The 230686-nt window shown below is 60.5% G+C and carries 203 protein-coding genes, 2 tRNA genes and 1 pseudogene (2 of these 206 cut by a window edge); 144 read left to right on the top strand and 62 right to left on the bottom strand.

Translation table 11 applies throughout. From position 1 onward, the window contains the following. Both JFN90_RS04385 and JFN90_RS04380 read right to left on the bottom strand, forming a co-directional pair. Nucleotides 1-67, bottom strand: partial view of a TldD/PmbA family protein gene (locus tag JFN90_RS04385; protein WP_199393879.1) — the start only. 1316 nt of this gene lie to the left of the window's left edge; only the first 67 of its 1383 coding nucleotides appear in the window; its start codon is at nucleotides 65-67; its stop codon lies beyond the left edge, outside the window. Beyond that, complete coding sequence (locus JFN90_RS04380) at nucleotides 52-291, bottom strand: DUF4911 domain-containing protein (protein WP_199393878.1); 240 nt, start codon at nucleotides 289-291, stop codon at nucleotides 52-54. Before JFN90_RS04380 ends, JFN90_RS04385 begins: the two co-directional genes overlap by 16 nt. Nucleotides 292-485: 194 nt before the next feature. Between JFN90_RS04380 and JFN90_RS04375 the strand changes: the two genes are divergently transcribed. From JFN90_RS04375 to JFN90_RS04355, 5 genes are read left to right on the top strand one after another with little or no spacing between them, the layout of a single operon-like run. Next, the gene (locus tag JFN90_RS04375) at nucleotides 486-1715 is read left to right on the top strand and encodes a COG1470 family protein (RefSeq protein ID WP_236018847.1); all 1230 of its coding nucleotides are present in this window, start codon (nucleotides 486-488) and stop codon (nucleotides 1713-1715) included. A gap of 20 nt (nucleotides 1716-1735) precedes the next feature. Then, complete coding sequence (locus JFN90_RS04370; protein WP_236018846.1) at nucleotides 1736-7768, top strand: OmpA family protein; 6033 nt, start codon at nucleotides 1736-1738, stop codon at nucleotides 7766-7768. Beyond that, nucleotides 7765-8988, top strand: a complete 1224-nt coding sequence (locus JFN90_RS04365) for a hypothetical protein (protein ID WP_199393876.1) — start codon at nucleotides 7765-7767, stop codon at nucleotides 8986-8988. The genes JFN90_RS04370 and JFN90_RS04365 overlap by 4 nt, the downstream gene beginning before the upstream one ends. 12 nt (nucleotides 8989-9000) lie before the next feature. Continuing rightward, nucleotides 9001-10788 (top strand): ATP-binding protein, encoded by a 1788-nt coding sequence (locus tag JFN90_RS04360; protein ID WP_199393875.1) that lies wholly within the window; start codon nucleotides 9001-9003, stop codon nucleotides 10786-10788. 12 nt (nucleotides 10789-10800) lie between these two features. Next, nucleotides 10801-11769, top strand: coding sequence for a GGDEF domain-containing response regulator (locus JFN90_RS04355; protein ID WP_199393874.1), 969 nt, complete (start codon nucleotides 10801-10803; stop codon nucleotides 11767-11769). Here JFN90_RS04355 and JFN90_RS04350 read toward each other — a convergent pair. Continuing rightward, the gene (locus JFN90_RS04350) at nucleotides 11747-12994 is read right to left on the bottom strand and encodes a peptidase U32 family protein (RefSeq protein ID WP_199393943.1); all 1248 of its coding nucleotides are present in this window, start codon (nucleotides 12992-12994) and stop codon (nucleotides 11747-11749) included. The two genes, JFN90_RS04355 and JFN90_RS04350, sit on opposite strands and share 23 nt — an antisense overlap. A gap of 427 nt (nucleotides 12995-13421) precedes the next feature. Here JFN90_RS04350 and JFN90_RS04345 point away from each other — a divergent pair, with 427 nt between their 5' ends. The 8 genes from JFN90_RS04345 to JFN90_RS04310 all read left to right on the top strand — a co-directional run bounded on the left by JFN90_RS04345 (nucleotide 13422) and on the right by JFN90_RS04310 (nucleotide 21361). Then, nucleotides 13422-14429 (top strand): LysM peptidoglycan-binding domain-containing protein, encoded by a 1008-nt coding sequence (locus JFN90_RS04345; protein WP_199393873.1) that lies wholly within the window; start codon nucleotides 13422-13424, stop codon nucleotides 14427-14429. 19 nt (nucleotides 14430-14448) lie between these two features. Further along, nucleotides 14449-15528 carry a DNA-processing protein DprA gene (gene dprA / locus JFN90_RS04340; RefSeq protein ID WP_199393872.1) on the top strand — a complete coding sequence of 360 codons (1080 nt, stop codon included), beginning with the start codon at nucleotides 14449-14451 and terminating at the stop codon, nucleotides 15526-15528. A gap of 25 nt (nucleotides 15529-15553) precedes the next feature. After that, nucleotides 15554-17896 carry a type I DNA topoisomerase gene (gene topA / locus JFN90_RS04335; RefSeq protein WP_199393871.1) on the top strand — a complete coding sequence of 781 codons (2343 nt, stop codon included), beginning with the start codon at nucleotides 15554-15556 and terminating at the stop codon, nucleotides 17894-17896. Between the two features lie 363 nt (nucleotides 17897-18259). Beyond that, the gene (gene trmFO / locus JFN90_RS04330; RefSeq protein WP_199393870.1) at nucleotides 18260-19570 is read left to right on the top strand and encodes a methylenetetrahydrofolate--tRNA-(uracil(54)-C(5))-methyltransferase (FADH(2)-oxidizing) TrmFO; all 1311 of its coding nucleotides are present in this window, start codon (nucleotides 18260-18262) and stop codon (nucleotides 19568-19570) included. A gap of 40 nt (nucleotides 19571-19610) precedes the next feature. After that, entirely contained in the window at nucleotides 19611-19811 is a 201-nt protein-coding gene (locus JFN90_RS04325; protein WP_199393869.1) for a hypothetical protein, read from the top strand. Nucleotides 19812-19824: 13 nt separating this feature from the next. Further along, nucleotides 19825-20400 carry a Maf family nucleotide pyrophosphatase gene (locus JFN90_RS04320; protein ID WP_199393868.1) on the top strand — a complete coding sequence of 192 codons (576 nt, stop codon included), beginning with the start codon at nucleotides 19825-19827 and terminating at the stop codon, nucleotides 20398-20400. Between the two features lie 15 nt (nucleotides 20401-20415). Beyond that, entirely contained in the window at nucleotides 20416-21111 is a 696-nt protein-coding gene (locus tag JFN90_RS04315) for a YggS family pyridoxal phosphate-dependent enzyme (protein WP_199393867.1), read from the top strand. A 13-nt stretch (nucleotides 21112-21124) separates the two neighbouring features. Further along, the gene (locus tag JFN90_RS04310; protein WP_199393866.1) at nucleotides 21125-21361 is read left to right on the top strand and encodes a hypothetical protein; all 237 of its coding nucleotides are present in this window, start codon (nucleotides 21125-21127) and stop codon (nucleotides 21359-21361) included. On the opposite strand, the gene JFN90_RS04305 is transcribed toward JFN90_RS04310, so the two are convergent. Further along, on the bottom strand, nucleotides 21358-21735 hold the full coding sequence (locus JFN90_RS04305; RefSeq protein WP_199393865.1) for a hypothetical protein: 378 nt from the start codon (nucleotides 21733-21735) through the stop codon (nucleotides 21358-21360). The genes JFN90_RS04310 and JFN90_RS04305 overlap by 4 nt on opposite strands. A gap of 460 nt (nucleotides 21736-22195) precedes the next feature. Here JFN90_RS04305 and JFN90_RS04300 point away from each other — a divergent pair, with 460 nt between their 5' ends. The 3 genes from JFN90_RS04300 (at nucleotide 22196) to JFN90_RS04290 (ending at nucleotide 25738) form a co-directional block, all read left to right on the top strand. Then, nucleotides 22196-23818, top strand: coding sequence for an ABC-F family ATP-binding cassette domain-containing protein (locus tag JFN90_RS04300; protein ID WP_199393864.1), 1623 nt, complete (start codon nucleotides 22196-22198; stop codon nucleotides 23816-23818). 126 nt (nucleotides 23819-23944) lie between these two features. Further along, nucleotides 23945-24322: a hypothetical protein gene (locus JFN90_RS04295; RefSeq protein ID WP_199393863.1), complete on the top strand. Its 378-nt coding sequence runs from the start codon at nucleotides 23945-23947 to the stop codon at nucleotides 24320-24322. Nucleotides 24323-24538: 216 nt separating this feature from the next. Next, nucleotides 24539-25738, top strand: a complete 1200-nt coding sequence (locus JFN90_RS04290) for a class I SAM-dependent rRNA methyltransferase (protein ID WP_199393862.1) — start codon at nucleotides 24539-24541, stop codon at nucleotides 25736-25738. A gap of 10 nt (nucleotides 25739-25748) precedes the next feature. Here the strand turns inward: JFN90_RS04290 and JFN90_RS04285 are convergent, their stop codons facing one another. Next, nucleotides 25749-26156, bottom strand: a complete 408-nt coding sequence (locus tag JFN90_RS04285; protein ID WP_199393861.1) for a bacteriohemerythrin — start codon at nucleotides 26154-26156, stop codon at nucleotides 25749-25751. A 119-nt stretch (nucleotides 26157-26275) separates the two neighbouring features. On the opposite strand from JFN90_RS04285, the gene JFN90_RS04280 reads away from it, so the two are divergent. Beyond that, nucleotides 26276-26872, top strand: a complete 597-nt coding sequence (locus tag JFN90_RS04280) for a hypothetical protein (RefSeq protein ID WP_199393860.1) — start codon at nucleotides 26276-26278, stop codon at nucleotides 26870-26872. Nucleotides 26873-26943: 71 nt separating this feature from the next. Here the strand turns inward: JFN90_RS04280 and JFN90_RS04275 are convergent, their stop codons facing one another. Both JFN90_RS04275 and JFN90_RS04270 read right to left on the bottom strand, forming a co-directional pair. Next, entirely contained in the window at nucleotides 26944-27129 is a 186-nt protein-coding gene (locus tag JFN90_RS04275; RefSeq protein ID WP_199393859.1) for a hypothetical protein, read from the bottom strand. 74 nt (nucleotides 27130-27203) lie between these two features. Then, the gene (locus JFN90_RS04270) at nucleotides 27204-28025 is read right to left on the bottom strand and encodes a polysaccharide deacetylase family protein (protein ID WP_199393858.1); all 822 of its coding nucleotides are present in this window, start codon (nucleotides 28023-28025) and stop codon (nucleotides 27204-27206) included. A gap of 159 nt (nucleotides 28026-28184) precedes the next feature. Between JFN90_RS04270 and JFN90_RS04265 the strand changes: the two genes are divergently transcribed. The 9 genes from JFN90_RS04265 to JFN90_RS04225 all read left to right on the top strand — a co-directional run bounded on the left by JFN90_RS04265 (nucleotide 28185) and on the right by JFN90_RS04225 (nucleotide 38024). Then, nucleotides 28185-28631 carry a thioredoxin family protein gene (locus JFN90_RS04265; protein ID WP_199393857.1) on the top strand — a complete coding sequence of 149 codons (447 nt, stop codon included), beginning with the start codon at nucleotides 28185-28187 and terminating at the stop codon, nucleotides 28629-28631. Nucleotides 28632-28728: 97 nt separating this feature from the next. After that, a complete protein-coding gene (locus JFN90_RS04260) occupies nucleotides 28729-28875 on the top strand; it encodes a hypothetical protein (protein WP_199393856.1) in 147 nt (48 codons plus the stop codon). A gap of 1 nt (nucleotide 28876) precedes the next feature. Beyond that, nucleotides 28877-30730, top strand: a complete 1854-nt coding sequence (locus JFN90_RS04255) for a sensor histidine kinase (RefSeq protein ID WP_199393855.1) — start codon at nucleotides 28877-28879, stop codon at nucleotides 30728-30730. A 2-nt stretch (nucleotides 30731-30732) separates the two neighbouring features. After that, the gene (locus JFN90_RS04250; protein WP_199393854.1) at nucleotides 30733-31170 is read left to right on the top strand and encodes a response regulator; all 438 of its coding nucleotides are present in this window, start codon (nucleotides 30733-30735) and stop codon (nucleotides 31168-31170) included. 117 nt (nucleotides 31171-31287) lie between these two features. Further along, a complete protein-coding gene (locus tag JFN90_RS04245; protein ID WP_199393853.1) occupies nucleotides 31288-31935 on the top strand; it encodes an outer membrane protein in 648 nt (215 codons plus the stop codon). A gap of 23 nt (nucleotides 31936-31958) precedes the next feature. Then, nucleotides 31959-32768 carry a PAS domain-containing protein gene (locus JFN90_RS04240; RefSeq protein WP_199393852.1) on the top strand — a complete coding sequence of 270 codons (810 nt, stop codon included), beginning with the start codon at nucleotides 31959-31961 and terminating at the stop codon, nucleotides 32766-32768. Between the two features lie 292 nt (nucleotides 32769-33060). Next, complete coding sequence (locus JFN90_RS04235) at nucleotides 33061-36294, top strand: PAS domain-containing sensor histidine kinase (RefSeq protein ID WP_199393851.1); 3234 nt, start codon at nucleotides 33061-33063, stop codon at nucleotides 36292-36294. Nucleotides 36295-36874: 580 nt separating this feature from the next. Next, the gene (locus JFN90_RS04230; protein WP_199393850.1) at nucleotides 36875-37243 is read left to right on the top strand and encodes a cytochrome C; all 369 of its coding nucleotides are present in this window, start codon (nucleotides 36875-36877) and stop codon (nucleotides 37241-37243) included. Nucleotides 37244-37268: 25 nt separating this feature from the next. Beyond that, a complete protein-coding gene (locus JFN90_RS04225; protein ID WP_199393849.1) occupies nucleotides 37269-38024 on the top strand; it encodes a substrate-binding domain-containing protein in 756 nt (251 codons plus the stop codon). A 769-nt stretch (nucleotides 38025-38793) separates the two neighbouring features. Here JFN90_RS04225 and JFN90_RS04220 read toward each other — a convergent pair. Beyond that, nucleotides 38794-38868 (bottom strand) — tRNA-Val (locus JFN90_RS04220). Between the two features lie 603 nt (nucleotides 38869-39471). Between JFN90_RS04220 and cobO the strand changes: the two genes are divergently transcribed. The 11 genes from cobO to JFN90_RS04165 all read left to right on the top strand — a co-directional run bounded on the left by cobO (nucleotide 39472) and on the right by JFN90_RS04165 (nucleotide 48122). Then, complete coding sequence (gene cobO / locus JFN90_RS04215; protein WP_199393848.1) at nucleotides 39472-40002, top strand: cob(I)yrinic acid a,c-diamide adenosyltransferase; 531 nt, start codon at nucleotides 39472-39474, stop codon at nucleotides 40000-40002. A gap of 34 nt (nucleotides 40003-40036) precedes the next feature. After that, nucleotides 40037-40441, top strand: a complete 405-nt coding sequence (locus JFN90_RS04210) for a cobalamin B12-binding domain-containing protein (protein ID WP_199393847.1) — start codon at nucleotides 40037-40039, stop codon at nucleotides 40439-40441. Between the two features lie 177 nt (nucleotides 40442-40618). Then, entirely contained in the window at nucleotides 40619-41563 is a 945-nt protein-coding gene (gene meaB / locus JFN90_RS04205; RefSeq protein ID WP_199393846.1) for a methylmalonyl Co-A mutase-associated GTPase MeaB, read from the top strand. An 80-nt stretch (nucleotides 41564-41643) separates the two neighbouring features. After that, complete coding sequence (locus JFN90_RS04200) at nucleotides 41644-42480, top strand: L,D-transpeptidase (protein ID WP_199393845.1); 837 nt, start codon at nucleotides 41644-41646, stop codon at nucleotides 42478-42480. A gap of 72 nt (nucleotides 42481-42552) precedes the next feature. Next, on the top strand, nucleotides 42553-43185 hold the full coding sequence (locus JFN90_RS04195) for a DedA family protein (protein ID WP_199393844.1): 633 nt from the start codon (nucleotides 42553-42555) through the stop codon (nucleotides 43183-43185). 931 nt (nucleotides 43186-44116) lie between these two features. After that, nucleotides 44117-44854: an RNA methyltransferase gene (locus tag JFN90_RS04190; protein ID WP_199393843.1), complete on the top strand. Its 738-nt coding sequence runs from the start codon at nucleotides 44117-44119 to the stop codon at nucleotides 44852-44854. Nucleotides 44855-44969: 115 nt separating this feature from the next. Next, nucleotides 44970-45716, top strand: coding sequence for a 5'/3'-nucleotidase SurE (gene surE / locus JFN90_RS04185; protein WP_199393842.1), 747 nt, complete (start codon nucleotides 44970-44972; stop codon nucleotides 45714-45716). 59 nt (nucleotides 45717-45775) lie between these two features. Further along, nucleotides 45776-46420, top strand: coding sequence for a protein-L-isoaspartate(D-aspartate) O-methyltransferase (locus tag JFN90_RS04180; RefSeq protein WP_199393841.1), 645 nt, complete (start codon nucleotides 45776-45778; stop codon nucleotides 46418-46420). Between the two features lie 48 nt (nucleotides 46421-46468). Next, nucleotides 46469-47461: a sigma-70 family RNA polymerase sigma factor gene (locus JFN90_RS04175; protein WP_199393840.1), complete on the top strand. Its 993-nt coding sequence runs from the start codon at nucleotides 46469-46471 to the stop codon at nucleotides 47459-47461. A gap of 17 nt (nucleotides 47462-47478) precedes the next feature. Next, entirely contained in the window at nucleotides 47479-47994 is a 516-nt protein-coding gene (locus JFN90_RS04170) for an adenine phosphoribosyltransferase (protein ID WP_199393839.1), read from the top strand. Nucleotides 47995-48045: 51 nt separating this feature from the next. Then, a tRNA-Arg gene (locus JFN90_RS04165) sits at nucleotides 48046-48122 on the top strand. 260 nt (nucleotides 48123-48382) lie between these two features. On the opposite strand, the gene JFN90_RS04160 is transcribed toward JFN90_RS04165, so the two are convergent. From JFN90_RS04160 to JFN90_RS04140, 5 genes are all read right to left on the bottom strand, one after another. Beyond that, on the bottom strand, nucleotides 48383-49018 hold the full coding sequence (locus JFN90_RS04160; RefSeq protein WP_199393838.1) for a DUF4124 domain-containing protein: 636 nt from the start codon (nucleotides 49016-49018) through the stop codon (nucleotides 48383-48385). Nucleotides 49019-49081: 63 nt separating this feature from the next. Then, the gene (locus JFN90_RS04155; RefSeq protein ID WP_199393837.1) at nucleotides 49082-49321 is read right to left on the bottom strand and encodes a hypothetical protein; all 240 of its coding nucleotides are present in this window, start codon (nucleotides 49319-49321) and stop codon (nucleotides 49082-49084) included. 441 nt (nucleotides 49322-49762) lie between these two features. Continuing rightward, nucleotides 49763-52162, bottom strand: coding sequence for a DUF3987 domain-containing protein (locus JFN90_RS04150; protein ID WP_199393836.1), 2400 nt, complete (start codon nucleotides 52160-52162; stop codon nucleotides 49763-49765). Next, nucleotides 52159-52368: a helix-turn-helix transcriptional regulator gene (locus tag JFN90_RS04145; protein ID WP_199393835.1), complete on the bottom strand. Its 210-nt coding sequence runs from the start codon at nucleotides 52366-52368 to the stop codon at nucleotides 52159-52161. The genes JFN90_RS04150 and JFN90_RS04145 overlap by 4 nt, the downstream gene beginning before the upstream one ends. 236 nt (nucleotides 52369-52604) lie before the next feature. Next, the gene (locus JFN90_RS04140; protein WP_199393834.1) at nucleotides 52605-53900 is read right to left on the bottom strand and encodes a tyrosine-type recombinase/integrase; all 1296 of its coding nucleotides are present in this window, start codon (nucleotides 53898-53900) and stop codon (nucleotides 52605-52607) included. Between the two features lie 342 nt (nucleotides 53901-54242). Between JFN90_RS04140 and JFN90_RS22505 the strand changes: the two genes are divergently transcribed. Further along, nucleotides 54243-55607 (top strand): RES domain-containing protein, encoded by a 1365-nt coding sequence (locus tag JFN90_RS22505; RefSeq protein WP_199393833.1) that lies wholly within the window; start codon nucleotides 54243-54245, stop codon nucleotides 55605-55607. 1297 nt (nucleotides 55608-56904) lie between these two features. On the opposite strand, the gene JFN90_RS04130 is transcribed toward JFN90_RS22505, so the two are convergent. The 4 genes from JFN90_RS04130 to JFN90_RS04115 all read right to left on the bottom strand — a co-directional run bounded on the left by JFN90_RS04130 (nucleotide 56905) and on the right by JFN90_RS04115 (nucleotide 61109). Beyond that, nucleotides 56905-57276 carry a hypothetical protein gene (locus tag JFN90_RS04130; protein ID WP_199393832.1) on the bottom strand — a complete coding sequence of 124 codons (372 nt, stop codon included), beginning with the start codon at nucleotides 57274-57276 and terminating at the stop codon, nucleotides 56905-56907. A gap of 790 nt (nucleotides 57277-58066) precedes the next feature. Next, nucleotides 58067-59944, bottom strand: coding sequence for an ATP-dependent zinc metalloprotease FtsH (gene ftsH, locus JFN90_RS04125; protein ID WP_199393831.1), 1878 nt, complete (start codon nucleotides 59942-59944; stop codon nucleotides 58067-58069). A gap of 79 nt (nucleotides 59945-60023) precedes the next feature. Then, the gene (locus JFN90_RS04120) at nucleotides 60024-60512 is read right to left on the bottom strand and encodes an adenosine-specific kinase (protein ID WP_199393830.1); all 489 of its coding nucleotides are present in this window, start codon (nucleotides 60510-60512) and stop codon (nucleotides 60024-60026) included. A 186-nt stretch (nucleotides 60513-60698) separates the two neighbouring features. Then, nucleotides 60699-61109, bottom strand: a complete 411-nt coding sequence (locus JFN90_RS04115; protein WP_199393829.1) for a hypothetical protein — start codon at nucleotides 61107-61109, stop codon at nucleotides 60699-60701. Between the two features lie 756 nt (nucleotides 61110-61865). Here JFN90_RS04115 and yjjJ point away from each other — a divergent pair. Together yjjJ and JFN90_RS04105 are read left to right on the top strand one after the other, a co-directional pair. Beyond that, nucleotides 61866-63224, top strand: coding sequence for a type II toxin-antitoxin system HipA family toxin YjjJ (gene yjjJ / locus JFN90_RS04110; protein WP_199393828.1), 1359 nt, complete (start codon nucleotides 61866-61868; stop codon nucleotides 63222-63224). Between the two features lie 167 nt (nucleotides 63225-63391). Then, nucleotides 63392-65299: a UvrD-helicase domain-containing protein gene (locus JFN90_RS04105; RefSeq protein WP_199393827.1), complete on the top strand. Its 1908-nt coding sequence runs from the start codon at nucleotides 63392-63394 to the stop codon at nucleotides 65297-65299. Nucleotides 65300-65644: 345 nt separating this feature from the next. Here the strand turns inward: JFN90_RS04105 and JFN90_RS04100 are convergent, their stop codons facing one another. Further along, a complete protein-coding gene (locus JFN90_RS04100; protein WP_199393826.1) occupies nucleotides 65645-67921 on the bottom strand; it encodes an HYR domain-containing protein in 2277 nt (758 codons plus the stop codon). A 57-nt stretch (nucleotides 67922-67978) separates the two neighbouring features. After that, nucleotides 67979-68290 carry a PilZ domain-containing protein gene (locus JFN90_RS04095; protein WP_199393825.1) on the bottom strand — a complete coding sequence of 104 codons (312 nt, stop codon included), beginning with the start codon at nucleotides 68288-68290 and terminating at the stop codon, nucleotides 67979-67981. Between the two features lie 384 nt (nucleotides 68291-68674). Between JFN90_RS04095 and JFN90_RS04090 the strand changes: the two genes are divergently transcribed. After that, the gene (locus JFN90_RS04090) at nucleotides 68675-69370 is read left to right on the top strand and encodes a helix-turn-helix domain-containing protein (RefSeq protein WP_199393824.1); all 696 of its coding nucleotides are present in this window, start codon (nucleotides 68675-68677) and stop codon (nucleotides 69368-69370) included. 73 nt (nucleotides 69371-69443) lie between these two features. Here JFN90_RS04090 and JFN90_RS04085 read toward each other — a convergent pair whose 3' ends face one another. Further along, on the bottom strand, nucleotides 69444-69755 hold the full coding sequence (locus JFN90_RS04085; protein ID WP_199393823.1) for a hypothetical protein: 312 nt from the start codon (nucleotides 69753-69755) through the stop codon (nucleotides 69444-69446). Between the two features lie 175 nt (nucleotides 69756-69930). Between JFN90_RS04085 and JFN90_RS04080 the strand changes: the two genes are divergently transcribed. Further along, the gene (locus tag JFN90_RS04080; RefSeq protein ID WP_199393822.1) at nucleotides 69931-70491 is read left to right on the top strand and encodes a YcbK family protein; all 561 of its coding nucleotides are present in this window, start codon (nucleotides 69931-69933) and stop codon (nucleotides 70489-70491) included. Nucleotides 70492-70545: 54 nt separating this feature from the next. Here the strand turns inward: JFN90_RS04080 and nhaD are convergent, their stop codons facing one another. The 6 genes from nhaD to JFN90_RS04050 all read right to left on the bottom strand — a co-directional run bounded on the left by nhaD (nucleotide 70546) and on the right by JFN90_RS04050 (nucleotide 79665). After that, complete coding sequence (nhaD, locus tag JFN90_RS04075; RefSeq protein ID WP_199393821.1) at nucleotides 70546-71829, bottom strand: sodium:proton antiporter NhaD; 1284 nt, start codon at nucleotides 71827-71829, stop codon at nucleotides 70546-70548. A 158-nt stretch (nucleotides 71830-71987) separates the two neighbouring features. Further along, nucleotides 71988-73367, bottom strand: a complete 1380-nt coding sequence (locus tag JFN90_RS04070; protein WP_199393820.1) for a TRAP transporter large permease — start codon at nucleotides 73365-73367, stop codon at nucleotides 71988-71990. Then, nucleotides 73364-74038 (bottom strand): TRAP transporter small permease, encoded by a 675-nt coding sequence (locus JFN90_RS04065; RefSeq protein ID WP_199393819.1) that lies wholly within the window; start codon nucleotides 74036-74038, stop codon nucleotides 73364-73366. Before JFN90_RS04065 ends, JFN90_RS04070 begins: the two co-directional genes overlap by 4 nt. Nucleotides 74039-74113: 75 nt before the next feature. Beyond that, nucleotides 74114-75124 (bottom strand): TRAP transporter substrate-binding protein, encoded by a 1011-nt coding sequence (locus JFN90_RS04060; RefSeq protein ID WP_199393818.1) that lies wholly within the window; start codon nucleotides 75122-75124, stop codon nucleotides 74114-74116. 442 nt (nucleotides 75125-75566) lie between these two features. Beyond that, on the bottom strand, nucleotides 75567-76940 hold the full coding sequence (locus tag JFN90_RS04055; protein ID WP_199393817.1) for a sigma-54-dependent transcriptional regulator: 1374 nt from the start codon (nucleotides 76938-76940) through the stop codon (nucleotides 75567-75569). Between the two features lie 226 nt (nucleotides 76941-77166). Next, the gene (locus JFN90_RS04050; RefSeq protein ID WP_199393816.1) at nucleotides 77167-79665 is read right to left on the bottom strand and encodes a PAS domain-containing sensor histidine kinase; all 2499 of its coding nucleotides are present in this window, start codon (nucleotides 79663-79665) and stop codon (nucleotides 77167-77169) included. 163 nt (nucleotides 79666-79828) lie between these two features. Here JFN90_RS04050 and JFN90_RS04045 point away from each other — a divergent pair, with 163 nt between their 5' ends. The 5 genes from JFN90_RS04045 to lgt all read left to right on the top strand — a co-directional run bounded on the left by JFN90_RS04045 (nucleotide 79829) and on the right by lgt (nucleotide 84451). Further along, nucleotides 79829-81673: a UbiD family decarboxylase gene (locus JFN90_RS04045; protein ID WP_199393815.1), complete on the top strand. Its 1845-nt coding sequence runs from the start codon at nucleotides 79829-79831 to the stop codon at nucleotides 81671-81673. Nucleotides 81674-81802: 129 nt separating this feature from the next. Beyond that, a complete protein-coding gene (locus JFN90_RS04040; RefSeq protein WP_199393814.1) occupies nucleotides 81803-82567 on the top strand; it encodes a TlyA family RNA methyltransferase in 765 nt (254 codons plus the stop codon). Between the two features lie 38 nt (nucleotides 82568-82605). After that, nucleotides 82606-82950: a histidine triad nucleotide-binding protein gene (locus tag JFN90_RS04035; RefSeq protein WP_199393813.1), complete on the top strand. Its 345-nt coding sequence runs from the start codon at nucleotides 82606-82608 to the stop codon at nucleotides 82948-82950. A 63-nt stretch (nucleotides 82951-83013) separates the two neighbouring features. After that, nucleotides 83014-83511 (top strand): DUF4124 domain-containing protein, encoded by a 498-nt coding sequence (locus JFN90_RS04030; RefSeq protein WP_199393812.1) that lies wholly within the window; start codon nucleotides 83014-83016, stop codon nucleotides 83509-83511. A 166-nt stretch (nucleotides 83512-83677) separates the two neighbouring features. After that, nucleotides 83678-84451 carry a prolipoprotein diacylglyceryl transferase gene (gene lgt / locus JFN90_RS04025; RefSeq protein WP_199393811.1) on the top strand — a complete coding sequence of 258 codons (774 nt, stop codon included), beginning with the start codon at nucleotides 83678-83680 and terminating at the stop codon, nucleotides 84449-84451. Here the strand turns inward: lgt and JFN90_RS04020 are convergent, their stop codons facing one another. The 5 genes from JFN90_RS04020 to JFN90_RS04000 form a co-directional block, all read right to left on the bottom strand. Beyond that, a complete protein-coding gene (locus tag JFN90_RS04020; RefSeq protein WP_199393810.1) occupies nucleotides 84452-84874 on the bottom strand; it encodes an ATP-binding protein in 423 nt (140 codons plus the stop codon). It abuts the gene before it with no gap. 31 nt (nucleotides 84875-84905) lie between these two features. Further along, complete coding sequence (locus JFN90_RS04015) at nucleotides 84906-85247, bottom strand: STAS domain-containing protein (RefSeq protein ID WP_129125724.1); 342 nt, start codon at nucleotides 85245-85247, stop codon at nucleotides 84906-84908. A 91-nt stretch (nucleotides 85248-85338) separates the two neighbouring features. Then, on the bottom strand, nucleotides 85339-88575 hold the full coding sequence (locus JFN90_RS04010; RefSeq protein WP_199393809.1) for a SpoIIE family protein phosphatase: 3237 nt from the start codon (nucleotides 88573-88575) through the stop codon (nucleotides 85339-85341). Then, nucleotides 88575-88823: a hypothetical protein gene (locus JFN90_RS04005; protein WP_199393808.1), complete on the bottom strand. Its 249-nt coding sequence runs from the start codon at nucleotides 88821-88823 to the stop codon at nucleotides 88575-88577. The genes JFN90_RS04010 and JFN90_RS04005 overlap by 1 nt, the downstream gene beginning before the upstream one ends. After that, a complete protein-coding gene (locus tag JFN90_RS04000) occupies nucleotides 88820-90382 on the bottom strand; it encodes a bifunctional aminoglycoside phosphotransferase/ATP-binding protein (protein ID WP_199393807.1) in 1563 nt (520 codons plus the stop codon). The genes JFN90_RS04005 and JFN90_RS04000 overlap by 4 nt, the downstream gene beginning before the upstream one ends. Before the next feature lie 213 nt (nucleotides 90383-90595). Between JFN90_RS04000 and JFN90_RS03995 the strand changes: the two genes are divergently transcribed. The 14 genes from JFN90_RS03995 to JFN90_RS03930 all read left to right on the top strand — a co-directional run bounded on the left by JFN90_RS03995 (nucleotide 90596) and on the right by JFN90_RS03930 (nucleotide 105351). Next, nucleotides 90596-92314, top strand: coding sequence for a tetratricopeptide repeat protein (locus tag JFN90_RS03995; protein ID WP_199393806.1), 1719 nt, complete (start codon nucleotides 90596-90598; stop codon nucleotides 92312-92314). Next, a complete protein-coding gene (locus JFN90_RS03990) occupies nucleotides 92311-93891 on the top strand; it encodes a peptide-binding protein (protein ID WP_199393805.1) in 1581 nt (526 codons plus the stop codon). Before JFN90_RS03995 ends, JFN90_RS03990 begins: the two co-directional genes overlap by 4 nt. A 49-nt stretch (nucleotides 93892-93940) precedes the next feature. Beyond that, nucleotides 93941-94921 carry an ABC transporter permease gene (locus tag JFN90_RS03985; RefSeq protein WP_199393804.1) on the top strand — a complete coding sequence of 327 codons (981 nt, stop codon included), beginning with the start codon at nucleotides 93941-93943 and terminating at the stop codon, nucleotides 94919-94921. 48 nt (nucleotides 94922-94969) lie between these two features. Further along, the gene (gene opp4C / locus JFN90_RS03980) at nucleotides 94970-95821 is read left to right on the top strand and encodes an oligopeptide ABC transporter permease (protein WP_199393803.1); all 852 of its coding nucleotides are present in this window, start codon (nucleotides 94970-94972) and stop codon (nucleotides 95819-95821) included. A 211-nt stretch (nucleotides 95822-96032) separates the two neighbouring features. Continuing rightward, nucleotides 96033-96545 carry a hypothetical protein gene (locus tag JFN90_RS03975; protein ID WP_199393802.1) on the top strand — a complete coding sequence of 171 codons (513 nt, stop codon included), beginning with the start codon at nucleotides 96033-96035 and terminating at the stop codon, nucleotides 96543-96545. 374 nt (nucleotides 96546-96919) lie between these two features. Next, nucleotides 96920-98296, top strand: a complete 1377-nt coding sequence (gene tilS / locus JFN90_RS03970) for a tRNA lysidine(34) synthetase TilS (RefSeq protein WP_199393801.1) — start codon at nucleotides 96920-96922, stop codon at nucleotides 98294-98296. A gap of 179 nt (nucleotides 98297-98475) precedes the next feature. Continuing rightward, nucleotides 98476-100314 (top strand): ATP-dependent zinc metalloprotease FtsH, encoded by a 1839-nt coding sequence (gene ftsH / locus JFN90_RS03965; protein WP_199393800.1) that lies wholly within the window; start codon nucleotides 98476-98478, stop codon nucleotides 100312-100314. After that, nucleotides 100314-101150, top strand: coding sequence for a dihydropteroate synthase (folP, locus tag JFN90_RS03960; protein WP_199393799.1), 837 nt, complete (start codon nucleotides 100314-100316; stop codon nucleotides 101148-101150). Before ftsH (JFN90_RS03965) ends, folP begins: the two co-directional genes overlap by 1 nt. Nucleotides 101151-101195: 45 nt before the next feature. Next, nucleotides 101196-101954, top strand: a complete 759-nt coding sequence (gene cdaA / locus JFN90_RS03955) for a diadenylate cyclase CdaA (protein WP_199393798.1) — start codon at nucleotides 101196-101198, stop codon at nucleotides 101952-101954. After that, nucleotides 101951-102334 (top strand): YbbR-like domain-containing protein, encoded by a 384-nt coding sequence (locus JFN90_RS03950; RefSeq protein ID WP_199393797.1) that lies wholly within the window; start codon nucleotides 101951-101953, stop codon nucleotides 102332-102334. Before cdaA ends, JFN90_RS03950 begins: the two co-directional genes overlap by 4 nt. 178 nt (nucleotides 102335-102512) lie before the next feature. Next, on the top strand, nucleotides 102513-103877 hold the full coding sequence (glmM, locus tag JFN90_RS03945) for a phosphoglucosamine mutase (protein WP_199393796.1): 1365 nt from the start codon (nucleotides 102513-102515) through the stop codon (nucleotides 103875-103877). Continuing rightward, nucleotides 103870-104589 carry a pyridoxine 5'-phosphate synthase gene (locus JFN90_RS03940; protein ID WP_199393795.1) on the top strand — a complete coding sequence of 240 codons (720 nt, stop codon included), beginning with the start codon at nucleotides 103870-103872 and terminating at the stop codon, nucleotides 104587-104589. The genes glmM and JFN90_RS03940 overlap by 8 nt, the downstream gene beginning before the upstream one ends. An 81-nt stretch (nucleotides 104590-104670) precedes the next feature. Further along, nucleotides 104671-104952, top strand: coding sequence for a peptidylprolyl isomerase (locus JFN90_RS03935; RefSeq protein ID WP_199389893.1), 282 nt, complete (start codon nucleotides 104671-104673; stop codon nucleotides 104950-104952). Between the two features lie 129 nt (nucleotides 104953-105081). Then, the gene (locus JFN90_RS03930) at nucleotides 105082-105351 is read left to right on the top strand and encodes a hypothetical protein (RefSeq protein ID WP_199393794.1); all 270 of its coding nucleotides are present in this window, start codon (nucleotides 105082-105084) and stop codon (nucleotides 105349-105351) included. Nucleotides 105352-105551: 200 nt separating this feature from the next. Here the strand turns inward: JFN90_RS03930 and JFN90_RS03925 are convergent, their stop codons facing one another. The 4 genes from JFN90_RS03925 to JFN90_RS03910 form a co-directional block, all read right to left on the bottom strand. Next, on the bottom strand, nucleotides 105552-107111 hold the full coding sequence (locus JFN90_RS03925; RefSeq protein ID WP_199393793.1) for a DHA2 family efflux MFS transporter permease subunit: 1560 nt from the start codon (nucleotides 107109-107111) through the stop codon (nucleotides 105552-105554). A gap of 130 nt (nucleotides 107112-107241) precedes the next feature. Next, nucleotides 107242-108318, bottom strand: a complete 1077-nt coding sequence (locus JFN90_RS03920; protein WP_199393792.1) for an HlyD family secretion protein — start codon at nucleotides 108316-108318, stop codon at nucleotides 107242-107244. A gap of 63 nt (nucleotides 108319-108381) precedes the next feature. Then, nucleotides 108382-109638 (bottom strand): TolC family protein, encoded by a 1257-nt coding sequence (locus JFN90_RS03915; RefSeq protein WP_199393791.1) that lies wholly within the window; start codon nucleotides 109636-109638, stop codon nucleotides 108382-108384. Between the two features lie 13 nt (nucleotides 109639-109651). Next, nucleotides 109652-110089: a MarR family winged helix-turn-helix transcriptional regulator gene (locus JFN90_RS03910; protein ID WP_199393790.1), complete on the bottom strand. Its 438-nt coding sequence runs from the start codon at nucleotides 110087-110089 to the stop codon at nucleotides 109652-109654. A gap of 337 nt (nucleotides 110090-110426) precedes the next feature. On the opposite strand from JFN90_RS03910, the gene JFN90_RS03905 reads away from it, so the two are divergent. Together JFN90_RS03905 and JFN90_RS03900 are read left to right on the top strand one after the other, a co-directional pair. After that, nucleotides 110427-110798 (top strand): response regulator, encoded by a 372-nt coding sequence (locus JFN90_RS03905; RefSeq protein WP_199393789.1) that lies wholly within the window; start codon nucleotides 110427-110429, stop codon nucleotides 110796-110798. A gap of 205 nt (nucleotides 110799-111003) precedes the next feature. Beyond that, nucleotides 111004-112641 (top strand): sensor histidine kinase, encoded by a 1638-nt coding sequence (locus JFN90_RS03900; RefSeq protein WP_199393788.1) that lies wholly within the window; start codon nucleotides 111004-111006, stop codon nucleotides 112639-112641. Nucleotides 112642-112720: 79 nt separating this feature from the next. Here the strand turns inward: JFN90_RS03900 and JFN90_RS03895 are convergent, their stop codons facing one another. Beyond that, a complete protein-coding gene (locus tag JFN90_RS03895) occupies nucleotides 112721-114835 on the bottom strand; it encodes a lytic transglycosylase domain-containing protein (RefSeq protein WP_199393787.1) in 2115 nt (704 codons plus the stop codon). Between the two features lie 352 nt (nucleotides 114836-115187). On the opposite strand from JFN90_RS03895, the gene rnr reads away from it, so the two are divergent. The 48 genes and pseudogenes from rnr to JFN90_RS03655 all read left to right on the top strand — a co-directional run bounded on the left by rnr (nucleotide 115188) and on the right by JFN90_RS03655 (nucleotide 164497). Beyond that, the gene (gene rnr, locus JFN90_RS03890) at nucleotides 115188-117401 is read left to right on the top strand and encodes a ribonuclease R (RefSeq protein ID WP_199393786.1); all 2214 of its coding nucleotides are present in this window, start codon (nucleotides 115188-115190) and stop codon (nucleotides 117399-117401) included. Nucleotides 117402-117482: 81 nt separating this feature from the next. Further along, nucleotides 117483-118331 (top strand): twin-arginine translocase subunit TatC, encoded by an 849-nt coding sequence (gene tatC, locus JFN90_RS03885; RefSeq protein ID WP_199393785.1) that lies wholly within the window; start codon nucleotides 117483-117485, stop codon nucleotides 118329-118331. 15 nt (nucleotides 118332-118346) lie between these two features. Next, nucleotides 118347-119339: a bifunctional riboflavin kinase/FAD synthetase gene (locus tag JFN90_RS03880; RefSeq protein ID WP_199393784.1), complete on the top strand. Its 993-nt coding sequence runs from the start codon at nucleotides 118347-118349 to the stop codon at nucleotides 119337-119339. 117 nt (nucleotides 119340-119456) lie between these two features. Beyond that, complete coding sequence (locus tag JFN90_RS03875) at nucleotides 119457-120485, top strand: lysylphosphatidylglycerol synthase transmembrane domain-containing protein (RefSeq protein ID WP_199393783.1); 1029 nt, start codon at nucleotides 119457-119459, stop codon at nucleotides 120483-120485. Beyond that, complete coding sequence (locus JFN90_RS03870; RefSeq protein WP_199393782.1) at nucleotides 120475-122331, top strand: protein O-mannosyl-transferase family; 1857 nt, start codon at nucleotides 120475-120477, stop codon at nucleotides 122329-122331. The genes JFN90_RS03875 and JFN90_RS03870 overlap by 11 nt, the downstream gene beginning before the upstream one ends. Further along, entirely contained in the window at nucleotides 122331-123185 is an 855-nt protein-coding gene (locus tag JFN90_RS03865) for a shikimate dehydrogenase (RefSeq protein ID WP_199393781.1), read from the top strand. Before JFN90_RS03870 ends, JFN90_RS03865 begins: the two co-directional genes overlap by 1 nt. A gap of 73 nt (nucleotides 123186-123258) precedes the next feature. After that, nucleotides 123259-124965 (top strand): type IV-A pilus assembly ATPase PilB, encoded by a 1707-nt coding sequence (gene pilB, locus JFN90_RS03860; protein ID WP_199393780.1) that lies wholly within the window; start codon nucleotides 123259-123261, stop codon nucleotides 124963-124965. 32 nt (nucleotides 124966-124997) lie between these two features. Next, nucleotides 124998-126101, top strand: coding sequence for a type IV pilus twitching motility protein PilT (locus JFN90_RS03855; RefSeq protein ID WP_199393779.1), 1104 nt, complete (start codon nucleotides 124998-125000; stop codon nucleotides 126099-126101). Nucleotides 126102-126141: 40 nt separating this feature from the next. After that, complete coding sequence (locus JFN90_RS03850; RefSeq protein WP_199393778.1) at nucleotides 126142-127365, top strand: type II secretion system F family protein; 1224 nt, start codon at nucleotides 126142-126144, stop codon at nucleotides 127363-127365. A gap of 5 nt (nucleotides 127366-127370) precedes the next feature. Further along, nucleotides 127371-128996, top strand: a complete 1626-nt coding sequence (locus tag JFN90_RS03845; RefSeq protein WP_199393777.1) for a two-component system sensor histidine kinase NtrB — start codon at nucleotides 127371-127373, stop codon at nucleotides 128994-128996. 80 nt (nucleotides 128997-129076) lie between these two features. Further along, nucleotides 129077-130450, top strand: a complete 1374-nt coding sequence (locus tag JFN90_RS03840; protein ID WP_199393776.1) for a sigma-54-dependent transcriptional regulator — start codon at nucleotides 129077-129079, stop codon at nucleotides 130448-130450. A 219-nt stretch (nucleotides 130451-130669) separates the two neighbouring features. Next, on the top strand, nucleotides 130670-130894 hold the full coding sequence (locus JFN90_RS03835; RefSeq protein WP_199393775.1) for a type IV pilin protein: 225 nt from the start codon (nucleotides 130670-130672) through the stop codon (nucleotides 130892-130894). 36 nt (nucleotides 130895-130930) lie between these two features. Beyond that, nucleotides 130931-131350, top strand: a complete 420-nt coding sequence (locus JFN90_RS03830) for a hypothetical protein (protein ID WP_199393774.1) — start codon at nucleotides 130931-130933, stop codon at nucleotides 131348-131350. Between the two features lie 131 nt (nucleotides 131351-131481). Then, entirely contained in the window at nucleotides 131482-132273 is a 792-nt protein-coding gene (locus JFN90_RS03825) for an ABC transporter permease subunit (RefSeq protein ID WP_199393773.1), read from the top strand. Next, complete coding sequence (locus JFN90_RS03820) at nucleotides 132273-133136, top strand: hypothetical protein (protein WP_215906674.1); 864 nt, start codon at nucleotides 132273-132275, stop codon at nucleotides 133134-133136. The genes JFN90_RS03825 and JFN90_RS03820 overlap by 1 nt, the downstream gene beginning before the upstream one ends. A gap of 19 nt (nucleotides 133137-133155) precedes the next feature. Beyond that, on the top strand, nucleotides 133156-134031 hold the full coding sequence (locus tag JFN90_RS03815) for an ABC transporter ATP-binding protein (RefSeq protein WP_199393772.1): 876 nt from the start codon (nucleotides 133156-133158) through the stop codon (nucleotides 134029-134031). Further along, nucleotides 134031-135740, top strand: a complete 1710-nt coding sequence (locus JFN90_RS03810; RefSeq protein ID WP_199393771.1) for a glycosyltransferase family protein — start codon at nucleotides 134031-134033, stop codon at nucleotides 135738-135740. Before JFN90_RS03815 ends, JFN90_RS03810 begins: the two co-directional genes overlap by 1 nt. Next, nucleotides 135740-136582 (top strand): decaprenyl-phosphate phosphoribosyltransferase, encoded by an 843-nt coding sequence (locus JFN90_RS03805; RefSeq protein WP_199393941.1) that lies wholly within the window; start codon nucleotides 135740-135742, stop codon nucleotides 136580-136582. Before JFN90_RS03810 ends, JFN90_RS03805 begins: the two co-directional genes overlap by 1 nt. Continuing rightward, a complete protein-coding gene (locus tag JFN90_RS03800) occupies nucleotides 136564-137535 on the top strand; it encodes a glycosyltransferase family 2 protein (protein WP_328755317.1) in 972 nt (323 codons plus the stop codon). The genes JFN90_RS03805 and JFN90_RS03800 overlap by 19 nt, the downstream gene beginning before the upstream one ends. Next, nucleotides 137532-138257 carry a glycosyltransferase family 2 protein gene (locus JFN90_RS03795; RefSeq protein ID WP_199393770.1) on the top strand — a complete coding sequence of 242 codons (726 nt, stop codon included), beginning with the start codon at nucleotides 137532-137534 and terminating at the stop codon, nucleotides 138255-138257. Before JFN90_RS03800 ends, JFN90_RS03795 begins: the two co-directional genes overlap by 4 nt. Before the next feature lie 16 nt (nucleotides 138258-138273). Next, a complete protein-coding gene (locus tag JFN90_RS03790) occupies nucleotides 138274-139116 on the top strand; it encodes an ABC transporter permease (RefSeq protein WP_199393769.1) in 843 nt (280 codons plus the stop codon). Further along, nucleotides 139113-140384, top strand: a complete 1272-nt coding sequence (locus JFN90_RS03785) for an ABC transporter ATP-binding protein (RefSeq protein WP_199393768.1) — start codon at nucleotides 139113-139115, stop codon at nucleotides 140382-140384. Before JFN90_RS03790 ends, JFN90_RS03785 begins: the two co-directional genes overlap by 4 nt. After that, nucleotides 140360-141388, top strand: a complete 1029-nt coding sequence (locus JFN90_RS03780) for a class I SAM-dependent methyltransferase (protein WP_199393767.1) — start codon at nucleotides 140360-140362, stop codon at nucleotides 141386-141388. The genes JFN90_RS03785 and JFN90_RS03780 overlap by 25 nt, the downstream gene beginning before the upstream one ends. Nucleotides 141389-141430: 42 nt before the next feature. After that, the gene (locus JFN90_RS03775; protein ID WP_236018845.1) at nucleotides 141431-142258 is read left to right on the top strand and encodes an N-acetylneuraminate synthase family protein; all 828 of its coding nucleotides are present in this window, start codon (nucleotides 141431-141433) and stop codon (nucleotides 142256-142258) included. After that, entirely contained in the window at nucleotides 142251-143402 is a 1152-nt protein-coding gene (locus JFN90_RS03770; RefSeq protein ID WP_199393765.1) for an acylneuraminate cytidylyltransferase, read from the top strand. The genes JFN90_RS03775 and JFN90_RS03770 overlap by 8 nt, the downstream gene beginning before the upstream one ends. Further along, the gene (locus JFN90_RS03765; protein ID WP_199393764.1) at nucleotides 143396-144247 is read left to right on the top strand and encodes a hypothetical protein; all 852 of its coding nucleotides are present in this window, start codon (nucleotides 143396-143398) and stop codon (nucleotides 144245-144247) included. The genes JFN90_RS03770 and JFN90_RS03765 overlap by 7 nt, the downstream gene beginning before the upstream one ends. Then, the gene (locus JFN90_RS03760; protein WP_199393763.1) at nucleotides 144244-144822 is read left to right on the top strand and encodes a class I SAM-dependent methyltransferase; all 579 of its coding nucleotides are present in this window, start codon (nucleotides 144244-144246) and stop codon (nucleotides 144820-144822) included. The genes JFN90_RS03765 and JFN90_RS03760 overlap by 4 nt, the downstream gene beginning before the upstream one ends. Continuing rightward, nucleotides 144819-145784 carry a polysaccharide pyruvyl transferase family protein gene (locus tag JFN90_RS03755; protein WP_199393762.1) on the top strand — a complete coding sequence of 322 codons (966 nt, stop codon included), beginning with the start codon at nucleotides 144819-144821 and terminating at the stop codon, nucleotides 145782-145784. The genes JFN90_RS03760 and JFN90_RS03755 overlap by 4 nt, the downstream gene beginning before the upstream one ends. A 34-nt stretch (nucleotides 145785-145818) precedes the next feature. Further along, nucleotides 145819-146628 (top strand): FkbM family methyltransferase, encoded by an 810-nt coding sequence (locus tag JFN90_RS03750; RefSeq protein ID WP_199393761.1) that lies wholly within the window; start codon nucleotides 145819-145821, stop codon nucleotides 146626-146628. Between the two features lie 4 nt (nucleotides 146629-146632). Then, nucleotides 146633-147304, top strand: coding sequence for a class I SAM-dependent methyltransferase (locus JFN90_RS03745; protein ID WP_199393760.1), 672 nt, complete (start codon nucleotides 146633-146635; stop codon nucleotides 147302-147304). Nucleotides 147305-147307: 3 nt separating this feature from the next. Next, nucleotides 147308-148291 carry a polysaccharide deacetylase family protein gene (locus JFN90_RS03740; protein ID WP_199393759.1) on the top strand — a complete coding sequence of 328 codons (984 nt, stop codon included), beginning with the start codon at nucleotides 147308-147310 and terminating at the stop codon, nucleotides 148289-148291. Further along, on the top strand, nucleotides 148288-149628 hold the full coding sequence (locus tag JFN90_RS03735) for a glycosyltransferase (protein WP_199393758.1): 1341 nt from the start codon (nucleotides 148288-148290) through the stop codon (nucleotides 149626-149628). Before JFN90_RS03740 ends, JFN90_RS03735 begins: the two co-directional genes overlap by 4 nt. Next, nucleotides 149628-150638, top strand: coding sequence for a class I SAM-dependent methyltransferase (locus tag JFN90_RS03730; protein ID WP_199393757.1), 1011 nt, complete (start codon nucleotides 149628-149630; stop codon nucleotides 150636-150638). Before JFN90_RS03735 ends, JFN90_RS03730 begins: the two co-directional genes overlap by 1 nt. Beyond that, a complete protein-coding gene (locus tag JFN90_RS03725) occupies nucleotides 150635-151540 on the top strand; it encodes a glycosyltransferase (protein WP_199393756.1) in 906 nt (301 codons plus the stop codon). Before JFN90_RS03730 ends, JFN90_RS03725 begins: the two co-directional genes overlap by 4 nt. 10 nt (nucleotides 151541-151550) lie before the next feature. Next, a complete protein-coding gene (locus JFN90_RS03720; RefSeq protein WP_236018844.1) occupies nucleotides 151551-152342 on the top strand; it encodes a DUF268 domain-containing protein in 792 nt (263 codons plus the stop codon). 66 nt (nucleotides 152343-152408) lie between these two features. Then, nucleotides 152409-153383, top strand: a complete 975-nt coding sequence (locus JFN90_RS03715; RefSeq protein ID WP_199393755.1) for a radical SAM protein — start codon at nucleotides 152409-152411, stop codon at nucleotides 153381-153383. After that, entirely contained in the window at nucleotides 153380-154075 is a 696-nt protein-coding gene (locus JFN90_RS03710) for a class I SAM-dependent methyltransferase (RefSeq protein ID WP_199393754.1), read from the top strand. Before JFN90_RS03715 ends, JFN90_RS03710 begins: the two co-directional genes overlap by 4 nt. A gap of 10 nt (nucleotides 154076-154085) precedes the next feature. Continuing rightward, nucleotides 154086-154973, top strand: a pseudogene (locus tag JFN90_RS03705) (alpha-1,2-fucosyltransferase); the annotation flags it as partial. Beyond that, nucleotides 154973-155986, top strand: coding sequence for a glycosyltransferase family 2 protein (locus JFN90_RS03700; RefSeq protein WP_199393752.1), 1014 nt, complete (start codon nucleotides 154973-154975; stop codon nucleotides 155984-155986). The pseudogene JFN90_RS03705 and the gene JFN90_RS03700, both read left to right, overlap by 1 nt. Further along, nucleotides 155979-156818: a class I SAM-dependent methyltransferase gene (locus tag JFN90_RS03695; protein ID WP_199393751.1), complete on the top strand. Its 840-nt coding sequence runs from the start codon at nucleotides 155979-155981 to the stop codon at nucleotides 156816-156818. Before JFN90_RS03700 ends, JFN90_RS03695 begins: the two co-directional genes overlap by 8 nt. A 6-nt stretch (nucleotides 156819-156824) precedes the next feature. Continuing rightward, nucleotides 156825-157928, top strand: a complete 1104-nt coding sequence (locus JFN90_RS03690) for a glycosyltransferase family 4 protein (protein ID WP_199393750.1) — start codon at nucleotides 156825-156827, stop codon at nucleotides 157926-157928. Then, nucleotides 157925-158842, top strand: a complete 918-nt coding sequence (locus JFN90_RS03685; protein ID WP_199393749.1) for a glycosyltransferase family 2 protein — start codon at nucleotides 157925-157927, stop codon at nucleotides 158840-158842. The genes JFN90_RS03690 and JFN90_RS03685 overlap by 4 nt, the downstream gene beginning before the upstream one ends. A 19-nt stretch (nucleotides 158843-158861) precedes the next feature. Next, on the top strand, nucleotides 158862-159668 hold the full coding sequence (locus JFN90_RS03680; RefSeq protein ID WP_199393748.1) for a class I SAM-dependent methyltransferase: 807 nt from the start codon (nucleotides 158862-158864) through the stop codon (nucleotides 159666-159668). Continuing rightward, nucleotides 159665-160768: a glycosyltransferase family 4 protein gene (locus JFN90_RS22500; RefSeq protein ID WP_199393747.1), complete on the top strand. Its 1104-nt coding sequence runs from the start codon at nucleotides 159665-159667 to the stop codon at nucleotides 160766-160768. The genes JFN90_RS03680 and JFN90_RS22500 overlap by 4 nt, the downstream gene beginning before the upstream one ends. Before the next feature lie 71 nt (nucleotides 160769-160839). After that, a complete protein-coding gene (locus tag JFN90_RS03670) occupies nucleotides 160840-161571 on the top strand; it encodes an FkbM family methyltransferase (RefSeq protein WP_199393746.1) in 732 nt (243 codons plus the stop codon). Nucleotides 161572-161616: 45 nt separating this feature from the next. Beyond that, complete coding sequence (locus JFN90_RS03665; protein ID WP_199393745.1) at nucleotides 161617-163020, top strand: DUF6056 family protein; 1404 nt, start codon at nucleotides 161617-161619, stop codon at nucleotides 163018-163020. 138 nt (nucleotides 163021-163158) lie between these two features. Next, nucleotides 163159-163566, top strand: coding sequence for a hemerythrin domain-containing protein (locus tag JFN90_RS03660; protein WP_199393744.1), 408 nt, complete (start codon nucleotides 163159-163161; stop codon nucleotides 163564-163566). Nucleotides 163567-163732: 166 nt separating this feature from the next. Beyond that, nucleotides 163733-164497: an undecaprenyl-diphosphate phosphatase gene (locus JFN90_RS03655; RefSeq protein ID WP_199393743.1), complete on the top strand. Its 765-nt coding sequence runs from the start codon at nucleotides 163733-163735 to the stop codon at nucleotides 164495-164497. 162 nt (nucleotides 164498-164659) lie between these two features. On the opposite strand, the gene JFN90_RS03650 is transcribed toward JFN90_RS03655, so the two are convergent. From JFN90_RS03650 to JFN90_RS03610, 9 genes are all read right to left on the bottom strand, one after another. Then, complete coding sequence (locus JFN90_RS03650) at nucleotides 164660-165040, bottom strand: endonuclease domain-containing protein (RefSeq protein ID WP_236018863.1); 381 nt, start codon at nucleotides 165038-165040, stop codon at nucleotides 164660-164662. A 238-nt stretch (nucleotides 165041-165278) separates the two neighbouring features. After that, nucleotides 165279-166016 carry a sulfite exporter TauE/SafE family protein gene (locus JFN90_RS03645; RefSeq protein ID WP_199393741.1) on the bottom strand — a complete coding sequence of 246 codons (738 nt, stop codon included), beginning with the start codon at nucleotides 166014-166016 and terminating at the stop codon, nucleotides 165279-165281. A 121-nt stretch (nucleotides 166017-166137) separates the two neighbouring features. Further along, nucleotides 166138-167523: a NarK family nitrate/nitrite MFS transporter gene (locus JFN90_RS03640; RefSeq protein ID WP_199393740.1), complete on the bottom strand. Its 1386-nt coding sequence runs from the start codon at nucleotides 167521-167523 to the stop codon at nucleotides 166138-166140. A 273-nt stretch (nucleotides 167524-167796) separates the two neighbouring features. Continuing rightward, nucleotides 167797-168462, bottom strand: coding sequence for a respiratory nitrate reductase subunit gamma (locus JFN90_RS03635; RefSeq protein ID WP_199393739.1), 666 nt, complete (start codon nucleotides 168460-168462; stop codon nucleotides 167797-167799). After that, nucleotides 168456-169001, bottom strand: a complete 546-nt coding sequence (narJ, locus tag JFN90_RS03630; protein ID WP_199393738.1) for a nitrate reductase molybdenum cofactor assembly chaperone — start codon at nucleotides 168999-169001, stop codon at nucleotides 168456-168458. The genes JFN90_RS03635 and narJ overlap by 7 nt, the downstream gene beginning before the upstream one ends. Further along, complete coding sequence (gene narH, locus JFN90_RS03625) at nucleotides 168998-170452, bottom strand: nitrate reductase subunit beta (RefSeq protein ID WP_199393737.1); 1455 nt, start codon at nucleotides 170450-170452, stop codon at nucleotides 168998-169000. The genes narJ and narH overlap by 4 nt, the downstream gene beginning before the upstream one ends. Before the next feature lie 264 nt (nucleotides 170453-170716). Further along, nucleotides 170717-174241, bottom strand: a complete 3525-nt coding sequence (locus JFN90_RS03620) for a nitrate reductase subunit alpha (protein ID WP_236018843.1) — start codon at nucleotides 174239-174241, stop codon at nucleotides 170717-170719. Further along, a complete protein-coding gene (locus tag JFN90_RS03615; protein ID WP_199393736.1) occupies nucleotides 174241-175071 on the bottom strand; it encodes a c-type cytochrome in 831 nt (276 codons plus the stop codon). Before JFN90_RS03615 ends, JFN90_RS03620 begins: the two co-directional genes overlap by 1 nt. A 302-nt stretch (nucleotides 175072-175373) precedes the next feature. After that, nucleotides 175374-176588: a molybdopterin molybdotransferase MoeA gene (locus JFN90_RS03610; protein ID WP_199393735.1), complete on the bottom strand. Its 1215-nt coding sequence runs from the start codon at nucleotides 176586-176588 to the stop codon at nucleotides 175374-175376. A 179-nt stretch (nucleotides 176589-176767) separates the two neighbouring features. On the opposite strand from JFN90_RS03610, the gene JFN90_RS03605 reads away from it, so the two are divergent. Further along, the gene (locus JFN90_RS03605) at nucleotides 176768-177274 is read left to right on the top strand and encodes a hypothetical protein (protein ID WP_199393734.1); all 507 of its coding nucleotides are present in this window, start codon (nucleotides 176768-176770) and stop codon (nucleotides 177272-177274) included. A gap of 115 nt (nucleotides 177275-177389) precedes the next feature. Here the strand turns inward: JFN90_RS03605 and JFN90_RS03600 are convergent, their stop codons facing one another. From JFN90_RS03600 to JFN90_RS03580, 5 genes are all read right to left on the bottom strand, one after another. Beyond that, nucleotides 177390-178742: an ATP-binding protein gene (locus JFN90_RS03600; protein WP_199393733.1), complete on the bottom strand. Its 1353-nt coding sequence runs from the start codon at nucleotides 178740-178742 to the stop codon at nucleotides 177390-177392. Beyond that, nucleotides 178729-179763: a Pvc16 family protein gene (locus tag JFN90_RS22200; protein WP_236018842.1), complete on the bottom strand. Its 1035-nt coding sequence runs from the start codon at nucleotides 179761-179763 to the stop codon at nucleotides 178729-178731. Before JFN90_RS22200 ends, JFN90_RS03600 begins: the two co-directional genes overlap by 14 nt. Further along, complete coding sequence (locus JFN90_RS22195) at nucleotides 179760-179981, bottom strand: hypothetical protein (RefSeq protein ID WP_236018841.1); 222 nt, start codon at nucleotides 179979-179981, stop codon at nucleotides 179760-179762. The genes JFN90_RS22200 and JFN90_RS22195 overlap by 4 nt, the downstream gene beginning before the upstream one ends. Nucleotides 179982-180549: 568 nt before the next feature. Beyond that, nucleotides 180550-180747: a GSU3473 family protein gene (locus JFN90_RS03585; protein WP_199393732.1), complete on the bottom strand. Its 198-nt coding sequence runs from the start codon at nucleotides 180745-180747 to the stop codon at nucleotides 180550-180552. A gap of 173 nt (nucleotides 180748-180920) precedes the next feature. Continuing rightward, nucleotides 180921-182330, bottom strand: a complete 1410-nt coding sequence (locus tag JFN90_RS03580; RefSeq protein WP_199393731.1) for an ATP-binding protein — start codon at nucleotides 182328-182330, stop codon at nucleotides 180921-180923. A gap of 273 nt (nucleotides 182331-182603) precedes the next feature. On the opposite strand from JFN90_RS03580, the gene JFN90_RS22190 reads away from it, so the two are divergent. The 18 genes from JFN90_RS22190 to JFN90_RS03490 all read left to right on the top strand — a co-directional run bounded on the left by JFN90_RS22190 (nucleotide 182604) and on the right by JFN90_RS03490 (nucleotide 203055). Beyond that, nucleotides 182604-183986: a sigma-54 interaction domain-containing protein gene (locus tag JFN90_RS22190; protein WP_199393730.1), complete on the top strand. Its 1383-nt coding sequence runs from the start codon at nucleotides 182604-182606 to the stop codon at nucleotides 183984-183986. Between the two features lie 636 nt (nucleotides 183987-184622). Further along, nucleotides 184623-184820, top strand: coding sequence for a Flp family type IVb pilin (locus JFN90_RS03570; RefSeq protein ID WP_236018840.1), 198 nt, complete (start codon nucleotides 184623-184625; stop codon nucleotides 184818-184820). A 177-nt stretch (nucleotides 184821-184997) separates the two neighbouring features. Next, nucleotides 184998-185480 carry a TadE/TadG family type IV pilus assembly protein gene (locus JFN90_RS03565; protein WP_199393729.1) on the top strand — a complete coding sequence of 161 codons (483 nt, stop codon included), beginning with the start codon at nucleotides 184998-185000 and terminating at the stop codon, nucleotides 185478-185480. 23 nt (nucleotides 185481-185503) lie between these two features. Beyond that, nucleotides 185504-186418 carry a Flp pilus assembly protein CpaB gene (gene cpaB / locus JFN90_RS03560; protein WP_199393728.1) on the top strand — a complete coding sequence of 305 codons (915 nt, stop codon included), beginning with the start codon at nucleotides 185504-185506 and terminating at the stop codon, nucleotides 186416-186418. 36 nt (nucleotides 186419-186454) lie between these two features. Next, nucleotides 186455-187909, top strand: a complete 1455-nt coding sequence (locus JFN90_RS03555) for a type II and III secretion system protein family protein (protein WP_199393727.1) — start codon at nucleotides 186455-186457, stop codon at nucleotides 187907-187909. Further along, nucleotides 187888-188934: a Tad domain-containing protein gene (locus JFN90_RS03550; RefSeq protein WP_199393726.1), complete on the top strand. Its 1047-nt coding sequence runs from the start codon at nucleotides 187888-187890 to the stop codon at nucleotides 188932-188934. The genes JFN90_RS03555 and JFN90_RS03550 overlap by 22 nt, the downstream gene beginning before the upstream one ends. A gap of 26 nt (nucleotides 188935-188960) precedes the next feature. Further along, complete coding sequence (locus JFN90_RS03545) at nucleotides 188961-190085, top strand: response regulator (RefSeq protein ID WP_199393725.1); 1125 nt, start codon at nucleotides 188961-188963, stop codon at nucleotides 190083-190085. Between the two features lie 94 nt (nucleotides 190086-190179). Continuing rightward, entirely contained in the window at nucleotides 190180-191481 is a 1302-nt protein-coding gene (locus JFN90_RS03540) for a CpaF family protein (protein WP_199393724.1), read from the top strand. A 12-nt stretch (nucleotides 191482-191493) separates the two neighbouring features. Beyond that, nucleotides 191494-192456 carry a type II secretion system F family protein gene (locus JFN90_RS03535; RefSeq protein WP_199393723.1) on the top strand — a complete coding sequence of 321 codons (963 nt, stop codon included), beginning with the start codon at nucleotides 191494-191496 and terminating at the stop codon, nucleotides 192454-192456. 10 nt (nucleotides 192457-192466) lie between these two features. Further along, nucleotides 192467-193378: a type II secretion system F family protein gene (locus JFN90_RS03530; protein WP_199393722.1), complete on the top strand. Its 912-nt coding sequence runs from the start codon at nucleotides 192467-192469 to the stop codon at nucleotides 193376-193378. 168 nt (nucleotides 193379-193546) lie between these two features. Further along, entirely contained in the window at nucleotides 193547-194464 is a 918-nt protein-coding gene (locus JFN90_RS03525) for a hypothetical protein (protein WP_199393721.1), read from the top strand. Nucleotides 194465-194505: 41 nt separating this feature from the next. Further along, nucleotides 194506-195108 carry an outer membrane beta-barrel protein gene (locus tag JFN90_RS03520; protein ID WP_199393720.1) on the top strand — a complete coding sequence of 201 codons (603 nt, stop codon included), beginning with the start codon at nucleotides 194506-194508 and terminating at the stop codon, nucleotides 195106-195108. Then, nucleotides 195109-195450, top strand: coding sequence for a DUF192 domain-containing protein (locus JFN90_RS03515; protein WP_199393719.1), 342 nt, complete (start codon nucleotides 195109-195111; stop codon nucleotides 195448-195450). It begins immediately after the preceding gene. A gap of 35 nt (nucleotides 195451-195485) precedes the next feature. Next, nucleotides 195486-197096: a hypothetical protein gene (locus JFN90_RS03510; protein ID WP_199393718.1), complete on the top strand. Its 1611-nt coding sequence runs from the start codon at nucleotides 195486-195488 to the stop codon at nucleotides 197094-197096. Continuing rightward, nucleotides 197093-198106 (top strand): glycosyltransferase, encoded by a 1014-nt coding sequence (locus JFN90_RS03505; RefSeq protein WP_199393717.1) that lies wholly within the window; start codon nucleotides 197093-197095, stop codon nucleotides 198104-198106. The genes JFN90_RS03510 and JFN90_RS03505 overlap by 4 nt, the downstream gene beginning before the upstream one ends. 2 nt (nucleotides 198107-198108) lie before the next feature. Beyond that, nucleotides 198109-198741: a class I SAM-dependent methyltransferase gene (locus JFN90_RS03500; RefSeq protein WP_236018861.1), complete on the top strand. Its 633-nt coding sequence runs from the start codon at nucleotides 198109-198111 to the stop codon at nucleotides 198739-198741. A gap of 48 nt (nucleotides 198742-198789) precedes the next feature. Further along, the gene (locus JFN90_RS03495) at nucleotides 198790-200367 is read left to right on the top strand and encodes a hypothetical protein (RefSeq protein WP_199393715.1); all 1578 of its coding nucleotides are present in this window, start codon (nucleotides 198790-198792) and stop codon (nucleotides 200365-200367) included. Nucleotides 200368-200448: 81 nt separating this feature from the next. After that, entirely contained in the window at nucleotides 200449-203055 is a 2607-nt protein-coding gene (locus JFN90_RS03490) for a hypothetical protein (protein WP_199393714.1), read from the top strand. A 104-nt stretch (nucleotides 203056-203159) separates the two neighbouring features. Here the strand turns inward: JFN90_RS03490 and JFN90_RS03485 are convergent, their stop codons facing one another. Further along, nucleotides 203160-203600, bottom strand: a complete 441-nt coding sequence (locus JFN90_RS03485; protein ID WP_199393713.1) for a PaaI family thioesterase — start codon at nucleotides 203598-203600, stop codon at nucleotides 203160-203162. Between the two features lie 89 nt (nucleotides 203601-203689). On the opposite strand from JFN90_RS03485, the gene JFN90_RS03480 reads away from it, so the two are divergent. Together JFN90_RS03480 and JFN90_RS03475 are read left to right on the top strand one after the other, a co-directional pair. Continuing rightward, nucleotides 203690-204016, top strand: a complete 327-nt coding sequence (locus JFN90_RS03480) for a hypothetical protein (RefSeq protein ID WP_199393712.1) — start codon at nucleotides 203690-203692, stop codon at nucleotides 204014-204016. Between the two features lie 206 nt (nucleotides 204017-204222). Continuing rightward, a complete protein-coding gene (locus JFN90_RS03475) occupies nucleotides 204223-204879 on the top strand; it encodes a hypothetical protein (protein ID WP_236018839.1) in 657 nt (218 codons plus the stop codon). A 746-nt stretch (nucleotides 204880-205625) separates the two neighbouring features. On the opposite strand, the gene JFN90_RS03470 is transcribed toward JFN90_RS03475, so the two are convergent. From JFN90_RS03470 to JFN90_RS03445, 6 genes are all read right to left on the bottom strand, one after another. Then, nucleotides 205626-208106 (bottom strand): M6 family metalloprotease domain-containing protein, encoded by a 2481-nt coding sequence (locus JFN90_RS03470; RefSeq protein WP_199393711.1) that lies wholly within the window; start codon nucleotides 208104-208106, stop codon nucleotides 205626-205628. A 501-nt stretch (nucleotides 208107-208607) separates the two neighbouring features. Further along, the gene (locus tag JFN90_RS03465; protein WP_328755305.1) at nucleotides 208608-209135 is read right to left on the bottom strand and encodes an N-acetyltransferase family protein; all 528 of its coding nucleotides are present in this window, start codon (nucleotides 209133-209135) and stop codon (nucleotides 208608-208610) included. A gap of 96 nt (nucleotides 209136-209231) precedes the next feature. After that, nucleotides 209232-209711: a VOC family protein gene (locus JFN90_RS03460; protein ID WP_199393709.1), complete on the bottom strand. Its 480-nt coding sequence runs from the start codon at nucleotides 209709-209711 to the stop codon at nucleotides 209232-209234. Nucleotides 209712-210253: 542 nt separating this feature from the next. Next, the gene (gene merB, locus JFN90_RS03455) at nucleotides 210254-210892 is read right to left on the bottom strand and encodes an organomercurial lyase MerB (RefSeq protein ID WP_199393708.1); all 639 of its coding nucleotides are present in this window, start codon (nucleotides 210890-210892) and stop codon (nucleotides 210254-210256) included. A 21-nt stretch (nucleotides 210893-210913) separates the two neighbouring features. Next, a complete protein-coding gene (locus JFN90_RS03450; RefSeq protein WP_199393707.1) occupies nucleotides 210914-211738 on the bottom strand; it encodes a zinc ribbon domain-containing protein in 825 nt (274 codons plus the stop codon). A gap of 310 nt (nucleotides 211739-212048) precedes the next feature. Continuing rightward, complete coding sequence (locus JFN90_RS03445; protein WP_199393706.1) at nucleotides 212049-213425, bottom strand: sigma-54-dependent transcriptional regulator; 1377 nt, start codon at nucleotides 213423-213425, stop codon at nucleotides 212049-212051. Nucleotides 213426-213567: 142 nt separating this feature from the next. Here JFN90_RS03445 and JFN90_RS03440 point away from each other — a divergent pair, with 142 nt between their 5' ends. From JFN90_RS03440 to JFN90_RS03425, 4 genes are all read left to right on the top strand, one after another. Then, complete coding sequence (locus JFN90_RS03440; protein ID WP_199393705.1) at nucleotides 213568-214329, top strand: slipin family protein; 762 nt, start codon at nucleotides 213568-213570, stop codon at nucleotides 214327-214329. Nucleotides 214330-214615: 286 nt separating this feature from the next. Continuing rightward, nucleotides 214616-215284, top strand: coding sequence for a class I SAM-dependent methyltransferase (locus JFN90_RS03435; protein ID WP_199393704.1), 669 nt, complete (start codon nucleotides 214616-214618; stop codon nucleotides 215282-215284). Then, nucleotides 215266-216072: a glycosyltransferase gene (locus JFN90_RS03430; RefSeq protein WP_199393703.1), complete on the top strand. Its 807-nt coding sequence runs from the start codon at nucleotides 215266-215268 to the stop codon at nucleotides 216070-216072. The genes JFN90_RS03435 and JFN90_RS03430 overlap by 19 nt, the downstream gene beginning before the upstream one ends. 124 nt (nucleotides 216073-216196) lie before the next feature. Next, a complete protein-coding gene (locus tag JFN90_RS03425; protein ID WP_199393702.1) occupies nucleotides 216197-216712 on the top strand; it encodes a ferritin in 516 nt (171 codons plus the stop codon). A gap of 267 nt (nucleotides 216713-216979) precedes the next feature. Here JFN90_RS03425 and JFN90_RS03420 read toward each other — a convergent pair whose 3' ends face one another. Then, nucleotides 216980-218293 (bottom strand): peptidylprolyl isomerase, encoded by a 1314-nt coding sequence (locus JFN90_RS03420; RefSeq protein ID WP_199393701.1) that lies wholly within the window; start codon nucleotides 218291-218293, stop codon nucleotides 216980-216982. A gap of 191 nt (nucleotides 218294-218484) precedes the next feature. Between JFN90_RS03420 and JFN90_RS03415 the strand changes: the two genes are divergently transcribed. After that, on the top strand, nucleotides 218485-218721 hold the full coding sequence (locus JFN90_RS03415) for a YtxH domain-containing protein (protein ID WP_199393700.1): 237 nt from the start codon (nucleotides 218485-218487) through the stop codon (nucleotides 218719-218721). A 42-nt stretch (nucleotides 218722-218763) separates the two neighbouring features. Here JFN90_RS03415 and ptsP read toward each other — a convergent pair whose 3' ends face one another. After that, a complete protein-coding gene (gene ptsP, locus JFN90_RS03410) occupies nucleotides 218764-221106 on the bottom strand; it encodes a phosphoenolpyruvate--protein phosphotransferase (RefSeq protein ID WP_199393699.1) in 2343 nt (780 codons plus the stop codon). Nucleotides 221107-221262: 156 nt separating this feature from the next. Between ptsP and JFN90_RS03405 the strand changes: the two genes are divergently transcribed. Further along, nucleotides 221263-222054 (top strand): tetratricopeptide repeat protein, encoded by a 792-nt coding sequence (locus JFN90_RS03405; protein WP_199393698.1) that lies wholly within the window; start codon nucleotides 221263-221265, stop codon nucleotides 222052-222054. A 243-nt stretch (nucleotides 222055-222297) separates the two neighbouring features. On the opposite strand, the gene JFN90_RS03400 is transcribed toward JFN90_RS03405, so the two are convergent. Further along, nucleotides 222298-223401: an NAD(P)-binding domain-containing protein gene (locus JFN90_RS03400; RefSeq protein WP_199393697.1), complete on the bottom strand. Its 1104-nt coding sequence runs from the start codon at nucleotides 223399-223401 to the stop codon at nucleotides 222298-222300. Nucleotides 223402-223566: 165 nt separating this feature from the next. Between JFN90_RS03400 and JFN90_RS03395 the strand changes: the two genes are divergently transcribed. Beyond that, nucleotides 223567-223923, top strand: coding sequence for a YtxH domain-containing protein (locus tag JFN90_RS03395; RefSeq protein ID WP_199393696.1), 357 nt, complete (start codon nucleotides 223567-223569; stop codon nucleotides 223921-223923). A 125-nt stretch (nucleotides 223924-224048) separates the two neighbouring features. Here JFN90_RS03395 and JFN90_RS03390 read toward each other — a convergent pair whose 3' ends face one another. Continuing rightward, nucleotides 224049-224939, bottom strand: a complete 891-nt coding sequence (locus JFN90_RS03390) for a phosphoribosylaminoimidazolesuccinocarboxamide synthase (RefSeq protein WP_199393695.1) — start codon at nucleotides 224937-224939, stop codon at nucleotides 224049-224051. Between the two features lie 99 nt (nucleotides 224940-225038). Next, entirely contained in the window at nucleotides 225039-226619 is a 1581-nt protein-coding gene (locus JFN90_RS03385) for a peptidylprolyl isomerase (RefSeq protein WP_199393694.1), read from the bottom strand. 242 nt (nucleotides 226620-226861) lie between these two features. On the opposite strand from JFN90_RS03385, the gene JFN90_RS03380 reads away from it, so the two are divergent. The 5 genes from JFN90_RS03380 to JFN90_RS03360 all read left to right on the top strand — a co-directional run. After that, entirely contained in the window at nucleotides 226862-227905 is a 1044-nt protein-coding gene (locus tag JFN90_RS03380) for a rod shape-determining protein (RefSeq protein WP_215906673.1), read from the top strand. 42 nt (nucleotides 227906-227947) lie between these two features. Next, complete coding sequence (locus JFN90_RS03375) at nucleotides 227948-228961, top strand: glycosyltransferase family 2 protein (RefSeq protein WP_199393693.1); 1014 nt, start codon at nucleotides 227948-227950, stop codon at nucleotides 228959-228961. A gap of 35 nt (nucleotides 228962-228996) precedes the next feature. Continuing rightward, nucleotides 228997-229566: a D-sedoheptulose 7-phosphate isomerase gene (gene gmhA, locus JFN90_RS03370; RefSeq protein ID WP_199393692.1), complete on the top strand. Its 570-nt coding sequence runs from the start codon at nucleotides 228997-228999 to the stop codon at nucleotides 229564-229566. Nucleotides 229567-229608: 42 nt separating this feature from the next. After that, complete coding sequence (gene gmhB, locus JFN90_RS03365) at nucleotides 229609-230193, top strand: D-glycero-beta-D-manno-heptose 1,7-bisphosphate 7-phosphatase (protein ID WP_199393691.1); 585 nt, start codon at nucleotides 229609-229611, stop codon at nucleotides 230191-230193. Between the two features lie 97 nt (nucleotides 230194-230290). Continuing rightward, nucleotides 230291-230686, top strand: partial view of a hypothetical protein gene (locus JFN90_RS03360; protein ID WP_199393690.1) — the 5' end (the start) only. Its footprint extends 1878 nt past the window's final position; 396 of the gene's 2274 nt are visible here — the first part of the coding sequence; it begins with the start codon at nucleotides 230291-230293; its stop codon lies off the right edge, out of view.

The raw sequence follows: 230686 nt of genomic DNA, 5'->3' as shown, positions 1-230686 counted from the left end.
CGGCGAACTCGCCCCCAGAGGCGAGGGCCCGTTTCAGGATGGCCGCGGCATCTACGCTTTCGAGCACGGCTCACCTGCCTCTGTCACCTCGGTGATCTGTATTTCCTGCCCCAGCGCCCGCATCATCGAGTCCACCTCGGCGGCGAAACATACCTGGTAGTTGACCCGCACGATGCCCCGCTTGCCGTCGATGGTGCTCATCATGGTGAGCCCCTCGTGGGCCTCCAGGATATATTTCATGTACACGATGTCGCGGTTGGCGAGCTGATAATAGCGATTGGCGGTTTCCATCATTCCTCCCTCGGGACCCTTCGGTCCAGGTTTCCGTACATACCATTTGACAGGGGAAAAGACAAATTTTCTTTCCCGCTGTTGCCTATGCGCCGCCGTCTGATATTTTCTAAGACATGATATTAGCTTGTTTTAATAAATTTCCTATACCACCTAAGACCCCGATCCGACAACTTGCGCAGCTTTGCTGCGTTTTGTTTTTCCTGTTCCTCATGGGAAACGAGGCCTTCGCGGCGTGCCGTCCCGACCTCATGGTCCGGCTGGCTAGCGAAACCGACGCCGCATATCTGGGACAGGGAATCTACGAGTCCACGGCGGTGGTGCAGACCCGGTCACAACCCGCCTACCCGGGGCTTCCGGCCCAGTTCCGGGTGCTCGTGAAGAACGCCGGAGACCAACCCGACCGCTTTCTGCTTACCGGCACGGGGAGCGGGGGCGGGGTCACGGTTAGCTACCTCGATGATGCCGGTGCGGAACAGTCCGCGGCCCTCTCGGGAGCAGGGTATCTGAGCGCGACGCTGGTGCCGGGAGAGTCGCTCACGCTGCTGGTGCGGGTGAGCCCGACTTCCTTCACCTTGGGGGCGAGCTACCGCGTTGCGATCACGGCGGTCTCCATCGGGGATCCTTTGGCCCTCGACCAGGCGAAGACGGAGACGGTGGCCTGTGTGCAGACCCCTGCGGTGACCGTCTCGGCCCCATCCGATGGCTCCGGCGCCCCCGGTACCGTGGTGAATTATCCCTACACGGTCACCAACGTCGGCAATGGCGACAACGCCTTCGCCCTCTCCGTCGCCATGGGGAGCGGCTGGAGCGGAGAGCTGTTCGCCGACGATGGTGCCGGAGGTGGGATTGCCGGCGACGGGTTACGCCAGCCCGGCGAAAGCAACGGCTGCCTGGGAACGGGATCCCTGGTGCCGGGATCATCGTACCGGTTTTTCCTGGCGGTCACTGTGCCGGAAGCGGGCAGCGACGGCGCGCGCGGCGAGTCGCTCCTTTCGGTGTCGGGGAGCGGGGCAAGTGGGACGGACCAGGTCAATACCACTGCGGTAGCCCCGGTCGTACTGCTCAGCGAGGGGGTGCGCAACCTCACCAAGGGAGGGATCTTCGCGGCTAGCGCCGATGCGGTGCCCGGGGACCTGCTGCAGTACCGAATGGCGGTCACCAACGGCGGCTCGGCCCCGGCCACCTCCGTTACCATAGACAGCCCCATCCCCTCGGGACTCTCGGTCGTGCCCGACTCGCTCTTGTTGTCCCTGGCCTCGACCGGCGAAGGGGCCCCCTGCGTGGCGGCGGAATGCGGCCTGGTCAGGATCGCGAACGGAACCGTGACCGCTCAACTGGGAGGCGGGGCCACCGTCACCGCCGGCGGTTCCGTGCCACCGGGCAAGACCATCTACCTGTTCTTCAAGGCGCAAGTTCAATAATGCATTGATCGGGGAAACTGATGACGGTCCCGGGATGGCGCAAGATGGGAGGGAAACTGGTCCGGGCATGCCTCCTTGGGGTGGCGTTTGCGCTCGCCTTCCCCGGTGCTGTCCTCTCCCTCACCCCCTCGGGTACCGTGATCAGCCACGACTTCTCCGCCCGCTTCGCCATGCCCGCCTTGCGCCAGGCCCGCTCCAACCAGACCCAGATCACCATCAAGGACTTGGCGGATCCCGCGCTGGCTCCCCCTCGTACCGCAACCGCCAAGGTGGGGGTGCCGGTCCATTTCCAGCATGTACTCAGCAACAGGGGCAACTCGCCGGACAGTTTCCAGTTGAAGGCGATGGTGTCGCAGGGGGTGACCGACACCGGCCCCGCACCCACCTTGCGTTTCTATCTGGCCGACGGCGTGACCCCCGTGTCCACCAACACCGAGGGGGTGCAGGTCATAGGACCGGTCCCCGCTGGGGGATCGGTGGACCTGGTGCTTCGGGCGGTTCCCCCGGCCGGGAGCGAGGGGAGGGTGGCGACCATCGTGGTATCGGCGACGTCGGTGCTGGTCCCGGCCCGAAGCAGCAGTATCAACGACCAGTTGCTGGTTCCCATTCCCGGGAGCGTCGCGGTCCTGAAGACGGTGAGCCCCGGGGGGGCGGTGCTGCCGGGTGCTGTTCTCTCCTACGGATTGGCTCTGATGAACGGCGAATCCTCCCCGGTGTCGGGCGTGCTGGTGGTGGATCCGTTGGATGAACTTCTCGAGTACCAGCAGGGGAGCGCGGCACTCCCGGAGGGCCTCTCCGGCACGGTAAGCTACGATGCGGGCAGCAGGTCCCTGCGCTTCGACATCCCGGTCCTTCCCGCCGGTTTCAGTGGAGAGGCGACCTTTCGTGCCGCGGTGCGCAGGGATGCCCCCGGCAATGCCCCCATCGTCAACACCGCCGGCGTCACCAGCAGCCTCAACAGTGCGCCTGTTCTCAGCAACAGCACCTTCAATACCGTGCTGGGGCGTGCGCTCCTGGTGACCAAACAGGCTGGCAGTGCCGCTGCCGAGGCCGGGGACATCGTGGCCTACACCGTGCGGGTGGAAAACGTCGGGGCGTCGCCCTTGGAGCATGTCACGGTGGAGGACCGCATCCCCAGGGGCTTTAGGTACCTGAAGGGATCGAGCCACCTGGACGGCTTCGCAATCGCCGACCCCCAGGGGGCTTCGCAGCAACTGAGTTGGGATGTGGGGAGCATGGCGCCCGGCGGGGTGAAGATGCTCTCCTACCGGCTGGTCCTTTCCGCCGAGGTCCCGGTAGGAACCAGCGTCAACTGGGCTCGGGCCTCCGGGCTCACCGATAGCGGGAGCAGCAGTATCTCCCCTCCGGCCAGTGCAGCGGTCAAGGTGCGTCCCTCCATTCTTGGAGACAAGGCGGTCATCATGGGCAGGATCTTCCGGGACGATAACGGCAATGGGGTCCCGGACCCCGGCGAGCCGGGCGAGCCCGGAGTAAGGATCTATCTGGAGGACGGTTCCTTCGTGTTCAGCGACAGCGAGGGTAAATACAGTTTCACCGGCGTTGCTTCCGGCGACCACGTGCTGAAGATAGACCGCAGCACGTTGAACCCTGCCCTGCGCTCGCTGCCGTACAACACCGCCTTTGCCGGGGTGGGGTGGTCGCAGTTTGTTACCGTCCCCTTTGGCGGCCCGGCGCGCGGCGACTTTGCACTGGTGCCCAAGGCGGAAGGGGCGGGGGCGGCAGGCATGGGAACTATGGGAAGCATGGGAAGCATGGGAAGCATGGGAAACACTGCTAGTCTCAGCGGCCTGACAGCGTCTACTGTGCCGCCAGGGACGACAGTGCCGACAGTGCCGACAGTGCTTGCAGGGACGACAGCGCTGGCAGCGTTGGCCGGCCCTGGTCCGGCCGGCCCGGTCGCGGCGCTGCGCCTTACCCCGGAGCGGGTCGACCTCCCCGCCGACAACAAGACCACCGTCCCCTTCACCGTGGAATTGCTGGACCGTGCGGGCAAACGCGTGGCCGGCACCGGCATGGTCACCGTCTCCATCACCAGGGGCGAACTGGTGGAGCTAGACCTCGACGCCAAGCTCCCGGGCCACCAAGTCCCGGTGCGGGAAGGCCTTGCCGTGTTCCGTGTGCGCGCCACCCGCAGCACCGGCCCGGGCCAGATCCTGGCCCTCGACGACCAGGGCAACCGCGCCGCCGCCGACCTCTATTTCACCCCGGAACTGCGCGACTGGATCCTGGTCGGTCTCGGCAGCGTCACGGTGGGCGCCAAATCGGTCAGCGGCCATCTGGAAAAGATCGATCGCGACGACCGCTTCGACGAAGGCATCTTCCACGAGGAGCGGCTCGCCTTCTTCACCCGCGGCAAGATCCTCGGCAAGTACCTCCTCACCGCCGCCTACGACTCGCACAAGGAGCGCCGCGACGGCGTGTTCCAGACCATTGACCCCGAGAAGTACTACCCGGTCTACGGCGACGCCACCGACATCGGCTACGACGCCGAGTCAAGGGGCAAACTCTATCTGAAGGTGGAATCCGGCCGTTCCTACCTGATGGCAGGCGACTACCGCACCGACCTCTCCGAGAACGAGTTCTCCCGCTATGACCGGGCACTGAACGGGGTGAAGGTGGAAGTGAACCGGGACAACCTCACTGTGAAGGGCTTCGAAAGCCGCACCGAGGAAGCGATCACCCGCGACGAGATCCCCGGCAACGGCACCTCCGGCCATTACCTGTTGTCGCGCCGGCCCGTGTTCGAGAACAGCGAGCGGGTCCGCATCGAGGTGCGCGATCGCTACCACTCCGAGCGGGTCCTGTCGATTAGCGAGAAAGTGCGCTACGCCGACTACTCCATCGATTACTTGGCCGGCACCATCCTGTTCAAGGAACCGGTCCCCTCGCTGGACCAGTTCCTGAACCCGGTCACCATCGTGGTCACCTACCAGGCCCAGGGAGGGGGTGAGAAGCGCTACGTCTACGGCGGGCGCGCCCAATACCGCACCGATCAGGGCTCATACCTTGGGGGCACCGCGGTGGTGGAGGAACACGGCGGCAAGGATACCTCGCTCTACGGTCTCGATGCCGGCGGGCACCTCGGCAAGTGGCTCACGGTCAAGGGGGAGGGGGCAGTCAGCGAGAGCCTGGAAAAAGGAAGGGGGAGCGCCTGGAAGACGGACCTCACCCTGCGTCCGCTGGAGCCGGTCGCCCTGGGGCTCTACTACCGCAAGGTGGACGCCGATTTCTTCAACCCCTCGATGAGCGGCAGCGAGACCGGCACTCAGAAGTACGGCGGCCGGCTCGATTACCGGGCTCCTGGCAACACCCTCATCTTCGCCGAGAGTTTCGTGCAGCGCAATGACATCGCCGACCGGAGGCTGGTTGGCAACCAACTGGGGGTGGCGCGGAAATTTTCCCTGCTCGACGCGGAGGCCGGTGTGAAACTGGTGAGCCAGGAGCAGGAGGGAAAGAGCGGCGACTCCGATCTCATCTATGGCGGCGTGAAAGGGAGCCTCACACCTAAGCTCGACGCCACGCTGCGGCGCGAGCAGCTGCTTTCCTCATCCAGCATCGCCGAATACCAGTCCAAGACCTTCCTGAAGCTCGATTACCGCCTGAGCGACCGGACCAAGGCCTTCATCACCGAGGAATACCAGGAGGGCTCCCCGCTCATCCGGCACGCAACCCTCTTCGGGCTGGAGAGCAGGCTTTCCGAGCGCATGCGGCTCACCACGGGGTATTCCCTTTCCAGCGGCGTCCTCGGCAGCACCGAGCAGAGCAACATCGACCTGCACACGAAGCTAATGGAGCAGGACGGCTTCAGCCTGGCCTCCCGCACCGGTTACCAGTTGGGAAATTCGCTCACTGGGGAGCGCGGTCAGGCGGTGCTGGGACTGAACAGCCGCTATCGCGTGGCGCAGGGGCTCTTCCTCAACTCCAGCTTCGAGCGGGTGCAGGCTGTGCAGGGCGACGGCGGTACCCGCACCGCCTTTACCCTCGCTTCCGAATACCTGCGCGCTAAGGACCTGAAACTCACCGGACGCTACGAGATCAGGACCGGTCCCGGAGAGACCGCCTCGCTCTACGGCGCCCACGCCGCATACCGGCTGAGTCCCTCGCTGACCCTCCTGGGCAAGGCATCCTTCTGGGACCGTGACACCGATGCCGGCAACGACATCACCGTGGACAGCTACGTGGGCGGGGCCTTCCGTCCGCTGGCGGGAAATCCGCTCCAACTCCTTTCCCTGGTGCGCTACAAGGTGGAGAAGCGGGGGACGCTGACCGGGGCCCCGGACAACCGCAGCGTGATCATGTCGGCGGAGCCCACCTACCGGTTGGTGAGCCGCTGGACGGCCCAAGGGAAATACGCAGGAAAATTGAGCTGGTCCGAAGGGGTAGGGGGGCGCTTCAACAGCTACACCGATCTCTTCCTGGCTGGCCTGTCCTACGACCTTGCCGAGCGCTGGGAACTCTCCGCCTACCTGAAACTGTTGAACCAGTACGATGCCGGCATGCACTCGCTGGGCGCCGTGGGAAGCGCCGGATTCCGTGTTTACCGCAACGTGGTGCTCTCCGCCGGGTACAACTACGCCCGACTCGACGACCGCGATCTGACCGGCGAGACCTACCAGGGGCAGGGCCCCTTCGTCGGCATCAAGGTGAAATTCGACGAGGATATGTTCGAATCGGCCGATGCCAGGGTGCTGCCGCTGCCGGCTCCACCCCCGGCACCAGCCGCGGCGGCCCCGCCGGAGCCGGATCCGGAACCGGTCCCGGCCGTGCTGGTGACCCTGGAGCGGGTCGACGAGCCGCTGCTTCTTTCCGGCAGCGCCGAACTCTTCACTCTGCTCGTGAATGGGGAGACCGCCCGGCTCCCGTCCACGGCGGTCACCCTGTCTCGGGAGCGGCTCGCCTCGCTTGACCTGAAGGGAGGGCGCTTCGCCGTACCACTAAGGCTGTTGACCAGCGTCGAAGAGCCGGCCCAGATCCGCTCCTGGAACCTGGTGTTCTTGAACCGCTCCGGCGAGGAGATCCGCACCATCGGCGGCAACGGCGCCCCCCCGAAGCGGATCGCCTGGGAAGGGAAGACCGACCGGAGCAGGGTCGAACAGGGTGAAATCTATCAGTGCCAACTCCAGGTCACCTACCTGGACGGTTCCGTCTTCCGGACCGGGCGCGAACTCTTCGGCGTCAACCGGCGCGAGGCGGTGCTTTTGACCCTGGCGGGCGGCGCTTTCGTCTTCGACAAGTCCGCCCTGACCACCGAGGCGAAGCGCCTCTTAAGCGGCGCGGCCCGAGTGCTCAGAGAGCATCCGGACGAACAGGTGATTGTCGAGGGGCACACCGACGGCATCGGCAGCACGGAGTACAACATGGCCCTTTCTAAGAAGCGCTGCGACGCGGCCGCGGATTACCTGGTGCGGGCTGAGGGTATCGCCGCCGGGCGTCTGGTGCGGCGCTGGTTCGGCAAGTCCAGGCCGGTCGCGGACAACGTCACCACCCCGGGGCGGAGGCTGAACCGCCGTGTCGAACTGAAGGGGGATTACCAGCAGGTGCGGCCGACCGGCCCCGACGACAGGTACCGCACCCGTCACTTCGTGATAATCAACGGGCGTGACATACCGGTGGACGACCTTGGGCGCTACGAGACCTCGCTCCCGGGCGAAACCGGGCGGCTCAAGGTGGAGATGGGAGATTCTCGCGGGAGGTTCCTCGCTGCCGAACTGCCGCTCCCGGAGCTGACCGTGGCGCAGCCGGCCGGTTCCGTCGTGGTCCGCTACGGCGCCGCCGCTTCCGGCGTCAGCGTCTCCGCCGATGGCGGCATCGTCTGCCGGCTCTCCGGCTCCACCGGCGAAGGGGAGCGGCTGGAGCTGGACGGCCGCGAAGTACCGCTCACCCTGGGTTCCTTCGCCGTCGAATTCCCGCTCGGCAGCGGCGACCGGGTGCTGGGGATGGTGGTCAGAAACGGCGTCGGCTGCTCGAAGCTCCTGAACTTGCGGCTGCGCTCCGAAAAGCAGCTGGTCTCGCCGGTCGCGGTGCAGCCATGACCGCCCGCGAGCATATGAAAAAAGCGGCCGGGTTGGCCGCCGAAACAGCAGTCGCGCTGCTCCTCGTCCTGGTGCTCTTCTGGCTTTTCATCCTGTTCCTGTTCGCCGTGTTCCCCTCGGGGACGCCGTTGAAGGAACTGGTCTCCGATTCGGGCGAGCCGTCGCCCTTGGCGCGCAACGGCGTGAAGCGCCCCGAAGCCGCGCTGCAGTCCCTGGTGCGGGACGTTCGCTGCCGGCGCGGCGATTCCGTCGCCTGGGGAGACGCCAGCGAGGGGATGCTCCTGTACAACCGCGACGCCATCCAGACTTTCGACCGCTCCGGCGCCACCATCTCCTTTGCCCCCGGCGATGCCCTCGCCATGGGGAGCAATTCCATGATGGTGGTGACCCGCCTCAACGAGACCCTAGAGGGGGGACCGAGGTCGTACCGGGTACACGTGGAGGGCGAACTGCGCGGGCACTTTTCCGGCGCCAAAAGGGTGCGCCTGGAGGTCGCCACCGCCGGTCACCTGGCCCGGGTGGTGCCGGGAGCCTCACGATTCACCTTCACCCCCCTCGGGGACAACGCCTCCAGTCTCGTCGTACATTCCGGCGAAGTGCGGGTCCAGGGAGAGGACGGTGTGGTCAGGGTTCCCGCCCGCTTCGGGATTACGCTCCGGCGCGGGGTGCCGCTTGGGCCTGCGCAGCGCCTGCCGGGGTCGCCCCGGTTGAAGAACGACAACCTGCTCTACCGTTACCGCCAGCTTCCCCCCAGGGTCCGCTTCAACTGGACCGGCGGCGAAGGGGTCTACCACTTCCAGCTCTCGTCGGAGCCGCGTTTCGGCAAGGTGCTGCTGGACAGCCGCGTCACCGGGACCGAGTTCAACGCGGGGCTCCTTGACGCCGGAAACTACTACTGGCGGGTGAGCCGCATCGAGGAGGGGAGGGAAGGCCCCTTCAGCAGGACCGGCCGCTGCCGGCTGCAGCAGTTGTTGGACCCGCCTCAGCTCCGGGTCGATTTTCCGCCCTCCACGGTCGGCGTGGGGGGCTTCCGTCTCACCGGCAGGTGCCAGCCCGGTTCAGCGGTGTACGTGAACGGGACGGCGGGGGCCATGGCCGAGGACGGCAGCTTCAGTTACGAGATCGAGCTCAGATCCGGAGTCAATCTGATCCGGGTCGAGGCGGTCGACCAAGCCGGCAATGCCAGCTACACCTCGCGGGTGGTGTACGGCAAAGAATAGGGGAGGCCATCCATGCAAAGCAGACTGAAGTTCCCGCTCAGGTTCAAGATGCTCCTCTCCCAGTTGCTGGTGGTCTCGGTGGTGCTGAGCCTGATCACCTTCACCATGGCGAACCTGTTCCAGACCGACAAGACCGCCTACATCCACGACCTCACCTCGACCATGGTGCTGCACACGGCTGAGGAGGCGAACACCCTGGTGGCGGGGTACACCGAGAAGCTGAGGCTTTTTTCCCGGCTCATGGGGGACGAGGAGATGGCCGGACGCGAGCAGGCGCTGCAGGGGCTTTTCGAGGAATTCGGCGAGTTTATCATGGTGAGCCGCAGCGGCGCCGACGGAGAGCAGAACGTCTACGACCAGGGGGCGCTGGCGGGCGCCGGGGTGACTGCGGAGCAGCTGTTGTCCTACCGCGAGAGTCACCCACTCCCCCCACCCACGCCCGGGGCGGGGCCACGGCTGCAACTCTCCACCATCGCCCCCGGGCTTCCCACCTTGACCCTCACCATCGCCGAGCCCGCCGCGCACGGGGAGGAACCGGTGGTGGCCTCCGGCGTCATCCGCCTGGACCGGCTGCAGCGGCTGGCGAGCCGCTCGCGGGTCTTCGACACCTACCTGATCGACGCCTCCGGCAAGTACCTCGCCCACGCCGACCGCCGTAAAATCGGCCAGTCGCCGCAGACCGGGTGGTGGGGCAAGGTGCGCAGCACCCCGCGGCTGAGCGGCTTGACCCTGGAATACCAGGAGCGCGACCGGGCCATGGTGGGCGGCTTCTCCCGCACCGAAGCGGGGGGGATCACCGTGGGGGTGCAGATCCCGAAAAGTACCGCTTTCCTCACCTCGAGGGCGCTCCTGGCGGATCTGCTCATCCTCTCCCTGGTGCTGTTGGGTGGCGCGGCACTCTTGAGCCAGTTCTGGTCGCGCCGGCTCACCCGCCCCATCGAGAAGCTGTCCGAGGCCACCAGGATGGTCGCCCAGGGGCGCTTCGAAATCGAGGTGCCTGCGGTATCGAGCGACGAGATCGGCGCACTGGCCGGCTCCTTCAACCGCATGGCGGTGGAACTGAAGCAGCGCGAGCAGGCACTGAAGGACCTGTATGGCCAGCTGGTGCAGTCGGAGAAGATGGCGGCCTTCGGGGCGCTCGGTGCGGGGATCGCCCACGAGGTGAAGAATCCGCTGGCCGGCATCCTCGGCATCACCCAGCTCTCGCTGCGCGGCGTGGAAAGCGGCAATCCGCTCGAGAAGAACCTGCACATCATCGAGAAGGAGACCAAGCGCTGCAAGACCATTATCGAGAACCTCCTGAAGTTCGCCCGGCAGGAACAGGTCGAGTTCGGCGAGGTGGACCTGGCCCAGGTGGTGGCGGACGCGCTCGCCATCGTGGACCACCAGCTGGGGATCAACAGCGTCAAGGTGGAACACGAGGTGGAGCCGGGGCTTCCCGTCTGCCGCGGCAACGCGAACCAGCTGCAACAGGTGCTCATGAACCTGATGATCAACGCCCAGCAGGCCATGGGGGGGGCCTCGGGGCTGGTGCGCCTCTCGGCCAGGAAGCTGGAGCAGGGGGCGCTGGAATTGCGTGTCTCCGACAACGGACCCGGCATCCCCAAGGAGATCCAGGCCAAGATCTTCGATCCCTTCTTCACCACGAAGCCGGCGGGGCAGGGGACCGGGCTGGGGCTATCGGTAAGCTACGGCATCGTGAAGGAACACGGCGGCGAGATCCGCCTGGAGAGCGAGGAAGGGGTGGGGACCACGTTCATCATCACCCTTCCCCCACCTGCCGCCGCCAATGCGGCCTAGAGGAGGACGGACATGGAACTTTTAGTTGTCGACGACGAGGAGACCTTGAGAAGCGTGGTGTCGCAGGTGCTGACCGCGGACGGGTTCACCGTCTCCGAGGCGGCCAGCGGCGAAGAGGCCCTGGAGGCGTTTCGGGCCGGGTCGCACCAGTTGGTGATCACCGACATCAGGATGGGCGGCATGAGCGGTATCGAACTCTTGAGCGAGATCAAGAGCCACAACCCGGACACCCAGGTGGTGATCATGACCAGCCATGCCTCGCTGGACAGCGCGCTGACGGCGCTTCGGGCCGGCGCCTACGACTACCTGGTCAAACCGTTCGAGAGTCTTGACCTGATCTCGGCGGTGGCGGGGAGGGCGGCGGAGAAGGCGCGGCTGGTGGCGCAGAACCGTGAGCTCCTGGAGCAGTTGACCCGGGCCAACCAGGAGCTCCATGAGGCGTACCAGGCGCTCAAGGAGGTGGCTGTGCGCGACGGCCTCACCTCGCTCTACAACCACCGCTACTTCCAAGAGGCCTTCGCGCAGGAGGTGGCGCGTTCCAAGCGCTTCGACAAGCGCTGCAGCCTGATCTTCTTCGACGTGGACAACTTCAAGCACTACAACGACACCCACGGGCACCCCGAGGGGGACCGGCTCCTGAAGGGGCTGGCCCAGATCGTGATGACCCACTCGAGGGCCTGCGATGTCGCGGCGCGCTACGGGGGGGAGGAATTCGTGGTGCTCCTGACGGAGACGGGGAAAGAGGGTGCGGTGAAGGCGGCCGAGGAGATGCGGGCGCGGGTGGCGGAGCACCCCTTCGCGGGGAGGGAGACCCAGCCCCTGGGACGGGTCACGGTGAGCGTCGGGGTCGCCTCGTTCCCCGAGGACGGGGAGGAGGCCCAGGCGCTCCTGGAATGCGCGGACCAGCTGTTGTACCGGGCCAAGAACAGCGGCAAGAACCGGGTGGTGGCGGCCGGGGTTACCCCGTCTTCTCCCGCCTGATCAGGTCGAACTCGCCGGCGCCCTGCACCCCGGTCAGGATCACGTGCTGGTTGGGATGGGCCACGGTGAGCGGGACCCCGTCCAGGTCGGTCATGCCGGCCTGGGTGAAGCGGGTGAAGTGGGCCCCCTGGCCGATCACTTCCAGGATGTCGCCCGCCTGGAGCCGGTTGCGCACCACGACCTGGACCCCTCCCTCAACCTCCTTTTCCACCAGCGCCACGAACTCGAAATTGCGCACGTAAGAGGAGAGGTACTCGTGGTCCACGTCGCGCGGCTTGCCCAGGAGGAACCCGGTGGTGTAGCCGCGGTGGCTCACCTTGGCGAGCTCCTCGAGCCACTCCGGCTTGAGCCGGTAACCCTGCGGGTCCTCCCAGTAGCGGTCCAGCGCCTCGCGGTAGATCCGGATCACGCTCGCAGCGTAGTAGATCCCCTTCATGCGCCCCTCGATCTTCAGCGAGTCCACGCCGCATTCGACCAGGGCGGGGAGCTGCTCGATCAGGCAGAGGTCCTTGGAGTTGAAGATGAAGGTGCCGCTTTCGTCCTCGTGGATGGGGAAGTACTCGCCGGGGCGGGTCTCCTCGACGATGGAGTAGTTCCAGCGGCAGGGCTGGGTGCACTCCCCCTTGTTGGCGTCACGCCCGGTCATGGCGGAGGAGAGCAGGCAGCGCCCGGAGTAGGAGATGCACATGGCGCCGTGGATGAAGACCTCGAGTTCCATGTCGCAGCGCTGCGCCGTCTCCCGGATCGCATCCAGGGACATCTCGCGGGCCAGGTTCACCCGCTTCACCCCCTGTGCCTGCCAGAAGCGGGCGGCGCGCCAGTTGGTGGTGTTGGCCTGGGTGGAGAGGTGGATGTCGCGCCCCGGGCAGCGCTCGGCGATCAGGGCCACCACGCCGGGATCGGCGGCAATGAAGGCGTCGATGGGGATGTCGGCCACCTCGGCCAGGTATTTTTCCAGGGCCGGGATGTCGTCGTTGTCGGCGAAGGCGTTCACGGTGAGGTAAACCTTCACCCCGTGCGCGTGCGCGTAGGCCACCGCCTCGTCAAGCTCGACCCGGGTGAAGTTGCCGGCCAGGTTCCTGAGTCCGAATGCCTTTCCCCCCAGGTAGACCGCGTCCGCGCCGTAGCGGATCGCGACTTTCAACTTCTCCATGTTGCCGGCCGGCGCCAGCAGCTCCGGTTTCACCCGCGGGCGTGCCACCCGCTCCCTCTGTGTCTCGGCCATCTGCAACTTCTCCAGCTCCTTCGCGTTACCGGTCAAACCGTACTCCTTGTCCGTGCTTACCTGCCGGCATGCGTTCCCGCTCATGCGGCGCACCCGGACACGGGACAACCTAACATACACCGGGCGGCTAAGGGAACCCCCCAAAGGCGCTTTCCCCTTGACATTGATAGGCAAAAGGCTTTAATTATGTTAAATTTTTTCGGTACCAACGGTTGCCGGGTCAAAAAGAGGGTCCGCTAAACTCGCGGTTTCAGAGGCTTATCCGGCACCTCTTTCAGGCTTTACCCGCAAAACGGGTTCCGAAAACTAATGAAGGCTGGCCGTTGATCTGGTTACCAATGTCATGAGCGCTGTATCACTTTGTTCACCTCGCCGTAGGGTATGGGCGAGGAGGAGGGTGGGGCGACTGGTGCCCCTAAAGGAGCCTATGAAAAAACACCTCTGTCTGGCACTGCTCTTCCTGGGTCTGACTGCCACCGCACCTTTTGCTGCGGCACAGGAACAGCCCACCATCTACACCATCGTTCCCGGCGACACCCTGTGGGGGCTGTCGCAGCGCTTCCTGAAGGACCCCTATTACTGGCCCAACGTCTGGGCCAACAACCAGGCCGTCGGCAATCCCCATTTCATCTACCCGGGTCAGAAGGTGCGCATCTATTCTGACCGTATCGAGATCGAGCAGACCCAGGCTGCCTCCCCGGCGCAGGCACCCCAGGCGCCCGCCTCCCAGGAACTGCGCGAAGAGCAGCAAGCGGTCACCTTCTCCGTCAACGGCAGCCAAGGGTTCCTGATCGAAAACGGCATGCAGCCCGCCGGGACCGTGATCTCCCTGCACCAGAACCGCGAGATGGCTGGCACCGACGACATCGTCTACACCGACATCGGGCGCGCCCAGGGCGCCAACCCCGGCGACCGCTACCAAGTATTCAAGAAGATCGGCCCGGTGAGCCACCCGGTCACCAACGTGATTCTCGGACAGCAGGTGATGCCGCTGGGTGAGCTGCAGCTCTCCGAACTCGAGGAGAAGGCTTCCAAGGCGATCGTCACCAAGTCCTTCCTGGAAATCAGCGCCGGTTCCTTCCTGCTCCCCTTCCAGGAGCGCAAGCTGACTATTCCGCTCAAGTCCGCCGATCGCGACCTCACCGGCTACATCGTGCAGACCCAGACCGGCAACCAGGCCCTGGCGGTGAACGACGTGGTCTTCCTCGATCTGGGCAAGGCCCAGGGGGCGCAGCCGGGCAACCTGCTCTACATCGTGCGCGATGTGGTGCCCGACCAACGCTACGCCAACGCCAAGGTCGAGAAGCTCCCGGTGGAGGTGGTCGGCGCGCTAGTGGTGGTTTCCACCGGCATGAACAGCTCTACCGCCGTCATCGTGAAGAGCGTGGACACCGTGTACCGCGGCGACCGCGTCGAGATGAAAAAGAGCAGGTGACGCCAAAGGGGGTAACCCCATGGATCACTATTACTGGTTCGCGCTGAAGTCCGTGCCGCAGGTGGGCAACGTTACCTTCCTTCGGCTTTTGGCGCACTTCGGCTCGCCCGAAAAGGCGCTCAACGCCTCGCCCGAGGAGCTTGCCTCGGTGAAGGGGGTGAGTGCCGCTGCCGCCCGTTCCATGGCGGAGCACGACTACCGGGCCGGGGCCGAGGCCGAATGCGCGCGGCTGCGGGATAGCGGCGCGCAGGTAGTGGATATCCTCTCGGAGCGCTACCCGCGCCTTCTGATGCAGATAGCCGACCCGCCCCCCTACCTCTACCTGATGGGGACGATGGAAGGGAACGAGAGCGCCGTCGCCATGGTCGGCTCCCGGCACGCCTCGCAGTACGGGCTGTGCACCGCCACCCGCCTCGGCAAGGAGTTGGCCGAGCAAGGTGTCACCGTGGTCTCGGGCATGGCGCGCGGCATCGACACGGCCAGCCACTGGGGCTGCCTCAAGGCCGGAGGGCGCAGCATCGCCGTCCTTGGCTGCGGGGTCGATGTCATCTATCCCCCCGAGAACGACACCCTGTACCGCACCCTGTGCGAGCGGGGCGCGCTGATCAGCGAGTTCCCCATGGGGACCTCGCCGCTGCCCGAGAACTTCCCCAGACGCAACCGCATCATCAGCGCCCTTGCCAGGGGCGTGCTGGTGGTCGAGGCCGGGGAGGGGAGCGGGTCGCTGATCACCGCGCAGTGCGCGTTGGAGCAGGGACGTGAGGTCTTCGCCGTCCCGGGCAACGTCACCACGACCGGAAGCCGCGGCGTCAACGGCCTCATCAAGCAGGGCGCCAAACTGGTGGAGCGGGTGGAGGACGTCCTCGAGGAGCTGGGCATCGAGCCCCTGGCGACCCATCCCTTGGAAAAGCCCCCATCCTTCCCGCTCACCCCGCAGGAAGCAGAACTGTACGCCCTGCTCTGCCAGGGCGTGCTGCAGATCGACGATATCATCGTAGAGAGCGCGTTGACAGCCGGCGAGGTTTCCGCTACCTTACTTCGTTTGGAAATGAAAGGGATCATCATCCAGCTTCCCGGCAAGCGCTTTGCGGTCGTCTGAACCAACTCCGTAACCAGGTGGATACATGTCTCAGAATCTCGTCATAGTCGAGTCTCCCGCCAAGGCGAAGACCATAGAAAAATTTCTCGGCCCCGATTACAAGGTGCTGGCGTCGTTCGGCCACGTGCGCGCGCTCCCCAGCAAGCAGGGGTCCGTGGACGTGGAGCACGATTTCGAGCCCAAGTACGCGGTGCTCCCCGAGAGCAAGAAGCACATCGATGCCATCAAGAAAGAGATGAAGGGGATCTCCTCGCTGCTCCTCGCGACAGACCCCGACCGCGAGGGGGAGGCCATCTCTTGGCACCTTTTAGCGGCGCTCGGTCTGGACGGCAAGAAGAAGATTCCCTTCGACATCAAGCGGGTGGTGTTCCACGAGATCACCAAGGACGCCATCGTGCACGCGGTGCAGAACCCGCGCGACATCTCCGGGCATCTGGTGGACGCGCAGCAGGCGCGCTCGATCCTCGACTACCTGGTCGGCTTCACGCTCTCCCCCTTTCTGTGGAAGAAGATCCGCTACGGCCTTTCCGCCGGCCGGGTGCAGTCGGTCGCGCTGCGGCTCATCTGCGAGCGCGAGAAAGAGATCCAGGCTTTCAAGGAGCAGGAATACTGGACCATCGGCGCCAAGCTTGAGACCGTGAAAAAGCAGGGCCTGACCGCCGCGCTGGTCGAGGCGGCAGGGAAGAAGCTCGGCAAATTCGACATCCCCAACCGCGAGACGGCTTTCGGGCTCTACGAGAAACTGGGCGGCACCGGCGAGTTCCCGAAACAGGACGGTGACGACGGCGCGACGCCGCTCGTGGTGCGGACCCCGGCCAGCCCCGAATACCGCGTCGACAAGGTCACCAAGAGCGAGAGAAAGCGCTCCCCGTCGCCGCCGTTCACCACCTCCACCTTGCAGCAGGAAGCGGCCAGGAAGCTCGGCTTCTCCGCCAAGAAGACCATGTCTACTGCGCAGAGGCTGTATGAGGGCATCGACGTCGGCGAGGGCGCGGTCGGTCTCATCACCTACATGCGTACCGACTCCGTGGCGCTCTCCAACCTGGCCCTCGAGGATGCACGGCAGCTGATCACCTCGCTCTACGGCAAGGATTACGCCCTGGAGAAGCCCCGCTTCTTCAAGAACAAGTCGAAAAACGCGCAGGAAGCCCACGAGGCGGTCCGTCCGACCTACATCTCCAAGACCCCCGCGGAGGTGAAGAAGTTCCTCACCTCGGACCAGTTCAAGCTCTACGACCTGATCTGGAAGAGGACCGTCGCCTGCCAGATGGCCGAGGCGCTCCTGGACCAGACCTCCGTCGAGATCACCGCCGGCGAGGGGTACCGTTTCCGCGTGGCCGGCACCGTGATCCGCTTCGCCGGCTTCATGAAGCTCTACATCGAGGGCGTGGACGACGAGGAGGAGGGCAAAGAGAAGGAAGGGACGCTCCCGCCGCTTGCCGAGGGGGACGTCCTCAAGCTGCAGCAGCTGCTTCCCGAGCGCCACTTCACCCAGCCGCCGCCGCGCTACACCGAGGCGACCCTGGTGAAGACCCTCGAAGAGTACGGCATCGGGCGCCCGTCCACCTACGCCTCGATCATGAACACCATCATCGAGCGCAAGTACGCGCGCCTGGACAAGAAGCGTTTCTTCCCCGAGGACGTGGGCATGGTGGTCTCCGACCTTCTGACCAACCATTTCAACCAGTACGTCGACTACAACTTCACCGCCAACCTCGAGGAACAGCTCGACATGGTCTCCCGGGGCGAGAAGCAGTGGCGGCCGCTCTTGCACGAGTTCTGGGGGCCGTTCATCAACCTTCTGAAGTTGAAGGAAGGGGAAGTGAGCAAGTCCGACCTGACCACCGAGGCGACCGACGAGGTCTGCCCCGAGTGCGGCAAGCCGTTGGTGGTGAAGCTCGGCAAGTTCGGCAAGTTTTTCGCCTGCACCGGCTATCCCGAGTGCCGCTACATCCGTCCCCTGGACAAGGAGACCGGCGAGGTGGTCGAGCCCGTGGTTTCCGAGGAAGTCTGCGACAAGTGCGGCAGCCACATGCTGATCAAGGAAGGGCGTTTCGGCAAGTACCTGGCCTGCTCCGCGTACCCCAACTGCAAGAACATCCAGCCCTTGGTGAAGCCCAAGGGGACCGGCATCACCTGCACCGCCTGCGGCAAGGGAGAGTTGATCGAGAAGAAGTCCCGTTTCGGCAAGCTTTTCTACTCCTGCAACCGGTATCCCGAGTGCAAGTTCGCCTTGTGGGATCTCCCCGTGCAGAAGCCCTGTCCCAAGTGCGGTTTCCCGCTTTTGGTGAAGAAGGTCTACAAGCGCGAGGGCGAGTTCCTCAAGTGTCCCAAGGAAGGGTGTGACTACCAGAGCAACAAAGAGTAGGTGCGAGGGGACTGGCTCCGCAGGTGCCGGTCCCCTTTCACGCAGTTAATAGTGACGTGCGCGGGGTCTTCGGACCCCGCTTTGATTTTGAAGACACCGCAAAAAGCTTCAACGCAAAGGCGCCAAGCCGCGAAGGCGCAAAGGGAAAAGCGGGTTCCAGACAAAGGCTTTTTCAACGCAAAGCCGCAAGGGCGCAAAGGAAAAAGGACGTTGGGTTTCCCCTCTAAAGGTTTTCCTGGTTTCTTTGCGCCTCTGCGTCTTTGCGTTAAATTAAAGTTTTGGTTTTAGTTTCGTAGTCTCTTTGCGCCTCAGCGGCTTTGCGTCTTTGCGTTGAAGCTTTAGCTTAAAGATTTAGGAGAATAGATGACCCAGCAGATCACGGTAATAGGCGGCGGACTGGCCGGATGCGAGGCAGCCTGGCAGGCGGCCAAACGCGGCGTGAAGGTTCGCCTGTACGAAATGAAGCCGCAGAAATACTCCGAGGCACACGAGCTCCCGGGCCTCTCCGAACTGGTCTGCTCCAACTCGCTGCGCGGCGACTCCCTGGAGAACGCCGTCGGTCTTTTGAAGGAAGAACTGCGCCGCCTGGACTCGCTCTTCATGGAAGGCGCCGAGGCTACCAAGGTCCCCGCCGGCGGCGCGCTGGCCGTGGACCGCGAACTCTTTTCCACCTACATCACCGAGAAGATCGAGCAGCACCCCAACATCGAGGTGGTGCGCGAAGAGCTGACCAGCATCCCCGAGGAGGGGATCGTGGTGGTCGCCTCCGGTCCTCTCACCAGCGGCCCCTTGGCCGAAGAGATCGGCCGCCTGGCCGGCAGCTACCTCTACTTCTACGACGCCATTGCCCCCATCGTCGCCGCCGACTCCATCGACTACGACAAGGCATTCCGCGCCTCCCGCTACGGCAAGGGTGACGGCGACGACTACCTGAACTGCCCCATGGACGAGGAGCAGTACCGCAGTTTCGTCAGCGAACTCCTGGCCGCCGAGAAGGTGGAGCCCAAGAGCTTCGAGAAGGTGGTCCACTTCGAGGGGTGCATGCCCATCGAGGAGATGGCGAGCCGCGGCGTCGAGACGCTCCGCTTCGGCCCGATGAAGCCGGTGGGGCTTGCCGATCCCCGGGTCGGCGTGGAGCCGTACGCCGTGATCCAGCTGCGCCAGGAGAACCGCGAGGCCACCATGTTCAACCTGGTCGGTTTCCAGACCAAGCTCACCTGGCCCGAGCAGAAAAGGATCTTCCGCATGATTCCCGGCCTGGAGCAGGCCCAGTTCCTGCGTCTTGGCTCCATGCACCGCAACACGTTCATCAACGCGCCGCAGCTCCTCTCGGCCACCTGCCAGTTGAAGAGCGATTCCCGGATCCTCTTCGCCGGCCAGATCACCGGCGTGGAAGGGTACGTGGAATCCGCTTCCAGCGGTTTCGTTGCCGGGGTCAACGCGGCGCGCCTGGCCAAGGGGGAGGACCTGATCGTCCCTCCCGCCGAAACCGCCATCGGCGCGTTGGCGCGCCATATAACTAACACCGAAGCGGCGCACTTCCAGCCTATGAACGTGAACTACGGGCTCTTCCCGCCACTGGGCGGGCGCATCAAGAAAAAGGAAAAACGCGGTCTCTTGGCGCAACGGGGCCTTGAGGCGCTGCAAACGTGGTTGCCCGAGGTCGCCGGGTAGCCGCTCCGCGTCCCAGACGGGGCGTGCCGAGGAGGTTGCTATGACGGGGAACAAGGAACGGCAGGAAATAAGCGTCGTCGGGCGGCTGCTTTCGCTGGAGGCCCTGGTCTTCGTGATGGGGGTCGCTTCACTGGTGTATGGCCTTGCCACCGGCAGCCACCGGAAGACCGTCCTCGGCGCCGTCGTGGTGCTCGCGCTGCTCCTTATCTTCCGTTTCTGCCGCCGTTGTCGCGGCAAATAATCAAGGAGAAATCATGTCAGTAGCACCCATCGTACTAGCCTCCGCTTCCCCGAGGCGGAGCGAACTGCTGGAATCCGCCGGGATCAGCTTCCGCGTCCTGCCCGCCGACATCTGCGAGGACCAGCTCCCCAACGAGGAGCCGGTCGACCACGTGCTGCGCCTGGCGGAAGGCAAGGCCCGCGCCGCGGCGGAAAAGACCGAGGGGCGCTACTTCCTCGGCGCCGACACCATCGTCCTTTGCGACGGCGAGATCATGGGTAAACCCAAGGACCACGCCGACGCGCAGCGCATGCTGAGGAAGCTTTCCGGCGTGCCGCACGAAGTGGTGACCGGCTTCGCCATCTACGACCGCGAGCGCGACGATGCCCTGGTGGAGGCGGTGCGCACCAAGGTCTTTTTCAAACCGCTGCGCGACGAGGAGATCGATGCCTACATCGCCACCGGATGTCCCTTCGACAAAGCCGGCGGCTACGCCATCCAGGGTGGCGCGGCGCACATGGTACAGAAGATCGACGGCTCCTACACCAACGTGGTGGGGCTGCCGCTGTGCGAAGTGGTCGAGAAACTGAGGGTCTTGGGCGCACTGTAGGACAAGGGGGACGCAATGGGTGAGATTGCCGAACATCTCAAGGAGATTCGCGAGCGCATGGCGCAGGCCGCTGCCAGGGCAGGGCGTGAACCGGGGGCGGTACGACTGGTCGCCGTTTCCAAGACCAAGCCCGCCGCTGCCATAGCCGCCGCCTTCGCCTGCGGCCAGACCATCTTCGGAGAAAACTACGTCCAGGAGCTGGTGGCGAAGCAGCCCGAGCTCCCCGGGGAGATCTCCTGGCATTTCATCGGCAGCCTGCAAAGCAACAAGGTACGTCAGATCGCCGGCAAGGTGGACCTGATCCACTCCGTGGACCGCCTGAGCCTGGCTCGCGAAATCGACCGGCAGTGGGGCGCCCTGGGCAAGGTGTGCGACATACTGGTGCAGGTGAACATCTCCCGCGAAGAAACCAAGGGGGGGGCCAGCAGCGAGGAGCTCCTGGGGCTGGTGCGCGAGGTGGCGCAACTGCCGAACCTCAAGGTCAAGGGGCTGATGACCATGCCCCCGTTCTTCGATGATCCTGAGGGGGCGCGCCCCTACTTCCGCAAATTGCGTGAGCTGGCCGAAGAGGTGCGTCAGGCTGCCATCCCCGGCGTGGAGATGCGCGAGCTGAGCATGGGAATGTCCGGCGATTTCGAAGCCGCCATCGAGGAAGGCGCCACCCTGGTGCGGGTCGGCTCCGCCCTGTTCGGCGAGCGCCAGTACCACTGAGGCAGGGGAGGTCATGGTGCCAGGAGAGCAAAAGCAGGTATCAAAGCTGCGGCGCCCCTTTGTGGTAGCGGGCGCCGTAGTGGGAGCATCGTTAAGTGGTTGGTATCTTTATCACAACTTCGGCAGGAGCGGCGTCGCCGCAGCCGATCCCATCTGGACCCGCTTCGTCAATGTCGCCCTCATCATGTTCGTGTCCATCTATCTGGCCAACCTGCTGCGGCGCGGGGTTGAATCCTTCAGGAAACGCTAGTCTTCGTCCGCGATCTTGGCCGGTGCCGGCACCAGTGCCAGGAAGCCGGAAACCCGCTGGGCGATGAGCGATTCCATCACCGCGAAGACCAGGGATATGGTGGCGTAAAAGGCCAGCGCCGCCTCCATGGAAGACGGTATGGAAAGGTCGTGCTGGGAGTGGCGCACCATCCAGAGCATGGCGACTGCCACCGCACCGCAACCGAACTGCCGCCACACCCAGTTGTTCTGTTCGACGAGGAGCTCCATCAGTTGCTTGATCTCACCTTCCAGGAAGTGGCGTTCGGCCACGAGCCAGGACATGTAGATGCGAGGCAGCATGACAGCGGTCATGGTCATGGTGACGGTCATCATCATTGCGCCGAACATGTTCATAATTTTCCCCCCGTTACCAGTTCTGATTCCGTTTCCCTCCCTGTAGCACAAACAACGCCCAAAACCCCTCCCTGTGACATTATCTCTCATTAAGACCAAAATCATGTCATTCCGTGAAGTTGTAGAATAGGCGAGGGTAGTCAAGCGTCAGGTGGGGTGGCAGAGGTGGTCCCTGTTGTACGGCATTTGAACAGGTGCTGTTCGGTTATTACGCGAAATCCCCCAAGACCATTAGCCACGGAGAACATCTGAGTAAATCTGAGCAAACCGACCCAAAGAGTTTAGGTTTTCTCCAGCCGTTGTTTTTCCTCAGACGTCCTCAGATTTTCTCCCTGTGAATGGTTTGTCTTTCCCTTTCAGGTTTTCTCCGAAGTTCCCATCCTTTACAAAAAATTAAGTTGTCACTAGTGCCTCTTCGTGCTAACGCTGGAAAGTTGCGAATTCAGCACAGGGAGAAAGCATGATCCATCTGTCCAACATAACGAAACAGCACGGCTCGCAGGTCCTTTTCCGCGACGCCAGCTTCCAGATACTGCCCAGTTCCCGTTCCGGCCTGGTGGGCCCCAACGGTGCGGGCAAGACCTCGCTCTTCAGGATCATCACCGGCGAGGAAGAGGTCGACGCGGGTGAAATCACCGTCGCCAAGAAAACGAGCATCGGCTACTTCTCGCAAAACATCGGCGAAATGGCGGGACGCTCCGCCCTGGAAGAGGTGATGGCGGTCTCCGCGGAGACGGTGCGCCTTGCCGCGGAACTGAAGCAGATGGAGGAGCAGATGGGGCTCCCCATGTCCGACGACGACATGACGGCTCTCCTGGAGCGTTACGGCTCCGCCATGGAGGAATTCGAGCACCGCGGCGGCTACGATCTCGACTCGCGCGCCAAGGAGGTCCTGACCGGCCTCGGCATCGGCCCGGACCGCTTCCATAACCCGGTGGAATCCTTCAGCGGCGGTTGGCGCATGCGCGTGGCCCTGGCCGGGATCCTCACCCTGCAGCCCGACGTGCTGCTTCTGGACGAGCCGACCAACCACTTGGACGTCGAATCGATCATCTGGCTGGAAGAGTGGATCGCCAACGAGTACAAGGGCGCGCTCCTCATGACCAGCCACGACCGTGACTTCATGAATCGCGTGGTGAACCGCGTGGTCGAGGTAGCCAACAAGACCGTGACCACCTACGGCGGCAACTACGACTTCTACGAGAGGGAGCGTGACATCCGCCGCGAACAGCTTCTGGCGAGCCACAAGCGCCAGCAGGATATGCTCGCCAAGGAGGAGGAGTTCATCGCCCGCTTCGCCGCCCGCGCCTCGCACGCGGCGCAGGTGCAGTCCCGGGTGAAGAAGATCGAGAAGATCGAGCGCATCGAGATCCCCGCCGAGGAGCGGGTGGTCAAGTTCGAGTTCGCCACCCCGCCCAGAAGCGGCGACGACGTGGTGATCATGGACAACCTGGGCAAGAGCTGGTCCAACCCGGACGGCAGCGTGCATCCCATCTTCTCCGGTGTGACCGGGGTCATCAAGCGCACCAGCAAGATCGCCGTGGTCGGTGTGAACGGCGCCGGCAAATCGACCTTCCTCAAAACCATCGCCGGCCAGACCGACGCCAGCGAGGGGATGGTAAACCTGGGCGCCAACGTCGAACTGGGCTACTTCAGCCAGCACGCCATGGAGATCCTCGATCCCAAGAAGACCATCTTCGAGACGGTGCAGGACGTTATCCCGATGGCCACCATCGGCGTGATTCGGAACCTGCTGGGGGCCTTCCTGTTCCAGGGGGACGACGTCGACAAGCGGATCGAGAACCTTTCCGGCGGCGAGAAGAGCCGCGTGGTGCTGGCTACGCTCCTGGCGCGCCCGGTCAACTTCCTGGTGCTGGACGAGCCCACCAACCACCTGGACATCCGCTCCCGCGAGATTCTCCTCGACGCCCTGGAGAACTTCCAGGGGACCGTGATCCTGGTGAGCCACGACCGTCACTTCCTGCGCAAGCTCGTGGACCGGGTCATCGAGGTCGATCACGGCGAGATGCGGCTGTACGAAGGGAACTACGACTACTACCTCTCCAAGACGGCGCATGCCTGATCCGGTGCGGTCGGCGGTGGCATCGGGCAAGATTAATGCGGCTTACATTCTGTGTTTGCCTTGAGTGGTCGCTCCGTGTTATAAGAGCCAACTGTAATTCAATGTCATCGAACAAAGGAGATTGCAATGTCGAAAAAACAGAATGAAATGACCTTTAAATACATCTTCACCTACGATTACAACCCGGTCTATGTCAACGGCGCGCACGGCGGGATCTCCCCGCGCGGCGAACTGGTGATCAACTTCTACCTCGAGCGCCAGCCGCTCCCGAACTCCATCAGCCACGAGATCACCCAGGCAGGCACCATCGGTCCCGAGACCGAGGTGGAGCCGTCGGATCTCGGCCGCAGCCTGGTGCGCCAGGTCATCAACGGCGTCGTGGTGAACCACCAGACCGCGCGCGAGCTGCACTTCTGGCTGGGCGAGAAGCTCAAGGAACTCGACGCGCTGGAGCAGGCGCGCCAGGCCATGGCTGCCGAGCAGGCCGGCCAGGTAACCCACTAACAGCAGCGCTGGCAGCACAGTAACAGGGGCGGCATCCCGTACGGGATCGCCGCCCCTTCTTTTGATAGTCGCGGTTGCCAAGCCCCTCCCCCAGGAGGGGGGAGGCCGGGAGGGGGGGAGCAGCGTCATTGCCCCCACCCTGTCCCTCCCCCTCCGGGGGAGGGGACGTTAGCTGCGTGTTCATCAGATAGAGTAGAGGATGCGGGAAGGAGTCACATGTCCAAACAGTACGTGGTAGGAAACGAGTCGGTGCGCATGATTGAACTTGGGCACCCTTGGATCATCGCCGATGCCTATACCAGGAAATGGCCCGCCGGCGAGGCGGGGGACCTGGTGGAGCTGGTGGACGGGTCCGGGCGCTTTCTCGCCTCGGCCCTGCTGGACCCCAAGGACCGCATCGTGGCCCGCATCCTGTCGCGCGAGCGGATGCGCCTGGACCGGGGGTGGGTGCAGGGACGCCTGGAGCGGGCGGTGGCGCTCAGGAAAAACCACGCGCAGCTGGACGACTCGGACGCGTACCGGCTGGTCAACGGCGAGGGGGACGGCCTCCCCGGGCTCACCGTGGACCGCTACGGCGACTACCTCATGGTGCAGGTCTACTGCTCTGGGTGGCGCAGGCATCTGAAACTGGTGACCCAGGCGCTGGAAGAGCTCCTGTCGCCGGCGGGGATCTACGAGAAGGGACGCCCCCAGAACACCCGGGAACTGGAGGCGGAGAGCGACACCAAGAAGTACGGGCGACTGCTGGCGGGGAAGCCTGCCACGGAGCCACTCTTGGTACGGGAAAACGGGCTCACCTACCGAGTCAGCCTGGAGCTCGGCCTGAACACCGGGCTCTTCCTCGACATGCGCAAGAACCGGCGCGACGTCATGGCGCGGGTGCAGGGCAAGCGTTTCCTGAACCTCTTCTCCTACACCGGCGCCTTCTCGGTCGCCGCCGCCGCAGCCGGGGCCAGCCTGGTCACCAGCGTCGACGCTTCGCCCGGCTACATGGCCCAGGCGAAGGAGAACTTCGCCCTGAACCGGTTGAACCCCAAGCGGCACGAGTTCCTGGTCGGGGACTGCTTCACGGTACTGGACGACCTGGCCCGGCAGAAGAAGGTCTACGACGTGATCCTGATGGATCCTCCCTCCTTCTCCACCACGGCCAAGAGCCGCTTCACCACGCGCGGCGGCACCTCGGACCTGGTGGCCGCGGCGCTCAAACTGCTTAAGACCGGGGGGCTGCTGATTACCTCATCCAACCACCAGAAGGTGGACCTGGCGGACTACCTCAAGGAACTGCGTCGCGGCGCGCTGCAGGGTGGGGACCAGTTGCAGGTGGTTTCCTTCGGCGGTCAGCCCGAGGATTTTCCCTACCCGGTGACCTTCCCCGAAGGGCGCTACCTCAAGTACGTCATCGCCGTCAAGGGGTGACGGGGCGGGATCAGCTCACCCCGCAATCGTGCAGGAACTTGGCGTAGCGCTTATCGGTGAGTTCGATGTGGTTGAGCACCCAGCTGGACAGGAAGTTCAACAGTTCCAGTGCCAGCCCGGGGCGCTTTGAGCTCAGCCGCTCCTTGAAGGCGAACGCCTTGGCGATGAAGCGCTGGTGCTCCAGTTCGTGCAGGGCCATCTCGGGGTACCTGTGGGTGCGAAACAGCTCTTCCTCTACGGCGAAGTGGGCCTGCGCATAGTTGAACAGGTTGGTGAGCACGTCCTCCACCACGTCGGCGCTCTCGTTGTTCCTGATTGCCTGGTCCAACTCGTCCATCAGCTGGATCAACATTTTGTGCTGCTCGTCTACCTTTACGATCCCCACGCTCAAACTTTCCGACCACTCGATTATGTCCATGAACCTCTCCCTGTACAGGGTGTTGAAACTGTCTCTATGCGTGCTCCGTAGCCAACCGGGCCAACTCTGTGCTATCTTTTCCCTTCAGCGCCAATTTTGCCGTAGCGACCGGAGCCTTCATGGCCGAACCCTCACCGCATGAACTGGAAATCTCCTGCCAGCAGATCCTGCTGCCCGACTCGTCGGTCTACTCCGTGCAGTGGATCGATCTCCCCCTCGAGGCGGCGCTGCGGGCCAACCCGGCTTTCCTGCTGCAGCACTACTTCAAGGTGGTGCGTCGCTGCACCTTGGGGCTGATCACACCGGTCCTGGAGCCGTACGGTGTCGAGTTCCGTGTCACCGGGACCCGCCGCGCCCTGCTCGCCTTCAGCGCGGCCCGCTTCGAGGATGACCAGGGGATGCAGGCTGTGCACCTGTGCATCAGCGGCGGCATTCTGGTGCAGCCCGGGGAGTGCGACAGCGGCATGTTTTCCCTGCTCACCACCATCGGGGCCGACCATGGACGGGTCACGGTGCAGCTCTCCGACTACTGCCCACTCCTGTTGGGGAGCAGGAACCCTTCCCGGCTGCGCAAGCTCTGCTACGGGATGACGCAGTCCTTCTTCCACAAGGTGGTCACCATCAGGTACCTGGCCTCCCTGTTCCGCGAACTGTGCGGCGTGAAGGCGCGGGTGGCGGTCAGAAACGTGGTGGTGCGCCAGGGGACCGATATCTGACCCAAGCTACTATTCGGATAGAGGTGGGACTACTTGAGGGATTTGAAGGGGGATACTGAAACAGGGGGGCGTTAGGCGGGCTTCTTCTGGTTCAGAGATTCGTAAAGCGCGATCTGCTCGGCGCTGGAGAGCTTTTTCTTGGGGCTCTGCTTGCCCAGGCACATTCTGCACCTGTCGTCGGAACACCATTGGCAGAAGCTGCAGTCAGGACAGGGGTGCTTCTTGCAGTCGTGAGCGCACTCTTTCTTTTCTTCCATATGACCATTCACCAGGGCTGTGACTGAAAAAGCGGCGCCGGCACCATTGCCGTGCGCCGCTTTTCTTGTGCCGTCTAGTACACCAGGTTCCTCTTGGGGGCGGTCCCCTCGACGATGCGGGCGAAGGCTTTGCCCTGGTCCGAGTTGATCAGCAGGTAGCGCGGCAGCTTCATGGCCACGTCATTGGGGCCGGCGTGGTGCGCCTCGATGGTGAAGGTCGCCACGTATCCCGCGTCCGCCGCCTTCTTCAGCAGGTAGTCGTCGTAGATCCCGAACGGCCACGCCAGGAGATCCACCTTGGTGCCGAGCTTCTCTTCCAGCTTCGCCTTGGACTTCTTGAGCTGGGTCTGCACCGACTTCTCGAACTCGGCCGGAGCCATCTTCTTCTTGTCGTGCCTGAAGTTGGGATGCCAGAAGGTGTGCGACTGGATGTCGAAGCCGTTCTTCTGCAGGGTTTTCAGCTGTTCCCAGGTCATGGCGTACTTGGCGTTGGAGATGGCCGAGGGGTACACGAACACGGTCACCGGGACGTTGTACTTCTTGGCCAAGGGCAGCATGTCGCTGTACACGGACTTGTGCGCGTCGTCCTCGACGATGACCACCGATTTCGGTGCGGGGGCGGGACCCTTCTTCAGGTAGTAGTCCACCAGCTTCCTGAGCGGGATCACGGTATAGCCGTTGTCCCTTAAGTATTTCAGGTGTTCCTCGAAGACCGAGGTCTTGATGGTCATGCCATCGGCCACGGTGGGGCCGAAGCGGTGGTACAGGAGTATGGGGACGTGGACCCCCTGGTTGGCGGCGGGCTGTGCCGGCTTGGCGGCGGGGGTGACGGCCTGCGCGCCCGGTACGGCCAAAAGGGCGACGACGAGGAGCAGGAGCAGGATACGATACTTCATCGGTGTAAAACCTCCGGTTGATTTTTCAAACATCACAACATACCAGAAAGCGCGAAAATGTGAAACGCAGAATGCGCCGTCAAAACAAAAGGGACGCGATGGATGTTCGGCGGGATGGTAGACTTCACCAGTTGAAATTACGCGTAAAAGGAGGAAGTCATGACATCTTTCCAGCTCAAGTGTCCCGGCTGCGGCGCCGTGAACCGCATCCCCGCCGACAAGGAGGGGGTGTCCGGGGTGTGCGGCAACTGCCGCGCCAAACTCCCGCCTCTCTACAGCACCCCCCGGGTGCTCAACGACGCCAACTTCGACGCCTTCATCGCCGCCTATCCCGGCCCCGTGCTGGCGGAATTCTGGGCTCCCTGGTGACCGCACTGCGTGTCATTCGCACCGGCGGTGCGAAAAGTGGCGGCACTTCTGGCCGGGGAGGCCGCAGTGGTCCAGGTCGACACCGATCAGAACCCGGCGCTGTCCGGGCGCTTCGGGGTGCGCGGCATCCCGGTGCTGCACCTGCTGCGCAAGGGCAAGTCGGTCGACCAGCTCTCCGGGGCACAGCCGGCGGAGACGGTGGCGGCCTGGTTCAGGCGCCTGCAGCCGGTTAGATGACCTTTACTGGCATAGACTCTTCGCCGTACTCATTGACAGCGACTCAGTGTTTGGCAGAATTGGTGTCTAGCCTCATAATGAGAACCGGGAGGTGGCAATGACGACGGACCAACTGCAGATCCTTGAGAATCAACTGGTGGCCAACTGTCAGTACAAGGGAATCCAGACCACCTTGCACAAGTTACTGGAGAGTCTCTACGAGGGGAAAACCCTCGATGCCATACTCGCCGAAATGCTGGAGTGAAATGAGCCAGGCCCGGAATCACAGACCCACGATCCGTCAGCAGTTGTCCATCCTGGTCGCCGCCTGCGTCTTGCCGGTGTGGCTGATCGCCGCCCTTATGGCGCGTCACGCCTACGTCACCAAGCTGGACCAGGTGAGCCGCGACCTGCTCGAAAACGCACGCGCCATGACCATGGCCGTTGACCGGGAACTGGCCAACGTGGAGGCGTCCTTGAGCGCGCTAGGCAGCTCCCCGTCCTTCAGGGGGCGCGACTTCATTACCCTGCACCAGCAGAGCAAGGAAATCCTCAAGAACTACCCCGGTGCCGACATCATCATCGCGGACCGCACCGGGCAGCAGTTGGTGAACACCTACCGCCCCCTGGGGAGCAAGCTCCCCAAGCGCAGCAACCTGGATGTGGTGCGTCGGATCTTCGAGGAAGGCAAACCCATCGTCAGCAACCTCTTTCGGGGCGCGGTCACCAAGCGCCCCGTGATCGCCATCGACGTGCCGGTGGTCATCGACGGTGTGGTCGCCTATGACCTTTCCATGTCCTTTCCCTCGCAGGTGCTTTCCTCGGTGCTGCAAAGCCAGAACGTCTTCAAGGAGTGGTACGCGACGGTGGTGGACCGCAACGGCGTGATCACCGCCCGCACCAGGGACCTGGAGCAATTCGTGGGCAAGGAGCTGACCGGGGACCTGCGCCCCGCCCTGTCCCGATCCAGCGAGGGGACGCTGCTGGTCAAGAGCGCCAACGGTGCTGCCACCTTTTCCGCCTTCTGCAAATCCTCCTTCTCGGGGTGGACCGTGGCCGTCGAGGTCCCCACCGATATGGCGCTGGCCAACATCTATAGCTGGATGCGCTGGGCGGTTGGCGTGGGCGTCGCCATCTCGCTGCTCGGTATCCTGCTCGCATCCTGGCTCGCCAACCGGATCGCGAAGGACATCCAGGCGCTGGTGCAGCCGGCCCTCGCCATCGGCAGCGGCACGGTGGCGCCGGCGGTCGCCACCGATTCCAAGGAAACCTCGGAACTGGCGGAGGCCCTGGTGCAGGCCTCGCAACTGCTGCAGCGCCGGGCCGCGGAAAGGGATGAGGCGGAACGTCAGCTCTCCCTGACCATCGAGGACCTCCGGCACGAGACCGGCGAGCGGATCCGGGCCATGGAGGAGGTGCGCCGGCAGGAACAGCTTCTCACCCAGCAAAGCCGGCAGGCAGCCCTCGGGGAAATGGTGGGCAACATCGCCCACCAGTGGCGCCAGCCGCTCAACGCGCTGGGGCTCTTGGTGCAGCAGCCCCTTTTGTTCCACGAACTGGGGCAACTGGACCGGGAGTTCCTGCAGGAGCATGTCGCCAAGTCGATGGCCATCGTGAAGCACATGTCGCAGACCATCGACGACTTCAGGAACTTCTTTCGGCCCGACAAGGAGAAGCTCCGCTTCAAGGTGGCCGATGAAGTCGCCAAGGTGCTGTCGCTGGTCGACGGCAGCCTGCAGGCGCTGGGGATCTCCCTCAAGGTGCTTCAAGAGGGCGATCCCGTCGTCGAGGGGTACCCCAACGAGTTTGCCCAGGTCCTGCTCAACATCCTGGTGAACGCGCGCGACGCCATCGCCGAACGCGCGGTGGCAGTCCCGTCGGTAGAGGTCCGCATCGCGGAGCAGGGGGGGAGGGCGGTGCTTACCATAACCGACAACGCCGGCGGCATACCCGAAGAAATAATGGAACGGATCTTCGATCCCTACTTCACCACCAAAGGGCCCCAGACCGGGACCGGGGTCGGGCTGTTCATGTCCAAGACCATCATCGAGAAGAACATGGGAGGGGCGCTCACCGCGTGCAACGTGGACCAGGGCGCCCAGTTCCGGATAGAGGTTTGAAAATGGCAACGACCATGATGCTTGTGGAAGACGATCGCGACACCCTGGAAATCCTCTCCGTCGTGCTGCGCCGAAAATACGGCGACCTGCAGCTTTGCACGGCGGAGAACGGCAGACAAGGGGTGGAACTTTTCAAGGAGCGGGATGCGGACATCGTCATCACCGACGTCAACATGCCGGAGATGGGTGGCGTGGCCATGGTGCAGGCCATCCGGGGCATCAAGCCGCAGGTGCAGTTCATCTTCATCACCGCCCATGCCGGGCGAGCGACCCTGGAACACTCGGTGGGGTCGGGATTTCAACTCGACCATTACATAGAGAAGCCGGTCGATTACCGTGATCTCTTCTCAGCCATAGAGGAGTCGCTGGCAAAGGTGAGGGCTATGTCGTTGGCAGCGCCCGCCGGTACTGAAGTTAAGCCGCGTCCGCATGCGCTATAAAGCGAATTGAATAACGAATTGTGTACAAGCGCTTCTGCAGGTTGTATACTAGCCGCGTTTGCCTTGACGCTGTCGTACTGCTATGAGAGAGACTCGCCACACACAAGGAGGACGTCCATGAAAAAACACCTGCTCCCTATCCTCGTTCTGACTTCGCTTGCTCTTCCCGCCGCCGCCATGGCGACGCCCCCCCGTCCGGGCCCGTACGTCTCCGGCTTTATCGGAGTGACCGTACCCGAGTCCGTCAACGCCACCAGCTTCGACGGGGTCACCACCTTCAACGACCGCATCAAGTTCGATCCCGGCCTCAACGTCGGGGGCACCCTGGGCTTCGACTTCGGGCTCATGCGTCTGGAAGGGGAGATCTCCTACAAGGACCTGCAGTTGAACCGGGTCACCGACCGGGACAGCGGCCAGCGTTTCAGGATCGCGGACGGCAACGTCGATACCACCGCCTTCATGGCCAACGTCTTCTTCGACATGCACAACGACACCCCCATCACTCCCTACCTGGGCGGCGGCGTAGGCTTCGCCGCGCTGCACCTGAACGACGTCTACAGCACCGCCAACGATTTCCTTTATGACGCCGACGACCAGGTGGTGCTCGCCTATCAGGCGGGCGGCGGTCTGGAAGTCGCCCTGAACCGGCAGCTTTCTCTTGACCTCGCTTACCGCTACTTCGGCACCTCCCAGGCCTCCTTCATAAATACGGAGTTCGAGGTCCGTACACACAACGCGACGATGGGCCTCAGACTGAAGTTCTGAGAGGGGACAGCCACGGGAAAGCCATGAACGACCTGAGTGCTCAGAACCAGGAACTGGAACGGCAAAACCAGCAGCTCCTCGACGCCTATGCGCAATTGGACCAGGTCCTGGCCCAGTACGCGGAACTCTACGACTGCGCGCCGGTAGGCTACCTCACCATAGGGGAGGGGCGGCGCATCGAAAAGGTCAACCTCACCTGCTGCACACTGCTGCAGAGGGACCGCGTGGTCCTGCTGGGGAAGGATTTCGTGGAGCTGGTGGCCAAGGAGGACCGTGCGGCCCTGCTCGACTACCTGGACCGTCTTTTCTGCCACAGGGACGGCGAGTGCGAGGTCAGGCTGTACAACGGCACGCCGGTTCTGCTGGAGTCCGCCGTATCGCAAGAACACCGCGAGTGCCGCATCGTCATGCTGGATGTGAGCCGGCAAAAGCAGGTCGAGGGGGCCTTGCGGGAAAGCGAGAAACGTTTCAAGGCACTGGTGGAGGTCACCTCCGACCTGGTCTGGGAGGTGGACGGCAGGGGCGTATACACCTACGTCAGCCCCAAGGTGTTCGACCTCCTTGGCTACACGCCCGAGGAGGTGGTGGGTAAGACCCCCTTCGACTTCATGCCGCGGCACGAGGCCGACCGGCTGCTCGTGATCTTCGCCGGGCTCGCGGCTCGCCAGGAACCGTTTCACAACCTCGAGAACGTCAATACCCGCAAAGATGGCAACGAGGTGTTGCTCGAGACCAGCGGCGTTCCCATCTTCGATGGCGGCGGCGTCTTTTGCGGTTTCCGGGGCATCGACCGGGACATTACCTTCCGCCCCTCTCCCAGGCGGGAGGGGTAGCACGCTTGCCAATCCATTGCAATCAACGTAAAAAGGCCGGGTCTCGATGTCCCGGCCTTTTTACATGGGGCAGCCAACGGCACGGCGTGGGCGTCGGCTGGATTATCTCTTTGTAATCAACCGATTTTGTGATATTTTGGCCGCTCTTCAAGAGCCGCTCACTCGGTGGGGCGACAGCTATGGCAGCAGGCGCAGTCGGAGGCGCTGCCAGGCACCGACGGCACGCAGACCGGCAGGTCGTGGTACCGCCGGGGCACACGGTGGCGCTCCCCGGTCGTAATGGTGGTTCATTATGTACAGGTTTGGCAACATAGCCGCGCCGCTGCTCGCGAGCTTCGCGACACTGATAGCGACCCTTTACTGGGCCGACACTCACGTGGTCCTGGAGCCGACCGCGCTCCTTCCCCTCCTGAACACCGTTTTCCTTGCCCTGATCCCGTGCATCATCGTGTTTGTCTCCACGAGGCTCTTCCTGGCCGTCGGCCACCTGCCCATGCTCATGCTCGGTTGCGGCATGCTGGCGCTGGGTGGAGCCGGGGCGGTGTCGGGGTGGTTCATCGGCCAGGCCGACGGCCCCAACATCACCGTCACCATCTACAATAGCGGTGCCTTGCTGAGCGGGCTGTTGCTCGTGGTCAGCCCCGTCATTCCGCTGCTTGAGTTCAAGGAGACCCCGCCGCGGCTTCGGCTTCCCCTGGTCCTGATCTGCTACCTCGCGGTCGCCCTCGTTTCCGGCAGTATCGTCGCTGCCGCGGTTACCGGTCTTGCCGGCCCCTTCATCGTGCAGGGGGAGGGGGCCACCTCGACAGGGAGTGCGGTGCTGGCCGCCGCCATCGCATGTTACGCCGCCACCGCCGCGTTGTCCCTGGGACGGTACCTGCAGACCCGGCTGGAACAGTTGCGCTGGTACGCCACCGGGCTGGCGCTGTTCGCCACCGGGTTGACCGGCGTGATGCTGCAGAAGTCGGTGGGCAGCCCCATCGGGTGGGCCGGGAGAACGGCCCAGTACACGGGCGGGATCTGCATCCTGGTCGGGGTGTTGATCTTTTGGAGGTCCATCCTCAACACCGGCCGCCCCATTGCCGAGGCCTACGGCGAGGCTTCCCGCAGGCGCATCAGCGAACTGGAGCAGATGAACGCCCAACTGCAGCGGGTCGTTGCCGAACAGCAGGTGACGCAGAAGGCGCTGCAGGAAAACCGCATGCTGTTGGTCAACATCATCAGCGGCACCTCCGACGCCATCTTCGCCAAGGACCTGCTCGGGCGCTACACGCTGTTCAACGCCGCGGCCGAACGGTTCGTGGGCAAGGGGGCGGCCGAGGTACTGGGCCAGGATGACGGCTTTCTCTTCTCGCCGGAAGAGTCCGCAGCGGTGATGGCCTACGATCGCAAGGTGATCGACTCCGGGGTGGTCAATACCTACCAGGAGGTCGTAGCCGACGTGTCAGGTCGGACCGTCACCTTCCTTTCCACCAAGGGCCCCCTCTTCGATGCCACCGGGGCACCCTCCGGCCTGTTCGGCATATCGCGCGACATCTCCCAACTGAAGAAGGCTCATGATGAGCTCGACCGGGTGTTGCAGGAGCAGAGCATCATCCTGGAGAATGCCCCCATCGCCATCTTCAAGATCGTGGACAGAAAGCAGGTGTGGATCAACCGCAAGGCGGAAGAGCTGTTCCAGTATACGAAGAAGGAGATGGAACTGCAGACCACGCGCAAGCTCTACCCCTCGGATGAGGCGTATGAAAAACTGGGGCGGGAAGCCTACCCTGTCCTGGCGCAGGGCTTGCCCTTTGAAACGGAGCAGGAACTGATCAGAAAGGACGGCGCGCGGCTGCGGGTCAGGTACGTCGGCAAGGCCATCAACCCCGCGGACATGTCCCAGGGGATCCTGTGGCTCCTGGAGGATGTGACCGAGCGCAGGCTGATGGAAGAGGCACTGCGTGAGGGGGAAAGGCTGTACCGCACCCTCCTGGAGAACGTGCCGGCGATCATTTACAACTACTCCACCAAGCGGGGCGGGCTTTTCTATTCTCCCCATGTGGCGAGGGTATTCGGTTACCCGCTGCAGGAGTTTTACGACGACCCGATGCTCTGGAAGAACTCTTTGCATCCGGATGACGTCGGCAAGATCGAAGCGATCCTCGCGGGGATACGGGACCAGGGGCAGGGGGAGCAGCACGTCGAGTACCGTGTGCGCAACAGTAACGGTGCCTGGATTTGGCTGCACGACGCCTTGATCAAGTCTGAGATCGCCGGAGATGACGCCGTCATCTTCGGTATTGCGCAGGACATAACCGAGCGCAAGAACCTTCAACTGAAGCTTGCCGAGAGCGAGCTCAAGTTCCGCCACCTGGTCATGAACGCCCCGTTCCTGGTTACCAACGTCGACCGTGCCGGCAACATCGAGTTCATCAACAGGTGTTCGGAGGGGTTCGATCCTGAAACGGTCATCGGGACCAGCTCCTACGGCTACCTGGCCGGCGAAAGCAAGGAGATCTACCGCGTCGCGCTGGAGCGGACCTTCGAGCAGCAGGCTCCGCAAAGGATCATCGTGTCGGGACTTGGCGACAACGGCACTGTGCGCTGGTTCGAGACCGTGCTGGGGCCGCTGGTCACCGACGGCAAGATGGCTTCGGCCATCCAGGTCACCATCGACATCACCGAGCGCAAGCTGGCGGAAATGGCACTGCAGGACGCCCGCGACGAGCTGGAGCGCCAGGTCGCTGCGCGCACGGAGTCCCTTACCGCGGCCAACACCCGGCTGCGCGCCGAGGTCGAGGAGCGCATGCGCGCCGAGGACCAGATCCTCGAGCATCAGAAGAAAATGGAGGCATTGACCCAGGAACTCTCCCTCACCGAGGAGCGCGAGCGCGAGCGCATCGCCGGGGAACTGCACGACCAGGTCGGGCAGCACCTCATCCTGGTGAAGCTGAAGCTGCAGTGGCTGGCCAACGAGCTCTCCTCCGGGAAGGAACTTGCGGTAGCCGAGGAGATCGACAAGCTCCTGTCCCAGTCGATCCAGGACATCCGTTCCCTTACCTTCCAGTTGAGGCCCCCGATCCTCGCCAACGCCGGGCTCGGTCCGGCGATCAACTGGCTGGCGGAAGAACTGCGGGAAAACTACGGGCTCAACTTCGAGATCTCCGGCGATCAGGCCCCGCTTTCCCTCAGGTACGAGGTCCGCTCCTCCATTTTCCAGGCGGTGCGCGAGATCCTGTTGAACGTGGTCAAGCACTCGCACTGCACCCTGGCCCGTATCAGCCTGGGCAGCAATGCCGGATGTGTCCGGATCGAGATTTCCGACAACGGCACCGGCTTCGACCCGGACGAGGCGGCCAGGAAAAAGTGCCGCACCGGCGGCTTCGGCCTGTTCAACCTGCGCAAGAAGATCGAGTACCTGGGTGGGGAGTTCCGGATCGAGACCGAGCTTGGGGCGGGGACGCGGGTTCTCATCACAGTGCCCCAGGATGCGGTGGGTGCAAGCGATGGGACAGCCACCGAGTCGATGGGCGCTGCCGGGTAGGTTGAGCGGCACGCGATCAGCCGCTGTCGGAACCAGTAGAAAAAGAAAAGGCCAAGTCATTCGACTTGGCCTTTGTTGTTAGCATGGTGGCGATACTGGGTTCGAACCAGTGCCCCCTGCCGTTGACCGGTAGGATACCTCACTAAAACTAATGACTCCCATGTTTTCAGTAGTTTAAGCGCTAGCCTCTACCTGGGGCACAGCCGTCGGCATCCAGTTAACCCACCATCGGCATGTTGAGACCCACCTCAAAATCTGTAAAGGCTCAACATTTCATAGGGGGGCCTCCGTTGGACGCCGATACTGGTTTGAAATTCGCAGCCAATCCACAGTTAAGATGTATTTGCTGGGTTAAAAGTCATTTTGATACTGATTGCGACGCTATTCTTTTGCAAGTTGTAGAGTTTTCGCCACCTGCGAAAGTCGAGTTGTTTATTTAGTGATCATTTTGCTGCGTCACATGCTCCGTACGCTGTCATAGACCTAATGGTTGACAGTTTATTGCGGTTTTGATATACAGTGAAAATCTTAAACATTATTTATAAATTTTCACTCAACGTAGTAAGCAAAGGACGGGGACATGAAAACTGTTTTACCTGCAATGGTGCTCCTGATCGCAATAGCGGCGACAGCCAACGCACAGGTGCCGATCGCCGGGAAGGGAGACACGATGCGCCTCGACGCGGCGCGGCTTCCGCAACCGATGAAGGCGAACTACGAAAGGATGAGAGAGAAGTGCACCAAGTGCCATTCCCTGGAAAGGGTGCTCCTCCCCTTCCAGACGGGAATCACCCCGATCACCATGCAGCCTTTCGACATGGACACCGTCAAGTCGATTACCTTCAACATGGTCCGCAAGTCGAACGGCAAGAACTATCCGATCAGCAAGGACGAGGCGAAGAGCCTCTCGGCCCTGCTCAAATACCTGCTGGACGAGTCAGTCAGATAATCCGGAGACGCCGGGAGGGGATACCATGAAAATGCTGATGAGGAAGATGATGATACTGGCGCTGCCGGCACTGCTGGCCGCACCCGCTAATGCGGAGGAAATCAGGCTTTCCGGCGGTGCGGCAGCGATAACCGCCGTGTTTTCGCCGATCAAGGAAAGCTTCGAGAAGAGCACCGGGAACACGCTCAAAATTCACCTGACTGACCCCACCAGGGCCATGATAGCGCTGGAAAAGGGAGAAGCCGACTTCACCACGCTGAACGAGCTCGCAATCGACCTGGCCATCAATAATGCGAAGAGCAAGGGAGTTGAGATCGACCCCAAAAGCCTGACCCGGACGCTGATCGCGCAGACCAGCCTGGTCGTTTTTCTGGACCGGGGCAACAAGGTCGGCAAACTCTCCAAGGAGCAGTTGAAGCGGATCTTCACCGGGAAGGTTACGAACTGGAAGGAGCTTGGCGGCGCGGACCAGCCAATCGTGGTCCTTTGGGGCGAGGAGACACCCTTTCTTAACTCGCTCTTTAGCAAACGGGTGATGGACGGCGAGCCGGTGACCAAGGAGGCGAAGCTGGTAGGAGACCATTTCGAGCTGCGCAACCTGGTGATCGGCACCCCCGGCGCCATCTGCCTCGGCACCACCGGTCTCATGACGCCGAAGCTCAAGGTCCCGGAGGTGCCGAGCATCGCCCTGCCGATCCTGGTCATCACCAAGGGGAAGCCGTCGCCCAAGGTACAGAAGTTGATGCAGTTCTATCAGGAGGAGTTCGGGTTCATGGACTAGTCCCGTACCCTTTCGTGCCGCATGGAAAAGGCCGGATGCCAAGCGCGTCCGGCCTTTTTGTATTAACGTCCCATCTCACAGCCAACCATCAGGCGCCGCACGGGATCAGGGGGGACATGTCTGCAGGCGATCCATAAACCCGAAGATGGCCGGATCCTGCCTGCGCTCCTGCCTCACGATCGCGGAGCGCCAGCGCAGTTGGTCGAACCCGGTACGCGGTGTTCCGGCAAAAGCTCGGCCTTGAGCTCCTTGTCCACCAGGCTGCACGAGACAAAGGCGCCCGCCCACGCCCCCCGCTACGGTATCCACGGTAAGACGCAAATCCTCCAGCACGATCAGACTCTTGAAATCCTTCAACTGGTATCCCTGGCGGGAGAGGTTCAGCTAGAGGGGGGGGAAGTGCACCCGGGTTTGCGGGTGATCAGGCAGTGACCGAAAAGCGTTTCCAGCACGAACTCCGTCCTCCAACTGCATCCCCTCGCCGCTGATGGAGATCAGTTCGTCCATGGGGAACACCACCAGATCGAAACCGGTAGAAGCAGGGGGGGCGCAAATAAGATTATAAGATTCTCAGGAAGTGGGTGTGCCTATAGTTGAACCCTGAAGTGCGGGTGTCGCACAGGATGGTCACAAATGACTGTTTGAGTGGGGAATAAGACTTGTTGCAAGAGATCGCTGGGGGGTGTATGGCTGGCAGCTTTGTGTAACCATCTGAAAGTACACGCGAAAAAAAGGCCAGGTCTTTAGAGACCTGGCCTGAGATCTTGCATGGTGGGCGATACTGGGTTCGAACCAGTGACCCCTGCCGTGTGAAGGCAGTGCTCTCCCGCTGAGCTAATCGCCCATGCGTTCTGTCTATTTAGCAGATGGCTTTTTCGATGTCAAGGCTTGTTTGTGGCGGCGTTCGCTGACTCAGGGCCGTTCTTGCCGTAACTATATAAAGTACCGCGCACTGTCATTGCCAAAGCACGAGTCGAAAAAAAGTCTAAAGGTTCGTATCAACGCAAAGCCGCAAAGCCGCAAAGAAACCTTTTAGGTGTTTGACGCACTGGTTTTCTGCTCAGCGTCTGGGCGCCTAGGCAGCCCTGCTTGGAGATTTGAACTTCTGAGTTTTTTGCCGTACGCCTTACATTGCGTCTCTGCGGCTTTGCGTTAAAAATGCAGTTATGGTCCACCTGTGCAGGTGATCGATCCCTCAGTCTGTCCACGAAGCCCAGCACGAGCCCTCACGTCCTCCCCTTTGCGAAGGGGAGACAGAGGGGATTTGCCTCGCCTAGACCCGCTCCCATCCAACATTCTGATGGCTAACGTTGTTTTAGATATCGCCTCTTTGGCCTTGACACCTTCCTTGGCCAATTGCTATAGTGCTGCCTCGCCGTGGAGCTTCCGTTAGCGTCAGCGCAAACGGCCGACGGCGTCTACGGCCACACCACCACCGGGGGATGACTTGAAACTGGAACGCGGTCTTATTCAGGTGTATACCGGCAACGGCAAGGGGAAAACCACGGCTTCGCTGGGGCTCGCCCTGCGCGCCACCGGCCGCGAGCTGAAGGTCTGCATGATCCAGTTCATGAAGGGGGGAGGGCCCTACGGCGAGCAGATGGCCGCCGAGAAGCTGGCTCCCTTTCTGACCATCATTCAGACCGGGCGGCCGGGCTGGGTCAACAAGGATAACCCCGCCCAGGCCGACAAGGACCTCGCCGCCGAGGCGCTCGCGCTGGCTTCTGAGAAGGTGTGCGGGGGCGAGTACGACCTCGTCATCCTGGACGAGGTGAACGGAGCGGTCTCCATGGGGCTTCTCCCGGTGGAGCGTTTGCTGGAGTTGATGGCGGCCAAGCCGCAACACGTGGAACTGGTCCTGACCGGCCGCAACGCCCACGAGAAGGTCATCGAGGCGGCGGACCTGGTCACCGAGATGCGCGAGATCAAGCACTATTACAAAGCAGGCGTCGACGCGCGCGTCGGCATCGAAAAATAATTTACATTGAATTTACTGATATCGGAGGTTTGCCATGGCTGAAAGAAGAATTCGTGTGCTGGTGGGAAAGCCTGGTCTTGACGGCCACGACAGGGGTGCCAAGATCATCGCCCGCGCCTTTCGCGATGCAGGTTTCGAGGTAATCTACACCGGTCTGCACCAGACCCCGGAGCAGATCGTCTCCGCCGCCATCCAGGAGGATGTGGACCTGGTCGCCCTTTCCATCCTCTCCGGCGCCCACAACACCCTGCTTCCCGCGGTTAAGGAGATCATGAAGGAGAAGGGTGCTGCCGACATCGTGCTCATGGCGGGCGGCGTCATCCCCGAGGACGATATCCCGGGTCTCAAGGCCGCCGGCATCGCCGAGGTATTCACCCCCGGCACCTCCACCGAGGCCATCGTCGGCTGGGTCCGCGACAACATCACGCCCCACGCCTAAAACCGCAACGGACGTTCTACGTTCTGTGTTCTAGGTTCTACGTTACAACCTCACGAAACATGTGCGCCGCGCAGTTGCCCATCAGAGCAGCCCGCGGCGTATCACTTAGTGCCGGGCCGTTGTCTTTCTAACCTAGAACGTAGAACATAGAACGAAGAACGGATTCTGGAGTTTCCCATGACTTTGGCCGAACGCGTGCTCGACGGCGACATACGCGCCGCCGCGCGCCTCATGCGCGATATCGATGACCGCTTCAAGAGCGCCATCGAGGAACTGAAGACCCTCTACCCCCACACCGGCAACGCCTACATAATCGGCATTACCGGCCCCCCGGGTGCGGGGAAATCGACCCTGGTGGACCAGATCGTTGCCGCCTACCGTAAGAAGGACCTGCTGGTCGGCGTGATCGCCATCGACCCCACCAGCCCCTTCTCGGGCGGCGCCATCCTCGGCGACCGCATCAGGATGAACCGCCATGCCGACGATGCCGGCGTCTTTATCCGCAGCCTCGCGACCCGCGGCGCGCTGGGTGGGCTCTCCCGCTCGACCACCGACGTGGTCAACGTCATGGACGCCATGGGGATGGACGTCATCGTCATCGAGACGGTCGGGGTAGGGCAGGATGAGGTCGATATCGTGAGCACCGCGCACACCACCGTGGTGGTCATGGTCCCGGGCCTGGGCGACGACATTCAGGCCATCAAGGCCGGCATCCTCGAAATCGGCGACGTCTTCGTGGTCAACAAGGCCGACCGCGACGGGGCCGAGCGCACCGCCCGCGAACTCACCACCATGCTGGAGATGAAACACCCGGACCCGGCCGGATGGGCGCCGCGCGTGCTGCTGACCGAAGGTGCCCGCGGCGTCGGCATCGAGGAACTGGTGCAGGAGTTCGACGCGCACCACATCTACCTGAAGGAGTCGGGCGCCCTGCAGCGCCTCATCGAGGAAAGAAACGCCAAGCTCTTCGCCGACTCGCTCCGGGAGGAACTCTTCGAGACCGTCTTCGGTGCCATCAAGGGGAACGGCAAGTACGACGAGATCGTGGCCGGCATGCGCGACAAGAGCATCGACCCCTACAGCGCGGTCCAGGAAGTCATGGCGGGACGCGCTTTTTCTTGACCGAGCGTGGCAAAGGTGTTAATTAAGAACGAAATGGGGCGTAGGCCCCATTAGTCGTTTCTCGGTTGGGAGCAGGCAAGATGTTACGTAAGATTTTGATGTTCGTTGTCCTCGCGGTCCTTTTTTCCATCGTGGTTTACCACCCCGCCGCCACTTCCGAACCTGGTCCGAATCCGCAGGATCCGGCCAAGGAAGACCTCTCCCGGGTAGAGTACCCGAGCCTCACCAAGGTCCCCTGGCGCGCCCATTTCATGGAGCCGCAGGAAACTCTGGAATCTCTCTTCGGCGCCGACTGGGTCACCGTGGCCCGCTTCAACCGTATCGACCGGCGCCACGTCTATCCCGGCATGACCATCAAGGTCCCCGTCGACCTCGTCGCTGCCCGCAGCTACACCCCCATGCCCGCCGAATACCCCGAGGCGAAGCGCTACGGCAAGTACATCCTGATCGACATGACCGAGCAGTGGATGGGGGCCTACGAAAACGGCAAGCTCAAGTTTTCCGCGCCCGCAGCTACCGGCGCCCCCGGCCACGAGACCCCGGTCGGTGTCTTCCATATCGACGCCCGCCACCGCAACCACACCTCCTCGCTCTACAAGACCGAGGATGAGAGCGGCCAGTACCCGATGGACAACGCCATGCGCTTCCACATCGGTCCCGACAACGTCTCCTACTGGATCCACGCCCGCGACCTTCCCGGCAAGCCTGCCTCGCACGGTTGCGTCGGCCTCTACGACGAAGGGATGCAGAACCGGGTGTACGGTATCCCCGACAAGCCGCAGTTGATCGACTCGCAGAAGTTCTACGCCTGGGCCGTCGGCGAGAACGAATACGACGAGGACACCGGGGACCTTGAAGAGCTTGAGGACGCACCGGCCGTCGAGGTGAGGGGCACCAACCCCGTTTACCGGAAATAATAAAGCGCTATACTCTCCAGATGTGTCCGCCACTGAATGTGAGGCGATCCCACTGTCACAGCTGGAGCTTTTGTGCAGGAACTATTCAAGGAATACCTGCAGACGCACGGATACTGGGTGCTCTTCCTGGGGACTTTCCTGGAAGGGGAGGCCATCCTCATCTTTGCGGGATTCCTCGCCTTCCAGGGCTACCTCAACCTGTACCTGGTCATGCTCGCCGCCCTTGTCGGTTCCTTCCTGGGCGACCAGTTCTACTTCTACATCGGCCGCATCAAGGGGCCGCAGTTGTTGCGGCTCTTCACCAACTTTGCCAGGAAGTTCAGGAAGGCGTTGCGGCTCATCGAGCGTTACGGCACCCTAGTCGCCTTCGTGTCCCGGTACACCTACGGCTTCCGCATCGTGCTGCCGGTCATCCTCGGCATGACCACCTTCCCCTCGCACCGCTTCCTCTATCTGAACCTTCTCTCCGCCCTGGCCTGGTCCGTCCTGTTCTCTCTGGCCGGCTATCTCTTTGGCAAGACCGCCTCTTTGTTCATCGAGGACCTGCAAAGCTACGAGCCCTACCTGATGTTGGTGCTGGGTGGGATCATCGTCTGTCTGTGGTCTAGTCATTTCGTGGTGCAAAGGTGGCGCAAGCGTCACGCCCGTGCCCGTCTCAAGCGCATCCAGTCCCGCCCCCGCCGTCCCAAAACCCATCACCGGTAGAAGCACAGTCAAAGCAGTCACGCAAAGATGCGAAGTAGTCGCAAAGCACGCCAAGAAAAGGCTTTTGGGCTTAACCCCAAAGTCTTTCTTAGCGTTCTTCGCGGATACCCTGCGCTCTTTGCGTAACAGCTTTTCTGCCCTTTCAGGTCAAAAGCAGTTACGCAAAGTAACGAAGTAGTCGCAAAGCACGCGAAAGTAAAACTTTTAGGTTACCCACCCAAAGCTCTCTTTGCGTCCATCGCGCATACTCTGCGTTCTTTGCGTAACAGCTTTTCTGTCCTTTTAAGTCAAAAGCAGTTACGCAAAGAAAACGAAGTAGTCGCAAAGCACGCGAAGGTAAAGCTTTTAGGTTACCCCACAAAAGCTCTCTTTGCGTCCATCGCGCATACTCTGCGTTCTTTGCGTAACAGCTTTTCTCCCCTTTTAAGTCAAAAGCAGTTACGCAAAGAAAACGAAGTAGTCGCAAAGCACGCGAAGGTAAATCTTTTAGGTTACCCACTAAGGCTCTCTTTGCGTCCATCGCGCATACTCAGCGTTCTTTGCGTAACGGCTTTTCTGCCTTTCAAGTCAAGAGCGGTTACGCAAAGGAACGAAGTAGTCGCAAAGCACGCGAAGGAACGGCTTTTGGGTTTACCCCCTAAGGCTCTCTTTGCGTCCATCGCGCATACTCTGCGTTCTTTGCGTAACAGCTTTTCTGCCTTTTTAAGTCAAAAGCAGTTACGCAAAGAAAACGAAGTAGTCGCAAAGCACGCCAAGGAAAGGCTTTTTGGGTTTACCCCAAAATCTTCTCTTTGCGTCCTTCGCGGATTCTTGGCGTTCTTTGCGAAACCGCTTTTCTGCCGTCTTGTCAATTGCCTTAGGTTGTGGTGTAATGCCGCCCGCGCCCCAGACTGGGGCAGCACATTTCGCAGTCACCAGAGAAGGGCATTGCATGGATTTGAAGCAAAGAGTTTCCATAGTCTTGGTCGGGACCCAGAGTCCCGGCAACATAGGGATGGTCTGCCGGGCCATGAAGAACATGGGGCTGCGCGACCTGCGCCTGGTCAACCCCTGCCAGGTGGACCACCTGGACGCGATCAAGTTCGCCGTCTCCGCGCGCGACCTCCTGGAAAGCGCCCGCATCTTCACCTCGCTCGAAGACGCCATCGCCGACAGCGAGTACTCGGTGGCGACCACGAGGCGCCACGGCAAGTACCGCGCGGAGATCTCCACCCCGCCCGAGATCGTGGAGCGCTTCGCCGCTTGTGCGCCCAACAGCCGCCTCGCCCTGGTCTTCGGGCGCGAGGACAGCGGGCTCACCACCGACGAGGTGGCGCTTTGCCGCTGGCAATCCACCATCGAGACCGCCGACGAGTTCGGCTCGCTGAACCTGTCCCAGGCGGTGCTCATCTTCTGCTACGAGTTCCTGAAGGGCGCTGCCCCGGTGCCGGTCAAGACCGCACGCGAGCTGGCCGGGTCGGCCTCGCTGGAGCCGATGTACGGCCATATGGAGAAGACCTTCCTGCGCATCGGCTATCTGAACCCACAGAACCCGGACCACATGATGCGCACCATGCGGCGCATCTTCTCGCGCGCGGAACTGGACGAGCGCGAGGTGGCCGCGCTGCGCGGGCTGTTGTCCCAGATGGATTGGGCCTGCGCCGAGTTCAAGGGGAAGAAGGGCGCCTGATTCCATATATCGTTAAAACGTGTTAAAGTTTCCTTCCGCGCCGCCGAAGCGTTAGGGGTGAGGCGGAAGCTGCATCTGGACCTGTTCTGCTGTACTTGACTGCGAGGGCCCTACCGTGAAGATTCTCCTTACCAACGACGACGGTGTGCATTCCCCCGGCCTGGCCGCCCTGATCGAACGGGTGTCCCAGGTGGCGGAGGTGGTCGTCGTGGCGCCGGACCGCGAGCAGAGCGCGGTCTCCCATGCGCTCACGCTGCACCATCCCCTGCGCGCCGCGCGCATCGCCGACAACATCTACGCGGTCGAGGGGACACCCACCGACTGCGTCAACCTCGGCATCCACAGCCTCCTTTCCTTCCGACCCGACCTGGTCATCTCCGGGGTGAACCGCGGCGCCAACCTAGGCGATGACGTCACCTATTCCGGCACGGTGGCGGCGGCCCTGGAGGCGACCCTGATGGGGATCCCCGCCATCGCCGTTTCCCTGGTCACCCGCAGCGGCGGGGAGAACTTCGCCGCGGCCGCCGCCTTCGCGGCACAACTGGCTCAAAGCGTCCAGCGCCGGGGGCTCCCCCGCGACACCTATCTCAACGTGAACGTGCCCGACCTCCCCGCCGACAAACTCCTCCCCGCGCAGATCACCTGCCAAGGCAAGAGGAGCTACGAGGGGACCATCGTGGACAAGGTCGATCCCCGCGGCAGGAACTACTACTGGATCGGCACCGCTGACCTCAGCTTCAAAGATGTTCCCGGCACCGATTACCACGCCGTTTCGCGCGGCCACGTCTCCATTTCGCCCCTGCATATCGACCTCACCAACCACGCGGCGATCGGCGAGTTGCAGGCGTGGGAACTGCCGTGATGCTGGACTTTTAGCACGCCATTTGTTATATTTCCCCGCTGCCGAAGATCGGGGGGGGAATGAATTCAGTTGTAGCACGCAAGAGGATGGTCGCCGAACTGGTGAAACGCGGTATCACGGACCAGCGGGTGATCAACACCATGCTCGAGTTGCCCAGGCACATATTCGTTGAAGAGGCCATGTCCGGGCAGGCCTACAGCGACGGATCGCTCCCCATCGGAGAGAAACAGACCATATCGCAGCCCTACATCGTGGCGCGCATGACCGAGCTGCTGGCCCTCACAGGGCGCGAGAAGGTGCTGGAGCTCGGCACCGGTTCCGGGTACCAGGCCGCTGTTTTGGCCTCCCTGGCCGACCGCGTCTGCACCGTGGAAAGGATCCGCCCGCTGGCCATGAAGGCGCGCAAGGCGCTGGACAGCCTGAGGCTTTTGAACGTGAACCTGAAGATCGGCGACGGCACCGAAGGGTGGCCCGAGGAGGCGCCTTTCGACGCCATCCTGGTTACCGCCGGGGCCCCCGGACTCCCCGAATGCCTGGTCGAGCAGTTGGCTCCCGGTGGGCGGCTGGTCATCCCGGTCGGCGACCGCGTGGACCAGAAACTGTTGGTGATAAGGAAGGCCTTGGACGGCAGCGTCACCCGCGAGGAAGCGGACGACTGCCGCTTCGTGCGGCTGATCGGCAAGAACGGCTGGAACGACGAGTAGCAGCACAGGTTGCGCCACATCACTCTAGCTTTGGCAAAGGAGTCTGGCATGGAAAACGACGAGCTTTTGGAGGAGAAGGATCCTCTCTTTCTTGATGGCGAGCATGAACCGGACCCCGATTCCGTCGAACTCGAAGAAGTAGAAGAGGCCGAAGAGGCGGAAGAGGTCGAAGAAGAAGAGATCAAGGCCGCCGTAGTGGAGCACTTCGACGACGCCATCAAGCTCTATCTGCGCGAGATCCAGAAGACCAAGCTTTTGACCGCGGACGAGGAGAAGGAACTCGCGGCGCGCATCGACCTTGGCGACAAGGCCGCGCGCGACCGGATGATCGTCTCCAACCTGCGTCTCGTGGTAAAGATCGCCAAGCGCTACATAAACCGCGGCCTTCCCTTCCTCGACCTGATCGAAGAGGGGAACATGGGGCTCATCAAGGCGGTCGAGCGCTTCAAGCTCTCCAAGGAGTGCCGCTTCTCCACCTACGCCACCTGGTGGATCAGGCAGTCCATCGAGCGCGCCCTGGTGAACCAGTCGCGCACCATCCGCCTGCCCGTGCATGTCTCCGACGACATCAACAAGATGCTCAGGGTGACCCGCGAGCTGGTGCAGAAGATGAACCGCGAGCCGAGCGTCAAGGAAGTCGCCGACGCGCTCGAGGTGAACGTCACCTACGTGCGCCGGCTCATGGTGCTTCTGAAGAAGACCTACTCCATCGAGCGCCCCATGGGTGAGAACAACGACTACTTCCTCATCGACACCATCGAGGACACCTCGACCATCTCGCCCGCGGTGCTCCTTGAGGACCTGAACAAGTACGAGCTGGTCTCCAAGTGGTTCGAGACCCTCTCCGACGCGGAGAAAAAGATACTGACGCTCCGTTTCGGTCTGGACGACAAGGACCCGCAGACGTTGGACACCATCGGGCGCAGCTTCGGCGTGACGCGTGAGCGGATCCGCCAGATCGAGGCGAAGTCGCTTGAGAAACTGAGAAAGATAGTGGAAGCCACCGACATAATGGGGCGCAGTGCAACTACTGGTAATTAAAGGAGCGGCCGTTGGACATGGAAGATCTTAAAAGCATCATCAGGAACATCCCCGATTTCCCCAAGAAGGGGATCCTCTTCAAAGACATCACCACGCTTTTAGGGGACGCCAAGTCGTTTCAGCGCATGGTTGACCTGCTGTCGCACCGCTATGTCGGGCAGAAGATCGACAAGGTCGTGGGCGTCGAGGCGCGCGGTTTCATCATCGGCGCCGCCCTGGCGTACAAGCTGGGCGCCGGCATCGTGCTGGTGAGAAAGCCCGGCAAGCTTCCCTCCAAAACCGTCAAGAAGACCTACGATCTCGAGTACGGCACCGACACCCTGGAGATCCACACCGATGCCTTCAATAAAGGCGACCGCGTGCTGATCGCCGACGACCTGCTGGCCACCGGCGGCACCATGGCAGCCGTCGTCGACATGATCAGCAGCATGGACGTCGAGCTGGTCGAGTGCTGCTTCATGGCCGAGCTCGAGTTCCTGGAAGGCGCCAAGAAGCTGCCCGAAGGCAAGGTGTTCTCCTTGTTGAAGTTTTAATAAAAAATCTTGCCAAACAGGCGGCGGTATTGTATAAAGTCCGTCTGACTTGTCCCCGTAGCTCAGCCGGATAGAGCACTTCCCTCCTAAGGAAGGGGTCGGACGTTCGAATCGTCTCGGGGACGCCAATAAATTCAAAGGGTTACAGCTTTAGTGCTGTAACCCTTTTTTGTTGTGCCGTAGCTGGTGCCGTAATAAAACCGTGATTCCCGAATCACAGTCAACCGCCACTCGAAATTCCAAAGGACCTGGGGGGGGCGACTTTTGCTAGCCCCCCCTATTCTGTATTGACCCTGTGATACAGAGCCCACGGATCTAGAGAGTAAAGTTCTTGACGCACTGTGCTCCGCCACGACCTCCTGTCATGGCTCCTTAACTGGCTGGTTCCTTAGTAGCCTAGCTTTGTTTTTCTATCGATTCTGTCTAGCTTGTCTTGCATCTCCCTATGCCGCCGATCTAATCTCTGCTCCATTTGAAGAGACTTCATGTTTTGATTGTTTTCTACAGCACGAAGTTTCCTCTCCTGTTTTTCTGCATTTAATTCGGAAAGGATCGTATCAGCCTCAGGCGATTGCCCGTCTCTTTCCTTCAGTGCAAGTGCCAACTGCCGTAGCTTGAAATCCCGATCTCTGATGACATTTGCGTTATGTTGAGCTGCCTTTATGGCTGCTGCGTTGTCCTTAGCTGAATTACTCCCATCACCTCCAAAATCCGCACTGGTGCGTAAGGCCGGGATGCTGGCCACGGCTTCTCTGGCTCTTTCCACTGCGTCTTCTTTGCTTTGCCTTCTATCTCTGTTTTCAGAAGTTTTCCAACTGCTAGCCGCTTGGTGTGACTCCTCAAGGGGGATAGCTACATCACCACGCGCCTCTGCGGCGGCCTGCTTGCGGTACTTTTTGGGTACAGAATTCAGATTGTCGGTGAAATGTACTCCGTTACTGTCTTCCCATTTGTAGGTCTCGGCAAGTGCGGGAACGGCGGCGAGCATGCAAAGAACAAATGACGTCAAAACAGATAATTTCATTGAAACCTCCTGTTGGATAAGGAACATTATAATGGATAACCTGTGGTGGTGTGATAATAACGTTTATGATAATAAACCTTTTAGTTGTTTTGAAAACTCTGGGTAGTAACCAGGTGATATCCAGTATGTTTTACCATCGTCATAAATCTTACGGTAGTCCACTAAAGGCATGAAGACATTTACAAGCTCCTCAGTCCAGTCAAATTGCCTCATGAGTTGATCGCTACTGACCACCTTTGCTTCTGAAGAGATGCAAAAACTGATAAAATTTGTGCGCATCGCATTAAGTTTATTTGCGATCATGACAAACCTCCTGTTTAAAAATGAGGGCAGACTAACACTAAGTGCGATTATTTTCAATGCTTAACGCCTCCCCACATGAGGGGGGAACCCATACGCGGCAAAATGGTTTTCCCGATTTCCAAGAGCGGCGGCGCGTCCACCCGTTCTGATAAAGGGCTAGCCCTATTATTGAAGGTGCATGACCGAAGGTACTTTGAAAAAAATCCATGTGATAGCATGGCAGCCTTTGCACATCGGGGATAGTGGCCCACCAGTTCCTTATTTCCTCGACCAATGTCGGCGGGCGGCTCTGTTTAGCTAATTTTTGGCTTCGTAGCTTTCTAAGTCCTTCGATGTAACTGTTGATGTTCATTGATAGCCCTCCTTTTCGCAGTGGTGGTGGCATTGACTAAAGTACTAACTGTCACTTTTGGCAGTTTCGGCAGTGCCTCGCCGTAAGAACTAGCCAGCCTTTATTAACGGATTGATCCTGATAATTTCGGATGGCCGGCCACCGTGTTCACTGGTACATGACTTCTCGACAGCCAACCAATCGTATTGGCATAGGACATCCAAACCTGCTTTTACTTGATCGGAGGTTGTTAGCCTTGACCATTGCGGTCGCCAGATCTCCCTTATCTTTGCACCATCTTTGATTGCGCCACGTTTGATATGTTTCACGATCTCCCGTGCTGCGTCCATCCCTGGGGGAGTTGCTGCACCATAAATTCGCATAGCGTGACTTTCAAGATACTCGCACCAGCGAACCGCCAAAACTGCCGAAACCTCAGAAACAGGCCCTTGCATTTCTCCATCTGCTACGGCCACAAGGTGGAATATCAAGGCCAGAGACGGCATGAGCTTTCGGTATTTAGCCAAGTGGCTCTCCATCGCTGGATGCAAGCCATGATCGCCCCTCAGCCGAGTTTCAAGTGCTAGTCGCCACTTGTCGAATACCTCCTGTCCGCCTGGGGAGAAATGTAAACTCGGTATGCTTCCCTCCTCTTTAGTATCTATGCCCGGTATCCCTCTAGCCAACCGCTTGAATATCTCCCGAGCACGGTCCTTTTCCTTGGTGTCGGGAAAACGATCAACGTTCTTCCAAGCGCTAGGCGCGTCAGGCCATACGAACACCTGAAACCGCTGCAATAAGCCATCATCCCCCATGCCTCCACGATTTGCCTGGTAGACATAATCTGATAACGGCCCTGGAGTGATTGCGCCAAAAACGGATACGCAAAGCGCCGGAATGTCCAGAGTGCCGCGCCCGATCCGGTCATATGTAAACGGGCGGTTGCCGTTCCATGCTTCCAGATAAAAAGACCGGTCTCCTTCTCTGCCGTTTTTGTCCAGAGAGCGGAACCAGCCTATAAGCTCATCCCGGTTTACTAGGAGTCCGTTCGGGTTTTCGTTCAACAGTTCCCCGATTTTTTCTGTTGTTCCGTCCTGGGTCTGGTAGCGCCGCCGTTTGGGTACTTGTGATTCTAAGGCTGCGAGTTTCTGCCGCGCTGCCTCAATCGCGTCATTACTCTTCGCTTTGACTGCCTTCTTGATTTCTTCCATTATGGTGTTGCGTGTAATTTTAATGATTTCGGATTGGATCTCGAAGGAGCGCGCTGCGTCTTGGTATGTTTCCCGTGCTTCCGCTTCCAACCGGACAAGGTGCCGTTGTGCCTCAGATATTGCCGGTGTTTTCATCAGGGAAGGACGGCCCACGACTGCTCCCCATATGTTTGGAACTACGAGCCAATCATCATGACGTTTCGGCTGGATACCGCAACCGCGACCGATGATTGAGCCAAGAGCAACCACTGCCGCCGCCGCAGAGAAATCCGGAGGGATCTGCATTCTATCAGCAATATCCACCAGCCAACCTTGCAATGGAACAGGTATATTCGCGGGATCTAACGCTTTTACCGGTGGTAGCCCGTCAGGAAGAGGCGAAGGAGGTTCATTCCATGTGATTGGCTCTCTTATGGCCGTTCGCTCTCCGTTATTTCTGATATGCGCTGCATAAATGCTTTTCACGGTGATGGTTACTTCATCTTCGGTCAGAGGCGGTTTGCAACTGGTGGTATTCCAGGTTAAGCAGAAGCGAATGGCCTCAGCGAGGTTATAACCTTTTGAAATTACACTTCCTGCAACGCGTGTAACAGCATTATTGCGCCCTCCTTCGGAGACGCCCTTAAGCAAGTCCGTTATGGCAGCTTTGTCCGCTGGTTTAGAGGCGTATATCCAGCCAGGTAAATCAGCAAGGGGAAGGTCCCCAATGGAGCGGTTTGGGACCCATGTGTAAACCGCACCGCTAGCATGGATACTGGGTGGGGCTACTACAAACCCACCATCTCCTCGAAGGTCAATGCCAGGTAAGTCATCGCGTTTCTGGAAGTTACGTACTCCCTCACGGTAACGGCAATAAGCATGATAGCCCCTACCTGTTTTTACAAGTGCCGTCTTAGGGAAATTTTTAATTTTTGCCATTTCGATGGCTTCGTTTGTGTCAAAATCAACTACGACGAGACCGCTGATCTTGCCGGTAACTATACCTATGTTGTTTCTGCCGTCTGCGAACCAATGGGTTAACTCTTCTTGGGTTGCAAGCCGGCTTTGGAAATCTGTCCATCTGATGCGGGGTTTCTTGCCACGCGGTTCAAGCGGGATTATCGAAATCCCGCGTTTTACCAATTCTTGTGCAGTTCGAAGAGTCCTGCTCATGGTGGTTGACAATGTATGGTCAGGTTTTTGAGAGAAGGAGGCTATTCCTGCGATGAAATCGTCAATACTAAAGAGTTCGGGCCTCTGGCTCTTAAGCTGGATGATATGCGGCGGGAGGGTGATTGGCAGCGGAGTGCACGTGTTCATGCTTTGTCCTTGTTATCTGCTTTCTTGAGATTGTTCATCCAGTCCATTACCTCAGACAAGAGATACGCAGTCATGCCAGATGTAATTTTGCGACGGCGTGGAAAATTGCCCTCCCGTTCACGTCTCCAGATTGTGGCGGTTGACATTCCCGTTATCTCTTTCAGTTCTTTGGTGCGGACCAGACGGTCAGTGACCTGTGTTTTCATGGTTGGTTCCCTCCTTGGTAGGTAATCTTGAACCCGATATACTACCACCTGAATGGAATTGCAATGGGGATTAGTGTTTGTAAATAACTTTACAACTGCTTGAAAGTACTGCATTTTTTGTAAAGTTCTTTACAGACTGAAGGTAACTATTCTATTTCATTTTGGTCTGGCATAAAAAAAGTGCCGCTAACCTTGGAAGGCAGCGGCACAATGTTTGGGAATTATAATTTCTGTTGTCACCTTGCTCGGAGAATCGGTATCACTTTTCCGGCTGACTTCTCGGTGATGATGGACTTTAATTTTCGGTCCCAAGCCTCAAGAGCCTGCTGCTTTTCCGCATCGTACTTGTGGCGGTTATATGTGCTAATGATTCCATGTTTCTTATGGTTTAGCACGGCGTCGATGATCTCATCCATAAAGCCCATCGAGGCAATAAAGGTTGCGGCGGTTCGTCTGAGGTCATGCGGGGTAAACTGATCTATCCCCAGCCGATTTTCTTTGGCCTGGTTTCCATCCTTATCAAAGAGCGGCGAACCTTTTGGGCCATGTACAGGCCACTCAAGGTTTCGGCGGACGGCGACGGGGAGGGCGTGCGAGTCTATCGGCTGGATTTTCTTCTTGTGGGGGCAGGGGAAGATATACCCTTTTGGTACCTCCTCGCCGGTTTCCTCGTCAACTGAGGTGAGGGGGGCAATGAGTTCAAGGGCTGTCGCCGCCAGAAAAACACGGTGCTCCCGGCCGTTCTTGGCCCGTCCTGCAGGGATGGTCCACCATTGACCGTCTATCTCGGCGGTGTGCATCCCAGCCACTTCCCCTGGTCTCTGGCCGGTTACCAGCACCAATTTAAGAGCTCGCCTGATTTCGTCGCTGATGGCTGCTGAGTCGAGGGATCCCCATAGGGTTCTGATTTCAGCCTCTGAAAGCGTCCGCTCGCGGCTGTTGTTTGGTGCCAGGGCCTTCACGCTAGCAAACGGAGAGTGTGGTAGGATGTCGCGCTCTACAGCAAAGTTGAACATCTTCCTGGTGATCTTTAAGACTTGGTTGCTCATGGCCGGAGCACCGCGCTCTACGATGCTCTCAAGTAACAGGACAACGTCCCGCTTCCTAATGTCTTCAGCTTTGCGCTTTCCCCATATCGGGATAACTTCCACATCGAGTAAGCGCTTATCGGCTGCGCCGGATCTCTTGTGTACAGCGTGCTTCTCCAGGTACTCCTTAACGAGGTCAGAGACCGTCAGAGCCGTGCGGCGTGCGTGTACCGCTGCTTCTTTCTCGGCCAAAGGATCGTTGCCGTTTTTGACCTTCCGCTTTGCCGCTTCGAATTTTAGCCTTGCTGTTTCGAGGGGTACATAGGGGTACCCGCCAAGGTTCATTTCACGGCGCTTGCCATCAATGCTATAAACGTAGAGCCAAGTTTTCACACCTGAGGGCATCACTCGGATTGTGAAGCCATTCCCTTCCCCTCTGATGTACTTCTTGTCTTCGGGTTTTAATTTCCGGATCATCGTGTCCGTGAAAGTCGTGACCTTCATTGCGCCCTCCAGTTGTAGGCGTTTTTTACGATGGCATATGTCGGTGCCGTAGTAGTGCCGTAGTAGAATGCTGAGTTTGAATGGTGGTGGGTGAAAATATTTGATATGGGTTATATCTGTAATACCTTGTTTTGTCAATAATTTTACTGGATTTTGTTGTTGGGTGTGGCAACGGTTGAAACGGGTTGGAAGGGTTATGCCTTTTTACTCCTAAGGAAGGGGTCGGACGTTCGAATCGTCTCGGGGACGCCAAAAATGAATAGGGTTACGGCATAAGCCGTAACCCTTTTTTGATTTCAGTGTTGAAGTAGTATTATATCTCTGGCATGAAAGGAGGAATTCGTGCTTCCAGACGAAAAACACATCTGTCATAAATGTATCGGCGACGAACACGTTTCCAGACACATAAAAAAAAATCATTCCTCACATAAATGTTCCTATTGCCATAAACATCGAAAAGCAATGCCATTTGAGGATCTAGCCGAATGGGTTGATGATATTTATCGCACGTATTATAAGCCAGGCGAATTGACACCAGTTTGGAGTCTTGAGTCTGATACACCAGACTTCGTGATAGAAGGTGAACCTCCTGAGCAGATCATTTCAGAAATGCTCCAAGTGGACAGTGAAGTTGCAGAGGATTTAGCTAATTATTTGTCTGATGCAGAGAAGTATAAAGTTCACAAAGATGGCAACCTTCCATTTTTCGAAGCCTCATCATGTTATGAGCCTATCGATGTCTATGATGAGCATTCCGCTATTTGGGATGATTTTTGTTGGCGTGTGAAACACAAATCTCGTTTTTATTGTGAAGAGGCCGCTCAGATTTTGAAGGAGTTGTTTTCGACGATCTCCAAATATGGTTTTCACGGTGGTGCGGCACCTATTCGAAAGATTGGCGGCTCTTCAGCCCCTGTTACTATTTACCGAGCTCGTCGAGCAAATACGACAGCCGAGCGAATAAAGATTTATCAGAATCCTGAAATAGAAATGGGACCACCACCAAGGAAATTAGCCAAGGCTGGTAGATTGAATCCTATAGGCATACCAGTTTTGTATGGAGCTTTTGAATACAATACCTGCCTCGCAGAAATACGGTTAGCTGTTGGGGAACAAGCGGTGACATGTGGTTTTGACATAGTTACACCTTTAACCGTACTAGACCTAACTGCTTTTGGCAACGTATATGAAGTTTTGAGTATGTTCGATACGACATTCGCGAATAAGGCCAGCCATCTATCTTTTCTCCGAAGATTTGAAGATGAGGTGAGCAAGCCATTCATTTCCTCTGAAGAAGAATTAGAGTATATCCCCACTCAGGCTTTAGTCGAGTATCTCACAAACTTTCACGAACCCAAAATTGACGCTGTAATATACTCGTCCCCTCAGACAAACAAGCAGGGGAAGAATATAGCCATTCTCAACCATGCAATCATTATCGAAATGGCTGTCGATAAAGAAAAAATTGCCAACAGCAGTAGCATTTCAGAGTATTATTCAGAGGAATCAGTTTTCATCCTCAAGGATAATGAGGAAAAGCCACAACTAGATTTATGGGATTTAAATGCCTTTAATGTTAGCGAAAAAGAGTATACCTTGAAATACAAAGGCGGGTCTTTGCAACTGCACATAGCAAAAGCGGTTAATTATCAACTTGAGACCCGCAATGTCCACATTTACACAGATCCCGGCGTTGACTCTCTATAGAGGCTCAATAAGTAAAGAGGTGCAAGGCGTTGGAGTAGAGTGGATACTAAAACATGGAATATTCATCCACGGCCTGGACCTTTGTAGATTTGAAAGCAGGCTTGCTCCGGGTAGTACAGGAACAATGGCTTGAATTTGGAGTAGAGAGGACGCTTGTAGCTTTTTAACGTACTCAAGAACTTGTTGATGCTATGAAAGTAATGATGTCATGCGAGGGGATCCTCCTTTCGGGCCTAGAAACTGTGGGAGCTGGTTGCATATAGGCTTCTATCTCCTATATCTAGTCCGCGTTGAGCGGTGCAAGGGCGGGCGGTAGCGAATCATCTTGAAGCACGTTACAAGGCACTTGCAGGGTTTCCTGCGGGTGCTTTTTATTTTTTGGCAGTGGGGAGTTGATGAAATCGTACAACAGGAAAGAGAGCGGCTGGATAGGGTGCATGAGGCGATCGAGCGGTACGCGGTCGACCGGCTGCAGATTTTGGGAGGCGTAGCCAGGTACGTGATATGCCGATTAGCTTCAGTGGTGGTACGTTAGAACTGGCTGCTATGGCCTTTACCTTGAGTGGAGCGCTGGTTTGTGCTCACGGTGTGCCGTTTAGCCAGGATTGAGAGCCGGTTGTCTTAAGTGCACGCTGTTTAACCAAGATGAAGCACCGGCAGCGTTAGGTGGTGTGTCATGTAGCCGGAGGCGAGGACCGTTAAGGTTGTGTGGCACGCCGTTTATCCAACATGGAGCATTGGTTAGGAGAAGTGGTGTGTCATGTAGCCGGAAGTGAGCACGATTAAGGTGGCGTGGTATGCAGCTTACCCAACATGAAGCGTTGGTTTGGAGAAATGGCGCGTCATGTAGCCGGAGGTGAGCACGATTAAGGTGGTGTGGCGTACCCCTTATCAAGATGGAGTATTGGTTTGGGTAAGTGGTCTGCTGTTTAGCCACGACAGGCTACAGGGAAAGGGGCGAGGGTCTCATTTTTAGGTAAGATTCTGCATTGAGCTGGTAAGTTGTTGCTGTGCAGCCCCAGAACCGCCTGCCATTAAGGCCGAGAGGCTACCGTTTAGCTAAAATACTGTGTTAGTTCGATAAGTCATGATCTGGGTAGCCCGACTGGAGCCCGATGATGGTCGAGTTGCATGCTGTTTAGGCAAGATGGCATGCCGTTTGGGTCAGGCCGCATACCCTCGCGCGTGGCAAGAATAGCGTGACAGTACGGAAGAGGGAGATAGGACAACAGAACGATCCCTCGAACCATTGCTGCTTTTCGGTTCGAGGGATCGTTCTGCGGTTGGGGAGGTGCAGCTAACTTGTTGCCGGTGATGGAGCTTTTTTACGCCTCATGACCGGAGGTGCGACTATGATACCGGCCTGTGCCAGTTCCGGAATGTGCGCTTCCGTCGCAACAAGTTGGAGGTATGCTTCGATTCTCTTGAACATATCAATCAGTTCTTTGAACGCGTTGTTGCGCAGGAGGATCTGCACCCGATCAAAATTTACAGCGTCCTGGTACTTCTGGTCTGCTAGGTCCAGCACCTCCTTTAGCTTCGCCAGCGATATTGCTTGGTCTGGCGGGTTTCGATACAACGACAGTCCGCTCAAGCCGTTGTAGTACCGCTTGCAGTTGCTGATAAAAACTGCAGGTTTGCCGGATAAGTCGAACTTTAGATGAAGCATGGTCACCTCCGTCTTAAGGTTAGATCCTACCAACCTGGCCAGCGTGACCACTATAGCCAACCCTCCCTTTTCCGCAACCCACCTGAGAATTAATCTGAACCGCGCTCTCTTATCATGGGACCGGTGCAGCAGGGGGGGCGGGATAGGGATGTCGTCATGGCGGACGCGAATAGGCGCTGGCGGAAAGCTGGAATAAATAGCTCGAAAGTAGGCTTGAATCTGGGTATATCTAGTCCGCATTGAGTGGGCGAGAGTGGGCGTTAGCGAATCATCTTGAAGAACGTTACAAGGCACTTGCGGGGTTTCCTGCGGGCGCCTTTTTATTTTTGGCTGTGGGGAGTTGATGGGAAACGTATATTAGGAATGCGTGTGGGTGGACAGGGGGCACGCCCTACCAATTGGGATGAGGGCCGCGCGGGAATTCTGGCGCCTGTTATGTCCAAAATTCCTGTTTGCTTTTCTCGCTGACAGGCAGATAATTACTCTTACCTGCTATGAAGATAATCGTACCGAAAGGATGCCAACCACATCTGTCGAATGCGAAAACCTTCAGAACCAGGTAAAGGCTCCCGCTCCACCAGCCCTCGGTCCTGAAAAAACCGACCGCTGAGCGTAGACATTGCCAGCATTAAAAACGCTGCTCTGCCGCCGGGAGCCACCAACGAAACTGCTTTGGTCAGAGACCGCAATTGAGGCTTGCTAAAAACAAGTCCAAGTACAGCGGCAACCTCCCAAAGCAGTTTCTTTTTTTGTGCCCACCATCAGTTCATACGTGGCTCTGGTTCGCTTGTCACTCTTTGTCAATCGATAGTAGTATCCGCTCCACATCGGCCCTTTCCAGTACCTCTTCTTGCAGCAGCGCCGCTGCCAGGGCATCGAGGGTATCCCTCCTGTCTCCCAGTACCCTGGTCGCGGTTGCCTCCGCTTCCCTTATGATCTGCTGGATCTCCTGGTCCATGACCCAAGCCATTTCCTCGCTGTAGCGTTTGGGCAGGGAAAGTTCCCTGCCGAGGAAGGGATGCTCTTCGCCGCGGCCGAGGTTCATCGGGCCCACCTTGTCACTCATCCCCCACTGTGCCACCATCTTCTCGGCCAGCGCGGTGGCGTCTTTGAGATCATTCTGTGCTCCGCTGCTGAACTCGGCATACACCATCTTTTCCGCGACCCTGCCCGCAAGGCTGATGCTCAGCCGGTTCATCAGGTAGGAGCGGGGATAATAGTGTCGATCTTCCCCCGGTAGGAGCTGGGTCACCCCCATCGCCATGCCACGGGGGATGATGCTGACCTTGTAGATCGGATCTGCGCCCGGCAGTTCCCAGGCGACGAGGGTGTGGCCGGCCTCATGGTAAGCGGTTATCCGCTTTTCCTCGTCACTGATGGTCAGTTCCTTGACCGACCCCATCAGGATGATGTCCTTGGCCTCGCTGAAATCATGCGCGTCCACCAGCTCTTTGCCCTGCCTCAAGGCCACCAGCGCCGCTTCGTTGGCAAGGTTCTCCAGGTCTGCGCCGGTCATCCCCGGCGTCCCCTTGGCCAGACTTTCCAGATCAACATCCGCCGCCAGCTTCTTGGCGCGCACGTGGATTTGCAGGATCGCCTTTCGTTCCTTCCAACCGGGCCGGTCAATCACGATATGTCGGTCGAACCTTCCCGGCCTGAGCAGCGCAGGGTCCAGCACGTCAGGCCGGTTGGTCGCTGCCATAACGATGACCTCCTCGTGGGGGTCGAATCCGTCCATTTCGCTCAGCAGCTGGTTCAAAGTCTGCTCCCGCTCGTCATGCCCGCCGCCAAGCCCTGTGCCCCGGGTCCGGCCGACCGCGTCGATCTCGTCGATGAAGATGATGCTCGGATGGGTGCTTTTGGCCTTCTTGAACATATCCCTGACGCGGGAGGCGCCGACCCCCACGAACATCTCGACAAACTCTGAGGCGCTGATGCTGTAAAAGGGAACGGCCGCCTCGCCTGCGGTAGCGCGGGCGATCAGAGTCTTGCCGGTACCCGGCGGGCCGACCAGCAGCACCCCCTTGGGAACCTTCGCCCCGATCCGTTCAAAGCGGGAGGGGTCCGTCAGGAACTCGATGGTCTCCCTCAGTTCCAGCTTGACGTTGTCCATGCCGGCAACGTCATTGAAGGTCACGCTCGGCTTGTTGACATCATAGAGCCTGGCTTTGCTTGCGCCGAAGGTAAAGAGCCCCCCCGGGCCGCCCTGTATCTGCTGGTTCCTTCTCAGGATCACTACCCAGACACCGATGATGAGGAGCCAGGGGAGCAAAGCCAGCACCGTCTGCCACACCGCACCGCGTTCGGCGGATACGATGCTGATGGTCACCTTTTTTTCCTGCAACAGGGTGAGCAACCCCTCCCCCTGGAAGGTGGGAAGTGTGGTCTGGAAATATTTCACCTGCGCGGGCTTCCCCCCTTCCTGCAGCGGGAGGCTCGCCTCGTTGCGCAATTCGCCCCTAAGGGCTTCCTTCCTGATGGTCACCGATTTGATATTGCCCGCGTCAAGCTGCTCCACGAACTGGCTGTAGTTGATCGTATGGCGCAGGGGGGCATTGAGGTTGGGCGTGCTGCTCCATAACGACACTAGCAGAACAAGGAGCAGGAACGGTGCGACCTTCCAGAAATTCGGGATGTCGGGGGGGAGACTTTGCTTGGTGTCATTCATGAGCCACTCGTGTCCGAGGCGCACCTGTTGGATGCGGCCCCCTTGAAATTGTCATTTTCCCATCACGCCTCTGAATTTCTCAGCGCTTGTAACCGATACGGCGCAGCAGGTCGCGCCGCTCCTGCCGGTCCTCGTCCGTCTCAACCCCTTTGGGCGGCAGCCCGTCGATGACCCCGAGGATCCCCCACCCCTGGAGCGTCGAGGCAACGATTACCTGGAGCGGATTTGCGGTGGCGCAGTAAATATGGCACACCTCAGGGCAGTTCTTGATTTGGTTGAGGACGTTTATGGGGTAGGCGTCGCGCAGCAGAACGCAGAAGACATGACCGGCGCCGATGGCATTGAGTACCTGCACACATCCCTGGACCAACTCCTCGTCATTCCCCTCGGTCCTGATCAGGCACGGGCCGGATGCCTCGGTAAAGGCGACTCCGAAGCGGGCCTGCGGTACCGTCGTGGCGATGACTTCGTACAGGTCTTCGGCCGTCTTGATGAAGTGTGTCTGGCCTATGATGATGTTGCATCCCTCGGGGTACTCGATTTGTACGTCGTGTATTTCCACGTTCATGGGTTTCTCCCTTTGAATGGCAAGGTGCCACGGGCGCCATCGGCTATGTGACAGCGGAAGCGGCAAAGGTTGCAGCGCACCGTGTTCCCTGCTCCCCGCTCGAAAAACAGGGCCTCTTTCATGGCTCCCCCTGCGTTTCCCGTGTCAAGTTTCGGGATTCTTTCGCTTCGTCGTCTTTGCCCTTAGCTAGTGAATGTGGATCCGGTTCACGTCAGGCGCGGAGATCTGGTAGGCTCCGTCTCCCGCGTCTCCGTGGAAGACGGCACCCGTCCGTATATTGAGTTGGAGGCGACGCCCGGATTTGAGCAGCAGATCGGCCGGCACCGTATCGCCACTGACAGGACCAAGGTCGATTTCTTTCAGGTCGTGGAAGAAGACGCTCATGTCTCCCGCCCCTCGTTTTCCCTCAAGAAAGACCTTGCCGTTCATGGAAAACCTGGTTAATTCGATTTTCATTCCGGAGCGGTCGGTAAGCTGCACCTTGATGTTCTCATCCGTTTTGGGCACCTCTCCCTCCGGTGCGCCCCCCAGGCTACCCATGCCCATCAACACGGCGGTTGTTAAAAGGACCAGCGCGGCTGTCATAAGGTTTCTCATACCGTCTCTCCTTTCCATCGTCAGATTGGATGCAGCTAGCACCGGACGGTGCTATGTAAAAGGATCTCTCTTTTGCGGCTAATCGTTTGGCAACCCCTCGTGCAACAACTGGCGGACGAACATCGACCCGTTGCCTTGCTTTGAAAAATGAGTTTAGGCAACTTCTTGGAAAGCCTTATGGTTCAAATCGAGCGAGGTGAGAAAGGCACCGCCAACGTGCACAGCCTCACATCCGACATCCGACATTGCTTTTGTTTCGGCAAGCACGGTAATCGTCTAATGCTGACAAAGGATGCGGTTGGTTTCGGCAAACAGAGGGGTGCCATACAGTGCGAGGGTTACCAGTATTAACCCGGCCTTAATTTTCCCCTCCGTCATGAAATCCCTACGCAGGAAACGCCTGGCTGTAACTGTGGCTTCAATGCATTGACAGTATATCACTTTGCGGTGGCCACGTGCCTTGAGGTGAACAAGGGGTGATGGATGACACAGGTTTGCCCCGAGCGGAATCGGCATGCTCAGTTTTTCATATTACAGACGTTACAAGGCACTTGCGGGGTTTCCTGCGGGTGCTTTTTTTATGCTGCTTAGGGATGTGAATGAGGATCGGAGGGCGGCCTTTCGAATCTGATGCTTGACCTTTTCTATTCACGGGCATCCCAAGTACTGTGCTTAGATATTGATAAAACATAAGAACTCTGCTAGAAATGTATTCGTGAATCTATTCACCAATCCATTCATATTACAAGGCATTCCGTGTCCCGCACCCTGTCCGATAACGAAACGAGACTTCTGGCGTACCTCGCTACCGGCGTTCGTACCTCAGAAGATATACAAGAGCGGCTCAAGCTAAGTCAGCCTTCTGTCTCGCGACTCATCTCGCGGGTGTCCGACAAGATCGTAATTATCGGCAATGCACGCACAAGGCGCTATACCCTCAGAAGGGATCTCAGAGGGGTCGGGGGGGATTTCCCTGTCTTTCGTGTTGACCAAGACGGTAATGCTTCTTCCATTGGTGTGTTAAGTGCGATAGGACATGATGAGTATCTGTGGCAGCCAAAGGGTGAGGGGGCTGTTCAGTACAAAAGCCTCCCATGGTTTCTCTCGGATCTCCGCCCCGACGGTTTCACCGGGCGCGCTTTTGTCAGGCGCCTGTCGGAAGCTCTTTCTCTTCCGTCTCGCATTTTCGATTGGACCGATGACCACGTGCTCGTGGCCCTTGCCTGCCGGGGCGAGGACGTGATGGGAAACCTGATTATCGGTCGCGAATCTCTGGACCGGTATTTCAGCTTATCGCATGAGAAGTTTGCCCTGCTTACCCAGGACCAGCTACTAACCGCCTACCCAGAGATGGCGAAGGACGCTATGGAGGGGCAACCTGTCGGGTCTTCCGCAGGGGGGGAGCAGCCGAAATTTACCGTTATGGTGGATAGAAACGGGGAGATCGAGCACCTCCTGGTGAAGTTTTCCCCTCCTGTTCATTCCGTTGAAGGACGTCGCTGGGCCGATCTTCTCATCTGCGAGCACCTTGCCCTGGACCTTGTCAACGAACTTGGGATACCTGCGGTGAAGACCGCTTTGATTGAAGCTGGAGACAGAGTGTTTCTAGAGGTTGCCCGTTTTGACAGGGTAGGGCGATCCGGCCGGCTGCCCATGATTTCTCTTCGAGCTATCGATAACGAATTCTACGGCAGGCAAGATAACTGGGTTGCGGCGGCAGACAGGATGGAGGCTGACAAGAGGCTGAGCCCGGAGGAGGCGAGGAACCTCAGATGGTTGTGGGTATTCGGTGACCTGATAGCGAATACTGATAAGCATTTTGGTAACGTGTCTCTCGTTGCCATGTCTGCCGGCCGCTTTACGCTCAGGCCTGCGTATGACATGCTCCCGATGTTCTACCGCCCCATGGATGGGGCAGCACCAGAGCGCATCTTTAAGCCCCCCGTCTTCTCGACCCTCGCCGCCGACCAATGGAGCTCCGCCCTGGCAGCGGCCGTCGCGTTCTGGGAGAGGGCCTCGGTCGACGAGAGGATCTCGGATAGGTTCAGGCAAATCTGTGCGGACAATCTCGGGAAGGTCCAAAGCCTCGAAAACGGGCCGCGCCTGATTCCTTAGGGGGCAGCACAGATATCGGCGAAGAAAGGCTTGAAAAGTACCTGAATCTAAGTGTATTGTCGGCAGTATTAAACTGGGTGATATAGAATCATCTGGAAGGATCAAGTTAAAGGGCACTTGCGGCTTTTCCTGCGGGTGCTTTTTTATGTTTTGGCTGTGGGGAGTTGATGGAAATCGTACAACAGGAAATAGAGCGGCTGGACAGGGTTCATGAGGCGATCGAGCGGTACGCGGTGGACCGGCTGCAGACGATCGGGAGACACGAGGCGTACACGAAGGAGCTGGAACAGCAGCGCCTTAACTCGGTGGATTGGCGCGAGAAGAACGATATCGCGGAAAAACTGATCGAGCACGGGCACCACTCGCCGCGCAAATACCTGCACGAGTTTGCCCAGCAGGCCTCTCCCTACTTCGGCATCCTCGGCATCCACGATAACGACCGCCGTATCGGCAAGAAGGAATACCTGATCGGCAACCAGACGCTCATGGACGGCCAGCGGGTGGTCATCATCGACTGGAGAAAGGCGGAGATCACCGGCCCCTTCTACGAGGGGTATGACATCGGCGAGGAGTACGAGCTCACCATCCGAGGCATCGAGAGGGAAGGGGTGATCACCCGCCGGGACAAGGTGACCATCGGCAGGAAGATGCTGACCCGCATCGAGACCCCCTCAGAGACCTACGAACTGCGGGGTGGTGAGTGGCATAAGAACGGCGGCGCCGTCGAGTCGACCGCCGACACCAAGGAGCGGACCGAGGATCACCGCATGGTGGATTCCATCGCCGCCCTGATCTCCCCGGAACAGTTCCGGGCCATCACTAAGCTCAGGGACGGCGTTGTCGTTATTAACGGCGCGGCCGGAGCGGGCAAGACCACGGTGGCGCTGCACCGACTCTCGTTTCTCATGTACGACGCACCAGAGAAGTACCGCCCGGAGCGGTGCATCGTGCTCATGTTCAACCGCGTCCTGCGTGATTACGTCAAGCAAAGTAGCGACACCCTGCTGGGCCCGGTCCGCGTCGACACCTACAGCGCCTGGTCCCTGACGGCGCTCGCGGCCCTTGGCGTCCACTCGCTGAAGACGGTCTTCGACGATCCCTTCGGGGCGCAGAAAAAGAGCAGCAGGGTGCCGGCTCTTCTGGCGAAGTACGTGAAGGAGACCACGAAGATCGAGCCGGTCACCGACCTGTGGCGCTTTCTCATGCAGGACTATGTCGTCGCCGCCCTCTGCACGGACTCCGGCGCGGAGTTCCAGCAGGTGGCCCAGAGGAAGTTCGCGGCGAAGGAGCGGACGGTCTCGTTTTCCGACGCCAGCATCCTGCTCCGCCTGGCTCAACTGCGGCGGCCGGCCGGTGCTGTCGTCCTCGGTGCGCTCAACGCCTACGACCACATCGTGGTCGACGAGGCCCAGGATCTCTCCTCGCTTGAGCTGCGCACCATCGTGGCCGCCACTTCCGTGGCGCGCAGCCTAACCATCTGCGCCGACGAAAAGCAGCAGATTCTTAGTTTCCTCGACTCCCAAGGCTTCTCCAGCGTAATAGCCCAGCTACAGTCGCAGGGGCTCGAAAAGGAGAACCTGACCGTGTCCTATCGCTGCCCCAAGGAGATCGTCGATCTGGCCGCACGAGTAAGCGGCCGCAGTGCCGACACCACCAAGGCCCATTCCGGTGCGCTCGGCTTTCATCCGACGAAGAACCCGGTTGAGTCGATGGCGAAGATCCGGGAACTCGTGGAGGCGCTGGTGCAGGCTGCCCCCACATCGCTGACCGGCGTGATCTGCAAGAAGAAGGCGGATGTCAAAGCCCTGCACGCGGCGCTCGCCGGTGTTCCCGGTCTGCACGCGGAAGGTGAGGTTTCCTTCCTGCCCGGCGTCCAGGTGATCCATGCGCACGCCATCAAAGGCGTCGAGTTCTCCAACGTCATCCTCTACAACCCCAGTTCCTACGACTACCGCCAGACCGACCCGGACCGGAACCTCCTGTACGTCGCCATCACCCGCGCCTGCAAGACCCTGCACATCGTCCATCACCAACCGCTGGCGCAAGGGCTCCGCGACACTGCCAGCAACCGATAAACAGTTTTGCAACGCAAAGCCGCAGAGACGCAAAGGAAACAAAATCGGGATGAAACTCTTGGGGGCCTGAAAAAGGTTTTCTTAGCGACTCTGCGTCTTTGCGTTAAATAACGCTTTTGCCTTGTCGCCTTTTTACCGTGCTCAGCTAAGAGCAAGACCGAAAAACCATTTTGTAACGCAAAGCCGCAGAGACGCAAAGGAAACCAAATCGGGGTTGAAACGCTTCAGGGGCCTGGAAAAGGTTCTTAGCTCTTGGCGTCTTTGCGTGAGATACGCTTGTTTTGAAACGAAAAAAGAAGGCGGGGAATTCCCCGCCTCCTTTTTGTTGTTTGCTGCTGATTTCACCTACTTCGCGAGCTTCACGCTGAAGGGGCCGATTTTCTGGCCGGGAAGGCCGCTCAGGATGTAGACGTTGTACAAACCGTCGCCGTAACCGGTGGTCTTCCAGTTGAACTGCCAGGTGTTGGTCAGGCTGTCGTACTGGAGCCCGCTGAAGCCGGCATCGTCCAGGGTGACCACGTCGCTTGACACTACGCCATTATTCACCTGCTGAATGATGACGCTGGGCTTGGCCGCTACGCTGGCGAGAACGGTACCGCTGCTGTTGGTGAACTGCCACTTAAGCGGAATGGCGCTCTTGATCTTGTAGCTCTTGTTGGCATCGTAGGGAGCGAGCAGGCCGTTGAAGCCGTACTGCACGTTGACGTCGAACTTTGCGCTGGAGGTGTTACCGTGAGCGTCTTTGGCGCTGCAGGTGACGGTGGAGGTGCCGAGGGGTAAGCTGCTGCCGGAGGCCGGGGTGCAGGCGACCGGGACGCTGCCGTCGACGAGGTCGGTAGCGGTCGGCTCATAGGTCGCGGCCTGCCCGATGATCAGGGTGAACCCGTTGGGGACGCCCTCAAGTTTCGGCGCGGTGGTGTCCTTCACGGTGACGGACTGAGTGGCGGTACCGGTGTTGCCGGCCGCATCCTTGGCGGTCCAGGTCACTACGGTGGTTCCGACCGGGAAAGAGGCCGGCGCATCGCTGGTCAGGCTGGTGACGCCAACGGCGTCGCTGGCAGTTGCGGTCCCGAAAGCGCCGCTGGCAGTTGCGGTCCCGGAGGGGGCGGTGCCAGTTGCGGATCCAAAGGCGAGGTTGGTGCTGGGGCCGGTCGCTTCAAGGGTGACCGTCGTGGGAGGATTCACTACCGGCGCGGTGGTGTCCTTCACCGTTATCGACTGCGTTGCGGTGCTGCTATTGCCTGCTGCGTCGCGCGCGGTCCAGGTGACCACGGTGGTCCCTACCGGGTACGCGGCGGGTGCATCGCTGGTGATCTCCTTGACCCCGACGGCGTCGGTCGCGGTGGCGGTGCCGATGGTGACCGGGGAGGACGGCGCGGTCGCCTCGGCCACGACCCCCGCGGGAGCGGTCACCGCCGGGGCGGTGGTGTCCTGCACCTTGATGGTGAAGTTGCCGCTGACGCCGTTCTTGGCGGCGTCGGAAACGCTGCAGGTGACGGTGGAGGTCCCCAGCGGGAAGGTGGCGCCGGAGGCGGGGGCGCACACAACGGTCAAGTCGCCGTCGACGTTGTCCTTGGCGCTCGGAAGGGTGAAGCCCACTTCGGCGCCGGCTGCGGAGGCCGCCTCGGCCGTCATATCCGCCGGGACGTTGGCAAGTACCGGTGCGGTGATGTCGAGCACCTTCACGGAACATTGCTTGCTGTTGGTGAGGGTGCCGGCGTCGGTGACCAACAGCTTGAAGGTCATGGTGTCGTTGACGGAGTCGAGGTACGGAGCGGCGAAGCTCAGGGTGCTGGCGGTGGCCGCGTCGTAGAGCGGCAGGGTGGCGTTGGGCGTGCCGAGGCTCTGGGTCCAGTTGTAGCTGGCGATGCCGTTGTCGCTGTCGCTGGAGCCGGAGCCGTTCAGAGTTAGCTGCGCCCCCTCGTTCACCGTCTCGGGACAGGAGAGTGCCGCCTTGGGCGCATCGTTGACCCACAGCACATTGACGATCTGCTCGGTACTGCTGGCAAGGGTGCCATCAGAAACGGTCAGCTGGAAGCTGAGCGATGTGCCGTCGGGGAAGGGAACATCTGTTGGAGCGGTAAAGGTCGCCTTGGCGCCGTCGGCGGTCAGGGTGACCGCGGAGCCGGTCAGCTGCGTCCACTGATAAGTCAAGGTATTGCCGTCGGGATCGGAGGAGTTGCCGCCGTCGAGGGTGACCAGGGTTCCTTCGTACACCGCGCTCGGGGCAAACGTCGCCGAAGCCACGGGTGGGCGGTTGGTGACTACGTTGGACAAGGTTACGTTGGTGGTGATGCTCTTACTCTGCAGCGGAGAACAACCGCTGACAGTGAGCCTGAAGGTAAGGGTGGCCCCTGCAGACTCGACCTCGGGGGCGGAGAAGGACGGTTGGGCAGCGGTGGGGTTGCTGAGCGTGACGGTCGGGCCCGCTGTTTGCTCCCAGAAGTAGCCAGTGGTGTCCTTCGATGGCTGTCCGTTCAGTTTCACCAGGGTGGGAATGCCGCTGAGATCCTTCTCGGGGACGCGTTGGTTGGCCGGGGAAATCTGCGGGTCGACATTGCACGCCATTACGGGCGCCGCTATCAGCAGGGAAGCAAATGCTGAAAGTAATTCTCTTTTCATCTCCAGGTCCTCCTTCTTTTTAGAAATCACATCACATGTTGAAAAAAGTCACTCCGATCAGCTGTGGCCGGCGGCATCTTCCGCCGCGTCTACCAGGTGCTTGTTTATGGCGACGGCGACGCCGAGTCGGTCGGCTGCCGTTTCTATCCGCACCACGTCTGCCTGGCAGCGCAGCCTCACCTTCTGCGTCTGGTTCTGATGCTCCAGCATCATTACCAGTTCCAGGCGCTCGCCCAGCATGACCTCTTGGTCGGTGAAAAAGTACAGGCCGCAAGCGCTGAAGTCGCGGGTAATCCCGGTTCCCTGCTTGACTTCCAGCGGGATCTCCCCTTTGAAGCGGACCGAGTTTCTCTCAGCGAAAGCTTTCATATAGTCACGTCCGACACCCGTAGGCGTAATCGCTGGTAGTAGATGGTCTACTGATACACTTTACGTGCAAAGAATTGAATATACTGGGGGGCATAATTATCTATACCTTTGGATATAGGCGGGCTATTTCTGCGGAGGCCAAAAAATACTGTCAGAGTGATATCTTCGTATCGCAGCTGTACTTTCGTCCGCCGATGCCGATAAGGGGAAACAACCAATTCTCTTTTAAAGGCGAACCGTTGAGTCACTGGAGGGAGATGTAGAGGAATGGCTGTCGGTCAGATAGTAGCGCCTTCATGTAAACGGTGCAATTCGTGGGGGTAATTGTCTACAGCATTTTATATGAAAACTTGTTATAAAAGCTTCCCATGTGGAGGATGATTAATGACTATTGAAGTAGCTTTCGGCATTGTGATCCGCAGATTGAGACGGGAGCGCAACCTGTCCCAGGACAAGCTGTCCATGGCCAGTTGCCTGGACCGTAAGTTCATCTCGAATATCGAAGGGGGGAAGCAGCAGCCGAGCCTGGTCTCCATCTTCGCCCTCGCCAGTGCCCTCAATACCTCCGCTTCCAGCATCATCTACGAGACGGAATTTATTTTGAAGATCAACACGCCTGACCGGCTGAGGATCGAGGGATCCAAGATAGACTGGATCAGTAGCATGGAGATCATGATGAACAAGATCAACAACAGTTACCAGGGGACGGAGACCATCCTGATCGTCGATGACGAAAGGCAGCTGCGCGAGATGCTGTCCGACTTTCTGGTCAGCTACGGGTATAAGGTCATCACTGCCGAGGACGGTCAGGATGCCCTGGAGAAATACACGGAGAACGGCCCGATTCACCTGGTGGTCCTGGACGTCGTCATGCCGCGCAAGGACGGCATCAGCTGCTTCAAGGAAATCAAGAAGGTGAACCCGAAGGCGAAGGCGGTCTTTATGAGCGGCTACCGGCCGGACCACCTGCAGGCGAAGGAGGATTTCCACCTGATCCAGAAACCGTTTTCCCCGGTCGAGATGATCAAGGCGATCAGGAGTGCGCTGGAGTCGGAAGCGGATCAGCCCTTCGAGCCGTAAACCGAAGGCAGCGACAACGAGGGATAGGGAAAGTCAAGGGGAAGGGGAGCTCATGGAGCTCCCCTTTCTGCGTTTAAGGGTGCTGGTAGATAAGGCTCAGGAGCCACGCCGTGGCCAGCGTCGAGGAGAACCAGATCAGCGCCCGCGGCGTGATGTCCTTGGGAATATCGAGGTAGGGGCGCTCCCCGCGCAGCGACTGGATCTTGTATTCGATGGTCTGCTTGCCGTGGACGAAGACCGCGATGGACACCGGGAACCAGATCGCCCCGGTCAGGGTGAGCACTGCGCTGAGCGGGCCGGTGAGATGCTCCCCGGTCGAGAGCATCAGCGCCAGGGTCATACCGGAGAGGAGCGAGGTGGTCTTGGTGGCGTAGGGTATCTTCATGGCCTGCCCCCCTGCAAGTGGGAGTGGGTGCCGACGAAGAGAGGAAAACACACCAGGCCACATTAGCAAGTTAAAGAGCGTTTTGGTGCGGCCGGTGGTTGACAGGCAAGGAGGGTTTGTGGTAGCAAGGTGTAGCAGCGGTGAAGGGCTAAACCTCTGATTTATAGGAGTTTATGTGAAAGATAAAATGTTGTGTCGCAGGATGTTCCTGAAGTCCTCGGCATTTTTCGCAGCCACGGTATTGGGCGCAAAATCGGCGCTGGCCAGATTCGTGGACGGAAGCGGGGCGCCCGAGGGGAAGCTCTCCCTGTACAACGTCAACTGCAAGGAAAAGCTCACCGTCACCTACCGCAACAGCCTGGGGGAGTACTGCGACGAGGCCATCCAGGCCCTCAACTGGATCTTCCGCTGCCACCAGACCAACCAGACCACCGCCATGGACCTGCGCGTGCTGGAGTACCTGAACCGGCTCGATAACAGCCTGGGGGGGGACAACGAGATCCACATCATCTCCGGTTACCGCTCGCCCGAGTACAACGCCCGCCTGCGCAGCAGGTCGGCGGGCGTGGCCAAGGACAGCCTGCACATGAAGGGAATGGCCATCGACCTCGTCATCCCTAACGTCGGGCTGGACCGGATCAGGCGCACCGCCATCGCCCTCGCCGCCGGAGGGGTCGGCTACTACCCGCAATCCGGCTTCGTCCACATCGACTCCGGGCTGTTCAGGACCTGGTAGGATCGCATACCTTCGGGGCGCCTCGCTCGAGGAAGCAGCTTTTGTAAAGGGGGGTCAGCCGAAGAGCCTCGTCTGCAGCAGATAAACCGCGACACCGCCGAAGTAGCCCAGCAGGGCCAATCCGCTGATCCGCTTCATGTACCAGAAGAAATGCACCTTCTCCAGTCCCATGGCCGCCACTCCAGCGGCCGAGCCGATCACCAGGATGGAACCTCCGGTTCCGGCGCAGTAGGCCATGAACTCCCAGAGGAAGCTGTCCGCCGGGTGCTGCGCCAGGTTGTACATCCCCATGCTCGCCGCGACCAGCGGTACGTTGTCCACTATTGCACTCACCAGCCCGATCAGCGTCACGATCAGGTCAAGGCGACCGACCGCCCGGTCCAGCCAGGAGGCGATTCCCGCCAGGATGTGGGTGTGCTCCAGGGTGGCCACGGCGAGCAGTATGCCGATGAAGAAGACGATGGAACTCATGTCGATCTTCTCCAGGGCATGGGCGAGGGTGAAGTGCCGCTTGTCGATCTCCTCCTTGTTTCTGTGCACCAAGTCGCCGGCCAGCCAAAGTATTCCCAAGCCCAGCAGGATGCCCATGAAAGGGGGGAGGTGGGTGACCGTCTTGAAGACCGGCACGCTGACCAGGATGCCGATGCCGAGAAAGAACATGAGGTTGCGCTCGAACAGGGTGGACTGGGGCAGGTCGCCGTTTTCGACCCGCACCGGAGCCACCACCTCGCGCCCCTTGAGCTGGTAGGCAACCACGGCCAGCGGCAACAGGAGGTTCACCAGGGAGGGGGCGAACACGCCCTTCATGATCTGCAGCGTGGTGATCTGCCCGCCGATCCAGAGCATGGTGGTGGTCACGTCGCCGATAGGGGTCCAGGCGCCGCCGGCATTGGCGGCGATGACGATGAGACCGGCGAAGAAGAGGCGGTCTTCCTGGCGGTCCAGGAGTTTTTTCATCAGCGAGATCATCACGATGGTGGTGGTGAGGTTGTCGAGGACGGAGCTCAGGAAGAAGGTGACGAAGCCCACCAGCCACATCAGGGACGACAGTTTGCTGGTCTTGATGTGCGCGGTGATCACTTCGAAGCCGTTGTGGGCGTCGATCACCTCCACGATGGTCATGGCGCCGATCAAAAAGAAGACGATCTGCGCCGTCGACGCCAGCGACTCGTTCAACTGCTGCACGACCAGGTGGCTTTCCGGGCCGAGCAGGGCGTATACCGACCAAAGCAGGCCGGCACCTAATAGGGCAGAGGACGACTTGTTGATCCTGATCGGATGCTCCAGGGCGATGGCGGCGTAGGCGACCAGGAATATTGCTACCAGCAGGGGTATCATGGGTGTGTCTTCCTCGCAGTGGCGTTAAGGAGCTTGGCATTGATAGCGCAACTCCGGCGCGTCGTAAAGGTTTTTCGGGCCTGCGTCAGGCGGGGGTAAGAAAAGGGCCTGTCCGATGGACAGGCCCTTCTTGTTGCTGCACCTGCTAAAGGATGTTCCTAATAGCCGAGCGCACGCGGCAGCCAGAGCGAGATGATCGGCACGTAGGTTATCAGCAGCATGAAGCCGATCATGGCCATGAGCCAGGGCCAGACCGCGACGGTGAGTTCCGATATCCCCATCTTGGTGATGCCGCTGGCGACGTAGAGGTTTAAGCCCACCGGGGGGTGGCACATGCCGACCTCCATGTTCACCGTGATCAGGACGCCGAAGTGCACCGGGTCGATGCCGAGCTTCATCGCCACCGGGTACAGGATCGGGGCGAGGATCAGTATGATGGAGGAGGGCTCCATGACGTTGCCGGCCAGAAGCAGCAGCACGTTGGTGACCAAAAGGAAGGAGACCACGCCCAGGTTGTGCCCGAGGATCCAGTCCGCCATGAGCTGCGGGATGTTTTCGTGCGTCATCAGGAAGGAGAAGAGCACGGCGTTGGTGATGATGTACAAAAGCATCGCCGACATGCTCGCCGAATCGAGCAGCACCTTGGGGACCTTCTTGAAGGGGACGTCGCGGTAGACGAAGACGGCGATGACGAAGGCGTAGACCGCGCTCATGGCAGCGGCCTCGGTCGGGGTGAACATGCCGGAGTAGATGCCGCCCAAGACGATGAAGATCAGGAACAAGCCCCAGATGCTTTCGCGCAGGGCCTTGGCGCGCTCGCCCCAGGTCGCCTTCTTCATGCGGGGCATGTTGCCCTGCTTCGCCCGCCACCAGGCCACCAGTCCGAGCAGCGAGGCGAGCATGAGCCCCGGGATGACGCCGCCCATGAAGAGCGCGCCGACCGAGGAGTTGGTGGCGACGCAGTAGACCACCATGGGGATGGAGGGGGGGATCAGGATCCCCAGCGATCCCGAGGTAGTGATGACGCCGGCGCCGAAGCGCTTGGGGTAGCCGGCGCGCACCATGGCCGGCATCATGATGGAGCCGATGGCGACCACCGTCGCCGGGCTCGACCCGGAGACCGCGGCGAAGAGGGCGCAGGCCATGACGCCGGCGAGGGCCAGGCCGCCGTGCCAGTGCCCCACCATGGAGGTCGCGAAGTTGATCATCCGCTTGGCCACGCCGCCGTGGGTCAGGAAGTTACCCGCCAGGATGAAGAACGGGATCGCCATGATCTCGAACTTTTCGATGCCGGTGAAGAGCTTCATGGCCACGGCTTCGGTCGGAACCTCCGAGAAGAAGAACAGGAAGGTGAGGACGGTGAGCCCCAGGGCGATGGAGATGGGCATGCCGGTCAGCATGAGCGCCAGCAAGAGCGCGAAGACGACGCCGGTGCTGCCGAGGGTGGCTATCGCTCCAAGGATGACGGCGATGGCCAGAAGCCAGGTGGCCGCCTTTTTCTTGGAAAACTGTTCCCAGCCAGCTACTGCAGTACTCATTTCACACCCCCCTGCGCGTCCTTATGGTTGAACTTGTGCTGCTCGTACTCTTCCAGGGCCTCGGTCGAGTCCAGCGCGCCGATCTCGTCGATGCCGTCGACATGGGCGTGGTCGTGGTGCGGCAGTTCGCCGGTGCGCAGGAAGGCGAGGCCGACCTGGAGGAAGCGGAAGCACATGAGGTACGAGCCGAGCGGCACGGCCGAGTAGATGATCCAGGTCGGCCACTCGAGGTCGGGTGTGATCGGACCTTCGATCAGTTCGGTCACGTTCATGCCCAGCTTGTTGAAGACGGCGTAGTGCATGCCGTTCTCCCAGACGAACCTGGCGCCCAGGGTGCCGATCAGGCCGGTGAAGAGCGCGCCTCCCAGGATGGCGATGACGACGGTCACCTTGCGCCAGGAATCGGGCATGCGGGTGACCAGTACGTCGACGCCGACGTGGATGCCGCTTCTGACGCCGTAGGCGGCGCCGAATTTCGCCATCCAGACGAACATGTAGATGCAGAGCTCCTGCGCCCAACTCATGTTAATGGTCAGCAACCAGTCCTGCAGTGCCGGGATGGGCAGGCCGGACAGATAGCGATGGCCGACGGCCACGGCGATGATCACCGTGGCGGCGGCGATGAGGAAGGTGATGATGATTTCCTCAAGATGGTCAAGATACTTCATCATGATGGGCTTCTCCTGAAACTCGTTGGAACGGCCGCCGCGCGGTCGCGGCGGCCGTGACGTACGGGTCTGTCGAGGCTAGTTGGCGTTGTATCCGGTGGCCGCGTAGACCTCCTTGACGATGTCCGCGCCGATGCGGCCCATGTTGTCCTTGTGGGCCTTGTCCATCGTCTTCTTCCAGGCGGCGCGGTCCTGCGGGGTCAGGGCGATGAGCTGGCTGCGTCCGGACTTCTTGACGGCGGCAAGGGCCTCGTCGTTGTCCTTCTTGGCCACGTCGTTGGCGTACTTGGTGGCGTCCTTCATGCACCCTTCCAGGGTGGTGCGGATATCGGCCGGCAGCCCCTGCCAGAACTTCTTGTTGACGATGACCGCGTAGCCCAGGTAGCCGTGGTCGGAGAGGGTGACGTACTTCTGCACCTCGTGCATCTTCTGGGTGTAGAGGTTGGAGGGGGGATTCTCGGTGCCGTCGACGACGCCGGTCTGCAGCGCCTGGTATACCTCGGAGAAGGCGAGTACCTGCGGGATGGCGCCTGCCGAGCGCATCTCGGAGTCGAGCACCTTGGAGGATTGGATGCGCATTTTCTGGCCGCGTAAGTCGGCCACGCTCTTGATGGGCTTGTTGGCGCTCATCACCTTGAAGCCGTTATCCCAGTAGGCGAGACCGAGGATCCCCTTGGGCTCCAGTTTCTTCAAGAGCTTGGCGCCTACCGGCCCCTGGGTCACCTTGTGCAGTTCCTGGTAGTTGTCGAAGATGAAGGGGAGGTCGAACACCTCGAATTCTTTCACGCCGAGCGGTGCGAACTTGGCCAGCGACGGCGCCAGCATCTGCACGGCGCCCAACTGCAGTGCTTCCATCTCTTCCTTGTCCTTGTAGAGCTGGCTGTTCGGGTAGACCTCGACCTTGACGCGCCCCTTGGTGCGCTCCTCAGCGAGCTTCTTGAAGTAGTCGGCGGCCTGTCCTTTCGGGGTGTGCTGTGCCACGACGTGGCTGAACTTGATCACGATCGGGGCGGGTGCAGCGAACGCGGTCATGGGCAGGGCCATTGCGGCCACCATCGCCAGGCTTTTCAAACAGGCTTTCAGGTTCATGGGGTACTCCTCCTTGAGTAGTGTGTTGCTGGTATTAGTGCTGGTTTATTAGCGCTAAGCACCAGGTTTCCGGTGCCGCTTGCGGTCATGCGTATACGATACATAGTTTTATTGCAACAGCGGTGCCACGAACCTGATGCCGTAACATGCTGATATTCGAGCCTGCCCGTCGGCAGAATATCGGTTGTGAGTTGCGGTGGTGGCTGAAATCCGCCAGCGCGGTGGCGGATAGTTGCCAGGGCAAGGGGGGGCGCTGGCATTAGAATGAGGTTGTCTGGCGTAGCGGGCGGGTGAAAGACGGTTGGGTGGCTCTAATGCAGCCATCGGTGGGAGTGATGGAGTGATGGAGTGATGGAGTGATGGAGTGATGGAGTGATGGGCGAGGGCGAGGGCGAGGGCGGACTGCCGCCGACGTGCGGCGACGGTCGCAACCAACGGACGGTTAGAGGCCGTACTTGTCCATCTTGTAGCGCAGGGTGCCGCGCGGGATCTTCAGGTTGGCCGCGGTCTGCAGCACGTTGCCGCCGGTCTTTTGCAACGCCTGCTCGATGAGCGACTTCTCGATGGTGCCGATCGCCTCCTCGAGCCCCATGCCGTCCGGCACGGCGATGGGGTTGCCGCTCCCGGCAACGGGTTCGGCCTCATGGCCGTTCCTGATTTCCAGAGGCAGGTGCTCGGCCAGAAGGGTCGGGCCGCTGCGCATGATGCAGATGCGTTCGATGACGTTTCTGAGTTCCCTTACGTTCCCCGGCCAGGCGTAGCCGGCCATGAGCCGCTCGGCTTCGGGCGAGACGTCGCGGAACTGGCGCCCGAAGGAGCGGCTGAAGCTGTCCAGGAAGTAGGCCGCCAGCGCGGCGATGTCGGCGCTGCGCTCCCTCAGGGGAGGAATGTGGATCGGGAACACGTTCAGGCGGTAGAAGAGGTCCTCCCGGAAGCTCTTCTCTGCGATGCGCTGCATCAGGTCGCGGTTGGTGGCGGCGACCACCCGGACATCGATGTCGATGTCCTTCACCGCCCCGACCCGCCGAATGCTCTTCTCCTGCAGCACCCTCAAAAGCTTGGCCTGCATCGCCATGTCCATTTCCCCGATCTCGTCCAGGAAGATGGTGCCGTGGTGCGCTTCCTCGAAGAGCCCCTTCTTTCTTGCCCCCGCCCCGGTGAAGGATCCTTTTTCGTGCCCGAACAGTTCGCTTTCCAGCAGTGTCGCCGGAATCGAGGCACAGTTGATGGCGACGAACGAGGCGTCCTTGCGGTCGGAGAGATCGTGGACGGCACGGGCCACCAGCTCCTTGCCGGTGCCGGATTCGCCGGTGATCAGCACCGTGGAGGGGAGCCGGGCGATCTCGCGTACCTGGGCCACCACCTCGTTGAAGGCCGCGCTCTTGCCGATGATCGGGGAGGCGCCCGGGAGGGCACCATCGCCGCGCCGCAGTTTTCTGACCTCGCGTTTCAGGGTCTGCGTCTTCAGGGCGAGCTTCACGATCAGCCGGAGCGCGTCCGCCTTGAACGGCTTTTTCATGTAGTGGAAGGCGCCGAGCTTCAGGGATTCCACAGCGCTCTCCACCGAGCCGTAACCGGTGATGATGATGACCAGCAGTTCCGGGTCGATCTCCTTCAGGTTTTTGAGTACGTCGATGCCGTCCTCGGTGCCGAGGTTCAGATCCAGGAGGGCAAGGTCGATCTCCTCGGAGGCGATCAGGTCGCGGGCCTCCTGCCCCGAGGCGGCGGCCAGCACCTCGAACCCCTCGCTGGAGAGGATGCGCTGTACGTTTTCGCAGATGAAGGCTTCGTCGTCTATGATCAGTATCTTTTCCATGGCTTCCTTGTTTATGCTGACTTTACGCGGGTAAAGGTCCCCTTTGGCAAGAGGCAAATCCCCCCTGTCCCCCCTTCGCAAAGGGGGAGACGCGGGGCTTGTGCAGCGCTTCGTAGGTTACATTCTCTACACTCACCGCACTACATTCTCCGCACTCACCGAGCTACATTCTCCGCATTCCCCGGGCTACATTCTCGGCACTACTCGGAACCAAGCTGCTGATTTTCTATGGCCCGCCCAAGGGCAGTTCCACGGTGAAACGGGTGCCCGCTCCCGGCGCGCTCTCCACCTGGACCCGCCCCTGGTGCTCCTCGATGATGCGCTGGGTGATGGAGAGGCCGAGCCCGGTGCCGGCACCCTTTCTGGTGAAGAAGGGCTCGAAGATCAGCGGCAGATCCTCCGCGGAGATGCCGGGGCCGTCGTCGCTGATGTCGATCACGGCATGCTCCTCCCGCAGCGAGGTGGCGATCCTGATGTGCCCGCCGCCGGGGAGCGCCTGCTGGGCGTTCTTGATGATGTTGAGCACCGCCTGCTTGATCTTCTCCGGGTCGAACCGGAAGGGGGGGAGCTCCCCTTCCTCCACGGTGAGCTGCACACGCTGCTTCTCGCAGGGGCGCCGCAAGAGGAGCACCGTGTCGTGCACCAGCCGGTTCAGGTCGCACTCGCGGAACTCGGCACGTACCGGCGAGGAGTAGTTCAAAAGCGCGCTGACCAGCTTTTCCACCCGCTCGATCTCGGCCAGGGCCTTCTTGATCAGTTCCTTGTCCGCGCTGTTGGTGGCGGCCTGGTCGTGCAGGTCGTCCAAGAGGAGCGAGATGCCGGTGAGCGGGTTGCGCACCTCGTGGGCGATCCCCGCCGAGAGTTTCCCCAGGGAGGCGAGCCGGTCCAGGCGCATCATCTCCTCGTGCAGGTTCTCGCGCTCGGTCTCGTTTCTGAGCGTGATGGTGAGCCCGTGCTCAGAGTCGTGCCCGATGGGGAAGAAGCCGACGTCGAAGTGGGTCCGGCCCGGTTCATGGTCGAAGCGGAAGGTCTCCCTGCCGTAGCCCGCGTTGCTCGCGAATACGGCGGCGATGCGGTCGCTCAACCCCTCCCAGTCCCGGAACACCTCGCGGTAGTGCGTCCCCTCGCTCACCTCCTCACCGAGGAAGAGCCTCCCGGTGCGGTTGATGGAGGTGAGAAAGCCGTGTGGCGAGAAGGTGACGATGCCGCTGGAGATACTCTCCAATACGCTCGCCTTGAAGTTGCGCTCGTCCATGATCTCCAGCCGCGACTGCTTGAGCTCCTCCAGGGTGGCGAGCAGGCTCTGCTTGCGGCGGTCCAGTTCGTCGGCCATGTTGTTGAAGGTCTGGGCCAGGACCCCGATCTCGTCGGCGGAGTTGACGGCGACCCGGTCCACGAAGTCGTCGGCGGCGAGCTTCCCGGCGTTTTCGGTCAACTGGCGCAGCGGTACGCTGATGCCGCGGGAGAGGAGCCAGGCGGAGAGGGCGGAGAAGAGCGCGGTCAGGAAAATGATGACGGCGCTGGTGCGGCGGTGTTCCCCGAGCTGCCGGGCGATGAGCCGCCCTCCCTTGCGCGAGGCCTCGTGGAAGCGGTCCACCTGGAACCCGATGGTGACCCCGCCGAAGACGCCGTGCCTGGCATAGTCGCCGGTGTCATAGAAGATGGGGGCGAAGGCCATGATCTTCTTGGCGCCGCCCACGTTGGTGATGTCGACGTACCCCTCCTGCTTCGCGCGCACCGCGGCGGCGACCTTGGGGTAGCCGGGGTGGATGAAGCCGGCGTCATCCAGGTTAAAGGGGATGCGGCCGCTTTCTATTTCGGCCTTGCCGGAGCGGGCGGTGTAGGGGGGCACCAGCCTCCCCGAGGGGTCGACCCCGCGGATGTCCCAGAACTTGGGGTGGGTGATGATCCACCCTTCGTCGTCGAAGAGGAAGGCGTAGTTGCCGCTTTGGTAGGAAGGAAAGAGCGAGGAGGCGTTCTTGCCGGGATCGATGTGCTGGGTGAACTCCATCAGGTGCCGGTGGTCCAGGGACAGGAGCACCATGCCGTTGAAGGCACCTTTGGCGTCGAACAGGGGCGCACCGAAGCGGACCACCCCCTGGTACATCTTGCCGTCGTAGGCGCTCTCCGGGTCCGGGGCCCCCGCCAGCTGCTCCTGCTTGCCGATGTGGAAACCGGTCAGGTGGGAGACGTAGATCTCGCCCGGCTTCAGGGCGCGCACTCGCCTAAAGTAGTCCTCGCTCTTGAACTCGGTGTTGGCCGGATCGGAGACGTCGGCGAGCTGCCCCTCGGGGACGAAGCGGCCGTTGCGGATCACCACGCGTTCCCTGCCGTTTCTGTCAATGAGGGCGATGGAGCGGTAGATGGGAAGGAATTCGTGGGTCCCCTGCGCGGCCGTGGAACCGGCGCCCCGCTGCCACACCTCGGCGAGCCGTGTCTGGTAGAAGTCGAGGAGCGCGGAGCGGGAGAGCGGGGAGCGGGAGAGAAAGACCAGGTCGCTCTCGCACTGGTGCAGGAAGTCCTTGATGTTTTCAGCGAGGTCCCGCGCCTTCATCTGCAGCGATTCCACGGCCTGGCGGTCGTCGGAGTCGCTGATCTCGTTGGAAAGCCGGGCGCTGGTCGACTGCAGGTTGGCGAGCAGCACCGCGGAGGAAACCAGCAGCGGCAGCAGGGAAAGGAGCAGCGTGATGACCAGGATCTTTTTGAAGATGGTGAAACGTGGCAAGAGGCTCCCCCGCATAGTAGTCAGGTCCGCAGGTTAGCACAAAACGCCGGTGCGTAACAGCGTTCCTTTGCGCCGCCGCCGGCGGGGGGCTTTTGTGTTGACTTGGCTGCGGGGGTGCATTAAAAGTAATGCGGTAATCAGGCACACCGTGGCGGAGGATTTGTTGGGATATAAAGACCTTGCATCTTGTGTGGCCGACCTGGAGCGCTCAGGCGCCCTGGTGCGGATCGACTGTGAAGTTAGCGCCGATCTGGAGATCGGCTCGATCCAGCGCCGGGTGTACCAGGCGGGAGGGCCGGCACTGCTGTTCACCAGGGTCAAGGGGAGCTCCTTCCCCATGCTGGGCAACCTGTTCGGCACCCTGGACCGTACCAGGTATATCTTCAGGGACACCCTGAAAGCGGTGGAGCGGCTGGTAAAGCTCAAAGTCGATCCGCGCTGCGCGCTGCGCGAGCCCATGATGACCCTTGTGGGCGCCGTACCCGCCGCCTGGCACCTCATCCCCAAGAACGTCAGCGACGGCCCCATCCTGGCCCACCGCACCACCATCGACCAGCTCCCCCAGTTGAAGTCATGGCCCGACGACGGCGGCGCCTTCATCACGCTGCCCCAGGTCTACTCCGAGAGCGCGCTGCAGCCCGGCCTGCGCCATTCCAACCTGGGCATGTACCGCGTGCAGCTCTCCGGGGGGGAGTACCGCAACAACGAGGAAATCGGGGTGCACTACCAGATCCACCGCGGCATCGGCTTCCACCATGCGGAGGCGATCGCGAAAGGGGAGCCGTTCCGGGTCAACATCTTCGTGGGGGGCGCCCCCTCCATGACCGTGGCCGCCGTGATGCCGCTTCCCGAGGGGATGCCCGAACTCTCCTTCGCCGGCCTCCTGGCCGGGCACCGCATCGAGATGGTGCGGCGCGAGGGGAGGCTCCCCATGCCGGCACAGGCCGACTTCTGCATCACCGGCGTCATCGACCCTGCCAGGACCCTTCCCGAGGGGCCCTTCGGGGACCACTTCGGCTACTACAGCCTGGCGCACCATTTCCCGGTACTCAAGGTGGAGGAGGTCTGGCACCGCGACGGCGCCATCTGGCCCTTCACCACGGTAGGGCGCCCGCCCCAGGAGGACACCTCCTTCGGCGCCTTCATTCACGAACTGACCGGGCCGCTGATCCCGACCGTGATCCCGGGGGTGAAGGCGGTACACGCCGTGGACGCCGCCGGGGTGCATCCGCTTTTGTTCGCCATGGGGAGCGAGCGCTACGTCCCGTACGGCGAGCGGCGTACCCCGCAGGAACTCTTGACCATCGCCAACGCGGTGCTCGGGCAGGGGCAACTTTCCCTGGCCAAGTACCTGATGATCGCCGCCCACGAGGACGCGCCGAGGCTCGACATCCACGACATCCCCGCGTTCCTGGGGCACGTCCTGGAGCGCATCGACCCGCGCCGCGACCTCCATTTCCAGACCGCCACCACCATGGACACCCTGGACTACTCGGGATCCGGGCTGAACAGCGGCTCCAAGGTGGTGTTTGCGGCCATCGGGGAGAAGCGGCGCACGCTGGGGACCGAGCTCCCTGCTGGGCTCACGCTCGCGCCCGGTTTCTCGGCGCCCGCGCTTTGTCTCCCCGGCGTCATCGCCGTGCAGGGCCCCGCGTGCCGTACCCCGAAGGGGGAGGCGGACGCGCAGATGGATGCCTTGTGCCAGGTGCTTGAGGGGGTGGCGGGGCTGGAAGGATTCCCGCTCATCGTCGTCTGCGACGACAGCCGCTTCACCGCGGCGGAGCTGAACAATTTCCTCTGGGTCACCTTCACCCGCTCCGATCCCGCGGCCGACATCTACGGCGTCGGGGCGAGCACGGTCTGCAAGCAGTGGGGCTGCACCGGCCCCCTGGTCATCGACGCCAGGGTGAAGCCGCACCACGCGCCCCCCTTGATCGAGGACCCGGCCGTGGAGCGCAGGGTGGACGAGCTGGCCGCGCCGGGCGGGCCGCTGCATGGGTTGTATTAAAGGCGGACTCACGCCAAGACGCAAAGGCGCGAAGAAAGAAACGATAATTGGAACAAAAGCTTTAACGATACGGCTTGGCTTGGCGCCTTTGCGGCTTTGCGTGACATGGCTTTTGAATTTGGAGTAACGGTGGCGAAGGAAAGACTGGACAAACTGGTCATGGAACGGGGGCTCGCCCCCTCGCGGGAGAGGGCCAAGGCGCTCATCATGGCGGGACAGGTGGTGGTGGACGATCACCTGGCCGACAAGGCGGGACTCATGGTGCCGCTGGAGGCCGAGATCCGCCTGAAGGGGGAACCGCTCCCCTACGTGAGCCGCGGCGGCCTGAAACTCGCCCAGGGGCTGGACCGCTTCGCGATCTCCGTCGCGGGGCTCGTCGCCGTCGACGTGGGCGCCTCCACCGGCGGGTTCACCGATTGCCTCTTGCAGCGCGGCGCCCAAAAGGTCTACGCTGTCGACGTCGGCTACGGCCAGCTCGCCTGGAAACTGCGCGAGGACCCGCGCGTGGTGAACCTGGAAAAGACCAACATCCGGCACCTGGAATCGCTGCCGGAGTGCCCCGACCTCGCCGTCATCGACGCGTCCTTCATCTCGCTGGACAAGGTGCTCCCCCCGACGCTGCGCCTCCTCAAGGAGGACGCCGCCATTGTCGCCCTGATCAAGCCGCAGTTCGAGGTGGGACGCGGCCAGGTGGGGAAGGGGGGCGTGGTCAGAGACGAGAAGAAACACCAGGAGGTCGTGAAGAACGTGACCGAACTGGCCCAGGGGCTGGGGCTGTCGGTGCTGGGGGTGTGCGAGTCTCCCATCCTGGGCCCGAAAGGGAACAAGGAATTCCTGATCCACCTGCGAAAAGGTGGCACGGCAGAGCCGGCAGCGTCCTTGCCGGAAGCTTAACCAAAACTCGAAGGTCTTGGTTTCAACTGGAGGAAAACATGAGTGATTGTCTGTTCTGCAAGATGGCCGATGGGAGCATCCCGGTAAAGAAGGTCTACGAGGACGACCTCCTCTTCGCTATCGAGGATATCAACCCGGCGGCGCCGCAGCACATGCTCATCATCCCGAAAAAACACATGGTGAACACCCTGGATCTGACTCCTGCGGACGATCAGTTGATCGGCGCGGTGCACCGGGTCGCGGCGTCCCTGGCCCGGGCGCGCGGCTTCGACCAGGAGGGGTTCCGCCTGGTGAACAACAACAACGCCGGCGCCGGCCAGTCGGTCTGGCACATCCACTTCCACCTGCTGGCGGGGCGCAAGCTTGGGTGGCCTCCGGGCTAGCCGGAGCCCGACGACCTGCGCGAGGTGCCGATACCACGAGGTACGGCTAAAGGAGGATCTAAAATGAAGAGATTGCTCGTGTTGCTGCTCCTGCTCTACCCGCTGACCGCGGTGGCGGAGATGTACCAGTGGACCGATGAAAGGGGTACGGTGAACTTCGCCGACGACCTGGGGCAGGTCCCCAAGAAATTCCGCAAGAAGGCGCGGAGGCTCGGGGCGGAGGACGCGTCCCCCAAGGTGATCGAAAAAGGGACGGCCGAGCCCGCCAAGGTGAAGTCCGAGGATGCCCAGGGGGCGAAGAAGCTCTACGGCGGCAAGGACGAGGCCGCTTGGCGCAGGGAATTCCTGCAGGCCGATTTCAACCTGAAGAACGCGCAGTCGGACCTGGCCACCCTGAAAGGGAGGCTCTCCGATACCTCGCGCATGAGCCGTACCGACTACCTCTCCATCCAGAACAGCATCAAGTACGCCGAGGACCGGGTCCAGGCGCAGCAGAAAAAGCTCGACCAACTGCGGGAATCCGCGGACCGTCTCAACGTCCCATCGGAATTCAGGAAGTAGCTCAATGGGGACTGGCTCCGCCAGGTGCCGGTCCCCTTACCGCTTGGGCAGGTGTTTGAGCTGAAAGGAACGTTCCGCCAAAGGGACAGGCACCTGACGGAGCCAGTCCCTTCTGCCTTGGGCCCGAGTCGGGCACAATGACTACCATCACGTTGGAGAATGCAGCATGATCTTCCCGAACATCGACCCGGTCTTCCTGCGCCTCGGGCCGCTGGAATTCCGCTGGTACGGTCTCATGTACATCTGCGGCTTCGTCGCCGCCTACTTCATCATCCTCTCCGGGGTGAAGCGAAAGGGGCTCCCCCTGAACCGGGACCAGGTCGCCGACCTCATCTTCACCGTCGCGGTGGGGGTGATCCTGGGCGGGCGCCTGGGCTACATCCTGTTCTACAACTTCGCCTTCTACCTCGCCCACCCGCTCAAGCTGTTCGCGGTATGGGAGGGGGGGATGTCCTTCCACGGCGGACTGATCGGCGCCCTTTTGGCGAGCATTTATTTCGTGCGCAAGTTCAAAGTGGGCTTTTACCCGCTGGCCGACTTGGGGTTCCTGGCGGCTCCGGTGGGGCTTGGCTTCGGCCGCATCGGCAACTTCATCAACGGCGAACTCTACGGCCGGGTCACCGACGTCCCCTGGGGCATCGTTTTCCCGACCGGAGGGCCGCTGCCGCGCCATCCGTCGCAGCTTTACGAGGCCTTCCTGGAAGGACCGCTCATGTTCCTGGTCTTGTACCAGGTTTCCAAGAGGGTGCGCCATGACGGCGTGGTGGTCTGGTCCTTCATCGCGCTGTACGGCTTGTTCCGCTTCCTGGTAGAGTTCGTCAGGCAGCCCGACGAGCAGCTCGGATTCGTCCTGGGGGGATTGTCGATGGGGCAGATGCTGAGCTTGCCGATGTTCCTGCTGGGCGTGGCGATGGTGTGCTATCGCTGCAGGCGGGGGTGATCAGGAGAGCTTTTTCTTCATTTCCAGCATGTTTTCCTTGCAGTTTTTCCGGTAGGCCACGGAGTCCATCAACGTGCGGATCAGGAAGATCCCCCGGCCCCGGTCCTCCAACTCTTCGAAGTTGGGGGCCGGGATGGTGTTGATGTCGAACCCCTGGCCGTCGTCGTAGACCCTGATGGTCAGGTCGTCATGGTGCAGCGTGATCACGATGCGCACCAGTTTTTCAGGCTCCTTGGGGCCGGCGTGCTTGATGGCGTTCACCATCGCCTCGGTAAGGACCAGGTTCAGATGGTAGGCCAATACCTCCTTGTCGCCGCTGTAGCGTTCCAGCTCCCGGGCGATATCTTCCCCGATCTTCCCGATTAGACTCAGGTACCTGGTCTTGTTGGGAACCTTTATGTCGACCTCGATCGTGTTTCCCATCTGATGCCTCGCTTTGCCGGCGCCTGACCCGCTAGGACTGAAAGTTCTCCACCGCCTCCACAGTGGAAGGGAAGATCTCGAAAACCCGGTGCAGGCGGGTCAGCTCGAACATCGACTTGACCTGGGACTGCAGCGAGGAAAGTTTCAGGTTGCCCTGGTGCGAGATGGCGTTCTTGAACCCCGAGACCAGCGCGCCCAACCCGGAACTGTCGATAAAACGTACATCTTTCAAGTCCACCAGAACGTTCTTCTTGCCGTCCTCGAAAAGCTTTTGTACCGCGCTTTTCAGTTCGGTGGAGTTGTGCGCGTCCAGCCTTTCCTCCTTGACGTATATGATTACAACGTCGTTCCTCGTCTCGCTCGCTAGGTTCATAACCATCTCCTTGTTGTGAGGTCCGTACGGTATACCGCCAGATTTATTGTGCAATAAGTGCCGACATTTAGCAAGTGGCGCCACTGTCGGTTCAGGCAACTTTCATGACTACCATGGATATGTCGTCCTGTAAAGGATTGGGCCAGGCGTAGGCGGATACCTCCGAGAGCACCTTCTCGATCACCACCTCCGGTTCCAGCTCCAGCATGGCGCCGAGCAGCGCGCAGAGTCTCGGGATGCCGAAGAGTTCTCCCTCCCCGTTCTCGGCCTCGATGATGCCGTCGGTGTAAATAAAGAGCAGATCTCCCGACTGCAGCGCGATGCGCTGCTCCTCGAAGACCACGCCCCGCTCCACGCCGAGGATGAGCCCCTCCGCGTCCAGCTCCGTCGGAGCACCGGCACGGAACAAAAGGGGGCGGGTGTGCCCGGCGTTGGCGTATCTGAGCATCCCGGTGGAGCTATCGTACCTGGCGCAGAACATGGTGATGAAAAGCTCGGCGCCGGTCAGGTCGTCGTAGAGGAGCTCGTTCAACAGTTTCAGGAGGTCGCTGGCCGAGCCCGGCTCCGTGATCTGTGCCCTCAGCACGCTGCGGGTTTCCACCATGATCAGGGCGGCACCCACACTGTGGCCGGAGACGTCCGCCATGACCAGGTCCAGCACCTCTTCGCCGCGCTGGAAGAAGTCGTAGTAGTCCCCCCCCACGTGGGCGGCGGGGACGCAGCGGCTGGCGATGCGCACCCCGGGCAGGGTGGGGGGGTGTTCCGGGAGTAGCGAAAGCTGGATCTGCTTGGCGAGCTCCAGATCGCGGGTGACCCGGGCGTTCTCCAAGAGAGCCGCCTCCTTCTGGCGCCGCTCCCGTTCCCGCGCCTCGCGCTCCTCGACGATGCGCACGGCCTGCGCCAGTTGGCCGGCGAGGCTCTCCAGCAGCTCCACGAACTGCTCGGTGAAAAGTCCGACGATGGAGCGGGAAAAGACCGAGAGGATGCCGACCGGTTGGGACCCTTCGCTGGCGATGGGGATGTGGGCGAAGGACTTGATCCCTTCCCGGCGGAAGATCTCCTTGGCGATCGGCTTGGTGATGAAGGCGGTGTCGTTGAAGAACTCGGTGCGGCACCCGAGGAAGGCCTCTCCGACGTGGGTGTCGATCTCCAGGATGCGGTCCTCCGCGGTGAGCCGCTCTCCCCCGACGCCGCGGTAGCAGCGCACCTGCAGCACGGATTCCTCGTTCAAAAGGCGGATCACGGCGAGGTCGAGCTTGAACTCGCGCAGCAACAGCTCCAGCAGGTCCCCCATGATGATGTCCAGCTCCAGCGAGCGGTTCATGATCTCCGAGGCGCGCAGCCTGACGAAGAGGGCCTCGCGGCTCTGGTCCCGCGAGGTGCGCACCGTGGAAAAGATGTCGTAGACCGGCTCCATGCGCGAACCGATGTCGGAGAGGAAACTCTCGACCACAGCACCCGCCGCGGCGCCGCCGAGCGAGCCGGCCAGGGTCTTCTCCACGAAGCGCTTCAGGTTGGGGAGTTCGAACTCGGAAACTCCCCCCTTGCTGTCGATCTCGCGGTCGCCCAGGTAGTCGGTGATGGCGGCGGCGGCCTGCTGCTCGCCGATGAACTTGGTCATGAGGTTCACGAACTGCACGATGGTGACCGGCTTGGAAAGGCGCTTGGTCTCCCAGTGGGGGGTGGCGCTCTCGGGGGTGAAGACCCGGACGAAGCGGTTCACCTGCTCGCGCTCCTTTTCCCCTTGGCCCAGGAGGATGGACAGGGAGAGGTAGGCGCCGATGTTCAGGAACATGCTCCAGAACAGGGTATGGGTGTACGGGTCCAGCCCGCTCAGCCCGAAGAGCTCCTGGGGACGCAACAGGGCGATGCCGAAGGGGCCGTTGAGCAGGAAGTCCCCCTGCCAGCCGCCGGCGCGCAGCAGCGAGGGCATCAGCAGCGTGTAGAACCAGACCGCGAAGCCGGCCAAGAGCCCCACGATGGCGCCCGCCTTGTTGCCGCGGGGCCAGTAGAGGCCGCCGATCAGCGCCGGTGCGAACTGGATCGCCGCCGAGAAGGAGATGAGCCCCATGTTGGCCAGCATGTAGCTTTCGCCCACCACGCTCTGGTACAGGTAGCCCAAGAGGATGACCAGCACGATGCCGAAGCGTTTCAGGTTGATGAGCAGCAGTGGGAACCAGGCGCGTGGCTTGAGCCTGATCACCACCGGCAGCAGCACATGGTTCAAGAGCATGGTGGAGACGGCGATCGATTCCACCATGACCATCCCGGCCGAGGCGGAGAAGCCGCCCAGGAAGGCGACCAGCGCCAGCCAGGGGTAGCCTAGCTGCATGGGGAGGGTGAGCACGAAGTAGTCGGCGCCGACGTTGTTGCCGTTCAGGAGCACACCGGCCAGGGCGATGGGCATCACGAACAGGTTCATCAGGAACATGTAGGCGGGGAAGCGCCAAGAGGCCGAGTTCAGGTGCGACTCGTGCGCGTTCTCCAGCACCATGATCTGGAACTGGCGCGGCAGGAGCATGACGGCACCCATGGAAAGGGTCAGAATGCTGAACATGGAGGCGTAGGAGTTGTCGCCGCGGTCACCCAGGGTGGTGAGCCGCGCCAGCAGCTGCGGATCCTTCTGATGCACGCGCTGGAAGATGTCACCCATGCCGTTGAAGGCGAAATAGGTGATGCACAGGCCCACGGTGAGCATGGCGAACAGTTTCACCACCGATTCCAGCGCGATGGCGGCCACCAGGCCGTCGTGGCGCTCAGTGGAGATGAGGTGCCTCGCCCCGAACAGGACGCTGAACACCGCCAGGAATACCGCGGTGAAGAGCCCCGGGTGGGGGGAGGGGATGTAGATTCGGTCCATGAGGCCCACGTGGAAGTCGTGGTAGCCGGTGATGATGGTGAACGAGGTGGAGATCGCCTTCAGTTGCAGGGCGATGTAGGGCATCACCCCCATCAGGGTGATCACGGTGATGATCCCGCCCAGCCACTGGGAGGAGCCGTAGCGGGAGCTGATGAAGTCGGCGATGGAGGTGATGTTGTTCTCTTTGGAGATGCGCACCATCTTCTTGAGCAGGAACCACCAGCTGAAGGCGGTGAGGGTGGGGCCCAGGTAGACCGGGAGGAAGTCGATGCCGGTGGTGGCGGCCTTCCCCACCGAGCCGTAGAAGGTCCAGGAGGTGGCGTAGACCGCGATGGAGAGGGCATAGACCCAGGCGTTGGCGGTGATGCTGCGACCGGCCTTCTGGCGCTGGTCGGCGTAGTAGGCGACCAGGAACAGAAAGGCTATGTAGAGCAGGGCCGTGCCCCAGACCCAGTTGACGTCCAGCATTACATGTGCCCCTTGGTGTCGGTGTCCTTGCTGGCCGCCCGGCTGAACAGGTAAACGATGAAGATGGAAAAGACCCAGCCGATCAGCAGGTACAGGTAGAGGAGCGGAATGCCGAAGGGGAGGCTGGACTTGTTGAAGATGCTGATGAAGGGGTAATTCATCATCACCAAGCCGAGCACGAAGCAGATCACCCAGGTGTCCTTCAGCTTGAGCCGGTGCAGCACGATTTGTCTTACGTTCGTTTTCATGCCGATAACCCCATTGCGGCGAGCACGCGTTCCGCCTCGTCCCAGACCGGGAGGGTGCTGTCGAGGAGGACACTTTCCCCCGGCTGCGGCGCGTCGAACTCGGCCCGCTGCCGCTGGTACTGCTCCCAGCGGGCGTCGGACACCTCGGCGGGATCGTGGCGTCGCCGCTCCAGGCGCTCGCGGGCGACCGCTTCCGGGCAGCGGGTCTCCAGGACCAGGCAGGAAGCGCCGAGCCTCGCGGCGAGCTGCCGGAACCGCTCCCGGTCCGAGCGCCGCTGGAAGGTCGCGTCCACGATGATGCCATTGCCGCCGGTAAGGGAGAGTTCCGCCTGTGCCAGGAGGGCGCCGTAGGTGGCGCGATCCATCTCCTCGCTGTAGATCCCGGCCCGGTAGGAGGCGTCAGGCTCTACCCCTGACGCGCGGACGCCGGCCAGCGCCTTGCGGACCAGGTCGGAGCGGATCAGGTCGAAACCGAGTTCGCGGCCCAGTTCGCCGGCCAGGCTGCTCTTGCCGCTGCCGCTCAAGCCGCAGGTGAGTACGAGTGTCGGGGTGAGCCGGTCCCTCAGGGTGTAGCCGCGTGCCAGGCGGAAGTAACGCCGGGCCGCGTCCCGCACCGCCGCGGACTCCTCCGGGCTCATGCCCGGCTGACCCAGGCGCAGGCTGGTCACCTTGCCGCGCACGAAGGCGCGCTGCGCCTTGTAGAAGTCGAGCAGCGGCGCCATGCCCAGGTCCCCGCTCGCCTCGCCATAGGCGGCCAGCAGCTCCCGGGACAGGTCGGGGCGCCCGGCGTACTCCAGGTCCATGAGCAGGAACGCGAGGTCGGCGGCGGTATCTATGTAACGGAAGCGCTCGTTGAACTCGATGCAGTCGAAGATGCAGACCGGGTCGGTGAGACAGATGTTGCCGGAGTGCAGGTCGCCGTCGCAGTCTCTGATGAAACCGCCGGTGACACGGGACTGGAACAGCGTCTCGCCGGCGGCCAGGAAGGAGTGCACCCATTGGCGGATTTCTGCCAGTTCCCTGCCCTGCAGCGTGGTGCCGACGAAAGGTGCGCTCTGGCGGAAGTTCTGCTCCCAGTTCTCGCCGATCACGCCGGGAGCGCCGCAGTCCGCGATCTGCGGGCCCTGGTCCGCGCCGGCGTGGAAAGAGGCCACGGCGGCCGCGATGCGGGCCATGTCGGCCGCGCAGGCGGCACCGTCCTTGAGGAGTTGATCCAGCATGCGCTCCTGGGGCAGGCGCTTCATCTTGACCGCGTAGTCGATGACCTTGCCGCTGCCGGCGAAAGCGGCGCCGTCACCGCTTTGGCGCAGTTCCACGACCCCCAGGTAGACGTCGGGGCACAGGCGCCGGTTCAGGCGCACCTCTTCGCCGCAGTAAAAGCGACGCCGGTCGAGCGTGGTGAAGTCTAAAAAGCCGTAATCAACGGCCTTTTTTACCTTGTATACGAAGTGGTCGGTGATGAAGATGTAGGAGACGTGGGTCTCGACCAGGCGCACCGCTGCCGTCGGCTCGGGGTAGGCTGGTGCTTCAAGTAGCGATTTTATAAGCTTTTGATCCATTGTTTTGCCGGTAAGCCAATGATTTCACTTAAGAATAGTACCATACCGCATTTGGGGTGCAACAGCTTAAAATGCATCTAAATGTTGTTTGACGCTGTTACCTATTTATGCTAGCTTTCATGTTGTTAACCGCGCCACCCCGGATACTGTATCCCACCGGGGTGCCGCGTTTTTTAGATTTTGCCCGAAATCTACCGAAGCCACAGGTAACCCATGACCAAGAAGTGTCTAGCGCTCCTTTTTCTGCCCTTGCTGATCAACGCCTGCGCCACCGAGCAAGCTTCGGTCTCGTCACCGCTCAACGATCTGGGCGCGGTCATCGCGCCGACCCCTACCCCCGGAGCAGGGAGGAACCTGTCCCTGTACGCCATGGCCAGGCTGCGTGCCTCCGAAGGGGACCAGGAGGGGGCGCTGATCTTATTGCGCGAGGCGATTGCCGCCGATCCCAACTCCGCTTTCCTGCACAACGCAGCCGCACAGATCTACCTGCAGCAGAACCGTCCCGAGGACGCGCTGGCCGAGTGCCAGGCCGCCATCGCCATCGATCCCGCTTCGCTGCAGGCCGAGCAGTTGTGCGGCAACATCCTGATGACCCTGCAGCGCGAGAAGGAGGCGATCCAGCATTACAAGAAGGTGATCGAACTCGACCCGACCAAGGAAGAGGTCTACCTGCACATCGCCATCTACTACCTGAAGAGCTTCGAGTACGAGCAGGCGGTTGATACCCTGAAGGCGCTGGTGAAGGCCTCGCCGGACTCGGCCCTCGGGTATTACTACCTCGCCAAGACCTACGAGCAGATGCGACTCCCCAAGGAGGCGCTCGCCTACTACAAGAAGGCGGTCGACATCAAGCCCGATTTCGAACAGGCCCTGATCGAGATGGGGATCTCCCAGGAGACCCAGGGGCTGATTCCCGACGCCATCGACAGCTATAAGGATCTCCTGGAGATCAACCCCAACAACGCCAACGTCATCCAGCACCTGGCGCAGCTCTATATCCAGCAGAAGCGCCTCGAGGAAGCCCTCGCCCTGCTGCAGCAAAAGGGGGGGAAATCGCTGGAGACCTCGCGCAAGATCGGCCTGCTGCTGCTCGAGCTGGAGCGCTACGACGAGGCGATCAAGACCTTCCAGGATATCCTCGTGGCCGAGCCCAGCGCGCAGCAGGTCCGCTTCTACCTCGCCTCCGCCTACGAGGAGAAGGAGGACGTGGACCAGGCGATCGCCGAGTTTAAGCTGATCTCCCGGGAGTCGCCGTACTACCTCGATGCTCTGGGGCACCTGGCCTACCTGTACAAGGAGAAGGGGCAGCCGGAGAAGGGGATCGCCCTGCTCCAAAAGGAGATCGGAGAACAGCCCTCCAAGGTCGAGCCCTACCTGCACCTAGCCGGGTTCTACGAATCGATGGAGCAGTACCAGCTCGGTATCGACGCGTTGAAATCGATGGACCTGAAGCTGCAGTCCGATCCGCGGGTGCTGTTCCGGCTGGGCATCCTCTACGACAAGATGGGGCAGAAGGAACTCTCTGTCACCATGATGAAGAGGGTGCTGGAAGTGACTCCCGACGATCCGCAGGCGCTCAACTACCTGGGGTACACCTACGCCGAGATGGAGGTGAACCTGGAGGAGGCGCTGACCTACCTGAAAAAGGCGGTGAGCCTGAGGCCGGACGACGGTTTCATCCTGGACAGCCTGGGGTGGACCTATTTCAAGCTCAAGCGTTATAACGACGCCATCGCGCAACTGGAGCGGGCTGTGGAGCTGTCCGGCGGGGATGCCACCGTGATTGGTCACCTGGCCGACGTCTACTGCGCCATCCACGCCTATAAAAAGGCGCTGCCGCTCTACAAGAAGCTGCAGAAGATGGAGCCCGAGCAGGGCGCCGAGCTTGCCGAGAAGATCAAACACTGCCGCCAGGAAGCCGGTGAGAAATGAGCCTGGCCCGCGCCGTCTGCTTCCTGCTCTTCCTTTTTTTAGCTGCCTGCGGGAAGGATGCGCCTTGGAATAAGGCGCAGTCGCAGGGGGGAGCGCAGTTCGTCACCGGCAGCATCGGCGAACCCTCCAACCTGATCCCGATCCTCGCTTCGGACAGCTCTTCCAGCGACATCTCCGGGCTCGTTTATAACGGGCTGGTGCGCTACGACAAGAACCTGAAGCTGGAAGGGGACCTGGCCGAGTCGTGGGAGGTTTCCCCGGACGGGCTGCAGATCACCTTCCACCTGCGGCGCGGGGTGAAGTGGCACGACGGCCACGACTTCACCTCCCGCGACGTGCTTTACACCTACCGCGTTACCGTCGATCCCAAGACCCCGACCGCCTACGCCGAGGATTTCAAGCAGGTGCAAAGCGCCCAAGCCCCGGACACGTACACCTTCCGGGTCACCTATGCCAAACCCTTCGCCCCGGCGCTCGCCTCCTGGGGCATGCCGATCCTGCCGGCACACCTTTTGGAAGGGAAGGACATCACCAAGAGTCCGCTCTCGCGCAACCCGGTCGGCACCGGCCCCTACATCTTCAAGGAGTGGGTCCCCGGGCAGCGGCTTGTGCTGGAGGCAAACCCGAAGTATTGGGAGGGGGCACCGCACCTGGCCCGCTACGTCTACCGCATCATCCCCGACAACTCCACCATGTACATGGAACTCAAGGCGGGCGGGGTGGACATGATGGGGCTCTCCCCGGTGCAGTACCAGCGTCAGACCACCGGCAAGGAGTTCCTGGAGCGCTTCAATAAGTACCGCTACCCCGCGTCGGCCTATACCTACCTGGGCTACAACCTGCGCCTCCCCTTGTTCCAAGACGTCAGGGTGCGCCGGGCCATCACCTGCGCCATCAACAAGGAAGAGATCATCCAGGGCGTGCTACTGGGCATGGGGCAGATCGCGCACGGGCCCTACAAGCCCGGCACTTGGGCCTACAAGGCCAAGGTGGACAACGACCCGGCTTACGATCCGGCGCGCGCCCAGGCGCTTTTGCAGGAGGCGGGGTACCGGATGGGTGCGGGGGGGATCCTCGAGAAGGACGGCAAGCCGCTCAGCTTCACCATCATGACCAACCAGGGCAACGACCAGCGTCTGAAGTGCGCCCAGATCATCCAGATGCGCCTGAAGAAGGTGGGCATCGACGTGAAGATCCGGGTCATGGAGTGGGCGTCGTTTTTGACCAACTTCATCGACAAGGGGAAGTTCGAGGTGGTGCTCATGGGGTGGACCATTTCCCAGGACCCCGACCTGTACGACGTCTGGCACTCCTCGAAGACCGGGCCCAAGGAGCTGAACTTCATCCATTACCTGAACCCGGAACTGGACCGGCTCATCGTGGAAGGGCGCGGCACCTTCGACATGGCCAAGCGGCGCGACTGCTACTACCAGATCCAGGAGATCCTGGCCAAGGATCAGCCCTACACCTTCCTCTACGTCCCCGACGCGCTGCCGGTGGTGACCTCCAGGATCAAGGGGATCGAGCCGGCGCCCGCAGGGATCATGCACAACTTCATCAAGTGGTACGTGGACTAAGAGTGCCAGGGTGAGCGAGAAACTACTGCAGCTGCTACTTTAGAGAACTATGGCCAACTACCTGATCAAAAGGATACTGATGCTGATCCCGCTGCTCCTGGGGATCACGCTGATCACCTTCACGGTGATTCATCTCGCGCCGGGGGAACCGGTGGAGATGCAGACCGCCATGAGCCCCAAGGCTTCGGCCGCGTCGCGGGCCCGGCTGCGCGAGTTCTACGGGCTTGATAAGCCGCTGCCCGTGCAGTACGGCATGTGGCTCTCCAACCTCTCGCGGCTCGATTTCGGCCGCTCCTTCGCGCCGGACAACCGGCCGGTCCTGGACAAGATCAAGGAACGGATCCCGATCACCATCTCGCTCAACGTGATCGCCCTGATCCTCGAGTTCGGCCTGGCGCTCCCGATCGGCATCATGGCCGCCGTGCACCGGGACACGCTCCTGGACCGGGCCATCTCCGTGTTCGTGTTCGTCGGGTTCGCCGTGCCGACCTTCTGGCTAGCGCTTTTGTGCATGTACCTCTTCGGGGTGAAACTCGCTTGGCTTCCCATCTCCGGTATCCATTCGCTCGGCAGCGACCAGTGGTCTTTCTTCTGGCGCAGCGCGGACCTGGCCCGGCACCTGGTGCTCCCCATCGCCATCGCCACCTTCGGCAGTCTGGCCGGGCTTTCCCGCTACATGCGCTCCACCATGATCGAGGTGTTGTCGCAGGATTACATCACCACCGCCCGGGCCAAAGGGGTGCGGGAGCGGGTAGTCATCTACCGCCACGCCCTGAAGAATGCGCTCTTGCCCGTGATCACGCTGCTCGGCTTCTCGCTTCCCGCGTTGATCGGCGGCAGCGTCATCTTCGAGACCATCTTCTCAATCCCCGGGATGGGCCAGCTTTTCTACCAGGGGGTGATGGCGCGCGACTACCCGCTGGTTATGGGCATCCTGGTCATCGGCGCCTGCCTGACCCTGATCGGCAACCTGCTGGCGGACCTCTGCTACGCCCTGGCGGATCCCCGCATCAGGCACGGGAGGGGATGATGAGGCAGATTAAGACAAAGATTAAGAGTGAGAACTGCCGGGGGCTGTATGCGTGACCAGGTGAGCAGCCCGTACCGGGAGTTCTGGCAGCGCTTCACCAGCAACCGCTTCGCGACGGCGGGACTGGTGGTGATCGTGGTCCTGTTCCTGCTGTCCCTGGCGGCGGCCCTGGTGACCCCGTACAGCCCCGATACCATAGACGCATGGCACGTGCTGCTGCCGCCATCGGCCAGCCACTGGTTCGGCACCGACGAACTCGGGCGCGACGTCTTTACCCGCGTCGTGTACGGCGCCCGCGTGTCGCTGAAGGTAGGGTTCGTGGCGGTCGGCATCGCGGTGGTCATCGGGACCGTGATCGGGCTCTTCGCGGGCTTTTACGGTGGCTGGATCGATTCCGTGCTGATGCGGCTGGTCGACATCATGCTCTGCTTTCCGACCTTCTTCCTGATCCTTGCCGTGATCGCCATGCTGGAGCCTTCCATCTGGTACATCATGGTGATCATCGGGCTTACCGGCTGGATGGGGGTGGCGCGGCTGGTGCGCGCCGAGGTGCTCTCGCTCAAGAGCCGCGACTTCATCCTGGCGGCGCGGGTGCTGGGGGCGTCGGACCTGCGCATCATCTTCCGGCACATTTTGCCCAACGCCCTGTCGCCGGTGCTCGTTTCCGCGACACTGGGTGTGGCGGGCGCCATCCTGACCGAGTCGGCGCTCTCCTTCCTGGGGATCGGTGTGCAACCGCCGACGCCGAGTTGGGGCAACATCCTCACCTCCGGCAAGGATTACATCGAGTTCGCCTGGTGGCTGTCGCTGTTTCCCGGCGTCGCCATCCTGGTCACGGTGCTCTCCTACAACCTGGTAGGGGAGGGGATCCGGGACGCGCTGGACCCGAGAAGGCAGTAAGAGGCAGAAACCGTTCAAGGTTCAACGTTCGACGTTCGAGTTACGGATCGGCTGGTGGCACTGGCATATTGACGGCTAGCGAGACGCTCATGGCTGGGAAGGAACAAACGCACCTCTCTGCTCGGATCGCATGGGTGAGGTCGCGGGTATGGACGAACAGCGCGAACGTTGAACATTGAACGTTGAACATCTTTTGAAACAAGAGGATTCCATGGCTGAACTTTGCGAAGAGGCATTCGATGTGTTGAAGGTTGATAAAAGGGATTACGTGCCGACGACCCTCGAGGACGAGGTGCGGGTGGATAAGCTGGTCAGCGATTTGCTGCACCGCTTCTACGAGGAGATCCAACAGACCGGCATGACGCCGGAAGAGGCGACGGCTCTCGCGGGCGCCGCGGATTACTTCACCCGCGATTTCGTGGTCTCCATCAAGGGACGCAGCATCTTCGACGAGCGCCCGGGTATCGTGCGGCAGTTCGCCGGCAACTGGTACATCGTCAATACCATGGAACCGCTGGCGACCGAGATCGAGGGATACCTGGCCGGGACTCGCGAGTTCTACCGCTTCCTGTACGGGCACCAGCTCATCTCGCTCAAGTTCCTCCAAGCCATCGAGGCGGAGTGCGCGGACCTGGACTACTACGCCGGGCGCATCGAGTCGTTCTGGGATATCGTGGGGGATGGGTACAACGCCTGGGAGAGGGAGTGCACGCTTAAGGACTAGAACACGTTCTAGGTTCTACGTTCTAGGTTCTACGTTCTACGTTCTACGTTCTACGTTCTACGTTCAGGCGGGGCTGTGGTTTGACATATTTCTAGGCCCGGGAGTGGCGGTGACGGTATGGGCCGCTTGGGCTGGGCGAATGATTATTCGCCCCTACAATACCGCCTCTGGTTCTATAAAATGTCGCCATTGTAAGGTCGAATTGATTCCTCCTCCGCATTTGTCCCGGCAAGGTATTGACGCCTATAGGGGCGAATAATCATTCGCCCTTACGCTCCCCGCCCATTGACCGCACTCGCAATATTCATCGTACGAACGGCAGCGCCGCACTGCACTTCCCCGCACTTGCCGCCTCTACACAGGAGCACGCACCTTTGAAAGACCTCGTCGCCATCGTCCGGAACCAACACCTCTTTGCTCCGGGCGAGACCGTGGTGGTCGCGGTCTCGGGGGGCGCAGATTCGGTGGCTTTGCTGGATATCCTGACCCGGCTCGAGGACGAAGGCCTGCACCTCGTGGTCGCACACCTGAACCACTGTCTGCGCGGCGCCGAATCCGACGCTGACGAGAAATTCGTCTCTGACCTCGCCACCCGCCACCACCTCCCTTTCCTCGCCATCCGCGTCGATGTCGCCTCCTTCGCCGCCGCCGAAGGGTTTTCCCTCGAAGACGCCGGACGACAGGCGCGCTACGCCTTCTTCCACGAGGTGGCCAAACGACGCGGCGCTACCAGCATCGCGGTGGCACACCATCTCGACGACCAGGCGGAAACGGTCCTGATCCGTCTGCTGCGGGGAGCCGGCGGCACCGGCCTGAGCGCCATGTCGGCCAGCGGCGACAGCTTGATCAAGCGGCCGCTGTTGCAGGTGAGCCGCGCGGAGCTTGAGCTCTACTTGAACAGCCGCGAGCTAACCTGGCGCACCGACTCGACTAACTCCGACACCACCATTCTGCGCAACAGCATCCGACACGAACTCATTCCCACCCTCAGAAAGTACAACCCGAGGATCAGCGAGCGGCTCGCCGCCACGGCCGAGATCCTCGCCGCGGACGAGGAACTCCTGGAACACCTGACCTGTAGCGCCTTCGAGCGGCTTGCTTCGCAGGACGACGACGCCGTCGTCTTCGGAGTTGCAGCACTGCTCAGGGAGCACCGGGGGCTCCGCCTGCGCTTGTACCGCCACGGGCTGCACGAGCTGCGCGGCGACCTGATGCGCATCGCGCTCACTCACCTTGAGGCGATCGACCACTTGGCCTCCACCGGTCGCCCCAACGCGAGCCTCAAGCTTCCGGGGTCACTCCGGGTCGAACGCTGCTATGACCGGCTCAGCTTCACCTGCGCCGCGCCGCCTACCGTGCAACGCTGGGAACAGCTGGTGCCGGGGGAGGGATGTTACCGACTGGAAAACGGGATGATGCTCACGGTAGGGCTTGTGCAGCGCCCGGACGACCTCGCCACCGGATCGAGAAATATCGTTTACCTTTCGGCGGATAACACGCCATTTCCCTGGCTCGTGCGCCCGTTCGCCCCCGGCGACCGTTTCACGCCGCTCGGCATGAAGGGCTCCCAGAAAGTGAAGGAGCTTTTCATCAACCAAAAACTGCCACTTCATGAGCGCAGCCGGGTGCCGCTCGTTTTCAGCGAGGGGGAGATCATCTGGGTGGCCGGTATGAGAGTCGGGGAGAAGGGACGGGTAACTTCCGCGACTGGCGCGGTTTTACGGGTGGAAATTCTTGAAATTACACCTTAAAGCTCTTGTCAACCAGCACCCTTTATGGTAATCCTTTTTACTCATTTGAACGCTTTTTTCTTCATTCTCATAAGGAAGCCGGCAATGGCGACCGTTCAACTTAGCAGCGCGCTTTCTGTGTCATGACAAAACCATTGCAGATTGAGTGTTTGCAGCATACCGATTGATCGGGAGGAAACTTGAATCAATTCTATAAGAACCTGGCGCTCTGGCTTGTTATCAGCTTGATGATGATCCTGTTGTTCAACCTGTTCAACAAGCCCAAGCCGACCCAGGAAAAACTGGACTACAGCGACTTCATCGAGGCGGTGGAAACCGGCAAGGTGAAGAACGTGAACCGCCCGGTGGCCTCGGTGGTCATCCAGGGCAACGAGATCCTCGGCAAGTTCACCGACGGCAAGGAGTTCAGGACCTTCAAGCCGGCCGACGCCAACCTGACCGACAAGCTGATCGAGAAGAAGATCGTTGTGTCGGCCCGCCCGGAGGAGGAGCGCTTCTCCTGGTTCTCGCTGCTGGTCTCCTGGTTCCCGATCATCTTCCTGGTCGCCGTGTGGATCTTCTTCATGCGCCAGATGCAGGGCGGCGGCGGCAAGGCGATGGCGTTCGGCAAGAGCCGCGCCAAGCTCCTCACCGAGGCGCAGGGCCGCATCACCTTCGAGGACGTGGCCGGCATCGAGGAAGCCAAGGACGAGCTGGAGGAGATCATCAACTTCCTGAAGGATCCCAAGAAGTTCACCAAGTTGGGCGGCCGCATCCCGAAAGGGGTCCTGCTCATGGGCCCTCCGGGCACCGGTAAGACCCTCCTGGCCCGCGCCATCGCGGGTGAGGCCGGCGTTCCCTTCTTCTCCATCTCCGGTTCCGACTTCGTCGAGATGTTCGTCGGCGTGGGCGCCTCCCGGGTCCGTGACCTGTTCGTGCAGGGCAAGAAGAGCGCACCGTGCATCATCTTCATCGACGAGATCGACGCCGTCGGTCGTCACCGCGGCGCAGGCCTGGGCGGCGGTCACGACGAGCGCGAGCAGACCCTGAACCAGCTCCTGGTTGAGATGGACGGTTTCGAGTCCAACGAGGGTGTTATCCTGATCGCGGCGACCAACCGCCCCGACGTCCTCGACCCGGCGCTGCTCCGCCCGGGCCGCTTCGACCGCCAGGTCGTGGTGCCCCGCCCGGACGTGAAGGGCCGCGAGATGATCCTCAAGGTGCACACGAAGAAAACCCCGCTCGCCCCGGACGTCGATCTCGGCGTCATCGCCCGCGGCACACCGGGCTTCTCCGGCGCGGACCTCTCCAACGTGGTCAACGAGGCCGCTCTCCTCGCCGCCCGCAAGGAAAAGAGCATGGTCGAGATGATCGACTTCGACGACGCCAAGGACAAGGTCCTTATGGGTGTTGAGCGCCGCTCCATGGTCATCTCCGACGAGGAGAAGAAGAACACCGCGTACCACGAGGCGGGTCACACCCTGATCGCGAAACTGATCCCGGGCGCCGACCCGGTGCACAAGGTCTCCATCATCCCGCGCGGTCGCGCCCTCGGCGTCACCATGCAGCTCCCGATCGAGGACAAGCACAGCTACTCCCGCGAGTCGCTTTTGGACCGCATCGCCGTGCTTTTAGGCGGTCGCGTCGCCGAGGAGATCATCTTCAACTCGATGACCACCGGCGCCGGCAACGACATCGAGCGCGCCACCGACATCGCCCGCAAGATGGTCTGCGAGTGGGGCATGAGCGAGAAGCTGGGTCCGGTCTCCTTCGGCAAGAAGGACGAGCAGATCTTCCTGGGGCGTGACATGGCGCACCAGAAAAACTACTCCGAGGCGACCGCCATCGAGATCGATCACGAGATCAGGCTCATCGTCGAGCAGAACTACGCCCGGGTGCAGGAACTGCTGAAGGGGAACCTGGAATCCCTGCACCGCATCTCCCACGCGCTCATCGAGAAGGAAAACCTAACCGGCGAAGAGGTGGATCGCATCATCGAGGGCAAAGAGCTTCCTTCGGAACCCGTCGCAGCCGAGTGATGATCAAGGCACAGACGTGGGAACTTTCCCGCCGCTCCCTGTCCCTGGAGCGTCCGCAGATCATGGGTATTTTGAACGTGACTCCGGACTCCTTCTCGGACGGGGGGCGCTTCTTCTCTGTCGAGGCCGCCGTGGAGCGGGCCCGTGAGATGGAGCGGGAAGGCGCCGACATCATCGATATCGGAGGCGAAAGCACCCGGCCCAACGCTCCCGCCGTCACCCTGCAGGAGGAACTGGACCGGGTGCTTCCCGTTATAGAGGCGCTCAAGGGGCGCATCGCCGTTCCCATCTCCATCGATACCTACAAGGCGGGGGTGGCGCGCGCCGCCTGTGCCGCCGGGGCGGAGATCGTCAACGACGTCACCGGACTGATGTTCGACCCGGAAATGGCCGCCGCGGTGGCCGAGGCCGACGCCGGCGTGGTTGTGATGCACACCCGCGGCATGCCCGATACCATGCAGAAGGACACCGGCTACGACGACCTGATCGCGGACGTGACGAACTACCTGGCCGGTTGCATCGAGCTGGCGAGGAACGCGGGGCTCCCCGAGGAGCGCATAGCGATCGACCCGGGGCTCGGCTTTGGCAAGAGCGTGCAGGGTAACCTGGAACTGATCAAGCGGCTTGAGGCATTCCTGCCGCTCGGCCGCCCGATACTGGTAGGACCTTCCCGGAAGTCCTTCATCGGCGCCATCACCGGCAAGGACGGGCGAGAAAGGGTGTACGGCACCGCCGCCGCGGTCGCAATGTCGATCGTCCACGGGGCCACCATACTACGGGTGCACGACGTGGCAGCCATGAGGGACGTCGCGTTGATGACGCGGGCGCTCATCTAGGGCCGCGGAAACAAAACCGGAAGCGCAGCTTCCCGACCGGTGCGGATGAATACTTTCCTGCAAAACATAGGCATACTGCGGGACCTCCTGGACCTGTCGCTTGCGATACTGATCGTCTCCAGGCTGGCGCGACTGCTCAAGGGAGTGCTCGCGCTGCGCATCCTTGCCGTCCTCTCGGGCCTCGTCGCCCTGCACCTCCTGGCGCGTTTCTTCTCCCTGCAGGCCGTCCGGATCATCGTCGACCTCATCCTGACCTCGTCCGTAGTTGGGCTCGCGGTCATTTTCCAGACCGACATCCGCAAGGCGTTCGCGACGCTCACCAGGAGCCGCACCGAGAAGGATGTCGAGATGTCCGATGTGATCGACGAACTGGTGTTCGCCGTCGCCGGGTTGGCCCAGAAGAAAATAGGCGCCCTGATCGTTATCGAGCGGGCCATTTCGGTGGACAGCTACCTCGCGGTCGGCACCGACATCGACGCCAAGGTGACCAGCGAGCTGATCTCGTCGATTTTCCTGCCGTATTCCCCCATCCATGACGGGGCGGTGATCATCCAGCACGGCAAGCTGACCAAGGCGGGGTGTTTCCTGCCGCTCACCCAGAACCTTGAAGTAAGCAAGAGCCTGGGCACCCGGCACCGCGCGGCGATCGGCCTTACCGAATTGGTGGACGCGGTGGTCGTGGTCGTTTCGGAGGAGACCGGCACCGCCTCTGTCATCGTGGGGGGCAAGAAGACCGACGTGGTCGACATGCCCTCGCTGGGCAAGACACTCAGAAGGCTGGTGGAGCCGAGGTGGCTTAAATGACGACGCATGTCAAGGGACACGAATGGCTCAAGGGGGTGAAGATCCTCTCGGTGCTCCTGGCAGTGCTGATCTGGCTCAGCGTGATCCTGGAGCGCCCGGGCGAGATGCTGCTCGTGTTGCCGGTCAACCTGCACCGGATGCCGGCAGGGCTCAAGTTGGACGGGGGGGCGCCCGCCGAGGTCGAGGTGGTGGTGAGCGGACCGCGCATCCTGCTGTTTTTGCTTCCCTATCGCCAGACGCGTTGCGACATAGACCTGGCCGGCGCGCAGCCGGGGCTGCAGCAGGTGTCGATGAAAGAGTCGGAGTTCAACCTGGATCCGGAGATCAAGGTGATGCACGTGGCGCCCGCCACGGCGAGCTTCGTGCTGGCCGTTAAATAGTCAGTTGCTTCTCTGTCCAGATCTCCCTCGCCTTACGGGAGAGGGCTGGGGTGAGGGGCTTTTGTTTCGGGCCGCCATGCTGATGAGGAGAACCCTCACCCGGCCTTCGGCCACCCTCTCCCAAGGGGAGAGGGGATGATGCGCAGACGGCAAAATAACTAAATTAGAGGTGAACCAGATGAAGAAACTTTTCGGTACCGACGGGGTCCGCGGAGTGGCCAACGTCTACCCGATGACGGCGGAGATGGCCATGCAGATCGGGCGCGCCGCCGCCTACATATTCAAAAACGGCAAGAAGCGCCACCGCATCGTGATCGGCAAGGATACCCGTCTTTCCGGCTACATGCTGGAAAGCGCCCTCATGGCGGGCATCTGTTCCATGGGGGTGGACGTGCTCCTGGTCGGCCCGCTGCCGACCCCGGGTATCGCCAACATCACCTCCTCGATGCGGGCCGACGCCGGCGTGGTCATCTCGGCATCGCACAACCCCTTCGAAGATAACGGCATCAAGTTCTTCTCGCGCGACGGATTCAAGCTCCCGGACGAGACCGAGCTGATGATTGAGGAACTGATCTTCTCCAAGCGCATCGACTCGCTGCGCCCGACCGCGAAGGAAGTGGGCAAGGCCTACCGCATCGACGACGCCCAGGGGCGTTTCGTCGTCTTCTTGAAGAGCACATTCCCCAAGGACCTCGACCTTTCCGGGCTGAAGATCGTGCTCGACTGCGCCAACGGCGCCGCCTACAAGGTTGCGCCCGCGGTCTTCGAGGAACTGGGCGCGGAGGTGATCACCCTGGGCGTCAAACCTAACGGCACCAACATCAACGCCGACTGCGGTTCGCTGCACCCCGAGGTGATGAGCGAGGCGGTGAAGCAGCACGGCGCCGACCTGGGCATCGCCCTCGACGGTGACGCCGACCGGGTCATCTTCGTAGACGAGTACGGCAACGTGGTCGACGGCGACAAGATCATGGCCATCTGCGCTACCGACATGCTGAAGATGGGGACCCTGAAGCACAACACCCTGGTGGCCACCGTAATGAGCAACATGGGCCTGGACATCGCCATGAAGCGTGCCGGCGGCGAAGTGATCAAGACCGCCGTGGGCGACCGCTACGTGGTCGAAGAGATGCTCAAGGGGGGCTACAACTTGGGCGGCGAGCAGTCCGGCCACATGATCTTCCTGGACCACAACACAACCGGGGACGGCATCCTCTCCGCGCTGCAGGTGCTCGCCATCATGCAGCGGCGCCAGAAGCGTCTCTCCGAACTCGCCCTGGTGATGCACTCCCTGCCCCAGGTCCTCGTGAATGTGCGCCTGCCGCAGAAAACCGACGTCATGCAGGTCCCCGAGATCGCTAAAGTGATCAACGAGGTCGAGGAGAAGCTCAAAGGGGAGGGGAGGGTGCTGATCCGCTGGTCCGGCACCGAACCGCTCCTGCGCATCATGCTGGAAGGCAACGACGAGACGACAATCCGCAATTGGGCCGACGAGATCGCGCAGACCGCGTCCGCCGTCCTGGGAGGTGATAACAATGGCTAGACTGGGAGTCAACATCGACCATGTGGCCACTTTGCGCAACGCGCGCGGCGGGGCCGAGCCGGATCCGGTGGCGGCTGCCGCCATCGCCGAATTGGCCGGCGCGGACCAGATCACCATCCACCTGCGCGAGGACAGAAGACACATCCAGGACCGCGACCTGAAGATCCTGCGCCAGACCGTGAATACCCGGCTGAACCTGGAGATGGCCGCGACCGACGAGATGGTCGCCATCGCGCTTAAGGTCAAACCGGAATGCTGCACCCTGGTCCCCGAGAAGAGGGCGGAGCTCACCACCGAGGGAGGGCTCGACGTCAGGATCCACCAGGAGGCGCTCAAGGTCGCCATCGAGAAGCTGCAGGCAGGTGGCATTATCGTCAGCCTGTTCATCGATCCGGACCCGGACCAGATCAAGGCGGCCAACAAGATCGGTACCGACTACATCGAGATCCATACCGGTTCCTTCGCCGACGCCCCCACCTGGAGGGAAGAGAACCTGGAGCTGATCAAGATCGAGAACGCGGTTAAGCTGGCCAGGAAACTCGAAATCGGGGTCAACGCCGGGCACGGCCTGAACTACACCAACGTGAAGAAGGTGGCGGCTATTGGCGGCATAGAGGAGTTCAACATCGGCCACTCCATCATGTCGCGCGCCATCCTGGTAGGTTTGGACCGCGCGGTGCGGGATATGTCGGAGTTGGTGCGGTACGCATAAAGAAAAGGACGAAAGGCAAAGGGGTCAGGCACCTTCGGAGCCAGACCCCGAGCCAGACCCCAAACATTAAAGGAGATAGAAATGGCAAGAGCTGCAGCAAGTCATATATTGGTGGCAACCGAGGCGGAATGCGTCGCACTGAAGAACCAGATCGAGGCAGGTGCCGACTTCAGTGAAGTGGCGCGCGCCAATTCACTTTGCCCTTCCGGCAATCAGGGCGGGCGCCTGGGCGAGTTCGGTCCGGGACAGATGGTCCGGGAATTCGACGAGGTCGTCTTCAGCGGCGAAGTGGGGAAGGTGCTCGGCCCCGTGAAGACCCAGTTCGGCTACCACCTGATCCTGATCACCAGCCGCACTGCGTAAAGATTTCCCCCTCCCTAACCCTCCCCCTCCGGGGGCGGGAAACGCAGGGCTCCTCCCCCAGGAGGGGGGAGGTTGGGAGGGGGGCGTCGTTCAACGGCGTACACGGCCTGCTAGAAAAAAGGGGAAGCAATGGCAGATAACAACGAAAAGCAATCCCTGGTGAGCCTTATCTTCAGCGCACCGTTCCTGCTCGGCCTGGTCGGCGTGGGGTGCATGATCTACGGCGTGGCCGAAGGGTTCAAGGTCATGCAGTTCTTCTTCGGTGTCTGCATCGTGCTGGGGAGCGTCGGCCTGTACTTCATCCGCAAGAAGGACTGGGACGCGCATTGGGCCGAGATGGATCAGGCCCGGCAGGCCCACGAGAAGCGGATGGCGGAAGAGGCGGAAAAGAAGAAATAGCAGCCGGAAATGACATCTAGAATAGGAAAAGGCGGGGGATAGATCCTCCGCCTTTTTTTATACCCAAAGACTTCAACGCAAAGGCGCCAAGGCGCTAAGACGCAAGGGAAAGCTTTCTGTTTTTAAACCCTTTGGTTCTCTTCGCGCCTCTGCGGCTTTGCGCCTTTGCGTTAAAGCTTCTCGGTTTGCCTGCGCAGGCGTCAGTGCGCCGCGCCGGGCGGGAGGTGCTTCTGCGGCTTCTTGAGCAGCAAGAGGAGCGGGATGATCACCAGGAAGGCGATGCCGACGATGAAGAAGATCCGGTTGTAGGAGAGCATGTAGGCCTGCCTGACTACCTTGCCGTAGATAATGGCGTACGCCCCCTGCTCGGCCGCGACGGGACCCAGTCCCCGATTCAGCATGGCTCCCTTGAGTATGGCGATCTGTGACTGCGCCTGCGGGTTGTACGGGTTCACGTGGGCGACCAGGCTGGTCTGGTAGAACTGCGAGTAGCGCGCCAAAAGCGTCGCTGAGATGGCGATGCCGACGCTGCCGCCGATGTTCCTAAGCAGGCTGAAAATACCGGTCGCGTTGCCCATCTCTTCCTTGGAAATGGTGGCTAGGGTCACCGTGGTGAGCGGCACGAAGATCATGGCTAGGCCGACGCCGAGCACCACGCGGGGCCAGACGAAATCGCGGTAGGCGGCCTCCAGGGTGAAGCCCTGCATGATGTGCATGGAGTAGGCGGCGATGAGCAATCCGACGAAGACAACCTTTCTGCCGTCGTAGCGCTGGATGATTGCACCGACGAAGGGCATGCAGATCAGGGTGGCGAGCCCGCCGGGGGCGAGCACCATCCCGGCCATGGTGGCGTTGTACCCCATGAGCGTCTGCAGGAAGAGCGGTATCAGCATGATCGAGCTGTACAGGCAAAAGCCGACCGCGAACATGACCAGGTTGCCGGCGGAGAAAGAGACGTTCTTGAACAGGCGCAGGTTCACGATCGGATGCGGGTGGGTGAGCTCCACATAGACCAGCGCCGCCAGCGAGACGGCGGTGAGGACGGAGCAGGCGACGATGAAGCCGGAGTTGAACCAATCGTCCTGCTGACCCTTGTCGAGTACGATCTGCAGAGCACCCAGCCCCACGGTGAGAAGGGTGAGTCCCCAGTAGTCGATGCTGGTCCTGGCCCGTTTCAGGTAGCTCGGGTCGTAGATGAAGAAGGTCGCCATGACCACCGCGATGATGCCGATCGGGATGTTGATGTAGAAGATCCAGCGCCAGTTCATGTTGTCGGTGATCCATCCCCCAAGCGCCGGGCCGATGATGGGGCCGAACATGGCGCCGACGCCGAAGATCGCCATCGCCATCCCCTGCTGGTACGGAGGGAAGGTTTCCATCATGATGGCCTGGCTCATCGGGATCAGCGCGCCGCCCGCCGCCCCCTGGAGTACCCGGAAGAAGATGAGCAGACCCAGCGACGGCGCGGCGCCGCACATGAGGGAGGCGAGGGTGAAGAGGGTGATGCAGGTGATCAGGAAGCGTTTGCGGCCGAACATGCGCGCGAGCCACCCGGTCATGGGAAGCACCACGGCGTTACTCACCAGGTAGGAGGTGAGCACCCAGGTGATCTCGTCGGTGCCGGCGTTGAGGCTTCCCTGCATGTGCGGGAGCGCCACGTTGGCGACGGAGGTGTCGACGATCTCCATGATGGCGGGGAGCATCACTGTGATGGTGATCAGCCACTTGTTGACGTTTTTTTCTTCAGCGCTCTTTTTCATCAAACCGCCAGGGAGATTAACGACCTCGATAACGTACTCTCCCCAGGAGGGGGAGGGCAGGGAGGGGGCTTGCCTTCTGTGTCAGGCTAAGCCCCCCCTCCCAACCTCCCCCCTCCGGGGGGAGGCGTTCCTAGTGCCCGAACCCGACCACCTGCCCGAAGGTCTGGCCGGTGAGGATGGTCGGGACGACGCTCATGCCGACCCGCAGCAGATGGTCGGGATCGCTCTTCCTGTCGATGGCGATGCGCACCGGAATCCTCTGGGTCACCTTGACGTAGTTGCCGGTGGCGTTCTCCGGGGGGAGCAGCGAGAAGGCCGCGCCGGTGCCGGCCATGATGCTCTCAACCTTGCCGGTAAAGTGCCGGCCGGGATAGCCGTCCACGGTGAAGTCGACCGCCTGTCCCGGATGCACGTTGGGGAGCTGGCTTTCCTTGTAGTTCGCGGTGATCCAGGCGTCTTCCAGGGGGACGATCGCCATGAGCGCCTGCCCGGGCTGCACGTAGTTGCCCGCCTCGACCCCTTTCCGGGTCACAAAGCCGTCGCTGGGTGCGACGATCTGGGTGTAGGAGACGTTCAGCTTGGCGGCCTCCAGGTCCCCCTGCTTCTGGGCGACCCTGGCGTCCTTGGAGCCGCTGCCGGACATGCCGATCATGGCCTTGGCGCGGTTCTCCGCTTCCTGCGCCTCCCTGACCTGGGCCTGGGCCACCTTTTGCGCCGTCCGGGCGCGGTCCAACTGCTCACGGGGAATCACTTCCTTGGCGTAGAGTGCCTCGGCCCGCTTCAGGTCGAGGTTGGCCTGGTCCAGCCGGGCCGCGGCAAGGCCTACGTTGGCGCGCGCGCTCTGCACTTCGGCATAGTCCCCGGAGGTTTCGTTCTTGGCCATTTCCAGCGCAGCTGCAGCGGTTTTCAGGCGTGCCTGGTAGTCCGCCGGGTCCAATTCGACCAAGAGGTCGCCCTTGTGCACGAACTGGTTGTCCACCACGGCGACCCGCTGCACGAGGGCCGGGATGCGGCTGGCGACCGAGTGGACATGGGCCTCGATGAAGGCGTTGTCGGTCTCGATGTGGGTCTTGCTGCGCACCCACTGGCGCACGCCGAACAAGGTGCCGACCAGGATGATGATCAAAAGGACGATGCCGCCGCGCTGTTTCTTGCTCAGGCCGCCCTTTGCGGGAGCCGTGGTCGGTTCGGTTGTTTCATCTGCCATGTGCGTATCTCCGGTATCGGGTGCGGCCAGTCCGGTCGCTCCCCGTAGATGGTGTTGGCGGGACTACAGTTCGCCCGTCGCCCTCTTGACCCGCGCCGCGGCGACCTGGAGGTCGAAGACGCTGCGATAGTAGTCGGTCCTGGTTTTGGTGAGCAGCGTCTGGGCGTCGACGACCTCGGTCGCGGTGCCGACGTGCTCCTGGTAACGGTCCTTGGTGATGCGCAGGTTCTCTACGCCTTGGGTGATCGCCTTTTCGGCGATCCGGATCCGGGCGTCGGCCACCTTTAGGTCGTTCGCGGCCATGTTGTATTCCAGCCGGGTCCGTTCCTCGAGATCCCTCAGCCTCTCCTCGTCGCGGGACCGGGTCTGGACCGCCTGCCTCACCCTGGCAGCGGAAGCCGGGCCGTCGAAGAGGTTCACCTTGAAGCCCACCGTCAGAGCGGTGATGGCCTGTTCGCGCACCTTGCTGTTGGAGAGATAGTCGACGCCGAACTTGGCGAAGAACTCCGGGTAGTGACTGGTCTTGGCTTCCTCCACCGCGAACTCGTCGGCACCAACCAAGGCCTTCAGCGCGGAGATCTCGCCACGCTTGCCGAGATCGGGAGTGCCTGAGGACGGCGGGAGCTGCGCCTCGTCTTTCAGTTCCGCGCGGAAATCCGGTGCGGCACCGGTCAGGTAGTTCAGGAGCAGCCACCCGTTCTCCACTTGGTTCTGGGCGCTCAGAACGCTCTGCCGGCTGGAGGCAACCCGCACCTCCGCCTGCAGCAGGTCGTTTCGGGTGACGACCCCCTCGTCGAAGAGCGCCTGGGCGGTTCTCTGATGCGATTCCATCTGTACCACCTCGTCCGCGGCGGCCTGCACCAGCTTCTGGGCGGTCAGGATGCCGTAGTACGCCTGCACGACCTGCAGAAAGAGGTCCTGTTGGTTCGCGGAATAGGAGTATTGGGCAGCCTCGCCGCGCAGCCGCGCCATCCCCTCGTTGTCCCTGGTGCGGCCGAAGTCGTACAGGGTCTGGTAGACGCTGAAGTTGAAGAAGGGGTAGCGTGGGTCCTGGGTCTCCTGGGACGCCGTGCCGAACTTGAAGGCCTGGGCCTTGGCCTGGGCGACGTATCCGCCCTGCAGGTCGATGCGCGGCAGCTTGGTGGAACGGGCCACGTTCACCTGCTCGCGGGCGATCTCCACCTCGCGCGAGGCTGATTTCAGCCCTTGGCTGGTGGTCGCCGCACGCTCCAGGGCCTCTCCGAGGGTGAGCGACTCGGCGCTTGCCGTGCCGGCGAATCCGCAGCAGAGCAGGGTGAGCAGCAGTATGACTAAATGCATGAAAGCTCCAGAATCATGTGCGGATCTTCTCCAACAGGGATTTCAAGGTTTCCACTTCCTGGGGGGCGAGCTTGGCGATGAACACCTCCTGGGCCTGCAAGGCGAGGGGGGCCAGGACCGACTCCAATGCCTTCCCCTTGTCGGTGAGGCAGATGCGGTAGGCGCGGCGGTCGACCGGATCGGTCTTGCGAACCACCAGCCCCTCTTTTTCGAGACGATCGATGAGCCCGCCCATGGTGGTGCGGTCGATCTGGCTCTTCGCCGAAAGCAGCGACTGGCTGAGGCCATCCTCGCGCCAGAGGAAACCAAGCAGGCCGAACTGCTGAGGAGTTAGGTCGTGTTCTTCGAAGTGTTCTTTGAAGATCAGGCAAGCGCGCTGATAGGCTTTGGCCAACAGGAACCCGACTGTTTTCTCGATATCGATGGGAGGAGATGTCTTTATTGGGTCCATAGATGTTCCAGTGCCAACGGTTGCAACGTGAGATTTTTTAATGGGAGCAAAGTGAAGCTGCAGCAGGGTGATCATTATGCATATAATCAGTATGCTGTCAATCATCCGTAAGACGGCGCCTTTACTGCCAAATCCCGGGCCTCACAGGCGGTCGCATCCGCACCACCAGGGAACTGTTGGGGGGCTTTAAAAGTAGCTCTTCCGGTTGTACCCGCCGCGCCCGTGAGATACCTTGTTCTCATGTGTGGCAAAGATTGGTGATCTTTACTTTTATGCCGCCGATGCTATCTTGTAACGGGCTGACATGGGGAGCTTTCCCCCTGCTCAGGAGGTGTGCATGCGGATACTGATAGCCGAAGACGATCCTACCATACGCCAGATGATGGTCACCCTGCTGGGGCGATTGGGCCACGATTGCCAAGGAGTCGACAACGGGCGAAAGGTGGTGGAAATATGGGAGCAGGAACGGCTGGATTTCATCTTCATGGATGTTCAGATGCCTATCATGGACGGCCTGAGCGCCACCAGGATCATTAGGGAGAAAGAAATGGCAAGGGGAGGGCACGTGCCGATCATCGCCCTTACCGCACATGCAATGGAGGAAGACAAGCTGCAATGCCTTGATGCAGGGATGGACGCCTACCTTTCCAAGCCGATCGACCTCGATGTACTCCTTTCACTGCTGGAGCAGGACTACCCGCAGCACTGACGGTGACCAAGCACCGCTTTTTGAACCACCTCCCTCAAAGACTGCCCGGCTGTAGCCTTCCCTCATAAACCAATCAGTCCCTTGCTTCCTTACCTCATGCTGTGAGAAGTGTCTTCGCGTCCCGTTCCTTACATGTATATAAGATTATGGTATCTTAATGTGGTTCGGCGCCTTGCCTGGATTAACCTGCGCCGAGGGAGCCCACATGAGTAAGTACGGGTGGAACGAGGAAGCGGGCAGCATGCCAAACTACCAGCGGTTTCAGGGACAGATATTTGCCGAGCAGGTGGATCAACTGTTCCGGCTTGCCCCGTACGGGATGTTTGCTGCGGTCGTGAACGCACTACTGGTATTTCTGGTGCTTAAGAACGTGATGCGGCTCAGCTATCTGACAGCCTGGTTGGCGCTGGTCATCCTGTTAACGGGGCTGCGCTTGTTGCTCACGTTCAGCTACTTGAAAAGCAGTCGCCATCCGGCAGAGGCCAAGCGGTGGGCCAACCGGTTCCTGGCAGGACTGGTCGTGGCCGGTCTGTGCTGGGGGGGCATCGGGGTGCTCCCGTTTGACGACGGGGTGCTGGCATACGAGGTGTTCATCGCGTTCGTACTGGGGGGGATGGCCGCTGGGGCGTCCACCACCTTTGCCACCGTGAAGCATGCCTATCCCGCTTTTGCATTGCCGACCCTGTTGCCGCTTACCGTGCACTTCATCGCGATCAACGACACCTTCCACCTGGTGATGGCCACCATGGTACTGGTCTTCTGTCTCCTGCTGTGGCGCATCTCCCTGCATAACTACGCCCTCAATACCTCGTCTCTACTCCTGAAGTACGAGAACCGCGAGGTGATAGAGACCCTGGAGCAGTCCAAGGTGCGGGTGGAGCACCTGAACACGCAGCTTGTCGCCGAGATTCAAGCCAGGAGGGATGCCGAGGAGGAACTCCGGGCTCAGCAGGAACTGCTCGAACACGAGGTGGCGGAGCGGACCGCGGCGCTGCGCCAAAGCAACGAGCTATTGCTGAGCGAGATAGAGGAGCGCAAGCAGTATGAAGTCGCCCTTTTGGAGACCGGGAAGCATCTGGCCATCGCCCAGAGTAATGCGGAGGCCGCCAACCGGGCTAAGACGGAATTCCTGGCCAACATGAGCCACGAGATGCGGACGCCGTTGGCCGGTGCGCTGGGGATGATGAAGCTGGTGCTGGACATGGATATAGGTGCGGAGGAGCGAACCCTGCTGGATATGGCGAAGCGCTCAGCCGATTCCCTGGTCAGGATCATTTCCGACGTGCTCGACTTCGCCCGTTTGGAAGCCGGCATGATGACCTTCGAGCAGAAACCGTTTTCGCTGCAGGGGGTGGTGAAATCGGCGCTGGAAGTTGTCTGCCTGGTGGCCGAGGAAAAGAGGCTGAAGCTTACCTGGGACGTCGACGGGAGCCTTCCCGACGCGATGGTCGGGGATCAGGGCCGGTTGCGGCAGGTGCTGGTGAATCTGCTGGGGAACGCCTTGAAGTTCACCGAGCAGGGTGCGATAGAGCTGAAGGTGATGCCGGCGGATCCGAAGGATGAGGAAGGGATGATCCTGTTTTCGGTGCGCGATACCGGTATCGGCATTCCGTCAGACCAGTTGGAGAGAATCTTCGGCAGGTTCACCCAGGTCGATTCCTCCCTGACCCGGCAGCACGGCGGCACCGGGTTGGGGCTCGCGCTCACCCGCCAGATCGTCGAGAAGCTGGGCGGAAGGATCTGGGCGGAGAGTCGCGAAGGTGCGGGGAGCACCTTCTATTTCACCATTCCTTGGTACCGGGGAGCCGACGGCCGATCAGCCCACGACATCACCCCATCCTGACTGCTTTCGCAAGCAGGTTTTCCTTAAGGCGGTCACCTTGCGCCGCGCCGATCGGGCATGGTGCAAATCCATCCAGCCCCTAGCGCATGGCGAACTTTTGCTGCGCGCCCGCCTGATTTCCCTTAGGGGCCACCTTCTGCTGGTCCTGTTTGAAAGGGGGAAGGCGGTACAGTTTCTGGTACATCTGCATGCCGCTCACCACTTTCTTCACGTATTCCCGCGTTTCCCTGAAGGGGATGCTCTCCACGAACTCGTCCTGGGGCAAGTCGCCATAGGCCTTCTGCCAGCGTTTCACGTTGCCCGACCCGGCGTTGTAGGCGGCGACGGCCAGGGTGAGGTTCCTGTCGTACAACTCCAGCAGGTCCTTCAGGTGCCGGGCGCCCAGCTTGATGTTCAGGTCGGGGTTGGTGAGCCGTTTGGAATCACCCTTGGACATCGCCTCGGCGGTGGAGGGCATGATCTGCATGAGGCCTACCGCGCCGACCGGCGAAAGGGCTGCCGGAAAATAGTTGCTCTCGGTGCGCATCACCGCGTACACCAGGCTCTCGGGAACGGCGCTGGCAGCGGCGTTCTTGGCGACGTCGTCGCGAAAGGCGAGCGGATAGGTTACGCCGAGGATGGTGGTGTTGTCCTTGTCGCCGCGCCTGGGCTTCTCGTTGGCCATGGTGTTGTAGGCGCCGTTGTAGTTGCCCATCTCCAGGTACAGTCTCGCGATTCCCGCCGGGTTTTTCCCCTTCTTGGAAAGAGAAAGTTCGCGCGCGGCCTCTTCGAAGAGCCCGAGGGTGATGAGCGCCTTCTCGCGCTCGAAGCCAGCCGGCATGGGGAGCACTTCTGCCATGTTCTTCGGGGGCTGCGGCAGCGCGTCTCCGCCCTGGAACTGGTTGCTGATCAGCGCATAGTAGCCGAGCGGGAATTCGGCGGCCAGGGTGGCTAAGACCGACTGGGCGCCCTGGTCGTCACCAGTGAGGGTGAGGGTCCGGGCCAGCCAGTAGAGCGCTTTGTCCCGCAGGTCCTCGCGTTCGGCGAGTTTCCTGAACTGCGCGGCGGCCTCCTGGTAGTCATGGGCCTGGTAGCTGCACCAGGCTGCTTCCCAGAGCACGTTGCCGTTTTTCTGGCTGGGCACCATGGCCAGGTACTTCTTGAACAGCGGCACAGCTTGGCTCCATTGTCTCTGGAAGCGCTTCAGGTAGGCCGCCTCCAACATCGCTTCCTGGGCCACGGTGCCACTCTTGGCGTCCTGGCCGAGCTTCAGGAAGAGTTGGAGCGCCTCGTCTCCCTTGCCCGCCTTGTCCAGGGTGCGCGCCAGCCAGAGATCGGCCTCGGTGTTGGCCGGCAGTGAGCTGAAGGTGCTTTGCGCCTGCTGGTAACGCTTCGATTTGTACAGGGCCTGCCCCTTCTTGAACTTCACCTTGCGCGCGAACTCCTCGCTCTCGCCGGCGAGCGGGATCTCGGCGTAGGCCTCCGCCGCCTTCAGATTGCGGCCGAGGTCGTACAGGGTGCCGGCGCGCTTATAGAGTTCCGCGCTGGTGTAGGGATCTACCTTGATCCCCTGTGCGGCGAGCCCCTGCAGTTCGACTGCCGCTTTGTCCGCAAAAGGGGAGGCCGGGTAGACCATATAGATGTTGCGCAGGACGGCCGCGGCCGCCGCTGCATCGCCTGTTTTGATTTTGCAGAGCGCGGAACCGAAGAGCGCGGAGATGGAGTCGGTGCCGGAGGGGTAGCGTTCCACGAAGGTGGCGTAGCTTTGCTGCGCCTCTTTGGGGTAACCCGCGGCGGCCAGGGTGTCGGCGTAGAGGATCAGGGTCTGGCGCGCCAGGCGGCTGCCGGGGTGGTCCTTGAGCAGCTTGTACAGGGGAGGGAGAGCCTGGTCGTGGCGCTGCAGTTTGGAAAGGGCGAGCCCCTGGTAGTAGAGGGCGTAGTCGGCCAGGAGCGGGTATCCCTCGGCAGCGGCGGGGAGCTGGGTTGCGGCCTCGTCCCACTGTTCCATCTTGGCGGCGGCGATGCCGGCCATGAAGGAGCGCAGGGCCGGGTCGTTGATGCCCAGAGCGGCCTCGCGGGCGCCGCGGAAATCCTTGACCTGCATGCGCTGGGCGGCTGCGCTGAGCGACGTGTCGGGTTTGTTGAGGTTGACGGCGGAGGCGGGAAGGGTGGCGTACAACACGAACGCTGCTGCTGCAATGGTACGGCAAAACATGGCTACTCCCTGTCGTTACAAAAGCTAACCCGTATTTGTACCCAACCCACGGCGAAAAGGCAATCCAAAAGCACCCAAGATTTATGCAGGATCTTCCACCGCATGCATCAACATCCCTCTCCCCCCGGGAGAGGGCTAGGGTGAGGGGGGGGCAGGGACAAAATGACCGCTGCCGGCAGGGCCCTCACCCGCCCTTCGGGCACCCTCTCCCGGAGGGAGAGGGGTGGACACACGTTGATCGCTTTTACGGACGCAATCGATAACTGCCTTCCCGCCTCTTCTTGACTTTCCTTTAGGGGTTCTGCATTATCCAACGGTACTGATTTCAATAATTTCCCGAAGGGGTTCTGTAATGCGTAAAGGCAAAGACGCGATCATGAGGCTGCTCGGCAAGGGGGAGCCGGTACCGTACCGGCAGATGCTGAAGGCGCTCAACGTATCCCGGCACGAGCGGGGACGCCTGGACGACATGCTCGATTACCTGGTGGAGACCGGCGAGATCGCCAAGCTGCCGGGGCGGATCTACACGGTGGCCGGGGCGGGTGACACCCTGCGCGGCAAGCTTTCCACCCACCGGGACGGATACGGCTTCGTGATGCCCGAAGACGGCGGCGAGGACCTGTTCGTTCCGGCGCGCTACCTTACGGAATACATGAACGGCGATACCGTGGAGGCCCAGGTGGTCTCCACCAGGCGCGACGGCAAAAGGGAAGGGCGCATCCTGGCCCTGGTGCAGCGCGGCGTCACCGAGATCGTAGGGCGCTTCGAGGCGGTCGGCAAGGGGGGACGGGTCATCCCGGACGACCCCAAGCTCGGCCGCGACCTGTTCGTGACGCCGGGACCCGCGGGCGGCGCCTTGAAGGCCAAGGACGGCCAGATCGTCTTGGCGGCGATCACCTCGTACCCGGTGGGCGCACGCCCCCTGGAGGGACGCATCATAGAGGTGCTGGGTGAGGCGAACGACCCGGAAGTCGAAGTGCTCACCGTGATCAAGAAGTACGAGCTGCCCCACGTCTTCGACGAAAAGGTGATGGCCGAGGCGGAACAGCAGCCGCAGCAGGTCACCGAGGAGGCGATCCAGGGGCGGGTCGACCTGCGCCAGAGGCAGACCGTCACCATCGACGGCGAGACCGCCCGCGATTTCGACGACGCGGTTTCCGTCGCCCGCGAAGGGGACAAGATCCGGCTCTGGGTCTCCATCGCCGACGTCTCGCACTACGTCGCCGAAGGGTCCCGCCTCGATACCGAGGCCTACCTGCGCGGCACCTCGGTCTACTTCCCGGACCGCTGCATCCCCATGCTCCCCGAACAGCTTTCCAACGGCATCTGCTCCTTGAACCCGCAGGTGGACCGCCTCACCATGACCGCCGAGATGCTCTTCGACTCGGACGGGGCGCGGGTGGACCAGAAGTTCTATACCAGCGTGATCAAGAGCGCGGCCCGGCTCACCTACACCACGGTCAAGAAGGTCCTGGTGGACCAGGACGCCGAGGCGATCGAGACGAACCGGCACCTGGTCGCCGACCTGAAGGTGATGGAGGAACTCTCCCTCAGGCTGAACGCGGTGCGCAAGGGGAGGGGGAGCATCGACTTCGACCTTCCCGAGCCGCAGATCATCCTGGACCTGCAGGGTGAGACCACGGCCATCGTGCGCGCCGAGAGAAACCTCGCCCACCGCATCATCGAGGAATTCATGCTGGCGGCGAACGAGGCGGTGGCCCATTTCCTGGAGACGACCCCGGTGCCGTCCCTGTACCGCATCCACGAGAACCCGGACCCGGCCAAGCTGCAGGACCTCTCCGAGTTCGTCTTTGGTTTCGGCTATATCATGAAGGTAGTGGACGAGAAGGTGAGCCCGGTTGCCCTGCAAAAGCTCCTGGCCGAGGTGATCGGCAAACCAGAGGAGCGGCTCATCAACGAGGTGCTCTTGCGCTGCATGAAGCAGGCGCGCTACAGCGCCGAGAACCTGGGGCACTTCGGCCTGGCCGCCTCGTCCTATACCCATTTCACCTCGCCCATCCGTCGCTATCCGGACCTCGTGGTGCATCGTATCCTGAAAAGGGTGCTTTCCGGCAAGATGAAGCAGGCGGACAAGGACCGGCTGGAGGCGCGGCTTCCGGAAACGGGGCTGCACACCAGCAAGCGCGAGCGGGTCGCCATGGAGGCGGAGCGCGAGATGGTCGACTTGAAGAAGATGCAGTTCATGCGCGACAAGATCGGCGAGGAGTACGACGGCTACATCACCGGCGTCGCCCCCTTCGGCCTCTTCGTGGAACTGGTCGATCTCTTTGTGGAGGGGATGGTCCCGGTGGCGACCCTCCCGCAGGACTATTACGTGCACCTGGAGAAGAGCCACGCCCTGGTGGGGGAGAGAAGCCGCGCCATGTACCGCATCGCCGACAAGATCCGGGTCAAGGTGGCGGCGGTGAACGAGCCGCGCAAGCAGGTGGAGTTCGCCCTGATCGGTACCCTGGAGAAGCGCCCCATCGAGCCCGTGGCCGACGTGCGCAACGCCTATCAGCGCATCCCCATCAAGGGGAAGCGACCCAAGCCAAAGCGCCGTTGAAAGCTGTTGCGCTGGCTTTCCGCGCTGTGGTATAGAATTAGTTTGAGCTCTGCGCGGTATTAATTAGGAGATACACGTTTTATGGCTGAAGAAAAGGTACTGCCGTTCATGGAGCACCTGGTAGAACTCCGCAAACGGCTCATCGTCTGCGTTTTCGCCATCATCATCGGCATGGGGGTCGCCTGGAACTTTTCCACCGACCTCTTGAAGTTCGTAGAGCAGCCGCTGACCGGCAAGACCTACCTGTCCGAGATAAAGAAATCCCTGTACGAGAAGGTGAAGCAGAGCTACCCGGAAGCGTACCAGCGCATGAAGCTGGGCGAGGAACACGCGGTCGCGGAAAAGCCGCGCATGCTGAACTACAGCGCGCCGCTCGAGCCGTTCTTCGTGCAGTGCAAGATCTCCATGCTGGCCGGCCTGGTCATCGTGCTCCCGGTCCTGTTCCACCAGTTCTGGCTCTTCGTGGCGCCGGGGCTGACGCGCAAGGAGCGGCGCATGGTGGTCCCCTTCGTGACCACGGCGTCGCTCGCCTTTTGCACCGGGGCCATGTTCTTTTTGATCATCATCTGGCCGGTGATCATCAACTTCTCGCTCTCCTACGAGGCGAGCGGGCTGCAGAGCTGGTACAACATCTCGTCCTACATCAACTTCTGCCTGCGCCTGATCCTCATGTTCGGCCTCATCTTCGAGCTCCCGATCCTGGCGCTCCTTTTGGCCCGTTTCGGCATCGTCAACTACCGGATGCTGGCGACCCGCAGGAAATACGCGCTCCTGGCGAGCGCCATAGTCGCCGCCTTTCACGCGGACCTGGTGACCATGTTCGTCATCATGATCCCGCTCTATCTCATGTACGAGATCAGCATCTGGGTCGCGCTTTTGTTCGGGAAGAAGAAACTCCCCCCTGCGCCCGTCGAACCGGCCGAGGCCTGAGGATCCGTTCCCTTCATGGTGATATTTCGTAGCGTTTCCGACATAAGGGAAAAATTGCGCCGCCCGGTGGTCACTATCGGCAACTTCGACGGCGTCCATCTCGGGCACCGCGAGATCTTCCGCAGGGTGAGGGAGCTGGCCCGCGAGATCGGCGGGGTTTCCGTGGTGATCACCTTCGCGCCGCACCCCCTGAAGGTGGTCGCGGCGCACCAAGAGGTGCGGCTGATCACTACCTGCCGCGAGAAGCAGGCCCTCATCGAGGGGTCCGGCATCGACTATCTCCTCGAGATCCCTTTCGACCGCACCTTTGCCGCCATGCCCGCCACCGAATTCGTGCAGCGGGTGCTGGTGGACGCGATCGGCCTGGAGCGGCTGGTTATCGGCTACGACTACGCCTTCGGGCGCGGGCGGGAAGGGGACGTGAAGCTCTTGCGTGAGCTCGGCACGCGCTTTGGCTACAGCGTCGAGGAGCTGCAGCCCATCTCCGACGGCGCCACCGTCTACAGTTCCACCGCGGTACGCCGGTTGGTGAGCGCAGGTGACGTCGCCGCCGCCTCGCGGCTTCTGGGACGGCACTTCTCCATCACCGGCAAGGTCGTGCACGGCCACGAGCGGGGCCGGGGGCTCGGCTTTCCCACCGCCAACATCGATACCGAGAAAGACCTGATCCCGTCGGTCGGCGTCTACGCGGTCAAGGTCTGCCTGGGGGACCGGCTCCTGGACGGTGCCTGCAACGTCGGCCCCAACCCGACCTTCGGCAACGGCCACCTCTCCATCGAGGTGTTCCTGCTCGATTTCGAGGAGGACCTGTACGACCGCGAGATCACCCTCTTCTTTATCGAGCGGCTGCGCGGCGAGAAGAGGTTCGCGAGCATCGACGAACTGAAGATTGCCATCGCGGCCGACGTGGAGCGCTGCCGCGAGATCCTCCGCGAGGTTCGGCCCGTCGCCTCGGAAAGCGGCGGCGACTGGGACTGCATGACGGCGCCGGCCAAGGACACCCACTGATCATCCAGCAAAGGGGTCAGGCACCTGGCGCCAAGAAGGGGGACCGGCACCTGGCGGAGCCAGTCCCCGCGCGGGCTCCCCGCGCTGACTAGAGCAGAACCGAAGACAGGAGCCTGATTGTTCACACGAAAACTCGATAAAAAGCTCTTGGTCGGCCTTGTCATCAGCGCCCTCTGCCTGATCCTGCTCTTCCGGAAAATCGACTTCCACAAGATGGCCGATGCCTTCGCGGGGCTGGACTACCGCTACCTGGCGCCGGCGCTGCTCCTTACCTTCGTCAGCTACTACCTGCGCGCCGTGCGCTGGAAGTTCCTGCTGCTCCCCATTAAGAAGACCAGCCTCGGCAAGCTGTTCCCTTCCACCCTGATCGGCTACATGGCCAACAACCTGCTGCCGGCGCGGCTTGGTGAACTGGTGCGCGCCTACTCCCTGGGAAACAAGGAAGGGATCGGCACCAGCGCCGTATTCGCCTCGCTGGTCTTAGATCGGCTCTGCGACGGCTTCACCGTGCTCCTAGTGCTGGTGATCACCTTCTTCACCATCAAGCTTCCAGCCGGGATGGAAGGGGTCCAACGCGCGCTGGTCACCGGCGGCTACATTACCTTCGGGCTCTACCTTGCCGTGCTCACCTTTCTCTTCCTGCTCAGGCGGCACACCGAGTTCACCCTCGGCGTGGTGACGCGCCTGGTGCGCCCGGTCGCCCCGCACCTGGCCCAGAAGATCGACGGCGTGCTGCGCTCTTTCATCTCCGGCATCCGCTTCCCCGGCAGCGCCGGCTCCGTGCTGGGTATTCTGGTCAGCTCGCTTTTGATCTGGGCCACCGCGATCTGGCCCGTGGACCTGATGCTGCGCGCCTTCGGCGTGGTACTGCCGCCGACGGCTGCCATGTTCATCATGGTCTTCCTGGTCTTCGCGGTCATGGTGCCGGCCTCCCCCGGCTTCATCGGGACCCACCACCTGGCCTGCGTCACCGCCCTGTCCGCCTTCCTGATCGGCAGCGAGCGCGCCCTGAGCATCGCCATCGTTATTCACGCCATGGGTTTTTTCCCGGTCACCGTCGCCGGCCTTTGCTGTCTGTGGCGCGACAAGCTTTCCATCAGGAACATCAGCGAAAATACCTCTCAGGAGCAATTGCGTGAACAATAACGGCATCCTCGGCAGGCTGGACCACTGCGCCATCCTGGCCTTTTGCATCCCCTTGTTCATCTATCTTTTGACACTGGCCCCCACGGTGACCTTTTTCGACAGCGGCGAGTTCCTGACCGCCATCGCGTCACTGGGCGTCGCGCACTCCCCCGGGTACCCGCTGTTCATCAACTACGCCAAGCCGTTCACCTTCCTCCCCATCGGCAGCATCGCCTTCAGGGTCAACTTCGCCACCGCGGTCTCAGCGGGCCTTGCCTGCTACGGCGTGTACCTCTTAACGGTGAAGTTCCTGGAAGGGGAGGAGACCCTGTGGCAGGGGAGGTTCGCCGGACTGCCGGTGAAGCTCGCAGCCCTGGCCGCCTCCGTCACTTTCGCCTGCAGCGCGAGGCTCTGGTTGCAGTCCAACCACGACAAGCCCTATCCCCTGTTGGCCTTCATCTGCGCGGTGGTCTTCTACCTGATGCTGTTGTGGAGGGAGAGCTTCCTGGACGGTGACGAGCGCCCCGCCTACGTCTACCTGGGGGCCTTTCTCTGCGGCCTGGGCGCGGGCGCGCACCAGATCATGGTGCTGATGATCCCCACCTACGCCTTTTTGCTCTGGTCCGCCGACCGTCGCGTCATCCTGCGCTTCAAGGAGTTCTTCATCGCCTTCGCCTTCGGGGTGCTCGGTTTCGGCATACACCTGCACCTGGTGGTGCGGGCCTTCCGGAACCCGGTGCTCAACTGGGGGGACTCGAAGAACCTGGAGCAGTTTCTCTGGAACATCCTGCGCAAGGGGTATCCGACCGAGAAGCCGGTCCGCGACCTGAACCTGCTCTGGGCGCAGCTGAATGCCTTCAACGTCCCCTACGAATTCACCGCGGTCGGCATGGCGCTCCTCATCATCGGCCTGGTCTTTTTCTTTTACAAAAAGCGCGAACTGGTGCTGGGCTACCTGATCGCCCTCGGCTCCTTCCTGGCGGTGATCGTCGGCTACTTCAATACGCCGGGTGAGCTCGTCTTTCTGACCGAGGAATTCTTCACCCCGCTGTACCTCCTTACCGCCGTCTTCATCGGGATCGGGCTCTTCGCACTGTTCAAGGAGGCGAGCCAGCGTCTGCCCGACTCCGCGCCGCTGCGCCTGGGGCTCATCGCGCTGCTCTTCATGCTCCCGCTCACCATCTTCGCCCGCAACTTCGTGGAGAACGACCAGCACGAGAACTACATCGCCTTCGACTACGCCACCAACACGCTCCGGTCGCTGCCCCAGGACGCGGTGATGTACACCTGGGGCGACTCCGGCGCCTTTCCGCTTTGGTACCTGCAGGGGGTGGAGCGGATGCGCGAGGACCTCGACCTGCCGCACACTCCGCACCTGGTGTTCGACTGGTATCTGGACAGCATGCCCCGCATGTTCAAAGGGAGCCAGCTGTACAAGCTGCCGATGGATTACCGTTCACCGGACAACACGCTGCTCACCTCGGTCATGGAGCAGTACAGTCGTCGCCCCGTCTTCGTTGACTTCTCCACCAAGTACTCGATCAACTTCAGCAATTTCGTGCTGCATCAGCGCGGCATCACCTTTCGGCTGGACAACCCCAGCGTGCCTCAGTTTCCGCCCGACCTGGACAGCTGGCCCATCTACTCGCTGCGCGGCGTCCTCGGGGATCACGACATGTTCTTCCGCGACCTCGATACCGGCAAGGCGATCCTGATCTACGCCGCCGCCCTGATCGAGTCCGGACAGACCCGGCTGCGCATGGGGCAGAAGGAGGCGGCGGTCCGCGACCTCAAGATCGCGGCGGCCATCTCGCCGGAGAACAAGCCGCAGATCGACGCTATCCTGAAGGCGAGCGGGGCGCAGTGATGACCATTACGGGCAAGACCACGGTAACCGGGATCATCGGCTGGCCGGTGTCCCATTCACTTTCGCCGGTGCTGCACAACGCCGCCTTCCAGGCCCTCGGCATGGACTGGGTCTACGTTCCCTTCCCGGTGCCCCCGGAGCGGCTGGCCGAAGGGATCGCCGGGCTCAAGTCGGTGGGCGTGGCGGGTTTCAGCGTCACCATCCCGCACAAGGTGGCCATCATCCCCCTGCTGGACCAGGTGACTCCGGAGGCCGAGCTGATCGGCGCGGTCAACACCGTGGTTGCGCGGGAAGGAAAGCTGACCGGGCACAACACCGACGGCATCGGCCTCATCGCCGCCCTGCGCGAAAAGCTCTGCTTCGACCCGGCCGGTAAGAACGTCCTGGTGCTCGGTGCGGGGGGGGCTGCCCGCAGCGCCGTGGTCTCGCTGGCATTGGCCGGGGCCGCCGGGGTTACCATCGCCAACCGCTCCCTCGATACGGCCGCGGCGCTGGCGCAACTGGTCGCTGCACGCCTGACGCAGACCGCTTTCACGACCCGCGGGCTCGACTCCCTCTCCGATGCCGGGTTCACGGGCTCTTTCGACCTGGTGGTCAACACCACCTCGGTGGGGATGGCCGGCGACTCCTTTGCCGGGTTCGCCCTCTCCTCGCTCAAGTCGGGGGCGTGTCTGTACGATATGGTCTATGCGCCCCCGGTTACTCCGCTCTTGGCGCAGGCCGGGGCGCTGGGCATTCCCTGCGCCAACGGCTTCGCGATGCTGGTGGCGCAGGGGGAAGCTGCCTTCCGGATCTGGACCGGGGCCACGGCTCCCAAGGGGTGCATGGAAGGGGCGCTGGCCGCGCTCCTGTAGGTTTGAGCAATTTCTTGACATTAAGGCGATTACAAAATACCATTCACCAGTTATTTAACCCCCTGAGGTAGCTATGCATGTAAGCAGACTGGGTGAACTGCTGGTCACAAACAACCTGATCACCAAGGAACAGCTGAAGCAGGCGCTCGCGGAACAAAAGGCTGCGGGCGGCCAACTGCGTCTGGGCTCGATTCTGGTCAAGGAAGGGCTGATCAACGAAGCAGATCTCACCTCCTTTCTCTCCAAACAGTACGGCGTTCCGACCATCAACCTGGCTGACTACGAAGTCGATGCCAGTGTCGTCAAGATCATCCCTGTCGATATTGCCCACAAGTACCAGATCGTACCGGTGAACCGCGCAGGTTCAACGCTCATCATCGCCATGAGCGACCCGAGTAACATCTTTGCCATCGACGACATCAAGTTTATGACCGGCTACAATGTCGAAGTCGTCGTCGTGGCAGAGAGTTCCATCAAGGCTGCCATCGATAAGTTCTACGACCAGAGCGCCTCCTTGGCCGACGTGATGAACGACCTGGAGATGGAGGACCTGGAGGTAGTCGGCGACGAAGAGGACATCGACGTCGGCTCTCTGGAGCGCGCCACCGAGGATGCCCCGGTCGTCAAACTGGTGAACCTCATTCTCACCGACGCCATCAAGAAGAAGGCCTCCGATATCCATATCGAGCCCTACGAGAAGTACTTCCGGGTGCGCTACCGCATCGACGGCGTGCTCTACGAGGTGATGAAGCCTCCCCTGAAGCTTAAAAACGCCATCACCTCCCGCATCAAGATCATGAGCGAGCTGGACATCGCCGAGCGGCGTCTGCCGCAGGACGGCCGCATCAAGATCAAGCTCGGCGGCGGCAAGGACATGGACTTCCGTGTCTCGGTGCTGCCGACCCTGTTCGGCGAGAAGATCGTTCTGCGTCTTCTGGACAAGAGTAACCTGCAGCTGGACATGACCAAGCTGGGCTACGAGCCCGAGGCGCTGTCGCACTTCCAGCGTGAGATCCACAAGCCCTTCGGGATGGTCCTGGTCACCGGGCCTACCGGTAGCGGCAAGACCGTTTCGCTTTACTCCGCGCTCTCCGAGCTGAACAAGGTGACCGAGAACATCTCCACCGCCGAAGATCCGGTCGAGTTCAACTTCGCCGGCATCAACCAGGTGCAGATGCACGAGGACATCGGGCTCAACTTTGCGGCCGCCCTGCGTGCCTTCCTGCGCCAGGACCCTGACGTGATCATGATCGGCGAGATCCGTGACTTCGAAACTGCGGAGATCGGGGTCAAGGCGGCCTTGACCGGCCACATGGTGCTCTCGACCCTGCACACAAACGACGCCCCCTCCACCATCAACCGTCTGCTCAACATGGGCATCGAGCCGTTCCTGGTCGCCTCCGCGGTAAACCTGATCACGGCCCAGCGCCTGGCGCGCCGTGTCTGCGGGGAGTGCAAGGTGGTCGAGGAGGTGCCGGTGCAGGCCCTGATCGACGCCGGGATGGCGGCCGACCAGGCCCCGTCCGTGGTCTGCTACCGCGGCACCGGCTGTCCCAAGTGCAGCGGCACCGGCTACAAGGGGAGGGTGGGCTTCTACCAGGTCATGCCGATGCTGGAACCGATCCGCGAGCTGATCTTAAACGGCGCCAACACCGCCGAGATCAAGCGCGAGTCCATGCGTCTGGGGGTCAAGACCATGCGCCAGTCCGGACTTACCAAGCTCATGGAAGGGGTCACGTCATTCGAAGAAGTTCTCAGGGTTACCGTGGCCGATGACTGACGCCACCAAAGGATAATGGAGACGAGGTATTCATGATCAATTTTCATCAAATGCTCAAGGAACTGGTGGAGAGGGGCGGCTCCGACCTCCACATCACCACCAATACCTCGCCGCAGATACGCATCGACGGTAGGCTGACCCCGATGGACGTCCCGCCTTTGACCCCCATCGAGACCAAACAGCTCTGCTACAGCATCCTCACCGACGCGCAGAAACACCGGTTCGAGGAGGACAACGAACTGGACCTCTCCTTCGGCGTCAAGGGGCTGTCGCGCTTCAGGGGTAACATCTTCGTGCAGCGCGGCGCCGTCGCCGGCGTCTTCAGGGTGATCCCGTACAAGATCCTCACTTTCGAGGAGCTGGGGCTCCCCCCCGTGGTCACGGCCCTGTGCGACAAGCCGCGCGGCCTGATCCTGGTCACCGGTCCTACCGGTTCCGGTAAGTCGACCACACTCGCCTCGATGATCGACCACATCAACCTGAACCGGCACGACCACATCGTGACCGTCGAGGACCCGATCGAGTACCTGCACCCGCACAAGGGTTGCATCGTGAACCAGCGCGAGGTGGGCGCCGACACCAAGAGCTTCAAGCACGCCCTGAAGTACGTCTTGCGCCAGGACCCCGACGTGGTCCTGATCGGCGAGTTGCGCGATCTGGAGACCATCGAGGCTGCGCTGACCCTGGCGGAAACCGGCCACCTCTGCTTCGCCACGCTGCACACCAACTCCTGCGCCCAGACCATGAACAGGATCATCGACGTGTTCCCGCCCTACCAGCAGACCCAGGTGAGGACCCAGCTCTCCTTCGTGCTGGAAGGGGTCATGTCCCAGACACTGATCCCCAGGGCCTCCGGACCGGGACGCGCGCTGGCGCTCGAGGTGATGGTCCCCAACCCGGCGATCCGCAACCTGATCCGCGAGGACAAGGTGCACCAGATCTACTCGCAGATGCAGGTGGGCCAGGAAAAATTCGGCATGCAGACCATGAACCAGTGTCTGATGAACCTTTTGTCGCGTCGCGTTATCACGGTGGACGACGCACTGGGTCGTTCTTCCGAACCCGACGAGTTGAAGCAGATGCTCGCGCCGGGTGGCGGGGGGGCGGGGCAGATGAGACGTCCGCCGCAACGATAGCAGGAGCCAGTCCCGGCCCGCGCCGGGAGAGGAGTAACAAATGACAAAGTACGATTGGGAAGCAAAGAGCAAGGCGGGTGGCACCCAAAAGGGGGTCATGGAGGCCGCCAGTGCCGCCATGGTGGAGGCGCAGCTCAAGAGATACGGTTTCTCCAGCATCACCGTCAAGGAGCACGGCAAGGGGCTCTCCATGGAGCTCAAGATTCCGGGCTTCGGCGGCCCCAAGAAGATCGAGACCAAGGACCTGGTCGTCTTCACCCGTCAGTTCGCCACCATGATCGATTCGGGCCTGCCGCTGGTGCAGTGTCTGGACATCCTCGCCAGCCAGCAGGAGAACCCGACCTTCAAGGACATCCTGGTGAAGGTCAAGGAGAGCGTCGAGAGCGGCTCCACCTTCGCCGATGCCCTCGCCAGGCACCCCAAAGCCTTCGACCAGCTCTACGTCAACCTGGTCGCGGCAGGCGAGGTGGGCGGTATCCTCGACACCATTCTGGCCAGGCTCGCAGCCTACATAGAAAAGGCGATGAAGCTCAAGAAACAGGTCAAGGGCGCCATGGTCTACCCGATCACCATCATGTCCATCGCGGTCATCGTCGTGGGCGTCATCCTGGTCTTCGTTATCCCGACCTTCGCCAAGATGTTTGCCGACTTCGGTGGTGAACTGCCCATGCCGACCAAGTTGGTCATCGCGCTCTCCAACTTCCTGGTCAAGTACATCGTGGTCATCATTGCCGCCGCCTTCGGGATCAAGTGGGCCATCGGCAAGTACTACTCCACCGCCAATGGCAGGAAGGTGATGGACGCCATGGCGCTTAAGGCGCCCATTGTCGGACCGCTGGTCCGCAAGGTTTCCGTGGCCAAGTTCACCCGCACCCTCGGGACCATGATCAGCTCCGGCGTCCCGATCATGGACGGACTGGAGATCGTTGCCAAGACGGCGGGGAACAAGATCGTCGAGGAGGCGATCTACAACGTGCGCACCTCCATCTCGGAAGGAAAGACCATCGCCGAGCCTCTGGCCGAATGTGGCGTGTTCCCGCCCATGGTGGTGCAGATGATTTCCGTGGGCGAGGCGACCGGTGCCATGGATGCCATGCTCAACAAGATCGCGGATTTCTACGACGACGAGGTCGACGACGCCGTCGGCGCCCTCACCTCCATGATGGAACCGTTGCTCATGGTGTTTCTCGGCACGACCGTCGGCGGACTGGTCATCGCCATGTATCTCCCGATCTTCAAGTTGGCCGGTGCGGTTGGCGGTTAAGCTGGATGATCGAAAAGAAAAAAGTCTTCTGGTTCATACTTCTGAGACTCTTGGTGGTATCGGTCTTCCTCGTTACCACCCTTTATCTAGACGTACACACCTATGATGTAAGTGGCGAGGTAGCCGGCAGAGTGCTGGTCCGGTTGCTCGGCGCCACTTACCTTTTTTCGCTTCTTTCACTGGTGGTGCTGAGCAAGGCATCTGACAGGACCACCCGTACTCTGACCCATCTCCAGATCGTCTGGGACCTCATCCTGGTTACCGTCCTGATCCTGGTTTCCGGTGGCGTCACCTCCCACTACGCATTTCTCTATTTTCTGTCCATCATCAGCGCCAGTGTGCTCCTGGCCCGCTCCCAGGCCTACTATACCGCGTCACTTTGCGTCATCCTCTACGGCGCGATTCTCGACTTCCAGTACTACGGCAAGTTGGCGCCCCTGGGGCTTTCCCCTTACCCGGCGCAGCAGTGGGGCGCCGAGTACCTGTTTTACCTGATCTTTCTCCACTGCGCCTCCTTTTTCCTGACCGCCTTGCTGGCCGGACACCTGGCCGAGCGCGCGCGGGTTTCCGAAAGCGCGCTGCAGGAGAAGGCGATCGACTACGAGGAACTGGAACGTCTGAACTCCTGCATCGTCTCGACCATCGACAGCGGACTTTTGACCATCAATGCCGGCGGCAGGATCCGGGTCTTCAACCGCTACGCCGAAATACTGACCGGGGTCTCCCAGCAGGATGCCTACGACCGCCCCCTCACCGATGTCCTGCCCGGCTGTGCACGTTTCCAGTCGACCTTCTTCGAGCCGGGGCAGGGGGAGTTCCAACACAAGGGGCCGGACGGCAACGAGCTGCTGTTGTCGTTCAAATCTGTTCCGCTACTGGACAAGAACGGAGACCCGGCGGGGGCGATCTTAGACCTGCATGACCTGACCGAGCTGAAGCGGATGGCCTCCGAGTTGAAGCGGGCTGACCGCCTCGCCGCGCTCGGCGAACTTTCCGCCCGGATGGCCCACGAGATACGCAATCCGCTGGCAGCCATCAGCGGCTCGGTGCAACTGGTCGCGTTGCGGCCCTGGGTGGACAGCAAAGACGAGCGTCTTTTCTCGATCATCCTGAGGGAGACTGACCGCCTGGACGGCCTGTTGCGCGATTTCCTCTCTTACGCCAAGCCGAACCAGCCTGACAAGGTCGCGCTCAACCTGCACCGGGTGATCGCCGACCTCTGCGCGCTGCTCGCCACCGATCCCAGGCTGGACGGGGTCGAGGTCGACAACCTGATCCCTGCCGATCTGGTGGTGCAATTCGACAAGGACCAGTGCACCCAGGTGTTCTGGAATCTGCTGGTCAACGCCGCGGAAGCGATCGCGGGGGAGGGGCGCATCCGCATCGACGGCGCCCTGGTCCAGGAGAGCGGTGGGGGGCGCGAAGCGCGCATCATCATCCGGGACAGCGGCTCTGGGATGAGCCAGGACGACGTGAAGCGGGTCTTTGAACCCTTTTTCACCACCAAGAAGGGGGGCACGGGGTTGGGCCTGGCCACGGTGTACCGGATCGTGGAGACCAACGGTGGCAGAATGGCCATAAACAGCTCCGAAGGGAAGGGGACCACGGTCACGCTGCACCTTCCCGCTTAAGGGAACCGGTTCGGCCTGTGGTCATGACAGATGTGGTGGCGCGGCTGTCGCGTCTACAGCAACTTGAAGCGAGGTTTTACATGCGTGCCAGGATTTTGGTTGTCGATGATGAGCTGAGCATGCGGGAGTTTCTCGCCATCTTGCTCGATGGTGAGGGGTACCTGGTGGATCAGGCCGAAAGCGCGGAGGACGCCCTGTCCCGTATCGGAGGGCAGTCGTACGAGATGGTTATCTCCGACGTCAGCATGCCGGGGCTAGGTGGAATAGAGCTCTTGTCCCGCATCAAGTCGCAATGTCCGGACACCGCAGTCTTGATGATCACCGCTTTCACCACGGCGGAACAGGCGGTGGAGGCGATGAAGCTTGGCGCCTACGACTACATCGGCAAGCCCTTCAAGGTGGAAGAGGTGAAGGTGCTGGTGCGAAAGGCGCTGGAAAAGCGGCGGCTTGTGCAGGAGAACATCCGGCTCAAGGCAGAAGTGCAGGAGCGTTTCAGCTTCTCGGGTCTCATCGGCAAGAGCAAGCAGATGCGCGAGGTCTACGACCTCATCGCCAAGGTCGCCGACAGCACCGCCAACGTCCTCATCACCGGAGAGAGCGGCACCGGCAAAGAACTGGCGGCCAGAGCGATCCACTACAATTCCCCGCGCAAGGATGCCCCCTTCGTGGCGGTCAACTGCGGCGCCATCCCAGAAACCCTCATCGAGAGCGAGCTCTTCGGCCACACCAAGGGCGCCTTCACCGGCGCCATCGCCGACCGCCCCGGCCTGTTCGAACAGGCCGAAGGGGGCACCCTGTTTCTTGACGAGATCGGCGAGGTCCCTTTGCTGTTGCAGGCGAAGCTCTTGCGCGTGCTGCAGGAGAGGGAGTTCCGCCGGGTAGGGGGCGCCGTTTCCCTCAAGGCCGACGTGCGCATCGTGGCGGCATCGAACCGCAACCTTGAGGAGCAGGTGCGCGAAGGAAGCTTTCGCGAAGACCTCTTTTACCGCCTGAATGTGGTGCAGATCCGCATGCCCTCTCTCAAGGAGAGGAGCGAGGACATCCCCGCGCTGGTCGAACATTTTTACAAGAAGTACTCCCTCTGGTCCGGCAGCGGCGACATCATCACCCCCGATGCCATGCGCGTCCTTTACAACTACCCTTTCCCGGGCAACGTGCGCGAGCTCGAGAATCTGGTCGAGCGCTGCGTGGTGCTCGGCAGCAGGGTGATCGCGCTGGACTGCCTCCCCCCCGCGGTACGCGAGCAGCGCGCCGTCTCCTCCGCCCCGGACGGCATCGGCATTCCCGAGGAGGGGATGGACCTGCAGGCCTACCTGGACAACCTGGAGCAGAAGCTCCTGGTGCAGGCACTGGATCAATGCGGCGGGGTGAAGAAACGGGCGGCGGCACTGCTCGGCATGACCTTCCGCTCCTTCAGGTACCGCCTGGCGAAGTTCGGTATGGATGAAGACTGACTGACAAAAAACGTCACCATATTGTTGCCAAAATTGTCGCTGTGACGTTTTGGGGCGGCTGTGTCAGTGCGTGCGATTGAGACAAAGTCGTGTTATTTACTCTGCTTATAACTGTTTCTTGATTTTGGCCCACATGTTGCTCTACAGAACATGTCTTGCGGTACCGATGATCTAACCAGATCTTCCAATCGGCAATCCACCAACGAAAAGGAGAAACAGATGTTAAACAAAATCAGAAGCAACAAAGGCTTTACCCTGATCGAGCTCTTGATCGTCGTCGCGATCATCGGCATCCTGGCCGCCATCGCAATCCCGCAGTTCTCCGCTTACCGCGAGAAGGCCTTCAACGCCGCTGCCAACTCCGACCTGAAGAACTGGAAGACCGGCCAGGAAGCGTACTACGCCGACGTGCAGACCTACCCGTCGCACTACGAGTGGAACTAAGACCAATAACCGAATCTGCTAATTTTGGAGGATAAAATGAAAAAAGTTCTTGCCTTAACGCTGCTCTCGCTTTCTTTCGCCTCGTCGTACGCTTTTGCCGGCGCCGGTGTGGCCGGTACCGCTATGGCTACCGGTGCCGTATCCAACCCCGCCGTCTCGATTTACGGTGGCAACTCTCAGCAAAATGCTCAGGACGCTAAAAGCCCGCTGATCAAGCTGTCTTCCAAAGTAAGCGCTACCATCAACTATGACGAGACTGGCAAAGCCGTCGGTACCAGCTCCGCCTATGCCATCGGCACCAAGCATGTAGACGGCTCCAAGATTTTCGGTACCGCCTGGAACTCGACCACCATCTTCTTCAAGCAGAACGCCAGCGGGACCGCTTTGACCAATGCCAATTTTGGCTCCGCTAATGACAACACCAACTTCGGTGTCGCCGGTTGGACTGCGTACTAGGTTAAGCTGGTACCCATCGGATTCACGGAGAACGGGATGTTTCGGCATCCCGTTTTCTATGGTGCCTCGGAATTTTACTGCCAGGTTAGGGTTCACCTTTCTTTCTTACATGAGGAGCGCGGATAAGAGGTATGCTCAATACAGTTGCTGTTAACCTTCGGGCGATCTTTCGGGACAGGGTTTTTCACGGGATTGTAGTCGTTGCCTTGTTGTTTCTGCTGATCCCCTCGGTCAGCTCACTTTCCATGCGGCAAGTGACTGAGCTCTCGATTACTCTAGCGCTTTCCTTGCTTTCCTTGATTCTCCTGCTGCTGTCGATTTCCCTGGGCGCCACTTCGCTCTGGAAGGATATCGAGCGCCGTTACACCTACAGCGTACTCAGCCTCCCGCTCAGTCGCAGTGCCTACCTGGTAGGCAAGTTCGTCGCGGTCGCCCTGTTCCTGCTCTTGGCGACGCTGGTGCTTGGCGCGGTCGCCTGCTGCATGATCTGGCTCGCTTCTGGGATTTACCCTGCGGATCGGCCCATCGTCTGGATGAATCTGGTCCTGTGTATTGCGGCCGATCTGCTGAAGTACGTCATGCTGGTCGCCTACGCCTTTTTGTTTTCCACGGTCAGTACCTCGTTTTTTCTCCCTATTTTCGGCACCATATCCGTGTTCCTTGCTGGAAACGCCTCGCAGCAGGCCTACGATTATGTCCACTCCCCGCTTGCTACGACGCTTTCTCCGGTGGTCAAACAGGCAGCCTCGGTTCTCTACTACCTGTTGCCTAACTTCAGCGCCTTCAATCTCAGGATCAATGCCATTTACGGGATCCCCCTGTCCATGAAAGCCGTGGTGCTGCCCTTAATGTATTTCTGCATCTACACGACCCTCCTGGTGATTTTGGCAACCGTCATTTTTACCAGACGTGAGATGAAATGATGCCAAAGACGGTGCGGAAACTTTTTCTGGTTCTCCCCATGCTCTTGGCGGGCTATCTGGTGGTCGTTTTCGCCCTCGCCGATTACATGAGAAGCAAGCCATTCGTGGAAAAGCTCGGCTATATACCGAGCGTCAACACCATGAAGGCCATGTCGGCCGATCACAGGGAAACGGTCGGCGCCTTATTGATGCTGAAGGTCCTGATGTATTACGGTGGGCTGGTGGATAAGGCGAGCAACGAGCTGGATATGCCGGTTGATTACCCCGCCATGTCGCGCACCATCGATGCCAGCCTGAAGCTGGACCCCTACAACATGGATGGCTACTATTTCGCCCAGGCCGTTCTCACCTGGAACGTCGGGCAGGTGGCCCTCGCCAACACGTTCTTGGAACGCGGCATGCAGTATCGCGACTGGGATTGGCAGCTTCCCTACTTTGTCGGATTCAACAACGCCTATTTCCTCAAGGACTACGGACGTGCCGCCAAATACTACCGTCGCGCTGCTGAGCTCAGCGGCAATAACATGTTCATCAATCTGGCGGGGCGTTACATGCAGCGTTCCGGCAGTACCGAAATGGCCATTGTTTACCTCGGCAACATGGCCAGGAACTCGCGCGACCAGGCCGTGAAAAAATCGCTCCTCATCCGCCAGGCCGCCTTTATCAGGGTGTTCGCGCTGGAAAAGGCACGCGATGCTTTCGTGAAGCAGCGCGGGAAACTTCCCGGGTCACTGGAAGACCTGGTGCGGGCGGGTTTGCTGCGCGGGATCCCCAGGGATCCGTACGGCGGGAAATTCATCTTGCAAAGTGACGGCAGCATCAGCTCTACGAGCGGTTTCTCTTTCTCCGGGGTGAAAAAATAAGGCGAGGTCCGAGGCGCAAATGCACGCGATAGAATTCGACAAATTAAGCAAGGTATTCCAGGGCAAAAAGAAGGTCACCGTCAACGCCTTGAACTCCCTGTCACTGCAGGTTGACCAGGGAGAGGTGTTTGGTTTTCTCGGTCCCAATGGCGCCGGCAAAAGCACTTCCATCAAGATTTTGCTGGGCCTTATCGGCAGCACTGCTGGAACCGCTCGCATCATGGGGGTCGACGTCACCGAAAAAACTGCCCGTTCCCAGGTCGGCTTTCTTCCGGAGAATCCCTCTTTTTATGATTTTCTTACCGGCGAGGAGTACCTGCGCTTTGTCGGCAAGAGCTTCAACATGTCAGCGGCCGACATCTCCGTCAGAGGCAGCGAAGTTCTGAACCGTCTCGACCTTTGGGAGGCCCGCAAGCGCCCGATCCGTGGCTACAGCAAAGGGATGGTGCAACGTCTGGGACTTGCCCAGACGCTGATACATGATCCCGCTGTGTATGTTCTCGACGAGCCTATGAGCGGCCTCGACCCGATTGGCCGGGCCCTGGTGAAGGACATCATCCGCGAGCTCAAGGAGCGCGGCAAGACGGTATTCTTCAGCACCCATATCACTGCTGACGTGGAAGCCGTGTGTGACCGGGTTGGCGTCATCAACAAAGGCGTCCTGCTCGCCGTCGATACCGTCTCCGGCGTCCTCGAGCGTGGCGTCGAGGGGTACACCGTGCGACTTTTCAAGCCCGACGGAGCTTCCGAGGAGTGCGTTGTGGCCAAAGCCGATCTGCAGGACTTCATCGAGAAGTCGATAGCGCAGCGGTGCTCCATCGAAAGGGTCGAGCCCAAAAGAAAGGATATGGAAGCATTCTTCCTGGAAATGGTGTCGCCAAAGCAGACGTCGTGATGAAACTCCAAACCCGCTATCAGATTTTGATTCTGGCGGCTATCGTCCTTTGCGTCTATTACCCGGCACTCTCCGCCGGTACATGTTCTGTAGACGACCCCCGCATCATCGCAGCCTATGACGCCGGCGCAGGCAAGACACTGATTGGTTTATTCCGCCCCAACGGAACCTACTATTACCGGCCGCTTGTAGAACTGTCCTATTACCTGGACAACCTTCTCTGGAGCATGCACCCTCGGTTCATGCACCTGGAGAACGTACTGTTCCATGCCCTCAACACCATGCTCTTGTTCCTGATTGGAAGGCAGCTGGCAGCGGCCTGGTCCATAAAAGCACCCTGGTTTCCGCTGGCGGGCGCCCTCCTTTTCGCCGTTCATCCCATCAACACCGAACCGGTAACCTGGATCGCCGGCCGTACCGACCCCTTGGCGGCAGTTTTCGTTTTCGCTGCCCTCTGGTGTCTGCTGCAGTGCCTCAGCAGAGACCGGCTACTCTTTCTTTGCCCCGCCTTGCTGCTGTTCGTTATGGGGGTGCTCACCAAGGAGATCGCGGTCTGTTTCCTGCCGGCTGCGCTGCTGCTGACTGCCTGTTGGCCGTCCCCTGTCCGATCCCGGCGCACCGTTCTTCTCGTTTTGGCAGGCGTTGCCGCTTGCAGCGTGTTGTTGCTGTTAATTCTCGCCGCGCTCAGCCCGACGCTCAGCGTTAGCAACCTTTTGAGCAACCAGGTCGGGGGACCGCTGGCAGCATTGCAAACCGTTCTGTCCGCACTGGGCTTCTATCTGAAAAAACTGGTTCTGCCGCTTCCGCTCAATTTCGCCATCGATGCCGTTTCAGCGCTCTACTTGGTTCCCGCGATCCTTTTGTTGCTGCTGTTGCCGTTCTGGCTTAAGAAGCGCAGCATGGCAGCCGTGCTTGTCGCAGCTGGCGTCGTCTTTTTGCTCCCTGCGCTCGTGGTCTCGCTGGGCCATGTGGCCTGGACTCCGTTTGCCGAGCGCTACCTTTATCTCCCTTCCGCGTTCCTCTGCTTGGGGGTTGCCAGCCAGGCCTCCGTTATGCTGGAGAGGGCCAATTGGCAGCAGTTCTTGCTTCCCGCGGCCGTTGCCATCGCTGTTGTTGCGGGGTCTCTGACCATGCAGCGCACCTTTGTTTGGCAAAATAACCTCGCCCTTTTCGGTGATACGGTGCGTAAGTCCCCGGGCTTTGCTGCGGCACACCTCGAGCTTGGCGTTGCCCTTCTCCTAAAGGGAGAACTGCAGCAGGGCCGCAGCGAAATCGAGACGGCCGAACGGCTGAACGATCGGCCATCGATCAGGAGCCTCATCAAACAAAACTTGATGGCGGTGCGGCTTCAGGGGGGAGATGGTCAGGGGGCACGGGAATATTTTTTCCGCAACTTTGCCAGCAAGGAGCAAGCCGGCCCTGAATTCCTGCAGATGCTGACCAAGGCCGATGAGGGACTAGCCCGCCAGGCCGCCAATGCAGCTGTCAGGGATGGCATGTACCGCGACATCATCGCCACCTACCGGTTGCTGTACCTAAAGACCCGTGACCCCTTCAACCTCTACCAGAGCGGAAAGATGGCGCAAACACTTGGCGATCGTGACGCGGCCATGTCCTATTTTCGTCAAGCGGTGCGGGAAGCCCCTGCCGATACCCACTACCGCGCGGCGGCAGTGAAAATGTTGCAAAGGTTGGAGGACGGACAGTGATGACAGCTTATATCGCCTTGCTGCGTCCCGCCCAGTGGCTGAAAAACCTGATGCTGTTCTTTCCCCCGTTCCTGGGAGGGCAACTCCTGGTGCCGGGGCAACTAGCGCGCGGCATTACGCCGCTGCTCGCCTTCTGCTTCGTCTCCAGTTCCGGCTATGTGCTGAACGACTTGCTCGACCGCGAGCGCGACCAGAGCCATCCCAAGAAAAAACTGCGCCCCATCCCGTCCGGGAGGGCCAGTGTCACCGGGTCCGTTGTTCTTTGCCTCCTGCTGCTGGCTGCGGGACTCGCCCTCGGAAGCAGTTGCTCAATGCTGTTTCTGGCCTTTCTCCTTTGCTACCTGGGCGTCACGCTGTCTTACTCCTTCGCGCTCAAGAGCTATCCCATCGTGGACCTGTTTTGTATCTCCGCTGGGTTCCTGCTCCGTCTTCAGGCTGGCGGGGAAGTTTTTCACATCGAGATTTCCCCCTGGCTCTTTATGAGCGTATTTCTTCTTTCAATCTTCCTCAGCACGGGGAAAAGGCTGTGTGAGTATTCCCTGCTGGGAGAGAAGGCGGTTGAACACAGGGAAAACCTCGTCCATTACCCGCAGGGATACCTTGAGGGAATCATGTACCTGTCCGGTGGCGCGGTGCTGGTGACCTACGCTATGTACACCACCATCAACCGGACCACGCTGATCTACTCGGTGCCGCTTTGCTGCTTTGGCCTCTTCCGTTACATCCTGAGGGTACAGTCCGGCAAAAGCGGCGACCCGACCGAATCGCTTCTCAAAGACCGCGTCCTGCTGGCCGTCGGTATCGTGTGGGTGGCGATGGTGGCGTGGAGCATCTACTGGTGAGCCGGGTCTACGTCGTTGTCGTCAACTGGAACGGTTGGCGGGACACCGTGGAGTGCCTGGAAAGCCTGCGCGCCCTCAACTACTCCCCCCTGAGCGTCATCGTCTGTGACAACGGCTCGACGGACGATTCGCTGCATCGCCTTCGCGACTGGGTCGATGACCACGGCGTTGACTGCGCCGAGTACAGCGCCGCGGAGGCGGAATCCGGCGGTATTGCCGGACTGGACCCCTGGCTTGTCCTGGTGCGCAACGGCGGCAATCTGGGCTTCGCCGGCGGCAACAATGTTGCGTTGCGCTACACCCTGTCCCGGGACGATTTCTCCTACGCCTGGCTGCTCAACAACGACACTGTCGTCGATCGCGATGCACTTTCACACCTGGTGCGGCGCATGGAGGAACACCCCTCCATCGGCATGTGCGGGTCGACCATCCGCTACTATGCGGACCGGGACAAGGTGCAGGCACTAGGTGGGGGGCATTACTGCCGCTTCGTCGGCCTTCCCTGGCACTACGGCCGGTTCCTCGGAGGGCGCACCGAGCGCAGCAGGGCCGAGAGGTGGATGAACTACGTGGAAGGTGCGTCGCTCATGGTCTCCAGTCGCTTTCTCAGGGAGGTAGGGCTCATGTCCGAGGACTACTTCCTCTATTTCGAGGAGGCGGACTGGGCGGAGCGGGCGAAGGGACGCTTCGAACTCGGATATGCGCCGCAGAGCCTCGTCTACCACAAGGTGGGCCGCAGCATCGGCACCAGCAGCAACCCGCGCCGCAAGAGCTACACCTGCGACTTTTACAATGTGCGCAACCGCATCCTGTTCACCCGACGCTACTATCCCCACGCCCTGCCAACCGTCTACCTGGTGCTGTTGGGCGGACTGCTGCTGCGCATACTGCTGGGGCGCTTCGACCACGCCGCCATGGTGCTGCGGCTCCTCCTGGGAAGGGGCAAGCGATGAGCAGGGAACCGCGCTTTTCCATCGTAACCGTGGTGCGTAACGCCGCGAGCGACCTCGAAGAGACCATCCTCAGCGTGCTGGAGCAAAAGCGCACCAAAGCCATAGACTACCTGATCATCGATGGCGGCTCCACGGATGGCACGCGGCAGGTCATAGAGAGGTACGCAGACCGGTTGCACTACTGGGTGAGCGAACCGGACCGCGGCACATACGACGCCATGAACAAGGGGTGGCGCGCGGCAGACCCCGAAAGCTCCATCCTCTTTCTCGGTGCCGGGGATCGGGTGATCTCCCTGCCGGACCGACTCGACAACTATGCCCCCCGCGACGTTCTCTACGGTACGGTGCAGATGGGGCCGGGGCGGGTCTTTCACCCGAGAGCCGACTGGCACTTGCGGCTCTACAACACCCTGCATCACCAGGCGCTTTTGGTGCCCAAGCGGCTGCACCCCGAGCCTCCCTTTGACTGCCGTTACCCGGTGTACGCCGACTTCGATTTCAATCAGAGGATGAAAAAAGACGGGGTCAATTTTGTCTTCTGTCCGCAGTTGATCGGCTATGCCCGCCCGGGCGGGGTGAGCGACACCCCCCGCTTCACGGAAACTTTGCGGATTGTTAGGGCAAATTTCGGTTTTTACTGGGCGGCGCTGGCCGTTTCGGGTTATTATGCCATGACGATTTTGCCGCTCATGAAGAAGCTGCGCCCCATACGCGACGTCTGATACCACCAAAAGGGCCATGGCCATAGAAGAAAGCCTACAACCTGAACTGTTACTCATCGAGCCTGACGCTCCGGCCCTGCATTATTGGCGCGACCTCTGGAGGTACCGGGAACTGCTCTGGTTCCTGGTCTGGCGCGACGTGCTGGTCCGCTACAAGCAGACCGCGATCGGGGTGCTTTGGAGCTTGCTGCGTCCCTTGCTCGCCATGATCGCTTTCACCCTGGTCTTTGGCCTGTTCGCCAAGATGCCCTCCGGCGAGGCGCCTTACCCGTTGCTGGTCTTTGCCGCCATGCTTCCCTGGAATTTCTTCGCCAATGCCTTATCCGAAAGTTCCGGTGCGCTGATCGGTAACGCCAACCTGCTCACCAAGGTTTATTTCCCGCGCATGATTATCCCCTTGAGCAGCGTCATCGCCAGCCTGCTGGACTTCGCCATCTCCCTCGCGGTCATGGCGGTCATCATGCTCTGGTACGGGGTTTTCCCGACCTGGCGGGTGCTTGCCCTTCCTCTGTTCCTGCTCTTGGCCTGCGTGGCCGCCACTGGGGCCGGGCTGTGGTTCTCCGCGCTCAACGTGAAGTACCGCGACTTCCGCTATGTGGTTCCGTTCCTGCTGCAGTTTGGCCTCTACGTCTCGCCGGTGGGGTTCGCAAGCGCCGTGGTCCCCGAAAAATGGCGTCTTTTCTACGCGCTGAATCCGATGGTCGGGGTGATCGACGGCTTCAGATGGGCGCTGCTCGGGCTGAAGGTCGAGGTCTTCTGGCCCGGCATCATCCTGTCAACCTTCCTGTCGCTTTTGCTGCTGGCGGGTGGCCTCCGGTTCTTCCGCGGCACCGAGAAGACCATGGCGGATGTGATATGAGCGCGCCGGCCGTCAGCGTACGCAACCTGGGCAAGAAATATCTTCTCTCGCATCAGCCGCGCGAGCAGTACACCGCCCTGCGCGACGTACTAAGCGACGGTGTCGCCTCTTTTGCCAGAAGGCTTTGCCGTCCTTTCGCAAAGGATGAGCGCGCCGATAGCGTGGAGGAGTTCTGGGCGCTGCAGGATGTCTCCTTTGAGATCAAGCAAGGGGAGCGGGTCGGCATCATCGGCCGCAACGGCGCGGGAAAGTCGACCCTCTTGAAGATCCTGAGCCGCATCACCGAGCCCAGCACCGGCAGCATCCGGATCAGAGGGAAGGTGGCGAGCCTGCTGGAGGTCGGCACCGGATTCCACCCGGAACTGACCGGTCGCGAGAACATCTACCTGAACGGGGCAATCCTCGGCATGCGGCGCGAGGAGATCAGGCGCAAGTTCGACGAGATCGTGCAGTTCGCCGAGATCGAGAAGTTCCTGGACACCCCGGTCAAACGTTACTCGTCCGGGATGTACGTACGCCTGGCCTTCGCCGTAGCCGCCCACCTCGAGCCCGAGATACTGGTCGTGGACGAGGTGCTGGCAGTCGGTGATGCGCAGTTTCAAAACAAATGCCTGGGGAAGATGGAGGAGGTGGGCAGGGAGGGACGCACCGTACTTTTTGTCAGCCACAATATGGGTGCGATCCACAAGCTGTGCGACCGCGCCATCTGGCTGGAGAGCGGACAACTGCTGGAATCGAGCGACACGGATACGGTCGTTCAGAAGTACCTTTCTTCCGCTTTTCCCGGCCAGTCGACCAGGCAATTCCCGGTGAGAAGCGACAAGGCCGCTCAGGTCCTGCAGGTGAGGCTTCTCAATGGTGAGCATCAAGAGAGTACGGAATTCGGTTTAGGAGAGGAGCCGTGCGTCGAGGTTCGCTATCTGCTGAACCGTGAACTGACCGGGATACACGTGGCCTGCATAGTGACCACCGTGCAGGGAGTGCATGCCTTCTCGACCGCGGATACCGACACCAACGCGCAGTTGTTTGAGGCGCGCCCCGCTGGCGAATATGTATCCTGGGTGCGGCTCCCCATGAAGGACTTCAACTCGGGGATCTACCACGTTGCCATCGGCATCGGAATCCCGGGGGTGCAGATCCTTGACCGCCAGGAAGCGCTTTCCTTCACCGTGCATGACACCGGCGGCTTTGGGACGCTCAAGGAGGGGGCCCGGAGGGCGGGTTTGCTCGTTTTCGAGGTGCCATGGCACCTCCGGGAGAAGACCTGATGTTTTTCGGCAGCTACCCCAAGCGTTTTTATAGCCTGGAGGCCCCCTCTGTAGAGTTGTCCGGGCGGCAGGCTGCCGCGCTTAAGCGGTTCAGGACGGGGGTGAAAGAGGGGGGCTACGAGCTGGAGCCTGCCCCATGCATCTGCGGCAGTGATGACGGGATGCTGCTGGCGAGACGGGACCGCTTCGCACTGGAGGTGGATACCTATCTTTGCCGGCACTGCGGCGTGCTCAGGACCTCGCCCCGGCTCACCCCGGAGAGCCTGTCACGCTTTTATGACAGCGACTACCGGGAACTGTATGTTGGTGAGGAGGCTGCCTCGGAAGCCTTTTTTGCGGAGCAGTCGGCTCATGGCCGCTTGATCCTTGACTCGGTGCTGCAAAACATCCCGGGGGAGTTGGCCGGCACGGTAGTCTTCGACGTAGGCTGCGGTGCAGGCGGTGTCCTGGTCCCTTTCCGGGAGTCCGGCTGCCTGGTGTATGGCTGCGATCACGGCGGCAGGTATCTCGAGTACGGCCGCTCTCAGGGGCTGCAACTGGAGCACGGCGGAGCAGCAGAGCTTGGCCGGCACGGGAAGGCGAAGGTCGTCATCTTAAGCCATGTGCTCGAGCATTTTCCCGACCCGAGGGCCGAGTTAGCATTGCTGTCGTCGCTTCTGGAGGATGACGGCTACCTGTACATCGAGCTCCCTGGCGTATTCAACATTCACAACGTGTATCGGGACTTTCTGCTTTATCTGCAGAACGCGCACCTGTACCACTTCACCCTGAGCACCTTGTCGTCGCTTTTGGCGGATGCCGGCTTCGAACTGGTCTTCGGCTATGAAAACGTGGTCGCGCTTTTCAAAAAGGGAAGTGGGAGACCGGCGCAGGCTGGCAAGAGTGAGTACGTCAAAGTGTTGTGCTACCTGTACAGCGTCGAGCTGAGCAGGCTGGCAATTTTCAGGAAACTTCCCCAGCAGGTAGCCCGCATCATCGGGTGGACCCACAAAAGGGCATGGTGAGATATGGACGTTAAGGCAATCGCGGAAATAGGATGCAATCACATGGGGAAGATGGACATCGCCCATGAGATGATCAAGATGGCGGCGCAGTTTTGCAAGGTCGACATCATCAAGTTTCAGAAACGGACCAACAGGGAACTGCTTACTCCCGAGGAGTACCAGGCACCGCACCCCAATCCCGCCAATTCCTACGGCGCCACCTACGGCGAACACCGCGACTACCTCGAGTTCGATGTGGACCAGCACCGCCAGCTTAAGGCGTGGTGCGAGGAGTGGGGCTGCGAGTACAGCACCTCGGTCTGGGACCTGACCGCCGCCAAGGAGATCGCGCAACTCAAGCCGCGCATTCTAAAGATCCCCTCTGCCTGCAACCTCGATTTCGAACTTTTGGAGTGGCTGGCGACGAACTACGGCGGTGAACTGCATGTATCGCTCGGGATGACCACACCCGCCGAGGAACAACGCATCGTGTCGTTCTTTGAAGACAAGGGACGCAGCCAGGACCTCGTCCTGTACGCCTGCACCTCAGGCTACCCCGTCCCGTTCGAGGATATCTGCCTGTATCAGATCAAGCACCTGGTCGAGAACTTTGGCCACCGGGTCCGCGGCATCGGTTTTTCCGGGCACCATCTCGGGATCGCCGCGGATATCGCGGCGCTGGCGCTGGGAGCCAGGTACTTCGAGCGCCACTTCACCTTGGACCGCACCTGGAAGGGGACCGATCACGCGGCCAGCCTCGAGCCGGACGGCATGAGACGCCTGGCGCGCGACCTGCGCAACGTTTCGAAGTCGCTTTCCTACAAGAGCCAGGATGTGCTCCCCATCGAAGCGGTCCAGCGCAGGAAGCTCAAGAGGAAGGTCAATGACTGACATGGTGGCCCTGGTTCCGTTGCGTGGCGGTTCCAAAAGCATTCCGGACAAGAACATCCGCATGATCGGCGGCAAACCACTGTGCGCCTGGGTCCTGGAGGCAGCGTGCCAATCCGGGATTTTCTCCCGGGTGGTAGTATCCACGGATTCCGCCAAGATAGCGCAGACGGTGGCGGGGCTCGGACTCCCCGTGGAGGTACTTGATCGTCCCGCCGAATTGGCAACGGACACTGCCTCCACCGAGGCGGTCATGCTCCATGCCGCCCGTTGCATCGATTTTGAAGTAGTGGTCACCATTCAGGCGACCTCCCCGCTGGTCACCCCCGAAGATTTTCGTCGCGCCGCTGCCTTGTTCCGGGCCGGCGGCTACGACTCGCTCGTTACCGGGGTCAGGACCAAGAGGTTTTTCTGGAACGGCGACGGCTCGCCGCTCAATTACGACCCGCGCTCCCGGCCGCGCAGGCAGGAGTTCGCCGGGACGTTCATGGAGAACGGGGCCTTCTATTTCACCAGGCGCAAACTCTTGGAGGAGTCGCAATGCCGCCTGGGCGGGCGGATCGCCGTGTACGAAATGGCCCCGGATACAGCCGTCGAAATCGACGAGCCTGCCGATTGGGAGGTGGTGGAACGCGCCCTGAGGCTAAAAGCTGTGAGCACGGCAACCGGCTCCCTGGGCGACATCAGGCTTTTGGCGGTGGACGTGGACGGCACGCTCACCGACGCCGGCATGTACTGGTCGGCAGAGGGGGACCGGCTTAAAAAGTTCAACACCCGCGATGCCAAAGGACTCCAACTGGTGCGCGAAGCTGGTGTGGAAGTGGCGGTGTTGACCTCGGAGAACTCTCCCATCGTGACCGCCCGCATGGCGAAGCTGGGCATCACGCGCTGCTACATCGGCGTTGAGGACAAGCAGGGCTGTCTGCTGGAGTTGGTACGCGACCTGGGTATCGAGCTTGGCCAGACCGCCTACATCGGCGATGACGTCAATGACCTCGCCTGTCTCAAGCTCTCCGGGTTCTCGGCCTGTCCCGGCGACGCGGTGGATGCGGTTCGGGCAGTGGTGCACCACGTTTCCAGGCACAAGGGGGGGATGGGTGCAGTCCGGGAACTGTGCCAGATGATTCTGGAGGCTCAGGGATGCTAGTGAGGACCCAGCAGTTACTGCCACCGGTGCTCTTTCGAAGGCTGGAACAACTGCTCGACACCTGGTCCTTCCGGGGCTGCCCCGATCGGGTCGCCGTCGCAAAAAACGTGTCGCTCAAGGGGGCGGCCCGGGGGAAAAGGGCTTTTCTGCTGGCCACCGGGCCGAGTATCAGGCAGGAGGATTTGCAACTGCTGAAAGGGGAGGATTGCTTCAGCTTGAGCAACTTCTTTCTGCACCAGCACATCAAGGACATCTGCCCGCGGTTCCACTTCTTTGCGCCGTACCACCCGCCTTTGGTCCTGGAGAACTACGTCGAATGGCTGCAGCTTGCGGACCGCACGCTGCCGCAAAGCACCGCGATCTTTCTGGGGCATGCCACGAAGCCCATGGTGGAGCGGTACCACCTCTTTGCCGGGCGCGAGGTCTTCTACCTTTACCTGTCTGAGCACCCCAGTACTCAACAGGTCGATATCACCAGGCAGGTTCTCTCCCCACAGAGCGGCCCGCTCATGATCCTCCCCGTTTTGCTGTACATGGGATACCGGGAGGTCTACCTTGTCGGTTGCGATCATAGTAACCTCAGGGACTACAAAAAACCGATGGAGCACTTCTACCCGAAGGAGCAGGACGTCCGCAAAAACGCCTCCGACGAGAACGCCTGGGACGATGTCACCAGCACCATGTGGCAGGCTTACAACCTTTTCAGCCAGTACGAGTTCTACAAGGAGCTGTACCGCAAATCGGGAGCGACCATAGTGAACCTCTCCACTGATAGCTGGCTCGACATGTTCGAACAGGGAAGGCTCGGCGACGTGATTTCGCACGCGGCCGCGAGGCCCGAATGATCCGCTCGCTCTTGTCCAGACTCAGGCGCGCCTGGCGCCCACCGCAATGGCGTGAGATAGAGCATTTTGACGAGCAGTGGAAGCGGCGCATAAAGGGGCTTGCCTACCTGCTCGATCAGGAAAAGAGCGTTCTCGATCTTGGCTGTGGCAGGATGTGGCTCCGGGAGTTTCTTCCGGACGGCACCCGGTACTTTTGCTGCGACTACGTGGCCAGGAGCCCGGAAACGATAGTGTGCGACTTCAACCGCAACGAGTTTCCCGATCTGCGTGTCGATGTCTGCTTTGTCAGCGGCTGCCTGGAGTACGTGGAGGACGTGGACTGGTTCTTGGGACGAATCGCCCAGGCGTCCGACCGGCTGATCCTCTCCTATTGCAGCACGGAACTCGTCCCCGGCCTTCCCGGCAGGAAGAGCCTCGCCTGGAAGAGCCATCTCAGCCATGATGCCTTGCTTGCCAAGGCTGAGGCCGCCGGATTTCAACTGTGCGCACGGGGCGAGGACATAGACGGCAACGAGATGCTGAAGTTCGAGAAACCATCCAGGCAAAATCCAACCGGGAGCCAGGCCAGCAAGTGAACACCATATCGATATTCGACACCTCCATCAGCGATTACAATCTCGGCAATGAGATCATCATGGAGTCGGTCTACGGCCACATGCGTGAGGTGTTCCCGGAGGCCTTCTTCTTCAAGCTCCCCTACATGGAGATAACCCGCCACACCCGCAGTTGCATCCAGCAAAGCGACCTCCTCGTCTTCGGTGGTACCAACTCCCTAAGCAGCAGGATGGAGCAGTACAAGCAATGGGACGTGAACCTGCGCAAGTCAGCCTACGTGAAAAACGTGGTCCTAATGGGGCTTGGCTGGTGGCAGTACCAGGAGAAAGAGAGCCTCTACACCAAGGTGCTCCTGAAGAGAGTGTTGAGCGGAAAATGGCTGCACTCGGTCAGGGACTCATATACCGAGGAAAAGTTGCGCGGCCTTGGTTTTGACAACGTGGTGAACACGGGGTGCCCCACGCTTTGGCAACTGACGCCGGAGCACTGCCGGGAGATCAGGACAGAGATCGGCGATACCGTTGTCAGCACCCTGACGGACTACAGCCAGGACCCGGAAGCGGACCGCAGGATGCTGGAGGTGCTGTCGCAGTGCTACCGGCGTGTCCTGGTCTGGTTGCAAGGCGTCGGGGACAGGGACTACCTGGCCGCGCTTGGCGTAGCCGGTGTCGAGGTAATTCCCCCTTATCTGCAGGCCTTTGACGGCGCATTGGCTGATCCGGCCGTCGACTACGTCGGCACCAGGCTGCACGCGGGGATCAGGTCACTGCAAAAAGGGAGAAGAAGCCTCATCATCGGGGTAGACAACCGCGCTGCCGAGATGCGTAAGGATTTCGACCTTCCGGTCCTGGAGCGCTCTGCCCTTGACCAACTGGAGAGCCGGATCAGGACCCCTGGGGTGACGCGGATCCGCCTGCCGAAGGAAAACATTAACCGTTGGAAAGGGCAGTTTTCCAGTTCGACCGGCGTGAAACCGTATTAACCGTCGTGGCACGGGGCCGCAAGGAGAGGTTTTCATGGGGATCATCAATCTGCTGGCCGGCATTGCCCGGCACACCGTTAAACGGGTGCGCCTCGCCTTGCTGCACAGGAAGTGCTGGCAGCAAAGGTCGGGAGCGGTCCTGCGTATGCAGGGGCTGGAAATGGCGGTCACCGACGGAGCGAATTTCTACATGCAGTACAAGGACGAGTTCGTCAACCGCATCTACCACTTCGACGCGGTGCGGCCGGACCCGTTAATCATCGACGGCGGCAGCAACATGGGCATGTCCATCCTGCAGTTCAAAAAGGTCCACCCCGGAGCCAGGGTCCTCGCCTTCGAACCCGATCCGGAGCTGTTCAAGATCCTTTCCGGCAACCTTTCACGCAACAACATCACCGACGTGAGCCTGGTCAACGCGGGACTTGCCGCAGAGGAGGGCGAGACCAGCTTCCTGGCGGACGGAAAGGCCGGCGGACAGATCGCTGAACAGGGTTCGGTCCGGGTGCGCATGGTGCGTTTGTCGAGTTACCTGGACCAACCGGTGGATTTCCTCAAACTGAACATTGAAGGAGAGGAACTCGCCGTGCTCACCGAGGCCGCCCAGGCTGGAAAGCTGCGTCAGATTCGCGAGCTGGTTCTGGAGTACCATGGCTGGGCCGGGCAGCGCCAACTGCTGGGAGACCTCCTGAATCTGCTCGATCGGGAGGGGTACCGCTACCTGGTTCACGATTTCGATGCCGAGACCTGTTTCGCCTCGAAGCCCCCGTTCCGGCTGGGACCTGATACCACCTGGTTCTGCTTGGTGTACGCCAAGCGCAACGATCTCCTTGCTGAGGGGAAGTGAAACGATGACCTTTTTCCGGCACATATGGAGGAGCATCCGGCTGGGGCGGCTGCAGCCGGTCAGCAGGAGTTTCGGGTTCGACCGCGGCCAGCCCATCGACCGCTATTACATCGAAAGGTTCCTGAGCGACAACAGCCTGGACATCAAGGGGAGGGTGCTCGAGGTGGGCGACGGCGAGTATACCCGTGTTTTCGGCGCTGAGCGGGTGACGAAGTCCGATGTCTTGCACGCCCAGCCTGGCAACCCCGAGGCGACCCTGGTCGGCAACCTCGCCACGGGCGAAGGGATCCCCGACCTCTCCTTTGACTGCATGATCCTGACGCAGACGTTCCCTTTCATCTACGACCTGCAGGCGGCGGTTGCCAGCACCTACCTGAAGCTGAAGGAGGGAGGAGTGCTCCTGGCCACCTTTGCCGGCATCAGCCAGATCAGCCGGTATGACATGGACCGCTGGGGCGACTTTTGGCGGCTTAGTGACGTCGCCGCCCGCCGTCTGTTCGGCGACGTGTTCGGCGACCAGAACGTGGTCGTTCAAAGCCACGGAAACGTTCTCGTTGCCTGCAGCTTCCTGCATGGACTTGCCAGCCGTGAACTCACCCGAGCCGAGCTCGAATACCGGGACGAGGATTACCAGGTGCTGATCACCGTGCGAGCGGTGAAGCGGGCCCGGAGCTGACCGATGTACGGAGAATCGATGCTCAGGAAGTTGGCGCAGCGCACGGTCCCTCAAGCGGCGATCCTGCTCTACCATCGGGTCGCCGATACTGCCAGGGATCCGCAGTTGCTCTGCGTATCACCGGAGAATTTCGCCGGTCACATGGAAGTGCTTCGGTCCCGATATCTCCCTTCGCCCCTCTCCGCCAGGGAAAGCTGGCAGCCCGGCAGCGTGGTGGTTACCTTCGACGACGGCTATGCTGACAACCTCATAAACGCCGTCCCGCTGCTACGGCGGTACCTGATCCCTGCCACAATCTTTGTGACCACTGGGTTTGTGGGGGATGCCAAGCGTCCTTACTGGGACGAACTGGCAGACCTTTTCCTGTGGTCCGCCGTACTGCCCAAACGGCTGCAGCTGCCGTTAAACGGCCAGACCAAGGCGTGGGAGTTTGGCTTGGAAGGCCCGGTTGATCCTTCTTGGAACCTGCTTGACGGTACGAGCTGTGCACGGCAGGATGCCTACCTGGTGCTGTGCGATCATCTGCGTCTCTCCGCCACTGCCGAGCGTGTCGAGACGATGGCTCTGCTCAGGGAGTGGGCCGGCAGGGGCTGCGCCAATTCAGGTGAGCGCAGGTTTCTCACCGAACAGGAACTGCGCCGTCTCGCGGAGGAGGAAGACATCGAGATCGGGGCGCACACGCAAAACCATGCCAACCTTGCCCTTCTTTCCGCTGCCGAGCAGCGTAGCGAGATCGTCGAGGGGAGACAGCGGCTGCAGGATATCTGCGGGCAGCCGGTTCGCTGCTTCGCGTATCCTTACGGCACCAGACTAAGTTATGCCCGTCTTACCCAGCGGATACTGCAGAAAGAGGGGTTTGACTGCGCCTGTTCCAACTTCGGCGGCGTCGTCTTCCCGGTTGTGTCCCGTTACCAGCTGCCCCGGTTCCTGGTGCGCGACTGGTCCGCCGATGAGTTCGCCTCAAGACTGGCCGAGTATCTACAATGACCGATGCCAAACTTCAGATCGTACAGCTGAACACGCTGGACACAGTCGGCGGCGCCGCGGGCGTTACCGGTACGCTGCACGAATACTTCAGGAGCCGGGGGCACTTTTCGCTGCGGGTCGTTGGGCGCAAGCTCGGTCAGGACCCTGATACGGTAGAGCTGCGCTCGGCCGTCAGACCATCACTGCTGGGAAGAGTGGGGCAGTTCGGCCGCACCGTGCGCCGCCGCGCCGGACTCTTCGCCGGCCTCGAGGATCCGGGCGATCCCGCAAGCCGGCACCTGGAGAGCATTCTGCCCACGGGGAACGAGATCATCGTCTGCCACAACCTGCATGGCGGTTACTTCGATCTTGCCGGTCTGGCCGACCTGTCCCTGCGTCACCCGGTGGTACTTGTGCTGCACGACGCCTGGCTTCTGGCCGGCCACTGCGCGCATTCCTTCGACTGCGACAAATGGCGCAGCGGTTGCGGCGGGTGTCCCTACCTGGAGGTGCAGTACTCCCTGACGCGCGACACTTCCCATGAAAACTGGGAGAGGAAGAGGGACATCTACCGTCGCTGCCGGCTGCACGTGATAACGCCTTCCCAATGGCTCATGGACAAAGTTGAAGATTCCATCCTGAAACCGGCTGTGATACAGTCGCGGGTCATCAATAACGGGGTCGATTCCAGCATCTTCTGTCCCGGTGCCAGGGGGGGCGCCCGCCAGCAGCTCGGAATCAGTGGCGACGAGCATGTGGTCATGTTCGCCGCCCACGGCATCCGCGAAAGCATCTGGAAGGATTACGCCACCATGCGCTCCGCGGTCGCTAAAGCAGCGCAGGCTTTGCCGTATCAGCGCCTGCGTTTTTTGGCGGTTGGCGAGAGCGCGCCAGACGAGCACCTGGGCGCGGCGACCGTAACCTTTGTTCCCCACCAGGCCCCCTCGGAGCTGGCCGCGTTTTACCGTGCCGCCGACCTGTACATCCATGCTGCGCGGGCGGAGAACTTCCCCAATACGGTGCTGGAGGCCCTTTCCTGCGGCACCCCCGTCGTGGCTACCGCCGTAGGCGGCATACCGGAACAGGTCAAGGGGCTGCGCCTCGACGGCGATGCCAGCGGGCTCAACCTCTACGGGCCGGGGGAGGCGACCGGCGTGTTGACGCCGGCGGGGGACGCGGAAGGTCTAGGTTTCGCCCTTTGTCATTTGCTGGGCAACAAATCGCTGCTCGAACAGCTCTCGGTCTCAGCTGCTAAAGATGCCAAGGAGCGCTTCAGCATCAACCGTACCGGTGCGCAGTATCTCGACTTCTTCGACGAGGTAGCCGCTGGCTTCGGCAGGAAACGGAGGGACGACTGATGTCGGAGGAATACGACAGCAAGATTGTGGCGGAGCACTGGTCGATGGCCGACTGCTCCGCTTCGGACCGGAACTTCTACTGCTTCCCCGCCATCCGCAACCGCTCCTGTCGGCTCATCTTCGGGGAGACCGACGCGAGCCGCAAGGATTGGTGCGAGTACTGGACCATCGAGAAGTACCTGAAACCGCTGGTCCCTGTGGGCAGGTGCCTGAGCATCTGTTGCGGGTTCGGCGAGGTGGAGCGCACGCTGGCGCGGCTGGGGGCGGCAGAGCGGATCACCGGGATCGATATCGCCCCGGGCGCTATCGAGCAGGCCCGCGTGCGCGCTGACCGCGAAGGCTTCCACAACATCGAGTACAGGGTCTGCGACGTCAATAAGGAGGAACTCCCCGAGGCCGAGTACGATCTCATCTGGGCCAACGGCGCGCTGCATCACATCCGCGACATCGAACTGGTGGTGGGGCGTCTCTCTCGTGCGCTCAAGCCGGGCGGGCTCCTCGTTTCCAACGAGTACGTCGGACCGGACTACCAGCAGCTCTCGGTGCGGCAGCAGGAGATCATCAACGCGGTAAAACACCTGCTCCCCCGTGAGCTCCGCACCCCGCTGACCGGCCCTCCCGATGCGCCCGGCCCGTCGCTGGGGGCGAAGGTCAAGGACCTCCTCGGCCGGGTGGTCAACTCGTACAAGCTGCGGGACGACGTGGTGTACGAGAAGCTCTGGGACATGCCGTCGGTGGCGTGGTTCAGGAAAACCGATCCCTCCGAGTGCGTCCGGTCAAGCGCCATCGTCCCTGTCCTAAAGGAGCATTTTGCCGAGGTGGACGTGAGGTACTTCAACGGGTCGATCATCTTCTACGCCCTGGACCAAGCTTTCTACCAGAACTACGATCCGGGCAGCGCGGCTCACCGCCGGCTGCTGGAAATGATTTTCGCGCTCGAGGAGCACTACGTGGCCTGCGGTGAGTTTCAGCAGGACAACGCCCATATCATCTGCCGGAAGGTTCAATGACGACAGAGGCAAAGACAGCGGCTGCCAAGAAGGTGGTGTCGGTTGTGATCGGCTCTTACAACCGCCGCACGTTCCTGAAGCTGACCATAGAGAGCGTCAGGCGGGAACTGGACCGTTGCGCCCTCGCGTCCGAGATCATCGTTGTCGATGGAGGCTCCGGCGACGGCACGCTGCCGTGGCTTATGAAGCAAAAGGACATCATCACCATCGTGCAGCACAACCGCGGCGAGTGGCGCGGCAAGAGGATCGAACGCCGCTCCTGGGGCTATTTCATGAACCTCGGCTTCAAGTGCGCCCAAGGGAAGTACGTCTGCATGTTGAGCGACGACTCGCTGGTTGTGCCTGGCGCGATACGAAACGGGGTGCGGCTCTTTGAGGATCGACTTCAGGCAGGCGACCAAATCGGCGCCGTTGCTTTTTACTGGCGCAATTGGCCGGAGCAGACCAACTACAGCGTCGGTTTGACGCTTGGCGACAAGATGTTCGTCAACCACGGCTTGTACCTGAAGGATGCGCTCGCTGAGGTGGGATATGTGGATGAGGAGAGCTTTCATTTCTACCACGCGGACGGTGACCTCTGTCTGAAAATGTGGCAAAACGGGTATGCCTGCATAGACTCACCCGACTCGTATGTCGAGCACTACTACCACGCTACAGCTGACGTCAGGAAGAGCAACCTGGAAACCCAGAAGAAGGATCATTGCGCCTACCTTGAGAAGTGGGAGGGGATCTTTTACGATCCCGTTGCCGTGAACATGGGAGGCTGGATAGAGAAGGAGTTTAGCGACAATTTGAAAACCGCCGACCTGTTCAAGAGGGCCGCTCCCTTCAACTGTCACGTGAAACGCAACGCCCTGAAAATGGTTGGACCTTTTCTGGACAAGCACAGGGGCAAGAAATGAAGGGTGCGTCATGTTAATGGGCGAGAGCGCCGCCAAGGTGCCAGGTCCGCTCCGCGTGCTGGCCGGGAAACTGCTTTGCTTACCCGGCGAACTGAGGGCGTACCGCGTCTTCAGGCAGGAATTCAAAAAGTTTTCGGAACTTCCCGGTGCGGCTGACCGTTTCCAGCTTGAATGGCGCGACAGATATCCCTGTCTGCACGACAAGACCGCAATCACCGGCTTCGACCGTCACTACGTGTTTCACACGGCATGGGGCGCGCGGAAAGTGGCCCAGATAAAGCCGCAGTCGCACGTCGACATCTCGTCTTCCCTGCACTTTTGTACCTTGGTGTCCGCGTTCGTGCCCGTGAGGTTCTACGATTACCGCCCGGTGGACCTGTGTCTTTCCGACCTCTCCTGCGCGTCCGCCGACCTGCTGAACTTGCCTTTTGACGATGAGAGCATCGCGTCCCTCTCCTGCATGCATGTGGTGGAGCATGTGGGGCTGGGGCGCTATGGCGACCCACTTGATCCTGAAGGGGATCTGAAGGCGGTTGCCGAATTGAAGAGGGTGCTCGCCCCTGGGGGCTCGCTGCTGTTCGTGGTTCCGGTGAGCGGCAGGCCCTGTTGCATGTTCAACGCACACCGGATCTATTCCTACAGCCAGGTCCTCGAGCTGTTTTATGGACTGGACCTCGTTGAATTCTCTCTGGTTCCTGATGATCCAGTGGATGGAGGTTTGGTTGTCGACGCCGGCAAGGCGTTGGCCGATGCACAAAAGTACGGGTGCGGGTGCTTCTGGTTCAGAAAACCGGTGACATGAACGTGGTAGGCATAGGTAGGCCCGACTCTTGGTGCTAGAAACGACCAAGGCCTACGTAGGGGTGACATGACCAGACATCAGAAATACTTCAACCAGAGAAGATGCGATATCGGTGAGCTTCCCGATACCATTTTGGTTGAGTCGTACATGGGCTGCAACCTGCGTTGCGAGATGTGTCCTGTTCCCGATTCACGAAAGAACATGAATGGCAGAAGCTATTCCTGCATGTCCCTCGAAACCTATAAAGTCATCATCGATCAGGTTTCTGAGAGGCATCGAAGCATCACACTTAATCAGCTCGGCGAGCCGTTACTGAACCCTGAGATCGTGAATTTTGTAGCCTATGCTGCATCCAGGGGACATCATGTCGGATTGACTACCAACGCTACCAAGCTGGATGCAGATCTTGCAGAGAGACTGATATTGGCCGGTCTTGCGGAGATCATATTCTCCTTTGACGGTTGTGCAAAAGAGACCTATGAGAAGATACGTGTCGGAGCCAATTACGATCAGGTTCTTGCCAATATCCTCGAGTTTTCCCGTTTGAACAAGGTTCTCAATGGCAGATGCAATGTAAGGGTCGACTGTATTGTGTCGGATCTGACCTTTCCCGATCTGGAGCAGATCGAGTCATTCTGGAGCCAGAGGAATATCCCGGTGAGTTTTATCCCCATCGACGACTGGGCCGGGAAATTACCGCTGCCTGAACGGTTTGGCATACGGAGAAGCCTGACGGGTTCAAAGTCCCACAGATATCCATGCCACTTCTTATGGACAGCGCTGGTGCTATCAGCTGAAGGCAATGTCGTTTTCTGCTGCCATGATTACCAGTTGCTATCAAAACTCCCATCTGTCCACGAAAAGCCGTTGCGGGAGATCTGGAATGCGCAGGTTAGGAATATGAGAGAACAGCACGCTCAACGGGCTATTACCGGAGAACCATGCCGGTCCTGCGATGCATGGATGACAATGCCCGAATTTTACCCAACCCGGTTCGACCGTCTCAAGGCCAAAATGAGATCATTAATAGGAAGAAAATGACAGTCGGGACCACCAACCTGCATACGCGCGAAAAATGGCTTGAGGCCGCTTTGTCAGCGATACCTGCCGGGTCGAGGATTCTTGACGCCGGTGCGGGCGAACAGGGGTACAGGAGATTCTGCAGCCACCTGGACTACGTCGCCCAGGACTTCGCCCAGTACGACGGCAAGGGAGACGCCAAGGGGCTGCAGACGGTCGTCTGGGACCAGAGCAGGCTCGATATCGTCAGCGACATCACCTCCATTCCCGAACCCGACGCATCGTTTGACGCCATCATGTGTGTCGAGGTGTTCGAACACCTCCCCGACCCGTTGGCCGCGCTGAGGGAGTTCAGCCGCCTGCTAAAAAAAGGGGGAACCCTGATCCTGACCGCCCCCTTTTGCAGCCTGACCCATTTCGCGCCCTATCACTTTTACAGTGGCTTCAGCCGCTATTTCTACCGGACCCACCTTGACGCCTGCGGCTTCGAAATAGTCGAACTGGTCGAGAACGGCAACTACTTCGAATACCTCGCCCAGGAGGTGCGCCGCATCCCCACCGTGGCGGACCTGTACGTCGGCAAGCGCCCACGGCTTTGGGAACTGCTGTCCGTGCGCGTGGTGCTGCACATGCTGGCGCGCTTTTGCCGCGACGACCGCGGCTCCTCGGAACTGCTGCACTACGGCTGCCACGTGCGGGGCGTTAAAAGGTGAGCAGGCGACCGCTATGATCATCGTCTACCTGCAGGGCGGCATGGGGAACCAGATGTTTCAGTACGCGGCTGGACGCCGGCTCGCTTTCCGCCTTGGCGTCTCCCTGAAACTGGACCTCTCGCGCCTGTCCAATACGGAGCCGGGCATAACACCGCGCGCCTACGCGCTCGCGCCTTTTCCCATCAAGGCCGCCCTGGCCACCCCGGAGGAAAGCCGGAGACTGTGGCAAAAGTCGGGGTGGTGGGGCGGCCGTCTGTGGCAAACCATCAAGCCGGGCTACCGGCAGACCCACATCCGGGAGCGCGGTTTCCGCTTTGACCCTGCCATCCTGGAACTGGGCGACGACGTCTGCCTGGACGGCTACTGGCAAAGCGAAAAGTACTTTGTCGACGCTGTTTCCGTGCTGCGTCGCGATTTCACGCTTCCTTCGCCGCCTGCCGGCAGTAACGGCGAGGTGCTGCGGCAGATAACCGGGTGCCAGTCGGTTTCGCTGCATATCAGGCGCGGCGACTACCTGACCAACCGCAGGATAGCGGCCAAGCACGGGTCCTGCAGCGAGCGCTACTACCAAGAAGCGGTCGCGATGATAGCCGCGCGGGTGTCTCAGCCGCACTTCTTCGTCTTTTCGGACGATCCGGGCTGGGTGCGCGACCATTTCGCCATTCCGCACCCCATGACAGTGGTCGAGCATAACAGCCCGGACCAGCCCCACGAGGATCTCAGGCTCATGAGCAGCTGTCAGCACCACATCACGGCTAACAGCTCTTTCAGCTGGTGGGGAGCCTGGCTCGGTGAGCATCCCGGCAAGGTCGTGATCGCCCCGGCGCGGTGGTTCAACGACCCCTCCATCGACACGGCGGACCTGCTGCCGGCTTCCTGGCTGAAGGTGGAGAGCTGATGGAGCCGCGCGTAACGGTACTGATGCCTGTCTTCAACGGTGCGGGATTTGTCGCCGAGGCGGTGCAGAGCATCCTGGGGCAGTCCTGCCAGGATTTCGAGCTGCTCGTAATCGATGACGGCTCGACGGACAAGAGCGCGGAACTCGTCCTTTCCTATGATGACCCGCGCATCCGCCTGGTAAAAAACGAGCACAACCTGGGACTGGTCGCCTCGCTCAATCGCGGGCTCGACCTGGCCCGCGGGGAATACGTGGCCCGCATGGACGCCGACGACATCAGCCGGCCCAAGCGTCTGGCACGCCAAGTGGCCTTCCTGGACTCCCACCCCGAGGTCGGTGTCTGCGGCAGTTGGGTCCGCTTTTTCCCGGACGGCTACGTCTGGAAACTTCCCCCCACCTCGGAGGAGATCCGGTGCCGCCAGTTCAACATGGTCGGCGTCGCGCATCCCTCGGTGATGCTGCGCCGCGGTCTCTTTCGCGAACACGGGCTTTACTACGACCCTGCGTACCTGCACCTGGAGGATTTTGAACTCTGGGGACGAGCCCTGGCGTACATGCAGTTCGCCAACATCCAGGAGGTACTGCTCGATTACCGCATCACTGCGGCCCAGGTCAGCTCCAGGCACCGCGGCGAGCAGCTTGCGGCGGTGGCGCCGCTGCGGCTTAAGAAGGTACAGGAACTCGGGGTGCAACCGAGCGCGGCGGAGCAGGAACTCCACGAGCAGGTGGTGAACGGCACCCTCCCGGTCGATCCGCGGCAGTTGGACCGGGCCGAGCGCTGGCTCCTGAAACTGCAGGCGGCAAACCGTGCCGCCGGGATCTACGAGCACGGTTATTTTTCGCAGTGGCTGCTGCATATCTGGTTTTCCGAATGCCGAAGGCTGGGCAGCCTGGGGGCGTGCTCCTGGCGCAGGTGCCTGGGGTCGCGGCTTTGGAGCGCCGGCAACGCTTCGCCCTGGCGCCGCCTCCAGGCGGCAGGAGCCTGGACCCTGCAGGGACTAAGACATGTCTGAGCGTATCGACTACAACAGCAGGATCCATAACCTGATCGCGCCGGTCTACGAAGCCCGCCACGCCGAGATCTTCAACGAGAGCGAGCAGGCGAGGATTCGCGCACAGCTTGGCTTCGCCCTGGAGTCGATCGGCGCCGCTCCGGCTCATGCGCGGGTGCTCGACTTCGGCGCCGGTACCGGCAACCTGACCCGTCACCTGCTTGAACTGGGCGCCCGCGTGGTCGCTTCCGACGTTTCCAGCGGCTGCCTCAAGGAAGTGAAGGCCATGGCCGGGAGCTCCGCCCACCTGGAACTGTCCCTGTTAAATGGCCAGGATCTGTCCCAGTTCGCCGACGGCTCTTTCGACATGGTCGCCGTTTATTCCGTGCTGCACCACGTCCCCGACTACCTTGGCATCATCGGGGAGTTCGTGAGGGTCTTGAAGCCGGGCGGGGTGATCTATCTTGACCACGAGGCCTGCCCGAACTACTGGGGCGCTTCTCCCGATTACCAGGCGTACGAGGTAGAACTGGGGGATCGTTTGCTGGGGGAGCGGCAGTGGCTCGGGCGATACCTCCTCGGCATCCTCAGGCGCAGGAACCGTTGGCGCTACCTGGCCGCCGCCCTGTACCTGCGCTGGCAGAAGTTTGACGACGACGAGGGAGATATTCACACCCACCCCGACGATCACATCGAGTGGGACAAGATCCGGATGCTTTTGGAGCCCCGCTGCGAGGTGCTGCGCGAGCTGGACTACCTGGTTTGCCGGGAACGCAGCGTACCCGCCGTGGTCTGGGAGAAATGGCACCCACGCTGCGCCGACATGCGTCTTTTGATCGCGCGCAAACGCTGAGGCCGCATGAGAGTACTCGTCGTCCTTACCGAGACCGGCAGTTACGGGGGAACCTTCCGGTTCCTGGAAAGGCTTTTCGAGGTGCACCGGCGCCGCGGCATCGATACCGTGCTGCTGGTGCCGGCGGGGGAACCTCCCGGGGCGCTGACAGAGCTGGCTTCGCGCTATCGGGTCGATCTGCGCCAGGCTGCCAACCGCAACCGTCCGGGGACCTTTCCGCTGGCGACCCCGCTCTTCGACCTCGCTTTCTGCTGGCGGACGATCCGGTCCTGCCGCCCCGACCTGGTGCTGGTTTCCACGGCAGACCCCGGCAGGATGTCGGTCGCGCTCTACCTTCCGGTCCCGGTGCTGTACCTGCTGCACAGCGTCCCCGAACACCGCTTCCGGATCCTGCCCCGCTGGTACCTCGGGCTCGGGGCACGGCTTGGCAACATCATCGCCACCGTTTCCGGCGGCGCAGCCGATCTGATTGCGCAGCGGATGGGGATACCGAGGGGGAGGATCTCGGTACTCCACAACAGCTGCCCGTGCAGTGCGGCGACCAAGGAACTGGACCGCGAGCCGCTCATTCTCACGGCGGGCCATGTCGTCGGCTACAAAAACCCCCAGCTTTGGCTGGAGACTGCACGGCTGGTCCTCAAAGAGCACCCGCAGGCGCGCTTTGTCTGGCTTGGCGACGGCCCCCTGCTGGACGACATGCGCCGGCAGGTCCGGGACCTCTCGCTGCAGGAACAGGTCCTCTTTACCGGGTACGTCGCCGACACCAGCTCCTGGTATCGCCGTGCCGAGGTGTATCTGCAGCCCAGCCAGATGGAAAGCCACGGCATCGCCGTCCTCGAGGCGATGGCGCACCGTCTTCCCTGTGTGGTCTCCAACGTCGGCGGTCTGCCCGACTCGGTGCTCGACGGGGAGACCGGCTATCTCTGCCCGCCCGGCGACGCCGCCTGCTTCGCCCGGCGCATACTGGAACTGCTCGCCGACCCCAGTCTTAGGGAGCGGCTGGGACGGGCCGGGGTGGGGCGGGTAGTGACTGAGTTTTCACCGGAGAGCCAGGAGCGCGGACTGATGGACTTGTACCGGCGACTGCTCTCCTCGACAGGGGAGCCATGAGCGCATCTTTCACCTTGACCACCCCGGTGGTGCTCCTCGTGTTCAACCGCCCGGAGACCACCGCCCGGGTCTTCGCAGCCATCCGACAGGCCCGCCCGCCCCGTTTGCTGATCGTAGCCGACGCTGCGCGCCCCGGCAGAGCTGACGAGGCTGAGCGCTGCGCCGAGGTGCGCCGCATCGTAGCAGCGGTGGACTGGCCCTGCGAGGTGCTGCGCGACTACGCGGACGTGAACCTGGGCTGCCGCCGGCGCGTGGCAAGCGGACTTGATTGGGTCTTCGACCAGGTTGAGCAGGCCATCATCCTGGAGGACGACTGTCTCCCCGATCCCTCCTTCTTCCGGTTTTGCCAGGAATTGCTGGAACGCTACCGTGAGGACCGGCAGGTGGGGATGATCAGCGGCGACAACTTCCAGTTCGGCCGCTGCTTTGGCGGTGACAGTTATTACTTCTCGCGCTACTTCCACATCTGGGGCTGGGCGACCTGGCGCGACCGCTGGAAGGACAACTATGACGTTGACCTTGCCAAGTGGCCCCAGGCCAGGGAGCAGGGGCTGCTGGCAGAGATCCTGGAGGCGCGCGCTGAGCGGAGGGAATGGACCAAGGCCTTGGAGAGCTCCTGGCGCGGCAGGATCGATACCTGGGACTACCAGTGGGTCTTCGCCAACTGGGTGGCGCGTCGGCTGTGCATCCTTCCCGCGGCGAACCTGGTCTCCAACATCGGGTTCGGCGCCATGGCCACACACACCAAGGTGGCGGGCGAGTTGGCCGACATCCCAAGTCGCGCCATATCCTTTCCGCTCGTCCACCCTGCAAAAACGGCCCGCAACCGGGAGGCCGACCGTGCCAGCAGGCACAGATCATCCCGGCGGTCCCTCTGGGATGCGCTGCGCGATTTCCTGGGCGGACGAGGATAGACCTATGGGAGCAGCAACAATGACATGCGCGATATGCTCCGGGGCCATGGAGCCGAAGTTCTCGGCACTGGTGTTGGGCAAACACCTGGCGCAGTACTTTTACTGCCGCAGTTGCGGGTTCCTGGCTGTGCGCGACCCCCACTGGCTGGAGGAAGCCTACAGTCGCGCCATCGCCAACGCCGACACCGGTCTTGTGCTGCGCAACCTGGACTTGGCGCCGAAGGTCGCCTCGACCCTTTTCTGGCTTGCCGGCGAACGGGGAGATGGCCGGTTTGTCGATCTGGCTGGAGGGTACGGTCTGCTGACCCGGATGATGCGGGACCTGGGATTCGACTTCTACTGGCAGGACAAGTACTGCGAGAACATTCTCGCTGCCGGCTTCGAGTACCGGCCGGAGCACGGCCCTTGCCGCGCCGTCACCGCCTTCGAGGTGCTGGAACACCTGGCCGACCCGCTTCCTTTCGTCGAGGAGGCGCTGACGACCTACCGGCCGGACCACTTCCTTTTCAGCACGGAACTGTACGAGGGGGAGCCGCCCGCGCCCGAGCGCTGGAACTACTATGCCTTCGCCACCGGTCAGCACGTCGCCTTTTTCCAGCGTCGCACCCTACAGAAACTGGCCGACCGCCTCGGCCTTCATTTCGCCAGTGCCAACCGGCTACATCTCTTTTCCCGGCAACCGGTGGACGAGTACCTGTTGCGCATGGTCACCGGCCTGCTAGCTTCGCCGTTGTCCCTGTACATCCGCTTTCGCCTGGGCTCGAGGACGGTGCGGGACCAGGAGCTGATGCTGGGGATTTCCCGCGATGGTGATCTGAAACCGTGAAGATAGCCTACGACGCCCAGATATTCTACGAGCAGGCCTATGGCGGCGTCTCGCGCTACATCTGCGAGTTGGCCGCTCGCATCGCCGCCCTGGACGGGATGGAAGTCTCCATCACCGCTCCCATGCACATCAACGCCTACTTGGAGCACCAGCAGCACCTGGTTTCCGGTTTCAGGCTCCCCGGCGTGAAGCGGATGCCGCTTTCCCTTCGGGGTGCGGGGATGCTGATGTGCGACCTGATGATGCGCGCCCAGGCTCCGGACCTGATCCACGAGACCTACTATTTTCCATACCGTATGGGACCGACTCGGGCCCGCAGGGTGCTCACCGTTCATGACATGATCCATGAGAGGTTCCCGGGCTACTTCGACCCAACGGACCGGACACCGCGCTTCAAACTCATGGCCGTGCAGAGGGCAGATCATGTCATCTGCGTTTCCGAACGGACCCGGCAGGACCTGGTCGACGTTCACGGCATCTCACCCGACAAGATCAGCGTCGTGCATCACGGTTTTGGACTGCTCCCCCCGAAAAACGATGACCATGCAGACCAGGCGCCTTTGGTCCAGGAATCCTTCCTTCTCTACGTCGGTCCGCGCGGTGGTTACAAAAATTTTGCAGGGCTGCTCCAGGCCTATGCGGCATCGCGCGAGTTGCATGAGCGTTGTGTGCTGGTTTGTTTTGGAGGCGGCGGGTTGACCCCGCAGGAGCGTGAGACGGTCAGGGGGCTCGGACTGCGCGAAGACCGCGTGGTGCAATTGGGGGGAGGGGACCAGGTGCTGGCTGGCCTTTACCGCCAGGCGCTTGCTTTCGTCTACCCCTCGCTCTACGAGGGATTCGGCATCCCGCCACTGGAGGCGATGTCGTTGGGCTGCCCCGTCATCTGCAGCAACGGGGGCTCCATCCCCGAGGTGGTGGGGGATGCCGGAGCCTATTTCGCGGCTGGCGATGTTGAGTCGATGCGACTGGCGCTGCAGCAAGTGGCGTCATCGGAGAACACACGTCGCGAACTGGTTGCCAGGGGGATGGAGCGCCTCAAGCTCTATTCCTGGGACCGCTGCGCGCGAGAGACCGCCGCGGTGTACCGGAAGCTGCTCTAAATGCCTGGACGCCTGTTCACCTAAGCGGTGACCGGAGAGTGGAAGGGGCATCAAATCCAGGAGGAGATCACGTGCAGTTTGAACTGTTCATCAAGAAATTGGCGAGGCGCTTCGGGGTGGACCTGCGCGCGTATCGTCCGGCGCGCTCCGAGGCGGCGCGGCTTGCCCGCATGCTGGAGCAGCACCGGATCGACACGGTGCTGGACGTTGGCGCCAACACCGGTCAGTTCGCACGGCACCTCCGCTCCATCGGCTACCGTGGCAGGATCATCTGCTTCGATCCCTTGCAAGAGGCCCACGCCGCCCTCGTCAAGCTCGCCCGCACGGACCCGGCCCTGACCGTAGCCCCGCGCCAGGCGCTTGGGGAGAGCTCGGGGGAGGTCGAGATCAACGTGTCCGCCAACCTGGAAAGCAGTTCGCTGCTCTCCGTTTCCGAGGCGCACCTGCAGGCGGAGCCCCGCGTCAGGACCGTGGCCACTGAGAAGGTCCCGATGCGCCGGCTCGATGAGGCTGTGCTGTCATACCTCTCACCCGGCGACAGGGTCTTCCTCAAGATCGACGTGCAGGGGTACGAACTCCCCGTGCTGCGCGGCGCAGAAAGGGTGCTGGGGCAGGTAATCGGCGTGCAGCTCGAACTCTCATTGCAGCCGCTGTACCAGGGAGAGCCTCTTTTTCGGGAGGTGATCGATGCGGTGGAAGCCCTGGGCTTTGCCCTTTACGACGCTAACCCCTGCTTTTCCGATGACGCCACCGGGAGGACCTACCAGGTGGATGGCGTATTCTTCCGCAACGAGGCTTCCTGATTGCATCAAACCCTCAGACCACCGGGACCTGTAAGAGGACGAAGGATGCCGATTTCAGATTCGAAGAAGACTATGGCGGCACTGCTTTTGACGCTGTTGATACTTCCATTTGTCGTTAACTGCTTCTTTGCTTATCCTCAAACCGATGATTTCGTTTACTCCGTTGCCGCTCGGGACTTAGGATTTTTTCAAGGGCAGCATGACTGGTATATCAAGTGGTCGGGACGTTTCACGTCGACCGCGCTGCTCAGCATTAATCCGCTTGTCTATGACAGTCTTGCCGGGTACAGACTCTTTTTTGCCATCCTCATCACCGCCCAGCTAGGTTCGCTGTACCTTCTGATACATGCACTGACAAAACGGACTCTCGCGTGGCAGGAAAAGTTGGTATTCTCGCTCGCCTTGCTCTTCGCCTGTCTGGACCAGGTGGATGACCTGAGGTCTTGGCTTTACTGGATGGCGGGAGTGGCCACTTACCAGGTCGCTGCAACGATGATGATCCTGTGGCTTTCGTTGGTACTTCTGGTGGAACAGGACCGGAAATATGACAACCAATGGAACAAGGGAGCAGTCCTTGCGTTGTCCCTCCTTCTGAGTGGCACCAACGAGATCGTGTTGTCTCTGACATTCCTTCTCAGCTTGACGTGGATCGCCTATCAGTATGTGTCGAAAAAGACGCTGGCACCATTTCACATCGCGACATTCGTGGCGGTCGCAACGGGTAGCTGTATCGGAGTTTTCGCCCCCGGCAATTTCGCACGCATGAAGAGTGACTACGATACTCACAGGAACATATGGGCCATAGCCTGGAATGCTTTCAAAGCTTCTCTTGCTTCCATGGAAGTATGGATGACCTATCCTGTGACATTGATCCTTGTGACGGCGGTTTTCTGTACCGTCATCAGCAGACCTCAACTGAGGGCCATCTACGGCAGCATCAGGATCCTGTACTCGATGGGCATGTTGTTACTTCTCGTCATGGTGGCCTTCTTCATACCGTACTGGGCCACGGGGATGAACCCGCAAAACCGCGTACTCAACATCATTTACTTCTTCTTCATGATCGGCTTGATGGTAAACGTAGCTGTCATCTCTTCCAAACTCGGAGACCCGGCGTTGGCCTTCTTGAAGAACATCCCGTCCAAACGGTACGGGTTCGTCGTCGTCGCGTTCCTGGCGGTTTTGTTCTGCCTGCAGAGGTCCAATTTTGTGACAGTGACCAAGGATCTTTTAAGTGGCGATTCACTTCGTTACAGCAGGGAGATGCAGCAAAAACAATCGCAAGTCATTCACTGCGCTGCCAGCCACTGGACTACTGACGACGTTACAACCCGCCCTGCCAGCCTCTACTTTTACTTCATCTCTTCTGACTCTAAGGATTGGGTCAACAGTGCCTACGCAGCCTATTTCGGTAAGAAAAGCGTCTCCCTGGTGAAAAAGCGGCTTTAGCGGTCCTACCTTTTCTGCTCCTCTCTCGCATATTTCATTTGCTTGACCTGCGTCAACCCTCTTGCCTCCTCGCCGGCCTATACTTCAAATCAGGCTGATCAAGCGAATGATCAAAAAAAGCAGTAGGAGAGGTGACAGATGGCAAGGTTGATAGATGAGCTGAAACGGGATCACGTGGCAATCGAGGATATGCTCAACCGCGTCAAGGATACCAGCATCACCAACAAGGAGGCGCACAGGCTCCTTTTGGCGGCGCAGTCGACGCTGCTCGCGCATCTGCGCAAGGAGGACGCGCAACTCTACCCGGTGCTGAACAAGGCCGCGCAGGCGGACCAGGCTTTGAAACGTACCGTTGATTTTTACGCCAAGGACATGGACGAGATATCCGGCAACGCCGTGGCCTTCTTCAAAAAGTACGCCGCCGACGATGCGGTGATCGATATAGAGTTCGCCAAGGCCCTGGGAAGGCTCTTCGCCACCATCTCCAGGCGGTTGCGCAGCGAGGAGAACACCCTCTACGCCGCCTACGACAAGCTGCAGCACTAACCGTTTTCCCACGCCTGGAACCACGGGCGCCCCAGTGGTTCCAGGTCCTTTCCCGCTTCGCCCGCTAACCCGTCGGCAAAGACTGCAGGACGCTTGTTCCCTTTACAACGCCGGCTGCATCGGGTATCTTACCTCGCTTAAATCAGTGCAATAAGAGGAGCTATCCGTGGGTATATTCGAGGCGATAGTACTGGGCATCGTGGAGGGGTTGAGCGAGTTCCTTCCCGTTTCATCCACCGGGCATCTCATCCTGGCTTCAACCCTTTTGAAGCTGCAGCAGTCTGAGGCGCACAAGGTTTTCGAGGTGGTCATTCAGTTAGGGGCCATGCTCGCCGTGGTCGAGGTGTACCGCAAGCAGCTCCTCGCGCGTCCGGACCTGATCAAGAAAGTCTGCTTCGCCTTTCTTCCCACCGGCACCATCGGCTTTCTGCTCTACAAGCTGGTCAAGTCGTTCTTCCAGCCGTCGCTGGTGAGTTACATGCTCATCGCCGGCGGCGTCGCCTTCATCGTCATCGAGCTCTGGATGAAGGACCGGCCCGCCACCACCCACACCCTCGACGAGATCAGCTACAAGCAGGCCTTCTCCATCGGTCTGGTGCAGTGTCTCTCCATGGTCCCGGGCGTTTCCCGTTCCGGCGCCACCATCATGGGCGGTCTGATCTGCGGCTTGGACCGCAAGGACGCCACGGAATTTTCCTTCCTGCTGGCGCTCCCCACCATGCTCGCCGCCACCTGTTACGACGTCTATAAGAACTACACGGTCTTCCACGCGGCGGACTGGCAGAACATCGCCGTCGGTTTCGTCACCTCGTTCATCTTCGGCGTCATCGGCATCAAGGCCCTGCTGAAATTCGTCACCAGCCACACCTTCATCCCCTTCGGCATCTACCGCATCATCGTCGGGGTGCTTTTCCTGGTTTTTCTTTTTTAGAGGGTCTCTCAGCCGGGGACGGACAGCGCCAGTTGCATCGCCGTCCCCCGGCCCTCTCCCGGGGGGAGAGGGAGAATGGGGGTGGCTTTCCAACTGCCGGAACCCTCCGACGGAACTGCACATCCACCCCCTCGCCCTCTGGGAGAGGGCAGGAGTGAGGGCCTACTCTCGCTCCGCCCTTTTCGCCAACTCCAAGTAGATCTTTTCCAGTACCCCTTCCGTGTCCCTCAGCACTTCGTGATCCCAAAACCTGATTACGCAGATCCCAAGGGTGGCAAGCTTCTCTGTCCGATGCTTATCTCTTGCTGCTGCTGCATAGCTGTTATGCTGCCCTCCATCGAGCTCGATGCAAAGTCCCGCCTCGTGGCAGAAAAAGTCCAAGATGTATCCAGCTATTGGGTGCTGTCTGCGAAACTTGAAGCCTAGCTGGCGATTCCTAAGAAGCAGCCAAAGCAGGTTTTCTGCATCGGTCTGGTTGCCCCTAAGAGAGCGGGCGAAGTCCCGCAGATTTTCAGGCAATTTCGAATGCGTCGCATATGGCATCGCCCTCACCCCGACCCTCTCCCGAAGGGAGAGGGAGATTTTGATGTCGAGCTAGTAGCTGATTTGTCACTTTAGCTGATGATTCTCGGTCTCCGATACCTGTCTGCCCACCCCTCGCCCTTTGGGAGAGGGGCAGGGGTGAGGGCCTTGCAAGGGGATGACATGGTGTCATCTGGCACCACCCCTCACCCGGCCTCCGGCCACCCTCTCCCAGAGGGAGAGGATACCCCGGCAGATCTTAGACTAACAGCAGCTTGAATCCGGCGATGGCGAGGACGAGCGAGAGCACTCGCATGATGGTGGGGACGGGGAGGTGGCGGCTTCCCAGCAGCGAACCGACCACACCACCGAGCAGCGCGCTCCCGGCCATGAGCGGCGCATAGCTCGGTATTGCCTGCACCCCGCTCAAGTGCCCCAAGAGTCCCGCTCCTGAATTTACCAGGATGAAGAGCGCGGCCACCGCCGAGACCTCCCTCGGCTCACCCCATTTGCATAGCAGAAGCAGCGGACTGAGGAAGATGCCGCCCCCCACGCCGGTGAGACCGGACAGAAGCCCAAGGGCTGCCCCGATGGCCATGGCGGTCGGGGTGGCTGGGGGAGAGGTGCGTACCGAACTCTGATTTTTTTGCAGCAGCAGGCGCGATGCAGAGAGGAGCAATATCACGCCGACCAGCGGACGGTAGATGTGGGAGGGGAGGGTGAGGTAGCCGCCCAGGAAACTGAATGGGATCGAGGTCGCAGCGAAGGGCCAGAACAGGCGCCACGAGAAGTGCCCGGCGCGGGCGAAAGAGAAGGTGGCGATCCCCGCCACCAGGAGGTTCAGGGTGAGCGCGGTCGGCTTGAACACCTCCGGCGCCACGCTGAAAAGCGCCAGCACCGCGATGTAACCCGAGGCACCGCCGTGTCCCACGCACGAGTAGAGGACCGCGACCAGCAGGGTGCACAACAACATTGGTATCAGAAGTTCCAGGATCATGTAACCCTCTGGCGGTCCAGCGGCGCGACACCGCCGCAAACCTTGAGTGTTGTCGCTAACCTGCCCGTTCGGGCACCGGGAGAAGATACCACACTTTCCCGGTGCTGTCGTACGTTCCTCTTTAGCAGGGCATCTCCGCATTTTTACGCGAATACCAGTACCAGGTGAGGACGATACAGCTCAGGTAGAAAACGAGGAAACCGTAGAGCGCCGCCTGAGGTCCGCCTGTATGGGTGATCGAGCTTCCGAAGGCCTTGGGGATGAAGAAGGCACCGTAGGCTGCGAACGCGGAGCAAAAGCCGAGGACGGCGGCGGCTTCCTTTCCCGCTTCTGTCGCGGCCCTGGCCTGCGCCTCGCGCCTTAGGTCGCCCGCCGCACGTTGCCGCTCGGTGAGGAAGATGACCGGGATCATCCTGAAGGTCGACCCGTTGCCGATACCTGTGGTGACGAACAACAGGATGAACATGGCGAGAAAACCCCAGAAGTCGCCTGGGTTCCCCTGGCTCGGGAGGTAGTGCAGCACCCCGAAGCCGGCGGCGGTCATGGCGACGAAGTTCCAGAAGGTGACCCGGGCGCCACCGAGTTTATCGGCGATCCATCCCCCGGCCGGCCGAAACAGCGCGCCGACCAGGGGACCCAGGAAGGCGTACTGCATAGGGTTGATGGTGGGGAACTGCGATTTGATCAACAGCGGCAGTCCGGCCGAGTAGCCGATGAACGAACCGAAGGTGCCGAGGTAGAGCCAGCACATGATCCAGTTGTGCTTGCGCTTGAAGATGACCGATTGTTCCTTGAAGGACGCCTTGGCGTCGGCGATGTCGTTCATGCCGAACCAGGCGGCCAGGGTGGCGAGGATGATAAAAGGGACCCAGACGAAGCCCGCGTTTTGCATCCAGACCGTGGTGGAGACCCCCTTGGTGACGCAGACCTGCGGATCGCCACAGAGGGCGCCGAACGTGCCGGTGGTGATGACCAGCGGCACCAGGAACTGCATCGCGCTCACGCCCAGGTTGCCCAGGCCCGCGTTAAGCCCGAGAGCGGTACCCTTGAGCGCCTTGGGGAAGAAGAAACTGATGTTGGACATGCTGGAGGCGAAGTTGCCGCCGCCGAGGCCGCACAAAAACGCCAGCAGTAGCATGGTGCTGTAGCTCGTGTTTGGATCCCGCACCGCGAACCCGATGCCGACTGCCGGGATCAGGAGCGACGCGGTGCTGATGGTGGTCCAGGTCCTGCCGCCGAAGATGGGAACCATGAAGGAATAGAAGATGCGCAGCGTCGCGCCGGAGAGGCCTGGCAGCGCCGCCAGCCAGAATAGCTTGTCCGCATCGAAGGCGAAGCCGATCGTCTGCAGGTTCACCACGACCACGCTCCAGACCATCCATACCGCGAAGGAGAGGAAAAGCGCCGGGATCGAGATCCACAAATTCCGGTAGGCGACGTCCTTGCCCTGCTCCTCCCAGAACTGCGCATCCTCCGGGCTCCATACTGCCAGTACTCGTGACGACATCATCCCTCCTGAGATTTTCAAATGCCCCCAAAATCCTAAATCAACAAACGCTGCATTCACAAATGCTGCATTCACAACTGTCCCTGCCGTCTGGTTCCCTCCCCTGGAGGGGGAGGGACAGGGAGGGGGAAGACCTTGCTGCTGTCACCGGAGTTCCCCCCTCCAACCTCCCCCCTCCTGGGGGAGGCTTTGTGCCATACGACCTGGCATCGCGTCTCCGCCCCCGGAGGGGGAGGGACAGGGAGGGGGAAGTCTTTACTTCAGCCGCGACCTTTATTTCGACCGCCACCGGTACAACAGCGGCGGATCCTTCAGGAAATCGAACGGCAGGTAGAGCATGTGCACCAGCTTGGTGAACGGCAGCACCGCCACGATCAGGAAGGCACAGGCGGCGTGCAGCTTGAACACCAGCGGGAGGTCGGCGACGTAGTCGATCTGAGGCTGGAACGACACGATGGACCACAGGTACGGCACCGCCGTGTGCAGGTACCACTGCGACCCCCAGCGCATGAAATAGCCGATGTAGATCCCGGTGCCGGCCTGGAACAGCAGCAGGTACAGGATCAGCCAGTCCGAGCTGAAGGTGACGCGCTTCAGCATCCCCGAGTTGACGCGGCGCAGCAGAAGGAGCAGCACCCCCAGTACCGCGAAGATCCCCAGCCCGAGCAAGACGCTTTCCACCCCGAGCAGTGTTTCCGGGTTGCCGAGGAAGGGCTTGAAGATGCCCGGGAAGGCGAAGCCGAGGATGTGCGCCAGCAGGATGGGCAGGATGCCGTAGTGCCACGGGTTGATGCCCCAGTAGAGGACCTTGCGCTCCAGGAATTGGGTCGAATAGGCGGTCCAGGTGAGCCGGTTGCTCAAAAAACGGTACGGAGTGACCAGGAGCAGTAGCGCCAAGGCAGCGTAGGGGAGGGCGATGAAGATCAAAGAGTTCAGCATGTTGCCTCCTCGCGGCAGTCCGCGCTGCACAATAGTTCAGCCGCCTCGATCAAGGTAAGCCAGGGGGATGCGTCGCGCTCGACCGAAGACCCAAGCAGCTTGTTGATCCCGGGCAGGACCAGTTTCTCGATGAACTCGCGGCGGGTCGCGTCCTCGCCGCGGCTGGCGAGGTGTGCCAGGAACGCGAGCACCACGCCCAGGTGGTCCGGCAGTTCCTCAGCCGGTGCCTCGAAGTCGTGCCTGCCATACTCCTGTTTCACCTGGATCATGTAGCCGCCCTTCTTCTGGTTGTCGCCGTACAGGTGGTGCCCCAGGTAGGGAGCCGCCGCGGGGTTGAAGTCGAAGCGGGCCACGTAATCCTCTTGCAGTTCAGATAAAGTGGAGCCGCTCAGCATTTCGCCGAAGAGATGGACGCTCGACGCGATGTCGCTCCGTCTCAGGTAGGCGGCCAGGGCGTCATAGGAAATCTCCAGCTCCTCCCGCTCTTGCGGGTACTCCAAAAGTCGCGACAGGGCGTGGTAACTCTGCTGCATGCTCATTTGCCGCCTCCCCTGGTCTTTTTGAGGATGCCGAAGCCGGCCTCCTGCTTGCGCCGCTGCGGATCCTGCTCCTCGCGCTGTTGGGGCGGGATCACGTTGCGCTCGTTGTAGCCCGCCACCGTGAAGAGCCGGTACAGCCTCTTAGCCGCTGCCTCGTCCAGCCCCGCATCTGCGAGCAGCGCCGGGTCCGCCGGCAGCCCCAGGTTCTCCGCCCGCATCTGGACCCGGATGGCGATCAGTTTCTTCAAGGTTTCCTCGATGACCTCCTCGTTGCCGGCTGAGAGCAGGCTTGCCAGGTAGCCGATGGGGACGCGCAGGGTCTCAAGTGCCGGGATCATGCCGTGCTCCAGGAGCTTATGGGTGTCGCCCCAGGTAGAGAGAACCGGCGACAGGGAAGGGATGTAGTACGCCATGGGGACGGTCCTGAACTCCGGGTGCAGCGGGAGCGCGATCCGGAACTCCTTGACCAGCGCGTAGACCGGCGAGGCGACCGCAGCTTCCAGCCAGTTGTCAGAGATCCCGTTTTCCTTGGCCAGCCGGCAGACTTCAGGGTCGCGCGGGTCGAGGATCACGTCGCGGTGCGCCTCGACGAGTTCGGTATCCCCCTTTAGGGCCGCCCCTTCCACCGCGTCCGCGTCGTAGAGCAGGACGCCCACGTAGCGGATGCGTCCGACGCAGCTGTGGGCGCAGGCGTTGCACTGCCCGGTCTCCACCCGCGGGTAGCAGAAGATGCACTTTTCCGCCTTGCCGGTGTTCCAGTTGAAATAGACCTTCTTATACGGACAGGCGCTGGTACAGAAGCGCCACCCCTTGCAGACCTCCTGGTCGACCAGCACGATGCCGTCCTCGCCCCGTTTGTAGAGAGCGCGGGAGGGGCAGGAGGCAACGCAGGCCGGGTTCAGGCAGTGGTTGCAGATGCGCGGCAGGTACTGCATGAACATCGAATCGTAGGACTCGATCACTTTTTTGTCCTTGAGGTTCAGGTCCTTGGCGGCGTAGATTTGGGAGCCGGAGAGGTCGTCGTCCCAGTTCGGTCCCCCCTGGATCTCCTCGATCTTCTTTCCCGAGATCTGGGAAAATGCCTCGGCGACCGGCTGATCTTTCGCCTCCTTGGCGCCGGCGAGGTTGCCGTAGTCGAAGTCGAAGGGCTCGTAGTAGTCCTCGATCTTCGGCATGTTGGGCTGGAAGAACATGTTGGCAAGGGTAGGGCCTTTGCCCATCGCCTTCAGCTTCAGCTTCTTGCCGTCGACCACCCAGCCACCCTTGAAGCGCTCCTGGTCTTCCCACTGCCTGGGGTAGCCGACGCCGGGTTTGGTCTCGACGTTGTTCCACCACATGTACTCGGCGCCCTTGCGGTCGGTCCAGATGTTCTTGCAGGAGATCGAACAGGTGTGACAGCCGATACACTTGTCCAGGTTGAAGACCATCACTATTTGAGCTCTTACATCCATATATGGCTCCTTGAGCGCTGCATTGTCCGCTCCCTCCAAGGGGGCGTTTGCCACGGCGCTCGTCGTTTAACTGTAGGGGCGAATAATCATTCGCCCGTCCACTCTCCCCCTCGGGAAGGTGACGATGTCAGCTGGTGCGAGGCGGTGTGGGCGAATGATTATTCGCCCCTACAGGTCCACCGCACGGTCCCTTACTTCAGCTTCCTGACCACCACGTAACTGTCGCGGTTCACGCCGGTTGGGCCCCAGTAGTTGAAGTAATAGCTAAACTGCGCGTACCCCCCCGAGCATCAGGGTCGGCTTCAGCCGGATCCGCGAAAGGCTGTTGTGCACGCCGCCGCGCTTGCCGCTCTTCTTGGACTTCTTGATGTTCAGGGTCCGCTCCGGCGCGTGGTACATAACGGCCGCACCGCGGGGGATCCTAGAGGATACGATGGAGCGGCAGACCACCACGCCGTTGGCGTTGTAGACCTCGATCTGCTCGTTGTCCTCGATGCCGGCACCGGCCGCATCCAGGTGGTTCAGCCAGACCGCCTGCCCGCCACGCGACAGGGTGAGCATCCTCAGGTTGTCGCTGTAGGTGGAGTGGATGCCCCATTTCCCGTGCGGCGTCAGGAAGTTCAACACCAGCCCGGTTTCCCCCTCGGTCTCGTCCAGAAGGGCCGGGTTCAGTTTCCCCTTGAAGGTCGGGAGACCCTCGTGGAACTCGCGGTAGTACGGGTGGTCCAGGTAGAGCGACTGCCTCCCCGTTAGGGTGCGCCAGGGCACCAGGTGCTCCACGTTCAGCGTGTAGGGGGAGTAGGGGCGCCCGCCGTTCACCAGGCCGCTCCAGATCGGGGAGTTAATGATCCGGCGCGGTTTCTGGGTCACGTCCTCCCACTTGACGCGTATTTCGCGCGCGCCTGCGGCGAGCTGGGCGAGGGGCTTGCCGACCCGTTTTTCCAGGTTCTGGTAGGCGCGGTGCGCCAACTCTCCGTTGGTCTCGGGTGCCAACGACAGGATCGCGTCCGCCACCACCTTCTCGTCCGCCAGGTCGACGTAGCTCTTGCCGTTCCAGGTCCTGTTGGGAAGCTCCCTCAACAGCTTCTCGTGCTCGTCGTCGGCGTCGTAGTAGTTGCCGTGCGACCCCAGGTGCCCGATGTTGGGGCCGAGCGAGAGGAAGCGGTTGTAGAGGTTCACGTAGTCGCGCTCGACGATAGCCAGGTTGGGCATGGTCTTGCCCGGCACCGGCTCGCATTCCCCGAGTTTCCAATCTTTGACCGACCGTTGGGCGATCTCTCCCGGCGTGTCGTGCAGAAGCGGCGCGGCGATGACGTCCTTCACCGGCTCCGGTAGGTGGATCGCCGCCAGCTCGCTCACCTTCTTGGCGATCTTGCTGAAGATCTTCCAGTCCGACTTGGACTCCCATGACGGCGGCACGGCGGCGTCCATGCAGTTCACGAAGGAGTGCATGTCGGTGGTGTTGAGGTCGCTCTTCTCGTACCAGGTGGCCGCGGGGAGCACGATGTCGGAGTAGAGGGTTGAGGTATCCATCCTGAAGTTCAGGTCGATCACGAGATCCACCTTCGCCTCGGGCGCCTTTTCGTGCCAGACGATGTCCTTCACCTGCCCCTTGGCGACTTCCTTGGCGCTGGCGCTGGAGTTGGGGGCGCCCAGCACGTGCTTCAGGAAGAACTCGTGCCCCTTGGCGCTGGCCGAGATGGCGTTGCCGCGCCAGATGAACCACACCTTGGGCGAGTTGCCGGCGGCGTCCGGGTCCTCGATGGCGAAGCGGGTCTTGCCGCTCTTGATCCGGTCTACCAGCCAGGACCGGGTCGCTTCGTCATCACCGCATCCGTCCTTTTTCGCGTCTTTCATCAGCTCCAAGGGATTCGCGTTGAAGTGCGGCGCGAAGGGAAGCCACCCCAGGCGCACCGCCTTGGCGTTGAAATCCGCCGCGTGCATCGGCATCTTGTCGCCGGTCTCCGGCTTGAAGTAATCCACGAAGTTGCGGTCGTAGCGCCACTGGTCCGAGTGCATGTACCAGAAGCTCGGCGTGTTCTGCAGCCGGCTCCCCTTGACCCAGTCCTGTGCCATGGCGATGGAGGTCCAGGGGGAGAGCGGCGCCACCTTCTCCTGGCCTACGTAGTGGGCGAGCCCCGCCCCGTTTCTGCCCACGCTCCCGGTGAGGATGAGCGCGGTGATGGCGGCGCGGTAGATGAGGTCGTTGTGGTACCAGTGGTTCACCCCGGCGCCGATGATGACCATGTTGCGACCGCGGCTCTGCTCGCCGTTCTGGCCCCATTCACGGGCGATCTTGATCAGCGTTTCGGCATCGATGCCGGTGTGCTTCTCCTGCCACTTCGGGGTGAAGGGGAGGTCGGAATCGTAGCCGTGCGGGTAGTCGCCGGAGAGCCCGCGGGAAACGCCGAACTGCGCCATGAGGAGATCGAAGACCGTGGTGACCACGATCTCGCCGTCTGCGGTTTGCACCCGGCGCACCGGCACCTCACGCACCGCATCCTTTTCGCCCTCGAAGCGGAACAGCACCTTCCGTGTCTCCTGTCCCAGGAAGGTGAGGGCGGGATCGATCTCCGCGCCGTCGACCACGTCCTTCATGTCCAGGTTCCACTGCCCCTCCTGCTTGCTCCAGCGCGAGCCGAGGCTGCCGTTGGGCACGCGCACCTCGCCGCTCTTGTCGGCGACGCACAGGCACCACTCCGCGTGCTCCAGCGAGGCGGAGCGCTCGAAGCGGGCGGCGCGCACCAGTTCCCCCTGGCGCCACACGGGGACTGGCTCCGCAGGTGCCTGTCCCCCTTCCGGCGTCAACTCCACCAGGAACGGGAAATCGGTGTACTTGGTGACGTATTCCTCGAAGAAGGGAACCTGCCGCTCGGCGTAGAACTCCTTTAGGATCACGTGGTTCAGCGCCATCCAGAACGCGCCGTCGTGCCCCTGCTCAACCGGGAGCCAGGCGTCGGCGAACTTGCTTGCCATGGAGTAGTCCGGCGACATCACCACCACTTTGGTCCCGCGGTAGCGCGCCTCGGTGAGGTAGTGGGCGTCCGGGGTGCGGGTCATCGGGACGTTGGAGCCGCACAGCACGATGTAGGAGGCGTTGTACCAGTCCGCCGACTCGTTCACGTCGGTCTGCTCGCCCCAGACCTGCGGGGATGCAGGCGGGAGGTCGCAGTACCAGTCGTAGAAGCTCATGGCGACGCCGCCGAAAAGCTGCAGGAAGCGGCTCCCCGCCGCGTAGCTGATCATGGACATGGCGGGAATCGGGGAGAAGCCGACCACCCGGTCCGGTCCGTGCTTCTTGGCGGTGTAGATGCTGGAGGCGGCGATGATTTCGGTGACGGTGTCCCAGTCGCCGCGCCTAAAGCCCCCCATGCCGCGCTGCCCGGTGTAGGAGGCGCGCGCATCCGGATTCTCCACGATGCTGGCCCAGGCCTCGACCGGGTCGGTGTGGACCTTCTTCGCCTCGTTCCAGCGGTCCAGCAGGGCGCCGCGCAGGTACGGGTGCTTCACGCGCAGCGGACTGTAGAGGTACCAGGAGAAGCTGATGCCGCGGGTGCAGCCGCGCGGTTCGTGATTGGGGATGCTGCCGTCGAACTGCGGGTAGTCGTTCGCCTGCAGCTCCCAGCCCACGATGCCGTCCTTCACGTGCACCATCCAGCTGCAGCCACCGGTACAGTTGACGCCGTGGGTGGAGCGCACCACCTTGTCGTACTGGGCCCGGTTCCGGTACAGCTCCTCCCACTGGCGGTTGTGCGCCGAGCAGTCGTCCTTGATCCTGTTATGTGACATTACTTGGTTCTCCTCTTGAACAGCAGGACGGCGATGAGGCAGATGGCGAAGAAACCGAGGCCGGCGGCGGGATACGGATCGCTCGCGGCGTGCTTCCTGGCGGCGGCGTCCTTGAACAGGGCGGTCAGCGCGGTGGATTCTTCATCGGTCAGGGGGCGCTCCGCGTAGATCTTCTTCATGATGGGGAAGCTGAGGCTTTTCAGCACGCCGCGCACGCCGTTCTCGCCCATCTTGCCGTAAAGGTTGGTAAGGTCCGCGGCGAGCGCGCCGCCGTAGATGCCGGGGTACTCAAAGCGATGACAGGAGACGCAGGGCGCGCCCCCTTTGGCGAAGCGCTGCTTTCCGGTGAACAGGTCGCGGCCGGTGGCAAGGAGCTCCTTGGTCACCACAACTTCGGCGGGCTGTTGCGGCGCCTCCGCCTGGGCCGGTTGAGCCGCGGCGGGAGCGGCTTTATCCGCGCTGGCACCGGCGCCAGCGGGCGCGTTGCCACCTCCCAGGAACGCGACGATCTTTTCCGCGTCGCCTCGGCTCACTCCCACGTTGGGCATCTCGAAGCCGAATTTCTTCACGAGTTCCGCCTGGGCGGGATCCTTCTCGGCGGTCAACTTGCCGGGATCGGTGATGATCTTCACCAGCCACTCAGCCGGGTGCTTGGCGCCGATCCCTTTCAGGTCGGGGCCGCCGCCGTCGCCGCCGCCGATAGTGTGGCAGGAGGCACAGTGCTTGTCGAAGAGCTCCTTTCCTCCGTCGGCCCGGGCGGTCCCGGCGACGGCTGCTGCCAGCATGAGTGCGACGATAAAACGGATCGGCGTCAACGGCGAATGGGACATGAATGACTCTCCTTCAGCTTCTGGGGTGTCGATGCGCCCGGCAGCCGCGTCAGCGGTACACTGGGCGATGTTGTAAACACTTCGGATACAGGAGACTCTAGAACAGTAGTTTGTTAAGGTTCTTGACCTAAATCAAAAAAATGGAGATGGAATGTTCGCTAATGAGGTGAAGGCGGCGACGGAACTCATTATAGCAGTATAGTTTGATTTTGCAGGGGGAGAGGCAAGTAAGTGGGGGGCGGTCGTCGAGCCCGACCCGCCGCGCTGGGCGGCGGGCAGGGTTTGGCTAGGGCGACGAGGGGTCAGTCTTTCTGCGGGGTCATCTCGAAATTGCGGTCCAGCAGTACGACATCAACCATGTCGCCTGCGGCGTAAGAGGATTCCGGTGCCAGCTTCATCAGGCCGTTGCCGAGGATGAGTGAGGAGAGGCGGCCCGAACTCTGGTTTCCCGTGGTGGAGACCAGGTAGCTGCCGTTTCCCTGGGACACGATGCCGCGCACGAGGTGGGGGCGGTCCCCCTTGTTGGCGGTAGCCTCCTGTAATTCGGCCCGGACCACCGGGCGGAACACCCGGGCGTGCCCCATCGCCTTAAGCAGGGTAGGGCGCACGAAGAGTTCGAAGGAGACCATGGCGGCGACCGGGTTGCCGGGGAGGGCGAAGATCGGTTTGCCCTGCAGCGTCGCGAAGGCCAGCGGCTTGCCGGGTTTCATGTTCACCTTCCAGAAGCTCACGCTCCCGCCGAGTTCCTCGATGGCAGCCTTGACGAAATCGCGGTCGCCCACCGAGACGCCGCCGGTGATAACCAGGAAATCGGCGTTGAGCCCAGCCCGGATCTTGTCGCAGGTGGCCTCCAGCGTGTCGCGGGCGATCCCCAAAAGTATCGGGTCCCCACCCGCATCGAGCACCTGGGCCGCGAGGCTGTAACTGTTGCTGTTGATTAGTTTGCCCGGCTCCGGCGTCGAGCCAGGTTCCAGCAACTCGTCCCCGGTGGCGAGGATGGCGACACGTGCGCGTCGGTGCACGGCGAGCGAGGTGCTTCCCATCGCGGAAAGCATGCCGATCTCCTGCGGTCGCAACAGCGATCCGGCTGGAACCACGACGTCGCCTCGGGTTATATCCTCACCGTGCTGCCGCACGTGGTCGCCCGTCTTGACCTTGCCGCGCAGGACGATGAATGCGCCATCCTCCTCGACGTCCTCAATGGGAACCACGGTATCGCATCCCGGTGGCAGAGGCGCGCCGGTCATGATCCTCACCGCTTCGCCCGGGGGAACCGGTTCGTCGCGCACCTCTCCAGCCGGGAGAAAGCCGCACACCCTGAGCCGGTTCTCCTGTACCCCCGCGAAGAGAAAGGCGAATCCGTCCATCGCGGAATTGTCCGCGGCGGGAATGTCCCAAGGGGCGATATAGTCCTGCGGGGTGATCCGGTTCAGGGCGTGAAAGACGGTAACCTTTTCCGTCTCGAGAGGGCCGATTTGGCTCAGGATGATCCGTTGCGCTTCTTCGATGCTGATCATGGCGTCGCTGCCTCCCTCACAGGTTATTACGATCCGCTGCGGCGGTGCATTGGAACAGGGCGGTTGTATCAAAATGGCGGCCATTACCGCAACAGATTTCCGCAACTTGACACTTGTTGCGCTCATTGTACATTTGGTCCGGACATATTTACCGTTTTGCCAAGGGAGCGCAAGTCACAGTGGATAAGATCAAAGTGTGCGTGAACGACATGATGCAGCAGGGGTACGTCTACTACCGTACCGAGCCGGTGGGGAAGAACTTTCATCCCGAGTTCAAGCCGGACCTGACTCCGAAAGAGATGCTGGAGATGGGTGTCTTCGGCGGCAGGTACATGACCGACTGCCAGGAGGAGTTTCCCCGGGAGTGGTTCGAGAACGCGCGGCTTTGTCACGAGCGGCATGTGCCGGAGTACAACTTCTTCGGCGTCAACGCCTCCAAGCCGCTCTCTTACTGGCGCGAGAAGGGGTGGATCTACAGCGACGACCCGCGCGGCTGGTTCCAATGGTACTGCCGCTACTACATGGGGCGCCGCTGCCCCGACGACGCGCGCCAGATCAAGCGTTGGAAGGCGATGACCCGGCACATCGCCCAGATCAGGCGCAATTGCCCCGAGGGGGTGCTCACCTGCCGCAGGAGGCAGCGCCAGGCGCTGTTGCATTGGGCCTACGATAGCCGGAATTTTTAAAACCTTGGGCGAATGATTATTCGCCCCTACAGGGCACGCACCCGCTCCCGTCCACTGTAGGGGCGAAAAATCTTTCGCCCGCCTTTCATCTCCCAGGTGTCCCCCCGTCCACTCCCTATACGACCTTCCCCTCCTTCACATACTCCCTCAAAATCGCCGCCTCCAGCCGTTTCAGTTCCAGCCGCCGCGTCTGGTCAGCCAGCACCTCCAGTGCACAATACTGCGTCACGTTCATGATCCCTGCGCCGGGCAACTCGTACCGCGCCGCTATCTGGCGCCAGTCGATCTCCGGGGCGATCTCCACCTGGGACGGAAACGCGTTGCACCAAAGCCGATGCCTCTCCTCCGGCCGAGGCATAGGGAAGTGGATGATGCTCTGGAAGCGCCGCGCGAAGGCGGGATCGAGGTGGCTGCGCTGGTTGGTGGCCAGGATCACTAGGCCGTGGTACTGCTCGATGCGCTGCAGCAGGTAGGAGACCTCCTGGTTCGCATACCGGTCGTGGGCGTCGCGCACGTCGGTCCTCTTGCCGAACAGCGCGTCCGCCTCGTCGAAGAACAGGATCCAGTCCTTGAACTCCGCCTTCTCGAAAAGTAGCGCCAGGTTCTTCTCGGTCTCCCCGATGTACTTGGAGATCACCCGCGACAGGTCGATGCGGAAGACATCCTTACCGGTGTACTTCCCCAACAGGGTGGCGGTCAGCGTCTTGCCGGTGCCAGGAGGGCCGTGGAAGAGGGCGCGATAGCCGCGTTGTAGTTTGCGCCCCATGCCCCATTCCTCGATGAGGGTCCGGTTGTGGGCGATCCAGTTCTCGATCTCCCGGATCTGGCGCAGGGTGTCGGGATGGAGCACAAGGTCATCCCACTCCAGTTCCGTCTCTATGGCCTGGGCGGGAAAGTCGGGGCCGAAACGCGGCCTTCCGACCGTCCCGAGGGTGACCCACTCCACCAGTTCCGGGTCGATGCAAAGCCGCCCGCTCATGACCGGATCTCCGGGACGCACCTGGTCCAGCCAGAGGATCCGCTTCTTCGCGAACCAGTGCTCGCTGCCGAAGAAGCGCTGCACCTCGATTCTTTTCCTTACGTCATGCCCGGCCAGGATGAACTGCGCCGTTTCCCCGGTGGGGAGGACGGAGCGCTGGTCCGCTCCGGTCACGCCGCCGAATTCGGGAAGCTCGCCTCCTTCCGGCAAGAGCCTCCCCAGGATCTTGTTGAAGAACCCCGGGCGCAGATGGGGCGCCAGGGCGATCATGATCACGGCGAACTCGTCCCTGGTCGGATCCTGGCTCTTGATGAACATCTCGATGGGGGAGTCCTCGCTGTAAAACTCAAGCGGTGGCGGCAGATACTCCTCCGCCTGCTCCAGCCGCACCCGAAGATATCCGGTCACGAGTTGGGCGAGCCAGTCCAGGGCCAGTTCCAGGTTGACCACCTCGTCGCTTTGGTGTGGGGGAGGGCTATGCCGGGGCATGGATCGCGGCACCCGACGCCTGCAGGAAGGAGAGCACCAGCTCCGGGTACCCTCCGCGGAAAAATTTCTCATCCCCTGAACCAAGCGCTGCGCGCAGATGGAATTCCCCGTTGTTGACCCGTACCACCTGCACCACGGGGTCTGGCGCCGGCACCTCTTTTCTTGCCGCCGTCAGGTCCTTGTCGCCGATCACCCTGCGGGCGGTCTCCTTGGCCTTGTTTTCGGAATCGAAAACCCCTACCGCCAGGCACGAAAAGGGCTCGAACTTGTAGCTCTCCACCTCGGGCGAATAGTCGTCGATTTCGTCCATGCCCAGATAGCCCAGCTTGAGCGGCTTGATGGCGACCTGCACCCGGAAATGGATGGTGACCCGCCAGACGAAATCCCACTTGGAATCCCATCCTTCCTCGTCCCAGTATTCGCTGTAATAGTTGCAGCGGTAAGGCTTGATGCCCCACTTCAAGGGCTCCGCGCCGATGTCGAGCGCGCCGATCAGGGCGCCCACGAACCTCTCGGAGCCTCCTCCCACCTGGTCGGAGTCGCCCCGGGTCAGGATGAAATCAACCACCGTGCCGTCTGCGCTAACCGAAGGGTGCCACAGGTATAACATGCTCATTTTCTTCCCTCTCCTGGTCCGCGGAAGTTGATCGTCACCGTCTTCTTGTAACTGCCGGGGAGTTTGGCGCCCATGGAGCTGTTCTGGCTGTAGGGCACAACCGCGAGCCCCTTGATCTTGTAGAAATAATCTTTGCGGTCGGAGATGGTTCACCTCCTCCAGCGTCGGCGAATAGATGTCGAAGATCAGCTTGAAGGTATGCAACTGGTCCAGGGGATTGATGGGGACACTCGACGTCGTGATGGAGGCCGGGTCGACCGTAGTCTCGGTGAAGACGTTTTTGAACTGGAAGAAGCGGATGACGTTGGAGAGCACGGACAGAGCATTAATATAGTCGCTATGGGTTGCGGTCATCAGGATCAGGAAGTTCAGGAACACCGGTGGGTTCTGGTAGCTTGCCTTCAAGGCCGCTTCGTCGCGCACGTAGTTGGGAGGTTCTTCAGCGTCTTCTCTTCCTTTACGTTGACTGCCGAGAGGTACAGCTTTTCGCGCGAGATAGTGCCGCTGCCGGTGGCGAAGATGTCGGAAACGTTGCCCAGGCTTACCGCGTCCGGAGCGGTGTAGACATCATTAAGATGCTTGCTCAGCTCGTTCATTACAATGGTCAGTGCGTGGGAGATCATGGTCCTCTCGTAGGTGCCCCTCGGGGTGGAAGACAGTGAAAGCAGGCTGATATGCGCGGCTGGCACCCGCAGGGCCCTCGGCGGCAACCGACACGAAAAGCTGGCTGTGCGCGTTGGGTAGTAATGAAAGATAAAATGTTATTGTTGTAATTAGGATAATATAATCTAACGTGGTTTGTTGAGGTGTCAACAATAGCGACAAAAAAAGGCGCCGAAAGTAGTGGACACAGCGCGCTGCCGTTGCCCAAGCGTTCCTCCCTTTGCAAAGGGAGGACAGGAGGGATTTGCCTTGGTCGGATCAAAGGGAAAAGCGGAAGGCTGTGGACACAAAGCACTGCACGTGCCCAAGCGTTCCTCCCTTTGCAAAGGGAGGACAGGAGGGATTTGCCTGTGTCAGATCAAAAGGAAAAGTGGAAAGAGTGGTCAGCCAAAATGAAGTTGGTCGGAGAAGAGATTGTCAGGCAGGGGTAAAACGGGTACAAAACCATCCCCTGGTATCTGCCGCTGTGGCAGTACCATATTGGCAAGGTTGCGAAAGAGGCCATACAGATCGGCGGCTCTCGGTCGCTTACGCCGCCTTCAGCACGCGCCTGCGGTCGTACCCCTGGTACGGTCCGCCGGCACCTCTGACCCGGTCATGGCCGAGTCGGACGTAGCCGTCGGAGCGGAAGAACCCCAGGATCTTACCCTGCATGATCAGGGTGTCGAGCTGGTAGTCATGCACCTTGGCGCTCTGGAACTCATCGTACACCACGCGTATCAGCATCGTCCTCTCCCCCGCGGGTGGCATCCTCTCATACAAAAATGCATGGCATGGACAACCGGACAGGTGTGAATGACAATGGACGCCAACTGCTGTGTTACGAATCCCTCCGGTTATGTTTGATATTTCCATCGCAGCGCGGCTTGCAGTCAGACGGGTAGGTGAAGCGGTCCGCGTCATGTCTCCATTTTAACAAAATAATTCGAACATGCCATCTCAATACTTTCCTTTGTCAGTAAGGCCCGCTGGTTGTTGTACCGGGACTCCACAATGATCTGCTCTATGAGATCGCGCGGGTGACAAGCGTTCGGTATCGCGCCGTACTGCTTGTAGCAGTAGTTAATCAGGTAGTCATACGCCTCCTGGCTGAACTGCACGTCGTTGGCCTCGCAGACCAGCTTGAAGATCCTTTGGTACTCGTGCTCAGTGGGGCGGTCTATCTCCACCTTGTACCTGATTCTGCGCAGGAACGCCTCGTCCAGCAACTGGGTCGGGTCGAGGTTGGTGGCGAAGAGGACCAGCATGTCGAAGGGGACCGCGAACTTCATGCCGGTGTGCAGGGTCATGAAGTCGATGTGCCGGTCCAGGGGGACGATCCAGCGGTTCAGGATGTCGCGCGGCTCTATCTGCTGCCTGCCGAAGTCGTCCAGGATGAAGATGCCGTTGTTGGCCTTTAGCTGCAGCGAGGCCTCGTAATACTTGGATATCCGGTTGAAATCGAGGTCGAGCATGCGCATGGTGAGTTCGCCCCCCACCATGACCACCGGCCTGCGTACCAGCACCCAGCGCTGGTCCACGCTCTCGGGCAGCTGGGTCGGCGGCACGGGGATGTGGTTTACCGGGTCGAACACGCTGATGATCTGGCCGCCGACGTCGATGGCATAGGGGACGTAGACGAAGTCGGTGGGGACCCGTCCCACCGCCTCGGCAATCGCCGTCTTGCCGTTGCCGGGAGGGCCATAGATGAAGACGGTCTGCCCGGAGGTGATCGCCGGCCCCAGGCGCCGGAACAGGTCCTCCCGGCAGACCAGGTGGGAAAAGGCCTCGCGCAAGGTCTGGTCGCTGATGGTAACGCACTTCACCGTCTGCAGTTCCACCATGGTCTGGTACTCGTCGAGGGTGACCGGCGCCGGACCCGCGTAGCGGCAAAGATCCATCAGCTCCAGGCTCCGCTTCTGGCCCGCCTCGGTGACCTTGAAGGTGTAGGTGGCCGAGGCGTAGCTCGTGGCACCCTTGATCTCGACGAACTTCTCCCTCTTCAACACTTCCAGCGCGCGGTTCACGATGGTGATGGGGAGCTTGATCCGGTCCACCACGTCCCCCATGCGGAACTCCCCCATGAAGACGATGTGCTTCAGGACCAGGTCCGTGATGAAGGAGAGGTCGAGCCCGGTGTCCTCGACGCACTTTGCCGGTGGGGGATTTCGTTGGTACTGCTTCTTAATGTCCTGCTCGGTAACGTGGCCCAGGGCAACCAGGTTCTGCCCGAGCCGCCCCCCCAGCCGGCGCTGCCGCTCCAGGGCTTGGTCAAGTTGCGTCTGGGTAATGATATTTTCCTTAACAAGCTTCTCGCCGAGAATGAACATTGTGTCCCCCATGACTGTCATATGCGATGCTTCGTGGTAAGATTTACCTCAAAACTTCGGCATGTAAAGAACCTGGTATTTCTCCGTGTCAGAAAGTAAGCCCTTGTTTTAGATTTCCGGCCCGGCTATAGTATTGTCATATTTTAACTAAAGAGTCCAGCACCGACGTTCAGTCTTTTGGGAGGCAGCATGGGTAGGCTTGATGTCAGAGTCCGAACACATCTTGACTCCACTGTTTGCTATATCGCAAGGGAGGACAGGCCGGAGGAGCAGGTGACCATCAGCGAACTGAGCCTCAGCGGCGCCCTGGTCAACGGTCTTTCCACCCAGCTAGGCGAACTCTTCGCCATCAGGCCGACCATCCCCGGCAGGGGAAAGGTGGAACTGCTGGCCAGGCTGGTTCGACAGGCTGAAAACGGTGCGGCGATCCGGCTGTTCTACTCCGACCAGGACACCATGCAGGCCCTGTGGGAGCACATCAAGGGGAACCTGCTCCAGACCGACACCTGCCCCTACTGCGACCACCCCGATGACTCGAGGGACGGGTCCTGTGACAAGTGCAACCTCTATCTCAACTTTTCCAACAAGAACTACCTCGAACGGCATATCGAGAACACCTTCGCCCAGCGTCTCAACATCCGCCTGAGCCGGCTCAACCTGGAACACATCCAGAAGATCATCCACTTCGTAGACTCAAAACTCTTGAAGATACAGCACCGCTCCCCGGACAAGGAGTTCGTCGGCACCTCGCCATGCATGCTTTCTGTTTTCTCCATGATCCGCAAGGTCGCTCCCACCGAGATGAGCGTGCTCCTTCTGGGGGAGAGCGGGACCGGCAAGGAGGTGACCGCCCGCTCGCTGCACAACCTGAGCACACGCCGCGAGGGGCCCTTCGTGGCGGTCAACTGCGCCGCGATCCCCGAGACGCTGCTGGAGGCGGAGCTCTTCGGCTACGAAAAGGGGGCCTTCACCGGGGCCTACGCCTCCAGAAAGGGGAAATTCGAGTCCGCCGACGGAGGCACCTTGTTCCTCGACGAGATCGGGGACCTCCCTGCCCCCCTGCAGGCGAAACTTTTGCGCTTTCTCGAGGACCGGCTGGTTCAGCCGGTGGGGTCGGCGCTCTCCAGGAAGATCGACGTGCGGATCGTGGCCGCCACCAACTGCGACCTGCAGGGGGCGATGGCGCAGGGGCGCTTCCGCACCGACCTCTTTTACCGGCTCAACTCCTTCACCATCAAGCTTCCCCCCCTGCGCGAGCGTGGCGAGGACAGGGTCCGCCTGGCCCGGTACTTTCTGGAAAAGTTCTCCCACAGCGAAAACAAGTTCCTCGATTTCAGCGACGAGGCGCTGGAGGCCATCGGCGCTCACTCCTGGCCTGGCAACGTCAGGGAATTGGAGAACAAGGTGAGGCGTGGTTTCCTGATGGCGCAGGGGAGGGTCATAGACCCGGAGTGCATGGAGCTGGAATTGGGGCGGCCGGTTGCCCCTGCGGAGGCCGGCTCTGCGTCGAGGGGGTCACAGAAGGAGTACGTCGTCAGGGTGCTGGAACAAAACGACTATGTAATCGCGAAGGCAGCCCGGCAGCTGAACATCAGCCGGCCGAGCATGTACGCCCTCATCAAGAAGCACGGCATCAGCAGGGACAACGTGAAATAGCCTCTGCTTCGCCCTCTCCTCACCTTACACATTCCTTTACAGTCAACTTTACACTTCCTTTACACTTTGGCCGCGCGAAGCGGTCACTCCACATAAAATCCACTCCGTACCTCCCTCTCTAAGAAATAGTAATCACACATAAAAATCGTTAATACTGTCATAGGCCGGTATGCGGCATAGATTATGCTCATGATTGACTGGCATTGAACAAAATGGGATGCCGTGCAATACGATTATAGTTTTTTAATATATGGCATAAGGTTAAAAAATAAAAATGTTTATTGTGGTTAGTTGTGGTATTGACTATATTTAATAATCGATTATAAACGTACTGTGGTTTTTTGCTCGTAGTACAGCCAGTCGATTGTGGTGCCTATGTCCATATCCAGGAAAGCATTGACCCGTCTGTTTTTGCCTCTGTTCAATGGTAGAGGACAGGGGCTTGTTGAGTACGCGTTGTTGCTGGTTTTGATAACCATGGTGATCTTCGCTATGCTCGTCGCATTCGGTCAGCATCTCAAGAACAACTATGAGGTAATCAATTCCAGTGTGCAAAAGGCTGGCAAGTGAGCCAAACCTATTTTTCTGCAGCACGCGCCGTATAGTGGCGCATATCATACAAAAAGGAGCCATGACATGACTGACTTGATCAAAATGCTGTACATCCGTTTGCTCACCGGGGTATCCACTCTCAAAAATCAAAAAGGCCAAGGTTTGGTCGAGTATGCCCTTATCCTCGTGTTGATTGCCGTGGTGGTCATTGCCATTATGACCTCTCTGGGTGAGAAGACGAACAATGTATTCTGTGCGGTTGATAGCGCAATGACCAAATAGGACTTACGCTTCTGTATTGTGCTAGTCCTCAGCTGAGAATAAAGGCCTGTGAGAGTAAGCTAATCTTTCATGGGCTTTTATTCTTTTTTTATGTTAGTTTTCTTGACAATGTCCAAATTTTGTATAAATGATTACCAATGCTATGACAGTGAGAGAGATGTCTATTGGGGAAACATAATGAATAATCAAAGAGGGCAGGCGATAGTTGAAACTGCGATAATACTCCCACTTCTGATTTTGTTGATTATGGGGCTCTTTGAATTTGGAAGATATCTCTATCTTAAAAACACCCTTAACAATGCCGCAAGGGCAGCTGTAAGAACCGCTGTTGTCACGCCTAAGTATGACGCAACGACCCATAAAGACGGAATGGCGGCATCTGACATCACCCACACGCTGGCCTGCACCGATGCCGAGTTTATAGCCTCACCAGGAAACGGGGCGGTGTACAAAGCAATCTGCAACTCCATCTTCAATGGCATCCCTAAAAATGAAGTGATGGTTAAGGTCACCTATACTGAACTGGCCGCTCCTGCAGTGCTAAGCGCCGGGGATGGTGTCACCATTCAGCTTACCTGGGACAAATACCAGCCGATCCTTCCAAACCTGATCTCAATCACCAACATCATCACCGGGGAAGCCGCAATGCGTTATGAATAGTTTGCTTATCTTCAGGAGGTGCTATGACACGCCCCAAGGCAGTTATCGTTGTAGCGATTCTTGCGCTTCTATTCGCAGGAATTGCAGCCTGGCTCACGTTGAATTATTTGCAAAAGGAGACCAACAAGAGCAAGGCAGTACAACCGCAGAGCATCGTCGTTGCGGCTACTGACATTTCTATCGGCAGCGCCATCAGCGAACCTCAACTGAAAGTCACTTCCTGGCCAAAGGACAGTATTCCCGCTGGAAGTTCGGCAGATCCTAAACTGCTCGTAGGTCGTGTCGCTGTACGCCCTATCTCGAACGGTGACGCGGTAACCGAACAGAAGCTCAAACCAAAGGCAGGTGTGCCCGGCTCAGGATTTATGACGTACATTATCCCTCTCGGCCATCGCGCTGTGACGGTCGCCGTGAACGAGGTTGCAGGGGTGGCTGGTTTCATCACCCCCAACGACCGTGTCGATGTCGTCCTCACCACCCCGATTCCGAACGTCCAAAACGAGAAAATCAGCAAGATCATCCTGCAGAACATACCCGTCTTAGCCACAGGTCAAATTACCGAGCAAAAAGAAGGCAAGCCGGTTGTCGTTCCCACTGTCACTCTTGACCTCACCCCGGATGACTCGGAGAAGCTCGTCCTTGGCGCCAGCAGAGGCTCTTTGCAACTGTTGCTTAGGAACATTGCCGATACCGGGCCGACCGATGCGAGGGGCGCGACTATCGCCAAGGTGCTTGCCGGTTCTGCTCCGCCGCCAGCAACGGTAGCGACACCCGCATCGGCACCGGCACCCAAGGCGGTCAAGGCCGCTACGAAGCGTCCGCCCGCCAAAAAAACGCGCGTTGCGACGCCCGCTCAGGTGCAAGCGCCGCGCACCGGACACACGGTGACGCTGATAGACGGCGGCGTGCGCACCACCAAGGAATTCGTTCTTCAATAGTTCGGCTGACCCATAGCTCACGAATGAGGTGCTTTGATGATAATCGTCCTTAAAAAACAACTGCAGTTGCTGGTCTGGGCGTTGTTGGTGATCTGTGCGTACGCGACAGTGGCGAACGCCGGCGTGACTCTAGAGGTGGGGCTTTATAAGAGTATCCTGGTGGACTTCAAGAGCCAGAACAAGAAGATAGTGCTGGTGACATTGGCCAACACCAAAAAGGAGGCCAAAGAAAAGGACGTCGATGAGACTGTCGCCGTGCCGAGGCCTGGCACCGCCGACGCATCCAACGTGGTACCGGCCAGTGCGGTGAGAAAGAGAACCTCGGAGACAGACACTGGAAACACCAACAAGTTTGTGGTGCCCGAGGTGCTCTCCGAGTACGTGCTGAAACTCGACGGCATCAACATCGGCAGCACCAGCATGATCATCTGGACCAAAGGGGAGGGGGAGGAGCGCCCCGTGCCCACCTTCTTCGACCTCAGGGTCGTCGGCGACCGCGAGACCATCCTAAGCCAGATCAAGGATATGGCGCCCAAGGACACCATTGACGTCCAGTACGCCAACGACACGGTGTTGCTTTCGGGCAACGTTGCCAACGACCAGACCAGGACCAAGGCCCAGGAGCTCGCCAAGGCCTATTCAACCAAGGTCATCAACAACATAACGGTCAACGAGCCGCAGCAGGTGCTTCTGCAGGTGAAGGTCGCCCAGGTGGACAAGACCTCCCTCAAGAAGCTGGGCATAAGCTTCCTGGTCAAAGGCAATACCGCCGAGGGGTTCTCCAACTTAGTGGCCGGACCCGACGGCAAGGCCACCGGAGTCGGGACGGGCATCGGCAACTTCGCCTCCCTCGATACCTTCCAGGCCGGCGTATCCTACTTTCCCGCTGGAATCTCCGCCGTGCTGCAGGCGCTGAGTTCGAAGGGCCTGGCCAAGGTCCTCGCCGAACCCAACCTTTTGGTGAAGAGCTCCCAGGAAGGAAACTTCCTCGCCGGCAGCAAGGTCCCGATCGCCATCATCGAGAGCGCCAACGGGCAGGCCACCACCAGCATCAAGTACGAGCCCATCGGCATCAAACTGAAGTTCAAGCCCGAGGTGCTGGAAAACGGCATGATCTCGCTTAAGATCAACCCGGCCGAGGTGAGCAGCATCCAGGGGTTTTTGCCAGTCAACGGTTATCCCATCATCGACACCAGGACCGTCGACACCAGCGTGGAGTTGAGGGATGGCGAGAGCCTGATCCTGGCGGGACTGCTGCAGGAGGAGGAGGTCAAGAACATGTCCAAGATTCCCCTGTTGGGAGACATCCCAATCCTGGGGGCTTTGTTCCGTTCCAGCAGCAAAGACATTAAAGAGAAGGAGCTTGTTTTCTTCATCACTCCCAAGCTTGTGAAGCCAACGGCGCAGGGAGTAAAGACCGAACTGCCGACTGATAAGAAGCTTACGCCGGAGCAGGAGAGGGAACTGTCATGGATGCCTTTAGGAGAATGAGGAAACGCGACCAGAAAGGGTTTGCGCTGGTATACATAGCTCTTATGATTGTAGTCCTTGTCGGATTCGTAAGCCTGGCTGTGGATATCGGCTATATCTATGTGGCCAAGGGACAATTGCAAAACGCCGCAGATGCAGCTGCGCTCGCAGGTGCATCAATGAATCTTGCAGATTCTTCAACGGTTAAGGCTAAGGCAAAACAGTTTGCGGCCATAAATAAAGCGGCTGGTGATCCTGTTGCAATCACTGATAGTGACATTACCATCGGCCATTGGAACGCCACCACTTCCAGTTTTACGACGTCCTCTCCCATCAATGCAGTTAAGGTGGTAGCACGCAGAACCGAGGTCGGAGCTAGTGCGGCTGAACAGGGAAAGGTTCATACTTTTTTCGGTAAGATTTTTTCGCTGCTGCCTAGTGGTGGTGAAGGGTGGGCTGAAATGTCTGCGGCAGCTTCAGCTATTGCCGCCCGTCCGCCTAGACCGACCATCCCTATCGCACTCTGTCAGACAGCTTGTTCTAAAACCATTCCTCCCGAACTTAAATTCTATTTCAAGGAAAATGATCCGGGTAAAACTCCGCCTCCTCCTGAACTTACGTTGGGGTGGACGGACTTTTCTTTCAGCTCTCAGGCTACTGACCTTGGGCCAAAAAGCGACATTGCAAAGTATATTCACGGGGAATTACATCCACCTGACGTCTGCAATCAAGCGATTTATACCAACAATGGTATAGGAGAAGCGGTCCAAGAGTTGATGCAGGAGTTCAATGCCAAGAAAAATTCTGACGGTTACTGGGAGGTGATTGTCCCCATAGTTTCCGATGGGACCGATAAAGATGGCAAAACTGTCGCAGCGTGCCCACCCGGCGACCAGCCAATACCTTATCCGCTCTCAAGCTTTGCAATTGCTTGGATCTCCGATGTTGTTAAAGGGGCCTCACCTGGTGTCACGTTCAGTAAACTTGAATGTCTGCCTTGCAATGATCCTCGGCTGGTTGGTGGTACACCTACCTTGGTCAAATAAGATAGCCCATAAGGACTTTTCACTCTATGCCTCCACGTATCAGTTTAGCCATCATCGATAGCGAAGTGTCCGCCCGCGAATCCATCGAGGCGACGCTGAAACCGTTTGCCGAGACGATCAGCATAGTCGGCTCGGTGGACAGTTTCAGCGCCGGACTGAGGGTCATCGAGAAGAACTCGCCCAACGTCGTGATCCTCGAGGTTACTGACATTCAGCGCGGTATGCAGGAGGTTCAGCACATTACCTCCAAGTTCCCCCGGACCTCTGTCATCGTCAGTTCCTCGGAAAAGAGTTCCGACTGGATCCTCTCCCTTATGCGCGCCGGCGCGGTGGAATACATGCTGCGCCCCCTGACCCAGGACGAGTTGAAAATTGCCTTGCAGAAGGTGGGGCGCTTCATTTTTTCCAAAACCGATGACGCACCCCGCGCCAGGATCATCTCCGTCTACTACCCTACTGGTGGGATGGGTACCACCACAGTTGCGGTAAACCTGGCTGCAAGTCTCGCCTCTGAAGGCGTCAAGGTGGCCCTAGTGGACCTCAACCTCTACTCGGGGGACATCAGCACCTTCCTCGACGTCAATCCGACCTACACCCTTAGCAGCGTCACCAGCAACATTGAGCGCCTCGACGCCAACTTCCTCATGACGGTCATGACCAGGCACGCATCCGGCCCGTTTGTGCTGACCGAGCCCAACGAGGTCGACGATGCCATCTCCATTACCCCAGAACAGGTGCACCGCATCCTTTCCTTCCTGCGGGGGGTGTTCACCTACGTGGTGGTTGACTGTGGCGGTCCTCTGGTTGGCTGCAACATGGCCATCTTCGAGTCTTCTGACCTGATCCTGTTCACCACAGCCCTAAGTCTTCCAGCCCTCAAGAACAGCAAGCGCTACCTCACCGCTATGGAGAGGAGGGGGCTGCGCAAGGACCGGCTGAAACTGGTCGTGAACCGCTACCTGCCCAAGGCCGACATCCAGGTCAAGGACGCCGAGAAGGTGCTGGGACACACGGTTTTCCAGACCATACCCAATGACTACCTCGACGTGGTCAATTCCATCAATAAGGGGATGCCGGTCGTGAAGTATTCCCCGGGATCCGCGGTCAGCAAGGCGATTCTGAAACTGGCCGAACTGGTGGCAAAACCCTAATCCCTGCGAGACGCCCGCCGGTCAACACCTGGCCACTGGAGCGGACAACCCGGCTGTAATAGCCGCTTCGCTCGCCGTTAAAGAGGTCTGATCTATGCCGAACAACCCATTTCAGATGCCTGGGATCATCAATGATCAGGAGTTTTTCCAGGACCTTAAAAGCCGTATCCATCGGCGGCTGATCGAGCGCCTCGACCTGGCCAAGCTCGATCTTCTGGGCGCCAACGAACTTAACCGTGAGATCGGTTTCGTCATCGAGAATCTGATCATCGAGGAAGGGGTGCCCTTAAATCAGTTCGAGCGTGACCGCCTCGTCGTGGAGATCCAGCACGAGACCTTCGGCCTGGGACCTTTGGAGCCCCTGCTGGCTGACCCGCACATCTCGGACATCCTGGTGAACAAATGCTCCCAGGTTTACGTGGAGCGATTCGGCAAGTTGGTCAAGAGCGACGTCTGCTTCAAGGACAACGCGCACCTTTTGCAGATTATTGAAAGGATCGTCTCCAAGGTGGGGAGGCGCATCGACGAGTCCTCCCCCTACGTCGACGCGAGGCTTCCCGACGGCTCCCGTGTCAACGCCATCATCCCGCCGCTTGCCCTGGACGGGCCGGTGCTCTCCATCCGGCGCTTCGGGCAGGACCCGCTCAAAATGGCCGACCTGATCAACCTGGGCACCCTTGATCCCCGCATGGAAAAACTCCTGGAAGGGGCGGTGCGGACCAGGCTCAATATCCTCGTCTCCGGCGGTACCGGCACCGGAAAGACTACGATGCTGAACGTGCTCTCCGAGTACATACCGCATGACGAGCGCGTGGTCACCATCGAGGATTCGGCCGAGTTGCACCTAAAGCAGGAACACGTGGTCCGCCTGGAGACCCGTCCCCCGAACATCGAAGGTAGGGGGGAAGTGACCCAGCGCGACCTAGTGCGCAACGCCCTCAGGATGCGCCCCGACCGGATCATCTTGGGCGAGATCCGCGGCGGCGAGGCGCTGGACATGCTCCAGGCCATGAACACTGGTCACGACGGTTCCATCTCCACCGTTCACGCCAACACTACCCGTGACGCGCTGGCGCGTATCGAAACCATGGTGCTTATGGCTGGCATGGACTTGCCTGAGCGCGCCATACGAGAGCAGGTGGCTTCGGCTCTGAATGTCGTTGTTCAACTGGTCAGATTCTCGGACGGTACGAGGAAGGTGGTCAAACTCTCGGAAATAACCGGCATGGAAGGTAACACAGTCGTCATGCACGATGTATTCGTGTTCGATCAAAAAGGCATCGACAAGGAAGGAAGGGTCGTCGGCAACTACCGGGCAACCGGGGTGAGGCCGATGTTTGCCGAGCGCTTCAGGGTCTACGGATTCGAGCTTCCCCAAGGGATCTTTGAGAACTAGGAGGTAGGGAACTTGTTATCCATAGTTGTCATAACCTTCGTAGCCGTGTTTTTTCTGCTCTTTGCGCTTTACCTCGGCGTGTCCGCAGTCAGGACTTCTCCCAAGTACGAATTGAAAAGGCGCCTGCAGCGCCTGGCGAAAGATTCCAGTGCCCAGGGGATGCCGGAAGACCTGCGTGCGGAGATTATTAGGGAGATCCCTCCGCTGGACAAGCTCCTCGGGTCGCTCCCGCTCACGCGTGATCTGGACAAGAAGCTTGATCATGCAGGTCTGGAAATTACCGCCTCCCGGTTTCTCATCCTCGCCGCATTGGCCACTGGATCAGTTTTCGTTCTAACCCTGGTCCTGGTGAAGTCTTTTTGGATTGCGCTATTGGGATGCATCATCGTCTCTCTGCTCCCTTTCGCCTTTCTTCATTTCAAAATACAGCAACGCCTGGAGAAGTTCACTGAGGTGTTTCCCGACGCCCTGACAATGATCTCGCGGTCGCTGCGTGCCGGCCATTCCTTTACCAGCGGAATTCAGCTGGTTGGCGAGGAAATCCAGGATCCCGTTGGCGAACTGTTCAGGACCGCCTATGAACAGCAGCTTCTCGGACTGAGGATCACCGAGTCCTTAAGCAACCTAAACGAGAGGATAGACAGTCTCGATCTCAGGTTCTTCACGACCGCTATCGCCATCAACAACGACGTAGGTGGCAATCTTTCCGATATTCTTGAAAATCTCGCTACGACCATCCGTGAGAGGCTGAAGATCAGGCGGCAGGTTCGCGTCTATACCGCGCAGGGACGGATGACCGGGTACGTTCTGGGAGCGCTGCCTATCTTCACCTTTGTGATTTTTAACATCTTGAACCCAAAGTACGAGTCCCTCCTTTACAAGGAGACCAAGGGGCTGTACGTGTTGGGACTTGCCGTGGTTTTGCAACTGGTTGGTTTCTTCGTGATTAGGAAGATAATCAAGATAAGGATTTAGGAGGGGGACGGTGGTCTACGCAATAACTGCAATCGTGTTTATGGCCATAGCCCTCTTGACTGCTGCCGTCGCATACCCCTATCTGTCGCGGCGCAGTGTGGTGCAAAGCCGACTGGAGAAGTTCGAAGTGCAGGAGGTGAGTAAGGTCGAATTGGTACAGGAAGCACCAAAATGGTACGACCAATTGGGACAATTGGGGCGGTCCCTGAAATTATCCACCAAGGAGCAGGGAAAGTACACCCAGATGCTGGTTGCGGCCGGGTACAAGCGGGAGAGTGTTTACGTTTTCTTTGGGTGCAAGATCCTGCTCACCATACTTCTTCCAGGTGTCTTCGTACTCTTTTACGTCATGGCCAGGGGACTGGAGCTGAACCGACTGATGCTTCTCACGACAATAATCTTGGCCATCGTCGGGTATCTGGCACCCAGTTATTGGTTGGTGCACCAGTGCAACGAGCGGAAGCTGAAGATCTTCCACACCCTTCCTGACATTCTCGACCTGCTCACCGTTTGCGTGGATGCCGGGCTCAGTATGGACGCCGCACTGATAAAGACCACCGAAGTACCTCAGTTCGCCAATGACCCTCTTGCTAAGGAGATTAAGGTGGCGACCATGGAGACCAGGGCTGGTAAGCCTCGCATTGAAGCGCTCAAGGACATGGCTGCGCGCACCATGGTCGACGATGTGAAATCCTTCGTGACGATGCTGGCTCAGACCGAACGCTTCGGCACCAGCTTGAGCCAGGCCCTCACAGTTCATTCCGAATCACTGCGCACCAAGAGGAAGCAGATTGCAGAAGAAGCTGCGGCCAAGACCACCATTAAGATGATTTTCCCGCTGGTCATGTTCGTTTTCCCTGCGCTTCTAGTTGTCATTCTCGGACCGGCATATATTCAAATTAGCAAAACTCTTTTTAAATAACCCGCACGACCAAAAAAGGAGACAAGGCCATGCACTTTGATTTCAACAGCGCTATCTTAATGATTATCGCAGTCGAACTGGCTCTCATTTATTCGAGGCTCTGCAAAAAGTAAAGCCCATTACCCTCTGGGGAACTGATGCTGTTGCTTGTCAACATGAGGAGGAGGCATGCATTATTTTCACAAGGTGGTACTGATACTTCTGCCTGTTGTAGTGCTGGCGCTGGGCGGTTGCGGCGGTAGTTCCAGCGGCAGTACCGATCCATTCACCCCCGGCACGGGCAATCCCACCATCCCAAGCGGTACCGGGACAGTCGTTTCCTATAACATGACCCTGAGCGTGACGCCCACCTCCGGCACCGGAACCACTGTCGGTGCAAACAGCATCGTCATCGCCACCGCCACCCTGACCGATTCCACGGGCAACCCGATAGACAGTCAGCCGGTCAAGTTCGAGTCGGTGGTCGGACCAGTTACCATCGACCCGGCCATAATATCGACGGTCTCCGATGGCAAGGCAATCAACTTCCTAAGGGCTGGGGCCCCCGACGCCGGGAGTTCGGCCGTTGATGTCATCCTGAAGGCATCCACAAGCGTTAAGGGGCAGTTGGTGACCGCCGTCGCTATTTTCAAGATCCTGCGCAGTGAGACGAACGTCATCAAATTCATAACCTCAAAAGGACCAACCGATCCTGATGGTACCCTTAACACCCTCAAGGTAAGTCTCGATGCCGTCGCGCTCCCTTCTCCACCGAGGACCATCCTGCAGTTGGTCCCGTTTGAGATCCTGGACAACAACGGCGTGCCCAGGACGCGCGTGCCGGTGACGGTCAGTATCTACAGCCGGATCGGGAATTGCCCTGTCTTCATCGATTCACCTGAAACGACCGACCAAACCGTCACCACTGATGACACGGGACGGGGTATCTTCAATGCCGGCGTCACGCTGGACGTCCCGCAGATGGGGAGTGAAAACTCCTGCTCGGTGATCTACAAGGCGGAAGCGCCTGACATAAACAACTCGGCGGCTACAATATTTTCCTACGGCGGCTTTATGGCCACACTGGAGAATCTACAACCCAACTGACGCTGACTTTGCAACATCTTCGTTATTTTCAAGGAGGTCTGATGCGCGTCATCTCGTTCACACTGGTTCTGCTGCTCCTGCTTTTCTCCAACGCCCTGGCCGAAGGCATCCAGGGGCGGATCGGCCTCAACGGCAAGGTCGGCTTCTTGATGCCCATCCAGGATGACTTCATCACCGGTGTCGATGAAACCAACACCGGGCTCGCCGCCGGTGGTGGCGTCATCTATGGTCTCAGCCAACACCTTGCCGCCGAGTTCGATATCATGCACGCCCCGAACCTCAATGTTCAAGCGGCCGGCGCGAAGGTGGGTGAGGCGTCGCTGACCGACATTTCCCTGGGGCTGCAATACCGCTTCACTCCGGACAGCCACCTGGTTCCCTACCTTGGCGCCGGCGTCGATCTAATCAAGGGGAAATTCACCAACGGGGCCGACCGCAAGTACGGCCTGGAGTGGACCACCGGCGGGCATGTCAGCGTCGGTGTCGATTATTTTGCCACCCCGGGCATCGCGCTGACCGCCGAGTTGAAAGGGGTCTTCGCCCCGACCGGCAACATCAAGTCCACGCCGCAGGAGTACAACCCCAACAGTTTAGTCGGGACGGTCGGTATCCGCCTGCTCCTGCCGGAACACATCTTCGACTAGATGAAGGCGATCGACGTCACATCGGGAAGGGAGTTGGCCCGGGCCGTGTCGGTTGCGGATACCTTTGTGACCAGGCTCAAGGGGCTGCTGGGCAAAAATGAGCTGCCGCAGGGGCAGGGGCTGTGGATCAAGCCGTGCAGCAGCGTCCATACCTTCGGCATGAAATTCTCCATCGACGTGGCCTTTCTGGACGGGGAGCAGCGGGTAGTGGCGGTTGCCACCACGCTCAGCCCCAACCGGCTTTCTGGTTTCCACCTGAAGGCGTCCAGCGTGCTCGAGCTTCCGGCCGGCACGCTGGACGCTTCCGTAACTGTCGTCGGCAACAGGATCGAAATTACCTGATCATTGATGTGCTTGCGCCACCATGGCGGTGAATATTGATCTCTACGAATGGTTCCAGTGCCTCTCGCGGCGGCAACCGCCGTCACCTTTTGTTGTTTCTGCTCTCCCTGGTCGGCATCTGCGCTGCAGCGGCTTACACCGGCGCCGTTCCCACCCGGAAGTTCGGACACGACATGTTTTTCTTGCTCGACAACGGATGGCGGGTGGTCACGGGGCAGCGCCCCCACCTTGACTACACCAGCCCCTGGGGCCCGCTTTCCTTCCTGGTGGTGGCAGCCGGACTGGCGATCTCGCGCTTCTCCGTCGACGCCATCGGGTACGGCAACGCGATGTTCGCCTTCGCCGTGGGCATATGGGGCTACCGTCTTTGCCGCGACACGGTGCCGGCTTGGCCGCGGGTGCTGCTTTGCCTCTACCTGGCGCTGCTGGTGGTCTCCCCGTACTCCCTGGGGTGGGGGGCTTTCAACTCGAGCCACGCCATGTTCTACAACCGCTACGGCTACGCGCTGCTCGGCGTGCTGATGATCGAGGCTTTCCCGCGGGGCGGCGACGTGCCGGAAGGTGACCGGCTGCTTGGAGGAGTTTCCATCGGCGCTGTCGCCGCTTTGTGTCTTTTCTTGAAGGCAAACTACTTCGCCGCCGCGATTCTTCTCAGCGGCGCCTCTTTGTTGTGGAGGCCTTGCGGCAAGCGGCGCCTGGCCGTGATCGCCGCTGGATTCTGCCTGGTGAGCCTCGCCTTTCTGGCGTACCTCCAGTTCGATGCCGGCGCGATTTTGCGGGACCTCGACATCGCTGCCGGAGCACGGTCCAAGAGCTTCAGTTACGCCGAGGTGTACCGGAAGTTCACCCTCAACGCGCTCTCCCTTCTGTTTGTGCTCCTGTTAACGCTTATGAGTGCCCGTGCGAAGGGCGAGGGGAGGGGAACTTTCAGTCTGGCTGGCGCCCTGCTGGGCTGCTTCGTTTTCGCGGTCGACATGCTGCTTTTATGCAGCAACCAGCAGTACTCGGAACTGCCGCTTACCACGATCTACTCATTGTGGGTGGTCATCGACCTCGGCGCCTGGAGCCGGAATAACCCTGGGAAGGCAAGGCCGACCTCTGTCGGCGTCAAAGGTACCGTCCTCATCGGAACGGCTTTCTTCCTTGTTTCCTTCTGCAGCCAAGCAACCGGACTTGCCTATGGCGTCATGCAGAAGGCGCACCCCTCAGGGCTAGCATCGGTGACACGATTCACCGAGCCGCGCCTGAAGGGGATGCTGCTTTACGACGACGAGGCCGAGCCGGACAGCAATGGCCGACCGTACGTCGAGTCGGTCAACGATGGCATCCTTTTGCTGCGGCAGAGTTCCGCTCCGTCGGACAAGGTCCTGACCATGGACATGATGAATCCTTTTCCCTTCGCCTTGGCGCGGCCCGCTCCCAAGGGAGGCATGGCCGCCGTCGCTTATAATTACACCTTCAGCGACAGGCACCGCCCCTCCGAGGCGAGGTTTTTGGGCGATACCGACATCGTCATGGTGCCGAAACGGCCCGCCGCGCCGGGACGGATGCACGATGGGTTGATGAGGATCTACACGCCTGCGCTGCAAGCCGGTTTCCGACTAGCGGCCGAGACCAACAAGTGGTACCTCTACAGGCGCAAATGACAGAGATCAGCTCCTACACCACAGTCTCCCCAGCGGTCTCCAGGTTCCCAGCCTTCCTCTATGGCCTTCTTATCGCAGGCGTCGGGCTCTGCGTCTACCTGACCGGTGTGCTGCTCGGCTTCTTCAGACTGCTGCTGCAGGCGGACGGCCAGTGGCTCTGGATGGCGGACAGGGTCGTCTGGTACAGCGGCGTGCCGGTCGTCGCCGGGCTGGTCCTCATCCTGTGCGACCTCTTCGTTTTGCTCCCCTACAAGCGCGGCAACCGGTCCGTGCGCTGGGCCCCCTCCAGGGAGCGGAGCCTTACGGTGGTGCTGACGGCGTTCAACGACGAGCTGAGCATAGGACGCGCCGTGGAGGACTTCGCAGCGCACCCCCTGGTGCGGCGCGTCGTTGTGGTGGACAACAACAGCGCCGACCGCACCACCGAGGTCGCCCGCGCCGCCGGCGCGTTGGTCATACGCGAACCGGTACCGGGGTACGGCAGTTGCGTCTATCGCGCCCTGCGCGAGGGACTCCGTTTCACCGATACCGATCTTACCCTCCTGTGCGAAGGGGACATGACCTTCAGGGCCTACGACATCGACAAGTTCCTGGCCTACCTGCCGCACGCGGACCTGGTCAACGGAACGCGCATCAGCGAGCAGTTGCGCGAACAGCGCACCCAGTTGAGCACCTTCATGTACTACGGCAATTTCTTCGCGGGAAAGCTGCTCGAGGTGAAACACCTGGGGCGGGGCACCTTCACCGATGTCGGTACCACCTATAAACTGTGCCGGAACCGGCCGCTGGAGCGCCTTTTGCCCCACCTGAATCCAGGCATTAACCTCGAATTCAACGCCCACCTGCTGGACACCGCACTGGCGCAGGGGCTGGCCGTGGTGGAGTGCCCGATCACTTTCCACAACCGGGTCGGTTTCAGCAAGGGGGGGAATTCCAGCAACTGGAAGGCCCTAAAAGTCGGCAGCCGGATGATACTGGGTATCGTCCTTGGATGGAGAAAACGGCGGTGACCATGAAAAACTACCACGAGGTACGCCTCCCCTACGATGAGCGCAGGGACCTGCTCTGGAAAACGTTGTGCGATGCGTACTTCCAACCCCTGATCCACGAGGGAGCCTGCGTGCTGGAACTGGGGGCAGGATACTGTCATTTCATCAACCACATCCGTTGCGCACGTCGCATCGCCCTCGACCTCTGGGAAGGGATGCCGGCGCACGCCGCTCCCGGCGTGGAGCCCATAATCGCCAGCACCACCAACCTGGGGGCTGTGCCGGATCACTGCGTCGACTTCGCCTTCGCCAGCAACCTCTTCGAGCACCTGACCCAGGACGAATTGTCACAAACGCTGGCGCAACTACGCGCCAAGCTCGCTCCCGGTGGTAGCCTCAATATCCTGCAGCCCAACTACCGGTTCGCCTACCGAGAATACTTCGACGATTTAAACCACAGGACCGTGTACTCCGACCGTAGCCTGAGCGACTTCCTCTCCTGTCACGGCTTGAAGGTCATCTACTGCGCGCCGCGGTTTCTCCCCCTGACCATCAAGTCTGCGTTGCCCGTATCGCCGCTGCTGATTCGTCTCTACCTCAGGCTTCCTTTCAAGCCGTTGGGGAAACAGATGCTGATCCGGGCTGTGGTCGCGTAGTGTTACTGGTCCGATCCTTGTATTCATTACTGTTAAAGGTGGTATTAATTGGGCAAACCTGACGACAAAAAAACATTCCTGATTCCCTCCGTCGGCGATTTTCTCTTCATAGCCATTTTTCTCCTGATCGCGCTCTATTTGGGGCAGAAGCTGCTCACCGACGGCGATACCGGCTATCACATCCGAGCTGGTGAATACATGCTGCGCACCCACAGCATCCCGCACCAAGACATGTTTTCCTTCCTCTCCCCACCGCTCCCTTGGACTGCCCATGAATGGCTCTCCGAGATCATTATGGCGCTGGTTCACCAAACATCCGGGCTCACCGGAGTCGTCATCTTCTTCGCATTTTTCCTGGCGCTCTCCTGTTTCCTGCTCTTTAAGATGATTTATACAGTTGACAGCGACATCCTGGTTTCGCTCTTTGTTGTTCTTTTGGTCGCCGGGGCCGCGCAGATTCACTGGCTGGCCCGTCCGCACGTCTTTTCGCTGGTCATCATGGTTGCCTGGTACTATATCCTGGACCAATACCAATACCACGGGAAGAATCATCTCTACCTCCTGCCGTTGATCATGGTCCCATGGTCGAACCTCCACGGCGGGTTTATGGGCGGCTTCATCCTGCTCGGTGCTTATTGTCTCGGTAACTCGCTGGAAGCCGTCTTTAAGCGCGGGGAGGGGCGGTGGAAGAGCCTATACAGGCTGCGTGGTTTAGGCCTCGCCACACTCGCATGCATCGCGGCAAGCACTGTCAATCCTTATGGTTTTCATCTCCTGATGTTTCCTTTTCAACTAACCTCGTCCAAGGATCTTATGGACGGCGTCACCGAGTTCCTGTCGCCTAATTTCCACGAGTACTACATTAAATACTTCGAACTGCTCATCTTCGTGCTCCTGACCACGGTGGGGCTGTCGAAGTATAAACTGAACCCGGTGGAGACGATTCTGATCCTACTCTTTACCCACATGTCACTTTTCTCGGCCCGATACATTCCTCTCTTCGGTATTATCGTCGCCCCCATCATCTCCAAGCGGTTGACCCTGGTACTCCACGACTCCGACTCCGGTTTCGCCCGGTTCCTCAAGCAGAGGTCGCAGAACATCGCTGATATCGACTCCTGTACCAGGGGGTACCTGTGGCCTCTGGTGGCGGTCGTGGCGGTGGTGATCATGGCCGACTCAGGCCGGATCCTGTTTCAGTTCGACCCCAAAATTAAGCCGATGGCCGCCATTGATTTTCTGAAAAAAGAGAGGATATCAGGCAACATGTTCAACAACGACGAATTCGGTGATTGCCTGATCTACGAAGCTGCACCGACATACAAGGTTTTCATCGACGGCAGGCTTGATATGTACGGCGCCGATAGAGTGAAGGAATACTCTAAGGTGACCACCTTTAAACCAGGATGGGAAAATGTACTGGAAAAATACCGGATATCGTGGATCATTTTCCCGGCGGACACGCCGCTCGCGCGATACTTGCTGATCGACGCGAACTGGAAGCTGATCTACGCGGACAAGGTCACCAACATATTCGTGAGGAATACGGCCCAATACCAGTACCTCGTGAAGAAGTATCCGGACGTGCGGCCGGTGGTACAGGATGACAAGAAAGACAAGAGCTGAGCGGAACTGCAGGCGTCACCATTACGGGCCCGAACACCGCTGCCAGTAAGGCGCGGCCATCAGGTGGAGTAGACGGATCCTATGGACGATTACGTGTGGTTGAACAGAAAAGTGGACCGGCTCGGAATCATCTGGGCCAGCTTGGGCTCGGTGGTGGTCCATGCCCTGCTGCTTTTCGTGCTCTCCTCGACCGCGCTCTACTACCCGCAAACCGGCGTCGCAGCGAAGTTCGACATCCTATGGGTCACCCCTTCGTCCGTCCCCATGGCCGTCAGCGCCACCCCGGACCAGGTCAGCGCAGCACCGCCGGCTGCACCCGCCGCTGCACTCTCCACCGGTGCCCCAACTGCAACTCCTCCCGCACCCGCTGTTTCCCAGCCGGAAAACATCCCCGAGGAACCTGTCGCCCAAGCGGCCGACCACGAGCCTGCCATGCAGATGGTCGCCACCAAAGTGGCTGCCGCCCAGCCGAGAAAACCGGTGCCTCCTCCGAGGAAGACCCCGGTATTGGCGCCAAAGTCCAAGGCCGACCAGGAAGAGGATGAGGAGGTCGAGGTGGAGGAGCCGGAGACTCCCCCTCAACCCGACCCGGCCGAGGAGGCCAGGGGCCGCGAGGAGGCCGAGCGCAAGCGTCTCGCTGTAGCTCAGGCTGAAATGGAGCGCCAGGCTGAGGCAGAGGCACAGCGACAACGCAAGGCGGCGGAAAGAAAAGAGGCCGAGCGTAAGGCGACCGAGAGAAAAGAGGCCGAACGCAAGGCCGCCGAAGCCGCCAAGGTGAAAGCGGAGCAGGAGAAGGTTGCCCGCGAGCAGGCAGTGCTGGAGCGTAAGGCCGCCGAGGCGGCGCGGCAGGAAAAACTAGCCCTCGAGCGGGAACGGGCCGCAGCCGAGAAAGCGGAGCAGGGGCGGCGGGCCGCCGAGGCGAAACGGGCCGCAAAGGAATTACAGGAGAAAAAGCAGGCGGAACTCCAGCAACGCGCGGCCGAACGGGCGCGGCAGGAACGGCAGGTCCGGGAACGGGAGCGAGCCGCCGCCGAGAAGGCGGAACAGGAACGCCGCGTGGCCGTCGCCAAGGCCCAAGCGGAAGAGCAGGAACAGCGGGAAGCCGAAAGGGAACGGGTAGCGGCGGAGCGCGCTCGAGTCGAAGAGCTCGCCCGCGAGCGGGATCAACTTGCGGCGGAAAAGGCCCGGCAGGAGCGCGAAGCTGCGGCCGAGCGAAAGCGGCTTGCCGAGCTGGCGTTACAGGAAAAACGTAAGGCCGAACAGGAGCGCAAGGCCGCCCAGCGTGCCGAGTCGCAAAGGAAGGCGCAGGAGCGGGCGCAACAGGAAGCGGAACAGGCCGAACAACGGCGTGAGGCCGCTGCGGAGAAAAAACGTCTTGCCGAGCAGGCGTTGCAGGAAAAGCGCAAGGCTGACCGAGAGCGTAAGACCGCAGACCGCGCCGAGGCCGAGCGGCAGGCGCGCGAGCGCGAGCAACTGGAAGCCGAGAAGGCTGAACAGCGGCGTCAGGCTGCGGCAGAGAAAAAGCGGCTGGCCGAGCAGGCCATGCAGGAAAAGCGCAAGGCCGAGCGGGAGCGCAAGGCCGCACAGCGTGCCGAAGCGGAGCGGCAGGCGCGCGAGCGCGAGCAACTGGAAGCCAGGAGGGCGGATCAGCGGCGCTTGGCCGCTGCGGAGAAGCAGCGTCTGGCGGAGGAAAAGAAAAAGACCGAGCAGGAGCGTAAGGCTGCTCAGCGCGCCGAGGCGGAGCGGCAGGCGCGGGAGCGTCAACGTTTGGCAGCCGAGAAGGCGGAACAGCAACGCCAGGCGGCCGCGGAGAAAAAGAGGCTCGCCGAACAGGTATCGCAGGATAAGAAAAAGGCGGAGCAGGAGCGGTTGGCCGCCCTGAGGGCACAGCAGGAAAAGCTGGCGCAGGAGAAGGCGCAGGCTGTGGCCCAGAGGGCGGAACTGGCACGTCTGGCGGCAGCCGAGAAGAAGAGGCAGGATCAGGAACTGCTGGAGCGCAAGAGGGGCGAGGCGGAGCGCCTGGCGGCGCTGCGGGCCCAGGCGGAACAGATGGCGCGGGAGCGTCTGGCCGCCGAAAAGGCGGAGCAGGGCCGTCGCGCTGCCGCCATGGCCGCCGCCCAGTTGTCGGCACCGGTAAAGCCCGCCGAGCCGGTGAAAAAAGAAACGGTGGGGCCGAAGCCTTCCGAGAAGCCGCCGGAGGAGAAGGGCATCGTCATTCCCTCCATGCACGGCGACTTGAAACTCATTGTCGCCGGAACTGGCGACGTCAAGGTGAACGTAACCTTCAAGGAGTACCCGAAATCCAGAAGGGGAAGGGCGATGACCCGCAGCGAGGCCAGGCGCGAGCAGAAGATGTCGCCAGTCGTTGTCAAAACCCAGGAGAAGACCAAGGAAGCGGTAATCGAGAAGACGGGGGAGGGGATCTACACCTTCACCGCCGAAAATGAAGGTAAAGAGCCGGCGGCGATGAAGTTCACGCTTAAGATCTTCGAGTTGAACAAGGGGGGCAAGACCAAGCAGCTCGGGGCCAAGACCGTAGCCGGCAAGGCTGTGGTGGCCCGGGTGCTCATGCCGGACGGCATCCTTTGGGAGGAAGACGAGGCCTTTACCGGCAGCATGCAGGACAGCGAAGGCATCACGAAGTTCAACGCCGAAACGGGCTTTGTCTGGAAAGAGTACTCGCAGTAAATGAGTCGTTTCTCCATTGCCAGGGCAGGTGGATTTGCCCAAGGGTTCCCCCCTTTGCGAAGGGGGGACGGGGGGGATTTGCTTCTTGTTCAAAACCGCCGCCCCTAAACGCCCCCCTTCCTCTTAACAATGAAGAAGGCAGAAAATTCCGCCACCTTAGTCTCGCCGTTGAAGATCTCCGCCTCACCCACGATCTTGCGTTCATCCTTGGGTATGGCGCGCGCCACCGCGCGCACCGTCCCCTCGCGCACCGCGGCGAAGAACTTCAGGTGCAGATCCACGGTGACGAAGTCGGATCCCTCAGGGAGAATGCTCTTGATCGCCATCGCCACCGCGGTGTCCGCGAGAGAGGTGATCGCTCCCCCGTGCATCAGGCCCACCCCCTGCGCCAGTTTCAGTTTAAAGGGCATGCTGAGTACCGCGCGCCCCGCCTCGGCCTCCTCGATCACCATCCCCAGGTACTCCTCGAAGGGAGCGCAGGCGATCCAGCCGGGGAGCTGGAAGGGGGAGGTGAAACCGGTCATTTGCTCGTCGTAGTTGTACATGTGGTGTCCTCGTTAATAGCCTAAGCCCTGTATCCCTTGTTGTTATGGAGAGCGGCGGGGTGAGGGAATCCAAAGTGAAGGAGTGGAGCATGACCCCAAAAAGAATCAGCGTGAACTGCAAACGGAACTCTTTTACCGCGGCGGCCATCTGTCTCGCTTTTAGCGGGACGGCGCTAGCCGACACCCTCGTCATCAGGTACGCCTCCGGCGAGGTGCAGAACGTCGCGCTGTCCGGACCAGCCAAGGATATCCGGGACATCGCGGTAGGGGAGACCTCCGTTCCGCTTTCCGAAAAAGTGAAGCAGTTGCTGCTGGGGAAACAGCCAATTGCTGATCGAGTACCCCAGGAGGAGCCACAGTCCGGCACAGGAAAATCCAAACCGAAGCTGCAGTGGGCTCCTCCTCTGGCGGAATAGCGGTGCCATATTGGCAAGAAGTGCGAACGATTTCAAGAACTAATGCCACTGTTCCAGACATCACGCGTCACCTTCTTCACCTCCGCATGAAGGCATGCACCTGCGCCCGCAGCTTGACATCTGCATTGGTGCTTTATATTCTTTAGCCTGTTAGCGCAGTCTAATTTTTCGCGTGTAACCAACGCACCTGGGCAAAGGAGGCAACAATGGGCAAGCTGCAGCGCAGGATAAAGCGGGACTTTCGACGAGGTGGCCCGAAAGATTTCCTTTCATTCAACCTGAACGTGAGGCACTCCCTAACGAACAACCTGAACTACCCTGATTCCGCCTGGGGGGCGAGCCTTGCCCTGCGGCAACAGCATGCTGAAAAGGTGACGGCACTGGAAACCGCCTACCGCCTGGCCAGCAATGGCGACAGGATTCTGATCAGGGAACGGGACAAACTTATGGAGGAACTTATCTTGATCCTCGACGAGATGGCCTCCTTCCTGGAAGCATTGTCGACACGCAATCCCGATGCCCTGTACACCACTGGATTCAGCATCGCCCAGGAACGCAGAAATCACCGCAGGACCAGGTTGCCCTTGACCTCGCCACTGGATTTCATGGTGACCAACACTGGGGAACCGAGAAAAGCGGTGGCCAGCGCGAGTTCGGCGCCGGGTGCCTACAACCACGAGATTCACATCAACACGAAAGACCCAGCTGTAGAAACGGACTGGTTCCACAAGTCGATGTTCCCGGATGCCAAGAACATGGTCCTGGAGAACCTGAACACTGGCAACACCTTCTTCCGGATGAGGCACCATGGTCCTGACGGCCCCGGTCCTTGGTCCTCGATCACCAGCGTCCTGATTACCTGATCCCGCCTTTCCCGGGAGGGTGCCGCATGGCACCCTCCCGTTCCTTCCCACCTGCTGTACCGCTCATCTTAATTTCATCATTTGCGCTGCAAAAAAAGAACGGGAAGCTACATGCCTCCCGCACCTTATTCCTTGTACCCGCATCCAATAATTATCCGTCCGCCCGGGACCGGAAAATGCGTTGCGACGTTCACCACGGATGCACCCGCGACCGCTAACGATGCACCCGCGACCGCTAACGATGCACCCGCGACCGCTAACGATGCACCCGCGACTACTAACGATGCACCCGCGACCCCTAACTATGCACCCGCGACTACTAACTATGCACCCGCGACTACTAACGATGTACCCGCGACCCCTAACTATGCACCCGCGACTACTAACGATGTACCCGCGACTGCTAACTAAGGACCCGCGACTGCTAACTAAGCACCCGCGACTGCTAACGATGCACCCGCGACTGCTAACGATGCACCCGCGACCGCTAACTAAGGACCCGCGACTGCTAACTAAGGACCCGCGACCGCTAACTAAGGACCCGCGACTGCTAACGATGTACCCGCGACTCCTAACGATGCACCCGTTAACCCCCCCCCTTTTTCAAAGGTTTTGTAGTCAGCGGCTGGGGCCTGTAAAATCCTTTGTGTAAATGGCCATTACCGGTTAGATCCCATTTTCTGGAGGCTCCCGTTTGCAATTTTCGTACTGCCTGGAGCCTTCTAGCTTAATTAATAGTCCGTCGCTTAAGGTTGAGGCAACAGAAAAAGGTTCAATCCGCTCTGGCTAGACTCTACGACGAATGCTGGATCCGTAAACGAGTTGTAGCCGCTTTTGCTGACAGTCAGGGGGTAGCTTCCCGCCAGAATCCCGGTTACCGCGAAGGTCCCTTTCTTTCCAGTAATACTGGACTTGCCGGCTATGGATACCGTTGCTCCCGCCAGAACGGGGCCGGTCGCACTTCCAGCCCTGACGGTGCCGCTAATTGAGTAAGTTGGTATCGGCGTGAGGTAGAAGATCAGGCTTCGTTGATCGGAACCGACATTGAACGAGCTATCGGTGTAACTATAAAATCCAGTCTTGCTGATGGAAAGGGGGTATGTGCCGACCTGAACCCCGGTGATCAAAAACTTTCCCTTTCGGTCGGTGGACGTAATCTTCTCGCCAATGGCAACTTCAGCTCCAGCAATCGGCGTACCTCTTTCACTTCCATACTTCACAGTCCCACTCACTGCGTAGGTGGGAGATGGGGTGATCGTTAAGATAATGGATGCATCATGCGTTAACGCGCCACTGCCTCCCGTTACCTTCAGCGTGTAAGTTCCCACCGGTGCTGTTTGCCCGATGGTGATTGCAAGCGCTGCAGTGCCCGCCCCGGCTGTAATAGTCTCTTTATCCAACAGAGCGGTTACTCCTTCGGGGACACCCGACACGGAGAGGGCAACGTCAGAACTAAATCCCCCGTTCGCAATAACGGTGATGCTTGTGGAAGCACCCTCACCCTGTGACGCCGTCAGCACATTTGGCGTAGCGGTTATCACAAAATCCTTGGAGCTGACGACCCCGATGTTGAAGGTCATGGTCGTTCCTGGTGCACCAAAGCTACTCAGTTTCATCCCCGACGTTGAACCGTCCCACCAATTCGTATTGGGAGCGCTGAATTCATCAATGGTGTTGGTGTAAGCGGCTGCGCCGTTGCCAAGGTAATACAAATCGCGAGCGTCACCGGGGTTAACATAATTTTCGAAATGCCAAAGGTTGTCCGCCTGAACCAGGGTGAGTTCGTAATTATGATGGGACTGGTTCGGAGTAAGGCTTTGATTGTCACGTTCTCCTAGTTCATCCACATGCCAGACAGCGACACCTGCAGCGGGAAGTCCTGCGTCCCGCCCCACCTTTTGACGGTTTTCGAGCAGGAAATACTCAGTCGCTACCCCCGGCCGGCTGAAGCGGTAGAAACTATCGCTGCCAACGGTAGGGGCAGACAGAAGCGTTCCCACAAGGTTTGATGAACTATCCAAATTTGTTATCGTGGCCCACCCCGCTGCGGTTTTGAGGTAAGCGTCGACTTCAACAGGATTTTTACCGCTCCCGCCGTAACCCATCAGGCTGAAGTCGCCGGCACCGCCAACGGAATCATAGCCGTAGTCGTACAGGTCGGGGAACCCGCAGAGCATATGACCATTTTCGTGGCAGAACGTTCCAAGTTCCAAGGTTTCGCCCACGTTGGTTACCTGGTAACTGTAAACTGATTTCCCATTTCCCAACGGAATTCCGGTTGCCAGCACCCATGAGTGGGGCCAAAGCCCGTAACTCCACACACCGCTGTCTGAACCGGCAAAATAAACATTGAACGCTACAACGTCTCCTGCCCCGTCGGTCGTCAGGGTATTGAATGTTGGCAAGATGTCACTCGCGTAATCGCTTCTTGCCTTCAAGATTGCCAATGCGTCATTGATCAGAAGGCGCCCCTGAGCCCCGCAATCACGAGATGTATTGTCATAATAGGTTTTAGGCTTCGTCATTCGAACGTACATGGTTACCACATTGGAATAGTCAAGACGTCCTCCGGAAACATCACCAAAATACTGTCGAACGGAGCCGTTGTTTTCATAGCCGGCATATGAGGCGCCGTTGAGGAAACTGCTAATTTCCGTCGCGCCTATGGTAGCGGGCACATCCGGAAAATCGATTAGCAGAGTCAACCCAATTTTAGTACCTACGGTGCTGGTGGCTGGTGGCGATGTCTGGGCTCCAGATGTAGTAACGGAGGCGGCAGGATGTAAATTCTGGGACTTCAGCAATGCCCAGCGAGCGGACAGGCCGGTCTCTGTTTCCCACTGCCTGCGACGGGCTTGCGCGGCTGCAGAAGCAGCTTCCGGGTCGAGACGGATGTGGCGGACCAGGTTGGCAGGAGCCTGCTTGTGTGCGAGTACCCCGGTGGAAACGAGCTGTTTACCGTCTTCGGAGCGGGTCGCATAAAAATACGCGCCTTTTTTGTTGTCGAAAACCACGGCATAACCCTCGGTAGTTTCAAAGATCGCATGGAAATCATCACCTTCTCCCCAAAGGACTATTGTTTCATGATCAGGCTGGACGAAATTAAAGTACTTGGAGAAAGGAGCGCCCCACGAAGTAGCCGGTACAACAAAGAGAAGTACAGTCAAAAGCAATAGCGAAACTCTTCTCAAGCTTTTAGTGCACAAAGAAGTAACTAAGCTAGCCATACGCGCCCCCCTTGTTAGTGTTGACGATTCGATTCTTGTTGTAGGGATGTGCTGATGTTGCCTGTGTTGGCCTGTGGTTTTTTCAATGAGAGTCGTTGCTTGAAATTCTGTTTAAATAAGCAAATTCACTGCCATACATAAAACTAATACTTATTTCAGCCGTTTGGGGAAGATGGCCACGTTGGCGTTTTACTGAATGTAAAGGGATCCGACATGCGGAACGTGCTAATATCACGCTACTTTGTAGACTTTCGACAGAGCGCTTGCCGGCGAAATGTGGAAGTAGTTGCCTTGCAAGGAGTAATGTGGGCCTGAGAAATGGATGTAAAAGAAACCGACAGGGACTTTGAAGGGGGGCGACGCCAAGTTATGTAAGGGGGGGCAACCCGGTTCAGGGGACAGGTCGCCTCTCTTGCTGAGGCTTAATTGGAGGGTTGCGGCTCCGAACAATGGAGGCCGTAATTGTAAGGAAGACCTGGAGGCGGCACCCCCAATCAAGTCTCACGGCCTGATTGGTTTAGGCTCGATTGGATGGGCGGGCGTATCCAGCAGCAGTTGGTAGAGGGCGAGGTCTAGCCAGCGGCCGAACTTGAAGCCGACTTGGGGCAGGGTGCCGACGTGTTTGAAGCCGAGCTGCTCATGAAGGGCTATGCTTCCCGTGTTGGTCGCGTCAATGGCGCCGATCATAGCATGTACCTCATTCTCCCGTGCCGCCGCGATCAACTCCCGCATCACGGTCCGACCCAGGCCGCGACCGCGATGGTCCTTGTGCACGTAGACCGAGTGTTCCACCGTGTACTTGAAGGCGGGAAAGGCCCGGAAGGTGCCATAGCTGCCAAACGCCAGCAGCACCCCCTCGCCGTCCTCGACGCCGATCACCGGGAAGCCGCCGGCCCCTTTGGCCTCGAACCAATCCTGCATGATTTGTCGGGTCCTGGGTTGGTATTCGTAGAGAGCGGTGGAGTGCAGGATGGCATCGTTGAAAATCTCCAGTATGGCATCCCCATGCCGCTCAAAGTTACAGCGCACGATAGCTTCTGCAGTCTTCATGGACTCCTCTGTTCATAGGAAGGTTTCAGATCTAATCGGGAGGCTAACCTGCCGAAGGATAATCCGCAACCATTTTCAACCGCGAAAAGCAGCTTCGATAGCGGCGATGTCGATCTTTTTCATTTGCATCATCGCCTCGAAGGCGCGCTTGGCGGCCGCGGTATCGGGATCGGTTATCGCCTTGGTCAGGGCGATCGGCGTGATCTGCCAGGACAGCCCCCACTTGTCCTGGCACCAGCCGCACACATTCTCTTCCCCGCCGTTGCCGACGATGGCGTTCCAGTAGCGATCAGTCTCGGCTTGGTCCACAGTTGCTACCTGGAACGAGAAGGCCCAGTTGTGCTTCACCTCGGGACCGCCATTGAGCCCGAGACAGGGGATCCCCATGACGGTGAACTCGACAGTCAACACGTCACCCTTGCGACCAGAAGGGAAATCTCCCGGTGCGAAGTGCACCGCGTCCACGGAGGAATCGGGAAAGGTCGCGGCGTAAAAGCGTGCCGCCTCTTCGGCGTCGCCGTCGTACCATAGGCAGATCGTGTTCTTTGCAGGCATGTCATTTCTCCTTCAGCCCCGTTGCAGCATAATCTTGCCGCCACATTGACGTGCGCTAATTTTGTAGTAGTGTCTCCCCTTGCACAGCAATTATCACCTACCCAGAGGAGGGACGCAATGCGGCGACTATCAAAATCCTTGGTGATCAGCGGTTTGGGGCTCGGCGTTATTTTTGGGGTAACCAGTCAGGGGTTGGCTCTGCCAAAGCAGCAAACGTTCCATTGTGACTGCGATTGTTCATACAACGGGCAGGTAGACCATAGCGTCAATTTCAGCGCCCCCGACTGCGGCGTCGCGATGGGCATGGTCTGTCAGGTTGAAGTACCCCAGCAGGGAGTGTGGGTGATCAGGAACGGGGAGATCACCGGCTGTTTAGGTACGGCGGCTATAGGGACACGCGCGATCGGCACCGTCGGAGTGGGTATTCCTCCCGTGAGGCAAGGCGCCACTTCCCGCTAATCAACCTTTCGCGCGAACGGAGACAGTGGGGGACGTATATCAGTTTATAAAGAAGGGGACGGAGGGGAACGTTCTTGAATATCTCAGAACCGTGACCCGATGTCCCCGTCAGCCATGCGGCGCCGGGCTACTGCACTTCCCAGACGCCAGGCTTCTTCAACGGACAGGATCCTTGCTTCCGGGTGGCTGGATCGCCATTCATCGGCAGTCTCAGGCGAGCCCAGGAAATGGACCTGGCTGCAAAAAGCGTTGCGCACATTGCAGCAACCCACCTGGGCGGCAGGTATCACGAGGGAGACCACAGATGTGGCCGGAGTCAGGGCGGTAATCCCCGTTGGTGTAACCGTTAACCGAACCACAACTTTTGTAACCGGACACTGTGATTCCACCAGAGCCATCTGCTGCAGTGCCACGGGGTACATTAGGGCATCCAGTGCACACCATGTGAACAAATTGCGACCGTCAACGCTGAAGCGATGCGGCGTCGGGATCAGGGAAAGTCCGCAAGCCACGATGTTGCCATCACCGTCGTACACCGTGTCTTTAAAACCCATCACAGCCATATCTACGTCACTCAGGGCCATGTCGAGGGCGACAGCTATGCTGGCCTTAGTCACTGGTTTGCCTTTTGCCAGCGTGCGCAACAGGTGCAACCACAACCTCGGATGGCGACAATGCAATGCTGTCTGAAGACGCTCTTCCAAAAGCGGATCGATAGTCACATTACTCCTCTTCGACTATTCCTACTGATCGACTACTTCAATTGGGTTTTCTAAGATCTGTTCACCGTTGACGAGAAAGACGAATCTCCAGACCCCTGGCTTATCAACGGCCCTGTCAAAGTTGTGATAATACCAAGCGGACCATACCGACAACGTTGGAGAGCTGGGGGAGGAAATGTTCATCACTAGTTTTCCGTCCGCGTCATAGAACTTGCCTGTGAACTGGTAAGCCTTCTCGGGGGGGATCTCCATCTTGATATGGACGACTATTTTTTTTCCGTTGAAGGGAACTCTGGAGAGATCGTTCACCGGCAGGTTGGAGGCGTCCACATCCGAAGCAAAAACTACTTTATGTATCTTTATACCTAGGGAGTTAGCCAGGGTGTTCGGGGGGCTGGTAGGGTTAGGGGGCACAGTTTCGGCCGACGGATTGGTCGATGGCGCATTGGAGGCAAGGTTATCGGACGTTGCGGGGACCGATGGGCTGGACGTATCGTTTGTTGGGCGGGACGATGAAGGCCTGGTGCTTACCCGGTAAAATATGCTCCCAATAAAAACCATTACCAGTAAACAGACTATGAGCATAGCCATCTTTGGCGACCGCGAAGTTTCTCCTGCCGCATCGACCTCGCTGGATGTCGACAAGTTGGCCCTTTGCAGTTTTAATTTGAGATGCTTTTGTATGATTATTCCGCAGCTTGGACAGGTCGAGAATTCGATATCACCGTCGTAATTACAGGAAGGACATGTTTTCGCTGATTCGACTACTTCCTCGGCGGCGTCAGCAGTACCTGGATGCACAACCGGGGCTTGTTCAGGGGTAGCAGTTATGGATTGGTTTTCCATTTTGTGGTCCTTTTTACAGAATTGGGCAGCAGGGGGACGCCCATGAAATGAGCCGATTAGCGCTAATCTTCAGCAAGACGTAACCGCCGCTCTGTTCGTTTGCCGGTTCCAATCCGCTGATTTTGCACACCCACAGGGGTGGGCAATTGGGAGGATGAGCAGTTTTTTGCCCATCCTCCCACATCGATCCGGAAGCTAAGTTAGATCGGAATATATAAAAATATTTCATCACTGTAAAGGTGAAGCTTCGAGGGGCGTTTCCGCTAGAGACCTACGACAGGTGGTGAGGGCGGGAGAGGAAGAAGAAAGGCTACAAGGGCATGCCGAGGCGGCGCATCTTTTCCACCAATGTGGTGCGATTGATGCTGAGCATGGCAGCGGCACGGGCTTTGACCCCGCCCGATAACTGCAACGCCTCGCCGATCATACGCTTCTCGATCTCGCTGATGGCCTGCACCATGTCGATGCCGGCGGGGGTGACGCTGACAGAGTGGGTGCCTTCCTGGTAGTTTTTGGCGATGTTGGCGGGGAGGTCACGCAGGGTGATGACGTCGCCTTCGGTGAGGGCGACGATCCGCTCCATGATGTTCTCCAACTCGCGCACGTTGCCGTTCCAGGGGTACGCCTCCAACGCCTCCAGGGCATCCTTGTCGAGGTGCATGATGGGACGCTGCATGCTCCGGCAGTTCTTCTCCAGGAAATGGCGGGTGAGGGGGAGGATGTCCTCGATGCGCTCGCGCAGGGGAGGGATCAGCACCGGGATGACGTTGAGCCGGTAAAAGAGGTCTTCACGGAAGTTGCCGCGCGCGACTTCCTCCTCGAGGTTTACGTTGGTGGCGGAAACGACACGCACGTCGAGCTTGATCTGCTTGTTGGAGCCGACCCGCTCGACTTCCTGCTCCTGGAGCACGCGCAGGAGCTTGGTCTGCAGGTGCATGGGGAGGGTGCCGATCTCGTCCAGGAAGATGGTGCCGTTGTTGGCGGCCTCGAATTTGCCCACCTTTTCTTTGACCGCGCCGGTGAAGGCTCCCTTCACGTGCCCGAAAAGCTCGCTCTCCAAAAGGTTCTCGGGGATGGCGGAGCAGTTCACCGCGATGAAGGGCTTGTCCTTTCTGTTGCCGTTGAAGTGGATCGCCTTGGCGACCAGTTCCTTGCCGGTGCCGGACTCGCCCAGGATGAGCACAGTGGAGTCGGTCTTGATGATCCGCTTCATGCGCGAGAAGAGCTGCTGCATGGCCTGCGAGTTACCGATGATGTTGGCGAACTCGTACTTGTCCAGCAACTGCTTCTTGAGGTAGACGTTCTCGCTTAACAGCTGCCCCTTTTCCACGGCCTTGTCGATGATGATGCGCAGCTCTTCGATGTTGAGGGGCTTGGTGATGTAGTCGTAGGCGCCTTTCTTCATCGCCTGCACGGCGGTCTCTGCGGATCCGTGGCCGGTGACCAGGATGACCTCGGTGCGCGGGGAGTCCTGCTTCACCCGGGTCAGGATGTCGATGCCGTTCATGTCGGGCAGGAACAGGTCGCTGATGACGATGTCGAACGGCTCGCCCGCCAACTGGTCCAAGCCTTCCTTGCCGCTGGAGCATCCCTTGATCGCGAACCCGCTCGCCTTGAGCAGGATCAGCATCGCCTCGCGGCTGCCGTCGTCGTCTTCTATGAGCAGTATTTTTATGGTGGGTTTCATTAGGTAAGTTCCCAGTGTTAGAGATTTCTTCAATAGCATGGATGAACGCATTTGGCAATATGCATATTTGACGTAAAGCCTTGTTCCGATATACTTACGCGGGTTTTTCGTCTTATATTAAGGAGTCTCCGCGGAGGGAATCATGAATGTCGTGAACCTGTTTCCGGTCCTTATCGTCCTGTTTCTGATCGTCGCTTTTCTTGCCAACGCGATCCGCATACTGCCCGAGTACGAGCGCGGTGTGTTGTTCCGGCTGGGCCGGGTCAAGAAGGTGCGCGGACCCGGGCTCGTGCTGATCATCCCCGGCATCGACCGGTTGGTGCGGGTCTCGCTGCGCATCGTCGCCATGGACGTCCCCTCTCAGGACGTGATCACCCACGATAACGTGACGGTGAAGGTGTCCGCCGTGATCTACTTCCGCGTGGTGGACGCGGTACGGGCGGTGGTGGAGATGGAAAATTACCTCTACGCGACCAGCCAGCTTTCCCAGACCACGCTCCGGAGCGTGCTGGGGCAGGTCGATCTCGACGAGCTCCTCGCCAACCGGGAGAAGATTAACAAGGAGCTCCAGGAGATCCTGGACCGGCAGACGGAGCCTTGGGGGGTGAAGGTGTCCACGGTCGAGGTGAAGAACATCGACCTGCCGCAGGAGATGCAGCGCGCCATCGCCAGGCAGGCGGAGGCGGAGCGCGAGCGGCGCGCCAAGGTCATCCACGCCGAGGGCGAACTGCAGGCTTCCGAGAAGCTGGCTCAGGCGGCGCAGGTGATGGGGAATGAGCCGATGTCGCTGCAGCTTCGCTACCTGCAGACGCTGACGGAGATCGCGGCGGAGAAGAATTCGACCACCATCTTCCCGGTGCCTATTGATCTGATCAAGGTATTCATAGACAAAATCGGGAAATAGGGGCGACCTTAGGGCTGCTAATCAAATCCCCCCTGTCCCCCCTTCGCAAAAGGGGGGGACGCGGATTCACGTGGAGCGCTTCGTGGGCTGCATTCTCCGGGCTTCGGGGGGGGGTACTCTAGGGGAGGGGGCTTTAAGCGCAGCGTTGACTATGCACTGGCGATGTGAGACATTTGCGTCATTTTAAACAGTCCTGACAAAGGCATGGTGACGGCGGATGGACCTGAAAGAGGCACGGGCGGACAATCAGAACAGACATCCTTGGGAAACTTCCCGTGTGGATGCTTTGCAAGAGATTCTGTCCGACTTCGTGACTCCGGGAATGCGGGTCCTCGATATAGGGTGCGGCGACGGCTTTGTCGCCGAAACTCTTGGCAAGGAGATCCCGGGGCTGAAGATCACCGCTGTGGATACCAACCTTTCCGATCAACAGCTTGCCGAGTTCGCCGCCACCAAGAGGGGAATCTCCTTCAGGAAAGAGTTGCCCGATGAGGGGGACTTCAACGTGGTGCTGCTGCTGGACGTGATGGAGCATGTCCAGGATGATCTCTCCTTTCTTACCGGCATCGCCGAGCGGCACGTGGCGGGCAAAGGGCTGGTCCTGATTACGGTGCCGGCGTTTCAGGCCATCTTTAGCGGGCACGACTACTTCCTGGGGCACTACCGGCGCTATAGCCTGCCGCAGTTACTGCGGGTGGTCGAGGAGGCGGGGCTGACGTCCCGCCGATGCGGTTACCTTTTCTTCTCGTTGCTGCTGCCGAAATTGGTGCTGTTCAAGCTGCTCAAATGCGCGGGCTCTTCGGAAGGGGTGGGGCACTGGCGCAAAGGACCTCTGCTCACCTCCCTGATTCACCTTGCTCTTAAGCTGGACAACAAGATTCTCTTTGCCGCGGGGCGGTTCGGTTTCAAGATACCGGGCCTGACAGGATGGGTGCTGTGCGAAAAACAAGGATAGTCGTCCCCTGCTACAACGAATCCCAGCGCCTGCAACCGCAGTCTTTCCTCGCTGCCCTGCGCACCGATCCCTCCTTGTCCTTTCTCTTCGTGAACGACGGCAGCAGCGACGATACGTTGCGGGTTCTCAATGCCATCAGGGATGAAAATCCAGCCCAGGTGGACGTGCTCGACCTCGAGGTCAACTGCGGCAAGGCGGAGGCGGTCAGGCGCGGGATCCTGGAGGCAGCCGAGGGGCCTTTCGACTACGTGGGGTATTGGGACGCCGACCTAGCGACGCCGCTCGAGGTCATCCCCGAGTTCTGCGGGGTGCTGGAGCAGCGCCAGGTCGATGCCGTACTGGGGGCGCGCGTCCGGTTACTGGGTAGAAAGATCAAGCGCAGGGCGCTCAGGCACTACCTGGGCAGGATCTTCGCCACCTTCGCCTCCTTGTTGCTGGGCATCAATATCTACGACACACAGTGCGGCGCCAAGATCTTCCGCAATTCCACCGCGTTGAAAATCGTCTTCTCCAGTCCCTTCAAAGTCAGCTGGACCTTTGATGTCGAGCTGTTGGCCAGGTTTCCCCTGGTGCTGGAAGCCTCCAGCGCCGAGGTCTGCGCCAACTGGGTTGAGTTTCCGCTGCAGGAATGGCGTGACGTGAAGGGGTCCAAGGTCTGCATGGCGGATTACCTGAAGGCGCTGGTGGAGTTCGCCACTTTGTTCCTCTACCTGAGGACGCCGGCCCGGAAGGGATACAAGCACTACCTGACCGGCTCGGGCAGGCGGCCTGTTGTCTCGCGGGCCTGAGACAGTAACTGCCTCTGCGTATACCCTGCTTGCCAACGGCACAGCCTTGGGTAACATAGTACGTGCATGACAATGACAAGATATGCAGGACCACGTGCTATTTGATTACAAGGAGGAACACCTGATGCTGACCGACAAGCTGTGCGCCGCACTCAACAAACAACTGAACAACGAGCTTTACTCCGCCTATCTTTACCTCTCCATGTCTTCCTATGCCTCTTCCATCGGACTCAAGGGGAGCGCCAACTGGTTCATGGTCCAGTACCAGGAAGAGATGGTTCATGCCATGAAGTTTTACAACTACATCAACAGCCGCGGCGAGCACGTGAAGCTGCAGGCGATCGCCGCACCCCCGGCCGAGTTCAAGAACCTTTTGGACATGTTCGAGCAGACCCTGAAGCACGAACTCACCATCACGGCCTCCATCAACGAGCTCACCGACCTCGCCCTGTCCGAGAAGGACCACGCCACCAACATCTTCCTGCAGTGGTTCGTCACCGAGCAGATCGAGGAGGAGGAGAACGACAGGGATATCATCGGCAAGCTGAAGCTGATCGGGGACAACGGGCAGGGGCTTTTGATGCTGGACACCGAGCTGGCGGCCAGGGTGTTCGTGCCGCCGCCGACTACGGCGGCGTAGGGGAGGGGGAAGTCAAAAGCAAATCCCCCCTGTCCCCCCTTTCGCAAAGGGGGGGACGCCTGGGCGGGGGCTGCGCTTTGTGGGATCTAGTGCTTAGGGGCCTGAGGGCGGCTGAAACAGAGGCAAATCCCCTCTGTCTTCCCTTCACAAAGGGGAGGACGTGAGGTGACGTGCATCGAGAATGTTTGTTGGTTCCGGCAGTTTAACGAACGAAAAAAGGGCCCGTAGTTACGGGCCCTTTTTATATCTGGATTAAAGAATCTGGAACTAGTTCTTCTCGATCTTGGCGGTCTTCTTGAGCTGCTCCACCAGGGTGGTCACTTCCTGCTGCACTTTCTGACGCTTCAGGAAATCGGCAATCTTGTCCTTCACGTTCTCGAACTTCTCGGCACCGGCTTCCTGACGGTCGGTTACCTTGATGATATGGTAGCCGAACTCGGACTCGACCACGCCGCTTACATCGCCGGTCTTCATGGAAAAGGCGGCCTTCTCGAAGGCGGGAACCATCTCGCCGCGGCCAAAGGCACCGAGATCGCCACCCTGGCTGGCGGAGGGGCAGGAGGACTCGGCCTTGGCAACGGCTGCGAAATCTTCGCCGGCCTTGACCCGCTTGAGTAGCGCCTCTGCCTTCTCCTTGGCGCGCTTACGCTCCTCCGGCGTCGCTTTCTCGTCGACGCTCACCAGGATGTGGCTGGCGCGCACGGCTTCCGGCACCTTGAAGTATTGATCCTTGTTTTCTTCGTAGAATTTTTTGGATTCGGCGTCGGTTGCCGCCGCCTTGGCGGTGAACTTCTGCTCGATGAAGTTGTTGATGACGATGTCCTTGCGGGTGAAGTCCTGCATGTCCTGCATGGTCATGTCGACGCTCTTCAACGCGTCGATGAACTCCTGGTCGGTCTTGAACTTGGCCCGATTCTCGGACACCTTGTCGTTGATCTGCTTGTCCAGGTCGGGGATCTCGAGCTTGACGGCCTCCTGGTACAAAAGCTCCACCGAGGTGAGCTGGTCCAGCACGGCGGCTTCGGCCTCTTTCTGCGCATCGGCAGCCAGGGGCTGCTTCACCTGGCTTTGCGCCATCATGACCTTCAGGGCGCGGTCGAGATCGAGTTTGGTGATCACGGAACCGTTGACGTGGAGCACCGCGATGTTGGCCGGGTGCTGGGACTGCAGGGACTGCTCCTTCTGCTGCTGCTCTTTGGCCAGTTCCGAGGCCTCCTGAAGCGGATCCTTGCCTTGATCGACAGCCGGCGCATTGGCCGTTTCCTTGGCGGCTTCCGGGGCGGGCGCCTTGGCAGCTTCCTTTTGCTCCTGCGCGGCTGCCTTCGCTGCCGGCTTCGCGGCACTCTTTTCGGCAGGGGCGGCCGCCTTGGTAGCGGTCTTGGCCTTGACGGCGGGCTTGGCCCCCTTCTGGGCGTGTTTCTTGGCTTTCTTCGCTTTTGGGGCAGGCTTGGGCGCTGTCTTCGCGGCCGGCTCCGCCGCGGCGCTGCCGGCTGCTTCTTCGGCAAGTGCAGCTGCGGGGAGGGTAAGGGCCATCAGGAGGGCGGCAGCGGCAGGCACGGTCGATTTCTTGAAGGAAAACATGCACATCTCCTTTGCGGATTTTTTATCAACGGATAGTAGCATCTAATGCGACCCAATTCAAACCAGAAAACGTAGCGAAGGAAAAGCGTCATTATTTGCGGTTGGGGGTTTTATTGCGTTGCGGAATGTGATAAGAATGACTGCACATTTTTCTCCGGTTTCAACTTCCAGAACCAAAAGGAGCATACGACATGTCGAAGAAAAGCGAACAGGCCGCTCTGTTGGCCTTCCTGGCCGGAGCCGCGGTAGCTGCGGGTGCCGCTCTCCTCTTTACCCCGAAGACCGGCCGCGAGGTCCGCGAGAAGCTGGGCGAAGCGAAAGACGATGCGTTGGACAAGCTGAAAGGGTGCGTGAAAAACGCCAAGATGCGCTCCAGGAAAAACGGCTCCGATCAGATGAACTACGACGGCGGCGACTGCTGGATATAGCGTGAAAAAGGCCGGGTCCCGCCTGGGGCCCGGCCTTTGTTTTTACAGCCCCAGCTCCCGCTGGGCCGCTTCCAGGTATTCCCTTATCGACTGGGCGCTCTCCATGGCGAGCACCCGGTCGCCGATCTTTTGTGCCTGCCGCAGGGTGATGCGGCGCACCGCCTCCTTTACCCTCGGGAGGTTGGGCGCCGACAGGCTGAAGCAGCGCAATCCAAGCCCCATGAGCAGTACCGCGTTGATCGGCTCTCCCGCCATCTCGCCGCATAAGGACGCCGGTTTACCCGCGGCCGCTGCGGCATCCGCCACCTTCTTGATGGAATGCAGCACCGCCGGATGGTACGGGTCGTACCACTTCCTGACCCTGGGGTTGTTCCGGTCGCAGGCGAGCGTGTACTGGATCAGGTCGTTGGTGCCGATGCTGACGTAGTCGACCTCCCGGACCAGCATCTCGATCACCGTCACCGCCGCCGGCAGCTCCACCATGATCCCGAAACCGATCTCCGCGTCGAAGCTGCGCCCCTCCCGGACCAGCTCTTCCTTAACCTGCGCCAGGATCACCTTGATGCGCCGCACCTCGTCCACTCCCGAGATCATCGGGAACATCAGGTTGCACTCCCCGGAAGCGGAGGCGATCAGGATGGCGGCCAGCTGTTCCCTCAGGATGTCCTCCCGGTCCAGCGACAGGCGCATGGAGCGCCACCCCAGGAACGGGTTGTCCTCCTTGGGGTGCGGGAAGTAGGAGAGCCCCTTGTCGCCGCCGATGTCCAGGGTCCTGATGTGCACCGGCATACCGGGGAACCCTTCCAGCACCTTGCGGTACACCGAGGCCTGCACTTGGCGCGAGGGGAGGGAGGCGCGGGTCATGAAGGGGAACTCGGTGCGGTACAGGCCGACCCCCTGGGCCCCGTGCAGGTGCGCTACCTTGAGGTCGCTCAAAAGCCCGATGTTGGCCAAAAGGGAGACGGTGCAGCCGTCGGGGGTGCGGGCGGGGAGGTCGCGGATTTCCTCCAGGGCGCGCTGCCTCTGGTCGAATTCACCCTGCAGGCGTACGTATTCCTGCTTCACGGCCTGGTCCGGGTTCACGTAGACGCAGCCGGAATTGCCGTCCACCACGACCTCGCTCCTGACGCCGACCCGCTGCAGGAGCCCCTCGACGCCGAAGACGGCGGGGATGCCCAGGGCGCGGGCCATGATGGCGGAGTGGGCGTTCTGGTTCCCCTTCTCGGTGGCGATGCCGATCACCTTGCCGTGGTCCATGATGGCGAGGTCGGAGGGGAGCAGTTCGCGCGCCACGATGATGCGTTCCTCGCGCAGCCGCTCGCGGTGCTTGCTGTGGCCGTTCAGGGCGTCGCAGATCCGGCGGCCGATGTCCTCCATGTCCGCGGAGCGCTCGCGCAGGTAGGGGTCCTCCATGCGGGCGAAGGCGGAGACGTAGGCCTCGACCACCTGGTTCACGGCGCGGTGCGCGCCGAGCCCCTCCTCGATGAGGGCGGTGATCTTGGCAATGAAGCCGCGGTCCTCCAGGATCATCAGGTGGCTGTGGAAGATGGCCGCGTCCGCCTCGGAGAGGATTTCTCCCATCCGCTTTTCCATGTAGATGGTCTGGATGCGGGCTTTCTCCAGGGCCTGCTGGAACAGGTTCAGCTCTTCGGCGCGCGGGCGGACCCGTTCCAGGACCGCCTCTTCGCTGGGGCCCCTGTGGTGCAGGATGGAGACCTTGCCGAGGGCGAAGCCGGGGGAGATGCCGATGCCGGTCAGGGCGGCGGAGGAGGGGGACTTGCGGGCAGGGCGCCCCCCTTCCTTCAGGACGCCGCTCTTTTTGAGGCGGTCTACCTCGGCGGCGAAGAAGGCGCGTTCCTCCTCTTTCTTGCGCACGGAGTCGAGCAGTTTGGCGTTGGAGACGATGCTGGAGATCTGCCAGGCGATGGTGGAGACCGCGCTGATCTCTTGGGGGGTGAAGGTCCGGGCCTCGCGGTTCTGGATGACCAGGACGCCGATCGGGGTGTCGCGCTCGAAGAAGGGGACGCCCAGGAAGGAGAGTACCTTCTCCTCCTTGGTCTTCCTGAAGTATTTATAGCGGGGGTGGCGGGGGGCGTTGTCGGTGGCGACCACGCCGCGCTGCTCCATGACCAGGCCGGTTAAGCCCTCGGATATCTTCATGGTGATACCGACCGAGAGCCTGGAAAGGCCGCGGGTGGCATGCAGGCGCAGAGTCTCGCCGTCAGGCTCCAAAAGGTAAATGGAGCAGACGTCGGAGGACATCCTCTTAGCGACCAGGTTAACGATGTTGTCCAGAGTCTCCTGCAGATCGTGGGATTGGAGAATCAGCGCGCTGATATCCTCCAATGTCCTCAGTCCCAGTTGCTCACCAGCCTCCTCTGGCATTGCCTTCCCCTTTGCGTGTGATGGTCGCAGTATAAATGAGAAAAATGAGATGTGAAAGGTTTTAATGCTTTTTTAGCAGCTCTTAAGTTGGCAAAAGGGGGGCTTCTCTGTTATAGTGTGCGCCAATGAAATCCGATTGGAGTCGTGGAGGTGGCAATGGCAACAACTTTTGAGGAAAAGCTGGCAAGTGGCATAGCGCAGATGGAGTCCGGCGAATACGCACAGGCCATCGAGGCTTTCAAGGGTTGCACCGAGCTGGAGCCCCAGAATGCGGAGGGTTATTTCTACCTCGGCGAGGCACACTCCGAGGCGGGACACAACGACGACGCCATCGCCGCCCTCAAGAAGGGGCTGGAGCTGGCCCCGCAGGACCTGGACGGTCTCACCGCCCTGGGCGACGTCTACTTCGAGTCGGGCAAGCACAAGGACGCGCTGGCTTGCTACCGCAAGGTTACCGAACTGCAGCCCAAGGAGTGCGACGGCTACGTCAGCATGGGGCTGGTCTACAACGCCATGGAGCGCGCCGACGACGCGCTGAAGGCTTTCGAGAGGGCGCTGGAGCTCGATCCGCGCAACGTATTCGCGCTCAACGCCATGGGGGACCTCTACTACGGTCTGGGCGACAACGAGAAGGCGATCGCGGCTTACCACCGCGGCATCGAGATCGACCCCACCGACGCCACCGCCCGCTTCAACCTGGGCGAGCTCTACTACGACATGGACGATTTGGAGGCGGCCGAGCGCGAGACCTTGGAAGCGATCCGGCTCGACCCGGATTTCACCATGAGCTACCTGACCCTGGGCAACATCTGCATCGACGAGGACCGCACCGCGGAGGCGATCAAGCACTTCGAGAACTACCTGAAGAGGGAGCACTCGCCGCAGGCCAGGGAGATGATCGCCGAGGTCAGGGCGGTGATCGAGGGGCTTAAGGAAGAGATGAAGTAGACTGCGGGGCTGAGGGCTAGGGGCTAGTACTGGCTAAATATAAATAGAATTGAAAAGGGGAGCCTGGCTGGGGCTCCCCTTTTTTTGTGGGGCTTGGCTTGCTACTGGCTGGAATCAAAGGCAAATCCCCCCTGTCCCCCCTTCGCAAAAGGGGGGGACGTCGGGGCGACTACTCATATGATGGCAACGGCACCGTTGATCCAGAGGGGCGCCTGCTTAGGTGGTGGGAACGGTAATGGTGGTTTACTTCTTCATCTTCTTGAGCATGGCCTCGATGACGTGGTGGGCGTCGTTGACGGCGGTGTAGATCAGGTTCGGGTGGCGTTCTTCATGGATGGCTCCCTTGCTGATGCGCATGTAGGACGGGGAGATGGCACCGCCGATCACGTAGACCCCTTTGCGCGTCGACTCGAAATCGGCGGTCAAAAGCAGCAAACGATCCCCTTCCTTGGCCACCTGGCATACGCCCTCGGCACAGGCGATGGTCTGCACGCCGATCTTGTCGTAGATGGAGGTCGGACCCTGGCTGCCGATGCAGGCGATCACGTTTTTCATCGGGAAGCTCATGGCGTGATAGCGCTCGATGCCGCCCGCCATCTTGTCCTCGCTGACCCTTATCACCAAACGGTCCACGCCTTCGTCGTCGACTTCGCCGATCCTCGGGGTGGCGCCGGGCAAAAGCCTGATGTTGCCGCCCAGTAGGATCTCCTCGCCCAGGCGCTGCGCGGTCTCCTTGTTGACGTCGAAGGTCTCCGCGACGTGCGCCCAGTACACCGGCTCCTTGTCGTTGGCGTTTCTCTTCTCTTTCAAGATGGAGATGATGACGTCGGCCGCGGAGTTGCCCCCGCCGATCACCAGGGTGCGCACGCCGATGTACTTCTTGGGATCGTCGAGCCCCTTGGCGACCATCTTGGCGTCGCCGTACACGGAGAGTTCCTTAGGAATGGAACTACCGAAGGCGAGCAGCACCTTCTTCGCCTGGAAGGTGCCTCTCGAGGTGTGCACCTTCAAGTAGTCGCGACCTTCCTCGATGTTCTCGAACTGGGTGTCGGTGAGCACGTTGAGCCCTTCGTGCTGGACGAAGTGCTGCACGTACTGGATGTATTTCTCTACGGTGACCGGTTTATCGGGCGGACGCAGTTCTTCGACCAGGAACGGTTCCGGGTTCTCCTTGGGCTTGGAGGGATACACGTTCTTCCCTTCGGGGTAGGTGTTGGCAATGCCCTGGAAGATTGACTTGCCTCCCTCGATCAGAACGTGGCTTAGGCCGTTTTTATGACACAGGTAGGCGGCGGCCACACCACCGGGGCCTCCGCCGACAATAAGTACATCGTATTTTTGATCCATGGTGCTCCTCGCGGGTCTCTCTCTGGGTGTTCTATAACGGTACAACTATACACGCTTCGCCTAGTGCTTCCTAGCAATAATGAGAAGCGCGCTTGGCAAAGAGACGGCATCGGGTAGTATAGGGAGGCAGTGCGAAAAAAACAACGCGGCGAAGGAGGAGGGGCTATGGCCGAAAGAGACAACAAGGTGATGCTTGGGGCAATGCTGCTCCTGGCCGGAGGGATTATCGGGGCAGGGGTCGCGCTTATGTATGCGCCGCAAAGCGGCGAGAAAACCCGCAAGGAGCTCGGCCGCTACGCCAAGAAGGCGCGCCGCAAAGGCGAGGAGGCCCTGGAGGCGGTGGAGGAATTCACCGACCAGGTGGGCGAGATGGCCGAGGAGGTGGGCGAGCGGGCCTCGGAGATCCTGGACCGCGGCAAGGACATGGCCTACAGCGCCAAGAAGGGGCTTCTCAAGGCCCTGGAGGAGGGCGAGGCGCGGCTGATGAAGGAGAGGTCACGGCTGGCCAAGCTGATAGGCTGAGGCAGAGACTAAGATTAAGACTGAGAGTAAGACTAAGAAAACCAGTACAACAAAAGGCCCCGCATCTGACGACGCGGGGCCTTTTTATGACTCAACCTTTATCTTAATCTTTATCTTAATCTGCCTTACAGTCCCTTGCCGGTCAGCTTCACCAGCGCTTCCATGTACTTCTCGCCGGTCTTCTTGACGATTTCCTCGGGGAGGGGCGGAGCGGGAGCGGTCTTGCCCCAGTCCAGGGTCTCCAGGTAGTCCCTCAGGAACTGCTTGTCGAAGGAGGGCTGCGGGCCGCCCGGCTGGTAGCTGTCTTTCGGCCAGAAGCGGCTGGAGTCCGGGGTCATGCACTCGTCGATGATGATCAGCTCGCCCTCGTAGATGCCGTACTCGAACTTGGTGTCGGCGATGATGATCCCTTTCTGGTCGGCCAGGTCGCGCGCCTTCTCGTAGATCTTCAGCGTTACCTCGCGCACCTTCTCGGAGATCTCCTTGCCGCAGATCTCGCACATCTGCTCGAAGGAGATGTTCTCGTCGTGGGTGCCGAGCTCGGCCTTGGTGGAGGGGGTGAAGATCGGCTGCGGCAGGCGGTCGCTCTCCTTGAGCCCCTCGGGGAGCTTGATGCCGCAGATGGCGCCGGTCTGCTGGTAGTCCTTCCAGCCGGAGCCGGAGATGTAGCCGCGTACGATGCACTCGGCCGCCAGCGGCTGGGCCTTCTTCACCCACATGGAGCGGCCGGCCAGGACGTCGGCGTAGGGCTGGCACTCCGCGGGGAAATCGGCCACATCGGTGGAGATGATGTGGTTCTTGATGATGTCTTCCATTTGGCGAAACCAGTAGGCGGAGATCTGGGTCAGGACGTATCCCTTGTGGGGGATTCCTTCGTTCATGATGACGTCGAACGCGGAGATCCTGTCGGTGGTGACGATGAGCAGCGTCTCCCCGAGGTCGTAGATGTCTCGCACCTTCCCGCGTGCGGCAAGTTTGAGGCCGGGGAAGTCAGTGTTGAGTACCGGTGTTGTCATTGGTGCTTTCTCCTTTTATTCGCCCTAAGCGTGAAAAGTTAAAGGTGAAGAGTGCACCCACACCCTTCACCTCGCACTTGTAAGCTGTGTTCTATCCGGTTAGTCCTGGAGCACTGCCGGGTTGATGTCGATCTTTGCCTTGTCGCGCAGCCCCTTGACCCACTTGTCCAGGGCCTCCTGCTGCTTCTTGGGCAGCAGTGCCGCCTTGATGGAGCCGGAGTTCTTGGCGAGGTCGGTAAGCGGTGCCTCGGTGCGGGACTTGAGCACCACGGCGTACCAGCGGTCGCCGACCTTGACGGGCTGCTTGGCGGCCTGGTTGGGAGCGTTCAGGGTGAAGGCCGCTTCCATCAGCTCCGGGGAGGCGCCGATGGTGGGCACCGCGCCGGTCGGGGCATAGCCGAAGCTGCCGGTCTCCTTGGCGGCCGCGCCACCCTTGGCGAGCTGCTGCAGCGCTTCCTCGGCCTTCTTCTTGGCCAGGTCGGCGGCCTTGACCTCGACTGCCTTGGCCTCGACCGCTCCCCTGATCTGGGCCAGCGGCGGTACGGCGGCAGGCTTTCTGTCCAGCACCTTGATGAGGTAGATCCCCTTGGCGGTCTCGACCGGGCCACCCAACTCGCCTTGCTTCAGTGCCAGGGCGCGGGCGACCACCTCGGTCTCGCCGGCCAGCGCCGCTGCCGGCGCCTTGGCGGTGAACAGCGGGGTCTTCTCGACCTTGCCACCCAGGGAAGCGGCAGCTCCGTCCAGGTCGCCGTTGGCCTTGAACTTGTTAACCGCGGCGGCCGCCTTCTCGTAAGCTTCCTTGGCCGCTTTCTGCTTCTGGGCGTCGGCGGTGGCCTTGTCCTTCACCTCGGCGAAGGGAAGGATGCCCCCTTTGCCCTGGTAGCGGTCGATGTTCTTCTGGTAGAAGGTCTGCGCCTCTTCCGCGGTCACGCCGACGCCGCCGGCGGCCTGGGCCGGGTTGACCACGGTGTAGGCGACCGAAACCTGCTCGGGGGTCTTGAACTCGTTCTGGTGGTCCTGCAGGTACGAGGTAAGCTCCTGGTCGGTCAGCTTGATGCTCCCCTTGACGTCGGCGGGGGAGAAGGAGACGTAGGCGAGGTTCACCTTGTCGTTTTGCTTCTTATAGGCTTCCTTCACCTCGGCGTCGGTCACCGTGGCGGCGTCCTTGATCTTGTTGCGGGTCTTCTGCAGGAGTATCTCCTGCTCCTGGGACTCCTCGAAGTCCTTGGGGGTGATGCGGTTGGCCTTGAGGGTCTGCTGGTAGACGCCGAAGTCGAAGGCGCCGTTTTTCTGGAAGGCCGGGACCTTGGCGATTTCCGCGGCGACCTCGTCCTTCTTCACCTTGACCCCCATCTTCTTCGACTCGTCGAGGATGAGTACGTTGTCGATCAGGGTGTCGATGGTGAGTTTCTTGATCCCCATCTGCTTTTCCAGTTCCGGGGTGAGGGTGCGGCCGTAGATCTGCTCGTAGAGACCGCGGGTGCGGTAGTAGCTCTTCTGGAATTCATCCAGGGAAATCTTGGTGCCGTTTACCGTTGCCGCATAGCTCTTGCCACCCCGGCCGTCACTGCCGCCCTTGCCCCAGACCAGGAAGATGGTCCCTATGAAAGAGAGAACGATGACAACGAATACAACCTTGATGAGAATGGATTGCTTGTACTTCCTCATTACGCCTAGCATTCCGGTTCGGCTCCTTTACGCTCATAAGAATAGAGTCAATTAACATAATCAAGAGTGGCGAATGATAATATACTTTAATCGCAAAAGCAACGGTAGAATGATGCAGTATACCCTGCACTCGGTGGTCGGCGCCAGACATCGGGCGGGTTTTCTTTGTTGCAAGGGTGCGTACCATTTGCTATATTTCCACCTTTGAGCCGGGCAAGGGCCCGGTTATTGCGCAAATTCAAAGGAGTTCATGCATGATCAAGATTTTCGATGCCCTTTTCGGCATGTTTTCTAACGACCTGGCCATCGACCTCGGCACGGCCAATACCCTTGTCTACCTCAAGGGCAAGGGGATCGTGGTGCGCGAGCCGTCCGTGGTGGCGGTCCAGAAGATGCCAAACGGTCAGCAGAAGGTGCTCGCCGTCGGGATGGAGGCAAAGAAGATGCTCGGTCGTACTCCCGGGACCATCACGGCCATCCGCCCCATGAAAGACGGGGTCATCGCTGATTTCGACATCACCGAGGAGATGCTGCGCTACTTCATTCACAAGGTTCACAACAGAAAGACCCTGGTTCGTCCCAGGATCGTCATCTGCGTCCCCTCCGGGATCACCCAGGTCGAGAAACGCGCCGTCAAGGAAAGCGCCGAGTCCGCCGGTGCTCGCGAGGTGTACCTGATCGAGGAGCCGATGGCGGCCGCGATCGGTGCGGGGCTTCCCATCACCGAGGCCTCGGGCAACATGATCGTCGACATCGGCGGCGGCACCACCGAGGTCGCCGTGATCTCCCTGGCCGGTATCGTCTACACCAAGAGCGTCAGGGTGGGGGGCGACAAGATGGACGAGGCGATCGTCCAGTACATCAAACGCAAGTACAACCTCCTGATCGGCGACCGCATGGCCGAACTGATCAAGATCGAGATCGGCGAGGCGTACCCGGGCACCCAGCTCTTGCACATGGAGGTCAAGGGGCGCGATCTCGTTTCCGGGATCCCCAAGACCACCGAGATCGACTCCAACGAGATCCGCGAAGCGCTCTCCGAGCCGGTCACCGCCATCGTGGACGCGGTGCGCAACTGCCTGGAGCGCACCCCCCCGGAACTGGCGGCCGACCTGGTCGACAAGGGGATCGTGCTGGCCGGCGGCGGCGCCCTGCTCCGGAACCTCGACGTGCTCCTGCGCGAGGAAACCGGCCTCCCGGTGGTAACCGCGGAGGATCCGCTTTCCTGCGTCGTGCTCGGTTCCGGCAAGGTGCTCGACGAGCTCGCGCTGTTGCGCAACGTCGCGGTCAGCTCCTAGTTTCCCGTTCTCCCATTTGCCGTTTCTGCCCGAGGGATGCCCATGACCGACGCAATCATTGACGTCATCATACCCGTATGGAACCGGCCCGATGAGACTCGAAACTGCCTGGTCAACCTGATCAACCACACCCCGAACGCCCGACTCATCATCGTCGACTGCGGCTCCGAGCGCGACACCGAGAGGATGTTGCAGGAGTTCGCGGACGGGCTGGACGAGCGCGCCCTGTTGATGCGCGACGACAGCAATATCGGGTTCGTGCGTGCCGTGAACCGCGGTTTCGAGAGCTCAACGGCCCCCTTCCTGGCCCTGGTGCGTAACACCAGCATAGTATCCGCGCGCTGGCTCGACTCGCTGCTTACGTTCGCCGAGACCCATCCCGAAGCGGGGATCCTGCTCCCATGTCTCGATCCGGGCGACCCCTGCGAGGGGCCCTGCGAGGTGGAGAGTGGCTCCTTCGCCGCCATGGTGGTCCGCCGAGAACTCTACCGTGAGGTGGGGGGGCTCGACGAGTCCCTGGACGGCGGGGCGTGGTGCCTGAGGGACTTCACCCGGCGCGCCTGCGCCAAGGGGTACTTCACCTATCAGGTGCCGGGTCCCGTGGTGAGCCACCAGGAGGAGATACTGCTGGGGTCGGAACTGAGGCGCCGGGAGACCCTGCAGCGCAGCATGACCCTCTTCCGCGAGCGCTGGGGCGAGGGGGGGAGTTTCCTCCTGCACGTGCCCAAGGGGGTCGAAGTCGAACTGTTGCGCCAGAAGCTCGAGTGGCTGGTGCAGGGCGCGCGCCACGGCGACAGCTACACGGTGCTCCTGCCTCGCGCGCTGAGCGAGGCGGCCCGGCAGACCGGGCTTTCCTGTCTGCACGAGAACGTGAAGCTGGTGCCGCTCCCCATGCTTGGCTGGGACGGTATGAAGCGCCGCCTCTACGAGAAGCTGATCGCCCAGCGTCCCGGCACCATGCCGGTCACCGCGGTGGACGGGCTCCCCTTCCCCTGGAGCGAGCGCTACCTTTCGTTCTCCGAGCTCACCGAGCGGATCAAGGGGCGGGTATACTAGCATCGCCGCGGGGAGCCGCGGCACGCGGAGGGTTGATGAAAGAAAAGATCAAGGCCCAGCTCCAGGCCCACGCCCAAGTCATAGCGGCGCTCGAACGGGACCTCTGTCCGTCCCTGGAGAGCGCCGTTTCGCTTTTGGCGGCGGCGCTCAGGGAGGGGAAGAAGCTCCTGGTGTTCGGCAACGGCGGCTCCGCCGCCGACGCGCAGCATTTCGCGGCGGAGATCGTCGGCCGCTTCAAGCTGGAGCGGCGCGCGCTGCCGGCCATCGCTCTCAGCACCGACACCTCGATCCTCACCGCGGTGGGCAACGATTACGGCTTCGACCGCATCTTCTCGCGCCAGGTCGAGGCGCACGCGAACCCGGGGGACGTACTGGTGGGGATCTCCACCAGCGGCAACTCGCCCAACGTGCAGTTGGCCCTGGCAGCGGGGAAAAGCCTGGGGTGCCGCACCGTCGCGCTTTTGGGCCGGGACGGCGGGAGCATCAAGGGGGTGGCCGAGCTCTCCCTGGTGGTCCCCAGCGACGACACCCCCCGCATCCAGGAGGGGCACATCACCATGATCCACATCCTGTGCGACCTGGTGGAGCGGGAACTTTTTTCATGACGGCGCCGCGGGATTAGGGCAGCGGGAAAGGCCAGGTACACCATGGAGCAGCGGCGGGCGGTTTTTCTCGACCGGGACGGAACCATCAATGAAGAGGTGCAGTACCTGTGCAGGGTCGAGGAGTTCCGCCTCATTCCCGGGGTTCCCTACGCCTTGCAGCGGCTCAAAGACGCCGGCTTTCTCCTGATTGTGGTGACCAACCAGTCCGGGGTGGGACGGGGACTCTATGACGAGGCGGCGCTGCAGGCGATCCACGACCGCATGCACGAGGAACTGGGCGACTTCGGCATCACCATCGATGCCTGCTACTTCTGTCCGCACCACCCCGAGCACGGGATCGGCGATTACCGCCAGGAGTGTCGCTGCCGCAAGCCCTCACCGGGTATGCTGGAACAGGCGGCCCGCGACCTCGATATCGACCTCTCCCGCTCCTACATGATCGGCGACAAGCTGGGCGACGTCGAGGCGGGGCTGAACGCCGGGTGCACCGCGCTCATGGTGCGGACCGGCTACGGGGCAGCCGATTCGGCGCGCCTTCCGACGCGGGTGAAAGCCTACGACGACCTCCAGGCGGCGGTAGAGGCGATCATGGTCGCGGAAGGCAAGGGGAAGCGCAGGAAACGCTGAACCGGCATCGGCGCGGGTCCCCCGACTTCCCCGGCCTTGGCGGAATGGACACCCGATCTGTCCACTCCCCTGGCCGGAGGGGGGCAACCGCGGTTCCTTGCAGCAACGAAGTTTCGGCGGCCGCTACCGCACGGTGTTCGCACCGGCAGGAGCGGCCTTTTTCGCAGGAGTCGGCATGAAGCCGTACCACCAGATCTTTCCGAGTGCAGCCGGGGCCGCCATGACCCTGGAACTGCCGGCGCAAAGCGGACGGATCCCGAAGGGGAGCTACGCCTTCGTCGAGTGCTACTGCACCAGCCCTGGTTGCGACTGCCGCCGGGTCGCTCTCCTGGTGCTGGACCAGAAGCAGCGACAAAAGGCGATGATCTGCCTGGGCTTTGACGGCGACGGCCCCTTTTCCGGCCCCTACCTGGACGGCTCCAGCTACCAGGTCCCCTATGCCGAGGAGCTGCTCGACTTCTGCGTGCACACCCTCAACGCGCGGCCGGAATGG

Source organism: Geomonas propionica, from assembly GCF_016458235.1.
GTDB lineage: Bacteria > Desulfobacterota > Desulfuromonadia > Geobacterales > Geobacteraceae > Geomonas > Geomonas propionica.
Note: the sequence above shows the minus strand (reverse complement) of the source record. Positions and strands in the feature narration are given on the sequence as shown.

Bases quoted from the DNA above. Each gene is read 5' to 3' on its own strand.
- JFN90_RS04380 (WP_199393878.1), bottom strand. From the start codon at position 291: ATGGAAACCGCCAATCGCTATTATCAGCTCGCCAACCGCGACATCGTG.
- JFN90_RS04370 (WP_236018846.1), top strand. From the start codon at position 1,736: ATGACGGTCCCGGGATGGCGCAAGATGGGAGGGAAACTGGTCCGGGCA.
- JFN90_RS04365 (WP_199393876.1), top strand. From the start codon at position 7,765: ATGACCGCCCGCGAGCATATGAAAAAAGCGGCCGGGTTGGCCGCCGAA.
- JFN90_RS04360 (WP_199393875.1), top strand. From the start codon at position 9,001: ATGCAAAGCAGACTGAAGTTCCCGCTCAGGTTCAAGATGCTCCTCTCC.
- JFN90_RS04355 (WP_199393874.1), top strand. From the start codon at position 10,801: ATGGAACTTTTAGTTGTCGACGACGAGGAGACCTTGAGAAGCGTGGTG.
- JFN90_RS04350 (WP_199393943.1), bottom strand. From the start codon at position 12,994: ATGGCCGAGACACAGAGGGAGCGGGTGGCACGCCCGCGGGTGAAACCG.
- JFN90_RS04345 (WP_199393873.1), top strand. From the start codon at position 13,422: ATGAAAAAACACCTCTGTCTGGCACTGCTCTTCCTGGGTCTGACTGCC.
- dprA (WP_199393872.1), top strand. From the start codon at position 14,449: ATGGATCACTATTACTGGTTCGCGCTGAAGTCCGTGCCGCAGGTGGGC.
- topA (WP_199393871.1), top strand. From the start codon at position 15,554: ATGTCTCAGAATCTCGTCATAGTCGAGTCTCCCGCCAAGGCGAAGACC.
- trmFO (WP_199393870.1), top strand. From the start codon at position 18,260: ATGACCCAGCAGATCACGGTAATAGGCGGCGGACTGGCCGGATGCGAG.
- JFN90_RS04325 (WP_199393869.1), top strand. From the start codon at position 19,611: ATGACGGGGAACAAGGAACGGCAGGAAATAAGCGTCGTCGGGCGGCTG.
- JFN90_RS04320 (WP_199393868.1), top strand. From the start codon at position 19,825: ATGTCAGTAGCACCCATCGTACTAGCCTCCGCTTCCCCGAGGCGGAGC.
- JFN90_RS04315 (WP_199393867.1), top strand. From the start codon at position 20,416: ATGGGTGAGATTGCCGAACATCTCAAGGAGATTCGCGAGCGCATGGCG.
- JFN90_RS04310 (WP_199393866.1), top strand. From the start codon at position 21,125: ATGGTGCCAGGAGAGCAAAAGCAGGTATCAAAGCTGCGGCGCCCCTTT.
- JFN90_RS04305 (WP_199393865.1), bottom strand. From the start codon at position 21,735: ATGAACATGTTCGGCGCAATGATGATGACCGTCACCATGACCATGACC.
- JFN90_RS04300 (WP_199393864.1), top strand. From the start codon at position 22,196: ATGATCCATCTGTCCAACATAACGAAACAGCACGGCTCGCAGGTCCTT.
- JFN90_RS04295 (WP_199393863.1), top strand. From the start codon at position 23,945: ATGTCGAAAAAACAGAATGAAATGACCTTTAAATACATCTTCACCTAC.
- JFN90_RS04290 (WP_199393862.1), top strand. From the start codon at position 24,539: ATGTCCAAACAGTACGTGGTAGGAAACGAGTCGGTGCGCATGATTGAA.
- JFN90_RS04285 (WP_199393861.1), bottom strand. From the start codon at position 26,156: ATGGACATAATCGAGTGGTCGGAAAGTTTGAGCGTGGGGATCGTAAAG.
- JFN90_RS04280 (WP_199393860.1), top strand. From the start codon at position 26,276: ATGGCCGAACCCTCACCGCATGAACTGGAAATCTCCTGCCAGCAGATC.
- JFN90_RS04275 (WP_199393859.1), bottom strand. From the start codon at position 27,129: ATGGAAGAAAAGAAAGAGTGCGCTCACGACTGCAAGAAGCACCCCTGT.
- JFN90_RS04270 (WP_199393858.1), bottom strand. From the start codon at position 28,025: ATGAAGTATCGTATCCTGCTCCTGCTCCTCGTCGTCGCCCTTTTGGCC.
- JFN90_RS04260 (WP_199393856.1), top strand. From the start codon at position 28,729: ATGACGACGGACCAACTGCAGATCCTTGAGAATCAACTGGTGGCCAAC.
- JFN90_RS04255 (WP_199393855.1), top strand. From the start codon at position 28,877: ATGAGCCAGGCCCGGAATCACAGACCCACGATCCGTCAGCAGTTGTCC.
- JFN90_RS04250 (WP_199393854.1), top strand. From the start codon at position 30,733: ATGGCAACGACCATGATGCTTGTGGAAGACGATCGCGACACCCTGGAA.
- JFN90_RS04245 (WP_199393853.1), top strand. From the start codon at position 31,288: ATGAAAAAACACCTGCTCCCTATCCTCGTTCTGACTTCGCTTGCTCTT.
- JFN90_RS04240 (WP_199393852.1), top strand. From the start codon at position 31,959: ATGAACGACCTGAGTGCTCAGAACCAGGAACTGGAACGGCAAAACCAG.
- JFN90_RS04235 (WP_199393851.1), top strand. From the start codon at position 33,061: ATGTACAGGTTTGGCAACATAGCCGCGCCGCTGCTCGCGAGCTTCGCG.
- JFN90_RS04230 (WP_199393850.1), top strand. From the start codon at position 36,875: ATGAAAACTGTTTTACCTGCAATGGTGCTCCTGATCGCAATAGCGGCG.
- JFN90_RS04225 (WP_199393849.1), top strand. From the start codon at position 37,269: ATGAAAATGCTGATGAGGAAGATGATGATACTGGCGCTGCCGGCACTG.
- JFN90_RS04210 (WP_199393847.1), top strand. From the start codon at position 40,037: ATGGCTGAAAGAAGAATTCGTGTGCTGGTGGGAAAGCCTGGTCTTGAC.
- meaB (WP_199393846.1), top strand. From the start codon at position 40,619: ATGACTTTGGCCGAACGCGTGCTCGACGGCGACATACGCGCCGCCGCG.
- JFN90_RS04200 (WP_199393845.1), top strand. From the start codon at position 41,644: ATGTTACGTAAGATTTTGATGTTCGTTGTCCTCGCGGTCCTTTTTTCC.
- JFN90_RS04190 (WP_199393843.1), top strand. From the start codon at position 44,117: ATGGATTTGAAGCAAAGAGTTTCCATAGTCTTGGTCGGGACCCAGAGT.
- JFN90_RS04180 (WP_199393841.1), top strand. From the start codon at position 45,776: ATGAATTCAGTTGTAGCACGCAAGAGGATGGTCGCCGAACTGGTGAAA.
- JFN90_RS04175 (WP_199393840.1), top strand. From the start codon at position 46,469: ATGGAAAACGACGAGCTTTTGGAGGAGAAGGATCCTCTCTTTCTTGAT.
- JFN90_RS04170 (WP_199393839.1), top strand. From the start codon at position 47,479: ATGGAAGATCTTAAAAGCATCATCAGGAACATCCCCGATTTCCCCAAG.
- JFN90_RS04160 (WP_199393838.1), bottom strand. From the start codon at position 49,018: ATGAAATTATCTGTTTTGACGTCATTTGTTCTTTGCATGCTCGCCGCC.
- JFN90_RS04155 (WP_199393837.1), bottom strand. From the start codon at position 49,321: ATGATCGCAAATAAACTTAATGCGATGCGCACAAATTTTATCAGTTTT.
- JFN90_RS04150 (WP_199393836.1), bottom strand. From the start codon at position 52,162: ATGAACACGTGCACTCCGCTGCCAATCACCCTCCCGCCGCATATCATC.
- JFN90_RS04145 (WP_199393835.1), bottom strand. From the start codon at position 52,368: ATGAAAACACAGGTCACTGACCGTCTGGTCCGCACCAAAGAACTGAAA.
- JFN90_RS04140 (WP_199393834.1), bottom strand. From the start codon at position 53,900: ATGAAGGTCACGACTTTCACGGACACGATGATCCGGAAATTAAAACCC.
- JFN90_RS04130 (WP_199393832.1), bottom strand. From the start codon at position 57,276: ATGCTTCATCTAAAGTTCGACTTATCCGGCAAACCTGCAGTTTTTATC.
- ftsH (WP_199393831.1), bottom strand. From the start codon at position 59,944: ATGAATGACACCAAGCAAAGTCTCCCCCCCGACATCCCGAATTTCTGG.
- JFN90_RS04120 (WP_199393830.1), bottom strand. From the start codon at position 60,512: ATGAACGTGGAAATACACGACGTACAAATCGAGTACCCCGAGGGATGC.
- JFN90_RS04115 (WP_199393829.1), bottom strand. From the start codon at position 61,109: ATGAGAAACCTTATGACAGCCGCGCTGGTCCTTTTAACAACCGCCGTG.
- JFN90_RS04105 (WP_199393827.1), top strand. From the start codon at position 63,392: ATGGAAATCGTACAACAGGAAATAGAGCGGCTGGACAGGGTTCATGAG.
- JFN90_RS04100 (WP_199393826.1), bottom strand. From the start codon at position 67,921: ATGAAAAGAGAATTACTTTCAGCATTTGCTTCCCTGCTGATAGCGGCG.
- JFN90_RS04095 (WP_199393825.1), bottom strand. From the start codon at position 68,290: ATGAAAGCTTTCGCTGAGAGAAACTCGGTCCGCTTCAAAGGGGAGATC.
- JFN90_RS04090 (WP_199393824.1), top strand. From the start codon at position 68,675: ATGACTATTGAAGTAGCTTTCGGCATTGTGATCCGCAGATTGAGACGG.
- JFN90_RS04085 (WP_199393823.1), bottom strand. From the start codon at position 69,755: ATGAAGATACCCTACGCCACCAAGACCACCTCGCTCCTCTCCGGTATG.
- nhaD (WP_199393821.1), bottom strand. From the start codon at position 71,829: ATGATACCCCTGCTGGTAGCAATATTCCTGGTCGCCTACGCCGCCATC.
- JFN90_RS04070 (WP_199393820.1), bottom strand. From the start codon at position 73,367: ATGAGTACTGCAGTAGCTGGCTGGGAACAGTTTTCCAAGAAAAAGGCG.
- JFN90_RS04065 (WP_199393819.1), bottom strand. From the start codon at position 74,038: ATGATGAAGTATCTTGACCATCTTGAGGAAATCATCATCACCTTCCTC.
- JFN90_RS04060 (WP_199393818.1), bottom strand. From the start codon at position 75,124: ATGAACCTGAAAGCCTGTTTGAAAAGCCTGGCGATGGTGGCCGCAATG.
- JFN90_RS04055 (WP_199393817.1), bottom strand. From the start codon at position 76,940: ATGGAAAAGATACTGATCATAGACGACGAAGCCTTCATCTGCGAAAAC.
- JFN90_RS04035 (WP_199393813.1), top strand. From the start codon at position 82,606: ATGAGTGATTGTCTGTTCTGCAAGATGGCCGATGGGAGCATCCCGGTA.
- JFN90_RS04030 (WP_199393812.1), top strand. From the start codon at position 83,014: ATGAAGAGATTGCTCGTGTTGCTGCTCCTGCTCTACCCGCTGACCGCG.
- lgt (WP_199393811.1), top strand. From the start codon at position 83,678: ATGATCTTCCCGAACATCGACCCGGTCTTCCTGCGCCTCGGGCCGCTG.
- JFN90_RS04020 (WP_199393810.1), bottom strand. From the start codon at position 84,874: ATGGGAAACACGATCGAGGTCGACATAAAGGTTCCCAACAAGACCAGG.
- JFN90_RS04015 (WP_129125724.1), bottom strand. From the start codon at position 85,247: ATGAACCTAGCGAGCGAGACGAGGAACGACGTTGTAATCATATACGTC.
- JFN90_RS04010 (WP_199393809.1), bottom strand. From the start codon at position 88,575: ATGCTGGACGTCAACTGGGTCTGGGGCACGGCCCTGCTCTACATAGCC.
- JFN90_RS04005 (WP_199393808.1), bottom strand. From the start codon at position 88,823: ATGAAAACGAACGTAAGACAAATCGTGCTGCACCGGCTCAAGCTGAAG.
- JFN90_RS04000 (WP_199393807.1), bottom strand. From the start codon at position 90,382: ATGGATCAAAAGCTTATAAAATCGCTACTTGAAGCACCAGCCTACCCC.
- JFN90_RS03995 (WP_199393806.1), top strand. From the start codon at position 90,596: ATGACCAAGAAGTGTCTAGCGCTCCTTTTTCTGCCCTTGCTGATCAAC.
- JFN90_RS03990 (WP_199393805.1), top strand. From the start codon at position 92,311: ATGAGCCTGGCCCGCGCCGTCTGCTTCCTGCTCTTCCTTTTTTTAGCT.
- JFN90_RS03985 (WP_199393804.1), top strand. From the start codon at position 93,941: ATGGCCAACTACCTGATCAAAAGGATACTGATGCTGATCCCGCTGCTC.
- opp4C (WP_199393803.1), top strand. From the start codon at position 94,970: ATGCGTGACCAGGTGAGCAGCCCGTACCGGGAGTTCTGGCAGCGCTTC.
- JFN90_RS03975 (WP_199393802.1), top strand. From the start codon at position 96,033: ATGGCTGAACTTTGCGAAGAGGCATTCGATGTGTTGAAGGTTGATAAA.
- folP (WP_199393799.1), top strand. From the start codon at position 100,314: ATGATCAAGGCACAGACGTGGGAACTTTCCCGCCGCTCCCTGTCCCTG.
- cdaA (WP_199393798.1), top strand. From the start codon at position 101,196: ATGAATACTTTCCTGCAAAACATAGGCATACTGCGGGACCTCCTGGAC.
- JFN90_RS03950 (WP_199393797.1), top strand. From the start codon at position 101,951: ATGACGACGCATGTCAAGGGACACGAATGGCTCAAGGGGGTGAAGATC.
- glmM (WP_199393796.1), top strand. From the start codon at position 102,513: ATGAAGAAACTTTTCGGTACCGACGGGGTCCGCGGAGTGGCCAACGTC.
- JFN90_RS03940 (WP_199393795.1), top strand. From the start codon at position 103,870: ATGGCTAGACTGGGAGTCAACATCGACCATGTGGCCACTTTGCGCAAC.
- JFN90_RS03935 (WP_199389893.1), top strand. From the start codon at position 104,671: ATGGCAAGAGCTGCAGCAAGTCATATATTGGTGGCAACCGAGGCGGAA.
- JFN90_RS03930 (WP_199393794.1), top strand. From the start codon at position 105,082: ATGGCAGATAACAACGAAAAGCAATCCCTGGTGAGCCTTATCTTCAGC.
- JFN90_RS03925 (WP_199393793.1), bottom strand. From the start codon at position 107,111: ATGAAAAAGAGCGCTGAAGAAAAAAACGTCAACAAGTGGCTGATCACC.
- JFN90_RS03920 (WP_199393792.1), bottom strand. From the start codon at position 108,318: ATGGCAGATGAAACAACCGAACCGACCACGGCTCCCGCAAAGGGCGGC.
- JFN90_RS03915 (WP_199393791.1), bottom strand. From the start codon at position 109,638: ATGCATTTAGTCATACTGCTGCTCACCCTGCTCTGCTGCGGATTCGCC.
- JFN90_RS03910 (WP_199393790.1), bottom strand. From the start codon at position 110,089: ATGGACCCAATAAAGACATCTCCTCCCATCGATATCGAGAAAACAGTC.
- JFN90_RS03905 (WP_199393789.1), top strand. From the start codon at position 110,427: ATGCGGATACTGATAGCCGAAGACGATCCTACCATACGCCAGATGATG.
- JFN90_RS03900 (WP_199393788.1), top strand. From the start codon at position 111,004: ATGAGTAAGTACGGGTGGAACGAGGAAGCGGGCAGCATGCCAAACTAC.
- JFN90_RS03895 (WP_199393787.1), bottom strand. From the start codon at position 114,835: ATGTTTTGCCGTACCATTGCAGCAGCAGCGTTCGTGTTGTACGCCACC.
- rnr (WP_199393786.1), top strand. From the start codon at position 115,188: ATGCGTAAAGGCAAAGACGCGATCATGAGGCTGCTCGGCAAGGGGGAG.
- tatC (WP_199393785.1), top strand. From the start codon at position 117,483: ATGGCTGAAGAAAAGGTACTGCCGTTCATGGAGCACCTGGTAGAACTC.
- JFN90_RS03880 (WP_199393784.1), top strand. From the start codon at position 118,347: ATGGTGATATTTCGTAGCGTTTCCGACATAAGGGAAAAATTGCGCCGC.
- JFN90_RS03865 (WP_199393781.1), top strand. From the start codon at position 122,331: ATGACCATTACGGGCAAGACCACGGTAACCGGGATCATCGGCTGGCCG.
- pilB (WP_199393780.1), top strand. From the start codon at position 123,259: ATGCATGTAAGCAGACTGGGTGAACTGCTGGTCACAAACAACCTGATC.
- JFN90_RS03855 (WP_199393779.1), top strand. From the start codon at position 124,998: ATGATCAATTTTCATCAAATGCTCAAGGAACTGGTGGAGAGGGGCGGC.
- JFN90_RS03850 (WP_199393778.1), top strand. From the start codon at position 126,142: ATGACAAAGTACGATTGGGAAGCAAAGAGCAAGGCGGGTGGCACCCAA.
- JFN90_RS03845 (WP_199393777.1), top strand. From the start codon at position 127,371: ATGATCGAAAAGAAAAAAGTCTTCTGGTTCATACTTCTGAGACTCTTG.
- JFN90_RS03840 (WP_199393776.1), top strand. From the start codon at position 129,077: ATGCGTGCCAGGATTTTGGTTGTCGATGATGAGCTGAGCATGCGGGAG.
- JFN90_RS03835 (WP_199393775.1), top strand. From the start codon at position 130,670: ATGTTAAACAAAATCAGAAGCAACAAAGGCTTTACCCTGATCGAGCTC.
- JFN90_RS03830 (WP_199393774.1), top strand. From the start codon at position 130,931: ATGAAAAAAGTTCTTGCCTTAACGCTGCTCTCGCTTTCTTTCGCCTCG.
- JFN90_RS03825 (WP_199393773.1), top strand. From the start codon at position 131,482: ATGCTCAATACAGTTGCTGTTAACCTTCGGGCGATCTTTCGGGACAGG.
- JFN90_RS03820 (WP_215906674.1), top strand. From the start codon at position 132,273: ATGCCAAAGACGGTGCGGAAACTTTTTCTGGTTCTCCCCATGCTCTTG.
- JFN90_RS03815 (WP_199393772.1), top strand. From the start codon at position 133,156: ATGCACGCGATAGAATTCGACAAATTAAGCAAGGTATTCCAGGGCAAA.
- JFN90_RS03810 (WP_199393771.1), top strand. From the start codon at position 134,031: ATGAAACTCCAAACCCGCTATCAGATTTTGATTCTGGCGGCTATCGTC.
- JFN90_RS03805 (WP_199393941.1), top strand. From the start codon at position 135,740: ATGACAGCTTATATCGCCTTGCTGCGTCCCGCCCAGTGGCTGAAAAAC.
- JFN90_RS03795 (WP_199393770.1), top strand. From the start codon at position 137,532: ATGAGCAGGGAACCGCGCTTTTCCATCGTAACCGTGGTGCGTAACGCC.
- JFN90_RS03790 (WP_199393769.1), top strand. From the start codon at position 138,274: ATGGCCATAGAAGAAAGCCTACAACCTGAACTGTTACTCATCGAGCCT.
- JFN90_RS03785 (WP_199393768.1), top strand. From the start codon at position 139,113: ATGAGCGCGCCGGCCGTCAGCGTACGCAACCTGGGCAAGAAATATCTT.
- JFN90_RS03780 (WP_199393767.1), top strand. From the start codon at position 140,360: ATGGCACCTCCGGGAGAAGACCTGATGTTTTTCGGCAGCTACCCCAAG.
- JFN90_RS03775 (WP_236018845.1), top strand. From the start codon at position 141,431: ATGGGGAAGATGGACATCGCCCATGAGATGATCAAGATGGCGGCGCAG.
- JFN90_RS03770 (WP_199393765.1), top strand. From the start codon at position 142,251: ATGACTGACATGGTGGCCCTGGTTCCGTTGCGTGGCGGTTCCAAAAGC.
- JFN90_RS03765 (WP_199393764.1), top strand. From the start codon at position 143,396: ATGCTAGTGAGGACCCAGCAGTTACTGCCACCGGTGCTCTTTCGAAGG.
- JFN90_RS03760 (WP_199393763.1), top strand. From the start codon at position 144,244: ATGATCCGCTCGCTCTTGTCCAGACTCAGGCGCGCCTGGCGCCCACCG.
- JFN90_RS03750 (WP_199393761.1), top strand. From the start codon at position 145,819: ATGGGGATCATCAATCTGCTGGCCGGCATTGCCCGGCACACCGTTAAA.
- JFN90_RS03745 (WP_199393760.1), top strand. From the start codon at position 146,633: ATGACCTTTTTCCGGCACATATGGAGGAGCATCCGGCTGGGGCGGCTG.
- JFN90_RS03740 (WP_199393759.1), top strand. From the start codon at position 147,308: ATGTACGGAGAATCGATGCTCAGGAAGTTGGCGCAGCGCACGGTCCCT.
- JFN90_RS03735 (WP_199393758.1), top strand. From the start codon at position 148,288: ATGACCGATGCCAAACTTCAGATCGTACAGCTGAACACGCTGGACACA.
- JFN90_RS03730 (WP_199393757.1), top strand. From the start codon at position 149,628: ATGTCGGAGGAATACGACAGCAAGATTGTGGCGGAGCACTGGTCGATG.
- JFN90_RS03725 (WP_199393756.1), top strand. From the start codon at position 150,635: ATGACGACAGAGGCAAAGACAGCGGCTGCCAAGAAGGTGGTGTCGGTT.
- JFN90_RS03720 (WP_236018844.1), top strand. From the start codon at position 151,551: ATGTTAATGGGCGAGAGCGCCGCCAAGGTGCCAGGTCCGCTCCGCGTG.
- JFN90_RS03715 (WP_199393755.1), top strand. From the start codon at position 152,409: ATGACCAGACATCAGAAATACTTCAACCAGAGAAGATGCGATATCGGT.
- JFN90_RS03710 (WP_199393754.1), top strand. From the start codon at position 153,380: ATGACAGTCGGGACCACCAACCTGCATACGCGCGAAAAATGGCTTGAG.
- JFN90_RS03700 (WP_199393752.1), top strand. From the start codon at position 154,973: ATGGAGCCGCGCGTAACGGTACTGATGCCTGTCTTCAACGGTGCGGGA.
- JFN90_RS03695 (WP_199393751.1), top strand. From the start codon at position 155,979: ATGTCTGAGCGTATCGACTACAACAGCAGGATCCATAACCTGATCGCG.
- JFN90_RS03690 (WP_199393750.1), top strand. From the start codon at position 156,825: ATGAGAGTACTCGTCGTCCTTACCGAGACCGGCAGTTACGGGGGAACC.
- JFN90_RS03685 (WP_199393749.1), top strand. From the start codon at position 157,925: ATGAGCGCATCTTTCACCTTGACCACCCCGGTGGTGCTCCTCGTGTTC.
- JFN90_RS03680 (WP_199393748.1), top strand. From the start codon at position 158,862: ATGACATGCGCGATATGCTCCGGGGCCATGGAGCCGAAGTTCTCGGCA.
- JFN90_RS03665 (WP_199393745.1), top strand. From the start codon at position 161,617: ATGCCGATTTCAGATTCGAAGAAGACTATGGCGGCACTGCTTTTGACG.
- JFN90_RS03660 (WP_199393744.1), top strand. From the start codon at position 163,159: ATGGCAAGGTTGATAGATGAGCTGAAACGGGATCACGTGGCAATCGAG.
- JFN90_RS03650 (WP_236018863.1), bottom strand. From the start codon at position 165,040: ATGCCATATGCGACGCATTCGAAATTGCCTGAAAATCTGCGGGACTTC.
- JFN90_RS03645 (WP_199393741.1), bottom strand. From the start codon at position 166,016: ATGATCCTGGAACTTCTGATACCAATGTTGTTGTGCACCCTGCTGGTC.
- JFN90_RS03640 (WP_199393740.1), bottom strand. From the start codon at position 167,523: ATGTCGTCACGAGTACTGGCAGTATGGAGCCCGGAGGATGCGCAGTTC.
- JFN90_RS03635 (WP_199393739.1), bottom strand. From the start codon at position 168,462: ATGCTGAACTCTTTGATCTTCATCGCCCTCCCCTACGCTGCCTTGGCG.
- narJ (WP_199393738.1), bottom strand. From the start codon at position 169,001: ATGAGCATGCAGCAGAGTTACCACGCCCTGTCGCGACTTTTGGAGTAC.
- narH (WP_199393737.1), bottom strand. From the start codon at position 170,452: ATGGATGTAAGAGCTCAAATAGTGATGGTCTTCAACCTGGACAAGTGT.
- JFN90_RS03620 (WP_236018843.1), bottom strand. From the start codon at position 174,241: ATGTCACATAACAGGATCAAGGACGACTGCTCGGCGCACAACCGCCAG.
- JFN90_RS03615 (WP_199393736.1), bottom strand. From the start codon at position 175,071: ATGTCCCATTCGCCGTTGACGCCGATCCGTTTTATCGTCGCACTCATG.
- JFN90_RS03610 (WP_199393735.1), bottom strand. From the start codon at position 176,588: ATGATCAGCATCGAAGAAGCGCAACGGATCATCCTGAGCCAAATCGGC.
- JFN90_RS03600 (WP_199393733.1), bottom strand. From the start codon at position 178,742: ATGCCCCGGCATAGCCCTCCCCCACACCAAAGCGACGAGGTGGTCAAC.
- JFN90_RS22195 (WP_236018841.1), bottom strand. From the start codon at position 179,981: ATGATCTCCCACGCACTGACCATTGTAATGAACGAGCTGAGCAAGCAT.
- JFN90_RS03585 (WP_199393732.1), bottom strand. From the start codon at position 180,747: ATGCTGATACGCGTGGTGTACGATGAGTTCCAGAGCGCCAAGGTGCAT.
- JFN90_RS03580 (WP_199393731.1), bottom strand. From the start codon at position 182,330: ATGTTCATTCTCGGCGAGAAGCTTGTTAAGGAAAATATCATTACCCAG.
- JFN90_RS03570 (WP_236018840.1), top strand. From the start codon at position 184,623: ATGACTGACTTGATCAAAATGCTGTACATCCGTTTGCTCACCGGGGTA.
- JFN90_RS03565 (WP_199393729.1), top strand. From the start codon at position 184,998: ATGAATAATCAAAGAGGGCAGGCGATAGTTGAAACTGCGATAATACTC.
- cpaB (WP_199393728.1), top strand. From the start codon at position 185,504: ATGACACGCCCCAAGGCAGTTATCGTTGTAGCGATTCTTGCGCTTCTA.
- JFN90_RS03555 (WP_199393727.1), top strand. From the start codon at position 186,455: ATGATAATCGTCCTTAAAAAACAACTGCAGTTGCTGGTCTGGGCGTTG.
- JFN90_RS03550 (WP_199393726.1), top strand. From the start codon at position 187,888: ATGGATGCCTTTAGGAGAATGAGGAAACGCGACCAGAAAGGGTTTGCG.
- JFN90_RS03545 (WP_199393725.1), top strand. From the start codon at position 188,961: ATGCCTCCACGTATCAGTTTAGCCATCATCGATAGCGAAGTGTCCGCC.
- JFN90_RS03540 (WP_199393724.1), top strand. From the start codon at position 190,180: ATGCCGAACAACCCATTTCAGATGCCTGGGATCATCAATGATCAGGAG.
- JFN90_RS03525 (WP_199393721.1), top strand. From the start codon at position 193,547: ATGCATTATTTTCACAAGGTGGTACTGATACTTCTGCCTGTTGTAGTG.
- JFN90_RS03520 (WP_199393720.1), top strand. From the start codon at position 194,506: ATGCGCGTCATCTCGTTCACACTGGTTCTGCTGCTCCTGCTTTTCTCC.
- JFN90_RS03515 (WP_199393719.1), top strand. From the start codon at position 195,109: ATGAAGGCGATCGACGTCACATCGGGAAGGGAGTTGGCCCGGGCCGTG.
- JFN90_RS03505 (WP_199393717.1), top strand. From the start codon at position 197,093: ATGACAGAGATCAGCTCCTACACCACAGTCTCCCCAGCGGTCTCCAGG.
- JFN90_RS03500 (WP_236018861.1), top strand. From the start codon at position 198,109: ATGAAAAACTACCACGAGGTACGCCTCCCCTACGATGAGCGCAGGGAC.
- JFN90_RS03490 (WP_199393714.1), top strand. From the start codon at position 200,449: ATGGACGATTACGTGTGGTTGAACAGAAAAGTGGACCGGCTCGGAATC.
- JFN90_RS03485 (WP_199393713.1), bottom strand. From the start codon at position 203,600: ATGTACAACTACGACGAGCAAATGACCGGTTTCACCTCCCCCTTCCAG.
- JFN90_RS03480 (WP_199393712.1), top strand. From the start codon at position 203,690: ATGACCCCAAAAAGAATCAGCGTGAACTGCAAACGGAACTCTTTTACC.
- JFN90_RS03475 (WP_236018839.1), top strand. From the start codon at position 204,223: ATGGGCAAGCTGCAGCGCAGGATAAAGCGGGACTTTCGACGAGGTGGC.
- JFN90_RS03470 (WP_199393711.1), bottom strand. From the start codon at position 208,106: ATGGCTAGCTTAGTTACTTCTTTGTGCACTAAAAGCTTGAGAAGAGTT.
- JFN90_RS03460 (WP_199393709.1), bottom strand. From the start codon at position 209,711: ATGCCTGCAAAGAACACGATCTGCCTATGGTACGACGGCGACGCCGAA.
- JFN90_RS03450 (WP_199393707.1), bottom strand. From the start codon at position 211,738: ATGGAAAACCAATCCATAACTGCTACCCCTGAACAAGCCCCGGTTGTG.
- JFN90_RS03445 (WP_199393706.1), bottom strand. From the start codon at position 213,425: ATGAAACCCACCATAAAAATACTGCTCATAGAAGACGACGACGGCAGC.
- JFN90_RS03440 (WP_199393705.1), top strand. From the start codon at position 213,568: ATGAATGTCGTGAACCTGTTTCCGGTCCTTATCGTCCTGTTTCTGATC.
- JFN90_RS03425 (WP_199393702.1), top strand. From the start codon at position 216,197: ATGCTGACCGACAAGCTGTGCGCCGCACTCAACAAACAACTGAACAAC.
- JFN90_RS03420 (WP_199393701.1), bottom strand. From the start codon at position 218,293: ATGTTTTCCTTCAAGAAATCGACCGTGCCTGCCGCTGCCGCCCTCCTG.
- JFN90_RS03415 (WP_199393700.1), top strand. From the start codon at position 218,485: ATGTCGAAGAAAAGCGAACAGGCCGCTCTGTTGGCCTTCCTGGCCGGA.
- ptsP (WP_199393699.1), bottom strand. From the start codon at position 221,106: ATGCCAGAGGAGGCTGGTGAGCAACTGGGACTGAGGACATTGGAGGAT.
- JFN90_RS03405 (WP_199393698.1), top strand. From the start codon at position 221,263: ATGGCAACAACTTTTGAGGAAAAGCTGGCAAGTGGCATAGCGCAGATG.
- JFN90_RS03400 (WP_199393697.1), bottom strand. From the start codon at position 223,401: ATGGATCAAAAATACGATGTACTTATTGTCGGCGGAGGCCCCGGTGGT.
- JFN90_RS03395 (WP_199393696.1), top strand. From the start codon at position 223,567: ATGGCCGAAAGAGACAACAAGGTGATGCTTGGGGCAATGCTGCTCCTG.
- JFN90_RS03390 (WP_199393695.1), bottom strand. From the start codon at position 224,939: ATGACAACACCGGTACTCAACACTGACTTCCCCGGCCTCAAACTTGCC.
- JFN90_RS03385 (WP_199393694.1), bottom strand. From the start codon at position 226,619: ATGCTAGGCGTAATGAGGAAGTACAAGCAATCCATTCTCATCAAGGTT.
- JFN90_RS03380 (WP_215906673.1), top strand. From the start codon at position 226,862: ATGATCAAGATTTTCGATGCCCTTTTCGGCATGTTTTCTAACGACCTG.
- JFN90_RS03375 (WP_199393693.1), top strand. From the start codon at position 227,948: ATGACCGACGCAATCATTGACGTCATCATACCCGTATGGAACCGGCCC.
- gmhA (WP_199393692.1), top strand. From the start codon at position 228,997: ATGAAAGAAAAGATCAAGGCCCAGCTCCAGGCCCACGCCCAAGTCATA.
- gmhB (WP_199393691.1), top strand. From the start codon at position 229,609: ATGGAGCAGCGGCGGGCGGTTTTTCTCGACCGGGACGGAACCATCAAT.